The organism is Haloarcula sp. H-hyl6 (genome assembly GCF_056934455.1).
Genome location: NZ_JBRIIK010000004.1, coordinates 115,344 through 346,029, shown reverse-complemented (window position 1 = coordinate 346,029; position 230,686 = coordinate 115,344). Strand labels below are relative to the sequence as shown.

Here is a 230,686-nt window from a genome sequence, read left to right as displayed (position 1 = left end):
CGGCTCTCCCGTAACGGCCCCATTTTATGCCTGTAGCGAACCGCTCACCGACTATGTAGCTTCCCGAGACACACCGTGACCTTCCATAATCAGATCGCAACGTAGTCGGTCTATCAGATCCCGCACTTGCTACGAAAGCGAGAGCATCACTCAATCGAACGACCCGTCCATTCGCTTGACGTGACTGTCCAGTTTCTAGGCCCCGGATCGTCTACGTCGAATTGGGCAAGCGTGTGGTCTACGATGCACAATACGTCCTCTCTGCTACACATTCGAATTTCTCTACAGCCCAGAATAAGGAAGGATTATACATATTCAACAAGTCTGATGCGAAATTTCTTTTTCTGGTATGTTACATATAGACCGAATGGGTCATTTTTATATACATATTCATATGGATAGACATCAGTCATACTTTCGTACTCTGACTCCGTCAAATAAATTTCAGTTTCGTTTTGGTAAAGAGATTCTCTAATAGCCTGTTGAATTTTAGAAATATTCCTTATTGAGGTGTTATTAAATGTTATTACCGTTGCATTATCTGGAATATGGTCAACCTTCATAACTTCAATATATCCACCGATCTCCTCAGTTGGTGTATTACTTTCATTAGTCTCTATTGCTGTAGGCTGGTCATCTACAGTAGTCTCAGGCGTTTCCGAAACGGTATTCTTAGAGCTGTCTATGATTTCAGGACCAGAGCAACCCGAAAGAATCATAATTACCAGAAGTAATGCCGATATTCGCCTCATTATGTGAAATCTTCCATCCCACAGAGTTTATGTCTTTCGGTAATCATAAATTAATAAATATGTAGATACCCATTCAAATCTAGAAAACATTATTAGCCATCAGTTTTAATGACAACTTAATGTCTAGATACGACATTAGAAGCCTGGAAAAGATGGACCGGCGAGAGTTCACGAAAAGACTGTCTGAGCTTGGTGTGTCATTAGGGGCAATAACATCACTATCAGCTGAATCACTGGCTCAGGTAACAGATAGTGTAAGAGATGAAGTCCCTCGAATCGGTGCTTACTCGCATACTAATCACGAAGCAGTGGAAAATGGTACTGAGCCCCCACAGCGGGAGGAGCTAATGTATACGATTCCACGTGATCAGTGGATCTGGACAGTAGCGACACAACGTGCGTCTCACCAACTGGCTTCGAGATATAATTACAACAATGTCACTGTATCATATTTCAACTCAGGCAATTCTCCACAGGACCTCAAGGCCAGGGTGAAATTTTGGACAGACCGTGAACAAGATATAAGTTTCCGAAGCCTAACCGCCAAAATACCAGACAAACTAACTACGACTGTAGAATTTGGAAACGAGTCTGCAGAACGAACGATCCCAGTGGAGGCCCAACGGGTAGAACGAAATTTACTATGTGGGAGTGTTGATTCATATTTTGATGATACTTATCGTCCGATTCCAGCTGGTATTGAAATGAGCAATTCTGTTAGTACATCTTCAGACGGGTACACAGGGGGGCCTATTGCATACTATTCTAATATGGGTAGATATTGTAGTGTTACTGCTGCACATGCGATTGGTCGAACAAATCAGGATTCGGTCTACCAAAACAGTTGCTCGTCTGATAATGATGTAGGTCCAGCCGTAGATTGGCTTCAGAATGGACAAGACTATGGAGACGGTGATGCTGCTGTGGTTGCTTTCTATGGACCAGATCACACCTACGATATCGCTGCTGATAGTGGGGGGACAGAGGGATGGCCTATTTTCGGGATCAAGTCTCATGATGCCATCCAAGATCTGGTAGCCGATGGAAATAGCATCTACAGTCAGGGCAGGAGAACCGGTCGTCATTACGATACTATAAATGAATTACAAGATGGGAACCAGAAGCACGAATTTTGGACTGACTGCACTGCGAATGGTGGTGATTCTGGAGGACTATTCTTCACTAGAGAATATGACAGCTCTTCCCAACTAGTAACTTATATAGTCGGAGGTTTAGCTTATAGTGCCGATACTGACGGTGATGATGTTGGTGAAAAGAGTGGCGGTAACCCAATGTATTATATCGAGGATCATCTTGGGGTTACTGTCTGAACAATCATCGTGAATAACAACTCCGATTATACATCGGCAATCGTCAGGTTCTTTGTCCGATCTATTACGAGCGTATTGTCACTACATCGTACGGTTTTCCACAGCTCCTAAGTCCTACTGGCTGGCGTCCAGATCGTGGTTGGGAGAATTGTTCTAGAACTCTCCGGCCAAGCGGTTGTCTTGAACGGTTTTGGTGCGTTGACCTGCAGCCGAGAAACCTCAAGCTTGTCCTCAGATTGGGTTCGTCTGGGTAGTGAACTGTGGGCGAAGGAACGTACTGTTCCTCGACTGTACTGAACGAATCTATCCTACTGAGTAAGGGTTGTTATAGAGGGGGGCGAATACTTATATGTTTTGGTAGTTGTCTACTCGCGTCGGTGACCATACCGACGGGCGCTGGAGTGGTTCAGATGCATATGGTCATCTACGCGCTCGTCGAGGCATCGACAGAGAACGAAGCATTGACTGCGGGGAAAACAGTGTTCAATCGATTGGTTGGCGCTGAGCCGCATTCCTGCGCAGTATTCGACTATTTTGTGACCTTCGACGAGGAGGACACGTCCGTTGCGGGGAAGGCGCGATGGGGAGAGTTGCCGACTGCAGCCCCGGTCGACTCCGACGACGGCCAGGATCTCCTCGAGCGTGGCTGGGAGGCGACGAAGGAAGAGTTCGAGCGCAACCTTGAGCGGGTGAAGGAAGCCATCGACGAACTCTCCGACGAGGAGATCATGCGCGACGAGGACCTCGCGCGGCACGCCTTCCACCAGGTCGGTGCGTACGACGGCCCGACGATCTTCCTGTACACCGAACACGGAACCGGCATTCGCCACCGTGGACAGCTGGACCGACTCCTCGAGGAGAGTGAAGAGCTCTGGATCGTGCCCGCTGACGTCCACTTCTAAGAATGTCCCGCATCACCAACTGGCGACGCGAGAGCCGCTCGCCGACACTCGCGTATCGGAACACCGAGATCGGTGCGCGAGCCGTGCTGCATCGTGCGCCAGATTCGTATCGGTACAAATGGCGTGGCGCGATCCTCGTCGACGGCTACCCGGTGTGGTCGCGGGGGTACGAGACGAAAGACGCGACGGCGTTCCGTGACGAGCTCCGGGAGCGGTCCGCCCCGGCCCTCCGCTGTCCGGAGTGTCCGAACGAGGACGTTCGTGTCGGCGAGAAAGCGGCAGACGGGGCGAACGTCCAGCGGTGGTACGACTGCCCCGACTGTGGGTACGAAGCCCCCTCACGCATCATCTACGGCGTCGAACGGTGAGTGAATGACCGCTGGGTGCTGTTTTTCGGCCGGGCACGAGGTGATGGCCCGGGACAACCGGGTTAGTCAACCAATGAGTCTCGAAGTACTTGACCGACACAGTGAGGCCCTGTTCGAGTTCCTCTGGTGCCCCGTCTGCGGGCAGGAGGTCTTCACTCACATTCCCTTCGAGGGGGTGTTCTGCAAGAACTGCAACACCCAGGTCGAGCTCCAAGAGTCTCGAGAGACACGCGGCTACGAGGAGGCTGTGCTCGCCTGCTTCGATACAAGCACGACCTGGAACCTCCACGTCGACGAGAAGCTACGTCGCGACCTGCCTGATGGGTCGGCCCGCGTGAAAATCCTCGGCGCACCAGGCGCCTACAAGGTCGACTGGTGGAGTCCAGAGCCCGGTGAGGACTGGGAGCCTGTGGAGCGTGGAGAGTTCGACGATGTCGAGGAGCCAGACGAGGTATCGCATCTCGCATAGTGGCGCTGGAGTATCCCTAACTGCGTGATGTCGTTTCTGCGCCGACGAGGGGTGTCGGCGATGTAGTTCTGGTCCTGAATTTCATATACCAAGATGGATGAATCCGTCCGCAACTGGCGAAGCCACCGGTGAGAACATGAGTCCTAATCGTATTCCTCCTGAGAAACTCGTAGAGGAACTACAATCTATAGCGGATCAACTTGGTCGGACTCCCTCGTCTCGTGAAATAGACGAATTGAGCTCCTATTCAAGGACGACGTATCAAGACCGGTTCGGAAGCTGGAACGACGCAGTAGAGGAAGCAGGGCTGGAACCGGGGCACAGTAGCACAGCGAATATCGAAGACCGAGATTTACTGGAGGAACTTGATCGACTAGCCGTTAACCTCGATCGGACACCGCGACAGCGGGATATGGAACGGCACGGGAAGTACAGCGTAACGACGTATCAGAATCGGTTCGGTAGCTGGAACGACGCTCTCCGAAAAGCGGGTCATCAGCCTGCAAAGCAGTGGAAAGTGGACCGTGAAGACCTCCTTGCCGAGCTACGGCGTCTGGGAAGCCGACTTGATTCGTCGCCTACGGCTGCCGAAATGGATGAAGAAGGGAAGTTCAGTAGCTGGGTGTACCTATCGGAGTTCGGCAGCTGGAACGATGCGCTGGAAGCCGCAGGATATGACCGAAACCAGCCGGATGCGCTGTCTCGGGCCGAGCTTCAGATGGAACTCAAACGGCTTAGGGATGAGCTGGAGCGAACCCCTCGCAAGCGGGATATGATTAAGCATGGGAAGTACAGTCCCGAACCCTATATGCGGAGGTTTGGGTCATGGAATGCAGCGCTTCAATCGATTGGAGCCCCCCTAAACCAACCAGACCCCCTCACCGAGGAGGAGGCCTGTAAGGAGCTACGGACCCTCTACAAACGGTTGGGACGTCCACCCACGACAACAGATGTTCGGAAACATGGCTCCTGTTCTCCTGTTCCAATCCGGCGGATCTTCTCATCGTGGGAAGCAGCACTCCGGGTGACTGAGCAACAAATACTGGAGGAGTACCTCCTGCGAAAGACCCTCCGTCCCACGCAACGGTTCGGAGAGAATTGGCACATCAAGCGGGAAGAGATCATTCGCCGGGACGACGAACAGTGCGTTTGGTGTGGGATGACTCGCGAACGGCATCAAGACGAATACGGGATGGATCTTCATGTCCATCATCGAATCCCGCGATCAGAGTTCGTTGGAGCTTCCGACCAAGATATCGAGGATGCTGATGTGCAGCAGAACTTACTGACGGTCTGTGCGGGCTGTCACAGACAACTCGAACAGCTCCCGATCCAACCACTTCCACCGCCCGAGTGAGCGGTGGGAGTTGTTTTTGCGCCGGTGAGGGGCGCCGGCGCACTCGTGCCGGTAGTGATCGATGTCAACACGAAGTCAGCTCCGATTCGTCCAGCGAATCGAACAGCCCAGTGAAACGGATGGCGACGCCGAGCGCGTCGCACAGGTGTACCGGCATTCAGACGGGTACCCAAGTAGCGTTCTGCGGGACCTCTCCCAGCTAAAGGAACTTCTCGATGCGACTCGCGCCGAGCGCGGACCGGGGTACACAGCCGCGACATTCGTGTTCCTCGACAAGCTCTCGACGATCGACCTGTATCTGGATGGTGACCCAGACCGAACGATCCCCGCTGACCAACCCTCGGATCTCCTTGATCCGTCCAATATGGAGCATCTGGATCAGCCGATGTTCCTGCTGGGGCACGGCGTCGAAAAACCGGCAAACGGCATCCACGGCGACGAAGAGTACCTCTACGTCGTCGAACTCCCGATCCGGAACCCGTTCGAGGACCCCTCCGAGTGGACCGTCAAGGTGAGTGGTCACTCTGCGTTCCCGCGCTGGGATGGACCGGCCGACAAGGCCTTCGAGCGGGCTAGCTGGCAGTTCCACGGCCCGCTTGAGCAGGCGCTCGAAGAGATCGTCGCTGAGCCGGCGTGAACGCTTAGCCCGCTCAGATGATGCCGCCGATGACGAGTAGTCCGACCACGAGCAGCAGCGTCGCGACAACGCTTCCCCCGGCCAGCCACTTGTTCTCCATCGCCTTCTCGTGAAGCGGCATCGCGGCGTACTCCTCGCGGAACGCCTCGAGGTTCTCCTCGTCGTAGAAGTGCTTCGTCTTCAGCGCGAATCGTTCCGTCACCGCACAGCCCGTACAGATCGGCTCACCTTCCAGCCGCTCCGTTTTGATGTGACTGGAGCAAGCGATGGCCCCGCAGTTCGGACAGTAGGTGTACGTCTCGTCGCCGCCGCTCGTGTCACAATGGACGCACCGATGGATGCCGTCCTCGGCGGTCACCCGTGACGGGCCTGCCGCGTAGTACTCGTAGGGGTAGGTGTACTCCTGGATGTCGGTGGTGTGCCGAACCTCGGGGAGGTACACTGGTTCGATCGACTGGACGGAGATATCCGAGCGGTTCGGCTCACAGGTTTTGTTGTACGTGACGTTGTTGTCGCCGGTGTAGGTCACCGTCGTCGTGTGGTGCTGCTGGAGGCGCTCGACGGCCCACTCCTTGTACTCCGTTTGGGTCTGCCCGAACCGGCGCTCCTCGACGTCGTCGAACACCTCTCCGAACTGCTCGGCGTCGAGGTCGACCGTCGCGTGGAGATTCTCGGTGACCAGCGTCGCGACGTCCTCGTCGACGACCTGCGGCTGCCCGCGCTCGGCGTGGGCGACGAATCGCGTCCGGTCGTTGATCCGGTGGATGACGCCCACCGACGTCTCGAAGACAGCGTTCGTGTCCGCGGTGACCGCGACCACCGGGCGGAACGACACCGACGAATGCGGTTCTGGAAGGTCGGCGGCTTCGATGTTCTCGATGTCGCGGAACGCCTCCGCGACGGCCGCGTCGACGTCGGCGGCCGGGTCGTACGGGCGGAGCGTCTCGTCGCAGAGAATCTCGATGCGCCCGTTGTAGAGGTCGAGGCCGATCTCGTCGGCGATCTCCCGGAGGTCCTCGCCGTCGAGTAATTCGATTGGGTGTGGGTCGTCGTTCTGCTGGAGGCGGTCGGCGTACTCCTGAGCCGGGTTCGTAAACCGGCCGGTCGTGACGACCATTCCGCGTTTGGGGCCGTCGAAGTCGAACGTCGCGATCGCCGAGTGGAGCTTCTGGACGACCGGCCGCCCGACCGTCCCGGTGTGCTTGCACTCGACAATGATCGCACGCCGCGTGCCGTCGACGACCTCCTCCATGAGGACGTCGCGGCCCTCGTCAACGGTTCGGTCGGCCTGGCGGACGTTCTCATAGCCGAGGTTCCGGAACACGTCCTCCATCACGTCCTCGAACTCGAACCCCGAGAGATCGTCCAGTACAGCCATCCTCAATTATGTGGATATGTGAGGGGAATAACCATCTCTTTTGCGATGGGATAAACCGACACAGCGAGCGGTAATTCACCGCGGATAATACGCCCAAAGAGCCCACCGCAGTCAAACATTAATCTTTACAATTTAGGCGATTATAACCTGTTATAGAGACGTTCCACGGATGTTGGAGATCCACCGCACCCACCGTGCGCGAATCCGCAACCACTCACACGTGGCAGAGCCACTCGACCGGCACGGGTGGAGTGCCAGCAAACTCTGGAACGTCGCCAACTACTACTCCCGCCAACAATGGAAAGACATCGGGAAAATCCCTAGTCACGAGGAACTCAAAAGCGAGCTGAAGGAACACGACAAGTACCGAGGGCTGCACAGTCAGTCCAGTCAGCGGGTTCTGGAGGAACTCGCTGAAGCCTTCAACTCGTGGTACTCCTCAGACGACGACCGGGACAATCCACCCGGATACCGCAAACGCAACTACTACGACGACCAAGGCCGCCGCGTCCACGAAGAACACCCGCGCAGCACGGTCACGTGGAAGCAGAAGGGCATCCGACACGACCCGAAACACAATCGCGTCCGCCTCAGCAAAGGCGCGAATCACAAAGACCACCCACGGGACCGCGATTACATCCTCGTCGAATACGAGACGCAACCCGGCATCGCGGTCGAGAACCTGCAACAGGTTCGTGCCGTCTACGACAACGCGAAGGAACGCTGGGAACTCCACCTCGTCTGCAAAGACGAGATTGAGACGCCAGACGCACCCGGAGAGGAGACCGCTGGCATCGACCTCGGTATCTCGAATTTCGCCGCTGTCGCCTACAGTACGGAAGAGGCCGAACTATACCCGGGTAATCGGTTGAAACAGGACGGCTACTACTTCCCGAAGGAGATTGCCAAGTGTGACGACAGTGGTGGCGAGAGGGCGACACGGCTGCACCGGAAGTGGTCTGAGCGCCGCCGGCATTTCTTCCACGCCCTCGCCAAGCACATCGTCCAGCGGTGTGTGGAGAAGGGCGTTGGCCGGGTCAACGTCGGAGATTTGAGTAGCGTGCGTCAGGATGAGAACGGTCAGGCGAAGAACTGGGGACAGCACGGCAACCTTGACCTGCACGGGTGGGCGTTCGACCGTTTCACCTCGATTCTCGAATATAAGGCGAAGGCCGAGGGGATCGAGGTCGTGGAAGTGGACGAGGGTGACACATCGAAGACGTGTGCTGTGTGCGGGAAAGAAGACGATGGGCAGCGTGTTGAGCGTGGCTTGTACGTTTGTGAGGAGTGTGACGCAGCGTTCAACGCGGACGTAAATGGAGCGGAGAACATCCGTCTCGACATCAACGACAGCGCAAGTAACTCCGAGTCCTCGTCTAGGGATAGGAGTACCGGCTGGTTGGCCCAGCCCGGAGTCTACCTGTACGACCTCTCCTGCGGATTCGAACCGCAGGCCGAGGTAGTGGACTCTAAACCTTAATATCCCAACGCTCGGGAATTCCATCTCTTCACAGTAGTTGCCGAAGTAGCTGAGAGTCGGATTTCTTCGGTGACACCGTACGAGGAGTATGGTCGCTACCACCGAGGCACGGCAGCTCTGTCGTGCCGCAGGCTCGCTTCTCTATCCCGCCTTAGACTTCGGAGCGAAACACAACGGCACCTATCCGAGTGAGGACTTCGCCAGAGTCCTCACTCGGAGTGCCTTCGAACGGGAGTTCACCAACACCAGTGCCAGACATCTCCAACTTGCCAGAGGTGAAACTCTCGATCTCGAAGACCGCAGTCCGCTGGCGAAATCTCTGCTGTACAATCTCGGCCGGATGAACGCGGACGCCATCGACGCCCAGTTCGATGGCGTCCGCGAGCAGTTCATCACGCAGACACACAGGGCTCGTCGCTTTCCGAACACGGCAGAGGTTGCGTTAGACCTCCACGAGTGGCTCTACTACGGCTCGAAGCAGACACCGATGGTGTCGCGAATCAACCCTGACCGCGGCACCGACCTCGCCTACGTCTTTGTGACACTGTGCATTGTGTCACCGGCAGCGCGGTTCACGCTCGCGTCCAAGCACGTTGCTCGGACCGACACACCGTCCCTGATCAAGGCGATCCGCGAGGTGATCGAGACGGCGCGTCAGGCCGTCTCGATCACCCGCATCTACTGTGATCGTGGATTGTATCGGGTAGAGTTAGTCGACGAACTCGTCGATCTCGGTGTGGAGTTCGTCATGCGTGCTCCCAAAACACCGGGAATCAAGCGCGACCTATCCGACCATGATGAGAGTGTGTTCGTCACTGACTACGCATTAGTGAAGAAGAGTTCACCGACGATGCGTGTCCCGGTGACGCTCGTCGTCGTCCCGCACCACTCGCGGGACGACGACTCGCTGTGTCTGATCACGAACCGGGAGCGGACGGTAGATGAAGCGGTCCCACTCGCGCAAGCGTATCGGCGTCGGTGGGGCATAGAAACGTCCTACCGGAAGATCGGTGAATTCCTGCCTCGGACGACGTCACCGGTGTTTGCGGTGCGGTTGTTCTACTTTCTGTTCGCTGTGGCGCTGTACAATCTTTGGATAGTGGTGTGTCTCCTGCTCTCTGAGCACCGGCGGGTGAAAACGCGCCCAGCAGTCTCGACGGCGACGTTTCGGTTCTTCCTCGGGCCAGTGACCTACGGATAAGCCTCGTCGGGGCGGCAGACCCGGGCTGGTGCCCGGGTCAGCACGCCCCTCCGTACTGGCGAGACTGACGGTCGCCGTAAATATCTCGTCTCGTCCATCACCACCTACTCGAATCACTGCTAAAACAACCGACTCAGGCTGGATTTCAGCAATCTCGCCGTCCCTCAGCGAACACTCTGCAATTTGAATCGGCAACTACTGTGAAGCCGTAGGATTCCTCCGGTAGGATGGTGGCTATGCCGTCCCCACGGAGGCAAGTTTCCCGTCGCCGGTACTCCGGTTTGTACGCTCCTCGTTGGGACTTGCCCTCTCGGGAGAGCGTGATAACTCCGACCAGTTGTGGTCGTCCCACGTGAGGCGTACGGGCCGTGCCATCGATCCGACTTCCAGATTCACGCCAGCATGTCGTTCCAAGAATGTTCGCGAAGCCCTAAGGTCGGCGTGTCCCTCGTAGCCACATGGACACCGGAACACGTCGATGTCTCGGTCTGTATCGTCGCGTTCGCCACACACCGGGCACTCCGCCGTCGTGTACGCTTCTGACTCGACTTCGACCGTGATGCCGTACTCCTCGGCTGTCGTCGCCAGTCGGTCGATAAACGAGCGATACGCCCAGAACTGGTGCGTTTTCTCGTTCACCTCTGCCGACCAGTGTGCCGACAGCACGTCCGTGAGGTCGCCCACGTACACGGTGGCAACGCCCTCGTCGTACAGTCGTTCTATCAAGTCACGTACGAGCGTGTCCTGTGCGTGGTCGCGTCGTCGTGTTCGCTTGCGGTAGAGGCGTCGAATCCGTCGGCTACTGTACCGCCCCTCGCAGAGTTTGGACTGCAAGCGGGCAATCTCCTCGGTGGTTTTACGGAAGCAGGCGAACAGGTCGCGTCCCTCGTAGAGGAACTGCTGGCCGGTCGTAGTCGTACAGGCGACGAGATTGTTCGCGCCCACGTCCAGCGCAGCCGATTCGTCGGCTAGTGGTGAATCCCGTCGAGAATCGGGGACAGTGACGGGTTGAAAGGCCCGGAACGTGTCGTCCACCTCGTCGGAGTACAGTTCCAACCGACCCTGTTCGCCCTCCCACTTCGGGTCGCCAGCGACTTCGAGGCGAAGTCGGTCGTGGTAGCCAAGCCCGTACTCCTCTTTGAGGTCTACAGCGTCCGGAGATCGAGTCTATTGAGTAAATGGAGACTGAGAAAGGAACTCTATCGATAGCGCCGGACGTGTAGTGGTGTGGGGGAGGGGTTGGATCGCAAACAAGTCACCGAATGTATCGAGTGGCATGTCAGTCGCCAGATCCAAAGCTCACGTAGAACTCTCCACCCCGCAGTTTCTCCCAGAGGGGTTCATCATCCTCTTCAAATTTCCCGTAGTCAATGAAGTCCTACCCACGCGTCGAGTATAATCTTAATGGAGAATCAATCGTCAGACGATTCAGCCCGCTGGTACGTATTGAGCCGACCGCTGCGGTCCACGGTGATCTGTCCCTCCTCCTCGAGCTTCCGAAGTTTGTTGTAGATCTGGTGGTCGGGGAAGTCCAACTCTTTTCGGAGGTCTTCGATCGTTTTCGGGGTCTCCAGCGAGACGAGCAGCGCGTTCTCGAGACAGTACGAGACGAGCCGCTCCGTGATTGGGGCGACAATATCGTGCCGCTCGTCGAGGACATCGAGCGTATCGAGCACAGCAAACGAGAAGAATTGGCCAGTGCGATCTTCCTGAGTCTTGATTTCCTGGAAGATGCTCTCCCAGTCGAGATCGGCTTGCCTAGCGATCAGTGCGGCGTCTTCGAGGTCGCCTTCGCGCTCCGTGATCGATTTGAACACGAAGATGTCGGTCAGCGAGAGCAGATGCACGTGGAGATTGTTGTACTCGAATGACTGGTCGCACCGCTCGATCATCGCCGGCGTTAGCTGGAGCTGGCCGGCGACCGCCTCCACGAAGATGTCCCAGCGCGGAAACCCCTCCTTCTCCAGCACAAGACTGGGATCAAGCTGGTTGTATGCCGCTTCCAGGTCGCCACGCTCCTCATATCCCAGATCCTGAAGCGCTTCAGCGATTGCGAAGAACGTCTGTCCGTCGTCGACGACGAGGTCGACATCTTTTGTCGAGTCCTTCAGGCCACGCAGAATGAGGTTGCCACCCCCGAGAAGATACACGTCGACAGGTATCTCCAGATGTGCTCCAAGCTCTTCGAGCCCCCGTCGAAGGCTATCTTCCGGATGTTGGCCGCGTGGGTAGACCCCATAATCGTTTGCGAGATCGATGAACTCCTCCCACGGGAGAAAGAGCTCCTCGTGGTGGACCTCCCGCTGATCAATGTATGCAAAGAGGTCCGCCCACTTCTCGACGCAGTCCCACCTGTTTGCGAGCCGCCACAGGTCGCTAGCGTCGAGGGTCGCGCGATGCGTGAGATAGAACACCCCGGCCATCGCCATCTGTTTTTTCGTCTCTGCGACGGTCACCGCATGGATCAGAACCGCTTCGAGTTCGAGCGAGCGGTCGCCTTGGTAGAGGTAGGTCTTCGCCGGATGGTAGTCGACGCCGTAGCGGGTGAACGCCGAGAACGCAGTCGGCGTTCCGTCGACGGTGTCCTTGCTTGTCGCGACGAGTCGGTCGCCGTTCGCGCGGTATTCGGTTTCGAACGGTGTTGTTCGGGTTCTGGCTTCGAGAAACGACCGAAGCGTGTCATCGGCGATCGCATACCCGTCGTCCGTGTGTGTGATCGCACCGGTCTCCTGGATTTCGTTCAAGTGCTTGTAGAGTGTGGATTTGGCGAAGCCCTGCTGTTGTAGTTCCGAAATCGTCTTCGGGCCGTCGAGAAGCGCATCCAAAATGTCCTCTTTCGTCCCTGTCAGCACTTTTTCGAGTGCGTATCGGTCGAGAAGCTCGGCAAGCAGCGTCGCTTCGTACGTGGTGGCCAGCTGTACGCCGTCGGTTCGGTCCACTAGGTGGTCGGCTTCGAGGTCGCCAACGACCTCCGACGTCCAGCTCTGACTTTTCTCGATTGCATCGGCTAACTCGCTAACCGAGTAGGACCGATCCCGCAAACAGTCGATAACCCGTAGCTCCGCTTCCCTCATAGATTCCACTCCTACCGAAGTATTTATAAATATATCGGTAAGAATGGAATAGAATGGCCTCCATAGAGATTGCGAGGCGGATACCCCGACCCTTGAAGTCGGGGAGGAAGCCGAGCACGTTGCCGAGCAGCACGACCAGGTCGCTCGTACGACAGAGAACCAAGCCCACGAGTACCTCCGATACGCCGTGCTTCGGGTGCTCGAAGGCAAGGCGGACCCCCTCCCAGCAGACTGGACGCCGGTCGACGGCGTGACCGTCGGCTACGGGAGCGACGAGGCGATGTGCGACAGCCGGGGCTCCAGCGAAGACTGGTGGGAGACCGTCCCGCCGCAGGAGGCGTGTACCCGCTTCCGGGTGTTCTTCCCGGACGACCACCAGACGGTGCCCCGCGACATCGTCGACGTGATGGCCGCGCTCGGTGCTTGGCGCGTCTGGACTGGGTGCGCAGCCGCGTGCGGCTCATACGACCATCGCGAACGCCGCGAGGTCCACTAAAGGCCATCCGGTGGAGGAAGCGCTCCACGAGCGGCTCAGTGTCCCTGCGGAAGCCGTTGTTCCGGACGGTGGCCGAACGGGCGACGTTCGCGACCGACTGGTCGTCGACGAGAACGCAGAGTTACAGGACGATCTCGAGCCCCGCACGAAGCGTGCCGTCGCCGAAGCAATGGACGTCTCGCTCCTCTCGAAAGGTGACCGTTACGAGGTACAGTCCGCGTCTGGCAACCGGTACGAAGTCGAACTCATCGACGAATCGTGTAGCTGTCCCGACTGGCAACAGCGCTCACCCGAGGGTGGCTGTAAGCACCTGCGTCGCGTCGATCACGAAATCAAACGGGGCCGTGTTCCCCAACCAGACGGTCGACTCCCCACGACCTTGGAATAGATTTACGTCCTCTTCTGGGAGGTTTCTCTTGTAGCACTAAGTAGTGTGGCGGCACACTAGACTTTTCACGGTGGGTCACCTACCGGGAGATATGAGCAGCGACAGGATCGACGCCGAAAGCAAGGTGTCGGGAAACCAGGCAAACATCCCCGCCCGGATTCGACGTGAACTCGATATCGACGACGGTGATCAGCTCCGCTGGCATCTCGAAGATGACGGGAGTATCCGGGTTCACGTCATCCAACAGCAGACAGGCACGTTCGCCGACTTCGACGGTTATGATGGTGAGGAGCCGACCGATGTAACCAGCGATCACGACGCCTGGGGCGTCGACGTCGAGTAAATGCCACGCGCACTCATCGACACGTCAGTCCTGTTTGCAGCCGCATACAAGCGAGATAATTCACACGACGCTGCACTCCCGGTCCTCCACGGCATCGACAATGGAACGCTCCCGGAGGCAGTCGTCCTCGACTACGTGCTCGCGGAAACACTCAACGGCCTCACGACCCACGCCGGCCACGACGCAGCCGTCGATCTCCTCGATCGCATCGAAGAAAACGCCCGCTTCCACATCGACTCACTCACTACCGACGCCCTCGCGACAGGGAAGGCCCTCTTTCGCCAACACGAACCCCTCTCCTTCGTCGACGCCTGCATTGTCGCGTATATGCAAACCGAGGGGCTCGGCTACCTGTATGCATTCGACGACGATTTTGACGCAGCCGAGGACGTCTATCGGCTCGATACAGCAACGAATCCCTACGATCCGAACTGACACTGGCTGACACCACAGCTGGCGACGACGTTCGGTCTCAGGATAGTCGCACCTCGTAGTCAGCCGCCAGCTCTAAGAACTCGTCCCACTCAGAGAGCTGGTCGTCGTCGACCTCGCCGTGCGTCTCGAGGTAGCGGGGCAAGGCGTCGATTTCGTCTTCAAGGTCATACTTCACCGCCTGCTCTCGGGGATCCTCTTCGTCGACGTCCGCGGTGAAGCGCTGATTGAACGCCGCGATCGCCCACCCACCGACGAGCACGTATGGCAGGTCAACTGCAATGACTGCCTCCAGGGAGTCCAGCAATTCGTATTCGCGTTCGCCGAGGCCCATGCATTGAGATGTGGATCCTCGTGGGACGCACCGATATTGCGGTCGTACTTGTCGGCGATCGTCTTCAACGCCGGGTCGTAGTTCATCCGGTACTCCAACATGTGCTCGATTGCATCGTCCAACGGAACGACCGGATTGCCGTCGACCCACTCGCGAGTGATCCCCCCCACTCGTCGGGAACAACACGTACGAGACTGTCGCGTCGTAGTCGGTCGCATCTGGCCGCTCTTCGATCCGACTCGGAATCCCGAACTCATCAAAGAACGCCGTCCACTGTTCGACATCCCGGTCAGCAACTTGGATGAGGATCGGATAGTCGTCGTGGCCGCGGGCGATCTGATAGCCGCCGTGGGTCCAGACGTAGACGCCGTCGATTTTCGTGTACGCAAACGGCATCCCGGCGAAGTGCGGAATGACTATGAACGCGGACGTGAACGGTGCGGTGAATATCCGCCGAAAGTTGACATCCTCCTCCGCGTGAACGCGGAGGAATCCCACGGCACCGCACCGCTGGGTTGGGATATTAGGGTTTGCAGTCTACCACCTCTGTCCGAGGTTGGAATCCTCGGGAGAGGTCATGAAGGTAGACTCCGGGCTGTGCCAACCAGCCGGTACTCCTATCCTCGCCCAAATTGGGTGCAGACTCGGAGTTACTTTGGTTCAAGTCGAGACGGATGTTTTCCGCCCCGTTCACGTCAGCGTTGAACGCCGCATCACACGTCTCGCAGACATACAAGCCGCGTTCGACACGCTGATTATCGTCTTCCCTACCGCAGACGCAACACGTCTTGCTCGTGTCGCGCTCTGAAACTTCTACGACTTCGATGCCCTTGACCTTGGCTTTGTATTCGAGGATGTTGGTGAAGCGGTCGAAGGCCCACCCGTGCAGGTCAAGGTTGCCGTGCTTCCCCCAGTTCTTTGACTCACCGTTGTCGTCTTCACGGACACCAGCGAGCTTCCCGACGTTAATACGGCCAACTTCCTCCTCAACACACCGTTCAACGATGTGTTTCGCTAAGGAGTGGAAGAAGTGGGTGCGGCGCTCCGACCACTTCTTGTGCAACCGAGTGGCCCGCTCACCACCCGAGTCGTCGCACTTGGCGATTTCCTTCGGGAAGTAGTACCCGTCTTGCTTCAGGCGATTGCCGGGGTACAAGTCGGCTTCCTCCGTACTGTACGCAACAGCGGCGAAGTTACAGATACCGAGGTCAACACCAGCCGTCTCGTTGCCGGGAGCAGTGGGTGTCTCAACTTCGTCCTTGCAGACGAGGTGAAGTTCCCAGCGCCTCTTTGCTTTGTCGTAGACGGCTCTGACTTGTTGCAGGTTCTCGACGGTGACACCGGGGCGCGTTTCGTACTCGACAAGGATGTACTCCCACGCTTTCGGGTGTTCCTTGTGATTTGCGCCCTTTGAGAGTCGGACACGGTTGTTCTTTGTGTCGTGTTTGATGCCGTTCTGTTTCCACGTCACGGTGGAACGTGGGTGTTCCTCGTGAACGCGGTTTCCAGCGTCGTCGTAGTAGTTTTTCTTGCGGTAGCCGGGCGGATTCGCACGGTCATCGGACGTGCGTTTGCTGTACCACGAGTTGAAGGCTTCAGCGAGTTCCTCCAGAACGCGCTGACTGGACTGCGAATGCAATCCCGTGTACTTTGAGTGACCTTTCAACTCGTCTTTGAGGTCGCCGTGGTCAGGAATCTCACCCGTGTCCTCCCACACTTGGCGGGAGTGGTAGTTGGCGACGTTCCAGAGTTTGCTGGCCGACCACCCGTGCCGGTCAAGCGAGTCCTCTACCTGTCCGTGGTTGAGGATTTTCGCTCGGTGGGTGCGGTGGACTTCCAGCATACTGAACGCCTGTATAATCACTTATACTCGCATCTCTTGTAAAGGTTCGGTTTGAGAACGGTGGAATATCCAGCCATGCCATCGACGGTGGGGTGTGGAGGAGTTGTCGGATTCATCCCGCGCCTAAACAGTAGTTGCCGAAGTAGCTGAGAGTCGGATTTCTTCGGTGACACCGTACGAGGAGTATGGTCGCTACCACCGAGGCACGGCAGCTCTGTCGTGCCGCAGGATCGCTTCTCTATCCGTCCATGGACTTCGGAGCGAAGGTCAACGGTACCTATCCGAGTGAGGACTTCGCCAGAGTCCTTACTCGGAGTGCCTTCGAACGAGAGTTCACAAACACCAGTGCCAGGCACCTCCAACTGACGAGAGGTGACGATCTCGACCTTGAAGATCGGAGTCCGCTGGCAAAATCACTCCTGTACAATCTCGGTCAGATAGACGCGGACGCCATCGACGCTCAGTTCGATGGCGTCCGCGAGCAGTTCATCACGCAGACACACAGGGCTCGTCGCTTTCCGACAACCGTCGAAGTCGCGGTAGATCTCCACGAGTGGCTCTACTACGGCTCGAAGCAGACACCGATGGTGTCGCGAATCAACCCTGATCGAGGGACCGATCTCGCCTACATCTTTGTGACACTGTGCATAGTCTCACCGGCAGTGCGGTTCACGCTCGCGTCCGAGCACGTCGCTCGGACCGACACACCGTCTCTGATTGAGGCGATTCGCGAGGTGATCGAGACGGCGCGCCAGGCCGTCTCGATCACCCGTATCTACTGTGATCGTGGATTGTATCGGGTAGAGTTAGTCGACGAACTCGTCGATCTCGGTGTGGAGTTCGTCATGCGTGCACCCAAAACGCCAGGGATCAAGCGCGTCCTATCCGACCATGATGAGAGTGTGTTCGTCACTGACTACGCATTAGTGAAGAAGAGTTCACCGACGATGCGTGTCCCGGTGACGCTCGTCGTCGTCCCGCACCACTCGCGGGACGACGACTCGCTATGTCTGATCACGAATCGGCCGAAGGCGGTGGATGAAGCGGTCCCACTCGCGCAAGCGTATCGGCGTCGGTGGGGCATAGAAACGTCCTACCGGAAGATCGGTGAGTTCCTGCCTCGGACGACGTCACCGGTGTTTGCGGTGCGGTTGTTCTACTTTCTGTTCGCTGTGGCGCTGTACAATCTCTGGATCGTGGTGTGTCTCCTGCTCTCTGAGCAACGGCGGGTGAAAACTCGCCCAGCGGTGTCAACGGCGACGTTTCGGTTCTTCCTCGGGCCGGTGACGTACGGATAAGCGCTGTCGGGGCGGCAGACCCGGGCTGGCGCCCGGGTCAGCACGCCCCTCCGTACTGGCAAGACTCTCTGTCACGGTGAACCGTCCATCTCGCCGGTCCCTGCCTATGCAAATCACTGCTCGAATAACCGACGCAAGCCCGGGTTTCAGTGATCTCGTTATGCTTCAGCGAGCTCTCTACAATTTGAATCGGCAACTACTGTAAAGGCGCGGGTATTCTCCTCGATTCTGTATAACTCAGAGTCCCCCGACGGGGGATATGAGTAACGGGTGGTTGGCACAGCCTGGAGTCTTCCTGTTCGACCGCGAGAGCGGACAGTTCACACCGAGAGAGCAGGGAGACTGCAAACCGTAATATCCCAACGCTCGGGATTCCTCTGCCTTCAGGCGGAGGAGGATCCAACTCTATACAGATATACTGTCCTTGGCTCCGGTAACCAGATCCGCCTCAGCATTCGAGCAGAGCTGAATTAACCAACAAAGGTTAGTATTTTCATGTCTAATACGACTTATCGAGTTCGAAGACAGCAAATATGGCAAATGATTGGGGAATTTCTAGACGAATTTGTACTACTCGTAGTGATTGTTCGAGTCGTGGTTTGAGAGCGGCGAGATCGGTGGGCACGTAGTTCGCCAGATCGTCGTATTTCACTGATTTCTAGATCTGTTCGACTGGATTGAAGTCTGGCGCATATGTCGGGAGGAACTGGATATCGATGGCGACCGTGGGGGCCATCGGTCATCCAGACGTTGCCATCATCCTCGCAGTTGGTTTGTGCGCCGGATAATTGTCCCAGATGCAATCTTGTCCGCGTTTGTCGAAGAGATCACGCAGCAAGTACGCCATCTTCTCGCTATCAACGCTTTTCTCAGAGATCCAATAGTCCAGGGCGGTCGCGCCGATTGAGTGGTCGACGCTATGTTTGAATCTACAGAGTGCGTATAGATTCTGATGAAGACAGCTCGTCGGACTGAAATGGTGAAGCATCTGTCGGAACACCAGCTTGATGAAGCGATCAATGAAGCCCAGAAGGCGGACGAGACCCGTCTCGTCCGACGACTCTGCTTCATCAAGAACGTCTCTCTCGGCGATACCGACGAAATGGCTGCACGACGTGTCGGTGCGTCCCAACCAACCGGTGGACGCTGGCTCAAAGCCTGGAACGAAGGTGGAGTCGATGGACTTCGACCGAGCTTCGCGGGCGGCCGCCCCGCGAAGCTCTCTCCCGAACAGTTTGAGGAGTTCTTTGCGCTCCTTGAAGACGGCCAACCGTGGACACCACAAGAGATCGACGATCTTCTCTGGGACCGCTACGGCGTTACATACGATCGAGCCCACCTCGCTCGAATTCTCCGTGCTGATGGAATGCAGTACGCAAAACCGCGACCGATGGACCCGCGACAATCACCGGATGCTGAAGAGGATTTTCGTGAGCGCCTGGGAGAGGCGCTCACGAAAGATACTGGTGATGAGCCACTTGTTCTCGGCTTCTTCGACGCATCCTGGCCGCAACCGTTCGAGAACTCCCAACGGGTGTGGTCGTACGACCGCACCGTGGAAATAGAGAAACCACTGGTCACGGTTCCCTGGAAAACGATTGGCTTCTACGCACTTCTCGGCCAGAGCACGCTCATTTTCCGAGAGCGAACGACCAAGGAGAGCATCTGTGCGGCATTAGAGGCGATCCGCGAGCAGAATCCGGTCGGGCGGATTCTGCTCATCGACGACAACGATGGCGGGCATCATGCGAATCTTACCCAACAACGGGCCGACGAACTCGGCATCGAGTTCGTCTTCCTCCCGCCGTACTCGCCGATGTTCAATGCCATCGAACCGCTTTGGAAGACCCTCAAACGGAAGATTTCGCCAGAAATCTTCCAAGGCGAAGACCACTTCGAGCAGTTCGTTACTAACACCTTTCTAGACCTGCCGAACCGTCTTGGATTTGCAAATCGCTGGATCGAGAAATTCCTCCCGAACATTCAGAAGTTACGCTGACCACTCTTTCGGCGCGACCGTCAAGGCTGCAATCGCGCGTACACTCTTCCAACTACCCGAATTCCGGTGGACCGGTGTTTGACCACGCGGTGCCCATGTTCGCCGAACCGTTGACTGCAGCTGGACCGCACTCTCGTCAAGAAACACCAGCACAAGATCGTTCAGTCGCGCTTTTTTCAAGTGCTGGAACGTCTCGTGTTCCCAGCGACGAACAGCTTCCGCATCGCGCTCGCGAGCACGACGCTCAGGTTTCTGGCAGCTCCAGCCCATCTTTTTCTGCCGTGTTGAATAGCGGCCTCTGAGTCGGGGTGGAGCGACCCTGATTTTGAGATCACTCTCACCACTCGCTCACAAGCCGCCTCAAACTCCGACCGACCACGCCAGATCCGCTATTCAACACAGCATCTTTTTCAGATATCGCCAGACAGTTGTTTGACCGACAGAGACACCGAACTCGTGTTCGATCACTGCAGCGATGCGTTTGAGCGTCCAGAGATCCGTCTCAAAACCGTTCGCTTGCGGCCCTTCCAGTAGGAGGTCCGCAAGCGCCGGGAACTGCTCTTCGGCGAGCTTTGTCGAAGGACCGCCTTTGACTGACTTTGCGGTGAGCCCAGCGTCACCGTCAGCTTCGAAGGCGTCTTTCCACCGGTAGACCGAACTCGGCGATAGGATGGGAAAGAGACTGGCTGCAGTGGTGGGTCGTCACTGACTGTCGGGATCGGTAGCGAGTGACTACGGCCGGCACAGAGGGCGTATACCCGGTTCTCTTGGCTGAAAATGACACTGATAACGAAAGGTAGCACTCGCAGACACCAACTAAAAACCGGCTATCGCGCAAACGGTAAACACCCTTTATGATACCCTTCAACGTTCCAACAAATGGACCATGCGAGTTAGAGACCTGATCAACGACGACGATGCGGTGTCGCCAGTCATTGGCGTCATCCTCATGGTCGCGATTACCGTCATTCTCGCGGCTGTGATTGCATCGTTCGTCTTGGGGCTGGGAGCACAGACGCAGACGACGCCACAGGCGAGTTTCTCGTTCGAGTACAACTCGAGCGGGACGAACAATGTGGTCGCGGTTACGCACGACGGTGGGGATGCAATCGCCCCGTCAGAACTGTACGTTCGGGGCGATGTGAATAGTTCAAATCCTCAATTGAACAGCGATGGGAGTTGGGCCGGGGACACCACGGGTTCACAGGTAACTGCTGGTAATACGGCCCAAGTCCGAGTCCAAAGCGATAGCTACACGATCCGTGTCGTCTATCAGTCCGCGGAAAGCGACAACTCTGCGACCCTCAGCCAGGACACCGGTCCAGACGCGTAGCACACCAACCGTTTTTTCGAGGGGGTGTTGCTCAAACAGGTAGCAGGACACCGGCTCGATCTCACTGGGGTGGCTGACACCCACTAGTCGTTTATTGTCCGAGCGACCGGCCAGCTGCAGTGCGACAATGGGGATGCGATTCTCATTGTGTCTGGGCCGTGTGGCGTCGGCGTGTTTGCCGAGGACACGTCGACGTCGCTGTCCACGACGGGCCCTAGCTTCTGCTCTAAGAGCGTGATCCGGCGACGGCGTCGCTCACGATCTCACCACCCCGCCCGGCTACTGCAACCCGTGAGTTCCATGGCCCTGAACTCGTAATCTGGCTCGGGACCAGCACGCGATCCAGCAGAGGTACAAGACACAGGTGGACCACGTGTCCGATATCGGCCTCTGCTTGGTCAACTGGATCGTGAAGACTGCCACTCGAGGGCTGGACGTCTTGACCGACCAGCCTGCAGCCCCACAGGTCCAGAGACGGCGACTCGGGGCGTCCGCGATGAAGCAGTGGCATGCCAGTCAACTCCTGCTCACCTAAATCGGGAACTCATCGTCTCCTAACATCGAGAAAGCAGCACCGTTTTCGTGGACCCTGAGGCCATCGTGGTCGATCTCTATCGGGTAGATATCGGTCTCGATGTTCTGCTTGCGCATCTTCGACACCCAGACGTAGCGGTTGACGCCGGTGTCGGTCGGCATCTGGATGAGATAGATGTTCCCGTCGGTGAGGTAGTTCTCCAGTCCGATGTCCGTGTCGGGGAAGAGCGCCCCCTGCTCGTTCGTCAGGAGCGACGTCAGCCCGTTCTCGCCGAGGATGTCAGTGAACTTCAGGAGATAAGTCCGTGTCTCTTGTTCGTCCTCGAAGAACAATTTGAACATCGCCAGCGAATCCAGTACTAATCGATCGTACTCTTCAGCTTCGATATCGTCGAAGAGGCAGTCGAGCGACGAGTAGAAGTCACTCTCCTGCAGGAGTTCCTGCTTGTCGTACACCTTGATGTCGCCGTTTTCGACGAATTCAGGCCACGTATCGAAACCAAGCGACTCGGCGGCCTGCTGTAGATCTGCCTCGTTCTCCTCGAAAGAGAGATAGATACCCTTCTCGTCGAACTGTTCGACGCCGTTGTAGAGATACTGCAGACAGAGGATGGACTTCCCAGTACCGGGGTTGCCGCTGATAAGTGTCGTCGAGTTCGTCACGAGACCGCCGTTGAGGATGGCATCGAGACCGTCGATGCCGGTTTTGGTTAGATCTAACATGATATATCAAGTTATAGTGTAGTACCTGTATCTCTCGGTGTGGAGACTGGTAAATATTTTCACTCCCAACTTATAACTATACATACAGGACTACCGCTCTTCATCAGTGTGGCGGATAAGCCGCCACAACATTCTTCACCGTGCTACAGAGGGTGCTTCACCTGCATGTAGAGTTAGCTTTCGGCTCGCTACGTCAACTCCGTTGCGACGCGACAGCACTCATGAAGAACGAATTGAAGACAGTCTGGAGTCCCAGCACGATCGCGCTAAAGGCAGCGATGTCGGCCATCACTAATGGAAGCTGCGTAAAGCCACTCGCAATCCACTGCCACGCTAACAACCCGGCGTAGACGGCACCGACACCGAACAGCGTGAGTCCAGCCGTCACCCCACGATCCAAGCGAAGTGTTCGCGTCAACCATGTCGTGATCGGGTCTGTCGGCCGGCGGATCGGATCCGCAGTGACCGTCGCAAAGACACCCATGCACAATACCTGGAAACCGACAAGTACCAACAGACTCCCGGCGATCATCGAATGCGGACCGAGTCCCACACCGCCGACTGACACACCGGTATAGGCAATGCTCATTACGAGCAGCCCGAGGAGTCCCAGGCCAATGCCGGGAATTGAGAACAGATTGCCAGGCGCGTTCACGAGCATGAACCGAACGTGACGCCAGCCATCGCGGAAACTATCGAGCGTCTCTTCACCTTCTCGCTCGTGATAGATGATCGGCACCTCCTCGATTTCGAGGTCTCTGGCGCCGGCGTCCATAATCATCTCGCTGGCAAACTCCATGCCGTCGGTCTCTAGCTGGAGTTCCTCCAGCGCGTCCCGAGTGAACACGCGGAAGCCACTGTGGGCGTCGCTGACGCCGGCGTCGTAGAACGCGTTGAGGAACTTCGTCAACAGTGGATTCCCGATGTACTGATGCAGTGTCGGCATCGAGCCATCGCGAATCTCACCCTCGAGCCGACTCCCCATGCAGATATCGGCGGAGCCATCGCGAACCGGTTCGAGCAGCCGTGGAATGGACTCGAAATCATACGTCGTATCAGCATCGCCCATGACGATGTAGTCCCCACGGACGTGATCGAACCCATAGCGGTAGGCGTACCCGTACCCCTTTCCGTCTGGTTCGACGACGATCGCGCCCATCGAGCGCGCGATCTCTGGCGTCCGGTCGGTTGAGCTATCGCTGATGATGACCTCGCCAGGAATCTTCAATTCCGCCAGCGCCGTTTTGACGCGCTCGATACACTCTGCGATTCCCGATTCTTCGTTGAGCGTCGGCATGACGACGCTAACGACAGGCTGAATCTCACTCTCTGCATCGCAGAGCCATTCTGCGTCGTCATGGTCGGGAATCGAGACGTCCTGCGTTCCGTGTGACTGGTTCGTTGCCTCACTCATATTCTCTGTGTTGCTGTCTGAACCTGGAGAGCCACCGCTGTGGTGCGCCCCAAGTAGATGGCTTTGTAGTAGATCTCATTGGTCGACCCGAATTACATTCGCTTTGCTAGCACTGCCTGATCGCATCGCGCCACGCTGTTCCGCTCATGTTGGTTTCTCAGTACATACGACTGGTCTCGTGGATGGGCCTCACTCAGGTGTCTGCACTGTGTGCCTGGATCGCAGGCTGCCCACACTCGACACAGACGTATGCGCCTTCGATCGTTTCGGTCGCCGGTGCGTTGCAGTCCACACATTTGACGGTGGTACTGCGAACGCTTCGTGGGTACCTCCCCATTGGCAGATAGATTATACTACTCTGATAAATAACCCACCCTTTCTGACAAGCTATGTGAATCTATGTTGGACTCTACTTGGCACGGACTGCGCCACTATTGCTAAGCAGGCTTACTGCTCTGTGACGTTGACCCACAGATGTAATTCCCGATACGCCTGTGACCGGTTCAGCGGCGTCGACGGCGCACCCTTGTACAGGAGATACTGCAGTCGCAAACGATCGCCAGTCAGCTGTGGCGTCACCGTATGCTGCTGGTGCCAGGTCGCATTATGCGCAACCGTCGGCTGGAACCTACGTAGTTCGCTTGTCTCTCGGACCCGTGTTTCGTTCCCAACGATGTCGACCCGTTGGAGTTCGACAATCACGGTATAGTTCGTCCGTTCGTACTCCTGATTGCCGATGCCCACCACCAACTCTCGACTCTCACCACGCTCGAACTCGGTTGGATAGTCATCCGCCACGAGGTCGCCGGTCTCGTTCTCTGTCAACAGGTAAAACTCCGTGAACTGCTCGCCTTGCTGGGGGACAGCCACAGCGAAGCCGACACTCCCCAGCGCAAGCAGGATGCTCAGTACTAACACCACGTTCAGCGCAGCGTCAGTCCGCGATGGCGGCGCCAGCAACTCTTGCTTCCCAGCGGTAATCCACGCCCGATACGGGACCTGGAACCGTTCCTCGGGTGGGAGTTGCCACCGCCGGGTTGCGCCCACGGCAACGAACACGAGGGTCAGCAAACTAATACTGACGAGGATCGGGACGAGCCGGATGCCGAACGGCGTGAAGTTCAGCACCAGCCCCACCAGCGGGACGATGGCGATACTGAGCCCGAACGATAGCGCAGTGCGTTCGATGCCATCGATACCGCGATCCTCGAGCGCACCTCCATCAGTGGCTCGCCCACCTGCCGCCCCCGACTCATCACGTGAACTGCCCACCGGCGAGTCGTCAGTAGCGCTGGCGGGGCCAGCCCCAGCCTCCGGAAAGAGCGCCGCGATGAACGCATAGCCGGGAATGAAGAGCACGAATGCAAGGCCAAAGACGACCCGGAGTGGGGTCTCGGAGATGACGGGGAGCAGGACGGAGAGGTTCGTCAGCACCACCAAGAGCACGATCGCCGCGAGATCGGCCGGCAACTCACGGACCTGCTTTGGCAGGAGCAATTGCCACCTCGATTCAACAGCCATTAGCGGTCAGTTAGCGAGCGTGAGCAAAAAACCGACGATTATGCGACAGAACCAGCATCCCCACAGCTCGTGAGCGACAACGTGACCTGCTCGAATCAGGGGTGAAAATCACAGCTGAAAACTGACTCCACACCTTTTTATACAGCACAGAGCTAGGTGCGAATTGTGATACGGGGTCTATGGGTCTGTGCTGCCGTTCTCCTGCTCTGTAGTAGCCCGCTGGGAGCAGTTACGCCGGCGACTGCGACGCCGACGGCCCAGCAGGCAACCCCAGCAACCCCGACAGCCACGAACGAAACCCAGCAGGAAAACCCAGACGCCGTCGAGGAAGGCCAATACAGTGCTGAGGCAGCCCAATGGCTTTCAGGCGCCCTCACTGACCGACTCAGAAACGGGACGATCGAACTCTCCCAAAGTGAGTACGATCGGGCACGCCAGTTTCTCGGCGAGGACTATCGAGAGCGACTCTCCCAGTACGCCGACGTCGCCGGCGACACCGACGACGGCGCCGACAACGAGGCAGCCACCGAGTACGAGCAAGCACGGCAGAACGAGCGCGCGCTGGTGAACCAGACACAACGCTATCAGCGCCTACATACCGAATATGAACAGGCTCGCGCAACCGATAACGACCGTCGTGCCCGACGACTGGCCAAGCAACTTGAGCGAACGGCGGCCAATGTCTCGGAACGCCGCCAGCGGTTGAACGCGAATTTCGCCCAGCTCACGAACCTGACCGGGATCGAATTCACCGCCGCCCGCGAGAACGTCAACGAGACGGCCGACACAATCGTCACGACACAGGCAACTGTCCGGACCCAATCGCTGGTCGTGACAACTCTCAATGTGCGTGCACAGCCAGAGACGGCCTCATTCGCCGACCCGACAACGCTCCATGGGACGGTGAGACAGGCCGACGGCACGCCAGTCCGGAACGAACGAATTCGACTGACTGTGGCCGGCCATTCCCGGACGATTCGGACGAATGCCACTGGTGCGTTCACGACAACGTTCCGACCTCGGAGCATGCCCCTCGGTGAGCAGTCGGTCACGGTACGGTATCGCCCGAACGCGACGTCGCTCTATCTCGGAACCACCACCACTGTCGACGTCACGATTCAGCAGGTTACCCCCACTGTGAACGCTACTGTTACACCGCGGACCGTCGGCTATCGTGACCAGCTCCGGATCACGGGGTCGGTGACGACGGCCACGCGCGGCGTCGACGGAATCCCAGTCGTAATCACGTTTGGTGAGACCGTCATCACCCGCCCGACAACCAATGCCAGCGGGCAGCTAGCACGGACTGTGCGCGTACCAGCGACCGTGGCTGAAGGGAACCGAACGCTGTCCGTTCAGGTGCCCTACGACGAGCAGGCCATCGCCGGTGTTGGCACGTCGACTGCGGTCACTGTCGAACAGCGCCAAACAAATCTCTCGATTACGGCAAAACCGAGCGGCCAACGCATCGCCGTGTCGGGGACGCTGACAACAGCTGCAGGCCGGCCCGTGCGCGCCCAGTCGGTCACCCTCAGGGTTGCGGGCGGACAGACACGCGTTGTCGACACAACCAGGAATGGAAGCTTCCAGACGACGCTTGCAGTCCCATCGAACAGCAGCGCAGGTGACGCTGTGACGGTGACTGGCACATTCGACCAGCCAGCGACGAATCTGGGGGCGGCCACTGCGACGACAGTGGTAACGGTGCCGGCGGCTGGTGGTGGTGTAACCAACGGAGAGACCAGTCCTGATACAGACACCAGCCCTAGTGGGGTCGACGCGATCACGACGTTCGTCGCTGACCAGCCCCTACTCGTGAGCGTGCTCGTCATCGTCGGTCTCGGGCTTGGGATGGGTATCGTGCTGGTTGCCCGCCGAGGAGAGCTTGGCCTTGGGAGCGCGTCGGACACCGAATCCACAAACGACACGGCTGCCCAGCCGGCGACTGGCACACAGACACAAGCGAATGAGCCCACCCCGGACCAACCCGGCTTCGTCGACCTCGCGACCGACTACATCGCTGACGGAAACTACGACATGGCGACAGAGGTGGCATTCACGTCACTGCGCGACGAGATCAATGCGGCTCACGACATCCCGGAGCACGCAACCCACTGGGAGTTGGTGTCGTGGTCGCGCCAGAACGAGTTCGACGACGCACAGATTCACGACCTCGAGACGACGGCCAAACTCTTCGAGAAGGCCGCATACGCGCCGATAGCGGTATCACGTGATGAAGCTGAGACCGCGATCGACGCGGCACAGCGATTTACACACACAGCCGAGTCGAGCCAGTCCGAGGTATCGCCTTGAATGCGATTCCCGTGACGGAGATGACTCGTTTTTGGCACCCCATCTGTTACACTATTAGTACTGTATCAGGACTCGGGACCGGGCTAGCCCGGGTGACGCTGCGCTGGCACGCCTGCCTCACTCAGACCTCCCCTGTTCCAGCCACCGGATACAAACGCTGATAGGCGCCCCCACTCAACGCCCTAGCAATGCATTCCGGTCGCCGTACGCGAGGCTATCTGTTTGTCACGGTCACTGTGTTTGCAGTGGCACTCGCCGCGCGCCTCTGGTCACTGCACTGGAGCCCCCTTCCCTCGACGCTTGACGGGTTCCAATACGTCTCGTTTGCGTCGGAGACGATTCGGACGGGGGCGTTCCCACTCGATCGATTCCGAGCAGACAGCGTTGTGTTCACGTCGCTGCTGACCGCAGTGGGTCTCATCACGGGTGATAAGCCACTCATGCTCGCTCAGCCCGTGGTCGCTATTACTGGTGCTGCCTCCTGTCTCACCGTGATGGCCCTGGCCCGCCGAGTCGCTCACCACTATGGGTGGCCCACAAATCGAACCGTCCTGACTGCCACAATTGCTGGCTTGGGGGTCGCTGTCGACGGCCTGTATGTCCGCCGAAGCGGGATCACCGACGAAGAGGCACTCGCGTTTCTGTTGATTCCGTTGGTTGCGCTCGCTGTCCATCGGCTCTTCCAGCGACGGCATCAACGCATCCGCTGGCTCGGGGTCATGCTCCCCTTGCTCGGGATGTTCCCAGTCTTGCACACCTTCAGCTCGCTTGTGGCCGGCCTCACTCTCACGGGCGTCGTCGGTATCGCCCTAGCTCGACTGCCGTCACGACGCGATATCGGACTGGGGTGTGGCCTTGTTGGTGCGTTCTGGGGCTACGTATGGGCGTATTACGAACTGGCGGCCCAGGCCGGGTTGTTTGTGCCCTATGTCGATCGCGTGACGTCGTATCCCGGCCTGTTTCTGGCGTGGCTCATCGTCCTCGTCATCGGCGCGATCTGGCTGCAACGGACGGCCGCGCGGTTACAGCGGCTCGCCATCGGTGGTGTGCTTGGCCTCTGGTTCGTTCTCGTTGGTGTGAACGTTGGCCGCTCCGTCTTTCCAGGGATGCAGACCACGCCGGCCGGGCTCAGTGTCTTGATCGTCGCGTTTGCCGTCCCCGTCGGGCTGGCACTCGTCGGCCTGCCAGCAGTGAGTCGGGATCGGACTGGCTCTGGGAGTGTTGTGCTCGCGCTATTGCTGGCCCCGATCGTCGTTGTGTACTTCTCGTTGACGGCGTCGCTCACGCCAGAGTATTTCGATACGGCGATCCGCGGCCACACGTTCGTTCACATCGCCGTGTTCGTGTTGGCTGCCGTCGGCGTCGGCGTACTCATCGGCCGATTTGGGGGTGAAGCAGACTCCGATACCCGACAGTCAGTCCCCAGCACTCAGGAACAGCGCGTCGCGAATGATGGCGGCCAGACGATGCGCCGGGGGCTTGCTGCTGCCCTCGCAGGGCTCGTGCTGCTCAGTGCAGTTGTGACGCTGCCGGTTGCGTTTGTCCATCTCGATACGCTGACCGCACCGAGTGTGACCACTGAGACACAGTTTGCGGCGGCGTCATTTACCGCCCAGCACTCGACGAGTCCGTGGGCGACGGACGACCCGCTCGGCCGCGTCGCCGCACATACGTATCCCGCTGGTGCGAACAATTCACAGCGATCCGTTGTTGAGTGGGGCCGTGGTGGTCCGGCGCCGGCCTGTCCGACGCTCGCGCAAGCCTCGTGGGCGACGGCTGGGATCCACCTGTTCCCGGCGCCTGCCGAACGGCTGTCACAGAGCGCGTTAGCGCAGTGGCGCACACAGAACGACGTCGTCTATTCAGCCCGTGGAGGGGTTCATTCGGTGTTTCTGGTCGTGCCGTCGCCAGCGCACAATAGTACCGCGTGTTAGGCACAGTCGGCTACGTGTGTCTCACGTGATGTCGCTTCGACGACTTGTGTTGCTTCCGTCATCTTCTCTGCGGGGCTGGTGCGGCTATCTCTGTGAGCGCTCTCAGGGATTCTCTGGCTCTTCATCGAACTCTTCAGTGTAGTCGCAATCGGTGCAGTCGATGGTCACCGGTGCATCGATGCCACCGGGGAACTGACGCGTTATGTCGACCGGTGCCCCACATTCGGGGCAGACTGATGGGTATGGCATTTGCCTTGTCGCCTGTATTGTTCAACTGCTTTGAATATCTCTGAATAGACCATCTCCGTACCACATTATGAATGTTGTTGTGACGCTAGAATTTCGACAGAGAGTCCCAAACTACCATCTAAACAACGGGAAATTCGATGGTGGCTATATGAGGTTTGAGTGAGAACTCGTCACTATTGTGTTAGATGGGGAAGATTTTAAATCCCTTTCACTCGCGACTTTAGACGATGATCGACCCGTTTGCCCAGCCACGGCTACTAAGAGATATCTCAGCCGTGCCGCTGGATAGGTGGAAGTGCTTGCGTCAATCAACAGCTGGTCGCGATATGCCTGCAGTGACAACAACCACTGGATTGGTGAGCAACTCATGAAGTGCAGAGCAGTGGTCCTCTCTGGGTTGATGGTGTTGTCAGTTATCGCAGCGAGTGGGGCGTTCGCTACGCCAAGTGGGGCAACAGTCCAGACCGCTGGCAATACTGCAACAACACCGATCGATATCACACTTCGCGAGCCAGACTCAGCAACGCACAGTAATGGGGCTGGCAGTTCGCAGGTTCCTTCGATTGAGGTCAATCGCTCGGTGACGTATACCAACGGCACCAGCTATCGATTCGTTATTACTGATGAGGATTCTGGCGGGACGGTTACAACAACGCCCCCAATCAACAACACAACCAGTGAAGGAGTTATCCTCAACAACCCAGTCCCCGGCGGGATCAACAATCAAGCCGCGTTCTGGATCCCGGGTGTCACCGACGGTTTGCGTGATGCACCGGTGACCACGTCTGGCGACGTTACGACGCGAGGGGTGACAAACCTGAGTGTGTCCCTCGTCGACGCCGAGACAGGGACGGTCCTCGATACGACCGCCTCTCAGCCATACGTGATCGGATATGTCGAAGACTACAGTCAGAACAGTACCTCCGGAACAATTCAACTCCGTGTGAACCGCAGTACGCTCCCAGAAGACACCTCGCTGACAGCGACGGTCTTCAACGCGAGTGCGCAGTACCCGGGCGCGACGTCTGACAGCACGACCGTTGAACTGACCTATGACTCTGAGCAGGACACGTTTGTGGGGACGTTTGATGCAGCGGCTGTCTCCAGTGGGACGTTCAGTGTCCTTGTTGAGGGGACGCTCCCAGCACCCTATGGGACCTCGTTTGAGCGGTATGGGTCGGAGATACTGACGGTATCAGAGACAGAGACGACCCAGGAGCAGACATCTCCAGTTACCGTTGCGCCGAGTTCCCTCGCAGGCAGTGGGACGCCGACTGAGCCCTACATTATTACGAACGCATCTGAACTCCAGGCGATTGAGCAGGCTCCCGACGCCCACTACGTGCTGGGTAGTGATATCGACGCCTCCGATACCGCTCAGTGGCACAACGGGACTGGTTTCGACCCGATTGGGTCGTATTCTGAGCGGTTTACCGGGTCGTTTGATGGCGCGAATCACACCATCACTGGTCTCACGATTGCCCGCACAGGGACGAGTAACGTCGGTCTGTTTGGCTATGTCGAGAATGGAACGGTCGAGAACATCATCCTTCGCGACGCATCTGTCACCGGCGATTTCAGCGTTGGTGGACTTGTTGGAACCAATGAGAACGGAATCATTCAGAGAGCGGGTGTCACCGGGACTGTCTCTGGTGCCGGTACTGTCGGTGGCATCGTTGGAAACAATGCAGATGGGACGATCCAGCAGGTAGGTGTCCGTGCTGCTGTCAATAGCTCAGGATCTGCCGGTGGGATTGTCGGCGATAATGATGGTACACTGAGACAGGCGACGGCTGAGGCAACTGTGACCGGTGGGAGTGACACCGGTGGTGTAGTCGGACAAAATCTTGGCACTGTCCAGCAAGCCGCCGGGAATGTCACTGTGAGTGGTACCGACTGGGTCGGTGGCCTGGTTGGTGATAACCAAGGGACAATCCAGATCTCGTATGTCACGGGTGATGTGACTGGTACGACGTACGTTGGCGGTCTCGCTGGTGGAAACCGATATCAGGATGCCCTCGTCACCCACTCGTATGCAACACCAGTTGTCAGCGGTGACTCAGTAGTTGGCGGTCTCGTCGGTGGCAACTACAACAACGGCAACGTGACTGGCGCATACTGGGACGAACGGGCGACTGGGCAGGCAACCTCAGCGCTAGCTGGGTCTGGCAGTGTTGGCCTTCCCACGAGTGCAATGACGGGTGAGGCTGCCAGAACGAACATGACGGCCCTTGATTTCACGGACACATGGGATGTCCGTGAGGGGACGTATCCGGTGCTGACGTGGCAGACGTCGTCGCCAGATGCGGACGCCTCGGTCGACGTAAATCGGACTGCCTCGACAGTTGACCCGCGCACGGTCGAGGTGAGCAGTACACAGACGTATACAGTCACAGCGACCATCGAGAACGTCAGCACAGCGCCGGGCGAAGTCGACATCCAATTAGAAGGCTTCGAACTGGGTGACAATGAGGATGACATCACAGTTGACTACAGGGCTGACGACATTACTGACGGTACTCTCACGGTGTCGAAACAGGTTACTGCTACCGCGCCGGCAACGGGTGGCATCTATAATGCCACCGTCACCGAACTCCGGGCAGATTCGGACGCTGATGACACACTCGAACTGCAGGTAGATACGCACGTCATAATTGAGCAACTCATCGTTGAGGACAACACGACCAGTGAGGGCACCGTTTACACTGTTGACGCCGATGGGCAGAGCGACTACGAGACGATACAAGCAGCTGTCGAGAACGCTAGCAGCGGTGATACGGTCGTCGTCAAGCCGAGTATCTACAACGAAACCGTTCGGATCGAGAAACCACTGACAGTCGTTGCTGCATCGCCGAACCAGTCAGCGACACCATCACGTGCGATTCTTGATGGTGGTGATGCCCGGCGAGAGGCAATCGTGCTTGCAGACGGGGCGACGAATGCCACCATTGCTGGCTTCGAGATCAGGAACTATACGAACATTGGAATAGAGCTTCGCGACCAGCATGAAGAGGTCTACGTGAGGGAGAATTATATCCATGATATCAACGGCTCGTTCTATCCCCTCGGCGTCGGCGCCACTCTCTTCGATGGTGTACAGCGAAATATCGATATCTCGGATAATCGATTCGAGGCGATTGGTGGCTCGGCGGTATACTTAGCGACAGTTCAGGAAGTCGCTGTCCGCAACAACACGGTGCGCGGAAGCACCAATGTCTCTTCAGAGCCCTTCGGCGATGGCGCGGCCGCTGGGATTAGTGTCACTGGCTGGGCAGGGCAAACGGATTCGACCACTGAAATGGTCCTGATCCAGAATAACGACATTAGTGGCCCCTTCACAAAGGAGGGCATCTTCGTGGGTGCACTCAACGAGACCGCGAACGCGACTGGACACGTTCGGCGAGTCTACATTGCAAACAATACGATCACCGGCTCTGCACCCGGTCTCATCATTTCGCCACAGCGGTCGGCAGGCAACACGATAGCTGACGTGTTTGTCGAGCGGACGACGTTCCGTGGACCCGGGCTGGGTATCGTGGCTGCCCCGGGGACCGTTGAACGAGTCGGGGTCTTCGAGAGTAGCTTCCGCAATAGTTCGACAGATGGCATTCGTATCGTCTCCGGGAACGGTAGCGAACTGCTGCTCAGAGAAAACATCATCAGTGGAAACGGCGGTGCTGGACTCAATAACTCTGGTATCGGAACAGTCGATGCGAGATACAATTACTGGGGTGCTGCTGATGGTCCCAGTGGCGAATTCAACGGGTCTGGCGACGCCGTCATCGGCGACGCCGAGGTCCGGCCGTACTTCACAGATCGGTCTCTGACGGATCTGTCCATCTCCACAGTTGGCCAGTTCGACATCCCAACAAATCTCCAGAGCCGGACAGTAACGCAGGGTGAGTCGTTCAATACGACGGTAACAGTCCGCAATACCGGTGAGCAACAAGCCCAGAAGGTAGTCTTGCTCCTCATCGATACCGACGGTGATGGCGAGTTCACCGATGAGACCGCCCAGGATGGTGACCTACGGACGCTCAATGTGAGTGAAACAACGGACGTCACGCTCACAGCACAGACGAGCAACCTCACTGAACCAGTGGGCAACTATTCGGTTGTGACTGTCGAGGAGGGAGGGACTCCTGACGACGTCGATGATAGCGCAGAAGCACCGCTGCTGATCGAGCCCAGTGGCCCGACAGTGAGTGTTGATCTCGATGAAACGGGTCTTTCGCCGGGCGACACCGTTACGGTGAACCTGACTGCTGAAGATATCGAGAATGCGTATGCAGCATCCGGCATCATCCGGTATGATTCATCAGTCGTGCGAGCGACGAACATTAGTCGTGGTGGCTTCCTCGCTCGTGACGGGACTGATACAGCACTGTTCGCTCAGTCGATTAACAACACAACTGGGACAGTCGACTTCGGGATAGCCAGACTTGAGTCGTCGACGGGGATCAATGGATCCGGAACCCTTGTCCAGGTGCAGTTCCGTGTGGTTGAAAATACAGATCCTGGGACTGTGAGTTCGATTGGATTCGAATCAGCGACCGTCTCTGATCCTGAGCAAACCACAATTCCGGTCTCGACTAAGAACGAGACGGTCAGCATCCGTGAGCCGTTAGAACTCAATGCGTCCCTTGTTTCGTCGGTGAATTACGCCGGCAGCCCGATCCGGATACAGGCCAACGCATCCGGATCAGAGATCGGGCAGCTTGAAGCAAATATTGAACGGAGTGACGCAGGTTCACCGGTCGAAGTACCGTGTGCGGATGGGTCCTCCTGCGTCAAGCCAGTCAGCGTTATCCCAAGTCGGTCGTCGTGGAACGGGTCTGACTACGAACCGGTCCCAGTCGAAGTGCGGGCCGTCTCTGAGACCGGGCAGACGGTGACAACCACCATCTCCACCGAAATTCGAATTGCTGGTGATGCCTCCGGTGACGGCGAAGTGGGTATCCAGGACGGCGTCCTCGTTGGACAGGGCTGGCGGTCGACAGCGGAGTCCTCCGAGTATGACAATGCCGCGGACCTGAACAACGACGGCCGCATCAATATCTTCGACGCAGTGATCCTCGGCCAGAACTGGCAAGACACGGCTACGACATCAAGTGATGGAACCAGTAGCGACGACTCAACCAGCTCGACGACCACTGAAACCACCAGCTCGACGTGACACTGCAATACTAGGATAGCGGCCCAAGATCGTCCGAATCGTCGTTAACCAATCCCGAGGTTTTCGTCGGCTAATCCTTGGATGTCGTCGATATTGTGTCGTGCCTCTGTGGGATCTGCTGTTGCTCTGTACGATCAAATCTTTCGGCCTGCTCTGCCTGTAGAGTCGTATAAATGTCCAGCTTTGCGAAAGGTATTTCTTACCAGACAGAGAGTCCGCTAGGTGCACTAACGAGGCGTCCACCTGCATGGTCAACTTTAGCTCTGCGGCTACGACAGTCATTGTTACCGGATTAGTAGCGATTTCATTCATCCTCGGCCCAGTTGGCGCCGCTGCAACCCCCTCACAGCCACAACCGCTAGCAGAGCAGTCGACCGCTATGTCTGCAACCGTCCCAAGCGACCAGCCTGCCGAAACACGACTGAGTACTGGCCAGGTCCTTACACAAACCAGTAGTGACCAGTCAAATTTGTCTGTCTCATATACGGTTGACTCGCCATTAGCTGCGACGGGAACTGCGGTCGATATCACCGCGGTGGTTAGAAACGACGGCAACACGTCCCAGACGAAGACAGTAACTCTCTATGTCGACGGTTCTGAATCACAATCGAAGCAAGTCACTGTCTCAGCTGACAGTACTAACAGGACTACGTTTTCTGTCGTCTTTGACACCACTGGGACACACACTGTTCGTGTTAATTCCCAGGCATCGACCGAAATCACGGTTGGAGAACAATTCTTTGACCAGAGTCAAATCTCGGATACCAGTTTCGAGATCACGCAAGACCTCACGGCATGGGAACGGTTCATTTTCCCGCTGCGGACTGATCCGACAGCAGCTACAACACGTATTCAGAACCGCCAGCGAGCGATCCAGTTTGGTACCGCTACGATTCCAGTACAGAAACCAACACTCGGGGTGTATGAAACTGGCTCAGCAGTACCAGTCACCTACCAGCCCGATCGTGTCCCTGCATCATCTGCGAATTTTAGTGATGTCCCCGTCCAGCTTGTCGTGGCACGATTGAGTGAAAATCGGGAATTGTCGGTCAAGACGATTGAGCAAGTTGCCACTGGCGACATCGACTCCACCTCGGAGATTGCTGCAACAACGACACTAAACGAGTCTGGAGCGGGTCGGTTCGAGTTTACGCCTCAACAGTCTGGCCAGTATATCTTGTTCTTTGCAGCCCCGACAGCTCCGGACTCGCAGTTCACTGCGCAAGATGCAGGCTTCTCTGTCGGCGGCAATATGACGTTACTCGGCTTTGATACACTCATTGTCCAACGCGGAGCATCGAATGTTACTCTCGAATCTGAGACGCAATCCTCGCAAGTGATTGCGGGACAAAATGCGACATTCAATGCAACAGCGACCCCGCTCGATGGCAATACCAACCATGTCTTCTTCCTCTACAACAACGACACCTATAGCCAAGCAAATGAGCGGATTTCAATCGATGGTTCGATAAGTGCCGATGCGATTCAAAATCAGACCACCATCTACACCGTTGATGGAGTCAATGGTAACCGATTTATTCGGGACCGATTCGTTATCGGAGGCGTCGACTTCACTGATGATCAGTTAACTCGAACACCGGGCTTTGGGAGTACCGTCGACTTCTTCGGTGAAAGTGCCGGTCGTACGCCACCGAATACACAGTATCTCTTCGGTGAGCCAACTCTCAATGGATCGTTCACCGCCAAGACAGCGGGACCTGCCACGCAAATTGTCGTTGGGACCAACCCGAATTTCCCCGCCGGTACCTACAGATATGTCCACCTCGCGCAGGATGCAGATGGAACAGCGACGGCTAGCACCACTGGCACGCTCCAGATTGTTGAGGGCTCAGAGTTAGACCTGCAACTCAACCGGAGTCGGCCAATCGCTGGCCAGCCAGTCGAACTCACGGTAACGGATAGCGAGGGGAACGCCGTTGATACGAATATTACGTTTAATTCGGTCCGTCTGCGGACGGGCTCAGACGGAACGGTCACGCACCGATTCGAAGCCGCTGGAAATACGACACTCACCGCTGAATCACCGGGTGGTCGATTCCTCTCGACACAGCAGGTTGTTGAGGTTCGAGCGCCCGCAAATGTGACAGTAGAAGGGTATCAGCTAGAAGCCACCGGTGTCGATCCCGGTGAGACGGTGAATCTGACCGCCACTATCCGGAACACGGGTGATGTTGCAGGGAATGAGTCGGTGACGTTCCGCATCGATGAAACAGCAATCGAACAGTCACGGGCCGTGTCGGTTGGTCCTGATGAGACAACCACGGCAAGTTTCAGTTTCACACTCTCTGAGCCAGGGCTGTACAACGTCACTGTCGGCGATGGTGACCGCCGACCAGTTACCGTCCGCATGCAGTTCCCGCATACCGATACGTTCGCTACTGGGTTGGGTGCTTGGACACAGCAGGCTGGCAGTGGTGAGGTCAGCTACTCTGACGCTGACGATGGGAGTATCCGGCTCGCTGGGACTGGAAGTCAACAGGCGGTCGTCGGCCGTGAAACGGGGCCACTTGAGACTGGGACGAATGTGACAGTCCAGTATACTGCGAGCGACATTGCTGGAACGTCTGCCCAACTGCAATTAGTTGCTGGGCGTCCAGGCACACCGCCAGTCGTGCTTGATTCGGATGGAGGGGATGCTACCGCAGATGGACGCCTCCAAGCACGCTTGCCGCGTGATCTCCCACGAGATGGCTATATCGCTGTGCGCCTTCGTGCGAACGGCACGACCGCTGATACGAACATTCACACGGTTACGGTTGCTTCCCCACCAGGAACTGGCCTGATCAACGATGACTTCGAATCGGACCCTATCAGAAGCTCACCGGAACAATGGCTCCCATCTGAAGATGAGTCCTATGCGAGCCGGGACCCGATTGTTGTTGATTCACCAGCCGCCACGGGCGATCGTGCAATGCGGCTACCGGGATACATCATGCCAGACGATCCGGATGATGAAGGCGATCGTGCTGTGGCGCATCATCCGAATCTTTCGGTTCCCACCGAAGGTGCCGTCACTATTCAGCTTCGCTTCCGAACAAGTACATCCACATTCTACGTTGAGAGACCAAACGTTGGGTTCAGCCAGTCACGGTATGGAATGGTCGGAGAACGGCTGTTCTCCTTCAGTCCGAGTGGGACGAGTATCGACAGCCAGGCCGCAAGAATTGGATATGAGACGGGAGAATGGGTGTCGGTTACCGCCGTCTATCGTCGTCATGATGGGCGGGCTCGTATCACGTACTACAGAAACGACGAATATGTCGGATCTCGTGTTCAGTCAGATATACTGGCTGAGAGCAATCTGAACTACTTCGCTATCAACAGCGGCACCGGGAGCGTAACTGTTGATGACGTGACGGTACGGGCGCAGGCTAACGAAAATCCTGTTGTGGCGTTCACTACGACACCCACGCAGCCAGTCGCCGACCCGGTGGCCAATGTGACATTTGATGCGACTGACAGCGTGGACCCAGACGGGAATATTACGCAGTACGCCTGGTCATTTGGTGATAACACAACCGCGACCGGCGAGACAGTTAGCAAATCATACGACGAGCCCGGCCGGTATACTGCCACCCTTGTGACTGTCGATGATAGTGGTGCGATCAACCGAACACAGCAGACGATTCGTGTCCTGTCGCCGACCGCAGATATCTCCATAGAGGAGTACTCGGTTGGGACTCGCACAGCTGAAGTCAATGACACGGTCAATGTCACGGCCCGCCTCACGAACCAGGGTGTGGAAAACGGTACTGTCGAGGTGCCTTTGCGGACTAATGGAACGGCCACAGCGACTCAGACAGTCTCAGTGCCAGCAGCATCGAACGCAACAGTGCAGTTCGAGACTACGTTTACTGAGACGGGGGCGTACAATCTTACCGTTGGTGACCAGCCAGTAACCAACATCACAGTGCGCAAAGCGCAGGCTCCCTTGGCACTACGAGCCGCAACACGTAACACGGAAATCGTCGACTCAGGGACGGTGGCAGCAGCTACACCGATCACGTTCACTGTTCGGCGCACTGATACCGGCCAGCCAAGTAATGCAACAATCCGGATCTCCGGTACTGCGCCACTCGGGACTGAAGAAAGGGCCTTCAGTGAAACGCTCTCCGTGACCAATGGCACGCTTGTGTGGGAACTTCCCACGTCAGGGACATTCGACGTGCAGGTCAACCGGTCGGACACGCCGACGACGAACTATCAGAACGATACTCTGTCGTTGACTGCGGAACGCAAGCAGGTCCCACTGCAACTCAGTGCTAACCGCTCGACGGTTCCTGATGAACACGCGGTCAAATTCACTGTGCGTCGAGCAGATACCGGTACGCCAGTGAACGCTACCGTGACAGTTGGCTCCGACTCTCGACTCACCGGTGCAGATGGGAATGTTACCTATCAGTTTGCAACACCGGAGACAAAGCGTGCTACCGCAACGAAGCCACGGACTGATACCGAAGTATTCGAATCAGCCAGCCGTTCGGTGCAGGTCATTCCCAGTGTCGATATTACCCAATACAGTGTTGGCGTAGTGAATAATCGCACATTGCGCGTGCAATTCACATCGAATGCGTCACTCGCAGACACGAGTGTCGTGATCCGAAACCGGACAGGCGCTCGCACTGCGACACTGACGGCCTTCACAGCCAATACGACCGACTCTGGGATCCGATATACCGCAACCACGCAGGTTGAGACACCAAGTGTGTATACGGCCACGCTGGTAAGGGCAGATACCGCGAATGGGAGCAGTGGTGCGATTGGACAGACGGACGGCGCCGTCTTGATCGACGAGAACACGACGCACCTAACCGCCCCAGTCACCGCAGGGCAACCAACGGTTGACGGCGTGCTTGGCGACCCAGTCTGGACGAGCGGTGAAACCTACACTCTCCGCTTCAGAAACGCTGAGGGCACTGGGTATCAGACCGCGAACGTCTCGCTGCTTCACGATGGTGAGTATCTCTATCTGGGTGTCGAAAGTGGCCTGCCAAGCGACCTCTACAGCCGTCTGCAACTGCGTATTGACGGTGACCGTGATGGCCGCCTTAACGGGTCGACAACCTCACCGCAAACGGACGTATTCATTTCACATTACGGTCCAACCGGAAACAGTCGCTACCGTCAGTTCGGCAGACTCGGGCCAACTGACGTTCTGACGCCACCAATAGGGCTGCGTCGGGCAAGCCAGGGTGACCCAAGCGTCTATGAATATCGCGTCCCGCTTGACACGATTGGGGCTGAACCTGGGGCAGTTATCGGCGTACAACTGCGACTGCATTCGGGGCAGTCTGGTGCTGATCGGGATTACTACTGGCCATTCCGACCAGCGGCTCCGTTCCTCTCTGCTGAGGATTGGGCCGGCGTACAACTGGGGACAGCAAATCTCACAGCGGCGTTTAGCTCAACGCCAGCACAGCCCGTCGTCAGCGAGCCAGTCACGCTCAACGCATCCGCATCGGAGAGTGCAGTTGGCAATATCACCCAGTATCGCTGGGACTTTAATGGCGACGGCGTCACCGATGCCACCGGTGAGCGAGTGACGCATCGGTTTGTGCAACCCGGAACGTACCCCGTTGAACTGGAAGTTGTCACCGCGAGTGGGCAGACAACCTCGCTCACACAGAACGTTGAGGTCCGTCAGGGGACGGGTCAAGAGCCACCATTCAAAGCTGCATTCCTCAAGAAGACGACGGGCTGGACACTCAGTCCGGCCGCCGACGGAGCAAACGAAACCGTCGGCACCGGGACTTGGTCGACCACCAATGACGGCAGTGCTCGACTCGTCACAAACGGCTCTGCGCCGCCGGTGACACTGTCCCGACCAGTTAGCGACATCGATCGTGGTGACCGGATCCGTGTCAATTACACCGTTCGTGAGGTAGGGACGTCGAATGGCTCACTTGCAGTCGCCTTTGAGACAGCCGGTGGTACCCGTATCCCACTCGCGGCGGCACAGGTCAATACGACGATAGTTGGGACGGGACAGACGCTGACAGCGCTGTCACCAACCACTCTCAACGACACAACTCACCTCGTCGTGACACACACTGCAAACGCGAGCCAGACAGCGGTGGCGATTCAGTCGGTCAGTGTGACGGATGGCGTCGTGCCCCCGGAGCCAGCTTACGAAACCAATGAGACGTCTCCGACGCCGGGAGACCGCGTGCGATTCAATGCGTCAGCGACGGTCGATTTCGATGGGAATAGTCGTGCCGCAACATATGAGTGGGACTTTGGCAATGACGGGACAATCGATAAGACTGGAATCACCGTCACCCACTCGTTCACGAACGTTGGAAACGAGACTGTTCGTCTGAAAGTGACCGATGAAGACGGCATTGCGACGAATCTCACCCGGGTGACGACTGTCGTTCCGAATGGGACAACCCAGCTACTGTTCGCCGACAATTTCGAGGACGAGACCATTGGCAGCTATCCGACAGGCTGGAAACAGAATGGCAACGAGGATCAAGAAGTCGTCGCGAGCAGGGCGGCAAACGGAGAGCAGTCTCTCCGTATGTCTGGTCGGCCAGGCGGCTGTTGGGAGGCAATCAGCAACCATCCCATTGCCAACCCTCGGGATGGGAACCCGGTTCAGAACGGAACGATTGTCGTTGTCGCTGATGTACGGATCCCGAGCTATTCGGACATCGAACAGGACGCCGGCTGTCATGGTTCGAATGCGGACGTCAAGCTCCGGACGTCCCAGGCATACTGGGCGAGCGGTGAGCGTGTCTCGCTATTCAGTATCCAGAACAATGGAGCGGTGACCGCCAGTGGCGGGCAAACGGGCCAGTACTTCTCGCCCGGTGAGTGGCGAACGATTCGAATTCGCTACGATCGTGCCAACGACGTTGTCCGCATAACGCATTTCGCTGGTGACCGGGCTATTGGCTCAGTCACGCGTGAAGTGTCCTCATTCGAGGATGCGCTGTCATATCTCTCGTTGTCGAGCGGTGATACGACGGTCTACTGGGATGACGTTGTCGTTGCTGTGAACACGACATCGCCGGTCGCCGACGATACGGCTCCGCCGGAGCCGCAGTATACTGCGGACACTGAGACGATCGTGGCTGGTGACCCAGTTCGGTTCAATGCGTCGGCAACGCAGGCTGGCAGTGGCAATATCTCACTGTATCAGTGGGATTTCGATGGCGATGGGACTGCTGAAAAGCAGGGTGAGTCCGTCGTCTACAACTTCACGTCCACGGGCGTTCAGAATGTCACACTCACTGTCGTCAACGACCAGCTTCAAACGGCGACCGTGAGCAAGCCTGTGTCGGTCCAGCTTACGGAGTCGATCATTCCGTTCAATCAGACCGACCCAGTTGCCACGGCTGAACCAAGCTCACTCACGAGCGCGGCCCGCATCGGGTCGACTGTTGCACCGAACACGAGCATCAGTCAGCAGCGGCACACCGCGACAAACACCACGTTCGAGGTCACCACAACTGGCACGGCGACGTCGAACACGACGCTCTATCTTAACCAGTCTGTCCTCCCAGTCGAGTTGAGTGATGAGGAGGTCGTGATGTTTGTTGATCGCAGGCCGCAACCATATTACACGGTTGCAAACGCCGGCGGGACTGGCAGCGACTGGGTTGCACTTAGCATAGCTGGGAATACAACGGTGACGTTCAGTAATGATACGTCACCTCGAACGAGTACAGCACTGCTGACACGCGTCAATTACGCTAGCAGTCCGATCCAGATCCAGTTAGATGCTCGCAGCCCAACTGTGGCCCTCACATCTGTCACATTCCAACTGCCTGGGGGCAACCAACTGTCACTGCTCCAGCAGCGAACAACCGTTCTCTCGAGACAAACGAATATCACGATCGGGCAGAGTACGTGGAACGCTTCGGCTGACCGATATGAGCCGCGAAATATTACCGTCGTGGTCCAAAATGAACAGGGCCAAACGACGATCAAGCAGGTGCCAGTGACAGTGTACGCCCGTGGAGATGCCACCGGTGATGGTCGGATCAATATCTTTGACGCTGTGACAGTCGCTCGTCACTGGCAGTCGACCGATGACGGGCAGGACTACAGTGCAGCGTCAGACTTCAACAAAGACGGCGTCGTGAATATTCAAGACGCTGTCGAGATCGGGCAATCTTGGAACGAGACCGCGGAGCAGGCTGATAACTGAGGCCACCGTTAGTTCTCGGTTTTGACGCTGCGTCTGACGGCACTCTTTTCGGACTGGGAGCGATAGTTCACGCTCATTTGATGGGGCCCTATCGGGTGAAACGCCGCAGAGTCACGTGGATCGAGACGCCGACAGGGTCTCGTCATCACAAGAGAGCGTTAGGTTTACCAGGTCTTTCTGACGCTCGTCTCATACTGGTTACAAAACCGAGATGCTGCGAGCCTATCGATCTGTGGTGGCGAGGATTAGCGTCAGAAGCAACCGCTAGCCCTATTGCACTCTCGAACGGCCCCGGGCACTCGGACTGCCCTGTCTGTAGAACCTTCAGCAATGGCCTGCTCGGCATTTCTTGGCGATTCCGATGGGCATCAGATCACGTTGTGTGATCGCCATGAGCCAGGTTTTGCCGGTGTTTTCGTCCCCGTATTGGAGAAGCGTGTAGCCTAACCTCTCGCTTACAGGGATGAATGCATGGTGAGTGCCGTCAGTACTTGGCGGGAGAAAACGGTTGTCTGTACCCCACTCCAATAGTCATGATGGGACAGTCGGTCAGCCTTCGGTGGTAGTCCGTGTGGTATTGGTGGAGGTCTGTGTTGTGGTGCTGTCAGTGGAACCACTAGATTCGGTTGTAGCGCTCTCCTGCCAGTTCCGACCGAGAACGACCGCATCGAAGATATTGATGCGGCCGTCGTTGTTCAGGTCTGCGCTGGCGGCGTAGTTGGAGGTCTTGGGGGTAGCTCGCCACCCTTGGCCGACCAGCACACCGTCTTGGATGTTGACCTCCCCGTCGCCGGTGGCGTCGCCAGCCATCCGAATGGTCGTGGTGAGGGTCTGGGTGGTCGTATGGCCGGTTTCAGTCTCGGCCGTCACCGCCACAGTTACTGGCTCGTAGCCAGAGCCGTTCCAACTCGATTGCTCGGGGACGACGTTCACTGTCTGGCCACAGGGTGGGCCTCCCGTACAGGGGACTGTTTCAGGTGGCCCGGCGGTGGGTCGATTCAACCCAGCCTCTAGCTGTGCGATATCTGTGCCGGTGGCGTTGGCTTGGATACGCATCGGACTGCCAGCGTAATTCACCTGCGAGGCGACCGATGCATCCACGTTCAGCGAACTCATGCTGATGGTTGCGTTTCGAGTGGTGACCGCCACCGACTGTTGGTTGCTGTCTGCCAGTGTAACCCGGTCGAGAGTGAGGTGGCTCCCAGCACCGGGCGACACTGTCTCGGCGACGACGAACTCAACCTGTACGAGCGTTCCCGACCCGTTCAGGCCCCTGTCTGCTTCCAGACGGGTAATGCCGATGTCAACCATGCCTGTCTCGTTGTTGATCGTCTGGATCATCAGGCGCGCTGGCGTCCCATCCTGTGAGAGGAACCCACCGCGAGTGATGTTCGTCGCACGGAGGACGGAACTGTTGTATGACAACAACGCAGAGGCGCCGTACACATCCGCCGTGGTGTCGGCACTGATATTCACCGTGACGGTCTCTCCGGGCGTGAGCGTCGTTTCATTCGGGACGACGGTGACCCGATCACCGTCTGATTGTGTCTCGGCCACTTCTACGGCGCCGATCGGAGCGGGGTCACTGAGCCGTGACTCGAGTGTGCCAGTCGAGTCGTTCCGGTGGCGGACGTCAGTCACGAACGCATGGTACACGCCCGCAGTTTGAGGCGCGGTGGCAGTGACGGTCGTGGAGACGGTGACGCGGCCGTCGACAATGTCGGATTCGGTGTACGGAATCGTGACGGTGTCGGTCCCGGACGTGGCTGTCTCGCCGGCGGAGTCAGAAGCAAGCGTGAAGCCATCGAGACGGACATCGACCTCACCGGGACCAGTGGTGGGAAGGTTCGCAACACGCACCGAGATGTCGTACGTCTGAGTCTCCCCGGATGCCGTTAGCGTCGGCTGGATCGACGAGCTGTCGCTGGCGATCTCGAGGGGTGGGGCAGGTTCAGTCTCACTGGCCGCCTCAACGGTCACGTTCCGCGTCGTGGACACTGTGGTCCCATCATCGTCGGTGAGTGTGATCTCGACGGCGTAGGTGCCTGCCTCGGTAAAGGTATGAGTCACCTGCGTTCCCGTGGCGGTTGTGCCGTCGTCGAACGACCAGTGAACGGACTGAACCGTACCGTCGGGGTCGAACGACGGGGAGGCACTCAGAGACGTAGCAACCCCGGCCTCCGTCCGCCGGGTCCAGTTCCCATATCGAAGCCGGGGCCGTTGGTTCGCGACCGGTTCGTTGCCGCTCACCTCTACCAGCCATGCGTCCCTTGGATCGCCGTGCCGACCGACGACCACGAAGTCGCCATCGGACGTCGGCGTCATTGCGTTGATGTCCGGGAAGTCACCGCCGTCCAGCGTGAGGTTCCAGGCCACCTGTCCGTCGGGGATGACTTTGACCATGTACCCCGATCGATGACCAGTGCCGAACGATTGGCTCTTCCCGGCCATGATGAAGCCACCGCCGACGCCGCGGTCGACCGCTCTGATGTATTCATTCTCGTTACCACCGCCGCGGTATGACCACTCCAGATCGCCCGATACATCCGTTCTGAACAGCCAGGACTGGTAGTCGCCGCTATCGGTCCGATCGTCCCAGCCAGCGACAGCGAAGCCACCGTCTGCTGTTCGCGTTATCGACCGCGCGTGTTGGTGGCCCTCGCCCCCGTAGTGCTTACGCCAGCGAACGGTTCCGTTTGGAGCGACGCGTGCGATGTATGCATCGTCACTGCCGTAGCTGTTGGCACGACCCACGACGACGTAATCGCCGTCGGGGAGTTCGATGGCGTCGCTAGCGTAGTCGACGGTATCGAGGGAATGCCATTCGACTGTGCCGGTTTCGTTTAGCTTCTTCACACCTTCACCCAGGACCAACAAGTCGCCATCCTCGGTCGTCATCACCTCGTGCTGCGACCAGCCGTCAACCGATGCAGTCCACTGCCGATCGCCGGATCGATTGACCTTCACGAGTTTGCCGTCCCAACCCAACATCACGTAGCCATCGCTCGTCTCAGTGACACTCATTGCGACTTCTGAGACGCCTTCAGTCCCATACGTCCGGTTCAACACGACGTGTCCGGTTCGGTTGGTCTTCAGGAGCCAGAAGTCGGCTAGTGAGTTCCCAGCTATCGGCCTGTCGGCACGGCCGGCCATAACGAGGCCGCCGTCTGCAGTCTGCTCGATGTCTTTGAACTCCTCGTTGTAACTGAAGTCAACGCGGCGTTCCCGGACGACTCGTGTGACGTCCACCGTTGTAGTGGCCGCTTCCGCAGGGTCACTTGCGTCCATACCCGTGACCGAGACTGTCTGGGGCCCAGCCGAGTCGAAAGTTGTAGTGACCGCTCTGCCAGTCGCATCTGTTTGTCCATCGTCATCGAAGTCCCACTCGTACGAGGTATCAGATCCGGCACTCTCGGCCATCATCGATACGTTGAGCGTTACCGGTTCACCGACAACGACGGGCGGCGAATACGAGATCCAGGGACTCGTGGCGACCTCGGTGCTGTACTTATCATTGTGGCCGAGAGTACCGAGTCGGACGCGAGAGCCCTCACTCGAACTGGCGCCATCCGTATTCAGCGCATAGAGGGTCCCATTCCACGTCCCGACGTAAATCATCCCGTTCGCCACCGTCGGTGAGGAGGTGATCGCGTCGTCGCCATGACTCCACAGCTTCTTCCCAGTGTCTGCATCAATGGCGTACAGGGAGTTCGCAGGATAATACCTGGACCCCGTCTCCTGCTCGCCAACGTAGACGGTGCCGTTGGCGACGGTCGGTGACGATGCCATCCAATCGTCGCCCTCGAACCGCCACTTTTCGGTTCCGGTGGCCGCATTCACTGCGTAGAGGTGGTTGTCGCGAGAGCCGAAATACACCGTCCTGTCGTAGACGGTTGGCGAGGCATCGATCGACCCGTTGGTTTTGAATCGCCACGTCTGTGTCCCAGTCTCCGCGTCAAGCGCGTACAGGTGCCCGTCGCCGGTTCCGATGTAGATGGTCCCATTCGAAACTGTCGGCGATGAGGAGATGAACGACCACCCGAGCCGGCCGTCGGGCGACTGCCACTCGATAGCACCGCTGTGCGCGTCGATCGCGTACACGTAGCCGTCGTGACTTCCGACATAGACCGTTCCGTTGACAACGGTGGGTGACGATTTGATGCGGTCGCCGGTAGACACCTGCCACCGTTTCGTGCCGGTCTCAGCATCAATCGCGAAGATGGTGCCGTTTCGGGAGCCCACGTACACAGTGCCATATTTCACCGTCGGAGCCGAGGTTCCCGACCCACTGGTCTCAACGGACCACTGTTTAGCCCCTGTTTCGGTATCGAGCGCGTAGAGATACCCGGTGAGCGAGCCATCAGACGCCCTTGTGCGGGAGCCAACGTAGACCGTTCCCGCGACGACATTCGGTGATGAGGTTGCATACTTGCCGAGGGCAGTCTGCCACTGTCTCTCGCCGGTCGTCGCATTGACAGCGTGCAGTGAGTCTTTCGCGCCCACGTACACAGTATTTCCAACGACAGTCGGTGAGCTTGTGATTCCATTGCTGGTGGCGTATGTCCAGCGCTCTCTGGACCCGACGGCGATACGGTTCGTGGTGCGGTTCGTGTTGCCGTCGTCGTCCGTCACGACCAGCGTTACCTGATAGGAGTCTTTGGCAGCGAAGCTATGCGTGACCACTTCGCCAGTCGAATCAACGGTGCCGTCACCCGTGAAGTCCCACTCGTAGGATTGAACGGTGCCGTCTGAGTCGCTGGATGGCCCTGCGTCAAACGTGGTGGTCCCACCTGGGTGTGGCGCGGTCGGCGAATACGTGAACGCTGCGACCGGGTCTTGCTGCCCGATGACGGTGACGTTCCGGAGCAAGTGTGACTGATGACCCTCCGCATCGGTGAGCGTGACGTTGACTGTGTATTCACCCGGGCTATCGAAGGCATGGGTGACGACGTCACCGGTAGCGTCTCTGGCCCCGTCGTTCTGGAAGTCCCACTGATAGTCAGTGATCGTTCCCGACACGAGGTCGCCATCACTGACCGACTGATCCGTCGAGTCACTCGCATCGAACGTTCCGACCTCACCCACCGCCAGCGTGGTCGGCGCGTCGACCACTGGGGTCGGGGCCGTCAGTGTCGCCTCCGCCTGTTCGACCGTGTAGGTGAACGCCACCGAGTCCTGCTGGCCAGCGGCCTGCACTCGGAGCCCGACAACGTGGTCGCCGGTCGTTTCGGGCTGCCACGTCGCCGTCGGCCCGGTCGCATCATCGTAGACACTGTCACCGTCGAGATCCCACGCGTATTCCTGAGCTGTCGTGGTCGCACGCAACTCCGTCGCGTTACCCGGCTCAATGATTGTCCGGTTGGCCTCGAACGATGCCGTCACCTCTCGTGCGGGCGAAACGGTAATCGTCGTCGTTGTACGATCGCTCATGCCGGCGGCATCGGTAACGGTCAGGGTGATGTTCTTCGTGCCGGCCGCCCCGAACGTCGTGGTAACCCTGTCTTGGGTGCGTGTTTCGCGGGTCCCGTCGTCGTCGATATCAGCGCTCCACGTCGCGGACTCAACAGCTGTGTCATCACTGGACAGTCGCGAATCGAGCGTCACCATGTCGCCAGCCTCGATACTCGATGGCGACACCGAGATGCGAGCTACCGGTGATTGATTCCCCGCAGCGGGGTCTTCCGTGACGTTGACTGCCGCCCAGTTTTGTTGGTCGGTGCTGTCGACGGTCGACGAGCGAGGATAGCGGATGAACGACGTCTGGTCGGCCTCCTCGTCGTGTATGAGCGGCTGGAACGCCGTCCGATACGCGATCCAGGCGTCTCCGCTGCTCGACGTCCGTTTCAGCGTGAGCCGATAGGTGTTCGTCTCGCCGGGGTCGTACGGCTCACGGATATCTGTCAGTGGGTGCTTGGCCGGCCGACGTGTCCCGTTACGATAGAATATCTCGTCACCTACGGAACTGTTTACGACGGCAACGTCGGTGTCTCCGTCGACCTGCTCGAATCCGGTCACGTTCAGCGTATCTGCGTGTGAGACCGAAAGATACCCCTGTGACGACGTCAGCCCCGCGTTCTCGCCGTTCGAAACGTGGAACGTGACCGTCATCGTCTCGCCCTGTTCCAAGTTTGCAAGACGGGACTGGAGATCGCGTTGTGACGTGTTGAGCCTGACGTGTGGGCTCGGGTCCCGTGCCATGGGTAAGACCGTGTCATCGATCCGCTCGTACTCCGCCTTGGCGTACTGGTGGACCGCGTCGAAGTAATTATAGAGGTCGCTGCTCCCCTCGTCTGATACTGCGATTCGCTGGCTCCGTGACTGGTGGTACAGACTCGGCGACTCTGGTCCAGTCACAGCGCCATCGAAGCTTTCCTCGAAGCGAAGTTTGTACGATGCCGGGACGTTCTTCGAGTACCCCATCAGGACATACTGTTTCTTGTAGAGAATCTGCCGGACCCGCTCTCTGTCTCCCGTGCGCCACGCTTCGGCCTCCTCGCGTGAAAGGCGTGCGAGCTCCTGCAGGGCGTATGAGGAGTTTCCGGCGTTAGTTGCACTCCCGATATCCATGCGTCGCTGCAGGTCTAGGTACAACCGATTATTCACGCGCGCAATCTTGCCGACCGTCGTCCCGCTCCCGAACGAGTCTTGGGACATCCCGTACACCGTCTGAGCGTTCTGGTACGTCTCCAGATTGTTCGCGTGTCGAACGCTCGAAACACCCGAGATCGCCTCATCGGCGTACGACGTCACAATCGACATCGCCGCATCGTTTGCGACGATGGTGAACGCCCGCCCCATGCGTCGTTCGACCCGGTCGTCCCAGTCCGCACCGTACAGAAGCCGGTCGTAGGTCTTGTTGTACCCGGTGGCAAGTCGTGCTTGTGCTTCGGCCACCTCTGCCAGTTGTTCGGTCGAACTGGCTGACTCGACAACGTCGTAGGTGACTGTCGTACCGTCGCCGTTCTGCTTATCGGGCGTCGGGTCCGCACCGATGGTCACACTGTCCGTCGCGACACTCGGATCAAGGGCGAACCTGACGAGTACGGTGTGCTGTGACGCCGGGCCAAAAGCGTTGGAACTGGCCAACTGGCATCCATCGCGGCAATCGGGGTCCGACGGGGAGATATCGTAATCGCCCGCCGAGGACGAGATACTGGTTATCGAGACGCCCTGGCCCGACACATTGATTTCGAGTTGTGGTTGTGAGACTTCCCCTCGATCGATCAGCCCCTTCTCGCTCACATCCACCGTCACAATGGCGGTATAGACCCCCCCGTCGACGAACGTTTGATCGCTACTGGGTGCAATCGTTCCCGACTGCTCCAGCGAGCGGTCGATAATCACAAATCGGCTGTTAGAGCGTAACGAATGAGAGGGACTGGCTACTTCCGTGTGGGCCGTCTCTGACGGAGTCACATCCGGAGCGACCGACGACTGAGTCGGGGGCGATGGATGAGGGTATGCCATCCCGACACTACTTCCGAACGACGAAACAACCAATAGAAGGATTAGCGCGATTGTGCGGTATCGACTCATGTCATATCCGTTGTCAGGGTTACTATCTTCCAGCTGATACGCGGCTGTTTGTGAATCACATCATGTGCTGAGCAGGTGTCGCCCCCGTCCGTCACTCCAACTATTGCTGCGTTCTGACCCACAGCTGCAAATGCCACTCCCGTGTCCGACTCTCGTGCCATCACATGCCGGACAGGGGCCTCTCCAGGCAAGAGTCCCGAATGACTCTCTCAATAGCGTTTCTCCTCAGCAGCACTGGCTGGTACATCCAATGCCTCGTAAATAACACTTTTCACATACTACTCAATATCCCTACCATTCAGAGAGTCAGCTCAAGACTGGTGTCCAGAGAGACAACTATCAAGGGGGAAGAACTGGGCCGTACAGAAAGTAGAAATCAAAACGGCTTTGGGGCGAAATCGGGCCTATCGCTGTCGTCGCCGGACAAAGAACAGCAGCACAACCAGTGCTGCCATCATCGCCGGAATCCCGAAGCCAGGTCCGGAGTCACCCGTCGTGATTTCGGTCGTCCGCGTCTCCGTCATCGGCGTGTCCGTGGTCGGCTTCTCCGTCGTCGGCGTTTCGGTCGTCGGTGTCGGGGCTGGCGAGACCTGCAGCGTCCCAGCCTCGGTTCCGTTGATAGCGATCGTGTACTCGCCCGGCGCATCTATCACGCCACTCAGCTGCACTGTGGCAGTGTCGTTGGCCGGCACGTCGACACGTTCCGTGGTCACAACGGTTCCGTCAACAGTCACGTCAACGGGGACCGTCCCAGCGTCGGAGCCCGTGTTCTCCAGCGTCGCCGTAGCGTCGAACGACTCACCAGCGACGATCTCTGACGTCTGCAACTTGGCATCGGTCAGTGCGATCTCGGGGCCTTCAGTGCCAATAGCAAACACCGAGAAGCCCGGCGTCGTCGCTTTGAACCGATTACCGCCGAGATGGGACGTTTCAAGCTCCTGGTACCCATCGTTGAACCGGTACAACACGATGTTCTCAGGTTGGACATCAAGCGCCTCAAGCCGCGATTGCGACACGGTGAAGGTGAACGTCGAAGATGCAATGTCTTGGTCACTGTAGCCACGCACCTGCACGTCAATGTAGCCAATCGCTCGGCCCTTGTCCAGTCCCGGCGTCCCCGCTGGGGGTGCGGACGAGGTATTGATCGACACCGAACTGTTGGCAACATCGTTCTGGACGCTGATGTTGAGTTGACTTAGGCTGGCGGCCGTGGCGTTCTGGTCGGTGATAGTCGCGTTTGCCGGGATCGCGACGGTGGTGTTGGCACGGATCTCGCCGGTCGTTACGTTAACCGACTGCCCAGTCGTCGTGTTCCGGATCTTCGACGAAGGCACCGAGACAACTCGCTGTGGGGGTTCCTCACCAGTGCCGTCACTGACACCGCCATCGCCATCAGTGACACCGTCATCTGTGTCATCATCATCATTATCGGAGTCATCACGGTCATCATCGTCGTCACTGTCATCGCGACCGCCGCCACCACGTTTGTCGACCTGAACGGTCAATGTATCCGAGAGGAATACGGTCGTGGCGCTGCTGGCCTTGGATGCGGTTGCATCAATCGATCCAGCCTGGTCTGCGGTCAGACTCACTTCTCCGGTCAGGACCGTCTGACCACTGTTTCCAGCGAAGGTGACTGTTGCATCTTCAACAGGGTTACCGCTCCCGTCAGTCACCGTGAACTCGACCGAGTCACCCTCATTTACCGACGTCGAACCGGCGGTGAGATTCAGCTCGATCTCCTGCTTGACGGTAATCGTGGTTGACGCGTCATTGAGTATGGTCTGGGTGCCACTCTTCGATGCCGTGACCGGGAGGTCGCCGAGCTGCTCTACCGACAACACGACTTCACCGTTGACGTCGGTTGTATCCGACGTCGCCGAGCCAACCGTGACAGTGGCGTCCTGGACCGGGTTGCCGGTGTCATTCCGGGTCACAGTGAACTGAATGCGGTCACCTGGTCGGAGATCGGCAGTCTGATTCGCTGTGATCTGTAGGTCAGCTTCCTGCCTCTCCCCGGTAATGGCGAAGTCACTGAACTTCGTCGTCGCGCCTGTGAACACGACAGTGGTTCGGGTCTCACGGACGACCTCGGTGTCGAGCGTCCGATACGTCTCGGTACTTTCGTTGTACCGCCGCAGAGACACGTCCGATTGCTTGATTCCGTATTCTGCGAGGACGCTTTTGCGCACCTCAAAGGTGACGTTCGCTTCGCTGATGTCCTCGTTAGAGAGGTTACTCCCTTTCGTCACTCTGACGTAGTTGATCGGTTGGATCGTCTGGTTAGTGTCGTCGATGGTGGTCTCGTTGACCTGTGGACCAAAGCCAGACTCATTGCTCTCGAAGGTGACACCGAAGTCATCGGTCTCCTGTGCCGTGTCGATATCGATCGCGCTGAGCGTGGCGTTCGCTTCGGTCCCCTGAGAGACGTTGACCTCCGGCTGGTCGCCAACGCTGGGGTTCGTGTAGTTCAGGATGACACTCCCGAAGGTGACATCGATTCGGAGATCCGTGTTCGAGAGGAACACGGCCTGTCCAGGCACACGGGAGTCGTTCGTCAACACAGTGAGCGTTGCGAACTTCTGGGGCGGGACGTTCGTCTCGGGTTCGAACGTCACATTCACTGTGTCGGATTCACCGGGCTGAAGCGTGACCGGTAACTCTGCTTGCTCCGAGCTGTTGACTCGATATGCGGTCCCCTGTGGCCCGCTGATGAACAGGCTGGTGACGTTGACCGGTGCCGTTGCCTCAAGCGTGTTTTCGACCGTAAGTGTCCGCGTAACGTTCTCTCCGACCGTCGTCGTTCCGTATTGCAGCGCGTCGGGCGACACGTCGACATCTGGCGTCACACTCTGTCCGGCCAGCGACCGGTTCAGTGTCGGGTTGTCCGTATCGTTGGTGCTGATGCTGAGCGTTGCCTCAGCTGGGCCAGCAGCCGAACGAACCGGGCGAGGTCGGAATTGAACTCTGACTGTTTCGCTCGAGCCAGGTTCAATGATGGTCTGGTCAGTGTCCACCCGGAAGGCACTCTCGTTTTGTCCAACAACACTGATGTCGGTCACGTTCAGCGGCGCGTTACCTGTGTTATTGATACTGACTGTGCGGATTTCGCTCTGTCCCAGTCGAAGCTGTTGGAAGTCGAGCGTCGAGCGGTCGAACTCAGCTTCTGGTTCAACAGCTGTGCCGACGATGGTGGCCTGCGTGGTCGTTATTCCACTCTGTGAACTCGTCGTGACGACGAGGGTGCCACCGACATCGCCACTGACAGCAGTGTCGATAGTCACATCGATTGTGGTCGTCTCATTGGTCGCTAACGTCTTTGGGCCAGTGACACTTGCTCTGACGTCGCTAGCGTCACGGACGCCGATAGCTTCCACGGTCAGCGTTTCAGAGCCAACGTTCTCCAGTTGGACGGATTGAGTAACCGACTGCCCAGTTTGAATCCGACCGAAGTCAACGCTAGACGGTGAGAACGTCGCGTTCGCAACAGTTGCAGTTCCGTCGAGCGTCACCTCGAAGCTCGACTGATCGGGTACGTTAGTACCATCGAAAGTCAGCGTTGCCGAGTCAGTGCCTTCGGCGGATGGACCGTACACGACAACGACCTCAGAGGTGTCACCTGGTGCAATGGTGCGAGTCTCGGCTCCGCTAACAACAGCGAAGGCCTCACTGTCGTCGCCACTCACACTGGCGGCTGGGAGTAGCAGCGCCCCAGTACCAGTGTTCGTGATTGACAGCACCTGACGCTCGGATCCGCCTGCCGATGCCGCAAACCCGAGCGAATCGTCGTTCGCGATCGTGTTTCCTCCGGCAGCAGCGCTGAGTTGTGGCACCGTCCCATTTGCAGTCAGATCAACAGTCGGGTCTGTCTGAGCGTTCGTGTCGAGTTCAAGCGTCCCACTGAGGGTTCCACGTGGGGTTGTCGCCTGACTCGAATTGACCCGCACATCGACTGTTGCCGTCGCACCCGGAACGATCTCGACAGGCGTCTCCCCGGGCACGACAGTGAAGACGTCTGAACCTGACACGGAGCCATTCGAGATCGTCAGTGGCACCCCACCAGTATTAGTGACCGGCACGGAGGAGGTCTCCGGCTGGCCGACGTTGACCTTCCCGACAGAGCTACTTGCTGGCGTGGATGCCACTGGCGCGGCACCGACACCGGTAAGCGTCACATTGATCCGCCGATTATCCGGATCATTCGTTCTGAGCGTGAGCGTTGCCGTCTTTCGCCCATTACTGTCCGGTGCGAACGTGATCTCGACGGTCTCGCTAGTTCCGCTATCGAGGTTCCGCAGCGAGCTCTCCGAGACCTCGAAGCTAGTGCTCGGATCCTGGACGTCGCTGATGTCCGTCACTTGTGCCGTTGTTCCATTGACACCGACGCTGGACACACGTAGCGTCGAGGTGGATTGGTTCGTGACATTAACGAAGCCACCACGGACCACTTGCTTGTTGACTGCCACTTGCGGCGGAGCCACGCGCCCAACAAGTGAGACCGTGGTTTGCTCATCTCCATCAGCTGCTGTAACCGTTAGCGTGGCAGTCTGCAAGCCGTACTCACCAGCGGCTGGTGATAGCGTAATTGGGATGGTAGCCGTGCCTTCATCTGAGAGGTCCGTCTGCGAGGGACTCCCCGCAGTGAACACCTCACTCCCGCTGATCGTAACGCTCTCAGCGTCAAGTTGGAGTGAGTCAGCACCCGTATTTCTGACTTGGACGGGAGTCGTCTCAGTCGTATTGACGCCGACGTCGCCAAAGGTTACCGTCGAGCTGTTCGCGGCAAGCGCGGAGGTAATCCCGGTCCCGGTCAGCGTGACCTCTCGGGTGGCATTGTCCGGATCGTTCGTCTGCAGCGTCAGCGTCGCCGTCATGCCTGCTGCAGTGGCAGGCTGGAACCGAACAGGCACAGTCGTGTTCGTGCCGGGTTCGATAGCTATGGTCCCAGCGTCTTCGACGAGGCTGAAGTTGCCTTCAGATTCGGTGAACGCCTGCGATGTATCGATCGTCAGCACTGCGTCACCAGTATTCTCGATTACGACGTCCTGTGTGGTTGCACCACCCACAGAGGTGTCTTCGAACTCAATCGGCTCTTCGGGGACCACCACTTGGGCTTGCTGTCCTGTCGCGCTCAGAGTAACGGTCTCCGATGCGCTCGTGTTCGTCTCTATCGTGAGGCTGCCGTCAATCGTCCCGCTGTCAGACGGTCTCACAGTGAGAGTAACAAATTGTGACTCTCCCGGTGCTAGGACGAAGGAATCACTACTTGTGGTGAACGCCGCATTGCCAGTCGTATTGGTCGCTGCTAGCGACGTGAATTCCAGTGGCTCCGTACCAGTGTTATCGATCACAACGCTAGCGGTCGTCTCTTCATCAACAGTTGCGTTACCGAGTGCCACTGGCTGTGGTGACACTGCGAAGTCGGTCACGCGGCCGGCCCCACCAACCGTGACGGCTGCAGTGGGGGTGAATGAGTCGTTGGTCGTGATCTCCACGACAGCACTCTTCTGGCCACCACTCTCGGGGCTGAACGTAACGGTGATCGTGTCCGAACTGTTCGCAGCGATGGTTGCTGGCCCAGTTACCGAGAACGCATCCGGATTAACCGACGCGTCCTGATCGATTGTTGCGGTAACGCCCAGCGGTCTGTCACCAGTATTTGCAATCGTAACCGTCCCTTCTGTCGATTCACTTCCCTCTGCGTCGACAGACCCGACACGTACCGGGCTTGCCGTCTGCACCGCAAGGTTCGGTCCGACGCCAGTCCCCGACAGGGCAACGGTCTGTGGGGACGCTGGATCGTTACTTCTGAACCGCAGAGTCGCGTTCGCAGACTCTCGAACAGTCGGTGCAAAGGCGACTGTCACCGTGTCGGATTCACCGGGTGCCAGCGTTTCGTTCGGCCGCTCGATGATTGTGTACTGCGACGGTGCCTCACCGGTCGTGCCAATCGATGCCAACCGAGCTGTCGCAGATCCGTTGTTGGTGATTTCGATTCGCTGGACCTCCGTATTCGCCGCGGTTGGCGACGCCTCAACTGCACCGTAGTCAACAGCGGTCTGATTGAGCGTGACGTTCGCACGCGCTTGCTCAACTTCAAGCGTGTCTATAAGACCCGAGACACCGGTAGTGAAGTTGCCAGCGCTCAGGAGCCCGGCTTCGACGGTGAACGACACCTGCTGGCGTTCGCCACCGGCCAGGTCGACCGTCGTCGCATTGAAGACCGCTCCATCTATCTGGAGACGGGCTTCTCGTGTCCCCGGCAAATCACCGTTATTGACTGCCGTCGCATTGACCACGATATCGTCATTCGTCGTGGCCGGATTCGGCCGGATTGTCAGATTACGGAACGTGATGTTCGACGGCCGCGGTTCGATCTGGAGTTGACCTTTCTGGACTTCGAGTCTGTTCGTATCGGGTTCGATAGCGAGATGCAGGTACGTGTATTCGCCAGCCTCGAACTGCTGTGTCGTTTGAACCTGGATCGCTTGCTGTGAGGAACCATTAATCGCCGTCGACGACGCGTTCAAAACGGTCGTCCCATCTTCTGCCGTTGGTGCAACGAACGACCCCAGATTTTGGAGGGCAAACTCTCCCTTCACATCACTGTCGTTCAACCGCTCACCGAAGACCGTCACATTGCCTTGGGTGATAAACGCCCCGCGAATCGACTGAATTGAGGAATCCGTCACCTCGCCGCTGGTATCGATCGTCACCGACTGGTTCGTCAATTTGTCCTCATCGTACACTGCGACGATGTGCTGGATATCGTTCTGTCCGCGGAATGGTGGTGAATCGGCGTCGGCAGTGAACGTGGCCACATCGCCCCGCTCAACGCGTTCAGGCCCATCCACTGCTGACGCGTTTTCTTGGACCAGGAACGTATCGATACCCACGATCGTCATGTTGCCCTGTTGGACCACAGTGTCGTTCGTAGTTTCGGTGAACTGCGCGCCGCTTTCTTGAGGCGCCACCGCGTACACGACATATTGTCCAGATTTCGAGGGCTGGTACTGGTAGTTAGCGTTCAGGTCGGTGTCGAGTGTGTCGACGTCGACAACTTCCTTTGTCGTATTCTCGGCCGTGAGTAAGCGGCCAAGGCTGCTAATCCCGCTAGGCGGATTTTCTTCGACACGAACAGCGACTAATTGGCTTGGTTTCGGGCTGATGAGTCCGACACCGGTTCCATCAGTATCTGCCCGACTCCCAGCCACCGAGATGGGCACCCTTGACTCATTCTGATAGACTGGGATGGTCGTCTTCCCGAATGGTAGCTGTTCGACACCCAACTCATCAGAGCTGATAAACGTTCCCTGGAGCCGGATATTGGTTTCGGCAGCTTCAGGGTTCGCTCTGAGTGGCAGGACAGCTCGCTCCCACTGTGTAAGGTTCGCATCAACTCGAGTGGTTTCGCTCGAGATTGTCCCGGTGCCGATAGTGGAGGCCCCGACCGCGATTTTGATTGGTTCCTCAGTCGTTGGCTCGTCGGGATCTCGCACTGTGACCGTCCGATTTCCAATGTCGGAACGGTTAAGCGTCTTGTCTAGCGTCAGCTCTCGCTCTTCACCCGGCTGTAGCGTTACCGTCTGGGACACATTCGTTGGCTCGCCGTCGAGGTACAGCGTGGGCGTGAATGTGCCTTCGGCCTCGCCCGTGTTTTCAACCGTCGTCGAAACGTGAAGGGTCTCGCCGGTAATGAACAGCTGACGGTCCGTTGTAAACTCAGTACTGAAGGCGGCTGGCTCAACAATTTCGACAGCCGCGCTCTTTTGTCCGAGGCCGAATTCTGATTTCCCTGTTGGCTCGTCTACTGGGAGTTCGATAGTGATTGTCTCGGACCTCGTCTCACCACCGGGGAGTTTAACTGGAATATCATCTATCTTTTCACTCCCCTGACGGAGCGTGAATGTAGTGTTGGCAGTCGTATCGCCAGCGTTCTCATACTGCACATCTAACCGGACAGTTCCGCCCTGTGGGATAGCCGCCTGGTTCGGTGCGAACTGTGTTATCTCAATCGAACCGGGAGTGAGTACAGGGAGAGTGGTTGATTGGCTGTCGTTAGCTGTGCTGATCTCCAGTGGTTGTTCTCCAGACTGGATTTGTTCTGCATCGAGATTGAATGTGAGCGTCTGGCTTTGGCCGCTATCTAACTGGACCGTTTGCGTATCTGTTTTTTCTCCATTGACGAACGAAGCCGTGACATTTTGCTCAGCCCCAACCTCTCCAGTGTTCTCGATTGTCGCATCGACCGTGAAAGCTTCCCCCCTCGTGACATTCTGAGGTGTGCTAATATCGGTGATTGTGAACTCTGGCGCAATTCTACTCACCGATAGCGCAGAGCCACGATTGGCCGAGACGGTATATTCATTACCAGTTTCATCGGCAAGTCCTCCGCTAGTTTGTTCGATATTGATATTCGTAGTGCCTTCGCCAGTTCCCCGAACTGTGACTGTTGCTATTGTCACTTCACCAGTATCGGAAGTACTACCGAACCCGGATTCAACTACCACACTGGAATTATCAGCAGCAAACGTTTGTGATGTCGCTGCATCAAGCCCTCCAATCCGATCTGACGCAGAAGTGATATTCGCTGCCTCTGGGTTCGACAGCGAAATATTGTATCCATATGCGGACACTCCTCCATCAGCATTGGTTACATTAATGAAATATGTTTGAGTTTCCCCAATTGTAAGGTCTGTATCTGCTGGCTCAACCACTACCTCCGTAGTGCCTGCGGCTGTCGCGATGCCGGCACCTGCCCCGCTCACCACAGACGTGATCATTAGCAACGTCAGGACTATACTTCGGATTTGAGTGTGATTGTCAATCATTTTATTAATTTCTGGATATCTCACGGAACAGTCGGATGGCGTCACCGAATGTTAGATCTCCGTCTTGGTTGAAATCAAATGCCTCTTCATTTTCTGTGACTGCTGGGTCCCCATTGGAAGTGGCAAGGAACAGTGCAATTGCATCTGAGAATCTGACCTTGTCATCACCGTTAACGTCCTCATACAGACCGTCATTGTTGAAGTCACCAGGTCGCCCCGAAAATCCGGCTAAGGCTGGTGGACCTTTTCGAATCGACAGGTGAGCATCTGCTTCTCTTACGACCGTATATTCCTCACCATCTTCGTTAGCAAGTCCGCCTTCTGTCTGTTCAATGGTGACAGTAGCATTTCCTTTTCTTATTCCTTGAACCCTCACAGTGGCAATTGTCACTTCCCCAGTGTCGGCAGTGCTACCGAAGCCCGATTCGACAGTGACTGTGGAATTATTAGCTGCAAACGTCTGTGATGTTGCAGCCTCGACTCCATCAATCCGATCCGATGCGGCAGTGATATTCGCTACTTCTGGGTTCGATACTGAGATATTGTACCCGTATGCGGACACACCACCGTCGGCATTTGTTACCACAATGTCCAGTTTTGTCTCAGAGCCGGTATTGACCGACTCAGAACTGGGGCGTAATTCAATAGCTGTCGGTTGGTTAAGGACTGAGAACGTTTGTTCAACGACAGTAGACGCTTCTCCATCAGAAGTTCGCAACTGAACAGTCTTCTCACCCGTAGTTTCGAAACTAACGGTGATGACCTCGCCCTGCCTATCATCGAATTCACCGTCGCTATCGAGATCCCAGCTATACGATGTAATCGATCCATCAGGATCCTCTGAGCGTGAGGCATTTAGCACGATCGTTTCGTTTGTGTCTGCTGGTGTAGGAGACACAGTGAAGTTAGCGCTAGGCGGCAGGTTGTCCACGACATCAATAATAACTGAACTGTCGCTGTAATCGGTCGTAGACGTATTCGATTTCATTGCCAGGGCTTCGACTGTTCCAGTTGTTTGAGGCTCAAACGAAACTTGTCCGTCACCACCAGTTGATCTGGACACATCCCCGACTGTCACTGTAGCATTCACTCGTTTGTTCGTGTCAGACCGAGTGGTGATAAAGCTGACCGTTGAGCCGACACTTACTCGCGTTCTGTTAGCCGTCAGATTCAGTGCGACCTCTTGTTTACTGATATCCAAGGTTGTCCTGCTCTGGTTGATCGCCCCATCGTCGTCATTCACTTGGAGAGAAACGTTCGTACTGCCAGCCTTAGCATACGAGGCAATCACTGACTGTCCAGTCCGCTCGTATGTACCGTCCTGATCAAGATCCCATTGATACGATTCGATCGTCCCATCAGAGTCACTTGAGGCAGAGGCATTCAGTTCGATTGGTTCGCCAACTTCGGGACTTGTCGTATTGGAGGTAAATTCCGCAGTCGGTTGCGTATTGAGCCGTAGTGTCGTATTCTCTGAGCGCGTAGCGATGGACTCACTGTTTGGGTCGCTGATTTCAACACCCGAGAACGAGATCGATTGGAGGCTGTCATTCTCGGTTGGTGCAGATTGCGTTACCCTGAACTGAAGATACACAATCGCACCAGCATCCGACACCCCGGTGTCGGTGTTGCGTCGCGTCTGCCCAAACTGGAATGTCCCGCTGGCCGAATCGGTGCTATTTGCTAGAACTAGTGTATCAGCACTCCCATTAGACAGATATGAGCCAGTTCGATTGGCGGTCAGCGTGAGATATTCGTCGGGATACTCGACGGTGAACTGCGTCCCATAGACTTCTGTCTCACTACTGCCAGTGTTTGCATCATACTGAACAGCTAATTGGACCACATCACCCGCAGACACGTTCTGCGTTGATGTGTTGAAGCTGAGCGTCCCATTTATTTGTGTCTCAGTCTGCGCTGTTGCTATGCCAGAGTCGATTTCTGGGCTAATAACGCCCGCCACCGGTGCTAATAAAAGTAGCGCACCGACTCCTATTGCTAAGGCGAGTGCCCGCGAGGTTGCCATACTGGCACAGTGCAAGACCAATCATAAATAAATTTGTGCAGTTGTCCCGCCGTGGTTGACTAGATTTGAGATGATCTCTGGCCAAACCAGTGGCCGTCCCTCGCTCGTACCTTCCACAACATCTAATTTGTATGCAATGGTCGACCGTAGTATGGCCCGCTTCCGGAGAGCCCTAGTTACATTTACCGCGGTAGCATCGCTCGTTATCTTCAGCGCAGGAACGGGTATGGCTGGCATCGATGCCCAAATGCTGCAGGGCACACAAGAGGCGCCGGCGGAGTTGTCGATCGAAGGACCGAGTGAACTAACGAGTAATACGACCGCTGAGTACCACATCCGCATAGACTCAGCAGTACCGGTATATGGAATTGAGTTTACACTCATTGAGCCAACTGGTGAGATCTTACTGACCGAATTGTCGTCGCGCTCGTTTCTTTCTCAGAATGGGAATACAGTCACGATTGTCAATAGAATTGAAGGACAGACTGCGAAATACGGGGAGACTCGGATCAACGTGGACAATGGTGTCACAGGCACCGGGTTCGTAGCGACTGTGTCGATTACCGTGCCAGACACTATGCCGAATCCACAGTTTACCTTGGCGTTGACAGAGGTGACACTTGCTGACCCTGACGCAGAGGTCATTGCCGCCAAAACGACCAATCAAACCGTCTCTGTGACGGATGTGACAACGCCCACACCAACGCAAGTCGCCACGGCGACGCCAAACACCGAGCCACAGCAACCCTCAGATCGTGACAGCACCACAGAGGTACTTGACCAGTTGACGGTCGTCGAGACAGCAGAGAGTACAACCACTGTAAGTCCAACCAGCACTGCGGGCACGACAGCGGAGTGGAAACAGAAAGTCGATGCCGAAGTCCGTGCCCAGACGTCGGAGTCGGGCTCAGTACCGGTTATCGTGCAGCTGGAACAAACAAGCAATCTATCGCGAGCTACAGTACAACTGCGCGATGCAGGACTGACTGGCGCGACAGCCAATGCCGATCTGCGGGTCGTAACTGGCTCCGTTTCCAATACCGCTCTATCTCAAGTTGCTGCCATGGAGCATGTTGAACGAGTGCGCCTGGACACGCGTGCACGTGCCCAAACAACGAACGAAACGCCCTCTGCGAGAAGTTCATCAGCAACGACCGCACCCCCGAGGTCGGAGACAGATGTAAACCGCGAGACAGCGACTCGCACCCCTACAAGTGACAGAACACCAGCCAAGGATACGATGACGGAGGCCAGTGGACCAGGGTTTGGCGTCATACTTGCAATCATCAGCATAGCTGTGGCCCTTCTGGGAGCGTCGCGAAGAACCGAACTCAAGTAGTACAGCTGTCCCGTAAGTGTCCGTCGTAACTATCAGAGGATATTTAACGATTCCAGAATATCTGAAAGCAGATGAAGCGGCTCGCTCTTGTTGTGATGGGGCTCGTACTTCTCACGGGGATATTCTCTCCCCTAGTAGGTGCCGCAAGCGACTATTCGATATCTATGGAAGACGGTGTTACAGTCCCGGAGCAATCGATCAAATATGATGGATCAGTATACACGTTTTCTTCAATCGGACGTAGCACAGCGGAATCGGTGACTGTAACGACATCTGCCCCTACTGGTGAGGACTATGTTGTGTATCTCGTTGATGAGGGATCCGCGATTGATTCTGGTGGGGCCGTGGGTCCAGATACAACGACGTTCGACATCAGTACACTCACGCCGGGGACGTATGCAGTGGCCACCGTGCCCTCATCGTCGCCGACGGCAGCGAAGCCCCTCGTTGTCGCAGGCTACGAAACACATATCTCGGACGTCGACACGCAGGCCAATCTTGAATTCAATATTTCAACCTCGCAAATCGACAGTAGCGCTCAAGACATCAGTCAAGTAACCGTCCTCGTATGGGATGACGGTGAGACGATTGAGGTAGCTGCAACCAAACAATCAGCAGGAGAATATACAGTTACTATGCCGCAGTCACAGGTAGACGCAGGTGACTATACTGCTGTAGCGGTCGTCGAGGGTCCGGATGACGTGTATGACAACGACGAACTGCTCGGAGTCAGCGATCCGGTCTCGCTAACTATCGAAGATCCCACGCCGACTAAGACCCAGTCGCCGACCAACACAGAACAGACGACGACAACGACAGACACCAGTCTCACACGCACTGAGTCAGGTCAGACCTCCGGAGAGCAAAATCCCGCACAAAGGACTGAGACGGCTACGCCGACGTCGACGGCACCAGGATCGAATGAGACAAACGTAACGAGAAACACGACGACCAACGGCCTGACAGTCACCGTGAATACCAGTGCACCGGCCACTGTGCCCGTCGCACTAAATGGGTCAAATCTCACTGCCAGCGATGATGTGCATCTGGATAGAATAACCATCACTACAACGCAGGCAGGCGAGGTCAGCTACCAGATACAGCCGGTATCGAGCAGGAACACAGAGCTATCTGATCGCGTTGCCACTGCTTCGACTCTCGCATATTTCACGATTAGCCAGCCAGGGAATGCCTCACCGACTGCGTCAATCGGCATTGAGTTCAGTATTCCAACAGCTATCGTCCAAAACAGAACACATACCGAGCAGGGCGCGTGGCTGTATCACCAGTCACAGACTGGTCTCTCACAGGTGCCAGTTACAGAGCAGACCCGGTCTTCGACTCGCGTCACGTATCGAGCACAGGTGGCTAAGCCATCCACATTTGCCGTTAGGACTGAGCCTGTTGAAGCGGTCCGAGTGATTGAGACGAGTCTGGTAGCAGGCGTTCACGATCAGCCGAGGACCATCCGGGTAAATGCAACAGTGCGGACACTGAATACGACTGCGGAATCCCCAACACTCCCGCTGGTCATCGACAATGAAACTGTGACTGAAACGCACGTGAGTCCTGCCGATGGACGTCCGACGACAGTGACTATCGAAGCACAGGTGGACACATATGGAACTCACAGTATCCGCCTCGGACAGACGAATCTCGGCAGGATCGAGATCACAGAAACGCCAGCCCAGACGCGAACAACACGGGCGTCGCAACGCTCGGTAACAACAGCGCAAGAACAGTCTGGTACGACAACGGATCCACAAACACAGGTGAGTGCATCTGGCCCGGGCTTTACCCCAGTTGGTGTCGTAGTTGCCTTACTCCTGTCAGTTGCGCTGTGGCGACGGACCGAGCAGTGATGGCGGTATCCCCCTGACCCGCTCTGTGAACGAGAGCGGCCGGCGCCTACAAAAGCGACTAACTGATACAGTCTTACTGGTGTTCCAGATTTTCGAGCCCCACGATCGACTGAGGCACAGCGAGGCATGGCGAGCGAACAACAACTACATTAGGTATCCAACGGAAGCAGACAGCAGTGACTGAATCTGTCCTGGTGGGCACCGACCTGGTCGTCACACGCGGACAGGACCGGATTTTGGATGCCGTCTCGCTATCTGTCCCGGCAGATGCCTCGCTGCTTGTGCAGGGTCCGAGTGGGGCAGGGAAGACGACGCTCTTCAACGTGCTTGGGTTGTTGGAACCACCGGCAAGCGGAACACTGCAAATCGCTGGTCGTGACGCAGCACAACTCTCTGATCGACAACTGGCCAAGCTCCGTCGCGAGACGATCGGCTTCGTCTTCCAGGATTTCCAGCTTATTGATGACTTGACGGCCAGAGAGAACGCAGTCCTCCCACAGGAACATACTGGGGGGCGTGACCTCGAGTGGATCGAGACACTGTTCGAACAGCTGGGCCTCGCTGGCCTGGAACACCACTATCCAGCGACGCTAAGCGGCGGTGAGAAACAGCGTGTCGCGATCGCTCGTGCGCTCGCAAATCGGCCCGAAATCATCCTCGCTGACGAGCCCACCGGCCAACTCGATCCGGACACCGCCAGCACCGTGCTGGATCTCTTGTTCAGTATGCAACGCTCGACTGAGACTGCATTGATCGTCATCAGCCACGACCCACAGCTGGCAACGGAGTTCGACGGGCGGTTGCAACTTGCCGACGGGGAATTAGTTGGAGAGACTGCAGACATCGAGTCAGCACCACTACAGCCGTCGGAGATCGAGTAACGGGGCAACAAATGGGGTATCGCAAAGCACTGTTGTTCCGCTGGTCTCGCCGTGATCGCTTAACCATCGTTGTAGTCGCCGTCACCACGGCATTTCTGCTTGGGACGACGCTACTCCTGTTCACCGCGGTCACGTATTCGGAGACGTTTGCCGAGCCACTCTCGAACTCCGCCACAGTCTCCTATGAGACAGCTGATGGCGACCCGCCACAGACGGGCGACGATCAGATCGTACTACCGCTGGCGACTGCCGGGGCGAATGGCGACCGGACAACAGTTGTCGGCATCCCACCGGATGCACCACGGACGATCCAGAACGGGTCCGCAGGGTGGCAGCGCGCGCGGTTGCCAGCACTATCTGCGGACGCAGGTGGACGCGGGCCAGTCACTGGCCAGACGACGGTTCGGCTCAACGGCACACAGAGTCAGCAGACTCTATCGGTTCGGCCACGAGACCCGAGTAACCAGTTCATCTCCCAACAGTGGTTCCTCACGAATGCGTCGACAGCTGAGACACTCGGCGTGACCGGCTACTTCGTTATTGACACTGACAGCACAAACCAGGGTGACTGGAGTAGTGTGCCTGACACTGGCGTCCCACTGGTGAGTGCGTTGTTGTACGTCCTTGGTGGCCTAGAGGAGGTTCTGTGGGCGCTCGGTATCGCCGTCGGCGCTGGCGGCATCCTCATTCTGATTGTCGTCTACAGCGTCACCCGGATGAGTGTTCGCGACCGACTTGACGCGATTCAGGTTATCCGGTCAACTGGCTCGCCGGGCTGGCAAGTCGGCCTCCTGTTTACTGTCCGGGCGACACTATTGGTCCTCACCGGCGTGGCACTAGGGTACGCCAGCGGCCTGATCGCGATCAAGGCGATCGTGAATACCGCGGTCTATCTCGGACTCCCGATTGCCCTCGACGTCTCGGTAACTGGCCAGAGTGTGTCAGTCGTCGGCGCCGTCGCCGCAGCGCTCGTCTGTATGGGATGTCTCGCGGGCGCGCTCGCTGCCTACCCCATCGCGACTCGCCCTCCTGCGGCCCTCGACAGTCGACGTAGTCCGTCGGTGGCTGTTACCGCTGAGCAGAGCCGGTTCAGCGGCACGCTTCGAAACAGTATCACGCCGTCGCTCCTGTCGTGGCAGGCATTGATTCCGACGACTGCGACACTGACAGTGTTCGCATTCACGTTCTTGCTCGTCTTCTCTGTTGCCGGCCTGGCGTCGCCACTTGGTGGCGGGGGCGGGGGCGGGGGCAGTGGCACAATCACAGAGGCTGGCGCCCCCCACCCATTGAACAGTCGCCTCGATGCAGAGTATGCACAGGCTCTCCGAGCGAGTGGGACGCCAGCGAGCCCGGAGATCATCTACGCACAAGTCCATGATGGGCAGCCCTATATGGCCCACGGGGCCCGGTATCCGGCGTTTGCCAACGTCACCGGCGCGAGGCTTGTTTCGGGCCGGCAGCCGAGGCACCAAAATGAAGCCGTGATCGGAGCGGATCTTGCCCAAACACTGGATGTGGGTGTTGGGGAGACGATCACCATTGGTGGAAGTGTCTCCCCTGGGGTCCGACGAATGGAGATCGTCGGCCGCTACACCGCCACGGGTACGATTGATGACCTCCTCATTATCCCGCTGGATGCGGCCGACGATCTCGCCACACAAGAGGGTACCGTCCACATGATTCGGGTTGGGAGCCCGATCTCCGAGATTGGTACTGAGGGGACGATCACGAACCGCACCGGGACAGCAATCACGGGCATTACGGGACCGAGCCGCGTCACTCGCGGCCACAACGTTACCGTCTCTGTGACTGTTCGGAATTTCGGGCACACAGACCGCACGGAGACAGTGCCGGTGACCTTCGGGAATGAGAGTCAGCGGGTGACAGTGGAAGTGCCGGCCGGCGGCGAACAGACTGCCGACGTGACGTTCACCACATCGCAGTTAGGTCCAGCTGTTGTGCGGGCGGGTCAGTACAGCCACCGGACGACGATCGTCAGCCCGAACGCGATACAGATCCCGGCTGCGCTCCCATCGAAGGCACCACCCGGGAGTGGACTGTACGTCCCCGTTGTCTCCAGTAGCGGCCAGCGAGTGAGAAATGCGTCTGTCACGCTCAACCAGCTCACACTGCGAACCGGACCAGAAGGGACTGTCGTGTTGCCCATCCCGTCCGAACCCGGGACCTACACCATCACTGCGACGAAGGGCAACCAGACCGCGACACACGATCTGCAGGTCGTGGCTGGCCAGTCACGACAGCTCTCCGGCCGACTCCGTGTCTCGCCGCAGTCTGGGAGTGTCCTCACGACGCCGACCGTCACTGTCGAACTCGCAAATCCATGGCAGCAGCCGGTCACTCGTCGGGTGACTGTCGCCGGGCCCGGGACGATCCGCGAGCGGACAGTGACGATTGGGGCTGGCAACGCCACTCGGACGGAATTAGCTGTTGGGCAGGGCTCTCAGCTCACCCCAGGGACCTATACGTTTGAGTTAGCGGTCAACGGGACACGCCTCACAACCGCCGACTACACTGTGACTGGCGACACTCGGCTGGCTGCAGCTGTCGCGAGTAGTGGCCAATACTCTCGTGGCTCGCCCATCGAACGGTCCATCAAGGGTGTCTTCGGAAACGTCCAGTTGATACTGGTGGCGTTTGTGGTCCTTGCTGGGTTGAGTAGTGTTGGGAGTACGACTGCGACGTTCGCACAGGCTGTGCATGCCCGCCGACAGGCGATCGGTGTGTACCGGTCGACCGGGGCGACACGAGGGCAGCTACTGCGGACTGTTCTGCACGACGTCATCCGGATTGCTGTCCCAGCGACCGTCCTCGCTACTGGCCTCTCCGTGATCGCAATGGTGGTGCTAGAGCGTGCCGGCTGGCTGGTCTTCTTCGGCTTCCGTCTTTCGACGACGGCACCACCAATGGTGTTGTCCGCGATCGCCAGTGTCGGGATTCTGCTCGCCATTCTCGGTGCTGGCCTCGCCATGGTTCCGTACTTGCTCGCCTCGCCCGTATCTCTTCTAACGTCGGATGGTCAACGACAACCGCCAACAAATCAGTCCGCAAGGGGCGTGCAGGACACGTTCGTAGACCGGACATCTCTGAAGGACACTGATGGAGACGATTAGCTGATTGCAGCCAGTGTGTCTGGGAGAGCAATATGAGTGAGTGGAGGAGGTTACAGGTTGAACAGGCGCAATACCACCTTTAAGCCGTGGATACGCGCCATCACTTCCGTTGGTCACAACTCGGTGGCGACCTTCGACGTTCCACGCGAAAGCGTACTTGAGAACCAAGGAAACGCGCAACCCGTATTTCGTGGATTCCTGCGTCTGTAGGCGCGGGAGGATGTCAAAGAATGCAATCAGTTGTCGTCGTCCAGTAGGCCGAACTCGAAGTCGGACTGGTCCATACTGTCGTCTGTCGCAGTAGTTTGCTGCACCTCCTGGGATTCTTCGTGAGCGTCGTCATCTAACAAATCAGCCATGCCGCTGAAGTCGTCGCGTTCCGCTTCAGGCTCGTCTGGCACGGTAACGAGTTTGTGTTTGCCCCGCAGCCATCCTTGCTTTTCAGAGACACTCCCAAAGCGCCGGTCGCAGTTCGGACACCGCGGTTTTGCGAGTGCTTGGACCGTAAAACTCGTATCACATTCGTCGCAAGCAGCTGTTTGGATATCGAGTCGTGCAGCGGTCTGTTTCAGCTCTGCTAAGCGTGACTGCTCTTGTTTGAACTCTAGGAGTCGCTCCATATCGTCTTGATACTGGTTGACGAGTGTAGATAGCTGTTCTTCGTGTTGCTCACCACGAGTAACCAGATATTGGAGGATGTCGTTCAGATCTTCAAACTCAGTTTCCATTTGGGTATCAAGCTCTTCCTGACGTGTCTGGAGTTCAGTGATCACTTCGTTGAGGCGATCAGACAGTGCAGTGACTGTGGTGCTGTCGGCTTTCCCCTCGAGATTCGCTGAGATGTGATCGACTTGCTGGGCCAAGTCTTCCACCTGTTCTGTTATCTCTGCGGTCTCTGTTTCCAATCTGGAATCTAAGTCATCAAATTCCGAAGCAAGCCAGTAGAGTTGCTGCTCCAGCTGATTGACTTTGCCAGTAGGCGAGTGTTCAGAAGCTCTATAATCGCCCTCAGAACGCGGATATCGGCCTTCTTCGCGGGGACGTTGCTCTCTTCGGGGGTCGTTTTGTGGTTGTGGCTTGCGCCCTTGTGGTTCAGAATCGTCTGCATTTAGTTCCTGCTTGAGCTCCTCGATATTCTGGATGAGCTCCTGGATGTTACTCTGTTTTGTTGCCCCGCCCACATCGTGTGTCGGTTCGTTTTCTAATTGAGAGTCGCTCATCTGAGTGTCAGAGCGGTCGTGATTTGTTTCGGGTGGGGGGTCATCCATCATCCCAGTTAGCTCATCTAAAATCCAATATGAGGACATCATCTTCTCAATGACCTCCTGCTTGCCCATTCCCTTCTCTTGAGCAGTTTGCTCCACCCACTCTTCGAAGGCCGTCATATCAAATCCCCCATCGGCCGTTACCCGAGAATCGTTGCTCATTTCTAGCCCAACTTAACGCTGTTACGTTCAGTTATTACCACTACTCTATTGAGTGATTTAGTCTTTGTGCCGTATCAGGCCCTATTTTTCGCCACTCACTGCCAGTCTATGTACAGGGGCTGAAGCGCTGTGGGTGACTGCTGTCTCGACGCCCAGTTGGCAGGTGATGACTCAGTCAAGGCAGTTCATCTAATTCATCAAATCGATAGCGGTGGTTGAGATATGTATGTGAAATCGCCGAACCAGTAAAGATCACCACAATCGCGGTGGGATATGCGAGGATTGGAATTGGATCCGTCGGCAGCCAGTCTAGCCAGAGAGCAGTGACAACCACTGCGGAAAGGAGCGACAGCCCCAGATAGTAGACGCCCCACGAAATAGACCCCTCCGGAACGATATCCAAATAGATATCCAGCTGTTTGATCTCATTAGTTAATTCAACAGTTCCGTTGTCGAACTCTACGACGCCAGCGCGGTCCAGCCGTGGCAGGTGCGTCTGTTGGAGCGAGGTGTAGACTGTTTTCCGTTCACTGGAGGTAATCTGAGCAACGTCTTTGTCCTGTTCCCACGCAGCAACTTGCTCAGCGATGTCTGAGAGTTCGTCTGAGCCGTCTGTCTGCTTGCAATAGTGGATGGTATACCGACGACGGCGATTACTCAGGAGAGCAAAGATCTCATCCCGTTGGAGGGTTGCATCCTGAGACTGGTCAGTAAGCAGCCCGCTATGACTGCGGTCTCCCATCTGATGAGTCAGTCAACCCGGCTACCATATAGTTTCTCTCATATAGTTCTGAGATGATATGGCTGAAAAGAGACGAGGTCTCACTGGCTTATCAAACATGGTGTAGGCCGTCTCAATCGTCCTTCTGCTGCGGAATGATGTAGAGTGTGGAGGTATACTCACCGTCGGGGAACTCAGAGAGCTCTGAACCGTTCTCCGGAATAAGGTCCACTTGGACCCCAAATGGAACTGACTCACCGGGTGTAAGGACAGTGTCAGCAGCCCCTGAATCAGACGTCACACTTAGCAAATTATCACCAGCCGTCCCAGTACTCGCGAGTACCTCTTGTCCCGCGGTCGCTGATAACGCCGCTTCGATTTCTTCAATCTGCTCAGTAGCGAGTGTCTGGCTGGTTACTTCGAAATCGAAATACACACCAGTAATGTCCTCAGTACTCACATTTACAACCTCAACTATCTCTTCGAAGCGTGTGATCGCGTCCTCGTTGACGTCACGCCGGCTTCCACCAGGAGCGATTGCAGTCACACGGCCGTCAGTATCCGTACGGACGTGTAATGGTGGGCTGTTTGCTGGCCTCAGTTCTATCAGCCCCTCTGGAGCGACGATTTGAAAACTCGCATCTGAAGTTGATGTAGCAGTTAATGAGGCGGCTGTCCTTGCGACCCCGCCAGAAATAAACATACTCGCGAGACCAATGACTGCTGTTCTACGTGTAACCATCTTCTCGACTCACGCTGGTTCTATAGCTGGTGTTTTTAGTGGAATGCGGTCTCGCTGCTTCCGAGCAATCCTGGCGTGACTATCTCGTTACAGTTCGTCTGCCACTGCAGTAACCTCCGTAATAAGTGGCTCATTGGTTGCTCCTCCTGTCCCGAAATCACCGGCACCCGCATACTCATCACCCCATACGTTGCCGTACTCATCAGTCAAGACCGTTTTGTCAGTTGTGACACTCAGATCAACCACCTCATTGCTTCCAGCGGTGATATTTGTCTTATTTGCCGGTGACTTCCCATCACTTCCACCGGGCGAGATCTTGGACCCGTTGCCGTCTTTGAAGGTGAAAATGTCGTTTGCGGTGGTTTTAGGGACTATATCTTCTGTGTTGCTGCCAACGATCTCACCATACGAAGTATAGGTGAATCCGACTTCGTACTCCCTGTCGCTGTTGTTTACGACCGCAATTATATTGCTAAAATCTACATCTCCAGACGGAGTCCCCGGTGCAACTGCGACTTGGATGTTGACCATTCCTGTGCCTGGGTTTTTAACAATCGCTAATGGGAGATCGTCAATAGACAGATTCTCGAAGGCGATGGTACCGTCACTGTCGAATTTCTCAAGCGAAGTGTCAGGACTTAATACAACATCCGCACCGACGTCAGTCTCGCTAATGCTGGAAACCTCGTTTCCGGGAACGACATTGAGATTTGCACTCTGCTCTTCCGTCACAAGCGACATTGCGGAATTACTGCTCGACGACGTCGCATTGAACGCGCCGGTCCCAAGTGCCATTCCTGACCCCATCGCAGCTGTGCCGAATGCCGTAATAAAGCTCCGTCGTTTCATGCTAATCAGACTCTATTGACTTTTTTAGCTCTCAGTAGCGATGATGGTTAAACCACCTGTTTGCGCGCTACTACTGTCGATCGTGCTCTGTCGGGTGTCGATTTCGACGTCAAGCTCCACTGAATTTCCTGCGCTCACAGTTTTAGTACTACCGCTACCGATGGAGTTCGTGTCTTCGTCACCGACATAGAACGTTACGACGGCAACTCCGTTGTCGTCCTCATCGGTGATCTTCAGAGTTGCACTCCCATTTGCTGAGGCCTCCCCTGGGTCAGCTGTAGAGACGCCAACTAGTGCCGAGGAATCGTCGGCGGCGTTGTTCGTAATGGTCACGACACCATCCAACGTCGTGATTGCCTCTTGGTTGAAGCCGTTACTGCTCGATCCACCGAGGTCAATTGTCAAGGCGCCACTGCCACTATCGTCCGTGACGTAAGTATCGTCCCCGGTGATCGTCAGGAACGCGCTTGCGTCCCCAGCAGTTTCCACATCGACTGACCGGGCAGCACTCACCGTAGTGAACGCACCCGTCCCAACGAGTGCACCGCCACCACCAACTACTGCACCGAGCGTGATCAAGATGTTTCGTCTGTTGATTGCCATAGGTTTCGTCTCCTGACACAGAGCGGCTGTGTCTCTACGTAGGATATCATTTGGTATCCACTTTGTATTCGGGTGCTTGAACATTCTCAGAGACTACTCTCATGACCGAAAGCCCAGCTTTCTCCTCACAATCCAAGTTCAAGCAGTTCGTTCGTTTCAGCTGAGGATCAGAATCGGTCCCTCGACCCGCCGTGGATGGGTCAACCACCTCGGGGCTTGACCCCGAGGCGGTTCACATGGGCGTGCGAGGAACCTCCTAGGTGAGGGAGGAGCAAAGACCGCTTGAGATCGGCTATCTCTCAGGCAACGTACCAACCGTTTTACCCCCGGATCTCATAGCGGGTAGGTGTATGGAACTGGCCGATGTGCTTGAGTATGGCCTACTCGCACTCTTACTCATCGGAGTGGGAGCACTTCTACTCGGACAGGTGCTCGGCCAGCCAATACTGCTCGCTTATGTTGAGACTGGAAGCATGGCACCTACCATGGAGCCAGGAGACGGCTTTATTGCCGTTCCCGCTGCAGTGACGCCGCCCCCTGAACAAGGAGACATAATCGTATTTGAAGCGCAGGAACTCCATGGTGGGGGGTTAACGACACATCGCGTTGTGAACCGAACAGAGGCAGGATACATCACCCGTGGTGACGCCAACCCATTTACCGATCAAGCGGGCGTTGAGCCACCGGTTTCCGAGTCCCAAATCGTTGCTGAAGCACTCCGAATCAACGGCGAAGTGGTAGTGATACCGAATCTCGGGACAGGCGTCAGAACAATACAGCAGTCACTGGGTGGTGTTGCTGGGGTGATTACAGCAACTCTCAGCCTTGGTGTCCTGTTTGAAAGTGCTGGAACTGCACAGTCGCTTGTCTGGATCGGTCTTGGGGTGATCGGCGTGGGTATTATTGCCGATGCAATGACGAGTAATCGGCGAACAAGCCGCTCAGAACGCCGATCTAACTACATCAAGACATCCACATTTCTGCTTGGTCTCGTACTAATTGTCATCACGCCAGCCACAGCAAGTATGGTGCTGTCCTCAGGGACGACCTCATTCGATATCGTTAGCTCCCAGGCGCCGAACGAAGACCCATTCGTAATTGGGGTTGGAGAAGAGTCGACAATCAAATACAGGGTGCTGAATGATGGCTTTATTCCGGTTTTGACGGTGATTGAGCCTAACCATCCCGATCTTTCTGTAAAGCGATCTGTGTTCATCGTTCCGGGGCAGTCAGCAGAAGTAACACTGCTCACCGTTGAGGCACCTGAATCGACTGGTGCTTACAGTCGGTCAATTTCTGAGTGGCGTTACATTCCCATCCTCCCTCGATCTGTGATCCTGTTTTTGCATGGGATTCATCCATATCTCGCCATGGCAGTGATCGATGTTGTCCTGGTTATTTTAGCACTCTCCGTTGGGCTAGTCACAATCGGATTGCAACCGCTTCGGCTTCGGTCGGAAGATCGAAACATCACTCTCGTTCAGCGCCTCAAGCGCCGCTTCCTGTGAATTGTTCTACTAATTCTGGATGTGGCCACGAGTGGGCGTCCCCTCAATCGTTGCTGTCTCTGGGACATATACAAGTGAATTATCACGGCTGTGGACCGCCAGATCATTAACAACGAGTGTCCCTCCTGGACGTTCGAGGCTGGCCATGAGTTCTCCATTACGAGTCGTCAACGATGCCCCAGAGAGAATTATGCGGGTTCTCGAGCGGAGAGTGACGTCAACGTTCGTTTCGATTGTTGCACCGCTCGCATCAAGAACATCGGGTGAGGCGACCCTGATCTTGCCATTCTTCGACTTTACAATTGCGTCGGTCAGAACAATCTCTCCAGCCCGAGACCGTAGTGTTATCTCAGTGTTTGTACGAAACTCAGTCTTCGCAGCATCAATCCTTTGTCCGAAAATCCCAATATCACCATTCTTCGATTCAATTCTCGCCCCACTCAGATCCAGTTCGCCATCGTCGGCGGTGACTGTGATTTCGGTATTTGAAGTGAACTGACTGTTCTGAACATCGATAGTGGGACCAGATAGTCCAAGGTGTCCGTTTTTTGCATCAAATTCTGATGCAGCAAAAGAAACCGGACCAGTTTCAGATGCAAGCGTGATTGCTCGATTGGACTCAAACGTCGTCTGTGAGCCAATGATGGATTGGCCAGTGATATCAACAGGGCCATTTCTGGCACTCACAGTCGAGTCAACTAGTGCGATATCGCCACCACTGGTCTCGATAGAGACCCCTCTATTGCTTTGTAACGACGCCTCCCGAACGGTTACGGATTTAGCCTCAATATCGATCGGCTGCCTAGTTGAGAGTTGTTCCCCGTCTGCATCAATTACCAACGGGACATCAGAATCATCAAATCCCAGAACTTCAGATTCTGTGTACGTCGCTTCACCGTCGTCGTAATTGCCGTCACCATCCGTGTCGGCATATGCGACACCGGACGACGGCTCCTGATGCCCTCCACCCGGACGTCCGCCACCTGGTGGACCACTGTCCGGACTCCCGGGACAACTGTACTCAAATTGCGCTTCGAGTTCTGCATTCGTGATAGACGTGTCGTTCGCAGAAGCCTCTGATATCAGAATGGTCAGCGTTGCTGTGCCGGACTGTCCATTTGCTCCTGCACAGCGAGCGAATAATCGCTCCTGTCCACCACGCATGACGGTAGTTGTGTCTGACTCGGAAAATAGCTCAACCGCATTCGTACTAACTGCGGCTTCATACGACACCGTAACAGCTGATTCAATGTTGTTTACAAGTGCGGCGATAGCTGTTCCAGCACCATTTCCTCGCCCGTTTCCGTTGCCACCTGGCCGTGTCACCGGTGTCCCCGTACCAACCAGTGCGAGAAGAGCATTCTCGTCACTCTCGGCAACATCTACATCGATTGGCCGATCCCCTGCGATAGTGCTGAAACTAGCAGTCGGAACAGCACTGACTGTGAGACCGGCAATGATCAGGAGAAGTCCAAGGTACCATAGCGAGCGAGTCATTGATCCACGGTCATTGACCCTGACTCATCAAAATGCAAGACAGTATCAAACAACGGCTCAAATGTCCCCATTATGTTGTCTTCGTGTTGCGTCGGATCAATATGATAGTGGGCACGCACATCAGCAGATTTTAGCTGATTGCAAAGTACGTGAAGAAATCGGAATATCCGTTCGGTCTCACTCGTAACATCCAGAAGGGCTGAAAGAGAGTGAAAGCAAATCCCCATCTCCCCCGAGGACTCGGCCCAGTCATTGATAATTTTGCTCGTCAAGATCCCAATTCGCCGCAAGTCAGTAGCCTCTGTTACGCTATGAACTGTGACTGACTCCTCGTGTTCAATGGAATCTGCGGTTCCGTTGTACATCTGGACGTCAATAATCGCAGTCTCATTAACTCTCCCGGGTATATAATTTCGAGTATATGATAGATGTTCAGTGGGAGACTGGTCAAACAGAATAAACAGCAATTCAGCGGAGTCCTGGTTCTGCGGGACTAATAGCCGTGAACAAAGGCTTTGTTCCGCTGCACAATCCTTTGGCCCTTTAATGAGGATATTCGAAGATCCGCTGATAAGGTTTAGGAGCGCTTCAGTCTCTGGATCTGTAGTAATGTCTCCCGCTTCTGTATTTGTCTGATCAACCAGATCCCATTCCGTATGCTGAGTGTCGATACCACTAATCTCATCATTTGAGGGTCTTGAGCCGGCTTCCTTTGTCGTCTCTGGTTGTTCTTGCATCGACTCTGCAAGGTCTGAGAGGGAATCTGGCTTCGATTGTCCAGAGCTTCCGATAGAAGACTTGTTTCTAATTTTTTCTGCTAGTTCAGAAAGTGACGACGTTCCTGAGTCCTCATCGGATGCGTCAGATGAGGGCGACTCGTCTCTCCCATCCCCAACCATACCCGATTATTCAATATCTTCATATAAAGTATTGTCCATATTGATGGGTCCTTAATTCCATAGTGTTAATGTCGGTTCAAAGTCGCGGTAACAAAGTTTGGACAATCATATCCCAGTAAGTGTGACACCCCTCTACAGGCGGGGCAGGCCGAGTGCCGCGGGGCTTGATCCCAAAACGGTTCACAAGTCAAGCCAGATATCCGTATCGTCCACATTCTCGGCATAATAATAGATCTCCTCACCATCAATGACTGCGTAGGCATCTAGGTCTGGATCAAAGATAACGCGCCGACTCGAATCAATGGCGACGTCGACAAGATCATCTAAAGTCAGGATTGAAATATACTGTTTATCTGACTCAGTCGGGAACTCTCCCTTTGAGATCCATTCTTGATGGCTGTCGTGGACGATATTGACCCGAAGTGATTCTGGTTCTACCGTACGCGATAGCCTTACAACAACTGCGCTGAGAGCAAACAAAATAAGTCCCAGTGCGCCGGTTCCCCCATACTCAAGCAGTGTTGGTGATCGTTGAACAGTGTTGGTAATCGTCGTGGAGCGTGTCTGTTCGGTTTGGAGGGGTTGCTCAAGATAATACGAGTTTCCTGAGAGAATTAGTAACGTGTTATCCGTTAGAGTGCCCTGATACGACTCAGTCTTGTATGATACATTCAGTAAAAACCTAATCTGAAATTGGCCAGCGCCACCAACCTCCTCTTGTTTCTCTTGCAAACCTTGTCGGATCGACGAGACATTGAGCGTTTCTTGCGTAGAGAACGTCCCCTCAGTTACTGTGTCTTCTTGCTCGATCAAGGTCCGCCGTTGTTCGAAGAACGGGCGTCCATCTCGGAGGCCAACGATTTCAAGTGTGAGTCGATGTTTGAGTGAGGTGGGTTCTTCAGGGGGTGCCGTTGTTCGAACCGTTAACGTGAGGTCTGGTGATGCAGTGGTGAAATATGCTGACCGATTCTGTAGCTGGGTGCCCTGTTCGTATAGCGTTGAATTTCGTGTTACAATCGCACTTGTTTCGACGCTTGTCTCAAATGTTTCCTGGTCAGCTTGATCAGTGACTGTTTCTGTTACTGGTGTAAGAAAAATATAGCCCGAAGCCAGCAAACAGAGTATGCCTGCAATAGCGAGGATTAGACTCAGAACGCGAGCTTGTTCCGATATGAATAGCTTGGCACGATCTTCAAATGCCATAATTGAACCACTTCAAGAGATTAGATACCGATATACTGGAATCTAATTAGCGTCAGAGGATCCAGCAATATGAACGTTTGGTTGGCCAGCGTGCTGGGCTCATTATCTATTGCGAATTCTATTGTATTATTTTTGCTCATATGACTTCTATTTATACTGCCGTTTTTAAATGGATATCGGAGAAATCACATTGTAGAAACGCTTTTGATACAGATTTACTAGAGCGTGTAGTCAAAGTCAAGAATTTTTATTTCATTCTGTTAGCTGAATATCCTTGAATGGATCTCGAGTACACCTTAATTGTCTCTGATTTTTCAACCAAATGGACATCATTCGGAATACATAAGTGGAAACAATGCCGATTGGAATGATATGTTGGACGTAGAGATATACAAATTAGAGCTCATACAGGGGACGTGCTGATAATTTTCGAACAGGTTTGAACGTGCTCAGCCTTCCAAACTTACCAGTCGGGACCATTGCTGAAGTACAGCTTCAGCTCCAGGAATATATTGATACAGAATTTTCGGACTCATATCTCTATGTCGCAGATCCGGTGGGAACTGAGCTGAAGATCTACTGTTCAGATGAATCAGGGAATATTGACTATTCATTGGAAGTAAATGACTGGTACACGTTTCAGAACCTGATTCACTTACCTGACCACATTGACGACTACCCTACATGCCCTACGTGCGGTGAAAAACTCACGGTCCATGACCCAGTCAATGATCAGGCCCTTCAGTTAACACACGAACAAAAGGAAAAGTACCAGTTCATTGTACCAGACGTATCCAACGTAACGCAAACAGGTTCAACTAAGTGGATCACGCCGATACAGGATATTTCGGCAGAACCGATTTCGTGGACCTGCCTCAACTGCGAGGAGGTCTGGAGATTCGACCATCGACAGGACTCGACAACGACTGCAGATGAATCGGATTCGCTCATAGAACGAATCTCGTCTGCTGTTGAAGCTTCTTCCAAAGAGAATTCAGAAAAGGAAGAGACAGTCCAGACCACGCATCGTAGCAGCCATTCTTCTCGGGATCTGATCGGGACTGACAAAGCACCCCATCCAGACCAACTCGACTTCTATTCTATCACTTCCAATTACAATTTAGACTCAGCGGATCGAGACGAGTCCTGGGCTAGTACAATACATCCAGAGATACAAAAATCGATCACGACTAATCCAATTACAAACGAAGAAGAGTATTATTGCGATATCAATGTTGCCCCAGGCTATTCTACGTTAGAGGATTTCCAATCGGAAACGAATCTTGTACTGGCAATTGACGTTTCTGGGTCGATGTCGATTCCCTTTGAGAGAGGGGCAGAGGAGACCGATTATTCGGACGATCCGTTCAAATCAAAGCTTGACGCAGTCGCTGAGGCGCTCTCAGCATTGGTCCAACAACTTGGTGAGAACGATTCCGTGGGGGTGGTCCTGTTTGATACAGACGGGCAAGTACTGAGACCACTTAACCCAGTAACGCCGAATTCCGGCGACCAGATCCAGTCGGTACTCACGTCCCTCAAGCCACAGGGGAGTACCAACCTCTTGGACGGATATCGGAGGGCTCGTAGTCTGTTCCCAGATGGCAGTGCAGATACAGGCGATGATTCCGAGAATCGGATAGTGTTAATAAGTGATGCCATGCCAAGGGCTTTGGAACAGTCCATTGCCGGTCTCTGTGATAGTTACCAAAGCCACGGTATACAGACAACATTCGTCGGTCTTGGCTGCCCATATTCTGAAAGAGTTAGATCACTCTGTCACGTCCCGGGTGCGAATGTCGCATTCGTTGAGTCGCAAAATAAACTTCAAGCACTATTTGAGCAGCAAAATGGATCACTCCTCTTTCCGATAGGCTATAACTTCACTGTTCAGGAGGACTCCGCTGGGCTAGTTGAACGTACTACAGCGACATCTGATGCCCCAAAATCGGGTAGCATTGTCCATAGACAAACCGTGTTCCCACACGGCCCAACGCTCCAATCACTCGATAGTATTCTACTCCAGCTATCGAGACAGGTCAAGAATGAACCAATCAATTTCAAACTATCCTGGAGCGACCGCCTTGGCAACAAGAAACACTCAACGCACCAAATCAACTTCTCTGACCAGCCAATCGACTCGTTTGACGCTGAGTCGACGCGTATGAGAATCGCAATATACCGCTATTTCCGTATGCTGCAGTCACTGTGTCATGTCCCAACTGATAGCGAGACTTCTCCGGAAAAGGTGCCAATCCGTACCGAGGGTTCTCAATTAGGTCATTCAGAAGGCCAAAAGTTGAATGCTGTTCAGGTGATCCGCGACTATTTATTAAATGAAATAGTTAGCACAAACAATGTCGATCTCCAGCGAGAAATTGATATTCTTGATTCAATACTGGGCTATAAGTGATATTTTTTAGTAAATCAAACGAGTTGGGGGTCACAGATCCCCCCGAAAGATTATTGTAGTGAAATTTAGAATATTGAGTTAAGCGTATCAATGTGGGTATAGAGTATGGCTGATTCGGCAACGGTACTCATTGTTGAAGATGAGCATGAGCTCGCTGATCTGTATGTGAAGTTTCTCGAACCAGAGTATAATGTTCAAGTAGCGTACAACGGTAAAGAAGCAATCAATCAGCTCGATCCTCAGATCGATATTGTCCTCCTCGATCGGCGCATGCCGAGACTCTCCGGTGATGAAGTTCTCGAAGAAATCCAAGCACGTGAACTTGATTGTCGAACAGCAATGGTGACTGCGGTTGATGCTGACTTCGAGATTATCGAGATGGGATTTGATGACTATGTGGTTAAACCAGTGACCCGAGATACTCTTTGTTCACTGATTGATCATCTATTATCGCTCACAACATATGACAATGCTCTGCAAGAATACTACGAGCTAGCGTCAAAAAAAGCTGCTCTTGAAACCTCGAAGCCAAGGACTGAGCTAGAGAATAGCGAGGAATACAAGCAGCTAGTCGAGAAGCTAGAAAAAATCAAGTCTGAAGCCGATAGCCTTGCAGAACATGGCGACTTTTCGACGTTCTCCTAACTGGCGCACTCCACTCAGTCTGTGGACTGACCGTGGAACTCAAATCGATGTAGGTTCTACGTTTGCGAAATGGCATCAGAAAACGATACACCACGAAATAAGGTCGCAACGGTTATTCGAAAACGAGAGTTAGACGATCTCGTCGACGAGTTGGAACAGCGATGGACTGGAGAAGGGTTTGAGGAACATAGCACTCGTGAGTTAACGGAGTTTTTCAATCAGACACTGATCAGAGAGGCAATAGAAGCATCTGGTTCAATACCGCTTGATGGCGAAGTAGAGAACCTGTATCGTCTGCTTTCAGACGATGACGTCCGTGCCAGTAGTACGATTCAGGCACACGACCGGCTGGCAGAAGAGGGGATCGATGCTGAGGACTTGACGAGTGATTTCGTCTCTCACCAGACGATGTATCGCTTTCTTCGTGATGTACGTGAGATCGATACCTCGACTGAGCAGAAATCGACTGACGAGATTATCACCGCAACTCGACAGTCAATCATGCGCCTGAATAATCGAACAAAATCAGTTGTCAATCAAAACATTACGAAATTGAGTGATCACGATGAATTTGACGTAGGTGACTTCGATATATACGTTAACGTTCAACTGACATGCAACGATTGTGGAACAACACGTGAGATTACCCAGATCTTAGACCAGAATGGCTGTGACTGTCAGTCCTGACTGTACAACGTGTCTTAGGGCTTGACCCCGAGGCGGTTCACGCAATGCTTGCAACTCTGTTATACTCATCAGAGAGTGCTTGGGCGTCTTCCGGTAAGAGGGCGACAGCTAAATTATCTGCATATTCAGATAGGTAGTCGAGCAGCGATGCAATTCGGTCGCTATCGATCGATTCGAGCGAATCCAGAATCATGAAGGGAGTAAACTCATACACCTCATGGGCAAGGTAGCCGGCGAGGGCAAAGACCAATCCGGTGACCTCTCGCTCGCTTTCACTGAGATGGTCCACAGTATCCTCATAGGAGATCCCATCCTCCGCTTCACGGACTACATGCAGGTCGAATTGCGTTCTGGTGACACGCCGTCGTCCCTCTTTCACCTCAACCTCTCGGCGCTCAATCCAGACGCGCTCAATATTATCGTACTCCAGAATTTCGAGGACAGAGTCCATATGCTGGTTGAACTCTTCAACCGCTTGGCGCTCCAGACTGTCAACTCGCTGATTGAGTTCCTCGATTTGGGCTGTGAGTTGCTCAATCTCAGATTGTAGCGGTTCAATCTGTTCGCCCTGAGATTTGATTTCGGCTATCTCTTCCGTGATCGATTCTTTCTCGTCTTTCGCTTCCTGGAGGTCGATCTCGAGATTGTTGATTTCTTGGTGGAGGGACAGAACCTCATCCTCACGCTCTTTTCGGAGATTCTCGATCTCTGTATTCATCTCCTCAATCTTCGTCTCTAATTCAGCCTCCTCTTCTTGGAGCCGCTCAAGATTTTCTCGGCGCCGACTCAGTTGGTCATTGATGTCCGCGATCGCACTCTCGAGCTCTGCTTTTTCTTCCTGCGCGCGCTCAAGCTCCTCTTTCCGGCTGGTATACTCTTCAATTTGCTCACGTAGCGTTTCACGTTCACCGTACAGATCTTCGTGGACTCCCTGCAGCTGTTCAACCGTCTCCGCGATTTGTGATGGCGTGGTGGAGCTCCCACACGTCCAGCAGGTGATTTCGTCAGTATCACTCATGAGCTGTTCTGTTACCGACTCATCCCCTGTCTGTGCCCCCTCGTCTTGAGAAAGAATAGAAAAGGCACCGCTATCGGCTGACTCATCCTCGATAATGTCTTTATTAAACTGGATGACGTTCTGCAGCTCACTCATCATCCGCTCCTTCCGAGACACCCGATCATGGAGCGAATCGAGCTCAGATTTGACAGAGTCTAGCTCATCCGTATCGACCGAAGACAGGTCAGCAAGCTCTGTTTCGGCCTGGTCCAAATCATCTTCAAGATGCGAAATTGCCTGGTTAGCCCTGTCTATCTTTGACTGAACTGAATCAAGTTCGGATTCCGCTTGCCGGAGTTGGCTAACCTTTTCCTCAATAGCTTGTTTCTGCTCCTTATTCTCACTCACATCTGACGTATCTGCATCAAGCTCAGAGCGTTTTTCAGAAAGTGTCTCCTCGAGCTCAGAAATTTCACTGGATAGCTCGCTTTTCTGTTGCTTTAGTTTGGGCAGTTTGTTCTGTAACGACTGGACCGACTCCAGTTGGTCTTCCGTCTCACTGCGCTCGTTTTTGAGTGCGTCAATTTCTCGCTGTATTTCGTCGGTGTCGACAGGCTCCATCACAACATTTCGGAGGTCGTCGCCCTGTCGAATCGCACTTCGCGCTCGATTTCTCTCGAACAAAAACGCGAATAAATCAGCGATCTCCGCCTGCTCCTCGCTGAGCGGGCTAGCTCCCTCAAAAACGAGCGCCCCGTCCTGTTCCCGAATCGTCCGTTTGTAGTGGCTTCCATTGAGTGCTAACTCAACCTCTGCCTCTGACTTATCGCCTTTGAGTGGCACATTCTTTGACCCCTGTGCGGCTGCGAGAGCTTTGAGGAATGACGTTCGATTGGTGGCATTTGGACCTGAGAGGATGTTCACACCCGGTTCGAGTTCAACGGCTGAATGACTTATCCCCCCGACATTATTGATTTTTATACTGACATCACTGTCTTCTGCCGACTTCTGAGCCATTGTCCTCTCTTTGTAAGAGCGGATTATATAGTTATTGGCCGTTTAAGCCGTATTAGCCGATGACAAAAGCTGTATCGCCCGTCTACAATCACTCCACTTGACAATATTGCGCTACTCAGTATTCCTCATCCAACCATAGATTTCTATCTATTAATATTGTAATCTAGCTATCTGGTGAGGGTCTCTGGTGTGGATTTCAACAGTGATACTCAGAGCTGTGCTTGGAATTCCCTCGTAAACATTGATATATAATATGGATAATCGCTGAAATAGTGCCACCAGAATCGCATTACGTACCGCAGTCGGTTGGCGGTATCGGGCCCAATCGAGATGGGTCGAATAGTGAACAAAATACGTTAATACCGATCCCAGCGAACACGGTTTCAACGGACCAAAATGACGAGCGAAACAGTGTGGGTGAAGAAACGAGGACCGATAGGTGCAGGTTCGTCAATACACATCCATACAGATCCGAATTGTGAGCCATTGCAGCAAGCCAAAGGGGTGCGGAAAGTAGACAGAAAAGACCTACCTGAGGACTGGCCAAACTGCTCGATTTGTGACGGCACTGCACATAGCGGTGGCGTCTCTCCCGGTGAAAATACCCACGAACGCAGAAATCTGCTTGAGGAGTTGGACCCAGATGAAATCTGAATTCTCGGAACGTTCGTTCGACAACACTCTCTGTTAGTACGTCGACGGCAAAATTTCTCTGCCATCGGAGGTCCAATTCCTTGATATACAGACGCGTGTTGTGTTTGGCGAATCGGATCGGAAGCGTCTCCCGCACGAAGTGCAATGAACGTTCGACTGACGCAGAGAGTGGCTGTTTGAGGTGGATGTGTCAGGTCCGCACAGAAACTGGCACACTGACGGAAGCGTCGGATTCCGGAATGGGCCAGTGAGTCACAAGGGGAAGTCCAGAATCCGTACTTCATCCCTCGCTCACAGCAACACCTGCGGGTGGCAGGCAAGATGTCTGCAGAACGGACCTCGGGGGTGTTTGTGATATCGGTCTGCCCATTGCGATCAGGAAGTCCCGAGGTCCAACGCACTCTCACGGGGCGAGCGCAAAAAGCACTTGCATTATCAGGGGGTAGTAGCTGCCGACGACGCGGTGGTCCGGCCGGATCCTCCCCGACGTCGGCAAGGTCGTTGTGCTGACCGCTCTCGACAGCTTCCCCACTTGCTCGTCTGACGGTCGCCGCGGTCGGAGACGACGTCGACAGCATCTTGCCCGCGGCCCTGGTTGTCGAGACGAGCGAGCAGGGCACCTACGCCCGTCGTGAACCACGATAGTGGGGCTTGTCCGTGGATGGCCGGCAGCGTCGCCGTGAGTTGTCCACTGCCGTCCAGCGAGTCAGAAATTCAGGATTGGATGCCGCCAGGAGGTCAAGAGAGATGAGCTGTCTCTTCGCCCTCCTTGTATCTCTCGAAAACGGAGGTATGTCCTACGGTTTTCTTGCTGTCGGCTGTCCTCCTACCGACTCCAAAGCGACCTAAAAAATAGCTATATGATATAGCTATACAGTATAGCCCATTAGATAGTGGTTCCGAGAGAAATCCCATGACGACAATCGGAGGAGAAAGGTAGTGACAACAGTGCTCTCTCAATTCTAGGATGGTGAGAACGGGAGTCCACCGACAAGCTCCGCCGTGAACGGCGGAGAAGGTGACTCGTTACTACGCCGTGTCTGTTCGAGGACGGCATCCCACCGAATCCGTAGCACTCCGTACTACACAGGTGATGGTCGTATCTGCTGCCCAAATAGATCCTTTCGACAATACTACTACTCAGAGTTGGGGCAGAATATACCCATATTACCATATATAGAGTTAGATATCGACATATATAACCTAAATAGCCTCTTATAGTGTAATAATTTACAAGATGTAGATAAGGTCGGTAAATATATCTATGAGATAGCGATGTCCTACACGCGGTAAGGTCGGCGCGCCCCTCGAATTCACACGACCTCGTCGAAAATCTCCATGCCGAGGGCGTCATCGACGTCGTTCCAGCCGAGCAGGTGCTCGTCCATTCTCCGTCGGAACGAGCCGTTGGATCGGACAAAGCACTTGCGTACTTCCACACGGACTGGCAGGCCACGACGGCCGACGACGGCGAGTAGCACCCACAGACGGATTTTGTGCACCCCCTGAGAGGTGCGGGGCGTGCCTGAGAGCATGTCCCGGACACAACGATGTCGACGATCCAAACTGACCTTCCCGAGACGGCGTCCAGCCAGCAGACTACCTGCACGTTCGACGAGTCTGACACGCGTGCCGACGACATGCGAGACCAGTTTGATGCATGGGTCGCAGACCTCGCCGAGTTGACCGACGACGCACAAGCCAGCGAGCAGTTCCAGCAGTGGCTCGACGTCCAGAGCAAGTTCCACGATTACTCGGCCCGGAACACGCTGCTCATCCAGTTGCAATGTCCCGACGTGACCAAAGTCGCCGGATACAACACTTGGCAGGAGGAGTTCGACCGGCAGGTCCAGCAAGGCGAGGATGCGATCTGGATCTGGGCACCCATCATCACGAACAAGTGCCCGGAGTGTGGGAACTCGCCCTCGTACCACGCAAATACCGAGTGTGAGTATGACGAGACAAAACCAGACGACTGGTCGCGAGGTCTCGTGGGATTCCGACCGACGGCGGTGTTCAATGTCTCGCAAACTGAGGGAGAGCCGTTACCTGACCTCGAGACCGAGGCCCATGGCGAGGCAGATGGCCTCGTTGAGCACCTGTTGGCAGCCACTGACGACCTCGGCGTCGACGCAACCATCGTCGCCCCCGAGGAGTGGACGCACGGATCGGCACGCGGGGTGTGCGAGCGCCGGAGTGTGACGACGACCAATCCGGTCGTGGAGGTGGTCGACCGGGACAATCGTGCGGACCTCGCGAGAACCCTCATCCACGAGTTCGCCCACGCGCTGTTGCACTTCGAGCCCGACCCTGACGAGGAGACATCCTGTCTCGAAGTCGAGGCCGAAGCAGTCGCCTATATCGTGAGCCGACACTTCGGGTTGGAGCCGGACAACTCGGCGTTCTACTTGGCCGCGTGGGACGACGACGCCCCGGAGACGCTGCATGACCGGCTGGACCGAATTTCGGCGACGGCGGCCGCCCTCATCGACGCGGTCGAGCGCTAACCAACAGATGGCGATTACGCCGGGAAGTGTTGGTTAGCACTATCCCAATCCTTCGTCGCAGGAGTCGCGAAGCGGATTTTGTGGCGCGCTGGCCAGCTGGGCGCACCCAGCAGGGTCGCCCGGGTTACAATGGCCACAGACGCACGCTATTCCTGGTCAGCGACAGCTATCGACGACGCACAGCAAGCCAAGTACGTGGGGTTCCTCCATCGCGAACCGTTCGTCATCGACGCGCACAGGCTGGGATTCACGGTCGGCGTTCGCGAGGACTACACCTACCAGTCCTCGCTACGAAACGTCGACGTCCCGATCGAAATTTTAGATAATGACTTTCGGAATCCGGATCTGGACCGCTACATTAAGCGCTTCGCGCACTATGAACCGTCGGTAGGAATCTTGGGCGATGCGTACGACCGTGAGGAAGCTCGGCGATACAACCAGGCAGCGAGAGAGTTACAAGCGACGTTCCCCGAGACGGAGCTCATCGTCGTCCCGAAGTGTCGCGAGGCGATTCCCGAGATTGACGACGACCTTATTCTGGGGTATCCGATGGGGTACTCCGATCAGACTGCTGCAGAGTACACGGAGATCGTCGACTGGCGCGGTCGCAGGGTCCACTTGTTGGGCGCGAGTCCGCCCAAACAGTACGAGGTGATTGAGGCTCTTACCCAGCCTCGTGTAACGGGCGAGCCACCGGCAGACGTCGTCGGAGTGGATTGGAACGGTATCCATCTGGCAGCTCTGAAAGGCGAATATTTCACAGCGCACGGCTACGGCGACGCGGACCACCTCTCGATTCGGTCGACGGTTCGCGAGAGTCTGGAATGGATTCGCCGCTATTGGAAATCCGTTGGTGTCTGGCCCACTGCTGAGACGGAGCAGAATCCACTTTTGGCAGCACCGACGGATCCGGTCTTCGCCGTCGACGGCGACCGGGCCTCACTGGCAGACCTCGAAGACGCGATTGTCGTCGAGTACGAGAACGGCCAGACATTCGCGTACCGATCAGAGAACGAACGGAAATGCCTCGAGTACCGGGACGGACTGACTCCAGTCGACGACGGTTGAGTGGTGGTCTACGTCCGGATTTTGTGCGCCTCTGGTGGGTGAGAGGATCAGCATGAGTACTGACCAACAGCAGGCCGTCGACGAACAGGATCAAGACCAGCAAGCTGACGACGTCGGCTCCATCGAAGCTGAGCATCGACGTGCACAGGAATCCGGCGAGGTGTTCGATGGGGAACCGAGAGGGGAGCACTGATCGGGATGACTGCCAGTGTGGGATCGCCTCAGCATATCGAAACGAGGGTTGACAGTCTGGTTGGTACACCCCTGGAACGGGAGCAGATTCGGACCACGGAGACTGGATTCCTCGCCGTCTGCAGCGATGACTGGTGTTCGTGGCAGGGACTGTTCCCTACCCGAGAGATAGCGGCACAGGCGGTCACAACCCATATCGAACGTGCTCGCCGGTTGCCTGACTACGAGTATCACTACGGGGCCCAGTATCCGTTCGTCGTCGAACTCTCGACGACAAGACAGCCCGCCTCTGTCCCGACCAAGAACTCGATCCACTCACACCGTGGCACGCAGATAGCGATGGACAACAACTCCTCCGTGCCGAGTCTGGCCGCCCATCTCTTGACGAGGTGCTTCACCGTGGGGATCTCATCGAGTGTCATGGACCGGACGACGGTATGGTTTTGTCGGTCTCGTGGACGCGCTGTTTCGGTTTGCCAGCATTCAGTATCATTTTCGTCGATCCCGACACAGAGTCTCATCAAAGTGGAACCTATCCTGAATCGTCGTATCGGTACCTGAACAACTACGTCGCTCGTGATGAGGCGACTCTCTGTGTCTCGATGCATGATCGACTCGCGTTCACAGGACGGACCGCTGCGCAGAGCGATCTTAAGCGCTGGAGCTAACCAACAATTTACCGGAAAATCACCGTCTGTTGGTTAGTCTCGGATTCCTTGGTTTTGTGCTCCTTCGATGGGTGAGAGGATGTTGCAGAACCAGTCACACCATCGTCGATTCGGTGGAGTTTGTCCTAACCAACAGCGCGAGAATGTCGCGTTACTCACGGTCGCTGTTCGCGACCAGCACTCGTCCGATGCCGATATCGAAGCGCTCGTCCTCAGTGCGCGCAGCAGTCAGACAGTCTCGACACGCCGGATGTCTTGGCGCTTCGGGCACAGTTGGATGTCGCTGTCGACGAGCAGGCCCCACTCCGACAGCAGGTTCAGACCGTGTTTGAGGCCATCTCCCGTACCATAGCGCAGTGGGAGCAAACGGGGGCAGGTGCATGAATCGAGGTGGACCCGCGACGCTGGGTGATTTCGGCGCTGGCGGCCGACAGTCGGACACGCTCATCGACTGGCAGGCAGCCGCGACGGCCGCCGCGACCGGCGAGTGGGCGTACCACGTTCATACGAGTGCTACTATCGCGTGGGAGATTCCCGGGACTGCGGCGACACTGCTGCTCAAACAGGAGGACGGTGTGTGGCGACTGCAACGCGCCGGCCGTCCCCTGGGGACGCGGCCGACACTCGAAGCCGGTATCGCGTTCGCCGAGCAGTACATGCGTCAGCATCCGGAGGGTGGGCGATGAGCGAGCACCGTGACGACGCGGTCCTTGCGGACCTCCCACCCGAGCGACTACTGTCAGGCGATCAGCTCCAGCCCATTCTGGCGGGCATCCAGTGTATGGACTCCATCGAGGTGCTGCAGACCTATCTGGCCTACGAGACAAAGCACAAAGACCGGACACAGGTGCAACACCAACTTCGCCTCCGAGCTCGCGAACTTCGTCGGGAAGAAGCCGAAGCCGCTGGTGATAGACCCAGTTGAGGTTGCTACTCTGTTCGTCGTATTTGGACATATACCCCCTGTAATCATCACTCAGCGGTGATCTCGGGTTTTATGAGAGTGTTTTTTATAACACGCTATCTGAACTCCACCGTCGTGAGCTATCTTTACGAGCGATTTCGAGAACACCAGGCTTCGAAAGCACTCTCAAAATTACTGAACAGATTTCGATGAAAATCTCCGATATAGGGGAGTGGATACCGCTGATCACCATCAGAAGCGTGCGCTAAGTAGTCGCCTGCTTCGCTGAGGTTACCTTTCGGGGTGGCTTCGAAATCCCGTTTTTTGAAGTACAGATGGTAGCAATCGTTACCGTTACGTGATCCTTCAAATTCAACGGACAGACACCAATAATCCCCGTGTTGGAAGTCGTTCCGGAGTCCCCAAAGGAACGTCCCACGCCTGACGTATTCTGGCGCAGCCTTGTTATCGCGAGCAGGTAGGAAGTACCCTTTCCCAATGTACTGGTCTAACCGTTTGTTCAAGATATCACGGATCTGCTCGTTATACGAGTATAACGATGAGACATAGTTGTGGACACGTCGATAGACTTCGTTCTCTAGGTCTGTTCTATCTGTACCCTCGTCAACGAGGATAACACCAGTAGTCGAAATATCGTCGCACATCCGCGCAAGTTCGTTAAAATTCCCGTGGACGATATAGGCAGACGAACGAGCCCGGGTAAGGTCTCGGCTAGTAACCGGGTTAGCTGGCCCATTTGAGTGACCCAGTAATTGATCGATAGTATTCGTAGAACCGGAACCCGCCATAGAAAGACGTTACCTACTCGTCTTCGGAGTCGCGTGTCATCTTCGCCGCGGCCTCACGGTCCTTCTCGAGTTGTTCTTTTGACTGGCCAGTCGTCTCAGCCAGTTCATCGACCGTGGGGATGTTCTTCAGCGCCATCTTCTCACGTTCAAATATCCCCTTCCGCCCATTATACTTTTCGCAAGAACGGATCCTGCGAGATGTTTGATTCGCCAATTTGCGATTTCACCTGAAGCGGTAGCGCGGCGTCTTCTTCCTCAAGAACCCAGAGCCACCGAGAGACCACAGCCAGCCCACACGACATCTACGACCTGCTTCGAGAGGGGTACGGCTTGACCGATGTCGAGGGCGTCGCGACCGTCGTCAACCACGACGCGCACAAGCAGCTGGCGGCCGCGTTCGAGCCCTAACCGAGCGCCGGGTCACATGCGCTTTTGTGCACCCCCAGCGGGTGCGGGGCGTTCCACAGCGAGCGCTCCGTCTACCAACCATGTCATCTAATAGCGACACACTTGGGGGACGAGCAACGACTGACGAAGCTGAGGTTGACGACCGGACAGTCGCAGCGCTGACCGACGTGATGACCGTGCTGGATTCGGTCGGTCGGGTCGCTGACGCCTCGGACCTGTACCTCGTCGTGTCGAGTTCTGGGTCGGCATACCTCGTCGACACGGTCGAGGGTCGGTGTGAGTGTCCGGACGACACGCATCGGCCGGTCGAGTGCAAGCATCGCCGACGTGTCGCGTTCGCCATCGGCGAGCGCCCCATCCCCGAGTGGGTTGACCCGGCGGATCTCGACGATCAGTTCGGATTGCACGTCGACGCCGACCCGCGTCGAGCACTCGCTGATGGCGGTATCATCCAGGCACGGTCCGACGAGAGCAAGGGTACTGGGTCGGCCAGTGGCCCGCTTGCCGTCGGGGCCGGGGACGATCCACGAACAAAGCGCGCGAAGCGAGAGGATATCGACGTCTCGTTCCTCGCGAAGCCCGGCCGGTACGAGGTGTATTCGGCGTCCGGTAGTGTCTACGAAGTCGACGTCGTCGAGAAGACGTGTAGCTGTCCAGACGACGTGGCACGGTGTAAGCACCTTCGGCGGGTCGATATCGAGATTCGAGCAGGGTTGGTTCCTCGCCCTGACGGGCGACTTCCGGATGCATAGTCGGTCGGGGTCAAGTGATTTTGTGCCTCTCTGGGGTGTGAGAGGGTTTTCTCATGGCTTCGAGCACTGTCCAGCAAGAGTCGGACGTATCGACACAGAGCTGTCCCGAATGTAGCGGAGACCTCGTTCAGAACGCGCACGAAACTCACTGTGGAGCGTGTGGCCTCGTCGTTGAGGACGACCCTGTCGATCACGGGCCCGAGTGGCGGTCGTTCGACCGCGAGGAGCGCAAGCGCACCGGCGCCCCACGGACGGTGACCCTCCACGATAGCGGACTGTCAACCGACATCGGAACCAGCGGAGCCGATGTTTCGTCCCGAAAGCGGCGTCGGCTCTCCCGACAGCGTCGACTCCACTCCCAAGCGAAATTCGAGTCCAAGCGGGAGCGTAATCTCTCGCATGGGCTGGGTGAGATTCGACGGCTGGTCGGAGCGCTAGACCAGTCCGACGCAGTCCAGCAGCAAGCCTTGACGCTGTTCAAGGAGGCCCAAGACGCAAATCTGCTCATCGGGCGGTCGATCGAAAGTGGCGCTACAGCCGCTGTGTACGCAGCCGGCCGGTGCAACACGGTCATCCGGATGGCCGACGTCGTCGACGTCGTCCGCTGCTCTTCATGCAAAGCCTGGGGGACGTACCGAACGTTCCAGCGTCAACCGCCTCGGGGCTTGACCCCGAGGCTTGTCAGTGGACTCCCGTTCTAACCGAGTAGTTCGGCAGGCGTGTAATCGCCATTCACGTTCAACGTCCCTGACTTGAGGGCCAGTTGACTGGTGGCCCATCCACCGCGAGATTTCTGCCCGCGATGGATATATCCGCAGTATCGGTTGGCGATATTCTTCGCGGCGTTGTAATCCGCGTTCACCTCATACCCACAGTCCTGACACGCGAATTGTTTGTCGTCGCGGTTGTCCTCGTGGGTAAACCCACAGTGAGAACACCGCTGACTCGTGTACGCCGGGTTCACCGTGTCCACGAACAACGGCGTGGATTCGATCTTGTACTCAACGAGTTCCACGAACTTCGCGTAGGCCCACTGCTGGAACTTCGACTCAGTAGCGATGTTCTCGCGGATGTGGTCGAGGTTCTCGAAAATGATGCCGTCAGCGTCAGCAGACTGGGCTTCCTTGATGAGGTCGTTGGCGCGATTGTGGAGCCAGTCCAGCGACCAATCACTGAACGTACTGCCGATGGACTGAATCGTGAGGTGAGCTGACCGTGTACCCGTCTGTTGCAGTTTGGCGCGGCGTTGTTCGTACTGGTCGCGCTTGTGGGTGAGGTAGTCCGCACTACCGATGAACGCTCCCGTGGAGGTGACGGCGAACGCGCCAGTCACGTTCAGGTCAACACCGAGAACCACTCCGTTCTCGGCACCATCATCATGATCAGCGTGACTGGCTTCTTGGCTTTCCACTCCGTCAACCTCGTAGTCGAGGTTCTTCAGTGTGACGTGCAGGTAGAACTCTTCATCCTGTTCGTCGTATTGGAGTGTGGCGCTGGAGGCATCCCAGTCGTCACTCTCGTAGTAGCGTCCGAACGGCGTCTCCTCTCGCTCCTCTTTGGGCGGAAGGACGTATTCGGTGGTGACTCTGCCGTTCGGAGTGGAGAGCGTGGCGTGGTCGTCGTTGAACGTCGCGCTCCGTTTGTCGTAGACGACGCTCCATGAGTCGAACTCGGGCTGACTGGTCTTTTCGCCCTGTTTCAGCTTCTCGACACCGCTCGTGACGGCTTCGATGGCGCGACGGATGCCTTTCTGGACGAGGTTGGCGGTGAGGTCAGTTTCCTCGCGTAACTCGTCGTACAGGGCGTTTTCGGCTTTGCTCTTGCTGGTGACACAGTAGTCGTCGTAGCGCCACGCCCACTCGCTCGTTCGGTTGGCGCAGTGGAGGAATTGGGTTTTGGTTTGATGGAGGTCGCCACGACGCTCTCTGGGTACATCGAGTTTGATGAGCACGGTTCGTCGTGGCGCGTCGTCCATCCGTGATTCACATTTACATCTACTGCCTAATAAAAGTTTAAATGTAAGGTGGGGGAGTCGGCCTTGCCATCGAGCGTGCTAAATTCCATCGAAGTGTCGGCTTCCTCCACGGGGTCAAGCCCCGTGGCATCCGCCTCGTACCGCCTGTGAACTCGAGATACCGATTCCGGTGCAACTCCCGGTCGACTGGGTCCCGACGGTAATCTCGGAGCTTCCACTCTCGGTGTCGCCGGCTCTTCGACAGGACGCAACTCAGATGGCGGCGACCGCCACTGACTCGGCGGCGCTGAATGGGAACCCGATCGGCATCGCTGCCGCCGCTGTCTATCTGGCTGGGATGGATACTGGCTTGCGGTTGACACAGGAGACGATCAGCGAGGCCATGGATATTTCCCCGGCCACCGTCCGGTCGTGGTATCAGCGGCTTGTAGAGTTCGTTGATGAGTGACCCGGAACGAGGGTAATCTTTCTGAATGACTACACAAAGGCAATCATCGGCTGATTGGCACAGAGCGTCTGTTCTCGTCTGTGTGGGGATAAAATTCTCTCACGTATGTGACCCATTCTGTAACCAGAGTTAAATGAGGGCACCCGTTAGAGGGGAGCCACTGTGACCGACGCAGACGACGTGACCTCATTTGTCGACCTCTTCAAGAACAAAGAGTTCGTCGCCCTCGCAAGCACCGCCTTCGCCCGCAGCCAAGCCTACTCTACCATCCTCATTGCTCTCGCTATGTACGCCGACCTCTTCCAAACTACCGGCACCGTCGAGGGCCTTTTCGGAACTGCGTTTGCCCTCACACAGTTCCTCATTGTCCTTCCGCTCGGGCGAGTCATCGACACCGGCAACTCCAAACAGTACCTGCTCGCTGGTCTCATCCTCAATATCGCTATTTTCACCGGTTTCACCTTCGTCACCGCTGTCGAACACATCATTTTCCTTCGCGCTCTCCAAGGCATCGGGGCCAGCCTGCTCTGGATAACCGGCAGCACTGTCGTCGGTGAGATCAGTCCCAACGGTAAACGCGGCCTGTGGCTCGGCAGTTACAATCAGGTGGCTGCCGTGAGCAGTCTCGCTGGCACGATCTTTGGCGGTCTCCTCCTCTATACCTACGGTTTTGAGACCACCTACGCTGTTCTCGTCGCCGTCACCACGCTCGCTACACTGTTTGTTTATCGGTATCTCCGGGACAATCCTGGGCAACAAGCGGACACCACAGACGCATCCGGCCTTGACACGCTCAAAGCACTCCTGCAACGCCCTGCCATTCGTGCGCTGGTCTCCTTTCGCTTCGGATTCAGCGTCGCGAAGATGGCAGTCATCATCTTCTTACCAATTTATGCGAAGACACAGTTTGGCATCAACCCGCTCGCTATCGGTGGCATTCTCGCTGGCGGGAAACTCACAAAATCCGTGCTCCAAGGCCGCATGGGGACCCTCATTGATGACGCGGAGCACCGCTACAAGTTCGTGTTCGCCGGTGCAGCTATCTACGCGATTGGGATTGTCTTCATCCCGTTAGCCGGGTCTGCAACGCAGTTCCTTTCTCCTGTCTCCCTGTCGGCAGTCGGGCGAACAATGGTACTCCCTCCTGCGTTTTTCGGGCTCTTCACTGCATACAGCATTCTGGGCATCGGTGACAGTGTCCGGCTGCCCGCCAGCATGACGTTGTTCGTCGAAGAGGGTGAACGACTTGACGCCGTTGCTGGCAGTTTCTCGCTTCGCTCACTCTCGTGGAAGATTGGGCAACTGACTGGGCCGGTGGCAGTCGGGGCAATTTGGGAGGCCACGTCGGCGCTGGTCGCATTTTGGGTAGCAGCGGGCTGTGCTGGCGCTGCTGCGGTGGCGTTTGTGGGCATGGCAATTCGAGCGACCAGCCGAGAACAGTCGGCTTCGACGGCTGTCCACTCCGCGGACTAAGTCCCTATCAGTAGTCGGCAACACGGTTTTTAGAACACTCGTGAGACTGTCGCATAATCTGCACACGGATGATACAGTGAGAGGCTATTCGTCTATTTCGAGTTCCTTGACCACCGTCGCGGGATTACCCTGTACGACAACATTATCGGGGACATCTTCTGTCACAACCGCTCCAGACCCAACAACAGCGTTGTCACCAACTGTTACACCGGGGTTGAGAATCGCCTGGCCGCCGATCCAGACGTTATCGCCAACCACAACAGGTTTGCCGTACTCTGGTCCTTTGATCCGTTCGTTCGCGTCGAGCGGGTGGGTCGCGGTGTAGATGTGGACGCCTGGCCCAATCTGACAGTTCTGGCCGATCTCCACTCGGCAGACATCTAAGATCACGCAGTCGAAGTTCGCATAGAAGTTCTTACCGACGTGGATGTTGTATCCGTAGTCACAGCGAAACGGTGGCTCGACGTGACACTCCTCGCCCAGTGATCCGAGTAGTTCTTCGAGTAGATCCCGCCGTTTCTCATGGTCGTCCGGTTCCGTCAGATTGTAGCACCTCGTGAGATCACGCGCATGTTCCCGTTCGGCCACGAGTTCAGGAGCGTCGGCGTCGTATAGCTCCCCGTTCAGCATCTTCTCTTTTTCACTGGCCATAGCTATAGCAGACCGATCACATCCAATACGTATGCTGGATTCCATCACAGGCAGTATGCACACCTACTGAGCGGCGTATTCCTTCAGACGATCCTGAAACGAAGCGCTACCACAGAACGGTTTGTTTCATACACCACCGCTCGGTTAGTACCATTCCACTTAGCGCCCCACTCAGTCGAACAAAATTTACTCTCCTGAGCCGTTCATCAACTTGGATGGACGACGAGGTTTTCTTCGAACAACTGCGCTCAACCTGCGCAGACGCGGTGGAGGCATACCGGACGGATTACCCAAATGCACCACCTCTGACTGACTCACTCTTGCAGGAGCTTGATGGGCCTCTCGCTAGCCAGGCCGATCTCCACGAATGCTTCGAAGACCTCACGCGATTCTACGATGATCTTCTTGGCGTCGACTCGACACCGTACCGCGAGACCTGGCGCGAGCACCTCTTCTATGACTGCTCGCGACGCGAGCGCCTCGCACTCCTCACGAGCGATTTGCCGGAATCATTGACGCTCGTGTTTATTAGTGGTCGATACTCCGCTCGGACAGGCTGGATCGGCGTGAGCCCGAGTCGGCTCCCTGAGGGGGCGGCGTACACCTATCTAGCGTCAGAATTGTGCCACGCCTATCAAGATCGGTTCGACTCTGTAACGTGGACGCACCCGTATCTTCGGGAGGGCTTTGAACAGACTGTGTCAGTCCGTGCGCAAGCCCATCTCGCTTCCGAACTAAATCACGACTCGCTGGCCCACCTTGCAGATCGATACCGTACGAAGACGCTTGTGGAGGGTGTTCTCGCCCACGGAACCCGTCGGGGCGGGATATCACCGAGAGCCGTTCGCGAACTCGGTGTTACCGGCGAGGAACTGGCCGCACTTCGACCTCACCTGTTGTGGCGACCTCTGGGATACGTTCACCCACGATATCGGTGGAGTGACGTTGCATTCCTCCCTGAATACGCCCTCTTCGGGTCAATGCTTCTCGTGAGCGAGACAGCGGATGTGTCGGCCACCTATGCCCGAGCGTTCCACGGCGACCACCCGTGGCAGTCGATCGTCGACGCAATCAGCGCATCGACACCCAGCTGGCTCTGGCGGTTCTATCGCCAATAGAACCCGTTGACATATTTCCGACAGCGAAGCGGACGAGCAGCTAAGCGAGATCACTTCTCCAAGCGGAGAAATTTCCAGCTTTCTCAACCGATTCTTTCCTCAATCTCCAAATCAGTGGCAGCAAGAGAGCTACTGTTCAAATGGGTTGTCTGGTGTCGTGAGACGGGTAATCTCCGGAACGCTATCGAATCCATCGTCGAAACTATAGAGATATTCGACATCTTCTCGCTGCATCGCTGCTACGATGACCGCGTCTGTCAGTGAGAGTGAGTCGTACCGTCGGAACAATGAGCGGCCAGCATCAAAGTCCGACTTCGGGGTCTGTGTGAGTGAGTATCCACTGCTCTCAATGAGTGCATCGAGCGTCTCGGTAGCGACGTCGTGACCAGCTCTCGCTTGGAGGTAATTGATGACCTCTTCGAGCACATCGCTGAGGACGTACGCTGTCGGGAGTGTTCCCTGGTCTATTGCCTGTGAGATTGCGTTCCCACGCTCGTGATTCTGATCACGCGAAAGACGAGCCGCGATGAGCACATTTGCGTCCACAACGACCACAGCCATCAGTAATCTCCAGCGATCAGATCATGATCCTCGGCAGCGTCGGTTGGCTCTCCCAGATCAACCGGCTCAAGCTGCGAAAACGCACCATACTGTTGCTTGACGAGTTTGACTGAGAGCGTCCCGTCTTCGTCAACGTGCCACCGAAGTTTGTCACCTGCTTCGACGCCAGCCTCTCGCCGTACCGCTGCCGGAACCGTAACGGAGTAGCTCTCGTTTACTGTCGTTTCGTCTTCGACCTCGTGAGACATAACTCGATTTTTGGGGTGTATACAAAAATAATTTGTCCCCAAATTTGCAGAATTCCACGGACTCTGACCCTCCAAATTCTGGATAACGTAGGCTATCAACTCATGCTGGATACAGTCCCAGTAGCGACCTCTCCTGAGGGTTTTGTGTGCTCTCTGGCGGCCGAGAGAGATTCTGAATGAGTAGTACTCGCCAGTCAGAGACGACACTTGAATGGCGCTGGAACGACCGAACCGAGAATCGCCCACTGCCCCAGTCTTGGGCAACGAACGGCAGCCACGAGTCTGTGGGCGACGACGACCAGCCACTCTATGCGATCCAGTTCCGGGCCGGTCTCCTCCTGGAGTGGGAGGTCAACCAACGAACTGACGCGCTCGTTGCTGGCCCGAGGCGAGAGCGCCCAGCCCTCCGCGTCCTGTATGTCTCCCGGGATGGACAACAGGCAATCGTCCGGGAGTGGGACGCTGAGCGAACGTCCTCGGGCTGGCATCCCGAACCCGAGTTCGCTAGCAGCATCGCCAGAGCCCCCACGGACTGTGACGACGTCGATGCCGACACTCAGGAGTCGTACCGGACCATGGTCGAAGCACGGTACGACGTCGGGTAGCGAGGCGTGTTTTCTGAACTCTCTGATGGCTGAGAGAGCTATGGCATCACCACAGATTGACTGTGACGACATCGTCACGACGCTTGCCCGAATTCGACAGCGTGGCCACAGTGCCTATACCGTGTTTCGAGATTGGGTTACCCTCATGCTGTACGCGTTACAGCGACGCGACGACCTGTACCTGGACATCGTCGACGACTACCGTGATTCGGCGGACATGGACTACCCCGAGGGACAGCGTTCGGTGGATCTGTTCGCGAGGGCCTTTGGGCAGCTCCAGGAGCAGATGGGTGCCACCGACGCCGACGTCCTCGGTGCCGTCTACGAGGAGTACGGTCTGTCCAGCGATGCGTTTGGGCAGCATTTCACTCCACACCCCGTGTGTGAGCTGCTGGTCGACCTCGCTGGCGTCGTCGACGAGGCGGCCGACGACCAGCGGCCGACCGTTACCGACCCAGCGTGTGGCAGCGGTCGGTTGCTCCTCACGGCTGGCCGCATACATCCTGAGGCACTGTTCGTCGGACAGGACAAAGACTCGTTGTGTGCGAAGATGGCCGCGTTGAACTGCTGTTTCCTGAATCTCGACGCGTACATTATTCAGGGCGATTCTCTGACTGTCGAGTATCAGCGAGTGTGGCAGACGTCCCGGTCGCCGATGGGCGGCGCAGTTCGCGAACTCGATGAAGATGGGGTAACGGCGCTTCGCGACTCGTTGACCGAGGCCTTCGAGGGCGAGTCTGGTGATCGTGCTCCTGCCGACATGGGCGAGGCGTCTACGGATAGCGAGGAAGCCGCTCAGTCTGGCCTGTCGACCCTGACTGGTAGTGAGCAGGCATCGCTTGGAGCCTTCGACAGCGACCCCTGAGTACGGGTAGGTTTGTGCGCCCCAGGAGGGACGGGCCGATGGAGTACGAGGAGTGGCAAGATCACGCTGCTGATCCCCGAGACGATAGAGAGTGACGAACAGTCCTCCAGCGAATCCACACCCATGCTCGGACCAATGACTGATTCTGAGGGAGGACCATTCTCGCAGTTTCTCGCGAAGACTTATTTGTGAAACGTCCGCTTCCCTAAGCATGAGTACCGACACCGAAAAGAACGGTGACGGCCATACGCCGGTTGAAATCACACTTCGGCGTGGGGAAGACTCGGATATCTGGATCGCTGAAGACGCTTCGACGGGCGTCACCTCACAGGGTTCGTCTCGTGAGGAGGCACTTGCTAATCTTGATGAGGCGGTTGCAGGTGTTGACGGCACTGGCGACGCCCCGACCGACGACGAACTTGAGGCGCTCGGCATCGATCCCGAGTCAAATACCTCAGGCGAGCCAACTGACTCTGATCCATTCGACCTCTGAGTTGGCCGGCTGTCACGAGGCTCGTTTTCTGGCAGGGATATCGTGAAGGTCATGGTCAACAGTGGCATCTACGAGTGGGACCGGACGAACGGCGACCACGCTCTCCTTCGGTGGGTGCCTCCCGACGATCACGACACTGACGCTCGAACGGTTCCAGTCCCGCTGCACGATGAAGTCGATACTGGGGCGCTCCGAAGTATCGCCGACCAGACCGGAGCCAACGACTTCAGTAAGTTTCAGGACTGGATCGATCGGAACCGGTAGCCTGTCGCGCGCCCGATCCAAGCAAAGCCTCCATTCTCCATCACAAGCTAGTCAACCTACAGGTGGAGCTGGATGAGTGTCTCGAGATCGTTCGAGAGAATGAGGGTCTCTCGTGATGATGAGACGCTCCGCGTCTCGAACCACTTGATCTTGAGGCGGTTCCTTGTCCGTGACTACTAGGAACTCGTCCAGTATGGTTGTCTCAATCCGTCGCTGTCGATTTTGTGCTGCCTCGAGCGGTGGAGGCATTCCATCGATGCACGCCGAGACAGACGAGACAGTCGAACCGACCTTCGTCGACGAAATTCCGTTCGAACCAGACATCGAACGAACCATCGCGGCCGAACACGGGCTGCCGTTCTACGTCGATATCGACCGACCGGACGACGTGCCAGCAGACGAGGGCGAACGTACTATCGATCTCGCCGAACGGGTCCTCTCTGTTGGGGGCCGCCGTACCGGCTTCGGACACCACGAGGAACTCCGGCGGTCGATGGCCGAGTGGGCTCCTGGTCGTGACGAAGACCGACCAGACGATCCTGGCTACTGGCGGCGGATGGTGTACACCATGTCGCCTCAAGAGCGCAATTTCGGCCGGCTGCAGGGTGACCCCGACGAGCAGTTGGATAAGGCCAGAACCGTACTGGCGTGGGCCAGCGACTGCATCGACGAGGACGTGTTGCGAGAGATCGAACACGCCCAGCTGACCGGTATCGAGCAGGCCTGGCGCGACGCCGCCGAAGCGGAGAAAGAACGGCGTGCCATCGAGGCGTTCGAACAGAACCCACCGGCGGAGTTCGAGGGCTGGACACGGTTTGCCGCCGACCACGATGATGTCGACGTCGCCTACCACGCGAAGAACCACGGGACACCAGTCGTTGCAGCGGTGTTCCAGACCAGCGACGGGAGCATGGACGCGAAAGAGTTCACGCTCGAAGCGTGGGTCGACACCGGCGGCGATCCACAGGTGGCCCGGCCGAATCGGTACTGCGTCACCAATAGTGGCGATGGGCCCTATGCCCGTCTGCGCTCGCATCTGCAGACGTTCGACGCCGACTCGCTTGCTGAAAATTCGCTGGAGGTGTGCTGATGTCACGACACCGCTCTCGCACGTCACAACAGCGCCAGTCCGAGTTCGCTGAATCGTTCGCCTGCGAGTTCGACGCCGCTGCGGTCCACAATACGGTGTGGGAAACCGTCGACGAAGACACGGACTTGGCACGACTCTGCGATGCGGCTGCGGCAGCTGACGAAGCACTCGATGTTCGTGGCGGCGAAGCGTTCGCAGCGAAACTCGATGAAGCGTGGGGCCAGCTCGACTGGGTCGCCCGACAACGTGCGCTCGAGGTCGTCGCCGAAGCCTGTGGGACGGTCATCACCGACGGTGAGGAGTGGATTGCAGACGGTCACTGGGACGCTGAAGACATTACCGACGCGCAGACGGAAGCGCGAGACTGGCTCGCCAGGCATACCGAGATAGCCGAGCGAGCCGGCGTTCTCAGCGATATCGCGACGCACACAGCTGACGACTGACTGTCGTTCCATACCCCGCTATCGAATTGTTTTCTGATCCCACAGGAGGCCGGTGGTTTATACATGAAGACGACCAGACGCAGGTGTGTGACAGATCGGAATCCTGAATTCGATCCCGCAGACCTCCGAGGCGCAGCAAGTTCTGATCCCAAGACCAGTCGGGACAACGGCGACGGTCGACGTGGTGATTATCCAACGCGGTCGACAGGGAGTTCAAACCGGTGTGAGTCCTGCTCTCGGACGATCCCTGCCGAGGAGCAGCAGTGTCCCTTCTGTGCGACTGCAGGTGTCACCGCCTCCCCAGCCGAAGAACAGTCAGACGATGAGTGGACGTTCGGTCGCGTCGTTGTTGCCGTCGTCGACGCCAACTCGACGTACCACGCGAGGGCACTCGGGGCAGCGGCACTCTCCATTGCTGACGATCTCGTTGCCGGGCCAGACACGTCCCACGGTGTGGTCAAGCCCATCGCGGACTTCGAAACCGACCCCGATCGTCACCTTACCGAAGGATGGCCATCGTTGCCGGCGGCAGCACCTCTCACCGATGAGAGCGGGCGCGAGGTGCTTGCGGCCGCTGGCATGCGGACCGACTGGGGGGTTGACGACGCCAGCCCCGTCATCTATCGTGAGGACGGGACGCCGATCCTGGACGAGAGTGAGTTCGACTCGCTCTTCGGTAATTCCGCTGAGACGGCGTACTGGGTTGTGCCAGGACTCGTCCAGCGCTACGACGCACCGCCGGACGTCGACGCACTCATCGAGCGCTTCGAGGGTGCGACTATCGAACACCAGTTCGCCTGCCGAGCGTGTCAGGCAAGTACCGCGCATACCTACGTTGGTGCGGATGGGGTCGCGACGCACCCGTACACTGGCCGGACGATATGGGTGTGTCAGGACTGTGGCCACCCTCGCCACGAACCGGCGTCGGCCGACGCTCGGCCAGACTTGCGTGACCGACCGGCACTTGCCGAGTGCTCTTCGGTTTCGGCCGGAGAAGTGACCCATCCTGAGATAGCTGCACTTCTGGCACAAGAGTTGGACGCTCAGCTCACGGCTTATCGCGAGCGCTATGGCCGATATCCGTGGCAGTGACATCCTCCCCGGCGTGAACGCCGGGGCTTCCCGTACTGCAGGTGGGATATTTGCCGGTCTACGACACGACATGTTCTCTCGTGCGAAACATCCCGCTCTCGCGGTCGAACAAGTATGTCGATGGCTGTGCCACACAGCCGTTACTCCTATCCTCACCATGAGGACTCGGAGTTATCTTCTGGCGCATATTCTCCGCCCCGTTGCAATCCGCATTCCCCACTAACCCGCACGACGAGCAAACGTACAACCCACGGTGCTTCCGGTTAGCCTTCGTGTCGTCCCCGCACCGTGAACACGTCTTCGAGGTATTCCACTCGTTTTCTTTCAGCACCTCGACGCCACGTATCTCGCCCTTGTATTCGAGGTACTGGTAGATGCGGTCGAACGCCCACGAGTGCAACTTCTTGTTGCCTGTCTTCCCCCAGTCAGACTCTCGCACATTCTCAGGCCAACTCACCGCGAGCGTGCCAACACCACGTTCGACACACTCTGAGATGATGGTGTCCGTAAGAACGTGGTGGAAGTGGGTTTCACGGTTTGCAAGTTTCCTGCGTGCCCACGTTGACTTCTCCGAGGGGCCGTTCTCGCCTTCCGTGACGTACTCGGTTCGCGTGAAGTAGTGCTTGTCCTGTTTCAATGAGTTGCCGGGATACAAGACGTATTCGTCGGGGAACGCGACCGTGACGAGGTTCTTGATGCCGAGGTCGATTCCTGCCACTTCGTCGCCTGCTGAGTCGTTGGTTTCGAGTTCGACTTTGCAGACGAAGTGCAGTTCCCACTCATCATCGTTCCAGACCGCACGAACGTTCTGCACCGAGCTGACTTCTGAGAGGTCAACGTCGGGGCGGGTCTGGTATTCACAGAGGATGAAGTCCGACCAGTTTTCTTTGAGGTTTGAGCCCTTCGAGAGTCGGACGCGGTCGTGGTCGGGATCGTGTTTGAACCCGTCTGCTTTGAACGTGACTGTACTTTTCGGGCGGGTGTCGCCGTGTTTGCGGTAGCCGGGAGGATTTGCCTTGTTCTCTTTCTGTCGTAGGTCGAACCACGACTGGAAAGCGTCAGAAAGTTCTTCGATGACTTTCTGACTGGATTGTGCATTCAAGTCTTTCCAGCACTCTTGGTTCTTCATATACGCTTTCAGTACACCCTCATCTGGGATTTCACCGGTAGTATCCCAGATGCGGTCGGCCGTCCAGCGTGCGACGTTCCAGATTTTGGAAGCGGAATCTCCGAGCGAGTTGAGGCCATCACAGACCTGTTGGTGGTTCTGGATGGAGCCAATGTAGGTGCGTGTGACCTCAATCGCCATACATAGCCTATGTAGATAAATTTACTTAATATTGTGGATTCGTGTTGAATATCCAGCCTGCCATCGACGGTAGATTGTGGAGAGGGTGTCGGATTCACTCCCGCCGTAAACGGCGGGATTCTTTCCTCGCAGGAAGATAGAGCGTGGGTATGTCGTCATCGTCCCCGGCACTGAAATCGGTGAACGCGTCGTCGTCGAGATCGAGTCGGTCACCCAGAATGTGGCTTTGGCTCTGTCATTGAACGACTCAGCTACTACGAGTGACTGTCACGACGTCGTCTCTATGGCGCTGGTCGCTGCAGTAACGTGCGAGAGTACACGCAGGACTCTTGTACTGTGTGGCAACAGCCGCTAAGGTACTGCACCTGGCGGAACTGGTCATGGGGTGGGAGATGAGAGAGAACGGACACGCTGGGAGTGATGGCTTCAGCGATGTCCGCAGCGGACGCTATCCGTGTACCGTTTATGAAGGTTCTGGCCCAGGTATCGAACCTGGAGCCGCGAGTTCAGCGCAGGTTCAATCTCGGAACCTGATCTGGTAACTCTGTAGTGCCTCTGACAGCCTGCAGGAGATGGTTAGAGGGATGTCTTATAGTTCTATTGCCATTACCGAGAGTCCGTGGAAATGCACTGAGGATACCCCAGTGATACGTCGACGACCGGCCATGGTTCGGTGGTCGCCGACGCGAGTGTCAGAGGCACGGGCGTTTCAGCCCGTGAGGGACCAATGTGCTAACTCGACTCAAATATTGTGAGCAACTCAGCAACTGAAACACAATCGTGTCAGTACTCGCTGTCGATGCAAGACATGTCTCCAGCAGCCAACCAGCGAGTATTGTGGGAGAACGCAAAGCGGACGGACGTAGGTCTCCGTTGGTAGGGCACACACCTATCCCTGTCACATTCGTAGGCCGGCACTATGCACACTCGGTCCTCGTCTGTGCGAGTGGTCTGTCTGATCGGTGTCGTGCTCCTGGCTGGGTGTTCGGGGGCGACGCCGGCAGTCGACACGGCGACGACCACACCAGACTCGACACCGACGACGACGGCGACCACAGCCAACGGCACGGTCGCAGTCCACTTCATCAACGTCGGCCAGTCAGTGAGCACGCTCGTCGTTGGGCCGACCGGCGAAACGATGCTGATCGATACCGGCCACTATCACGACGACGGCAAGTACGTGCTGCAGTATCTCCAACAACACAACGTCGACCGCATCGACTACATGGTGGTCTCGCACAACGACGCTGACCACATCGGCGGCAACGCGGCGATCATCGACTATTACGAGACCGAAGCCGACGGCATCGGTGCCGTCTACGACCCCGGGATTGCCGCGAGTACGCAGACCTACAGCGAGTACCTCGATGCCGTCGAAGAGCATGGTGTCACGCTGTACGAAACCCGTGCCGGGGACTCGGTCCCCTCGAGGGCGTCAACGTCCAAGTTATGGGCCCGCCCGAGCCATATCTCGAAAACGACGCCCGTAACGAGAACAGCATCGTCCTCAAACTCACCCACGGCGAGACGAGTTTCCTGTTGACCGGCGACGCCGAGGACGATCAGGAAGCCTATCTCGTCGAGCGGTACGGTGACCAGTTGCAGGCGACGGTACTGAAAGCCGGTCATCACGGCTCCTCGAGTTCGACGAGTGAGGCGTTGCTCGATGCTGTCGATCCGAAAACGGTGATCATCTCGAGTGCCTACGACTCCCAGTACGGCCATCCGACGGAGGAGTTGTTACAGCGTTAGACCGAGCGTTCGCTCCCGACGTACTGGACTGCCACCCACGGCGACATTGTGTTGGTCAGCGACGGGCAGGCCGTGTCAGTACGGACACAGCAGGCGGCGCTGACTGACCCGCCTGCCCTTCGCGATGGCGAGCCTATCGCGCCGGGGACGAGCGGCGACGTCGTCGAACGGACCACGTACTGCACCGACTCTGGATCGACCGCCACGCCTCAGCCCACGGTTACGGACGGTGGCACGACTGGGACGGGGACCCTGGCTATCGAGACGATCCACGCCGACGCCAGTGGTGACGAGCGTGCAAACCTCGACGACGAGTACATCGTCTTCCGGAACACGGGCGACGGGCCGCTCGAGCTGGGTGGCTGGACGGTGTCCGACGAGGCGGGTAAGACCTATACCGTCCCCGAGGGGTACACGCTTGATGCCGGCGCGTCGGTGACGCTACATACGGGCAGTGGCGCGGATACGGACACAGACTTGTACTGGGATGCTGGGTCGCCGGTGTGGAACAACGGCGGCGATACGGTCACCGTGCGAAACAGTGACGGGGATGTCGTGCGACGGGAGACGTACGAATGACTGGGCTTGACACACTCGCTGATGGCCAATATACCGCCGTCGTCGACGCTGTTGAGGACGGTCTCGCGACCGTCTTCTTCGAGCACGATGGCGAGGAGGTTGGAGACGCCGTGTTGGACGCATCGGCCCTCTCCGAGGATAGACGGCACGCCGACGCCATCCTTGCGGTGACGATCGAGGACGGAGAGGTGGTCGACCGGGAGTATGATCCCGACACGACTGAGGCGCGACAGAAGGCTGCCCAGGATCGGTTTGACCGGCTGTCGAGTCGGCCGCCGAGTGACGAGGAATCGTAGAGGTACGGACACCATCAAGAAACGGCTGCGCCTCGTTACTTACTGTCGATAGCACAACACTGTCCCGTTGCTGCGGAATTCTTTTGTGACGATTCGCCGCCGTCTCACCATGACCACGAGTCCGGATTTCACATGTCACCGACCTGTTGTGGCGTCGTCTGCCCCGATCCCAATCGGGTTCGTAGTCGCGTTCGGGTCCCCAGTCGCGGGTGAGCCAACAGAGTCATCTAAATTGGTTGCGAGGGCGAGTTCGCCGACCACTGGGGTCGGGGGTAAAGTTCGGCACCCGGCTAACCTATTACCCGTCGTCCACGGTCTCGGCGAATATCGAGAGCCTTGTATGGTAAAATAGAGGATACCTCTATGAATTCCTATATAATAATAGTGGAATGGTGCTGAAGACAAAAATCATGTAACTAGTAGTGCTTGAATTTGAAACAACAATAATTAGAGCGATTTAGAAAAATTTGGACCCAGATAGAGATGATAGAAAGTATTCATTCAATAATACCAATATTATATATTTAAACCTAGGTGGATGGCAATACATATATAATATCGTCCAATATTGTCTTGTAAATTAGAACTTTCTAACTGAAAACACCGAATCTCGTTAGATCTATCGCAAAGCACACTTTTCATGATTGCTCAAAATTTCCTCGATGTCTGGCTGGCTGTATGATAATATAATGTGGAGCTCAACGGTCAAAGATTTCTCACAATATAATTCGAAACCTACGTGGGAGGTTGGTTGAACAGGTATTCCTCCAAATTAAAGTGACAAAGGCTGCCGGCTGAGGGCATCCCACTTCACCTAATTCTACCGGTCACCCGACACGGGGTCGACCAGTTTTGCCGCGCCGGCAAAGGCACCTGCAGTAACTGGACCAAAGAGGCTGACTCCTACGAGGCCGACCACGAACGTACCTGTTCGGTCGTATCCCAACCCAACAAGATACGGAATTAAACCGCCTGATAAAGCGAGTCCGATGGATGCCACCCCGAATAGTGTATTCAGGTTGTCATTGCCAAATATATCCACGAGGACCGGGGTCATCAACGCGCCGATGCCACCGCGGCAGACGCCAAACACTGTCGCTAGTCCGAGCACGATGATAGAGTTAGGTGCAATGGTGAAACCCGCTGAGACGAATCCGACACCGACCCCACAGCCAGCAATGACCTTTACCCTAGTCATATTCACCCGGTCAGAAAGGTGTCCGACAGAGAACTTGCCCAAGATGTCGCCGACGCCGATGGCACTGAGCGCCAATACGCCCACGCCGCGTTCGAACCCCCTTGAGGTCGCAAACTCAACGATGTGGGCGACCAATGCGAACGACGGCGCGTACGCCGCCGAAATCGCGAGCAGAAAGAGGAGAAATGCCCAGGACTTGATAGTCATCGCCGCGTCCGAGAACTGTTCCCGGAGCGCAATTTGCCTCGTCTCTACAGCATTACCACTCCGTTTCTGGTCCAGGGTCTCGGGGGTCTTCGCGACGAAGAGTGCGGCAAGTAATAGACATCCTAGGACGAGCGTGGCTAGTGTCAGATAGGCCTCGCGCCAGCCGAGGCGGCCGATGAGCACTTCAGCAAGCGGTGGCACGGCGAGCGTGCCGACGCCAGTTCCGGCTGCGGCGATACCGGTCGCCAGTCCGCGTTGCTCGACGAACCATTGTGGTGGGGTTACGTATGTGATGACGATGATAAGCGCGCCACCCATACCTCCGACCACACCGTACCAAAAGACCAGTGGAGCGAGCGATGTCGACTGGCTGGATCCGTAGAGGCCGATTCCGAGGAGAACCGCGCCAAGCGCATACATTCGCCTGATGCTATAGCGGTCGACGAAAAAACCGAGGATCGATCCACCGGCGTACACCACAACTGACTGGACCGAGAAGACAACGGACGCGCGGGCTAAAGAGATGTTGAACGCCTTGACGATATGATCCAGAAAGACGCCAAAAGAGGTAATCAGCCCGTAGACAGCGAACGTCCCGAGGAAGCAAGTTCCGACGATGACCCAGCCATAGTATAGTTCCCTGTCTGCGAGACGACTCCGAACGTCGACCACGTCAAGTATCTCCATCTGTTACTGCATTCAGACCTATAGCCAAATAATTCTGTGATACTGACCTGAGAAGAACTGGAAACCGACCAGCGCTTGATGAATCCCTGTCCATTGCCGACCGACTCCATCCCTATGTGTCGCTGGCGTAAACGCTGATCCGAGTGATCCCCTCATCGGGATCGAACTCGAACACGTTACAGAATTCTGTCTCTACCGGGCCGTCATCGCTTTCACCAGTCACGATCCCCTCTGCGACAGACGCCCTCTCACCATGGAGACGAAGCGTGATTTCGTGTGTCGTATTTGAGAGCCCACGCAGTTCCTCTAGGTAAGTTTCTAATCCCTCGAATCCCGACAGATCGCCCGCGAGTGACTCGTAGACGAAATCCTCTGCAAGCGCTGGACGGAGTATTTCAAGGTCTTCGGAGTCCATTGCGTCGAAGTACGCATCGATTAGCGAGTTTCGATCCACATCAGACATGATGCGTACTGTTCGACGCCGCCTAGTAAATCTTTGCATCCAATATCGCTGCCCATCCGCACCTCTGTAGGAGGGAGCGTCAGGCTAAGATGTAGATAGAGGTATATTCAGCATCCACCCTGCTAGCGAGGTCAGAGGTCACTGCCGACCTGATGATTCTATGTTCACCGTCACGCAACCGGTCGTGATGAACATTATCCGAGCGCGATTCTTCACCGACTCGTTCCTCTCCATATCTTGGCTTTTAAGGACAGTACTTCTCGTCCTCTTGGTCAGCAAGTCACTCCCGTCGGCGGAACTGTGAGTGTACCGGCACTATAGCCTGTCGGCGTGTGGAGAAAGGAAATCTTGTTAGCCAGCGTTGCCATGTATGTGGCAATGAGTCCCGAATCGACGTCAGTCCGTCGCCTCGCGGACTGGGACCACGGACACCTTGAACGACTAACCGCTGAGTATGGGACGCCGCTGTACGTAATCGATCTGAACCGTGTCATCGAGAACTACACAAGGTTCACCTCGGCGTTTCCAGACGCTCACGCTATGTACGCTGCGAAGGCCCACACTGGCCGCGCGGTCCTCTCGAAACTCCTCGAAGCTGGTGCGGACATCGAGTGCGCCGCCCGGGGAGAACTCCAGCGGGCGATCGATGCCGGTGCAGATCCGGGAACACTCCAGTATACCGCCGTCAACCCGCCGGATCGGGACCTCGATTACGCAGTCGATCTAGCAGGCGACCACCCCGGACTGACGATCACCGCCGGCGCACGCGACACCTTCGACCGCCTCGAAGCGCGAGGATACGACGGGCGTGTGGCGATACGCATCAATCCCGGCATCGGGACCGGTCACCACGAGAAGGTCGCGACCGGAAAAGATGCCAAGTTTGGAATTCCCTACGACGAAGTCCCCGATGTCGCCGCCGATGTGGCTAAGCGGTTCGATCTCGTTGGCCTTCATGCCAACGTCGGCAGTGGCGTCCTCCACGACGATCTGGACGAGCACTGCCGTGCGATCGCGAAGGTCGCCAAGATGGGCCAGACCGTGATCGACCAGACCGACGGACTGGAGTTCGTCGACTTCGGCGGTGGCTTCGGTGTCCCGTACCGTGAGGAGGTCGAACCACTCGATATGGAGATTGTTGGCAAGAAGGTCCGGGCGGCAGTGGGCGACCTGAGCGCCCAGATTAAACTCGAACCGGGACGGTACGTCGTCGCCGATGCCGAGTGCATCCTCACCGAGGTCAACACCATCAAAGAGACGCCCGCGGCGACCATCGTTGGAGTCGACGCCTCGCTAACCACGCTCATCCGGCCTGCGATGTTCGACACGTACCACCCCATTCGGAACATTAGTACCCCCGACCGCGACCCCGAACCGATATCCATCGGCGGGCCCTGCTGTACAAGCGCCGACGTGTTCTGCACTGACCGACCGATCGCCAGAACGAAACGTAACGAAATACTTGCCATCGGTAACGCTGGTGCGTACGGCTATGAACTCGCTAACCAGTTCCACTCCCAGCCCCGACCGGCCGAAGTTGCTATCGAAGGCGAGCAGACACGAGTCGTCCGGGAGCGCGAGACACTCGACAACGTGACACGGAAGGAGCGGTAAGGTGAGCTTCGACTTCGAGTCGTCCACCTGCACGCTGTCGAGGTGTCCGCTCATACCTCCGCTGAGGGACTGTGCGACCTGTAGGGTGAAGTGCTTGCTAGCGGGCAAAGTCCGCTACTAACAACTCACCTGGGGCAATTTTCGCTGTTTCCAAACGCGTGCAAAGGTACCGAAAAATACACTCGGAACATGAGCACGTCCAACTCTCGAAATTCAAGCTAGCTACCCTCCAATTCACGAAATGGCCAAGTTGAATGGGGCAGAGACTTCGCCGGAGTTGAAGCAATATTGGTCGCTATGTAAATTCTAAACACCCCGGGCAGAAAATCGAGGCACATGGAAGCGGTTAATCCAGCGACAGATGAGCGGATAGAGACGTATGAGGCGGATACTGTTGATGACGTCGAGACTGCTATCTCGCAGGCCACTACCGTGTTCGAGGAGTGGCGAGAAACCCCGCTGCGAGACCGCCAGGAACTCCTCGCCAACGCGGCCGACGTGCTCCGGGACCGAAAGCAGGAACTCGGGGAACTGATGACGTGCGAGATGGGGAAACCGATCGCGCAGGCGGTCGGAGAAATCGAGAAGTGCGCGTGGGTCTGTGATCACTATGCCGAGTTCTCGAGCGTCTATCTCGGTAAGGAGAGTCACCCGAGTCCGCCCGGGTCGACGGTGAAGACCCGCTACGATCCGCTCGGTCCGGTTCTGGCGGTCATGCCGTGGAACTATCCTTTCTGGCAGGTGTTCCGGTTCGTCGCGCCGACCCTCACCGCCGGCAACGTGGGATTGCTCAAACACGCCTCGAACGTTCCGGGATGTGCGTTGGCGATTGAGGATGTCTTTCGCGAAGCCGGCTATCCAGCGGACGTTTTCCAGTCCCTCCTCATCTCGTCGGACCTCGTGGACGACGTGCTGGGGGACGATCGGATCAGGGCCGCGACGATCACTGGCAGCGGTCCGGCGGGCCGGTCGGTCGCGTCCACCGCCGGTGAGCACCTGAAGAAGACGGTCCTCGAACTCGGCGGAAGCGACCCCTTCATCGTGCTCGACGATGCTGATCTGGCGGCCGCGGCCGAAACTGGTGCATGGGCTCGGAATATGAACGGTGGCCAGTCCTGCATTGCGGCGAAGCGATTCATCGTCCTCGACGCAATCTACGAAGAGTTCGTAGATCAGTTCGTTTCCGAGGTGGAGTCACTCACTGTTGGTGACCCGATGGACGAAGACACCGACGTGGGCCCACAGGCCAGCCGGAGCCTGATGGACGAACTCCACGGACAGGTCGAGGCGAGCGTGGACGCGGGCGCGACTGTACTCACGGGCGGCGCACCGCTGGACCGCGACGGAGCGTTCTACCCGCCGACGGTCCTGACCGACGTTCCCACCGGGTGCCCGGCCGATGGCGAAGAGCTGTTCGGCCCCGTCGCATCGGTGTTTAGAGTCGAAAGTGAGCGGGCCGCTATCGAGAAAGCCAACGATAGCCGGTTCGGCCTCGGGGCCTCGATCTGGACCGAAGACCGGGACCGCGGCGAACGGGTCGCCGCGAGTATCGACGCCGGGTGCGTCTATGTCAACCAACTCGTGAAGTCTGATCCACGCGTGCCTTTCGGTGGTGTGAAAGACTCCGGCTACGGCCGCGAATTGTCGGCGGCCGGGATCAAAGAGTTCGTCAACAGGAAGACCGTCTGGGTGGAGTGAGCGCTGCCTCCAACGGGGAGTATCCGGGGTACTAGGCGAAGCATACACGTCATATTTCCGCTCACTCCGGTCGGATCACGGTGCGCTCACGGAACGTGGGAGCTCAGACACTCCCAGGGGAGACAGAACGACCGGGGCCATCACTTCGGCTGACACAACTTACTACGCTCGCGTCAGGACTCCGGTTCCGCAAAGGTCAGCATCCGCTTGGGATTCTCGACCAGTATCTGCTGGATGTCGGCCTCGGTGATCCCGAACTCGCGACCGGGTTCGTCGATCAGCAGCAGCGGAACGACGTCGTTGAGGATGTGGAAGTACCCCCGTCCGCCGTACTTGGCCAACTGGGCTTTTCGATGCCGATCGTGGGAAAAGAGGATGTTTGACGCATAGCCGTCGTTCACGAGTTCCGTTACCCACTCAGCTCGGTGGAGGTTCGATGGACGGGCGTAGTCCCGGTCAATCCAGTCGACAGTGAAGTGCTCCTCCATTCCCCATTCATCGTACTCAATGAACGCGCCACGCTCGGCGAGTTCCTTCTGGTACTCCAACCCGGTGCCCTCGAAGAAGGCCCGATCCATGTGATCGATCACGACGCGTTCGGCCGGTAACCCTTCCTCCTCGAAAACGTCTAGGATCTCCAGCCCCCACCTCGACGAGGGATACGTCCCGTCGCGTCGGTGACTCTTCCCGTTCGGATGCACTGTGACTGATGCGCCCGTCTCGAGGGCTGCTCTCGCGCCGGCACGCAACACCTTCTCCTCGTCCTCGTGGATCTCCCCGGACACGCCGAGTTCGCCGATGATCCCCGCTCTAGCGTCTGACGAGCCGATCCCGTTCCGAACGTCGTCGACGAATTCCGCCCGTATTTCGTCGATGCTCCTCTCCGCCATATCCGGTGGATGGCTGGCCTCCGTGTAATACGCGGTGCCGTGGACGACGTTCACACCGGTTTCGCGCATCACGGCCCGTACCGCGTCCGGATCGCGTCCGAAATGCTTCGGCGTGACGTCAACGATCGTATCGCCGCCGCGTCGATAGTACTTCGATATTTCCTCGATGGCATCGCCCAGCGAGTCGAGGAACAGTTGATCGGGAGCCATGTGGAACCCACCACCCTGTTGGACAAACCACCGGTTATCGAGCGAGAGCGGTGCCTTCGACCGTCTTCTGTCTACCGGCGATTCCAGACTGATCCCCTCCGCCGTGACCGACAGGTCGGAGAACAGGTGTTCGTGGGTCATCGTCACGCCGAGCGTGTCGGGGTCGATTCGACCGTCTACAGTAACGATACTGCCGGCATCCGAGTCCATGACTGATAGACGCTCCACCACGTATGTTAAACTACTGGTGCAGGCAGTGTCGCAATGGACGTACCTGGGGTCCCGAGTCTCCGGGAACGACGCCGTCTCCCGCGGAAGTCTGCCGTGAGGGGACGTACGAGAGCGGCAGTGGTGCGCTGGTACGTGGACGTTCCAGACGCCGTAACGAGCCACGGGTCGCTGCGAGTATGACCGGACGACGTCCGCTCTGAAAGGGTGACAGCAGACGTTCCGTTCCGCCTGCCGACGATGCGCCTAGTCCAGTGACGGAATGTCTTCCCGCGCGAGCCACTGCCGTATCGCCGTCCGTCCCTCCTCCGAGACGGGGCGGTAAGGCGGCCGAGGCGGCCCCAGCGGGACCCCGGAGAGGTCCGCAGCGGCCTTGACTGCGGGCATCAGACCGGTGTTCACTTCGGATGGTGGGAAGTCGACGAACCCACGCTGGGCTTTGACCGCGGCCTCTCGGTCTCCGTTCTGGAACGCGTCGTACACGCGCATAGCTGGGGTGCTCGCGGGTGCCGGAACGACCGCGCCGTGACCGCCGGCTTCCATCACCGGCAGGAGAACGTCCATCGTACCGAACACGGACGCCAGTCCGGCGTCGTCGACGTGTTCGATGAGCCACGCGAGTTTCTCCCAGTCCCGAGACGTTTCTTTCACGTACGCCACGTTCTCGATGCGTGCGATGCGCCGCATCGTCTCGGGGGCAAGGTCCACGGTCACCGTCGGGTTGTTGTAGAGCAACACCGGGAGATCCGCTGACTCGGCGATAGACGCGTAGTACGACACTACGGCGTCGTCGTCCGGAGCGAGCCCCCACGGGGGCATCGCGAGGATGCCATCCGCGTCGGCAGTCTCCGCATGGGATGAGAGCTCGGCGGCGACGTGCTGAGACGGGTGGGAAACGCCGGCAAGGATTGGCCGGTCGTCGGCCGCTTCGATCGTCGCCGAAATGAGTTCCATCCGCTCATCGACCGTCAGCGATACTGTCTCCTGGACGCCGGTGCCTGCGGCGATGAGTCCGTGACATCCACACGCCTGCGTGAACTCCACCGAGTCGGAGACGTGTTCGGTCGCCACGGAACCGTCTTCGATCGGCGTCAGGACTGGCGAAAGAATACCGTTGAGTGATCGGTTCATTTCCTTTTTCGGGTTGTGAACGAGTCATAAAAGTTCTATCGGCTGAGTGCCCGCGGCGGAATAGATGGCGGCGCGACGGGGGGTCTCTCGCTCCGGACGTGGAGAACGGCTGGAGGTTCGTACACGAATGATTCGCCCGCTGTCCGACTCGTCGCCTTGACTGTCCGGGACGTCCCCGACGCGTGCGGACACGACCAGGTGGGTATACCCTGGTTGGGTTCACCGGTATCATTAAACGTGTCGAGGAGGACATTAGCCGTATGGCTGAAAGCCAAGCAGTGCCGAATAGCGAAACGCATTACGGCGTACTGGTCGACGGCGACTACCGAGAAGCCGACACCGACGATCGGATTGCGGTGACATTCCCCTACACGGGCGAACAGTGGGCTACCGTTCCTCGATCCGGGGAAGCGGAGATAGACGACGCCGTCGGGGTGGCGCGTCAAGCGTACGAGAACGGATGGAAGGACACACTCCCGAGCGAGCGGCGGGATATTCTCTACCAGATAGCCGACGTCCTTGACGACCACTACGAGGAGTTGGGGCGACTGGAGACGCTCCAGAACGGGAAGCTGATCCGCGAGATGGAGGGGCAGATCGAGAGCCTGGGCGAGTGGTACCGGTACTACGGGAGCCGCTGTGATACGCTTGAAGGGAAGGTAATCCCGGTCGAGAACAAAGGCGGTGAGATGTTCAACTACACTCGGAAGGAACCCTATGGAGTAGTAGGGGCGATCACGCCTTGGAACTCGCCGCTGCTGTTACTGACGCTGAAGCTCGCGCCGGCGCTTGCGGCGGGGAACACGTTCGTTCACAAACCCAGCGAGCACACACCCGTCAGCGCTCTCCGGTTCGCCGAACTCATCTATGATGAGACGGATCTTCCCGCGGGCGTGTACAACGTTGTCCCGGGTGCTAAGGACGCGGGTCGGGCGTTGACCGACCACGAGGGCGTCAACAAACTCACCTTCACGGGAAGCACGGCGGTCGGCCGACAGATCGGGAAGGCTGCCGGAGAGAATCTCATTCCCGTCTCGCTCGAACTCGGTGGGAAGAGCCCGAACATCGTCTTCCCGGACGCCAATCTAGACAACGCAGTCAACGGCGTTATCAAGGGGATATTCGCTGCGACCGGGCAGACGTGCGTGGCAGGATCGCGCGTCCTTGTGGCCGAGGAGATCCGCGAAGAGTTCGTCGACCGGTTCGTCGCCCGCGCGAACGATATCGAACTCGGGAATCCACTCGACCGAGAGACGGAGATGGGGCCCGTCGCGTTCCCGGAGCAGTTGGAGAAAATCGAGAAGTACATCGACATCGGCACTGCTGAGGGGGCCGAGATAGCATTCGGTGGTGAACAGCCGGACGACCTCTCCAGCGACCTCTTCATCCAGCCGACGATCCTCACGGAGGCTGACAGCGGGATGCAGGTCGCCCAAGAGGAGATCTTCGGGCCTGTCGCGTCCGTCATTGAGTTCTCCGACGAGGAGGAGGCTATCCGGCTGGCTAACGACACCGAGTACGGCCTTGCCGCCGGCGTCTGGACGGAAGACATGCGACGTGCACACAAGTTAGCCGACGGTATTGAAGCCGGCACAGTACTGATTAACGAGTATCGCGTGATGTCGTATCGCGCTCCGCTTGGCGGGTACAAGGCCAGTGGTCTCGGACGAGAACAGGGTGAGGAAGGATTGGAGGAGTACCTCCAGACGAAGAACGTCTGGATGGATCTCGACGGTGAGGTGTCCGACCCTTTCAATATGGATACGTAAGGCAGGATAACTGATTCGAACTGCGTCCGAGAACGGTCGAACGAGCGTACGCCTGGAACGTTCCACAGCACAGACACCGTTCGAGCGAGACTTTTTGACGGTCGTTCCGCTGGTCCCGACCCGAGCCAGTCACTCGTGGTCCCCTCAGACGGCCCTTCGGTTAGTCCCTGATACCACCAGTGCGCGTAACCTCTCCTCACTTCGTAGCTGGTCGTTGTGGAGAGGACGTCGTTCCCGTTATCACAGGACTCAGAGTGGTTTCCGAATTCGCTGAGAGCTAACGTCGAGTCCGACCGAATCTGAATTACAGCGGTACGCGGATAGCGGTCAGCGTCCGTATCGATTTGCCGATGATTGTGTATCCCGCCCTCACGAATAATAGTCTCCTATTGCCACTTGTTCGCTGTCAGCGAATCTAGTTCCAGTGGTGGTTCACAACTGTATTAACGTTATACCAATAGGCACTCGTATAACAGATGTACCTGTGTTACAATGGTTGGTGACTTCACGTGATGGTTGGATCCAATCAGAACAGCATCTTGTATTCCAGCAGGACGATAACACTACACACGCGAGACTGCTTGGTCCTAGTGAACGGAATTCGGGGTCAGCAAACATCGTAACTGTCGTTCCCCGATATTCCACTCTGGTTCGGTATCAGCGAACAACCTATGTGTAAGTAAGCAGCCGCGTGAGGTGAGAGCAAACAGGGGCGGCTTCTGTCTTGGCCCGCTTGTCGGACATCGTCGCGGTCAGCGCCCCCGACGCTCCACGATGTGTGATCGCCGGCAACCCAGAAGGGATAGTTTGAACAAAAGTTATTTGGCACTCGGTAGCAAACCCATCCCTGATGGTTCGAGACAAATCGCCGTACCAGATGGACTCGTTGCGGAATCCATCGGAGTTGATGCAACCCGAACGTTTGGGCGCTCTCCAGCAGACGCCCCTGAGTTTTGCACGTATTCTGACGAGACGGATGGTCGACGAGCAGTGGGAGATCGATCTCCGCAAAATCACCCTAGACAAGGAGGGCAACGGAAGGGCCCGATACAGCATCACGACACCGTCTCACGAGTTCACTTTCCCTATTTTCTCCCAGAAAATAAGTGAGGAGGAGAAGACAGACCGGATCACTGCAGACACCTGGGACATGTGGGGGTTTCTCTGCGAGGGATCCCCCGATCAGGAGTTCATCGACTGGCAGTTCGATGAGTTGCCGAGCGTCCGAAAAGGACGTGCCACCCCTGATGACGTACTCATCTGGACGCGGGGAAACCGTAGCTCTCGGTTCTTCGATCACATCGTCGAATCGCTGGTCGAGGGTCGCCAACCCGATGTCGACTTCCTAGCGAAAGGCGGATACCTGATCAGATCGTCCGGTTACTACGGGAACGGGCTAAACGGCACAAAGGTGTTCGAGGCCCTTGGAGAGGATCATCCGCTCAACGAGCCGTATCTGGCGCAGATGTTCGCCGCCTACATGTGGCGCATCTTCGGATACGATTTGGCAGACACCATAGCGAAGGAGCGCACCGACGACGCGGCCACGTTGGATTACAGTATCCGGAAGTACCTCGGTACGGGGAACTCCTCTGGAATGGGCATCACACTCTTCGCGTTGAACCACCCCAAGCTGATTCATACCTGGCTCCGCACGAGGGAGGTCGCCGTAGCGCGAGTCAAGACAGCCGAACCGACGAGAGACGACGTCGAGCAGCTGATTGACCTCCTCCGGCGAGCGGAGGTGTGGTTCTCGGAGGACGAGAGCGACTCGAAGGAGTTCTTCCTCTCAAAATCCCGGATTTCGGACGGCCTGCAACGGATCAGGAAACGAGTGGAGCGATCGCACGACATCTCCACGTGGGAGGACGTCACCAGTTGGGCCGAGAACGCCTTCGAGCCAGAGATCCGGGAAATCCTGTACTCTCTGCTGTTGGACACCCATCCGGAGGTGTACGAGGGGCTGGAGTCCGCGCTCATCACCTCTGAGAAGAGCGACGTTCAGCCCGGAATGACCGTCTCACGGTTGTGCTCGATCATCACCTCTGATTACCGGTGGGCACTCGACATCGACATGTCCGCACCGGGAGCGAACGAGAACTTTTGGTACCGGTCTGTCAACGGGGAGGAGCCGAGACTGGGTAAGAAAGGGGAGAGCGACGCGGAAGGGTACGCCCTCCCGGTCGATATCGCGCTCCAAGTACAGCGGCTACACGACGACCTTCAGTTGTTTGATGGCTCGGACACGGTCGCCGACGTGTTGTTCGAACACCCCGAGCATCGGAAGATCGTCGAACGAATCCAATCCGTCCACGGGCTTCCATACGCGGAGGTCCGAGGAAACCCGCTAGACGCAGATTTTATCCCTCTCCATCTGGTCGCGATGGTCAAGTCGTTCTGGGGGATCCAGAAGGCTCACCCGGCGAACAAGGGATGGGTGAAAGGGACTTTCTTCCAGGGCGCGCCATTGCCCGAGGATATCCGAGAGGGGGATAGTTCGTACTGGCTGTATCCGCCGAGGCCGCAACTGGCGAGGAAATCGGAGGTGACACGATGAAGTTGAGCTCCCGGGAGGTGTTCCAGTTGGCGGATCGATGTCTTGCATCCGCGGGCCTATCTAGGGGCGGCTCGAAGGCGAATGCCGAGTCCATCTGGTGGGCGGAGCTGTACAGGGACTGTGGGCTCACCACGCTCCACAGAATCGTCGAGGAGTCCCCGACGCTGGATCCGGCGAGGATGTCGCTCGAGGATCGAACGTCGGTCTTCTCGATCGTCGACTGCGGTGGGGAGCCCAGTATCGTCTCGAGCACGGCGGCGGTAGACTTCAGCTGTTCGCAGGCTGAACAAGAGGGCATCGGGATCACGTACTCGTCCATTCCCACACCCGACAGGAGCCTCCCGGCGATCGGACACACGGCGTACCATGCGGCAAACCGCGGGATGGTGTCCGTCGTCCTGATCCAGTCTCCCGATGAATCGGGGAGTTTCATAGGAGTACCCGGTCGATCACGTCCGATCGTCGCGGAGGTAGACGTGGAGGGGCAGTCAACTAGCTATGCGAAGCTCTGGGGTATCATCAAAAGCGGCCTCCATCGACAACGACACAGTCCGCTAGTGCAGGCGTTCTTCAATCAGAGTGAGGGGGGCGACAAATCCGCCACGGACGCGGCCACGCTGAGACGACTGCTGGACGGTGCGACGGAACTGAATACAGGAGACGCCGACAATGAGGAGTACGGATTCTTCACGGTTTGCTTCGATCCGAACCATCCGGGGAACTCCGAAGCTATCCGGCACGTTGCGAATCAGTTCGTAGACGAACAGGGGGATGTGATTACGACCGTGTATCGACCGTCCGAAGTGGGCGAACGGGGGCGAACGTTAGTCGAGCAGGGCGTCGACATCGAGAAATGGGTCTGGGAGGACTTGTTCGAGTTCAGCAACGGTATCCTCGCGCCGGACTCGATGGGCTCTAAGTCTGGAGCGGGTCCTGGTCTGGAACGGTAGGAACTGACCGCGTTCTGATACGATATTCGACCGAACTCGTTCCGGAGGGCCCGAGCTGTCTCGTCCAACGCCACCAACGAGAGCTGGAAGTCGACGATGGGACAAACGGATCGGCTTGAAATAGACGTGCTGGACGGCGTTACCGCACCGTTGACTCGGCCGGCCGATTGAACAGCCCCAACGGGGATCCACGCTGAGTACTGTCGTCGCACACTCAAAATCGACACGCCAAATGAGTGGGTAGCCGGCAGTGCGATGGCACTGTCTGACCGCGCCATTTTCGGGACGGTGTGGAGCGGGTAGTCTAGGTCGAAGAACAAGCTACTGCGAAGCCGGCCGGTTACCACTGATCCAGGAAGACAATAGCACTCACTCGCCGTTCACACTCATGGATGATCACCACAATATGTGACTGAATCAAGGATCGTAGCGGAACCCCAATGAAAAATAATCCTATATACCAATCTTTATGTGGTGGGGCAAATAAGACATCCCCGTATATGATGGGGCGTAAGCTACCCAGAACCAAGGAGTATGTTGTCAGGCACCAACCAACGAGCTGTCCGGGGGAACGACACCCGGACGCGTATTCGCACAAACGCGGTTTCCGTGGACGCTTTCCTGCAGGCGGTATTGTAGACAACCACGATAGAACATGAATGGGCTGACCAGTTGGCTGCCTGGCGCAGGCATCGTAGAAGTACAAAGACTACCAGACCACCTACTCTAACGTCAGAACCGATGAACGAACGATACGAACCCGGACTCTTAGAACGGGAAGGCTCTCATGACTGAAACCGACACCAGCGAAACGACAGGCGAAGAATCGGAGACGCTCCAAGAGAAACTGTTCCATGCTGATTCCAAGTACGGACCGGGGGACAGGAACCTCGAGCTATTGGGCGGACATTTCGACATCCATCCGGTAGTGTTTCCTGTCTCGATCGCTGTCATCACCCTGTTTATCGTGGTAACGTTGTTGTTCCAACCACTCGCCGCGGCAATCGGGTTACGAACCGCGAGCGGCGAACCGATGACGGCAGCCGCCGCGTTCGGTGCTGTCCAGTCTTTCGGATCGAGTACGTTTAGCTGGCTTCTGATGCTGTCTGTGAACGCAGCCATTATCGCTGTGATATACTTCGCACTCAGCAAGTACGGCAAGATCCGAATCGGGGGCGTCAACGCCGAGAAAGAGTTCAGCGATTTCTCGTGGATGGCGATGCTGTTCAGTGCCGGCATGGGAATCGGTATCATCGTGTTCAGCGTCTCCGAACCGATGTATGGCCTCCAAACTGTTCCACCGTTTTTCAGCGGTGTTGAGGCCGGTACGCCCGCTGCAGGCAAGGCTGCCCTAGTGCAGACCTTCTTCCACTGGGGGCTCGCACCTTGGGGAATTTACGCGCTCGTCGGCCTCGGGTTGGCCTTTTTCTCGTACAACCGAGGTCTGCCGCTCACGTTCCGGTCGATCTTCTGGCCGGTCCTGGGTGATCGAATCTACGGCTGGCCGGGCCACGTGATCGACATCCTTTCGGTGTTCGCCACGGTGTTCGGGTTGGCCACGTCGCTCGGTCTCGGCGTCCAGCAGGCGAACACCGGCATCGCGATCGTCGCAGATCAAACTATCGGGGCCTCAGTTCCGACGACAACGTGGACGCAAGTGGCCCTGATCACCATTGTCACTCTCATTGCAACCGGATCGGTGATCGCAGGGCTTGAAAAGGGCGTCAAGCGCCTGAGCACGGCCAACGCCTACCTGATGATCGCGCTGCTCGTCTTCCTGCTGATCACGGGACCGACGCTTTATTTACTGGACGGCTTCAGCTCGGCTCTGGGCATGTACCTCGCCTCGCTGGTAGAGATGAGTTTCTTTACCGGCACGTTCGCTGGAGAGAGTGCTTCCGAATGGCTGGGATGGTGGACGTTCTTCTACTGGGCGTGGTGGATCGCGTGGTCGCCGTTCGTTGGCATGTTCATCGCGCGCATCTCGAAAGGCCGAACGATCCGAGAGTTCGTCGCGGGCGTACTGATCATACCCACGCTCTTCGGCATTCTGTGGTTCTCGACGTTCGGCGGTGCAGCGCTGTTTGCTCAGTTCAACGGTGGAGAGATTCTGACTGTTCTCAACGAGCAAGGGCAAGCGGCCGTGATATACGCGATGCTCTCGGAGTATCCGCTCGGGCTCGTGACCTCAATTGCCGCGACGGTGCTCGTCATCAGCATCTTCGTCACGTCCTCTGACTCGGGGTCGCTCGTCGTTGATCATCTCGCCTCGGGCGGGAAACACGACGTCCCGAGAACTCAGCGGACATTCTGGGCGCTCACTGAAGGGGCGGTCGCAGCAGTGCTGTTGATCGGTGGCGGCTTGACGGCGTTGCAGGCGGCGTCAATCGCGACGGGCATCCCCTTCGCCATCGTACTCCTGTTCATGTGTTACAGCATCTATCGCGGACTCGATCGTGAACTCAAGATCCTCGAGTCTGACACGTACTCGAGAGAACTGGAGGAGATGAACGAACAGGGCGAAATAGATATAATCCCATCTGAGGGCAATATAATAAGTGATATTACAGGAGACGACTCGACTGTGAGTGACGACTGAATCTATTCGTAAATATACGCCAAATCCTGAGATTTTAGGCGCTTTTGGAATTCCCTGCCGATGCTCTCTTGCGATTCCACTCAAATATTAAACTTTCCAATTAATAATAGCGTGAAAGCATTATAGAATCCGATATAATAGGAACACAGAAGGTAAAACGGATATTGTATAGTGTTATATTTTTTAATATTCCGTTCCGAAATTATCATTAGAATATAGTAAATTCATAACTTAGAGTATATCTAAGACGTGGCTGTTAGTATACGAGGCTAAGACCGATGTCGTCCGCGGCAGCCCGTAGTCGCTCGAACAGTTCCTCCTCGCACCGTTCTCGACTTACTCGATACGTCGGGCCAGCTACCGATAATGCGCCTTTGACAGTCCCCTGGGAGATAAGCGGGACCGCCACTGCGTGCATCTCGCGGAGGCCTTCACCTAGATTCAAGGCGTACCCCTGCTCTCTGACACGTTCGAGTTCCTCGTCGAGGGTTTCCCGCTCAGTAATCGTCTTATCAGTCATTTTCGGAAGACCGTGACGCCCGATGATTTCGTCTACTTCCGCCTCTGGAAGATGAGCGAGTATCACTTTCCCACCGGAGTTGGCGTGCATGTGTTCCCACGATCCGATGAGCGCGTTGACGTTGATTTCGTTGTTTGGATCCCGTCCATCCAGGTACATCAGTCGACCCTTCTCGTGAGTCATCAGCCACGTCGTTTCGCCCGTCTCTGCCGCCATCTCGTCAAGCACTGGCAAGGCCGCCGAGTAGACGTCTCGCTCGGTCCGAGTGTACTGACCGTAACTGAAAAACTCGAGTCCGAGATGATACTGACCGTCTCGCTTTACGACGAATCCGTGCGATCGCATCGTCGACAGGTGGTTGTGGACCGAACTCTTCGCTAGATTAACGTTGTTGGCCAGTTCGGTAACTTTGATCCCATCTGCTTTCCGTATCTCTTCGATCAGGGCGAATAGGGTCTCGTCCGATTTGACCCCGCGCCCTCCCGACGAATCGGCGTTCATACATCAGGTAAAATAGTGTGGATACTAACGATTGTCGGTAGTTCGCACTGAGGCAGGAGTTAGGCAGAACTGAAGAGGTTAGATTCTCAGGAAATGTCTGGATTGGTGTCGTGCAGTTCTTCTCCCAACCAGACACGGTTCTCACGTCCTCAGGCCTTGAAACCTTAGCGCTTGATCTCTTCTCGGAGATTCCTATCCCCGGCGCGCCGACGGCGACGGCGCCGTCGGCATTGCAGCATCAAGAGTCCGAGCAGCCCGCCACACCTGTTTCCGATCTTTCAGTACAGCTCATGCCTCGACATCTCGAACGAGATCACCGACAGTGACCCACCACGTGTGGCCCGCGGGACTGGGCCAGTTGCGAATCAAACCGTCCGTCTTCGGGGGTGTCAAAGCGATCCACAAGGCCTCACAGAAAGCTGCGAATCCGATCCAGGAGTCCGGACGACTGGTCGGGCACACGCCGAAGTCGTTCGTGGACGTCTTGTCTGATACCTGGATGCTCCTCCAGATACTCGCTGAGCACCCACGTCGAGCCGGTGTGCTTGTACTTGAACACGCCTTCGAGCCCACATTCGTTGCAGATGTATTTCCCACGGGCTAGGGCATCGACTTGCGAGGGTTCCTGCCCGCCATCGAGTGACGCACTTCCGTCAGTCACGATGATGTGGTACTCGCCGCCCTCGGTCGCTTGTTCGACGACGACACCCGACTGTTCGATCGTCGAAAAGGTGTCGAGACAGTCGTCACAGTAGTGGTACTCACCCTCTGGCTCATTGTCGGTAAAGGCACCACAGCGAGCGCACTCGGCCATAGCCACGGGTTTACCGGGGTCCGTAATTAACGTGGGGGCTGGCATCGTCAGTGACGGATGTCGTTCGGGTCGTCGGGAGGGGCACCAAGATCCGCAGTCCCATTGGGAGGCCTATCTCGCTGGGCGGCCGCAGGGGTTGACGCTGCCTGCCGTCGCCGAGGTTAGTGAGGGGGTGACGAGCTACGTGGCAACGGTCGAGTGGGTCGAGGAACTGACGGCGTAGATTGAGTGGACAGATGCGGTGATCGACGAGCCCCACTCACCGCGACATCCAGGCGATTGTCGACGCCGTCGAGAACCCGAACGTCGCGACCACCAGCACGCCCAGCAAAATGGCACGTGGCAGCTCGTACAGCTGGGTCAGGACGATGACGGCGCCCAGCAATTTGGCGACGATGAGGTTGTTCTTCGCGAGGAGTTCGTGCTGCGTGCTGTTCATCGTCCCTCCATGGGCTCGCCGACGGTGGCTGTGCGACGCGATGCAGGCGGTGTGTGGTTCGTGCTGGACATAGCTGGGGCTCCTGGTGGTACCGATTTCCCGCACCGGCAGGCACACAGGCGGGCGCTGTGATGGCCCGTGTGTCCGTCGGCGGCCGGGGACCTCGGTGGCCGATGGGTGCGTCTGGTGTGCGCCGGTGATCTTGGCGGGTTGGGGCGCACACTGGGTCGACGCTCGCGAGCGATAGCGATGGCTCTCCAGGGGTTGTTCGGCCGGGGGAGTGTCGCTAACGAGCGTCAGCCCGCATCTCGTAGGACGCGTCTACTTAGGACGAGGGCTGCTTGTGACTAAAGCGTTCACCCATGCAGTACTTCGAATATAGCTCGAATTGGTACTCCATATACCCGCCGTAACCAGAGTCAATATAGAGGCTAGTGGATGCTACTGAGCGCCCGCCTGGCCATCATCCATCCACGTTCAGATACTGCCGAGCAGTTTCGAGGTCCTTCCAGCCAAACATCGCTCGACGGGCGAACTTGGCGATATGGAGCTTCGCTTTCAGCAGTTTCAATCCCATGCTGGGTTTCTACCGGGTCTCGACGCCACACTGGTAGCGACCGCCGCCGAGGTTTTTGAGTTTCAATCCCGTTCTGGGTTTCTACCGCGTCTCGACCTTGGGAATCCGCACAGTCACGCGTTCTTTGGGCTGTTTCAATCCCGTTCTGGGTTTCTACCGCGTCTCGACCCGAGTTCTGCCCGCACTTCATTCAGGCTAACCAGTTTCAATCCCGTTCTGGGTTTCTACCGCGTCTCGACCGCCCCTCCAAGGTTGTCGCGGAGAAGGACGACACGTTTCAATCCCGTTCTGGGTTTCTACCGCGTCTCGACTGTCCGTCTCTCGGAGGTTGGCTTTGTTCTGATTGTGTTTCAATCCCGTTCTGGGTTTCTACCGCGTCTCGACGGCCCTCGGATGTATAGCTCTCCAGCCTCAATGGTGTGTTTCAATCCCGTTCTGGGTTTCTACCGCGTCTCGACCATCACTTTTCACCTCCGTCCGTTGCGACAGCGCCGTCGTTTCAATCCCGTTCTGGGTTTCTACCGCGTCTCGACACGGCGACGGGCAGAACGACCCAGCAGACATCCCGGTTTCAATCCCGTTCTGGGTTTCTACCGCGTCTCGACACTTCCTCGTCGGACGACGGGTCAAGGAGACGAAGACGTTTCAATCCCGTTCTGGGTTTCTACCGCGTCTCGACCTGTCGGCGCGCGGCGGCGCTCTGGTTGTTCCTGAAGTTTCAATCCCGTTCTGGGTTTCTACCGCGTCTCGACGTGCGGGCTCGCCGTCGACGCGACGAAAGCCGACCAGTGTTTCAATCCCGTGCTGGGTTTCTACCGCGTCTCGACACGCCGGATGCCGACGCCTGTGCTCCCGCGATGATGAGTTTCAATCCCGTTCTGGGTTTCTACCGCGTCTCGACCCTACGTCCTCCCGCTGCCGCGGGTGGGACAGCGACGTTTCAATCCCGTTCTGGGTTTCTACCGCGTCTCGACCGGGGGTGATATTTGCACCAGAGAGCCTATAGCTTACGCACGAGCCACGAGAGCGAGCACCTAAATCATGGACTCTCCCTGTACACGTCATTCAAAAGGGTCCACGAATTACGCCAGCCGGAACAGCCGGAGTCGCCCTCCGAGCGTCAGTTCGACATGTCTGGTCTTCCCCCGTTTCTCTGTTTCGACCGCACCCGCTGTTTCGAGCTCGTCGAGATGGCGGCCGACCGTGCTCCGGGACTGGCCGCTCCGATCGGCGATCGTCGGGAGAGTCGACTCCCCATCCAGTTCCGCGACGGTCTGCAGTGTCTTGTGTGTCTTCGTGGGAAGCGACTCCATCAGTTCGGGCAGTCGGAGTTCCCGCACTTCCTCGTCGATATCCGTAAACTGCAGCACGGTGTCGATTCGCTCGTTGGCCACAAGCGCGGCGATCGCGAACGCGAGGAAGATCTCACGTGGACCACCGCCAAAGTTCGCGATCGTCTTGCCGTCGGCCGCCGCCAGCACATCAACGCACTCCATCACTGCGGCGGCGAAATCGTCGTACGTGATTTGCTCGACGACGACGTCGATATCCGGACCCAGCTCCGAGAAAATCTGCTTGACATCCGCGACTGCACTGTCCCCATCCGCATCGTCATTGTAGGGCCGAAGTAACACGACCACATCCCCTGCGTTCAGTCCGTGGTCTAATACCGGCCGCACCACCCGTGTGTCGTAGTATCCGATCGTCGAAACGTATGTGCGCACACACCCAAGACGGATGCCTGCATCTAAACGGTTCTGTCGCAGGATCGTGCAGATGTGCGCGGCTGATTGCACACGTCTGCATACATATCATCTCATGAATAAGTTTAAAGTGACATGGCTCTGCAGAAGTGGATGTGCGAGTAGATCAACCACGAAAAAACAGGAGATGGCGATGCGACAGGTCGAGCTGACGTTAGCGCCGACTGAGTCGTTCGTGATCCCGAGCGCCACTGGCTATCAGGTGTACGGTGCGCTACTCGGGGCGCTCGATGATGTTGCCGCCGACGTGAGCGAGCGCGTGCACGACTCCCAGCTTGGCAGTCTGCACAACAGCGGCTTGCTGGGCTCGTTCCGGGGCAGTGACCGCAAGTTCCACAAGCGGGTCGATCCGTCCGAGGAGTACCGCCTCTCGTTGGGCGTGACCGATCCTGCGGACCGGAGCGTGTTCGAGGCACTCGCGGACGCGTTCGTCTTCGGCGGCGACTCGCTCTCTCTTTCGGAGGGGGAGATGCGCGTGCGTGACTTCGCGAGTAGTAACGCGACCCATGAGGAGGTGCTCGAAGCAGCAGCCGCGACCGTCGACGACCAACCGGACACGTTCGAGCTCGAGATGCAGTTCCGAACGCCGACCTGTATCGAAGAGGCTGATGGGATCACGACGATGTTCCCCCACAGAGGGTCCGTGTTCCGGTCGCTGCTTCGTCGATGGAACAAGACGCTCCCCGAGGATGCCGTCGACCGCTGTGAGCTGGGGATGACTCGCGAGGACTTCGAGGCGAATCTCATCGAGAAACCCGACGCACGGACGTACGAAACGTGCAGTGTGTTGGTGAACCGCGGTGAGGACGGCTCGCCCATTCTCGCACAGGGATTCACCGGGACCTGTACGTACAAGTTCAAGGATGCGAGTGAGGCCGTTCGGACTGCTACGACTGCGCTTGCTCAGTTCGGTGAGTACGCCGGCGTGGGGAGTTCGGTCGCTCGCGGGTGCGGGACTGTGGAGGTGGGGGTAAAGGAATGAGTGAAACGTCGATCTTCAGTGGTACTGATGAGCTGAATCCCGTGCTGGGGGAGTTTCTCACAGCGGTTGATCCACAACTGCTTGACGAAGGCTGGGGATTCGAGGTGGCAAAGAGCATTGACTATGGCCAGACTGACCAGTCGATGGTCAATCATATCCGGAATGGTGTATTTGCGCTCACGCAGCTCAATGAGATTGTGCCATCGTTCGGGGCATATGCACTCGACGATGACGAACTCCGACAGGCTATTGCCCTGTTCGTGATTCACGATCTCCACAAATACAGGGACACAGAGACGACAGCCCAGACCGAGTACAACATCGACAGTGGGGAAGTTGAGACGCTGGTGGATACAGTCGGTGTTGACGAGTTTGCCCCGTCTCTCCGGATTGAGGACTTCCACGCCTGTACTGTCGATCATGAGAACAGTTGGAAGTCGAACCCAGAGCAGTCAACACGGACATACGACCGGATTCGGCCGTTTGTTCGGATTGCAGACGCCTTCGCTTCGTGTGAGACGCCGGAATCCGCAGCGAGCGAGCGGAATGTGCGAGCCTTGGACGAGGCGTATCCCGGCGTCGATCTTGACCTCCGGTACCACATTCTCGACGACGTCAAGGGAATCTTCACGAACCTGTTGAATGGAGTCGTTGCCCGGGAGCTGAACGACCGCGCTGGGTACGAACTCCTCCTCATCTATCAGGATGGCTGCGTGTACGTCACTAATACAGAACATCCAGACCCACCAGTCAACGAGGGGCTGGTCGACGCCCTCTACAGCCGGCTCACGGAGGAAGTTGGAGACGCACATCCTGCATACGATGACCGACAGCGACTCGCAGAGAACCTTGATGTCCGGTCACAGGGGTTCTACGCGATCAACGCGCAGGATTTCTTCTACGCAGGTGCTCCAAACGTCCTCCTCGCGGTCACCGTCAAAGCCGTACAGGATGCTGACCCGGACGCTGACCCGACGGACAGCATGCAGGAGACGATGGAGCTGCTGAACGAACGCCTTCCGATCGATATCGACGCGACCACGCGTGTCGCTCCAGGATACGCTCGGTTGGCGTACACCGTTAAACGGGCGTTCGTCGACCCACTCGTGGACGAGGGTGCGTTTGACGGGGACGCACTAACGGCGACCTGTCAGTTGTTCGGGCTTGACGACGAGGTCATTGACAGGCTTCGAGCACTCCGTGATGACGACGACGTAAGCCTAACCGCTGGCGGGAAGTGGGACTATGGCTACGCAATTGGACAGCACGTCGCCGACATGGTCCGGCGTGAAGGTTGGTCTCCAGCGGCTGAACACCTTGCAGAGTTCCTGCTGAAACGACTTGGGGAACGGGCCCCTGACTGGCAGGAACCGGTGATGGCGGAACATGCCGGCGAGTTCGAGACGGAACTCAAGGCGTACATCGCCGACGTGCTCCATGTCGATGGGCACATAGTTGAGTCGGCCGGGGAAACGGAACTCCTCACCGACCCGTTCGAAGAGCACCACACCACCCGGCGTGGGAAGACGTGTACGTTCTGCAACCGCGGGACGACAAGCGGGCGGAAGGAAGACATGAAAGCCCCAAAGTCGCTCACAACCTTTCAGGCTGGCTACTCCAATCGTATCCAGGCTGACGCCGGTAAGCCCGAAGAGCTTCTCGCGTGTATCCCTTGCCAGGTGGAGTTCTCGCTCCGAGAGACTGGATCTACTCGTCGGGAGGCAGGACGCCTGTTCATCCACCTTATCCCGGATTACTTCTACACACCGACAATGTGGTCACTGTACAATGGGGAGATCTTCGCGCGCTTCACCGGCGAGGCGATGACTCGAATGGGACGACTCGCGTCGGCCGTGTTCGACGCGGTCGCGGATGGAAATCCGGACGGAATGCCAGCCGAGTCGTACGCCACTGTTCTTGAGGAGGCGACATGGCACGAGGAGGGTGGTCGCTCGATGCTCGAACAGTTAGGACAAGACTTTGACTCCGAATCTGGCTTCGGAACGCGGACGCTCTCGTTCTACAAGCCCCAAGATAACGAGACCGAGTTCCAGTTCTTCGGTGTCTTCCTTGGCCTATCGATTGCGGCCGCGATGGGGACGAGAGTGTATATCTCCCAGTCGCCGCTGCCGGACCTCCGTGGCCGGGACTTCAAGGAGATGGCTACGCTCGATGCTGGATTCACGAGAGTCGCGGACTTCTACGGACAGGAGATCCCGCTGTCGGAGCTCCGCGAACGGCTCGGTGCCGCGGCGGCACTTGTCCAGCTCGGGTACGAATTGGAGTGGGACGATGCCCGTTTCCCACAGTATCTCCGCATGACGCGAAACAAGCCGCTTCCGGGGTCCTATCTCCTCAAAAGAGCCGCGAAAGACGCCGATAACGGTGGGGCACCCGGATACCTGCTCGAGGAAGCGGATTACCTTGACCGGTACGCATCGCAGCGATCACGGACGACGACAGCACGATTCACAACGATAGACGACCAATGACGACATCAACGACACCCAAAGACGACATCACTTACCTCGCGGAACTCGCGTACGACGCGATTCGGCCTGCATCCGACAACGACAAGCCGTACGCGATCGAGCGCGTATTCCGCGAGTCAGTGAAGGCAGTAAAGGACTCAAACGAATTTCGGCTGGACGCCGACGAGGCAGCGCTGCTCGTCGCTGGTCGACTCCAGAAATTACCAAACCGGAGTGATCAGGTGTACCGACTTTCCGAAGACAAGAGCGAGCATGGCGGACATCCGAACGAACGTATCGAGCGCTACGCCAAGGCGTTCGCACAGCGCTTGCTAGTCGACCGATGCGAGGGAAAGCCATCGCTGCTGAAGCGGCGGGCAAACAACCTCGCAGACGGCTTCTACGCGGCCACGCTCCGACTGAAGTACCAGTCAGCAGCGACAGAAGGTGACGATCCGACCGACGACGAACACTCCACACAGTAACCATGTTCAATTACGACACCTACCCAGAACTCGAACGCGGCACCGTCGCTCCCGATGAGATGAGTATCGCCCCACAGAACAACTTCACGAACATTCTCGTCCTTCGAGAGTTGGAGAGTCACGCAATCTTCACGACCGACGGGCAGAGCGCTGATCTTGCGAGCGTTGCCGTCGGATCCGGCGACGACCGCGAGACGTACTCACCCGGTCTGATGTTCATGCGCAAACAGACCGGGAGCGACCGGCGCTTCGGGAAGTCGCTCCAGCGCGACCTGCTCGACGTCGAGTGTACGATGCAGGTCAATGGCATGTGTCAGGACTGTGTCGAGTGTATGCTCTACGGCAGCGCCGCGAGCGATGACGCCGATCAAGCGCTGTCGATTACCTCGCGGGTAATGTACGACACTGCGTACACGCTCCGGGATGCCACCGCCGCAATCGATGAGAAGTTCCAGAACGCGCCCGGCGATGACTACGCTAAGGAGGCGGAGGCAACAATCCGCGAACCGGACTTCTTCGAGCCAGGAACGTTGTTCCCCGCGGTCGTCACGCTCCGCGATGCGACGCCAGCGGAGCTTGCGTTCGTCCTCGGAATTACTGCGAAGAACAAGCGGTACGGCGCGGCCACGACCCGACTCGGTCGCGTAAAGAACCACATCCTCGGCGTGTATACCGGGAGTGAGGAGGGGCCCGCAAACCTCGGTCTGACCCGGGACGTGATCCGACACCTTCGCGAGGACGACACCACTGGGTCCGAAACGATTCAGGACGTAATCACGGAATCCGCCCATGACCCCAAACTCGTCGCCGAGCATCTCCAGAGCGCCTTTGAGGAACGTGTCGCGGCCGAGCGCGGCGGGCTCGATCTCGAACGCATCCCCACGGAAACCGTCGATGATCTGCTTGCAGCGGCGACCGGTGACAACCTAGCTGACGTCCTAGAGCAGCAACGTGAGGCCTCCCGGTCGTTCCGCGACCAGTCTGAGGAGGAGTAGCCCGATGCAGTCGGCACTGGAGGTAACGCTCCGAACCCAAGGGGAAATCTGGTTCGCTAGCCGTGAGGTGGGTCGGCTCGCGGACACAGAACCGTACTTCCTCAACACAGCGTTGTACTACGCGTTCGGGTTCGCGTCGGGCCGCTACGTCGACCGGTTGTTCGAGCCAACATATCTCGACGATACTGCGGACATCGCCGACAGGGTCTACGTTACCCCCGCGACACCCGTGGAGGGGATCACCAACCAGATCACGTCAACGTACAACACCAGCACCGACGACTACGCAACAATCAACTACTCCGCACAGGACGACCCGAACGAAGGTCGGAACCTGCCCTCATACGGACGTCGGCGGGTACTCGGTCACGGAAACGAGCTCCGCTGTTACGTCCTCGGACGCAGCGTCGACGCCGACGAGCTGGACGCCGCACTGCCGGGCTATATTCGTCTCGGGAAGAAGCGTGGGAAGGCCCGCGTCGAAACCCAACAACTCGCAGTCGATGACAGAACAGGCGAGTACGAACTCGGCCATGCTATCGGCGGATACGATAGCGACCAGACTCCGGTCGGGGATCTCATCACCAAACAGATGCGGCCAACGCCGCTGATCGCACAAGGGACGTACGACGGACCGCATGTCGTCCTTTCCGAGCCGACATCCAAGTCCGAGTCCGCGGAGAACGGCGCTAGTGACGACTCGGTCGAACTCCCGGCCGACGTTCAGTTCCTGCGGAGGAAACGATGACGGAGCCCCTCCCGCTCGCGGGCGTCGAACTCCGCCGACACGCCGATCCCTCTTACCCTGTTGCTGATGGTGCGTTCAAACCGTACGCGCATCAACAGGACCTTCGCGAGTTGTTCAACACGAGCGAGTCGTTCCTCGCGGTGAACGACAGTCCAACTGGCAGTGGAAAGACAATATCGTGGTTCGTTCCCATCGTAAAACGCGGCGAACACGCCCTCGTCCTCTACCCGACGAATGCGCTCATCCACGACCAGGAACAGAATCTCAGAGCGGAGATTTCGACGAAGTATCCGGAGACAGAATTGGGAGAGGACGCGAAGCTGATCACTGTCACCGCCGACACGCTGCGTGGGGAACACGCCGACCGGTTCCCAACGGCGACGAGCAATGGAGCACGACTCCGCCGACTGCTCAGGGAGGAAATCTACCACGGCGAGAGTCAGGTGATCCTCTTGACCAACCCGGACATCTTCGTGATGATGCGGCGGAGTCTCTACGGACGTCCAGGAAACCCCGGTGCGCGGGTCCGCGCGCTTAACGAGTTCGGGACGGTCGTAGTCGACGAGTTCCATCGTGCCGGGCGGAAGGAACAGAACACGTTGCTGTTCCTTCTCGACGAAATGTATGACCTCCCAGCGTATCGGTGTGCGCTCTCGCGGATTGTACTGCTGAGTGCGACACCAACAGACTGGCTCGAAAACCGGTTCGAGAACGCGATGGGGGCGCCATATTACCGTGTGACCGAACAGCGTGGAGAGGTCGAACAGCAGCCATTCACTGACGAGCCGTCGGCAGGCTGGGGGGCAGTGATGCCACCGGTCACCCTCGACGTTCGCTCGGCATCGACGTTCGGAACAGCCGATGAACTACTTGACGAGGACTGGGAGGCTACTCGTGACTTCGCATCGCGACCTGGGAAGACCGTCTTCATACTCGATGGAATCCGTGAGGTTGAGGACGTGTACACGCGGCTCGACGAAACGCTCGACGAACAGGAGGTTGTCCGGATCGATGGGTTCCACCGCGGCGATCTCGAATCCAAACTCAACCGGTTTGACGTCTTGGTGAGCAATTCGGCGGTCGAGGTTGGGATCGACTTCGAAGTTGATCGATTGGTGTTCTCAGCACATGACCGAGCCAGTTTTCTTCAGCGACTGGGTCGGCTTCGTACCGAGACTGTCCGCCAGTCTGCTCGCTGTTACGTTCCATCAACGGTCGCGGCGACGCTCAACGACCGTCCCCATTCCGAGTCAGTGACGCGAGCGAGATTGACCCGGATTCTCGGCGACGCCTACCACGATCCGCGTGACAAGGAATCGTTCGACTGGCGCTACTCCGCCGCGGAAGCGTACCATCATTTACGAAGACGAACGCGGGACGCGAATCCGGAGCTAGCCGAGCGGATCCAGACAAACGGATGGGACCGTATCACCGCCCACTTCGCGTCGGATTCAGGCTTCACACGCGAGGACCTCGAACGCTATATCGACCCGATAGAACACGCAGTCGAAGACACGCTGAAGTGGTACCGGGGGGACTCACTGCAGGTGCTTGTGTACGACCCGAACGGAGAGGGCCGCGAGGCTGTTCGGGCGTACGATCTGTTCTACCTGCTCCGCCACGGTGATATCGAGTTCCACCCACGCGAGGAGTTCGACAGGGTGGTTCCTGAGAAACACCACGCGACAATCGAGAGCACAGCGCCATACGTAACCGGGTTCTGCACATATCACGGCACGATTCCCCCGAACGAAGATGGCTACGGGCGCGAGGTCGCCTTGGAAGCGACACCAGAGATCAACGGATGGCTGAAGACTGAAACAGATCGCACCGGACGGACGCCCCGTACCGTCGACAATCTCTCGGTACAAGTGAACGTCGACGATGGTTCTCGACGGATCGGCAGGAGCATCGAACATCTCCGCGAAGGAATGGTTGATCTCAATATTTTAGCATACGTCGTCGACGACAACCCAACTGCTGTCAGGAACCAGTACGATCTCGGGCCGTTCTTTTTCATCTACGGGTTGGTGACCCCCGACGGCCTCTGTTCGATCGCGCTCGGAACCGACGCGCTGTACCTTCATTGTGCCATTCAAGACGAAGCAGAGGCAGTCGATCTCGAACGGTTCGGGGTCGATATCTGATGACGGCCGAGTCGAGCTTTAGAGATGAACTAGTATACGTCAGTGCACTCAACGAATTCGTCTACTGCCCACGGCGGTACTACTACCAGCGGTTCCACGACGAGATTGGAGAGCCATACGAACTGGTCGACGGTCGGTCAAAGCATGACGACGCGTCGAGACGCGGTGGCTGGGTCCGAGAGCGGTACTTCCGTTCGGAAAACCTCGGGCTGCACGGGAAGATCGACCTCGTTGAGACTGCTGATGGAACGCCGACCCCAGTGGAACGCAAGCGTGCCGAGAGTGGCGAGTACTATCCAAGCGACGAATTACAGATTGCCGGTTATTGCATGCTCCTCGAAGATGCAATCGATAAGCCAGTTAACGTTGGATACATCTATCTCTACTCGACTGACACCCGCCACCCGATTCGAATCACAGACGACCATCGGACGGCGGTTCGCCGTGTCGTTAAACGAATTGAGCAGTTGTCATTTGGCGACGTCCCACCGCTGATCGATAGTCAGTCGAAATGTGAGGCCTGTTCAGCCCGAAATTATTGTATGCCAGCAGAGACAGCGATGCTCGCGCCCGAGATGGCAGAAGGAACTGAGTGGGAAGGCGTTCGTCCGGAGGAACCATCATGAAGGCCAGTGACGGGATGTTTCTGGACTCAGTCGTGTACGTCACCACACAGGGCACACAGGTCCGAACAGACGGCGGCCAGATCGTCGTCCACGACGTTGACGGCGACGAAGGCGAACTCGGGACGTTCCCGACCGCGAAGGTCGAGACGATCAACGTCTTTGGAGGTGTGAACTTTTCGACGCCATTCGTCGCTGAAGCGAACGAACACGGAATCGTGCTCAACTACTTTACCCAGAACGGGGACTACCGTGGGAGCTTCGTCCCCGAGCGGAACACAATTGCGGAGGTTCGTCGCGCGCAGTATGCACTGGGCGAAACTGTTGAACTCGACATCGCGAAGGCGATGATCCGCGCCAAAATACGGAACGCACGCACGCTGCTCTCACGCAAGGGCGTCACCGGCACCGACGTACTTCGGGATTTGGGTGAGCGCGTCACTCGCGCCGAGTCCAAAGATGACCTCCGTGGCACCGAGGGCGAAGCTGCGGAGCGGTACTTCGGCCGGCTTGACGAGACGTTGGTTGACGGCTGGACGTTTGAGACGCGGAGTAAGCGCCCCCCGGAGGACCACATCAACTCGCTGCTGTCGCTGACCTACGTGATGATGAAAAACGAGGTTCTAACTGGTCTTCGGAGCTACAATCTCGATCCGTTCCTCGGAGTCTTGCACGCCGACCGACATGGGCGGCCGTCGCTGGCGCTCGACCTCCAAGAGGAGTTCCGGCCGCTGTTCTGTGATGCGTTCGTTACGCGCGTGGTGAACCGCGGCACGTTCACCCACGACGACTTCCGGGACGATAATCACCTCCGTGATGACGCCTTCCAGACGTACCTCTCGAAGTTCGACGCGTACATGGAGGAGACGCTGACCCATCCGTACTTCGAGTACGAAGTGAGTCGGCGAAAGGCGATCCACCAACAGTCGATCCTTCTTCGGAAGGCGATTACCGGGGAACTCGACGAGTATCATGCGCTGGAGGTGTCCCGGTGAGACTCGTAATCACCTACGACGTCAGTGACGACGCGAATCGCCGACGAGTGTATCGAACGCTCGAACGGTACGGTGCATGGCGGCAGTACAGTGTCTTCGAGGTAGATGTCTCGAAGGCCGAACGGGTCGAGTTAGAAGACGAACTCGCCGACCGAATCGACAAGAGCGACGGTGATCGGGTCCGAGTATATCGTCAGTGTGAGTCTTGTCTCGACGATATCACTGACATCGGCTCCGACCCGCCTGAAGATCAATCGAACGTGATCTGAGTCCGGGCTTCGTGGACCTTTTTGAACCCTGTGTACAGTAGGGGTCCACGAAAGACAGATGTTGAATGAGGGATAGAGCGCAAACTATAGGGCCTATGCGGCGTATATTACCCCCTGTCGCGACGAGGGAGAAACCCAGCACGGGATTGAAACGATGAAGACACGAACAGCGAGGTTGTCTCGCTGCGTGTCGCGACGAGGGAGAAACCCAGCACGGGATTGAAACTGTACGGACAGTTCCTCGACGTCGTCTGGTCGCTCCCGTCGCGACGAGGGAGAAACCCAGCACGGGATTGAAACAGCAGGCGGCCGTCAGCGCCCTGTCGGATGGCGAGTCGCGACGAGGGAGAAACCCAGCACGGGATTGAAACAAGTCATCACCAGCGACACCAACGACGACCAGGCGTCGCGACGAGGGAGAAACCCAGCACGGGATTGAAACATGAGCAGGATGCTGGACGTCCCACTCCCCGCGTGTCGCGACGAGGGAGAAACCCAGCACGGGATTGAAACTCGACGCCGTCCGTGACGGGCATCCGAAACGCGCCGTCGCGACGAGGGAGAAACCCAGCACGGGATTGAAACCTTGGTCCGGTTGGTTCTAAGTTTCCAGCCGGTGAGGTCGCGACGAGGGAGAAACCCAGCACGGGATTGAAACCTCACGACGACGCCGTTGACGGCGAGGAGCGGTTCTGTCGCGACGAGGGAGAAACCCAGCACGGGATTGAAACACGACGAGGTCGTGGTCGCGGTCGGTGACGCGCGCGTCGCGACGAGGGAGAAACCCAGCACGGGATTGAAACACGAGCATCGTCACCGAGACCCAGGAGCGTCACGAGGTCGCGACGAGGGAGAAACCCAGCACGGGATTGAAACAGCGCCAGTGGCGCTGAGTCTGTCTACACGTATGCGGTCGCGACGAGGGAGAAACCCAGCACGGGATTGAAACAACAGGGAACTCCCGGTGCAGGTCGTCGTCGACGAAGTCGCGACGAGGGAGAAACCCAGCACGGGATTGAAACACGTCCTGTTCCTCGACTACGAGATTGAGGGCGGACGTCGCGACGAGGGAGAAACCCAGCACGGGATTGAAACGATGGCGTTAGCCCGGACGTCCGCCTCCACGGCGTCGGCTGTCGCGACGAGGGAGAAACCCAGCACGGGATTGAAACCGGTCCTCGTGGGTGTCCTCGAAGACGATTCGCGTCAGTCGCGACGAGGGAGAAACCCAGCACGGGATTGAAACAAGTCGAAGTGGGTCTCGTTGAACGTGCCGGTCATGTCGCGACGAGGGAGAAACCCAGCACGGGATTGAAACACGTACTGACACTCGGGGTCCTCGTGATAGACGGGTCGCGACGAGGGAGAAACCCAGCACGGGATTGAAACTATATCGACGTGGCCGACATCGAGGGCACGAGTACACAGTCGCGACGAGGGAGAAACCCAGCACGGGATTGAAACATATGTCGGCTAGGCATCGCCGACCACCTGTCTGAGTGTCGCGACGAGGGAGAAACCCAGCACGGGATTGAAACACGTCGACGTCTACGAGGGCGCCGCCATCTGGGATGAGTCGCGACGAGGGAGAAACCCAGCACGGGATTGAAACATGGAGCGCTCGGACGATGTTGTGGCTGCGACTGATGTCGCGACGAGGGAGAAACCCAGCACGGGATTGAAACGATGAGGCCCACGTTCGGTACGTCAGCTACAACTCGTCGCGACGAGGGAGAAACCCAGCACGGGATTGAAACACGTCTACCCGACGCTGCGGGACGTCCCCGACGACGTCGCGACGAGGGAGAAACCCAGCACGGGATTGAAACTCGATGGCATCGAGGGAGACAGTCGTCGGGTCGACGGGTCGCGACGAGGGAGAAACCCAGCACGGGATTGAAACAGGCACAAATCGGCTCAGCGAACTCAGTGACGGGTCGCGACGAGGGAGAAACCCAGCACGGGATTGAAACTCGGTGACGCGTCGACGATTCGCGGCGTCTCCGGTCGCGACGAGGGAGAAACCCAGCACGGGATTGAAACAGTACGTCGCGCGAACGAACGAACCGCCGGCAGTCGCGACGAGGGAGAAACCCAGCACGGGATTGAAACTCGCTGGGAACGGTCTCGAACGTCTCGTCACAGACGTCGCGACGAGGGAGAAACCCAGCACGGGATTGAAACGGAACGACGCCGCCGAGAGTCACGCCGCCGCCGAGGGGTCGCGACGAGGGAGAAACCCAGCACGGGATTGAAACACGCCGCCATTCTGGACGAGCTGCGTAAACGCGGTGTCGCGACGAGGGAGAAACCCAGCACGGGATTGAAACCTGTCGAGCGGGTTGGCGCTGCCCGTGATACCGTCGCGACGAGGGAGAAACCCAGCACGGGATTGAAACTGGGCGCGTCTGCGGAGAGAGTTCCGTCCCCGACGGTCGCGACGAGGGAGAAACCCAGCACGGGATTGAAACATTGTGAACGCCAAAGGTACGATAGCCGCGTGTAGGGTCGCGACGAGGGAGAAACCCAGCACGGGATTGAAACGCACATCCCTACGGCCTCCATCCGGACTGGTGTCCGGGTCGCGACGAGGGAGAAACCCAGCACGGGATTGAAACACGCTGGTGGTTCGAAGTTGTGGGACTCGCGACCGACGGTCGCGACGAGGGAGAAACCCAGCACGGGATTGAAACCGGACGGATGCGGCAGCTGAGGACCAGCCGGCCGAGTCGCGACGAGGGAGAAACCCAGCACGGGATTGAAACACGCTGGTGGTTCGAAGTTGTGGGACTCGCGACCGACGGTCGCGACGAGGGAGAAACCCAGCACGGGATTGAAACGAACCCACGGCCGAACCTGTGGCGGACGTCGTCGACGCGGTGTCGCGACGAGGGAGAAACCCAGCACGGGATTGAAACCGGACGGATGCGGCAGCTGAGGACCAGCCGGCCGAGTCGCGACGAGGGAGAAACCCAGCACGGGATTGAAACAGAAGTTGTCCTCGCCGGACTGGAGCACGAGTTGCCGGGTCGCGACGAGGGAGAAACCCAGCACGGGATTGAAACGGAGGCCGTCGACGTCGACGAGCGTGGCCTCAAGGTCGCGACGAGGGAGAAACCCAGCACGGGATTGAAACACGTCGAGAGTCGACACGTCGGGCGCGGTCGCGCGGTCGCGACGAGGGAGAAACCCAGCACGGGATTGAAACCTGATATCGAGATAGACGAGTACCGGGAAGAGTTCGTCGCGACGAGGGAGAAACCCAGCACGGGATTGAAACGTGAAGGACCGCCGCGTGTTCATCGCTGACGGCCGCGTCGCGACGAGGGAGAAACCCAGCACGGGATTGAAACACCACTTCGACGCGATGCAGCGAGAACACGAACCGTCGCGACGAGGGAGAAACCCAGCACGGGATTGAAACAAGTCTCGGTGGACATTCGGGTCCTATCTCAAGAAGTCGCGACGAGGGAGAAACCCAGCACGGGATTGAAACACAGTCGTTCCCGTCTCGTTGTTGATTAGATAGGCGTCGCGACGAGGGAGAAACCCAGCACGGGATTGAAACAAAACGCCCAGCATTTGAAAGAGTGCACGCTGGTACGGTCGCGACGAGGGAGAAACCCAGCACGGGATTGAAACCGGTCATATCGGCCGGCGAGACGCTCGACTCGCTCGTCGCGACGAGGGAGAAACCCAGCACGGGATTGAAACACGGACTCACCGGTTCGGTCGACCACCTCGGTCAGCGTCGCGACGAGGGAGAAACCCAGCACGGGATTGAAACACCGACGACGCCGCGCTACTGCTGGTCTATCCGGTCGTCGCGACGAGGGAGAAACCCAGCACGGGATTGAAACACGTGCGTGGCTTCCTCGACCGACACCTCGCCCGTGTCGCGACGAGGGAGAAACCCAGCACGGGATTGAAACTCGGGAAGACGACGACGGCGGCGAACCTCGCACACGTCGCGACGAGGGAGAAACCCAGCACGGGATTGAAACTGCGCGTACTGCATGAACCAGCGCTCGCTGAAGAACGGTCGCGACGAGGGAGAAACCCAGCACGGGATTGAAACTAGCCGAGTTCGGGAAGGATGGTTGCCGAGGTCGTCGGTCGCGACGAGGGAGAAACCCAGCACGGGATTGAAACCTTGTGACTCCGCCGACTCACTGTCGATGAGTCGCAATGTCGCGACGAGGGAGAAACCCAGCACGGGATTGAAACAACTCGTCGGAGGTTGAGCGATGACGCTCCGCGCGGTCGCGACGAGGGAGAAACCCAGCACGGGATTGAAACAGCCAGCAGGCTTCGTGTTCGACGCTCCCGTGACGAGTCGCGACGAGGGAGAAACCCAGCACGGGATTGAAACGGAGATAAATTGCGCTGACTACGGCGTGCCCCAGACGTCGCGACGAGGGAGAAAACCAGCACGGGATTGAAACGTGGAAGCCGCCGTCCGCGGCCGCGAAAAGACCTCTGTCGCGACGAGGGAGAAACCCAGCACGGGATTGAAACATAGCGCCGTCGGCCGACCGCCAGACGACACGGCCGTCGCGACGAGGGAGAAACCCAGCACGGGATTGAAACACGTCGTCCTCGCCATCACCGACAGCGAGGGCAAGCGTCGCGACGAGGGAGAAACCCAGCACGGGATTGAAACCTGCCGGCCGCCGCAGCCCCGAGGCCGACGGCCTTGTCGCGACGAGGGAGAAACCCAGCACGGGATTGAAACTCGTCGCCGTCGCCGCGTCGAACACCTCCAGCGCCGTCGCGACGAGGGAGAAACCCAGCACGGGATTGAAACGTCGCTGCTCTACCTCGCGGGCTCACTCGCCCGCGCAGTCGCGACGAGGGAGAAACCCAGCACGGGATTGAAACAATCTCGTCGCCGCTGTCGCACGGAGACAGTGCGGAGTCGCGACGAGGGAGAAACCCAGCACGGGATTGAAACGGGTTCAAGCCACTGCCCCCGCTACAGATGCAACAGTCGCGACGAGGGAGAAACCCAGCACGGGATTGAAACCTATTGAGTGGGCCGGGCAAGACCTGCTTGTCGACGGTCGCGACGAGGGAGAAACCCAGCACGGGATTGAAACCGTACAACTGGAGCGCCAAAGTCACCGACGGCGTGGTCGCGACGAGGGAGAAACCCAGCACGGGATTGAAACGTTTCAATAATCTTATTGAGTACCGATTAGCCGCAAACTGTCTACACCGTCGCCAGCACGTGCTGGTACCCGGCCTGCGACGGCGTCGGCCGCAGCGTCAACCCGGCCAGCGCGAGCTCGCGCAACACTTCGGGCCGCACACCCTCTCGATCACGCAACACGGCATCCAACGTCCACGCGTCGTACTGACTCGCGTTTGGCGCGACGACGTCGACGGCCTCGGTCGCTACCGAATCACGAATCGACCGGGCAGCTCGCCGCACCTGCTTCCGCTCTTCGACGGTACAACTCATGACTCGACACCTCGCACGAGATCGCCGACCAGTGAGCCGCCGACACGGGGACCGTCGTTCCAGCCACGCTCTACTCGCGTGTACTCACACCAGTCACCGAGCGTCCGGAAGGGAGTGTGTGATAGTTCGACTTTCTCGGCGGCGGCGCCTTCGACGACGACCACCGCTTGCTCGTAACCGTCCCAGTAATGCGCGCCGCCGGCGCCGTCGACGCCGACGAACAGCGGGCGCTGGGTGAGTAGTTCGCGTGCGGTACGTTCTTGAGGATTGGCTTCTGATTTCGGCATGGGTTTGGTCTAGAACCCACGCGCCTCGGTGTTCCAGCACCGGGGCGATTTCCTGAAGGAAACCGGCCAGCGACGCGTGTGTTCTTACTCGATACTCAATAGCGCCAGGATCATAAAACTTTACCAGTACTGGTTAAAGATGGCTGTCATCGATATCAGATCGTCCAGAGTGTGAATCTTTTTGGACTTCTTTGACGCCTTCTGCAGTAATTACCCAGTATCCAGGGTCTTGATCAGAGATGACGAGATTGCCATTTTCGTAATCCTCGGCGTCAATCCGCTCTACAAAGCCCTCCTCACGAAGTTCCCCTATATAGTTCTTCAACGAACCTTCGCCAAAGTCAACACCCCGATATGCAAGGTTTCGGTAGAGTGCTCGCTTGGGTAGAGCTAGACGCGTCTCTTCCATAAACTCCAGAACGCGCCGTTTGCGCTCTTCTTTAGACGCCACATGTGTGTCGTTGGGGGCCTGTGCAAAGACCTTACTGAATCTGTCATCGCTCTTATTTTCTGGGCAATCATCTCCATTTCTGGCCATATTTTACCAGTATGGGCAAAGCACTAAGTGGTTGCGCACTGCACAGTCCTAGCAAGGCCGACGCGTCGCTCCTCGGGCGTCATTCGAAAACCGAGTGCGACGCCGTGCACCACCACGGGCGCCGCGTCGGTCAAGCACCGCATGCATACACTTGCCCCGGGGAGGCTTGAAACCTCCCCACGGTTAGCGACGCATCGACCATCAACTCTCGATCCAACCGCACCCACGGCCGCCCAGCCACTACATGGCCGACCCATAGCCGCCACTCGGCGGCCCCTCGCCGTCTGGACACCGCCACAAGCCCGCACTAAACCACCCAGCCACCCGAACGGACCCGCCAGCCACGGCTCCCCAACAAGCGCCGAACCGCAGGACTGGACCCCGGCCGGAGTCTCTTGGGCTGGTGCACTTACTGAAACGACGACCTCACCGGGGTCCAAGCGATACGTTACCATTCGACAGGGAAAAGGCTTGGACCGAATATTTGGGTGTCCCGCATCCCACCCAGGTCGACTGGCCACGCTCCACCGACGACCGGGCGGTGGGATGCAGCTGAGCGAAAACGGCACCGAAGCTATGGATTGGGGTGTCAGTCGCCGGCGGCGCGTGGTCGACGCGGTGTGCAACCGGCGACCGAGTCAACCCTCAGCGGCTGCTTCTGATAAACGGCCGAAACTGGTTGGCAGTCCCACCGCGTGTTTATGGCCGGCCGCGGCCAGCCAACGGCGCCCCACCGACGGTGGGATTGAGCACGCCGCCACTGGTCGAGGCTCGCTGGCATTGGCCGCGGTCGGGCTCGCCGACGGGACGTCGACAGGGGCCACGCTCTGCGGGGGCTGGTGGCCTCGTACCGCTCATCACGTGGACTCCGGTTGGCCGTCGGGGGTCGGGGATGTGGGTCTGTGTTGGAAGTGGCCCCGACAGCCAGGTCGAGACTGGCACCTGCAAGCTACTAACCGATGGGGATGGTTCACACCCACACTAACCGGGCCCGATGTCGGTACTCCGAGCGTATCCCACACGTGTGCGCCCGCTGGTGCGACGCGGCCGGCCCCCCACACTCCCGTGACGCGTGGTGGGACGAACTGGCCCGGACGATGCGTCGCCTCGACACGGGCTGGGCAGGATGACGTGGCGCTGGGGCCTGCCTCGCGAGCCAGCCCCAGCGAGCAGTCGGGTGCCGGGGCTGGGGGGGTCCGCTGGTCGGACAGTCCCCGACACCCGGCCGATGGCTGCCGAGGCTGGCGGTATAATTCCTGTCGACCGTTTGCAACATTCCTAGCAGTTAAACGACGGCTTATCCCCCCGACGGCGGGCCCGCCCGCAGCGACGCGTCGCTGGCCAACGGACGGTGAGCAGGGCGGCGTGGGCGCCGACGAGCAACCACTGACAGCGGTCGTGGAGGCAGCATGACGACCGACAGCAGTGGCGACGATCCCACAGTCACCGACACCATCCGCGTCTGCCCAGCCTGTGATCGCCCGTGCATCCAGAGCGTCGTCGGGACGAACCTCGACGCCGACGGCGTCGAGCACGACTACCGCTGCCGGAGCTGTTCGGCCACGTTTGACGAGCCGGCCACACGCGAGCGTCAAGAGCCGTCCCATCCCGGCTATCTGGCTGGCACACTTCTCGAGCTGGATCCCGACGCTGTCGGCGACGGCCAGCTGGCCACTGATGGCGACGACGCCGATGCTGGTGACGACGACCAAGTGATCACTGATGGCGGCACGGACCAGCCTGCCGATGGCCCTGACGACGCAGTCAACGACAACCCTGCCCAGGCACTCGACGACGCCTCTGACGACCCGGAGCATCCGATCGTGACCGACGGCGGGTGGTGGGCACCTGAAGATCCGGAGCCAGATGCCCACGAGGAGTGCCCAACCGTGCCCAAGAGTCACGTCGCCATGTCGGCCGACGTCGGGTTCGTCATCTTCAACAAGGCCACCCCCACCCAGTGGCTCGCCTCCGATTTCACCGTCGAGCTCCCCACGCCGCCTACCGATCAGGAGAAGTCGCGATGACTGCGAGTCGAGGGCGTCGGCTGTCGTGGGTCGCCTCTGTGTCCGCCCCGCTGTTCGCACACAGCCGGACCGCCCGACCAGCCCGGTCGATCACACCGTCCGGTCGCGAGCGAACTCGTCCCGTCGGCGTCGGGGCCGTCTCAGTCGGCACCCGACGCCACACCCACGGGCATCGTCTAGCCTCCACCCAGTCTGCGCGGCCGTCGCAGCCAGCTCCTGGCGTGTCGGTGGACCATGATGCCCGTTACTGGCCCGCTCGGAGCCGATCCGAGCCCCTGCTTCGTTCAATGTCCAACACTCAGACCCAGCTTTCCAGCCACGATCACGACCGTGTCTCGGCTACTGACCACCCCTGCGAGCAGGCCCGCGAGACACGCCTCGGCCACGGGTTCGTCGTGCGAGGCCCAACTGACCACACGACGGCGCCCCTCCCAGCCGGCCGCCACCTCGCCGAGCCAGTGGCTCACCAACGTCCCGATCACCGTGGGGCCGAGCGGACGGCCCCACGGACACACCAATGGTCGCTGACGGTGGGACACAGCGCTCCATCCATGACAATGGCTGTGTGCCAGCGCCCAGTTAGATGCTGGACGGCCACGCGCATTACGTCTGTCGCCAGCGCACACGCTGTTGCCGGTAATCTCGACGGCGATGCGCGCACAATGGCCCCAGCCACCAAGTGGCTGCTCCCGACTGGCAGGTGGCGGCCACGGGCTCGCCGGCCCGAGGCAGTGGGTCAGAAACGGACGCTGGAGGGGTCGCGACACAGAGGGTGGTCATGGATCGTGGCTGTGTCCCAGCGCCCACGTCCAGTGTCCACTGCCAGACGTATCATAGTTGGGCCGACCCTGATCCTGACGGCGACCCGGAGTGCTGGACGATACAGCCGTGCCGTCAGCCGAGGTGAGCGACGATGAACAGCCACCAGCCCAGCTGGCGGCGCCGTTGCTCAGCGTTTGGAAACGGGGACTCCAGCAGTCGATGCTGTCAGAGGCACGAATCCACAGGCGTTGTGGTGACTGTCTGGAGTCCTAGAGGGCGCTACGCTGGAGGTATAGATAGCTGTTGCTGTGGATTCGTGTCGGCCCGGTGTCGAAACGACGGACCGCCCTATCGCCGAAAGCGACAGGGCGCACCATCGTCTGCCTCTGACAACCAGCCAGCACAACGCAATCCGCCCTGTGCCAGCACAGTGCTAGAGGTGGGCCAGCGTAAATGTACTTGCCGTTGCCCGAGAGAACGCCGACTCACCCGCCACCGTCAGATTCCGCTGCGTCGTGGCGATTCGCCACGGCGCTCCCTACTGGCCACGCAGCGACCACGAAGGTGGGGCCCGACACCAGCGGTCGAGAGGCCAGGTGTGCTCCCAGCATGCGCCGCAGGACGTTGCGGGGCGCTATCGACGCCCCGCTCACGGAGGTGGGAGGCTAGATCTGACGCCATTCCCGCTCTCACTCGGGAGGTGGGCCACCTATGACGGTCACGCGGTGTCCCGCTGTCGGCGAGGTTGTCGCCTGCACCGACCGCGAGCGTGCCCCACGACTGCTCGTCACTCGCGTCGATGACACCGAGGAGACCGTCACCGGCGTGTTGCTCGCCGAGTTAGCCGAGGAGACCATCTGGCGGCTGCATGCCTCGGTTGATGATCGGCTCCACCGCGAGGACGTGACGATCGCCGTTCGGCGCGCCACAGGACTCCCGACGGAGTGTGTGGCCTGGGATGAGTGTCGGCCGCTGGCGGGCCCCGGTATCGAGGGTTATGCGCTCCGGGAGCGTGAAGAATGACTCGCGCTGGACTGTTCGATCTGACGCGCAGGCAGGAGTGGACCCTGACTGCCATCGGCTGTCAGAGGCAACGGACCAGTCAGGGCTGTAATCGGATAGATTGCTGTGGCTGGAATAAGCGTACGCGTTGGCGTAATACTCCAGCAAGCCCAGCGGGAGTACCAGACCGTCGGACACAGGGACCGGAGAGCAGTCTCCACCGTGCCTCTGACAACGCGGATGCTCGCACCGACGGTATCTGTTGGCTAGTTGTGAAAAGATGCCAGCTAGCTGTAGTGAGGGTCCTCGATCAGTCCCGCCGTCGTCCAATTCGAACCTACCAGCAGAGGGCTGGCACTGGCCCGCTAGGGAGTGGCGGTGGTGACGGAACGAAGACTCGCACCACCCGCCCACAGACGCAATGCACCGACACGTCTGTCGGAGGGCCGTGCGGGTCGCGGGAACGGCGGGATGGCCGTCCGGGGAGGGTTCAACCCCCGGACGGCCGCCAGACAGGGGCACACAGTCGATTGCACGCGGTCGTGCCAAGACGCAGACGCCGTTACAGGGCCCCGTCTGTAGACCGGGGCCCCGTGTGTCCTTTCGTCGAGACACCTGCTAAGTATACAGTCGGTAACCGGAGGAGGACTGCTGTCGTGCGATCGGCGCGTGGACACGCAGGTCGGCGTGACGGCCTGCCCGTCCTGTGGCGCCGAGCGCCCCGAGCAACCGGCCTTGCCCAGCTACCGGCAGTAGCGGTGAATAACGAACGGTGGAGCCCCACTGTAAACGGCCGCATACTGATGATGCAGCCACGGCTGCACCGGGGCCGACGCCGCGCCAGCGGCCCGTGGGTGGGGACACGATCCTACGGTCCTCGCTTGCCCGTCAGCTTGGTTGGTGCGGGCGAGGGCTTCGCGCGCCCGGGCAGTGCAGGAGTGTGCCGGCTGTGGCACGCGGCCCGACTCGAGCGGGGTTGTCTGGCGTCGGCGACAGCGTGTGCATGCACGGCGCCGACCACGCAACACCGGTCGGGCTGGCTACACCAGCGGCCCATGGACTGGACGCATGGATCACATGGGGCGGTCCAGGCGACGTGGCTGCCGCTCGGCGCGACCAGTCCATCTAGCGCGGTGACGGTCGGCGACGATCGGCGACCGCCAGCATCGCCAGGTGCTGCCGATTGCCAGCCAGTGAGCTGCGACCCGTCTGCCGAGCTGTGTACTCCATGGCGACTGCCGACATCACGATGGCCCAGACAGGCCGGGCTGGTCGCCATCAGCGGGTGTGGACTGACGCTGCGAACACAGCCGCTAGCCAGTGCCCAGCAACAGAATCTGGCCCCGACGACCGACGGCTGTCAGAGGCACGACAGTGGTCGAGGCCGTAGCTGTATGTCTAGCATTCACATACGTAAACCTGTGGATAGCCGTACAATATTGCACCAGCTGACGGCGCCGAGACGCCGCCAGCTGACTAAACTGCCCGTCGCCGCGAGTGCCTCTGACAGCACGACTGCCTGCGAGTGGGTACTCAAGGACTCATCTGATAAGCATTGTGGAAATGGGATCACACTGACAGCATCGGCGCCGCTCACGTCTTGGCCACCGCGAGGCGTGTCACAGTGGCGATCGCTGCCTGGTCAGAGGCGTCGGCGCGACGGGGGTGGTCGGTGATGGCCCAGCCAGCCCCCGCCAGTCGTTCTGCAGACGACACACCGCCCGGCCAGGCCGTCCAGTGGCGCCTTCGCTATCGGGTCGGCGACCTCGTCCACTACACCGAATGGAGCAGTGAGTTCGCCGCTGTCGAAAATCTCTACGAGCAGTACCGTCGTGGGGAATATGGCCACGATGTCGTCATCGAACGCCGGACAGAGGTCGAGTGATGACGAACCACAGCACCGACAGCGGCGACGATAGCGACGGTGTTCTGGGTGGCGGCCCGCGGCACCGGCAGCGGCGAGCAACATCGCTGTCGCGCTTGCGTCGTCTGGGCGGACTGGAGCAGCATCAGTGAGCCAATAGTGCGACATCCACCTCTCTCAATGCGACATACCACCACGACAGGGAACCCCAGCGCAAGCAGCGAGGTGGGCTATCGCCCCTTCGCGATTGCCAGCATACTCCGTGGATCTGACACGGTGCGCCTGCGAGTGATACGCTCGGCAGCACCTGCTGTATACACCGCTGGAGGTGAGCACCGATGACGTACACCGTCGTCGGCTGTTCGACGTGCCAGTCACTGTGGCTCCTCAAGGACACCAGCGAGGAGTCAGCCACCTGTCCAACGTGTGGGACCAGCCACCGTCGAGCGGAACTTAGAGCGCTCGCACAGGCCGACGATCGAGAAGTGGCGAATCAGCAACGCACTGCCCTGTTGGCCGATCGGGCGGGGGCCGGTGACGCCGATCTCGATCCGTACTGGGAGCAAGCGACGCGGGCGCGCGAGTCAGTCGTCGACGATCGTGCCTATCTCAATGGCCTTGGCCTCGACCCTGGCCTTGTCGAGACGCTTACCGACGACGGTACAGCCACCGACGCCACCGAGCGGGCGGTTACTACACGCACTCCGGAGACTGGCCCCGACGTTGAGGTGCCCGTCGCCGACCGGCCACAGCTGCGTGGGTCAGGCGACGGTACACAGACGACTGGGATCTCGCTCGTCCAGGCCGACGGGCAGCTCGGGATCGCCGGTCGAACCTATCGTGCCGTGAGTCCCCGTACCTCCGAGTGGCTGGCCGACGTCGTCGCCGAGCTTGTACCGTCGACGGCGCGCCTCGTCCAAGATATCGCGCGCGAGCGCTACGCCTTCAACTATCGCGATCCCAATGGGGGTGCCGGCGCCGTCGCGACGCTGATCCACGAGGAGTTGGTGGGCAACATCGCCCAGCTCGACACCGCCGTTGCCGACACGGGCGCTATCGAGGAGGCACGGTCCTATCTCGATGCTATCGGTCGCTACGCACTGCTGTGGGCCGACGACGTCTACCGCGTACGCCGCGGTTTTGAGGGTCGTGAACAGTTCGACCGAATTATACAAACACTTGACACGGTGGGCACTAGTCGTGGTCAGTTCAATGCTGGCGTCGATGCGATCCGGCATTCGCTTGCGGCGCTGCATGCGGAGCGGGCCACGCCACTGTCGCTGACCTTCGTGCTCGATGGCGCAGAGTGGACGGCCGCCAGCAGCGAGACGATCAAACGGGCATTGGCGGCCTTCGACGCCCTTGCAGACGGGTTCGATGTTCGGTTGTGGCTCTCCCCTGACGTCCGCCACCGGCTGCGCCGGCTCACCACTAGCGCGCTCGGAGGCGATTCGCCCGCATGGGCTGACCGCTTTGCCTTCCTTACTGCGCCCGCCCAGACGTCCCGCCGGCCAGGCACCACGTCGACTTCGCCAGACGACTCAGATGTGGTCGAGGAGGCCTGGGCGTTCGTCGAGGCCAACCGGACCGAGACGGGGTTGCTCACACTTCTGGCGCAGCTGGATGCCGATGGCGAGCGCTCTGTCCGCGCGCTGAAGCGTGATACCCAGATCGACTACGCTGCCGCCAGTATTGACCGCTATGTGGCCGACTTGGAGGCCGCTGGACTGGTCACCATCGACCGCACGTACACGTCGAACCGGCTGTCGTTGACGGCACTGGGGGCCGCAGCTCAAGCGTATGTGACGTCTGCTGGCGAAGTCGTCCATCCGGATCAAGCTCGACTACCGAATGCGTCTTACCGAGACCCCTCAGCATCTCACAAGTACAGTGTAGCACCCCACGAGACAGGAGGGTCCCACCACCCTCCGGCCGAACGGTGGTTGGCCGACACCGGCGACCCAACTGAGGCGGGCTACGTCCAGTTCCTCGGCGACGCCGCTGGCCCTCGTGAGGTCGAACCCCCGGTCCTCCACCGCCGTATCCTGGCTGGGGAGCGTGTTTCGGGAGTGACCTTCGCCGATGCGGACCTCATCGACTGGACGGACGACCGTCAGGCACCGACTGGCGATGGGCGGGTCACCTATACGTCGATTTTTGACGATCACGCGCTCCTGGTTACACAGTGGGGTGGCCCAGCACACACGATGGCACGTTGCTGTGCTGGCTTACTCAGCCAGCGCATGCTGAGCAAAGCGTTGAGTATCGACACCGTCGGCCCGCAGTTCGAACAGTTGCACGGTGGTGTCGACGCGTTCGACACTGACCTGCAGGCCGTTCTCGTGCGGGCCCAGCAGATCGGCTGGCTTTCCGAGGCCGAGCTCGAGCACTACGACAACTGGCGGGATCGGATTGGTGCCGTCCGATCGAACGTTCTCTCGAAGCTCGGGCAGCTGGGTGAGTTGGACGCTGCGTGCCGTCGTGAGCTGTTCAGGGACTTGCATGGCCTTCTAACGTCGGCGACGCATCTGTACTATGCCGCCGGGATCGACGTCACGATCAACGTCCGTCTGCCGCGGGTTCAGGAACTGCGGGCGAACGACGCGGCGTTGCAGGATTTCCTGGATTTCATGCGCTTTACCGTGACGAAACAGGCTGGTTACGAGGACGAACGAGGCTTCCACAGCTGGTACCGGATGTGTGTCGAAGACCGGCCTGAGAAACTGCAGGCTCGCGCTGCGTATGCCGTCGACGACGCCGACCCGACGGCGGAGCTGACAGCGTCGTGGCTCCTCTCCGGGCCCGACGTCTCGTCGCTTCAAGAGCCCGTTCAGGACGCGATCGACGCGGAAGCCAACCGTCTTCGCGACCGAATCGACCAGGGCATCGAGGACGCGGCGACGCTGGCGCTCCCGATGGCCGACGCCACTGCGCATGCGCATCTCCGGGGGCTGGTTCGGGAGATCGCCGACCGCAAGGGATTCTACGAGCCCCAGCGCCAAGATCTGGATCGGTTGACCCGCTGTCTAGAGGCTGCCCTCGCCACTGAGGACCGTGGGCCGGATCCGTTCCTCGTCGCCGATGCGCTACATGCACTCGAAGCTCGGGACACGCCACGAGATCGCCTTGATACCTGGGCGGTTCAGAACGCCCTCGCCACACTCCCACACGAAGCGATCTTCCCAACGCTCCCGCCGGCCGCCCGGCGCATGCTGGCGGCGCTGTTTGCGAGCGACGCCCCACTGGACCGGCAGGACCTTATCGACGTCACCTCGGCGAGCTCTTACGGTCGGCATCATCAGACTCTGCGGGCGTTTTTCCTCGTGGAAGCCACCGACGAGGGCTTCGTCGCTCATTTAGAGCCCTGGTGGGCCTCGACGACTGACGAGCGCACGCCCTATCACGAGTCCCACCCCATGCCACAGCCCCAACCACCGGGTGGGTATATCAAACAGCCGGCGCCGCCGACGTCGCCCGGCGCACTCGTCGTCGAACTCATAGCCGAAACCGCATTTCTCGACATCCCGCCGGATCGGTACTACGAATTCGGGGCGCGCCTCGATGAGTGTGAGTGGCTCCTCGATGAGCTCGGCCTGACACGGTGGCGCCCCATTCTGAGGGCATACTGTAGTGAGTGTGTCGAGGCATCTGTCGAGTCGGGCGCAGATGCCACTGGAGTCCACCTTGGGCCACAGCGACCACAGTATCGAACTGAGCAGACGGTGTTGCATGGCTAGTGGAGCACGGGTCGACGACCTTCTGCAACGATCAAACCACAGAAAACACTTGCATACTGCCATTGAAGTCTCGATAACGCCCATCGGATATTGTATTTGGGCATATATTCATATTCTAAAGATAAATCCGGAGGAGTTTGGGTAGATGGGCGTGGTTAGTAATGAAAAGGCCCCCAAAACTCAATATGTGTGGTATAGTTAGTAGGGTAGGGATAAATGATATCATACGCACGTATGAGGAAACACTAGATGAAAATCGTATTGTTGATGGCATGTGTGTCTGGTTAGAATGGGTCTGAAAAAGATCGCTCGAATGATAGCTCGCCAGAGAAATTCAGATAACAACTACGGCCGTAATGTGTCTGAGCACTGCATAGCAGCATACTCTCTTATATATAGTAATAAATGTACACCTGATATTACTAAGGTCTTCTACACCGAATGGCTGGATTCCGTCGGGGATCAAATCTAACGGGTGTACTAGTGTTACCGTCTTGTCGGTGTCACATTCAAAACCACGACTTCTCACCCGCTCCTGATCTACGATTCGTCCCGTTTCCAGGGCCGTCTTCTTGGACTGATATGATTCTCGCTATCGCATATTGTTCCTCTATAGAAAACAATTCTCAGAACGCCTGATAACTGCAAGTAGAAGGTCTTGAATTGGTCCAAAAGAAACTAACTGGTTTTCCAGGGTTGGAATATTATATTGGATAGAATCTCGACCAGCAGGGCAAATCGCATCTCGTTCTCAGGTGCTTCATCTACTTATCTGACCGTTGTCCTTCTATTGCTTCTCGCTCAGTAGGCTTCTCTCAGCTCTGAACTCTCGTTCTCTGATGCCGTCATCATCAGCTTGTTGCCGACACATTCTGAAAGTAGCGCTAGTCATTTCTTGCAGTAATCGGTGATCGTCATAGGCTGTTGTAGTCTGTTCGCTATGAGTAAAACTGTGTCCCCCTCGTTCCTCGTAAGACTATTTAAGCCGGTCACAATAGCGAACGATTTAATTGATGGTGGGTGCTAGGGCATGGTATGACAAATACTGACGACCGCTTCCCGATTCAATCTGGGAAAACAATGCTCGACGTCATCGAAACGCTGCGAACGCTTGACGAGGCTACGGTCACCGAAATCGCGGAGGACCTCGATATTTCGAAGAGTACCGCGTACAACCATGTAACAACGTTACGTAGTGGTGGATACCTTCGGAAGGAGGGTTCGATGTATAAACTGTCGTTCAAATTTCTTGAAATAGGTGACTACTCTCGCCGCCGTAACGACGTCTACGAAATCGCCCGCCCCGAAATCGAAAAGATGGCAGAAGAGACGAACGAGGTAGCGAATCTGATGTTTGAAGAGAGGGGACAGGGTGTCCACATTTACCGGTCCCGAAACCAGGTCGACATCCAACTTCCGAATAAGCCAGGAATGCACGTTCCGCTACACTGTACGTCTCTCGGGAAAGCTATCTTGGCGTTCCGCTCAGAGGACCGTGTCCGAGAAATCGTGGGTGAACATGGACTCCCGCCACGGACTGAGCATACAATTACAGACGAGGAGGAGTTGTTCGATGAACTGGCCGAGGTACGTGAACGTGGGTTCGCCCTTGATAGGGAAGAAAACATGCTCGGTCTTCGCTGTGTAGCTGTTCCAATTCAACACGACCATCGGGTTATTGCTTCAATTAGTGTTTCCGGGCCGAAGCGGCGGATGAAAGATGATCGGTTCCACGAAAAGGTCCCAGAATTGCTTCTCAGCAAGGCTAATGTCATTGAATTGAATTTGAGAAACCTATCTGAAAACTGAATCCATTGGAGTAATCTTTTTATACACGGCGAGGTGCATATAGGGTGAGGTATGACCACTGAACTCGAGGGGATAGTCCCCCCAATAGTGACTCCGTTTGATGAGGATAGTGAAATAATCGAATCTGCTCTTCGAGAGGAGATACAATATCATTTGGACGCGGGTGTGCATGGCATCTCTGTCGGAGGGAGTACCGGTGAAGGGAATGCTCTCACTCTCGAGGAACACACTCAAATTTACAATATTGCCGTTGACGAGGCTGACGGTGAAGTTCCGGTTATTGCTGGTGCGATTGCGACTAGTGCCCAGGAGGCTGCGGAAAAGGCTGTCCGGGCGCGTGACGCTGGTGCTGACTTCGTTATGGCTACGCCCCCTCACTACATGACACCCACCGATGAGGGGCTTATTGAGTACTTTCAGGCGATTGGTGACGCCGGGGAACTCCCGATTCTCATCTACGACGTTATTGAAGATGTCGACGTCACTGCGGAGTTAGCAGATGAGATGGTGGACCGAGTCCCTGAGCTGTATGGAATTAAACAAAGTGGGGGTGACTTCCACGGCCTGTCTAACATGCTCGATACGGTCGGGGATGACCTGCAGATCATCAGCGCACTTGACGATTTACTCTACCCGTCGTATCAACTCGGCGCGAAAGGGGCTATCGCGGGCGTGAATGCGATTTATCCACGCATCAGCGTTGAACTGTGGGATGCTGTTCAAGAAAATGATCTTGAACGAGCTGAAGAACTGCATTTCGCCACGCAGCAACTTGCTCGTACGGCGGTTTTGAATGCCCAACTGAACTTCCCGGGCAGCGTAAAGGCTGCAATCAACCTCCTCGGGCGCGAGGCGGGCCACGCACGTACGCCGATCAAAGTCCCAACTGGAGAGAAGGAACGCGAGATCGAAGCGGCCATTGAGCACATGCGCGCTCAGGGCGTCTACGAAAACCGGTAAAGACACCGTAGCTGTTCTCGTATTCCGTCATATTTGAGGACGGCTGGTTCGCGACTGGTCACTCAATAGGAGATAGAAACCGACCGCTACAGGATGCGTTCTCCGTTCGCGGTAAAGAGCCAAATGTTTTCATGCTCAATTCGAATTGAAAGTGTGTCACCTTCGGTAATACTTTGTTGATTAGCGAGAGCTACCAATTCCCGCCCGCTTGCATCTAGATAGAGAGCATCTCGATCTCCGAGGTGCTCGATGACCTTTACTGTCGCAGTGAAATCACCTGACCCGTCTGTGACTGTGAGGTGCTCAGGACGGACACCAAGCGAAACTTCTTCTCCATCGGTTAGATCTGTGTCAGCGGCCTCCAGCGAGAATGAGGTGACGTCTGTCTTGACTTCGAGACCCTGTCCGTCGCGCTGAATCTGACCGTCGATGATATTTGTCGATGGAGATCCGATGAAATTCGTGACGAACAAGTTCTCTGGATCATTGTAGATTTCGCGGGGGGTACCAATCTGCTGGACCTGCCCATCATTCATGATGATTATTTTATCACCCAGAGTCATCGCTTCTTCTTGGTCATGTGTGACAAAGATCATCGTTGTCTCCAACTCATTTTGCAGCTCTTGAAGCTCGATCCGCATCTTATCACGCAGGTTCGCGTCAAGCGCCGAGAGCGGCTCGTCAAGCAGGAACGCGGCAGGTTCCATCACCATCGCGCGCCCCAGACTTACCCGCTGTTGTTGGCCGCCAGAGAGTTGACCCGGTTGCCTATCGAGAAGATCTTGGATGTCGAGAATTTCAGCAGCCCGCTCGACTTGTCGTTCTTTTTCTTCTTCTCCAAGATTCGTTTTCATATCCAGTCCGAAACGGATGTTCTCACGGACGGTCATATGCGGGAAGAGAGCGATACTCTGAAACACGAACGCAAGGTCCCGGTCCTTGGGTTTGTGATCAGTTATCTCTTCACCGTCGACGTATATGTTGCCTCCATCTGGAATTTCGAGGCCAGCGATACACCGTAGTGTGGTGGTCTTTCCACACCCGGAAGGGCCGAGAAGCACAACAATTTCGTCTTGGCTTATATCAACGCTCACGTCGTCAGTAGCGACGATAGTCCCGTCCTCAAAGGTTTTCGTTACGTTTTGGAGACTAATGTGTGCCTCATCTTCGTCTGCTTGGCCATCAATACTCCTCTCTTTGGGATTCACCGTCATATGGACGAGGGGTTTGTGTGTTTAATATATATGCTTTATTCTGTGTGTCCGTCACTTGGGCCATGTCTCCCCCGTCACCTGCAAGACTGTACTTGGGGCCGAAGCTCACCAGATATTGTCGTCTCCGAAGAGCTGGGTGTGTTGTCTGTTCGCCGACGTGGTGGAACGACCGCTGAGGCCCTATTGATGCCACAATAAAACTCCAATCTGAGTGTCATTTGAATACAATAACATATTTATATTGTTAGCGAAAACCCTATTTTGCACCATGACAGGTAATAACGGGCAACGCAGCACCGTTAGGAGCAGCGCGATGAACCGGCGGCGCTTCATCAAATCAGCAGGCGTTTCCAGCGTCGTTGCACTAACTGCAGGATGTTCGGGCGACGGCGGAGACGGTGGCGGTAGCGGAGACGGCAGCGACGGCGGTTCGAGTGGCAATTCCGGTGAAAACCTACCATATGAGGGAGTTACTTTCGAATGGTGGGACATCTGGAACACCCAGTCGAACTCTATTCGACAGTTCCTCGAAGAAGAGAAAAAGGCATTCGAACAGGAGACTGGCGCCACCATCGAGGTGAACTGGAGTGGTTACGGCTCGATCGCTGATGGCACGTGGCTAAGTAATTTTGATGAGGGCAACTATCCGGTTTTGGCGTCCTACGGCCACGACCTGAGCGGCGCATTCCACGAGGGTGGCTGGGCGACCTCGTTTGCCCCGTACTTCGATCAGATCGAGGATGAGGTTATGGATCAGATCGAGTGGCAGCGTACCGGATTGGAGTCTGGTTTCCGCGGGTACGGCGGAGATATCCTCCAGCTCCCAGTCAGTATCCAGACTCTCTCACCGCTGGTCGCACGTGTTGACCACTTCGAAGAAGCAGGACTCGACCCGGACTCGGACTTCCCCCCGGAGAGCTATGATGACCTGGTCCAAACCGCACAGACGCTTAAGTCTGAAGGGCCAGGCAACGTTGGCTTCCAGCCGCTCAGCGCGCAGTACGACGCAGTGAACACATACAACGTCCACTGGTCTGTAGCGCTGAACGGCGCTGATGGACTCATCCTCAACGACGATTACTCGGACACCAACCTCGATTCGCAGGCTTGGAAAGACGAACTCAGTCGATATGTGGGGGCGTACACTGAACATGGGCTAGGTGACCCCGGGACGCCGTCCGCGTCTGACGAGGAACAGGTTGCGGGTCTCGTTAGCGGTGAGGTCAGTATGTCCTACTACGAGTCACCCAATCACCCGACGATGCTGGACCGGGCCCCGGACCTTCTAGAAAACGGAACGATTCGATATGCGCCAAGCTTCGGAGGTAATTCGGGGCAGCAAGTCATCTGTAGTTACAAGACCTTTGGGCTCATGAATGCACCTGACGGTGTTGACGAGTCGACTTGGAGCAAGCGTCAAGAAGCGGCCGTTGATTTCGCGACTCGGTTCCTTAAACCAGAAAAACAACGTATGTGGCCCGAAAGCGCAGGGTTACTCCCCATTCGGGAAGACATGTATAGTCAACTTGAGGAATCGTCGGGCCCACACAACTTCGTGTCTGCGTCAAAGAAAGCCCTCGATACAGTTGAACACACATTTGGTGGTCATCCGCAACTCGCCAACATCATGTTCAACACCATGCAACCATACATCCAGCAGGCTTTCCAAGAGCAAATAACGCCCGAGAAGGCAGCTGAACAGGCCGCTTCGGATGTCCGTGAACTGCTCTAGTTCATTACACCCTTGATGACACGGTAGCTCACCGCGAACTGCGATCCGCGTCTGGTTTGCGCCCTCACACAGAGTGCTGCTTCCAACGGCACCACTCTGTTCGACGCCAACTGAGGTGACGATTCTCGGCAGAGATATCTAGGACGTATCTGGCCGTCAGCGATTCCAAGGAAAAAACTAATATGCTCTCACATCACGTACTCGATTATGGCCTCTGTTTCAGAGACCGAATCAGTACTCAGGCAACGAGCCCAACGGGGTTATCGAGCACTCGAAAATCACTGGTTTGAGTATCTCTTGTTCGGTCCGACACTCCTGTTTATAGCACTGGTTCTGTGGGTACCGTTTCTGAATGGTGTCTGGATGAGTTTCCACGACTGGCCGTTGGTCGGTGAAATCAAGTGGGTCGGACTCGGCAACTACGTCGATTTGCTCACTTGGGAACCGTTCCACACCTCACTCCGAGCCACGGCGATATTCTCACTCACGACCGTCGTCCAACTTGTCACCGCTATCGCTGCGGCCCTCCTAGTTAAACACAGAAATCACTTCACGAACCTCCTCAACGTCATATTCATACTTCCGTATACGATGCCTGGTGTCGTTATCGGCAGTATCTGGATATTTTTATTGAATCCTTCATTCGGCTCCTTCCAGAAGCTTCTCTTGAATTCTGGAATCTTGCAGGAGCCTATTTATTGGGCGTCGAACGGTGAACTAGCGATGCTTGTAATTATGTTTGTCACCACCTGGAAATTCTGGCCGTTCGCATTCCTTGTCATATATGCCACCCTTGAAAACATCCCTGACGCCCACTACGAGGCCGCTCGAATGTACGGTGCCAACCGGTGGCAGTCGTTCTTCCGAGTGACACTGCCTCAGCTACGGAGCGCTATTGTCATTGCATTCTCGATTCGGTTCGTCTGGAACTTAGTCAAGGTCTCCATCCCCATCCAGATGACTGGCGGTGGGCCTGGATTCGATACGTCAATTCTGGCGGTGTTCCTCTACCAGTATGCCCGTGAAGCACAGGCACTCGGTCGAGCTTACACCGTCGGGCTGATTCTGTTCGTGATCACGATTGTGTTTATCGGGTTGGTCATCCGGACCTTCCTGTCCTCGCAGGACACGGAGGTGGCAGCATGAGTACTCGTAGTCGCGATCGTTGGGATTATGCGTTCCTTGGGTCCGAATATTTGCTCCTCGCAGTTCTCATCACTGTCATCTTACTCCCATTTGTATTCGCGCTGTCGGTGTCGTTCAGTCCGTCGAGCGAGATTTATGGGCCACCGACTCTTCTCCCCCAAGAACCAACCCTGGAGCCGTGGACGCTCGCATTTGAGCAGCTCAGTGGCGATTTAGTGAACAGTTTCCTCACCGCCACTGGGACCGCGATTCTTTCACTCCTCATCACCATTCCTGGGGCGTACGCATTTGCACGAACTGATTTCCCCGGCAAGCGATTGAGCTTCTATTTCATCGTCGTTGCCCTGCTGTTCCCGTACGTTATCCTCATCTTGCCGATTCAGTCTCTATGGTATGATATTGGACTCTACAACACAATTCCTGGACTATGGATCGCCTATCAGACGTTCGTCACGCCGTTTGCTATCTGGATTTTGCGTGACTTCTTCAAGAAGCTCCCCGCGAACATTGAGGAAGCCGCGCAGGTTTACGGCTGTACCCAGTTCACGGCGTTCGTTCGAGTTATCTTGCCGCTGTCCTGGCCAGCTGTCGCCTCGGTTGGATTCCTCGCGTTCCTTATTGGCTGGAACGACTTCCTCTTCGCGAACATGCTGATCTCCGGAAACGGGCCACAGACAGCTGTCGTCACTCTGTATAAATTGACAACTGGCGGAGAACAGACATTCTGGGCTCGTCTGATGGCCCAGTCGTTCATCATCGGCGGGCCGCCCGCTGTGTTGTATATGATTGCCCGCCGGAGTCTAACGAGCGCCTTCGCGGTGGAGTAAGCCGATTCGCGGCGCGTAAGCATTCTCTCATTCTCACCACCAAAAATTTTATATTGCATGAAGATAGATTTGTTGAGTGTTCGTATGAAGAAGCTCATTAACCAACCGTCTGCAGTCGTCGACGAGATGCTCGACGGGTTCGTCAGCGCACATTCGGATCAAGTACGACGCCTCAAAGACGAAGATGTCGTGGTTCGGGATGATGCCCCGGTTGACGGGAAGGTCGGCATTGTCACAGGTGGTGGGAGCGGTCACGAACCAATGCACGCTGGCTTCGTCGGTGAAGGCATGCTTGACGGTGCAGCGGCAGGGGCCATCTTCACCTCACCGTCTGCCGACGAGATGGGAGAGATGATAGACGCATGCGACGCCGGTGAGGGTGTCCTTTTGGTCATCAAGAACTACGAAGGGGACATCATGAACTTCGACGTGGCAACTGACCTCGCCTCCGACGTGGAAACTAAACGTGTCATCGTCGACGACGATGTCGCTGTGTCTGAGGCGGAGGACCGAACAGGACGACGTGGCGTCGCTGGTACCGTATTTGTCCACAAGATCGCCGGAGCGAAGGCCGCTCAGGGTGGCTCACTTGATGAAGTCGCGTCGGTCGCGGAGAAGACTGTCGAGAATGTCGCCTCGATGGGTGTTGCACTTTCGTCGTGTATTACACCTGAGAAAGGCGAACCGACGGTCGATCTTGATGAGGATGAAATTGAACTTGGAATCGGTATTCACGGTGAACCGGGCGTAGAACGGACTGAAATGCTGTCGGCTGATAAGATCACCGACGAACTACTTGATCCGGTTGTCGACGACCTTGGCCTTAGTGCTGGGGATGACTGCGTCGCGATGGTCAATGGACTCGGCGGAACACCACTGAGTGAACTTTATATTGTCCATCGCCATCTCCAGCAACGCCTTGACGAGCAGGATATCGACCTCCACGACGCCTGGGTGGGCGAATACTGCACATCACTCGATATGGCTGGATGTTCGATAACCCTGCTCAAGCTTGATGACGAACTACGGGACCTGCTCGCCCATCCCGTTGAGACACCGGGGCTGACGATCGCTGACTGATGACCGACGATACTACCTTCGTGGTCGATGTGATTGAGTCAGTCGCTGATCGCCTCATCGCTGAAGCGGATATGCTGACTGAGTTGGATTCACAGGTGGGTGATGCTGATTTCGGTGCCAGCATCCGCCGCGGCGCTACAGGGGTTATAGAAGAACTCGAATCAAACGAGTTCGAGAATCCTGACGAGGTCCTCGACAGTGTCGGTCGAACCCTCATCTCGGAAATGTCTGGATCCTCTGGGATTCTGTTTGGAAAGTCGCCTATGGAAGCTAGCGATGCGTTCGCTGACGGCGTTGATTTCGATAGCGTCGTCACGTTCGCAGAACGCTACCGAGACAATGTCGCGGAGCAGGGTGATGTCTCACTCGGGTCGAAAACGATGTTTGACGCCATTCAACCCGCAGTATTCGCGCTCAAACGTGCGCAGGAACTCGATGATGTCACGCCTGTGGAAGCCTCTGCACAGGCAGTCAAAGCCTGTGAGTACGGGACCAGTTTCACAATCCCGTTGCGTGCGAAGAAGGGGCGGGCCTCCTACACCGAATGGCGATCTGTTGGCTATCTTGACCCAGGAGCAGTCGCCGTATTACTCATATTGCGCGAGATTCATGCTGCTGTCGAAAATGAACACGACAAAACGGTCGAACCGTATCTCCCAGGATCTCTAGGCGACGTGCTCTCCTGACCCACTCTCATATCCACGTACCTTGGCCCTACTGATTCCGTCATGGGTAGCGAATGAGCGGAATCTGTGGTCTGTACGTTACTGTCTGTCCCAGAGAGTCGGAGGGTGATACCGACTCAATCCTCGGTTTTACTGACTGATATTCTGTTGGTCCGCCAGCGTGTTCGACCCCCATACAGAACGTAGGGACTGAGGGAACCGTAACGTCAATATAGCTGACCTGACAACGTCTTGCCGATGTCGGAGACCAAGCAGAATTACATTGACGGAGAGTGGCGTACGTCGAACACTGGCGACACCATCGCCGTTCAAAATCCTGCGAACCCAAGCGAAATTGTCGCGGAGTACCAGCAATCTGACGCAGACGACGCAGCCGAAGCCGTTTCGGCCGCTGTTACCGCACAGGATGCGTGGGCCGACATGCCGGCCCCTGAGCGTGGGCGTATTCTCCGCGAAGCGGGCGCAAAACTGTCTGACCGGGCGGACGAATTAACGACGATGCTGGTCGCTGAAGAGGGTAAAGCTCGTGTTGAGGCGGCTGGGGAAGTACAGCGGGCCGTCGACATTTTCTATTACTTTGCCACGAAAGCAGCTGAACTCGGCGGCAGTATGAAAGCCCCTAGTGGGCAAGACGCAACGCTTTATACGCGAACCGAACCGGTCGGAGTCGCGGCACTCATTACACCTTGGAACTACCCTATCGCCATTCCAGCGTGGAAACTCGCACCTGCGCTCGCTGCTGGCAACACTGCCGTTCTCAAGCCTGCATCGATCGCGCCCGGCGTCGCCATCGCTATCGCGGAAGCGCTCGATGAGGCCGGACTCCCTGACGGCGTCCTCAACGTTGTGACCGGTCCTGGAAGTTCGGTCGGCCAGAGCATCATCGAACATGAGGGAACGGACGCCGTCTCTTTCACTGGAAGTGGTCAGGTGGGCGAAATGGTGTACCAACAGGCAACCGACGCCGGCAAGCGCGTTCAGACCGAACTCGGCGGTAAGAATCCGACAGTTGTCGCTGACTCTGCGGATCCTGCAGAAGCAGCAGAGATTGTCGCCACAGGTGGGTTCGGAACGACCGGCCAGTCCTGTACCGCCTGCTCTCGCGCAATAGTCCATGAAGACGTCTATGACGACTTCGTTGCCGAACTTGTTGACCGGGCTGAGTCGGTAGACGTTGGACCCGGATCCGACCACGAGATGGGCCCACAAGTAAATGCTGCTGAGCTGAATTCAACGATCGAATACATTGAAATCGCAGAACAAGAGGGAGCGACGCTCGTTACAGGTGGCGAGGTACCCGAGGGCGATGCGGTCGCGGACGGGCATTTCGTGGAACCGACCGTCTTCACTGATGTTAGTAATGACATGCGGATAGCGAACGAGGAAGTCTTCGGCCCAGTCATTGCCGTTATTGAAGTCAGTGATTTTGAGGAAGCTCTTCATGTGGCCAATGACGTCGACTACGGTCTTTCGGCCAGTATCGTTACCGACGACCACACAGAGGCTAACCGCTTCGTTGAACAGGCTGAAGCCGGCGTAGTGAAGGTTAACGAGAAGACCACTGGTCTCGAACTCCATGTTCCGTTCGGAGGATTCAAAGACTCCTCATCGGAGACGTGGCGCGAACAGGGTGATGCTGGCCTCGACTTTTACACCATCGAAAAGACGGTCTACGATAACTACTGAGACTGAGTAACGGATAGGTGTAGTTCTCCGCTAAGACAGCCATTCCTACTTCGATTTCACCGAATCTCTACAGATGAGCACGGTGAGTGCCTCAGAGCTTGACCCTGAGACGGTTCACTCTCACTTGGATTGCTCCCCCTTCAACCAAAATCTCATTCTGAAGCCATACTCAAAAGGCTATTATATATTTAAAATAATTAGAATTAGATTAAGTAATCTAAAACGATCTTCTAAAATCTAGACTCATATTTCGCATAGGAGAGATTGTATACGACATTCCACTTTATCTGCCGATTCTATAGCAGGGTTTTTGGACTTCTGATGATTACTATCTTCATTCTAAGATAAGAAGGTGAATGGCTAACCAAAAGTCGGCTGATGGCCCAGAAATTGTTGGTTAGCATGCCGTCGACCTACGATGTCATCGTCATGTACTGGTAACCCGGCTTGGGATGGTGTCGACCGCAAGATCCGCTCGATAAGTGTGAGTTCACGTAACGCTTCGAGCGGGACACCCTGACGGCTTTGCAACACGTTGTCATACTGGCCCGCTTTTGGCGCAAGAACGCAGACGGCCTGCCGGCGGCTTCAACTGCCCACGGGCCTGTCTGTAAACACTTCTGGCGTCAATTCCTTCGCAGTCACACAGCACTGCGTGGTGTGTTTAGGTCCGCACTGACACGGGTTCGGGGTGACAACTTCGACAGTTACCGTCGCTACGGAATCACGAGTCATCCTCGCGACCCGTCGAATCTGCTTCCGTCGTTTGCTGGGACAACTCAGGCTTTCACTGCCTACCCCGTATCACCGACAAGCGATCCTTCGACACGCTCGCAAGCTTCAGAGGAGAAACCCGTGACTGCGTCTGAAGCGACGTGAGTGTGCTGTAACCGTCCGGATGTGCCACAATCAACTTGGCGAGGCGCATGCAATCTGGGTGACGTTCTTTGGGCGGTCCGTCGATACGGTGCTGTGGACCAGTGGGTCTCGTTCTTCCAAGTGGTCTGCTAAGACGGGTGTGTCTATATATCGACGACGTCGAAGCTCAACAAGAACAGACGCACGAAGTCGCCAAGAGCGCCATCGCGAAGGCTCAACAATTGGAGGCCGATCCTGACCAGCAGGAGGATGCTGAGACACTCCCCGACGGCATCGAGCCGAGTTCCTCACCGCTAGACTTTTTCGCGAACTGTCGGCAGGCAAAAGTCAAGACCATGTTCGTCGAGCGTTCGAACCGTCAGAACACCTATCGGGCGATCAGTGTGGCGAAGCGCTGGCCCGAGTTCGCGACCGAACGGACCGATGGGAGTGGTGTCTTCTTCACGAAGGAGGATGTGGAGACCGCCCTGACCGCCGAACTCGGGAAAGAGCCACACCGCCAGACGATCAAACGTGTCTGGGAGAAACTGATCGAGTTAGGCGGCGACGACCTCATCGAGAAGACACGGCAGGTCGGCCGGGACCAGACGAAGGCGGAACTGCTGGTGATGGACACCGAAACCGCCGACGGATTGGTCGAGCAACGCTACGTCGGTCTGGATCTGCTGGAGAATAGCGACCGGAAAGCAACGATGGGCGGTGTCACACCCGTTGTGGTGGACGCTTCGCCATAACCCCGTGACGAGCACGGTCTGAGGAGGGAATCGGCACGGAACCGGCGTTGATGGACGCGGTGGCACGTGCCCTGCCGCCGTCGACGCTGCTGTCTGTTAGCTGCAGTAACCGGGAGCGACCCCATTTGTACAGGCGTGGAGTGAGTGATCGTAACACGAACGGAGCGACCAGCCCGGATTCTCTGTTCACAACGGGTGTGACGGATCAATTCCGATTGCTGGGCCACCTCTCGGGACGTGTACAGCGTCGATTTGGGTTAGAGCGGTATGTCCGGAAGCCCCCATATATAACCATGCCGGACATAGATGGGTCTAATACAAATTCGACACCCCAACTTTTGTGTTAGCGCCGAGTATACGGCTACAAGCCAAATGGAGCGAGAGCCGCTTCCCGATGATTCCCCTGGTGAATACATTCCCTACGGTCGGCGACCGTACTACCTGCCGGACCCGTTGCCACCGAGTCGCAACCTTGAGTTCGATGCCGACTTCCAGCAGTTACTCCAAGATGCCATCTATCAACTTGGGCGACTGGAAGGGATCGGTGACGAGACAGAGGCGAACCCACTCCTGTACACGACGATGGTTCGCCGTGAAGCCGTCGAGTCAGTGGTGCTGGAAGGCGCCGACATCGAGATCGAAGACGTGTTTCGTTCAGAGGGACTCAATGACGGGGGGACCGCCCGAAAGGATGTTCAAGAAGCACTGAACTACGAGCAGACAATTACTGAGGGGGCGAGCGGACTCTCAAAGGGGGACCGAATCACACTCCCTCTCCTGCAGAATCTCCACGAGTTGTTGATGGAGGACGTCCGGGGCCACTGCGAATACCCAGGCCAATTCCGTGCGAAACCGATGAATCTCCCTGCAGCTTCGTCGTTCCAGGAGCCGTTCGTCCCCCCTGCCCCTGACAAGATTCCAGACCTGATGGCGAATCTCGCCGAGTACTGCAACGCAACTAGTGCGTATCACGACCTCGTACAGATCGGCCTCGTACACTATCAATTCGAGACCATTCACCCGTTCGAAGACGGGAACGGGCGGTTAGGCCGGATTCTCATCACACTACAGTTGATCCAGAAGGGCTACCTCACAAAACCGTATCTGTACCCGAGTGCGTACTTCAACCGAAACAAAATCGAATATGCCGACCGGATGCGGACGGTCAGCGAAACAGGCGCCTGGGAGCCTTGGCTTCGCTTCTTCGTTGAAGGCCTCCGCTCACAAGCAGCCGAGGCCGTCGAACGGACGAACGAGCTTCGCACCCTCCGTCGAGAGTATGAACGGACGTACGGCCACGAAAAAACAGCTGCCGATCGACTGGCGATGCGGCTGTTCAAACAACCCTATGTGACATCGACTGATGTCGCGGATCTGCTAGATGTGACCCAGCAGACGGCGCGGAACGCGATTCAGAAACTCCAGGCCCAGGGCGTCCTGACTGAAACGACCGGAAAAGAACGCTATCAGGAGTTCAAAGCAGTCGATATCTTCGACATCCTCGACCAGCCGTTGGAGTGAGGCAATGACAAAAAACCCAACAGTCGACGAGGTGTTCGACGCCGTCCACGCAGCACACAACGCTGTCGAAGCCAGTCGCGCCTAGCGAAACTACAGAGCCGGCTGTTAAACACCTCGTTTCGAGTGTTCTGGAGGGTCTGGTTGCGACGATCAAGTCGCTGCAGGACCGCGTCGCCGAGCTCGAAGCGCCGCAAGAGCAGACCCACGACGTCGCGACGACGGCCGTCGGGCAAGGCCACCGAAGCCGATCATCGCCTCAATGACGTCGAAGCACAACAAGAGCAGATCCACGAGATCGGAGTAACCCTCTTCCAACGCGAGGGCCGATGGCGTGAGCAGGGCGGGATATATCGTCTGAACCGCGTAGTTCCAGGGTCGTCGGCACACTTACTACCCACGCAGCCGAACCGGTCGGGCGATGCTGTCACGTCGTCGACGGTGTTCAAGCGCAACAAGAAGCGTGCATCGGCGGGTGTGGATGAAGATCCAATCGGGTGGAGTTGGACACGCCGAACCGCCCGTCAAGGGAAATCGCCCGCGAAGCCTGGAACCGCTGTGCCCAGATCAGGTACACGTGCCGACGCAGATACAGGAAGCCCTGCCCGCAGCTAGCGAGAGGCGAGTAGCCCCAAGCGAAGTAAGGAGAGGTCGTTCACTCCCACCAGGATAGTTTCGTGGCAGAATTTCAATTAGTCGCATGACCATCATTGCAGAGTTCGTCATCCCGACGGAGGCAGTGCCGGCCGGAGAAACTCTCAAAGCCCTCCCATCTACGACCATCAGGCTCGAGCGGATTATTCCGTCTGAGGAATCCCTTCATCCAATCTTCTGGGTGACAGGCGTCGAGAGTGATCGGTTTGCCGACCAGTTGTTGCAGGAGGACGGGATCACTGATGTGCAAGAACTCGTCGAACTGGATAGCACCGTTCTCTATAGAGCAACATGGGTCCCGGAGATACCGGTCATTGAGGGTATTAAGACGCTTCGTGCGACAATCCTCAGCGCGGAGGGGACTGTCAACGAGTGGGTCTTTCGGGTGACTGCCGAGGAACGAGAACGCTTGCAGGAGTTTCAGCAGCTCTTCGCCGATCAGGGCATTCCAGTTGAACTCCGGCGTATTTCCAACTTTGCTGATGACGGAGGTGGGAATCACGGATTGACCCCCGAGCAACGTCAGGCACTCATTGTGGCGTACGAGATGGGCTATTACGATCAACCGAAGCAAGTGACGCAGGAAGATCTCGGTGAACAACTCGGAATTACCGGCCGGGCGGTATCGAAGCGGCTCAGCAGGGGGATCCACAATCTCATTTCGTCGTCACTCGTTGACCCAGCCGAACAGGCATGGGACGACAGTGACATATAAATGATGTTCTCATCGGAACGGGTACAGTTTGGCTCTTGGAGTAGAATAGATATTCTATCATGGCGGCGGCACAAACCAATGACAGGATATGTTCCGAAATTATCACTGCTGTTGCTAAACGTGAGAACGTTGACCCAGAGGAATTAAGGGAACCGGTCTATACTGTGATTAACCCAGATGCACTCGCGAACTTGTTTCGCGGTGATTCCGGACGAATTACCTTTGAGTACCTCGGCTACCGCGTGACTGTCGATCACGAACACAACGTCGAAGTAGCCTCAGAGACCTCCTACCCACCGTAATAGTGGTTGAAGAACTCTCTGAAATATATATTTCGACGGAACCTTCACTGATAAAACAATCTCCACTGCCGTGTCGCAGGCTTGGTGCTGTATCCCGCTCTGGGTTTTGGACGAAGCCCATCGGCACCTATTCGTGTGATTTTATGTCATTATTCTAATTCGAGCAGATTAAGTTGTCGTAGCATCTGACACTGATATGGTTTCGAACCTCCCGAATGGAGGTCCTGAGCGACAATTTTTGGTTTCTGCTATTGAGCTGGTCCCGAATAGCGCCGCTATCCTTGACGCCGACGGAACGATCCTTGCGACGAACTCCGCGTGGCAGAACGGTGCCGAAACGACCGAGAGTTGGTTGCATCCTGTTGACGTCGGTACAGACTATCTGACAGTGTTGGAGGCTGCTGAAGCGACGTCCGCAAACCGCGTGGCCGCTGGGGTCCGGAAACTGTTGCAAGGATCCCGTGAACAGGTCGAAATTGAGTTCGTCTACGAGTCCGCTGACGGACCACGATGGTTCGTCACGCACGCGACCACTACCAGGCACGATGGAGCAACGTACATTACCATCACTCATCGCGAGATCACCACCCGAAAGGACGGTCAACGGGTTTTGCATGAGGCGTGCGAAATCAGCACTGCGCCCGACCGCTCGTTCGATGACAAAATTACGACGCTCTTAGAACTCGGGCGTAACGCCATCGGAATCGAGTATGCAACCCTCTCACGCGTACAAGACGACCAATACGTATTCGAGTCGGTCGCTGCACCAGCACCTGCCGATCTGCAGGGCACAATAGTCCCGTTAGCGGAGTTGCCAAATTGCGAGCGTGTCGTCAAGCGAAACCGAACACTCGTCCACAGGGACGTCGAATCCCAAGCCCCTGAGTTAGTGGATCCTGAGTGGGGAATCGAGAGTTACCTCGGAGCACCCGTCACTGTACACGGAGAGGTGTATGGGACCTTTTGTTTCTATAGCATGGACCCACGTGCCGAGGCGTTCCCCGACTGGGCCGTGACGTTTGTAGAGTGTCTCAGCAATTGGGTGGGCCACGAACTCGAACGCAGGGAACGCGAGGAACAGCTCCAACAGATTAAGACAACCATCTCTGACGTCATCTGGATCAGCAACCCAGAGAAAGACGAGGTAGAGTTTGTCAGTGACTCGTACGAAGACGTCTGGGGCCGACCGCCCAAAACACTGGAAACCGATGCTACGTCGTTCGTCGATGCCATCCATCCTGACGATCGTGACCGAGTGCAAGACGCACTCGAAGCCCAGCAGACCGAGCCCGATGCCTACGAAGAGACATACCGTATCATCCAGCCAGACGGTGAGACTCGCTGGATCCACGACCGAGCGTCTGGCATCTACGACGAGAACGGGACACTGCGGGCTATCGTCGGTATCGCTAGTGACATCACTGAACAGAAAAAGCGTGAACAAAAGTACCGGCAGCTGACCGAGCGGATTACTGACGCCTACTACGCCTTTGATGCAGACTGGAACGTCACCTACTGGAACGACACGGTTGCGGACCGTGGCGATATGCCGGCGGCAGATATCCTCGGCGAGAATTTCTGGGACGTGTATGGCGAGCTCGAGGGGACCGTCTACGAGGAGACGCTCCGGAAAGCCATGGAATCACAGGAACCGACATCGTGTGAGTTCCATTATGAGCCAGACGACTACTGGGTAGAACTACAGGCATATCCTGATGAGGGAGGGCTCAGCGTCATCTCACAGGAAATCACCGAGCGCAAGGAAGCCCAAGAGGCGATACGTGAGAAGCAAGAGCGACTGGATGCGTTCGTCACGGCGACCTCGGATGTCGTCTATCGAATGAATTCAGATTGGTCCGAAATGTTGTACCTGGATGGCCAGGAGTTCATCGTTGATACGGACGACCCCCGGCAGACGTGGCTGGAGGAGTACATTCCACCGGACGAACGGCGACGAGTAACGGCGGCCATCGAAGAGGCTATCGAGACCACGAGCCGGTTCGAACTGGAACACCAGGTGGTCCAAGTGGATGGCACCCGGGGCTGGACACACTCGCGGGCAGTGCCGATTCTGGACGACGACGGCGAGATTGTCGAGTGGTTTGGCACAGCCACAGACATCACCGACCGAAAAACGCGCGAACAAACGCTCGCACAGCAACGGGACGACCTCACCCAGCTCAAGCGGCTCAATACGCTCGTTCGGAACCTCACACAGGCACTCCAGAACACGACCACGCGAGAGGACATCGAAACGGCCGTCTGTGACCGTCTCACCGATACCGACCTGTATCAGACGGTCTGGATCGGAACACGGAGCCAATCGGAAACAAACAGCGCAGTCGTGGTCCCACAGGCGAGCGCCGGCGTCGACGACGCCTATCTCCGCGGGATTTCAGGCGGTGAGCCAGGACCCGCATCCGTCGCCCTCAACACGGGTGAGCTGCAGACCGTCGACGATATTGCCACTGCAGAGCACTTCCCGGACTCCCGACGACACATAGCGCTCGAGAACGGTCATCATACGCTTGCGGCGGTCCCCATCGCCACCGATGAAACAATGTACGGCGTGCTGGTCGTCTACACGCCACAGGACCACACGATCAGCGAGGCCGAGCAGGCAGTCCTCGCCGATCTTGGACGGAATATCGCACTCGCCATTCAGCGAGTGCACAGCCAACGCTCGCTTACAGCCGAGACCGCTATCGCTCTCGATTTCCAGATTTCCGACGCCGATATCGACTTCGCTGACGTATCGGCCGAGCTGGAATGCGAACTCGACCTCGAACGGCGCGTTCCGACCGGCGACGGTGGCTACATCTATTATCTCACAGTGCTGGGAGCTGCTCCAGCACAGGTTTGTGACTACCTTGAGGACGGCCAACTGGTCTTCGATAGTAGCGTGGTCCGTCCCGCAACCAACGGCGACCCAGCACTTATCGAGGCCCATCTCGAGAAGACACCTCGACTGCCGCTCGATGTCCTCACCGACTATGGCGCGTCCCTGACGAGAGCGCGTGCAGATGACGGTGACATCTCGCTCAGTGTTGAACTGCCACCGGGGGTGGCGGTCGGCCCCCTCCTGACAGATCTCCGTGAGATTGTGCCCACGATCGAGGTCGTCAGGAAACAGCACGTCGACCGGCCGACGAAGACTGTAACCGCCATGCGAGAGGAGGTCAACGAGCTGCTGACACCGAAACAGGAGGCCACGCTCAAGGCTGCTTACGCACGGGGATATTACCGGTGGCCACGCGACACGACAGTAGAAGAACTCGCCGACACGTTCGACATCTCTTCGCCAGCGGTGCACTATCGGCTCCGGAAGGCACACGATACAGTGGTTACTGCCCTTTTAGACGGGTGAAATCCCTGTTGCCGCTCAGAGACTCATAAATAGCTGCTCGTGTCTCTCTGCGAGTTCTTGGTCCATCTGGTTGGTGAGTTCGGTCTGTAGTTGTGCCATTTTTCGACCGGGATCGAGTGTGTCTGCCTCCTGAGTGTACCTGACGACGCCGGCATCAACCAGATTCGGAAGATGGTCGTGGTACAATGCCATATAGATCTCGAGACGCTCGTCCGGGAGGTCGTCGGCAGCCACACCGAACTCCCATTCCGTGACGAAGTCTGCAACCCGAGCCAGTGTCACCGGGGGTGTAAACACTGAGAGACTGTACAGCGTATACCGCCGGTAACGTGCCGACAGTAGGTCGTGTATTTCCTTTGCCGTAAGCGATTGTACCCCAGCACCATTCGGTATCTGTGGAGACGTCATCTCGACTCGTGTCGTCGCCACTGATCTGACGTGTCTTCCTGTGTCGCTTCTACCATCTTGCCAACGGTATCGACTTCACGACAGATCTCGGCCACCAAATCAGCTAGTTCGTCGTCCTCGTCGCTTAGTGCCGATTGGGCCGCGTGCAGATGGTGTGCCGCTTCGACGATCCGAACCCGTGGTGAGAGAGAATCACGATTACTCATCTTGATCACCCATCATGGGGCAGGTGGCAGTCCAGGCGGGCAGTGACCGGCTGTCACGTTCGCTCTGTGGCCCGCCAGCGGTGGCTCTAATCATGCTGTCACGCCCCCAGAAGTGGGGTCTTCGGCCGCTGCTTCAAGCCGGCTGAGGCCGTCGCCGACTGTGTAGACACACTCGCCGTCAGTGTACGGAAAGACGGTCGCAAGCTCGTCGTGTTCGTAAACTGCGAGACACAGCATCGGAAGGACCAGTACTCCTCGTTCCTCGTCAGCAAACATCGAACTAATGGTACGTGTCTTGAACCCCGGGCGAAGCGAATAGCCGTGTTCGTTTGCCCACGCCTCGAATTCGGATACTCGTTCACGAGCGACTGCCGTGTGTTCTTGATGCATCTTCTCGGGCGTCATCTCGATGGGGGACCACAGATGACTGGCCACCGACGCGATGCGACCGGCTTCCTGTAGGGACTGTAATCGCTCGTACGTTCTCTCCTGAGCGTCGTGGACACAGTATGGCGTCTCCGCTCGTATCCAGAGTTCGGCGTGAGTCCCCGTCTCGATATGGTTTGACTGTTCTTGTGGCTCCGTCTCGATTCCGTTCGGCTGGTTCTCACTAGAACTCGTCATGGTCACCTCCGTAGTGATAGTCTGGTCCTGTCTGTCCTGCTGGAATCCGCAGTTGACAGTCGCTTGTGTCGATTGTTCCCGCCCGCTGACGTCGGTCCGCCGACTGACTCCCGTGGGACCCTCTCTCCGGATTGTCTGGTGGTTCAGCAACTCGCATCGCGTTTGACATGTACATTTGTTCCTGATGGTTAGCGGGTAGAAAGGTAACCTAGAGCCATCTAGAATCCTCTGCAAATCGGGAGTGGAAAGGTGGTGAATCGCCTCGGGGCATTCGCCTTGTACAACCTGTGAAATCTCAGATGAATTCGGTTCAAGGGCGGGCGAGGACCTCCTCCAATGGCGTGGAGAGGTCATGGACTTCGAGTGGGGTTGCCTTGGCGCGGGAGCGCTCGAATACGTCTGTCACCCACCCCAGGAACGTTTCTTCGTCGGTTTCAATCATCCCGATCGAGATGTTTTCCTCGTTTCGGACGACGAGACAGCCGACCCCGTCGTGGCTCATCACGGGGTACTCGATCTCCCCGTCGTAGACGTAGATCTCGGAGCGGTCCGAGGCGACCAAGGCTTCGAACTTTTCAGCGGCGTCCGACGCCATTGCGGCCTCGAACACGACGGGTGCGAACACCGCCTCGAACGTCTGAGAGCCCCGGACGACCGACTCGTACCGCCCGTCGATACACGGTTCGGGGAAGAAGTCGGTGAGACTCTGTGCGTCCCTGGAGCCGAACTCCAGTTCCCGGACGCGGGAGACGACCGCAAACGGATTGGCCTGGCTCACGCGAGTGACGTTTGCGTTCCGCAATTGGTCGACCTCGATTCCGATCGTCTCCAGTGGGACGTATCGGAGCAATCCCTCTAGCTCCTGAGCGAGTTCCATCTCACCATGTAGCTCCGCGAACGACCTCGCGACGAATGCCCCAAGCGCCGTTAGCTCGTACCGGGAGCCCTCGCGCACGAGCCACCCTCGTTCCTCGAACGCTTGGACGATCCGGCCGACGGTGGCCGAGGAGGCTCCTGTCAGATCCCGGAGCTCCCCCCTTGACCGTGGACCATCAGCGAGGGCGTCAAGCACCACTGCTCGGTGGTCCGAGTCCGCGAGAAACCGGATGTCGTCGAGTACTGCAGTCATGAGGAACGTTAGCATTGATCGAGTATAGCTGTTCGGTTGGGAAAGGGAATCTCAAGCATGAGTGTGGGCATCTCGTTGTTACGGCGGTCTCCACGGGGACTGCTCTCTAGGTGAAATCTCCACACAGCTCGTAAGATCTGCATGAAATATCATCATCATCTCTCGCCGCCAAGAGGATATTGCGGTGACATCCTCCCCGCCGTAAACGGCGGGGCTTCCCACACGGTGGGAATGCCAGTCAGTCGTCGCTGGCAGTGGGTTCCGACTCTTGAAACGGTGTGAGTGTCATCTGCGAGGGTGTCTCGCTCTGCTCACACTGAGTCGTGGCGGTGTCACAACCGCTCCCGTCCTGTGGCGAGTCATCGCCTACCTGTTTCACTGGTAGACTCTCTCCCCACGGGTCTACGCGACGTGCGATGTTCGCACTCGCGTTAATATCCGCTTGAAACGTCGAGACGTGGCACTCAGGGTTCGTACACTTGAACTCGGATTGCCGAAGCCGATACCCGATGTGCTTGCACGCATGACACGTCTTCGAGGTGTACTGCGGGTGAACGTACCGAACCAGAATACCGGCGTCCTTCGCCTTGTCCTCGATGCGTCCCTGCAACCGAGCGAACGCCCACGAGTGCAGGCGTCGGTTCATGTACTTCCCGTAGTCCAGCGACTCTCGGATGTACGCCAAGTCCTCCATCACGATGACGGGGTTCTCGAACTGCTTAGCGTACTCCACGGACTCACGAGACGCCTTCTCGATGATGTCCGTGAGTCGGTTCTGGTAGTACGAGAATCGCTCTTCGACGCGCCACTCGGAAGCGTCTCGCTCTTGCAGGCGTTTCAGGGTCGTGAACATCTCTTTGCGGATTCGCTTGGCTTCCCTCCCGTTGATGAGAAGTGGCTTGGTGGGAGTGTCGTGTTGGAGGGCACAGCCCGTGACCAACATTGACTCGCCAATATCGAATCCCACCCGAGTTGGGTTCTCGGGCAGTTCAGATGTGTCCTCGATTTCGTATTCGACGGTGACGTGAAGTGTCCACGTCGTTCGATGCTTCTGCAAGCGAAGTTCGCCCACTTCCGTACTCGACTCGTCATCGAGCATCTCACCCCACAGTCCCTCTTGTTCGGGGTTCAGCCGGAGTGGTATCCAGAAGTTGGTTCCGCGACCGGGTTGTGGAACGTTCCAACAGATTTCGTACTCACGCGAGGATTCACGGTCGAATTTCCCGGCTCGATTCACGAATCGGAGCGGGTGTTCGTCATCCAACTCTTTCGCGTTGTACGTCTTGTGGAGTTTCGGGACGTAGGATTTGAGGGCGTCTTTCGCTTGGTACGGCAGGTTGTACGGCGTCACCACGTCGTTCGTGGCGCTCATCGTCGTACAGTCTTGCTCGAAGGCGTCTTCGAGTGCGTCTCGGTATTCGGACAGCGTTTGCTGGAGGCGGTGCTCTTTGCACCGTGTCGGTGGTGCGAGCGTGGCTTCCAGCGTCTTATTTGCCGTCTGAGTCGTTGACATCGTAGCCTTCGGATTCGAGTGCTTTGCGGAGGAGTTCGGGATATGCTCGTGAGTGGCGTATCCCGTGGTCGCGGGCATACTCCTTCACGGCTTCGTGAAGTGGCCCACCTCGTTCCATATCGAAGTCTGCTCTCATCCGCAAAAGCGTAAGTTCCAACGTAAGTTAAAGATAGCGGTCGGCATTCAGGCAGAGTATCAGAACGCGGTTAGTTCAGCAGTTGTCGGATTCCCTCCCGGCCTGAAGGCCGGGATTCCCTCCTTGAGGGAAGATGGGTCGAAGTTCCAACAGTGGGCCTACGCGAAGTTCGTGGAACTCGTTGAGTACAAGGTCGAATCCACGCCGTTGTTCGTGGACACGGTGAACCCGGCGTACACGAGTCAGCGGTGTTCTCACTGTGGGTTTACACGACGTGCCGTCGCGGAGACAGGGAACGTCACGCCAACGACCGTCCGGACGCATTACGAGACGTTAGCGGAACAGGTCGCCTGACAACGCTCGCCTACAAGTACTGCCGTTAGATAATTTTCTCAGGGAACTATTTGTTCTTCGACCGCGTAGCACCCAGTATGACCGAGACGTGGGACGACGTCAACGAACAGGTCAAGGCGGACTGGAAAGACGACACCACTCCGTTCGAGCGGGTGTACGAAATCGTCGAACAAACCCACGACGGGCAGTCGGCGGCCGAAATCGCCGAGCGGGCGCTCGTGAGTGAGCCGACGGCGCGCCGCCACTGCAACACGCTCGTGAATACCGGGTTCGCCGAGACGGAACAGGACGGGCAAACGACGCTGTACAAGCGCAACAGCGACCGGATTCTGATGTCCCGGATCCGCGAGCTGCGTGAGGAAGTCGATCGGCCGGAGTTACTCGACAGCATCCAGGAGATGAAGGCCAAGATCCGGCGCTACGAAGACCGGTACGACGTGGTGTCGCCGGAGGAACTCGCCCAGCAACTCGACGCCGACGAGACGGAGGGCTGGGACGACCTGACGACGTGGCGGACGACGCGGCAGAATCTCGCCGTCGCCCAAGCCGCACTCGCCTACGACGAGGCCAGCCACCAGCTCGCGGTATGAACGACGACGACCGTGCCGGCGAGTTCGGGCCGATCTATCTGCCGGCGCTCCAGCGGATTCGTGACCTGTGGCTCGAACTCGAGCCGCTCGTCGACGAAACGGCGTACGACGACGTCGTCGCCCCTACGGAACTGCAGATCAGTCTCAGCGATGGGTTGGCCGACGCCGAGAGCGCTCGGCTCGATATCCAGTGGAGCGAATTGGGGATGTACTCGTTCCATTACGTCGATAGCGACGACGTCAATTGGCGCTTCGATCGCCACCCGAATACACACTCCCCCGAGATCCATTTCCACCCGCCGCCCGAGGCCGCGACGACGGCCGCCGAACCGTCCTGTATCGACGTGACCGAGGTCTCACTCGTCACGCGTGCCGTCCATACGATGTGGCGGGCAGCGTACGAGAACGACACCGTCGACCAGCTGAATAGCGCATCAAACCCTCCCTAAGGCGGCATTAGCGCATGGTGCGGTCAGCCAGGTCGATCATCTGTTCGCGAGCGGCTTCGACGTCCGCGTAGAGCGCCAACGCATGCTTGATGAGGCGGCGGTCTTCCAGGTTCTCCTCCCAGCACGTAATCACGTCACGGCGCTCCTGAAGTTCGTCACTTCTGAGGTCGCCGTCGGCGAGCGACTGTTCGAGCTCCTCCCACGTCTCGACGTCGTAGGTCGCCTGCCACTCTTCGATCTCCTCGGTGATCGCCGCCAATTCGTTCCGCAACTCCTCGCGTGTGTTCTCCTCGATGAGCGTGCGAATTTCCTTGAAGAGCAGTCGCGTATAGTCCGGCTGATAGCGCGTGGTCTCGCCGGCCTCGACGCGACGCAGCTGCCCCTGGTCGACGAGATCCTGGAGTTCCTCGTTGGTCGTACTCCAGGCAGCGTCGGCCTGCTCGCTGATCCAGTTGACCGACCGCGGTTCGTGAAGCGTCTCGGCGACCGCCCGAATACGGTCGCGGGCACTCATCGACTCAGACCACGATTGGACCCCATCTCGCGGAGACTCGGACATGCTTGGCACCTCTTGCGACTGTGTTAGCGCTAACTTCTCATATATATTTGTACTATCTAGCATAATCAAGAAGATATTGCGAGCGAGGGCGTCCAGACGTTGAAATACGAAACCGACGGAAACTATGAGCCAACCGATGCACAACCGAGATACTGACTTTGCAGAACTGCGGCCGACCGGCGAGGCGTCCCACATTCCGGACACGAGGCTGGACGACGGGTGTGAAGGTAACCCCCGACGGCAACGCGTCGCGACGAGCACGGGTGGTTACCCCTGCTGCGCCGACGGTAACCGACGGCGAGTGCCGGTCCTGTGGGGCGTCAGTCCCAGACGGGCAGACGAAATGCCGGTTCTGTCTCACCAACCATCTCGGGAGTGACGCTACTAGCACGAACGAGACAGCGTCGACGACGTTCCTCGGCATCGTCCACCTGATCGTCGATTCGACCACGTTCTACGGCGCCGTCGAGAAGGGCGGCGCCGCGGCGAACCGCCTCGCTGCCAACGAGGCGGAGCCGGCCGTCGACGACTACACGCTCATCTACGGCCTCAACGAGGCGCCGGCGCGCCAGCTGGCCGATCAATGGCCCTCACTTCCCGATGCGGTACAGGTGTCGTCAGAGGAGGGAGAGCGGCTTCTCCGTGCCGCCCGTGACCAGACTGAGTGGCACGGGCAGGGAGCGTCGGAGCGTCAGGAGCAGGCCCCGGCGCGGCTCTACGACCAGCGTGGGGACGGCATCCGCGACGCGTCGCGTCTCGACGCGGTCCTCGACGTCGCCTACCACGCGAAGAACCACGGGACACCAGTCGTTGCAGCGGTGTTCCAGACCAGCGACGGGAGGATGGAGGCCCAGGAATTCACGCTCGAAGCGTGGGTCGACGCCGGCGGCGATCCACAGGCGGCCCGTCCGAACCGGTACTGCGTCACCAGTACTGGCGATGGACCCTATGCCCGTCTGCGCTCGCATCTCCAGACGTTCGACGTTGACTCGCTTGCTGAAAATTCGCTGGAGGAGTGCTGATATCACGACACCGCTCTCGCACGTCACCACAGCGCCAGTCCGAGTTCGCTGAATCGTTCGCCTGCGAGTTCGACGCCGCTGCGGTCCACAACACGATGTGGGAGACTGTCGACGAAGACACGGACTTGGCACGATTCTGCGATGCCGCCACGGCCGCTGACGAAGCACTTGCTGGTCGTGGTGACGATGCGTTCGCAGCGAAACTCGACGAAACATGGGGTCGGTTCGACTGGGTCGCCCGACAACGTGCGCTCGAGGTGGTCGCCGAAGCCTGGGGGACGGTCATCACCGACGGTGAGGAGTGGGTTGCAGACAGTCATTGGGACGCTGGGGCTATCACCGACGCGCAGACGGAAGCGCGAGACTGGCTCGCCACTCATACCGAGATAGCCGAACGAGCCGGAGTCCACAACAACATCGCGACGCACACAGTCGACGCCTGACCGTCGTTTCACACTCCGCTATCGATTTGTTTTCTGATCCCTTCGACATGGTCGATCCAGATGCGGTTGAGGTTCTCCTAGGCCAGGGTGTCGAGCATCGCGTCCATATGCTCGTTGTACTCATCGACGGAATTGGCTACAGAACTCTCGAACTCAGACCGAGTTGTTGAATGATTGGGCTATTTCGACCAGACTACTGCTTTGTTTACGGAGACAGTCGACTGGCACGGCCACAAGGATGACTCACTGGACATAGTTTACCGAAAAACACTATTTGATGGATTATATATTTATTTGCTACTAATCTTTGGCCTGTCAAATGTATTTCTTGCTATATACTTAGAAGATAGATTCATTAATCAGAATAGGGATCTATATCGGACAACGATAGATAGAGAACTTATTCAGTCATCTTCACCAAGATGTATTTTTGTAAGTGTCCGCCCCTGTACCTTTCTACCAGATGAATATCAACCTGCAGATGGGCATTGAGCACGAGAACGAAACAAACCGACAGTGAGATCGTATTTCCGTCGGGGCGCTGGGCGGCTACGGTCCGGTCGGATGCCCAGTTCACTTACCACGAATTCAGCGAGTACCTCGGCAATTCGCCACCGTCGCTGTCGGGACGCTGATCGAATATGCACAGAAGATTCATCAGCAACGACCAATCTTAAAGCAGACGCTCGCTACCGCTACGCAACCGGGGTGTGAGTCTTAGCTAATGACGAATGATACGTCGTCCATGGTGACTGTGAATGCGCTGATGGCGAGATACACGGTAACGACTGCGAGAACCACACCGCACCATCTTCAAAAACAAGGTCACGCCGTAACTTGCACCTGCCAACTCCGCTGTGAATCTTCAGAACATCTGGTGACGAAACGCTGAAATAAGTTCTCCATGCCGCTCTCTGAAAATCAACAACTTGCTTTACATGATATTTTGCATGCTGACTAATCTCACTTCTCCTGTTATATCTTCGCTGATTGGTTTGTTCTCCGGCGATCAACCACTAACCCGTCACAAACGTTCAGATCCGTATAGAACGGAAAAGCTATGTTCGAAACCCATTCCATAACATACGTACTTATGTTATCTACTTTCCCTCCTATAGATACAGGATATCAAGACCTATATCAGTCTGATGGTGACCGGAGATCAAACCATCCGACTAGATATAACAGATGACGAAACACCAGTCATTGGTTTACCGCTGTTAGGACCGTTTATGGCAATATCTGAATCATGATGAGAGAACAGCTGACGGGATGGTTCAACTCCGGCACTATGCGTGCTGACCGGAGTAGGCGCCCTCAGAGAGACCCCTATCATTGTTCAGAGAACCCCACACCGCGAGGGGGAGTCTATCAGGATGTGCGATGGCCACTATCAAAACAAACTTGAGACTGATTGACTGCTAGTTTGCAACTTATCGGCTAGCACTGATTCGAGAATCTCGCGGTCTCGGACGAGATCGTACTCGCGGTAGGCCCCGCTACCACGTCCCTCGTTGTAAGCGGTGTATTCTACGAGTTCGGTATCGATTAGCTCGTTCAGCCGCTGTTGAATGCGGCGTTTGCTTCGCGGTTCCGCTTCAAGATCTGCCGTACTACTGAGTGTCGACGAATATTCGTCGTATACGCGCGCAGTTCTAGCAGGAAGTTCCCCTGCAGCGCTCAGTTCGAGTAGCGAGTACAGCACCAAATGGCTCTGTTCGTCGAGCTCGCTGATACGTTCGTCAATCTCCATGCGCTCAGTCGATTCCTTAGCCGCCTGAACGTGACGGCCACGGATCCGGTCTGCACGTTCATTATTCGCTATGGCGGCACCTTCACGGAGCAATCGGAGGGCATACTGTGCGTCACCATTTCGTTCGCTACCGTATGCGGCACAGAGGGGAATTACTTCCGACGCAATCGTCCGATTCGAGAGCGAAGTCTCAGTCCACTCCTCAAGTAGGCTTCGGAGTTCAGCCATAGTGTACTGATGAAATTCTACCACCGATCGGGACGGCAATTCGTTCCCGGCGAGTTGGTCCGGCATCTTCGCGTCGTCTGCGATCACGACGACACCTGAATTATTCTGGCAGGCCAATTCCCCGAGTGCGTCGACGCTGTCGAGTGCATCAATACCGTCGAATACCAGGACCGTCGGCTCAGCTCGCGACTCAATTTCCTCCCCGAGCGTCGTTCGGACGTGATCGAACGTGTACCCAGTTTCCGAGAGGGCATTCTCGTCGGACCGAAACTCATTGACCGCCCGAACGAGTGTCCGATAGAGCGTCCCCGCCGACGCACAGTCGATAATGATGGTTGTAAAGTTCGTTCGGTTGCCAATCTCGTCAAGTGCGCGGCGGACGAGCGTGGTCTTCCCGGATCCCTCCGGTCCGACCGCGAAAGTGATTTCTTCACCTTCGGTAACAGTTCGTCGTAGTGCCGCTTTCAGATCCTCATACTCTCGTTTCCGTTCGATCGCAGCGTCGACTTCCTCAGTAGGAAGACCATCCCGTCTTCTGTAAATTTCTGTGTTGGCGTCGAACAGGGACATATGCCCTCATGCATCTGACTGTACAAATAACCATCGCGTCTTGGGAAGACTTCCGACACGCCCAGAATTAATGGGCCTTGGGGGAGACCGATGGGTATGGCACAATATCCCACCGCCGAAACAATCGAGACGCTCGCAGAAGATCTCGAGATGAGCGTCACCTCCGCCGAAGCGGAAGATTACGCACACCTGATAGAGACGACGCTTGCGGACTACGATGTAATCCGCGAAATGGCCGAGCCAGCGGTTCCACCTGAAGAGAGACGGTACACCCGCTCCGATTCGGGCCGCCGCCCCACCGAGGATGAGGATCCCTACAATGCGTGGATTTCACGGACGGAGGTGACGGGGGCTGACGACGGACTGCTTTCGGACACACGCTTCGGTCTCAAGGACAATATCGCACTTGCAGGTGTCGAGATGACGTGCGGGTCGACTCTCCTCGAAGGGTATGTCCCAAGCATCACGGCGACCGTCGTGCATCGCCTCCTCGACGAAGGTGCAACGATTCTCGGGAAGAACAATATGGATAGCTTCGGGTTCTCGTCGTCCGGTGATCTGTCCGATTTCGGCGCAGTTCGCAATCCCGCCGATGAAGCGTATCTCGCCGGAGGCTCCTCGAGTGGCTGTGCGGCCGCGCTCGCTGCGGACGAAATCGACATCGCTCTAGGGTGCGATCAGGGCGGATCCATCTGCGTTCCGGCAGCGAACTGTGGCGTCGTCGGTCTCCGCCCCACGACCGGCCTGGTCCCCTATACAGGCATCTTCCCCGTTGAGCGGACGATCGACCATGTCGGGCCAATGGCCCAGCGTGTAGGGGATGTTGCGGTCACACTCGAAGCAATTGCTGGTCGGGACGGATTAGACTCTCGACAGCCCTCAGATCTCGAAACGGAACCGTACACTGAGGCTCTTGGGAGAGACGTCTCCGGGATGACGGTCGCTCTGCTTGAGGAGGGATTTGATCATCCTGAGAGCAAAGCCGCGGTGACCGATGCGGTCGACTCAGCCGTCGAATTGCTGGAAAGCCTCGGAGTCGAAGTGAAGCGACTTTCCGTTCCGATTCACAACCGGGCCCCGGCCGTCGCGTGGTTGATCTGGGGATACGGGAGCCTACACGTGTTCAAACAAGCAGGACAGGTCCCTCAACACGACGGCTGGTACGATACCGACTTCAAACGTATCTTCTCGAAGTGCCGAGCTGCTGTAGACACGCTCCCGCCGATGGTCAAGGCGACGCTATTGGCGATGGAATATATCGATCAGCGGCATAACGCCCTCTACGGGAAAGCCAAAAACGTCGGCCGGTCCATCGTTCGACGCTATGATGATGCCCTCGCCGAAGTTGACGCATTCATAATGCCGACCACGCCCGGGAAGCCGCTCGGAGTGAATCCAGAACTGGACCGGATTGAGCGCATCATCCGAACGTTCCCTCCAAACAAGAATACGTGCCCATTCGCTGTTACCGGCCACCCCACGCTCACGGTACCCTGTGGAACGATTGATGGGCTCCCCATCGGGATGATGTTGGTGGGATCGAAATTCGACGAATCAACGATCCTATCGATCGCGGACGCATACGAACGCCACCGTTCGTAGCGTCGACAGGAATAGTGCTGGATGGCGGGAAAACTTTTAACAACCATAACGGTAGCACATTATTAACAGATGGCACAGATAGAACTCGACGGTATCACCAAGCACTACGACAGCTTAGAGGCCGTAAGCGGCATCTCTACGACGGTTAAGGATGGAGAGCTTCTCTGTCTGCTCGGCCCGAGCGGCTGTGGCAAGTCCACGACGCTACGGATGATCGGCGGTCTAGAGATGCCGACCGAGGGGACAGTCAGACTCGGTGGCGAAGACATCACCGACGTACCGCCATATGACCGGGACACTTCGATCGTCTTCCAGAACTGGGAGCTGTTTCCGCACAAATCCGTCCGAGAAAACGTAGCCTTCGGGCTCAAGATGGGCGACGTCGGAACCGAAGAAAGACACGAACGAGCCGAGAAACTCCTCGAACGGGTCGAGATGGGTGGCTATGGCTCGCACGATCCGACCGATCTCTCGGGCGGACAGAAACAACGGGTCGCACTTGCTCGATCTCTTGCTGTTGATCCCTCAGTGCTCCTTCTGGACGAACCGCTCTCGAACCTCGACAAGCGACTCAGAGAACAGATGGAGATCCATCTTAAGGAAATCCACGAGGAGTTCGACAAGACGTTCATCTACGTCACTCATAATCAGGACGAGGCCTTCACGCTCGCCGATCGGATCGGCATCATGAACAACGGCCAGCTCGTCCAAGTGGGCGATCCGATGGATGTCTATCAGAACCCGACGAACCGCTTCACCGAGGAATTTCTCGGAGATACGAACTTCGTCGAGGGCCAGGTGTCGAACTCTGGCGGAGAGCTGAGGGTTGAGACCGAATTCGGTGTCTCGATCCCGCTCCCTGGAAATGTGGATCTCGCCCCAGGCGACACACTCCACCTCTCGCTCCGCCCAGAATTCCTGGCGCTTTCGCCGCCAGATAATCAGCAGGCGACACCTGCGGCGGCAACTGATGGCGGCCACACGGTCAGGGGAATGGTCGAAGATGTCCTGTATCAGGGGTCGACCGTCCGTTACTCAGTGTCGGTCTCGGAAACGTCTCTCTTCGTTGAGCGCCACGTTGGTGACCGCCTCGAACTCTCCACGGGAGATCGCGTTCGACTCCAGTGGGATACCGACGACGTATTGCTTTTCCGCGATGACGGAACGAAGCTCGAAGTGTAACATATCGTCCCTGCTATGACATTCGAACACCCACCTGCAGATGACCTTCGCGATATAGCGAATCAACTGGCTCTCGACATTTCGACCGCCGATATCGAATACTATCAAACTGTGGTCAAGGAGTCACTCGACGAGCTAGAGCAAGTTCACGAACTAGAATCTCCGTCACTTCCGCCGACGCAACGGCGGTTTGGGACGGACCGGTCAAGCTACCAACCAGAGAAGTCCGAAAATCCGCACAACGCGTGGATTAGACGGTGCGACGTCGCGGCCGATGTCAGCGGCCCTCTCGACGGGACTTCAGTCGGACTAAAAGACAGCATCGCGCTCGCTGGCGTCGAGATGACATGTGGATCGAGCCTGCTTGACGGATACGTGCCTGAAATAGATGCGACCGTCGTGAGTCGGTTGCTCGCGGCCGGCGCACGGATAACGGGCAAATGCAATATGGAGAACTTCGCGTTCTCCGCATCGAGTGACACTTCTGATTTCGGAGTCGTCACCAATCCTGTAGCTCCGACGCGTATCGCCGGTGGTTCTTCGAGCGGAAGCGCCGCCGCCGTCGCGGGCAAGGACGTCGATGTCGCACTCGGGTGTGATCAGGGCGCCTCGATCCGTGTACCGGCAGCCTGCTGTGGGATCGTCGGTCTCGATCCAACAACGGGACTCGTTCCGTACACTGGGATCTTTCCAATGGATCCGACGATTGACAGCGTTGGGCCGATGGCTCGGACCGTCCGAGAGGTCGCTGAAGTGTTAGACGTAATTGCCGGAGTCGACGGCCTCGATCCAAGACAAGGACCTGCTGTGCAGACGAGCGATTACACCGCCGCACTCGATGATGACGTTGAAGATCTGGAGATCGGTGTCCTGAAGGAGGGGTTCGATGGAGCCGGCACGGACGATCGAGTCGTTGAGGCAGTTCGAGACGCGGTCGATACCTACGAGCGCCTCGGCGCCGAGACGACGGCCGTCTCGGTCCCCCTCCATCACGACGCCGTCTCGATCGGGTTCACCATTTGGGCGTATGGCGCCCTCCAGGTCTTCACGAACGGAGGCCAGGCCGTGCATCACGATGGGTGGTACGACACGGACCTGATGGCCGCGTTCGCTGAGCACCGCAGCACCTGCTCAAACGGGCTCTCTGAAGAGGGGAAAGCGACACTGATAGCGATGCAGCATCTGGCCGATCGGCACGGCGGCGTAACGTACGGTCGGGCTCAGAACCTCCGCTTCCGACTCAAACGCGAATTCGACGAACTGCTCTCGACAGTCGATGTCATAGCATTACCGACGATGCCGGTCCTTCCCTTCGAACTCGAGGACGATATTCCGGAAACAGAGCGTACCCGCCGGACGATCACGCTCTGTCGGAATACCGCGACGTCGTCGCTGACGAAACACCCCTCGATCTCCATTCCATACGGATCCATCGACGGCATTCCCGTCGGTGTCTTACTCATCGCAGATCACTATGACGAACAAACGCTATTGAGGACCGCAGCCACGTTGCTGGAAACGGCTACCGAGGCCCCCCAATTGTAACCTATTGTATGTGATGAATACCCCAAATTATTTCAACCATAGCCACGATGGACGGACTATGCGGAATAGTAGCACGGATACTGAGTCGGAGCGTACGGACGGTTCGAGTAACCGCGTCAATCGCAGAAAGGTTCTCGCCGCTACGGCTGGACTTTCTGCGACAGCGTTGGCCGGCTGTGTCGGAGGGGGACCATCACAGGGAGGCCAAGAGGAGAACGGAAACGACAAAACGACCGAGGGGTCCCAAGAATCCAGCGATGGAACAACCACGAGCGGTGAATACCCCGATTACTCCGGAAATACCCTCACTGTCGCGACGTGGGCGGGCATCTATGCGGAGGCATTCGAGAAGTCTGTCGCGCGGATGTTCGAGGAACGGACTGGAGCGAACGTTGAGGTGTCCCCCGCCGGCGGGAGCATCTTAACCGAAATTCAGAGCGCGCCAGCGGATAACCCTCCGTATGACATCGCCGCCGCGGAAGGGTTCTTCTACTGGCAAGGCCGTAACGAGAATCTCTTCCAAGAGATCGATACCTCGAAAATTCCGAATCTGGATAACGTATATTCGTACCTGAAGGACCTTCGAGGAACTAAATACGGAGTCCCGACGGACGGATCGCTGGAGGGAATCGTCTACAACACCAATGTTGGGTGGGAGCCCACCACGTGGACCGACCTGCTCTCTGATAAGCAGGGGACCAATCGGATCGGGTTCGAAGGTGCCTGGTACATCTACCCGATGGAGGTGGCGGCAGTCTCGCTTGATAATAAAACCGGAATTCAGGAACTCTATGACGAGCAGTCCCACCAAGCGGTTCTCGATAGACTCCGGGAGTTCGGACAGAACGTAGAGCTCTGGACCGGATCGTTCGCCGAGATCGAAACTAGCCTCAAGCAGGGGATTATCAATTTCTCGATGTGGTACTCCGGGATGGGCAATGCCGCCGCGTCACAGCAGGAACAGCTCGGATTCGTGACCCCCAACCAGACCGCAGGCTATCTTGACCACTACTGTCCAGTCCGAGGTTCCGAGAAAACACAGATGGCCCATGACTTCCTCAACCATATGATCGATCCAGCGGTTCAGTCAGAATGGGCCAAGACCGGCTACGTCTTCACGACCAACAAAGAAGCGACGTACCCAGAACAGACGAGAGGTCAGTACCCTGGCAGTAACTCAGAGTGGGCACAAGTGAGTATCGCCGACTTCACCAAACTAAGCGATTACTCATCAATGTTCTCGAGCAAGTTCCAAGAGATCAAGGGATAACGTATGGGAGCTACCGAACAAACGAGTGCCCTCTCCGTGCTGGATGTGCTTCGCGAGCGGGTATACCGTCCAGAGCTGCTCGTCGCGCCACTGGTGTTGTTCGAGCTCGTGTTCTTCGTCGTTCCGCTGGTTATGCTCGTTCGCGTCTCGCTCCTTGAGCAGACCACATCGGGGGCCTATGCCGCTGGGACGTTCACGCTGGCCAACTACCAGGAAGTACTCTTCTCGAGTCACTTCCAAGAAATCTTGTTCTTCTCGTTCAAGTTCGCGATTCTAGTCACCGCCATCGCGACAGTCCTGAGTGTCTTCTTCGCGTACGCCATCTGGCGGGCAGACGGTATGCTAAAGAATGCGCTCCTGTTTATCGTCGTAGTGACACTGCTCACGACGCTTGTAGTTCGGCTCTTCTCTATCCTGATTATACTCTCACCGAACGGCCCACTCAATCAGTTGCTGGTCGCGATAGAGGTGTTGCGCCAGCCCGTCTTGCTCGTGACGAATCTCTTCGGCGCGACAGTCGGACAGGTGTACACAATCTTCCCCTACACCGTCTTGTCGATCTACAGCGTCCTCTCAATCTTGGACTGGACCAAGGTTGAAGCTGCTCGTGACCTCGGCGCAACCGAACTCGTCTCGTTCCGAGAGATCGTTCTCCCGCAAATTACCTCAGGGATTCTCGTCGGCGCCGTGATCAGTTTCGCTTGGTCTTTCGGAGCCTATGCCGCACCGTTCCTCCTCGGGTCGACCGGACAGGACACTGCAGCGATGGAAGTGTACCGCCTGATGGTCACTCGGTTCAATTGGCCGCTGGCGACGGCACTCTCGTTTGTGGTCCTCCTAGTCGTGCTCGCGTCCGTGAGCCTCCTCTTCTTCGTCTCAGACGACAATCTGGGTGATGCCTATGGTGCGTAGACGAACGGTTCAGACGGCGGCATTCCGACTCGGGTACGGGACTATGTTCCTGCTCCTCGTCGCTCCACTAGTCGTATTGATCACCACCTCCTTCGCTGGGTCTGCCTCATTCCAGTTCCCGCCGCAGGGGTTCAGTCTGCAGTGGTACGCCGAGTTCGTTCAGAGCCAAGCGTGGCTCACCGCGGTCAAAAACAGCGTCATCGTCGGGACAGGAACGATTCTTCTCTCGACAACGCTGTCGCTTCTGGCCGCCTTCGGGGTTCGAGAGAGCGACTCGGTGTGGATCTCGCGGCTGGTTCCGCTGACGCTGATGCCGCTTTTCCTGCCGCCAGTCGTACTCGGAGTGGCGTTGCTTTCGTTCTTTGGGAGTTACAACCTCCATCAGACCTATGGAAGCATCATCGTAGCCCATGCACTCTGGGCGACGCCGATCTCGTTCCTCATCATTCAGTCGGTGATGACGCAGGTGAACTGGGGACTGCAGGATGCGGCACTCGACCTCGGCGCCTCACCGCTCCGAACCAAGTTCGAGGTTATCTTCCCGCAGATCAAACAAGGCCTCTTCGCCTCTGCGCTCATCGCGTTCATCATCAGCCTTCAGGAATTCATTATGGCCCTATTCCTCTCAGGCCAAGAGACTCGGACTATCCCAGTCCTTGCGTGGACTGCCATCAGCCAGATGCTGGATCCGATCGTCAACGTAATCTCGACACTCCTCATCACGCTCGTCGTCGTTGCACTCCTCTTGTCCGCGTTTTCGATCGGACTGAACCGACTCGCTCGACAGCTCTAATAATCTAACCATTTTACCGACTCTGTTGCGAAAGATTTCGCGACCGTCTGCTTCGGGCACGATGGCAAGAAGTTGGGGCGACCGTGCTGGAGACATCGACCCTACCCGAGTAGGGACGGCACGCCGACGCCATCTCTGTTGTGACGATCGTGGATGGAGGGGTGGTTGACTGGGAGTGTGATCCCTACTCGACTGAAGCATGGCAGGAAGCCGCTCAGAATCGGGTGATCAACTCTCAAGCCGGCTACCGTCAAACAAGATATCATGAAATTTGAGTGTAAACGTACCGACTGTATGGTTTCTTCATACCCAAGCTGACGGCGATAACGCGTTACTTACAGAACTCGGGTCATTATCCACTCGTCAAAACCTGATGCTGGTGTGGAACAACCTTTGTGACCTTCTGATAGAACGTCGTCGAGAAGTCCCGACAGATCGATTCCATCAGGACGAGAGATACTGATGATGGACAACGACACTGCTGAGGCATTGCTTGATTACCGCTACGTATTTGAACCTGGTTGGTACCCGAACAGACACGACGGCAAAGAGTAGCATCACAACGGGTGTGATGTAAGTCTCTACTTTCGGCCTATCAACCGTGGCGACGTCAGCGTATTTCTGCATATCCTCGGTTTGTGATTCGATCTAGCAGTAGGGAAGGTTATATTCGTGCAGGTTGATTGAATATCGCCAATTTTGTCCCAATAATCATACTATGAAGGTTTGCATCACTCAATATACCATATTCGATATTTTATTTTGCCATATATTTCTATATGAGGCATTCATGGCCCCTTTGAAGTGGCAACAATTTGTTTTATTTATATGCATCCCTCATTTGCATATATTTTCTACTAATTCCGTTTCCGATTTCGGTTTTCGTGATACACAGACAAATTGAAAAACACGCCTGTTATAACAAGTGTACCTTTGTCATATATTTCTACACGGACTCATATCTCACTTGTTCACACAGCATGAACGCACACAGATTGGCTATTCTAGTCACCAAGGAAGGATTATAGAAGTCAACTATGCTCAGAGGCGGACTAGTGGCTGCTCATAGCCAATATCTAGGTCGGTACCCACTCTGCATACATCCAATAGCTACGTTACTCCCATCTATCGGTGGTAGAATTCTGTATGATCGCCCAACCACACGATTGTATCTGGTGTACTGCTGATAGACAGGGAAGTGCGTTCACGTGTCTTGAACAGAAGAATACCGAGACTCGATTTTCCGCACAGTACTAGACACCAATCCAGGAATATTCTCTTCAAAGCGCTTGCCACGCATCCGGTCACTCGGAGCGAGAACGTACACTGCGGCAGAAATATCTTCTATGTCTATGGGCATGGCAATACTATGAACGTCGGTGTACTGTTCGCTTCGGTCAAATGCAACGCCACGTTCCTCAATTCTGTTCAGCTCTGCTTCAAGCTCATCGGGTTCAACAATGGTCTCATCAGTGTACGCAGGGAGTCCGTCATCGATAACGGACATAATCATCTCATCAGAAGTCCGGGAGAGGATGGCCTTTCCAGCAGCATGACAATGGAGATCGGGAAACATCTCGTAGTCAGTGTTGTCCAGCAATGCGCGTTGCCCACGAGCAGAGTAGAGTTCCACACCTACAGTCCCATCGGCAACAAAGACACCAGCGTGTTCTTCAGTGGATTCGACCAGTCGGTTGACCGGTTTCTTCGAGACATCGAACAGGGGTCGCTGATACTTTGCTCGTTCTCCGATACTGACGAGTCGATGGGTAGGAATATATGACGTTCCAGCTTGCTCGACGTATCCAAGTTTAGTCAACGTGCTAAGGTGCTTGTGGACTGTACTCTTGGGCATATCAAGGTCCTGTGATAGCTGTGTCACACCTGCACTCTCTGAGTCAAGGAGTGCCTCCAACACAGCAAAAGAGTTGGCCGTTGCCTGTATGGGTTTTTTTGGAGACATAGATTCGCTACGTTACCAGCGGTTTTAAAATTCACGACTTGTGAACAGATTCGATGTCGCTCTGCACTTTGACTTCGGATAATACCGATCTCAACGAGAGAACCATCGAAACGGACCTACCCCACCGAAGATTACGATAGTGATTGCACCAATGTTCACGAGCTATGAACGCCGAGGTTAAGGAGCCGTGATTTCCATATAAAATATGGAAGTTACCGACTATGAGCTGTTTGAGGTACCACCGCGATGGCTCTTCCTCCGGGTCGTTACCAAGGATGGTACGGTCGGATGGGGTGAGCCGATTGTTGAGGGCCGTGTCAAGACGGTTCGAACCGCAGTCGATGAGCTAATGGAAAGTTACATTCTCGAATCGGATCCTCTCCGGATCGAATCTCTGTGGCAAGCAATGTACCGTGGTGGCTTCTACCGCGGCGGCCCGATCCTCATGTCGGCTATCGCAGGTATTGACCAAGCGCTCTGGGATATCAAGGGTAAACACTATGATGCACCGATTTACGACCTTCTCAGTGGACGTGCCCGCGATCGCATTCGTGTCTATCAGTGGGTTGGCGGTGACGATCCAGAGGATATCGCTGCCGAGGCTGAACACCTCGTCGATGCGGGGTACACGGCTCTCAAAATGGACGCAACCCAGCGAATGAATTATATCGACACACCGAAAGCTGTCGAGAAGGTTCTCGATAGAGTTCGTCATGTCCGAGAAACCGTCGGCGAGGATATCGACATCGGTGTAGACTTTCGGGGCCGCATCGACACGCCAATGGCACGACGTCTCTGTGCTGAACTGGACCAATTCGATCTGATGTTCGTCGAAGAACCGACATCACCTGAACACAACCACTTACTCCCTGAAATCGCCCAACATACCACGACTCCCATCGCCACCGGCGAACGACTCTATTCACGGTGGGATTGTCGACCAGTATTCGAGGACGGCGTGGTCGACGTGATCCAGTCCTCCGTCTCTCATGCTGGTGGGATCACCGAAGTCGCTCGCATCGCCTCAATGGCTGAGACCTACGATGTCGCCATCGCACCCAATTGTCCGCTTGGTCCAGTCGCGCTCGCCGCATCGTTGCAGATCGACGTGACAACTCCCAATTTCTTGGTTCAGGACCACGCATTCAACATCCAGGTCGGAGATGGAGCGGGCGCTTACGGCTACCTTGAAAATTCCGATGTCTTCGACTTTGAGGATGGATATGTCTCCCCACTGGACAATCAAGGCCTCGGCATCGAGATCGATGAAGATGTGGTGCGACAGAAAGCCCAGCAAGACATACGATGGGACACCCCGTTGTGGCACCATCCCGACGGCAGTGTCGCGGAGTGGTGAGGACAACACTCCAGACAATCACCATTATCTTTTTATACCATAATGAAAAATGGGTGGGGTGTGGCTTAGCCATACATAGGAACGCTATGAAAGCTGATAGTGAAGAGACAGCGACAGACAGGAGTAGCGAACAGTTCCAGATGTACATCGACGGAGCATGGTGCGATAGCGAGGGGGGTGAGAGATACGAGACCATTGACCCTTCGACTGGTGAACAGCTCGGGACGCTTCCATCCGGAACGCGAGCTGACTCTCAGCGCGCTATCGAAGCAGCGAACGAGGTACAGGAGGAACTCGAGTTCATGACGGCCTTCGAGCGGGCCGAACTCTGCCACGAGATCGCCGACGCTATTGAGGATCGGCGCGAGTGGCTCGCCGAATGGATGGCCCGCGACCAGGGCAAGCCTTTGGCGACTGAGGCCATCCTCGAAGTCGACCAGTGTGTCCGGAAGTTCCGCGACGCAGCCGAGGACATCAAGCGTGCGGATACGGATGTCATCGCCTCAGAGGACCCGAACAAGCGCATCCACACCATCCGCAAACCGCACGGCGTCTACGGCGCGATAACGCCGTGGAACTTCCCGCTCGGAATTCCCTGCGAGTACCTCGCGTACGGCCTAGCCGCCGGGAACGCACTCGTATGGGTTCCGGCACCCACAACGTCGGCAGTCGCGACGAAGCTGCTGGAAGTACTCGACGGTACGGACCTCCCAGATGGCGCCATCAACCTCGTGACTGGCGAGGGTCCTGTGGTCGGTGACGAACTCGTCGTCAACGACGGCACAGATGCCATCGCATTCACCGGGAGTCCGGAGACGGGCGAGACTATCGCCGAACGCGCCGGTACCAAACCGACTCTACTGGAACTTGGCGGGAACGGTCCAGTCATCGTCCTCGACGACGCAGACATCGACGCCGCCGTCGAAGGAGCGGCACTCGGCTGCTTCCTCAACGCCGGTCAGACGTGTACCGCGACCGAGCGTATCATCGTTCATGAGGATGTCCACGATGAGTTCGTCGAGAAGCTGGTCGACCATGCTGAGACCATCCAGCAGGGCAACCCAACCGACGAGGACGTCGACATGGGCCCGCTGAACAATGCCCAAGTCGCCGAGAAATTGGACCGCCACGTCGAAGAGGCACTCGACCAGGGCGCTCACGCCGTGACCGGTGGCGGTCGCGCGAGCGATGCTGAGTCAGACCTCTTCTACGCCCCAACAGTCCTCACCGATGTCGATCCCAACATGGCAGTTAACAGTGAGGAGTCATTCGGTCCGCTTGCACCGGTCATCACGTTCAGCGACTACGACGAAGCTCTCAAGCTGGCCAACGATAGTGACTACGGGCTCAACTCCGCGGTATTTACGAGCAACATCGAGTTGATGCACTACTTCACCGAACGGCTTGAAACCGGCACCACTGTCGTCAACGACGGCAGCGTCTACTGGGAGATTCACACGCCGCTCGGCGGTTATACCGGGACCAAGAGCGGAACCGGACGCGAGGGTGGTCGCTATACGATCGACGCGATGTCTCAGCTGAAGACGGTCACAGTTGACATTGGGAACGCAGACTCACCACTGTAAGAGAGACGATGGGATATACATACGTCTGTATCGACTGCGGTAGCGAATTCGGTGAGGGCCTCCGGTACGAGTGCCCCGACTGTTCGGGTATCCTCAATGTTCACACCGACCATGACCATGTCGACACATCGCTGTTCGACGGTTGCGTCTCGTCGATGGCGAAGTATGAGTCGCTCCTCCCGGTGGAGCTATCGGTTACTCTGGGCGAGGGCGGGACGCCGCTGTCCCCGGCCGACGCCGTTGTTGAGGCCGATGACCTCGGAGTCGACTTCTACCTCAAGCAGGAAGGCGTCAACCCAACCTGTTCGTTCAAAGACCGTACGACAGCAGTCGGCATCTCTCAGGTGAGTGAGCTGGACCTGGAGACAGCCGTTATCTCTTCCCACGGGAATGCCGGCGCGTCATTCTCTGCCTATGCGAACCGGGCAGACATCGAGCCCGTTGTCCTTGTCCCGCGGGGTTCTCAAGCCGGCCTACCGAAGGTAAAGTCGTACCACCCGACGACGATCCCAGTCGATGGCGACATCAGTGATACGTATACGCTGGCCCGCGAGGCCGCCGAAGCCTTCGGCTGGTACAACGGGACAACCACTCACCAAGTCCCGCTGTCCAACACTGGGAACCGGTCGATGGCCTACGAACTGTACGAACAATTGGGTGAGGCCCCAGATTGGGTACTCGTCCCCATCAGTGCCGGTCCACTGCTCACCCAGACTTACCGGGGCTTCCAAGAGCTGGAGGCTCTCGGACTCGTCGACGATCTGCCCGCGATGGCAGGGTTGCAAGCCAGCGGCTGTGCACCTATCGCCCGAGCGGCCGGAAACGGAGACGACGTCGTTGGCGAATGGGATGGTGAACTCAACACCGTCGCAACGAGTATCGAGGATCCCCTTCGCGGCTATGCAAAGGACGGAACCTACACGCTGGACATCATCCGCAAGTCCGGTGGTCGCGCAGTCGCCTGTGGCGATGACGACCTGACGCGCGCCGCACGGGATCTCGCCAAAACAGAGGGTATTCTCGCCGAGACCGCCTCGGCGACGACATTAGCTGCGCTCCGCAAACTTCGCGAAAAGTCCGTCATCGGACAAGGCGAAACGGTCGTCGGCGCCGTTACCGGCCACGGTATGAACGAATTGAAGAAGATATCCAAGTTCGCCCGAGAGGAAGAGCGCGTGAGCGTCGACGTCGACCAGCTCCGTCATCGAGTAACTACTCCTTCCGGTGCAACGCAAGCTAAGTAACGATCAGACACTACAATCAGCCAGTAAACCACAATGATAGACAACAACAACCTATCCGACAGTGAACAGCGTATCGACCGCCGAACTCTCCTGACTGCAGCCGGCGCGACCGGTGCATCGCTACTCGCCGGCTGTGCCGGGAGTGGCAGCGGCGCCTCACAGAGCATCAAAACCGAGAAAGAAGCCTACGATGGCACGAAAATTAACGGCCTTCTCAAGGAAGGCTACGAGGCGGCCGTCATCAAGGACTACCAGTCTAATTTCGAGAAAGCAACCGGGGTCGATGTAACTCTCGAACAGTACAGCGAGGCAAACACGCGACAGAAGTTCATCCTTGCGGCGAACAACACGTCTCAAGCATACAACCTGGCCCCAGTCCAGAACTGGTACTTCCCCGAGTACAGCAAAAACAGCTGGATGCAGCCCCTCGACAGCTACATCGAAGATCACCAGGCTGAGTGGCTCAACTTCGATTACAAAGCCATCCCAGAGAACGTCCGCAACGCCTTCTCAAAGGACGGAACCACCTACGGCATTCCGCACACGCTCATCACGGGGATGCATTACTACCGCACTGACGTCTTCGAGGACCTCGGTCTCGACGAACCAAAGACAGTCAAGGACGTCGTTCAGGCCGCCAAGGCCATTCACGAGTCCGACAAAGACATCATCCCGATGTTGGGCCGGACTGCACCCGAGTTCTCCAGCTTCGGGACCTGGGCCGGTTGGGCCTATGCCTACGGCGCCGAGACCTTGGACGAGAACAAGCGGCCGCAGCTGACCTCCCCCGAGTGGAAGGAAGCCGCTCGCGACCTCGTGAAGCTCACCCGCGAGTATGGACCGAAGAGTGCCAGCTTCCATTGGACGGACATTCCGTCGCTGATGAACGAAGGAAAGGCCGCAATGGTGTTCGACACCTCTGGCTTCGGCGGTATCTTCCATGGCAGCGACAAGATCGGGGACAAAATCTCCGAGACGCTCATTACCGGGCCTGCCGACAATACTGCTCAGTGGTTCTACGGCGAAGCACTCACCATCCCGAAATGGCTCTCGGCGAAACAGAAGGGGCCGGCCTGGCAGTTCCTCCAGTGGCGCCAGTCAGAGGAGGTTGTCTTCCATGAAATGAAAACCCAGAACCGGTTCGACATCCCGAACAACAAAGTTCTGGGTAGCGAGAAGTACAAATCGCTCGCCGCCGAGAGAGGATTGACGAACTACACGAATGTCCTCAAAAAGAGCTTCAAGCAGTTGGACCCGAGCTACTACCCGATGGTCCCACAGTTCGTCGACATCGGCAACGCGTTCATGCAGGAAATGAGCAAGGTCGTCGCTGGCAACCAGAGTACCGAAGAGGGGCTCTCCAAGGCCAACAACGCCATCGAGCAGACCCTGAAAGACGCTGGGCACTATGAGTGAGACGACCATCGGAGGCGAAATACCATGAGCGTCGAATCAGGTAACCGACGGAGTATCAGGGACTCAGAGGCGCTCAACGACCGCCTCGCATACCTGCTGCTAGCGCCGGGTATCCTGTTCCTGGTCGCCGTCGTCGTCCTGCCGACGCTGTTCGCATTGTTCATAAGCACAACCAAGTGGAACCTGACCGGCGTCCAAGGTGTCTTCGTCGGGATGGAGAACTATCAGCAGATGGTCCACGATCCTCGGTTCATCGGGGCACTCGGTAGGAGCATCTACTTTACCGTCGCCAGTGTCTCCATTGAATTGCTGTTGGGGCTAGGGCTGGCTATCGGTCTTTCGAAGATTACCCGTGGACAGGACACGCTGCTCTCGATCTTCATCATTCCGATGGCTATCACCTCGGCCGCGGTGGCATATATGTGGAAGTTCCTGCTGGACCCCGAAATCGGCCTGGTCAACTACATTCTGACCAGCCTCGGGTTCGACAGCATCGCGTTCCTCGGAAACACGACGTGGGCGCTGAACTCCATCGTCCTCACGGACGTCTGGCAGTGGACACCGCTGATGACGCTCATCATCTTCGCCGGTCTTGAGGCACTTCCAGAGGAGCCATTCGAGGCAGCCATGATGGATGGGGCGACGAGGTGGCAGCGTTTCAAATGGGTGACGCTCCCACTGTTAAAGCCGGTCATCAGCATCGCCCTGCTTATCCGCGGGATGGACGCCTTTCGCGCGTTCACCAAGGTGTTCATCATGACCAACGGCGGCCCAGGACGGGCTTCAGAGGTTCTCAGCCTCTACGCTTACCGCCTCGGGTTCAGCCAGTTCAATATTGGCTACGCGACTGCAGTCTCCCTACTGATGCTGTTCGTCATCGTCGTCGCAGCGTGGCTGTTCGTCCAGGGAACCGGACTCCTAGAGGAGGATACGGCATGAGTACGAAATCATCAAATCCAGTACAGCGAATCGTAGACGTGCTCGATATCGAAGAGACGACGGTGCCGTTCATCTATGCCGGCCTCATTGGCTATGCCATCCTCACTCTCGTGCCTCCGCTGTGGATGGTTATGATGAGCTTCAAGCAACCCAACGACGTCTTCAACATGCCGCCGTCGCTCGTCTCGGGGTGGACCCTAAACAATTACCAGGTGGTCTTCCTCGAGAGTTCGTACCCGGCATTCCTGCTGAACAGCGTCGTCATCGTCGGGCTAACCGTCGTCACGACGCTGGCACTCGGCGTCGCGGCGGGCTATGCCCTCTCGCGGTTCGACTTCAGTGCTGGCGAGGACCTACAGTTCTTCGCACTGACGACGCGGATGGGGCCGCCGATCGCCTTCGGCCTGCCGCTGTACGTCATCTTCTCGCGGCTGAACCTACTGGACACCGTGACAGCGATGGTGATCATCTACATTCTGATGAACCTCGCCTTCGCCATCTGGATGATGAAGGGGTTTTTCGATGAAATCCCCTCGAAGCTGGAGGAAGCCGCCCAGATGGACGGCTACTCCCGAATCTCAGCGTTCCTGAAGGTGGCCCTACCAATGGCGAAGCCGGGCATCTTCGCGACGGCCATCTTCGTGTTCATCTTCTCGTGGAACGAGTTCTTCTATGCGTTCCTGCTGACGAATATGAGCGCAAAACCCTACACTGTCCAGCTACTCGCATTCCAGGGATCGTACCGACCGCTGTGGAGTCAGATGTTCGCAGCCGCCACCGTCGCGGTCATCCCGCCGGTGGTCTTCGCGATAGCGGTCCGGAAAAAACTCGCACGCGGTTTGACGTTCGGTCAGGTGAAATAACATGGCAGCAATCTCACTCAGCGACATTCGAAAAGAGTACGGCGACCTCGTCGCCGTCAATGATATCGACCTCGAGATACCGCATGGGCAGTTCTTCTGCCTCCTCGGCCCCAGCGGCTGCGGAAAGACAACCACACTCCGCATGATTGCCGGACTGGAGGAGCAAACCAGCGGTACCGTCCAAATCGACGGCGAGGACGTCAGTGATCAACGACCTCGCGAGCGAGATCTCGCAATGGTGTTCCAGGACAACGCGGTCTATCCACACTTAGACGTCTTCGACAACCTCGCGTTCCCGCTCCGGGCACGGGAAATGTCCGAAGACGAGATCGACCAGCAAGTTCACCGGGTTGCCAAGACGCTCGGTATCGAGGATAAGCTCGATGATGACCCGAGTCAGTTGTCCGGCGGTCAGCAACAGCGCATCGCGTTGGGTCGTGCGATGATTCGCGACCCGAAGGCGTTCCTGATGGACGAGCCGCTGTCGGACCTCGACGCGAAGCTCCGCCGCCACATGCGAGTCGAACTCTCCGAGCTCCAATCGGATCTGGGTGCGACGACGGTCTACGTCACTCACGACCAGATCGAGGCGATGACGATGGGCGACCAGATTGCGCTACTGCGCGACGGCCAAGTCGAGCAGGTCGGCCCGCCGCTGGACGTATACAACGAACCAGTTAGTATGTGGGTTGGCGAGTTCCTGGGGGAACCCGGAATGACGTTCTTCGACGCTACAGCCAAGGGCGACCGCGTCGTCGCCGATGAAGACATGTTCGAACTTGCGATCCCTGGTGACGTCGCATCGTCGCTCCCGTCGCGGGTCACGGTCGGCGTCCGACCAGAGAACATCGCGGTCGGCGTCAAGGACGGTATCGACGCGGTCGTCGAAGCTACTGAGAAGGTCGGTGACGCCATTATCCTTCACCTTGACACTGATGGGACGAAATTCACCGCTCAGGCACCTGCCTCCGAGCGCATCGAACGTGGTGACGAAGTGTCCGTCGGGTTTACCGAGCGGGTCCACTTCTTCGACGAGGAAGGCAACATCGTCGAGCGCATCGAGGACGACGCGCTCACTACGCCGGAGGTGACAGCCGAGCAATGAGCGGAACGAGACGTGTCGGCGTGGTCGGTGCCGGTCGGATGGGCGAGCTACACGCCCGTGCTGTCCGCGAGCATCCGCTACTCGCGCTCGGCGGCGTCGCAGACCTCAATGAATCGCGGGCAGCCGATGTCGCGGCCCGTTTCGACACGGACGCCTATGGGGACCACGCTGACCTCTACCAGCAGACGCTGGATGGCGTCGTGGTGGCAACGCCCGAATCCGCCCACGGGGCGCCTGTCCGCGACGCTACCGAGTGGGGCTATGACATCCTCCTCGAGAAGCCGATCTCGGACGATGAAGCCGAAGCGGAAGAGCTCGCCGCCGTCTGTCGCAGGGCGGACGTAGACGTCCTACTCGGATTCACGCTCCGGTTCGACCCCCGGTACGGTGAACTGAAGCGGCGCGCCGACGACGCCGAATTTGGCCGTATTGTCTCGATGCGGGCGGAACGAAGCGTCGTCATTGAGGAGGCCAGGCGGATGCAACGGTCACATCCCCTTCTCTACCAGACCATCCACGACATGGACTTCATGCGCTGGCTGAAAGGGACGCCCGTCGAACGGGTCTACGCCGAGGGCGCACAGGATGTCTTCGCTGACACCGATGTCACGGACGTCGTCTTCTCTACGCTCCGGTTCACGGACGGCACCGTCGGGTGCATCGAAACGGGAAGCATTCTGCCGTCGGCCGCACCTGCTGGCAACCAAGCCAATTTCCACCTCAAGGGTACCGAGGGGATGGCCCGCCTCGACGCACCAGGCGACGACGTCACGGTCACGACCGACACTCACGAGACGCCGGATACAGCGCTCTTCCCCACGGTCAACGACCGCATCAGTGGTGCCATCGCTGCCGAGATGGACCATTTCGGTGGCGTCATCCGTGGGGACGTCAGCCCGGCGGCGACCGTAGACGACGCGTTAGAAGCTGAAGCCATCGCCCGAGCGATGCGTCGCTCGCTGGAGACCGGATCGCCCGAACCAGTTTGGGATCCCACGAAGGACGACGGACCGGAGGAGAGTCGAGATGAGTGACTGGCGGATCAAGGCGCTGGTGCGGGGCCAGATCCGCGGTGACCGTTCCATCAATCTCCAGTATACGGACATGGGTACGCGGTTCTGGCATCCCAGTACCGTCTACTACCTTACCGACGGCGAGCGGAACGTGGTGATCGATACCGGTTACGGGGACCCCGAACAGATCGAGGCTCAGCAACCGCTATTCGACCTCGATGCCGACTGCTCGCTGCGCGACCTGTTGGAAGCGGAAGCCGTCCCACCTGAGGAAGTCGACACGCTCGTACTCTCTCACCTCCACTGGGACCATGCGGGAAACATCGACCTATTCGCGGACGCGGGCGCGGAGATACTGGTACAACGGGAGGCGGCACGGTATGCCGCAAACCCGCTCCCAATCCATGCCGCGGCGTTCCGCTCACCGAGTGCCGGGTACGACCCGTCCTGGACCGATGTTGACTTCGAGTATATCGACGGCGACGAAACCATCGCGCCTGGTCTCCGGGCAATCCATACGCCAGGGCACTCGCCCGGACACACGTCGTTCATTGTCGACGCAGGCAACCAGGCCTACGGTCTCGCCATCGACGTCTTCCCTCTCTACGAGAACTTGGAGGGGATGGATGGCGATGGGTTCCACCCGCCCGGGACGACCGACGACGAGGCGTGGTGGCACTCCGCCAAGCGCGTCACGAATGAGGCAGACGTGGTCATCCCGTCCCACGACCCCGACGGACCGGCAAACGAGTGGGTGACTGACCAATGATCCTCGCGAACGCGAATGTATTCACAGCGACGACCGACCCCATCCGCGAGGAGACGACGATCCGAATCGAGGATGGCCGCATCGATGCGTTCGCCGTCGAGCCGGCTCCCGACGAGGAGGTTATCGACCTTGAGGGGCGGTGGGTGACACCCGGCTTCCTCGACTGTCACGTCCACCTCTCGTTGGACGGGCGCGTGGACCCCTATGAACACGCCGAGTTGAGCGTTCCCGAGCAGACAGCAATCGCGGTTGAGAATGCTCAGAAACAGCTCTGTGCCGGGTTCACGACTGTCCGGGACTGCGGCAGCCGAGCAAATATCGACGTCGGCGTCCGAGACGCCATCGAGTCGACTGAGCTCGTGGGCCCGCGCATCCTCGCAGCCGGCCGCCCGCTCGGCATCACCGGCGGACATGGGTCTTTTCTGGACCCATGGGAGTGCGATGGCCCGAGGGAGTTCCGGCATGCCGCTCGCGCCAACGTTCGCGACGGCGTCGATCTCCTCAAGGTCATCGCAACCGGTGGCGTCATTACGGAGGGCAGCGAGCCCGGCGCCCAGGCGATGACCGACGAGGAACTCGAAACCGTCGTTGAGGAAGCCCACCGTGCCGGGCGACCCGTCGCAGCCCACGCACACGGCGCGGGCGGCATCGAGGCCGCTGTTGAGGCGGGCGTTGACACCGTCGAGCACTGCACCTACGCGACCGGCGGCTCGCTCGACGTCATGGAGACTACCAACGTGGGTTACGTCTCAACCATCATCTCGACCGTGGTCCAGACCACCGACGCCGCCGTCACGGATGGTGTCCGCGAGTACGTTACCGAGAAAGCGACCGACGCTCTCGAGTCCCAGCTCGAGACCTTCCGCGCTGCACAAGATCGCGACGTCCCACTCGTCATCGGGACAGACGCGGGGACGCCGCGCAACCCGCATGGGACCGGTGCGCGCGAGTTCGAACAGTTCGTCGACCACGGATTCGACCCGGCAGATGCGATCCGTGCCGGGACCAGCGTCGCCGCCGACGTACTCGGCCTCGGCGACAATGTTGGCCGGATTGAACCAGGTGCCATCGCGGACCTGGTCGTTCTCCCCGGGGATCCGGTAGCGGATATTACGCACACGCAACAACCAGATATGGTATTCAAAAACGGAACGCTCGTCGCACAGAGAGGTGAACTGGTCTGATGGCGCTGTATGACCTCGTCGCAGTCGCCGTCTGGCTGCTGTTGTTGCCCGTCATCAGGCGCTTGGCAAGTGAACGGTTCGACCTGCGGACTGGGGACGTTATCTTCGTTAGCGTCAATGTCCTCGTCGTCCTAGAACTCCTCTGGCTCCGTGTAGGGTACCCAGCACCGTAACCATGGAGATCACCAAAATCACCATTCACAGGTACGATCTGCCGCTGGAAGAGCCGTTTGTCACCTCGATGCGCCCTATCTATGACCTTGGTCGCGTGCTCGTGGAAATCGAGACCAGCGCCAGTATTACTGGCTACGGTGAGGCTGCACCAGCCCATGAGGTGACCGGCGAGACTCAGGGGTCGACGGTCGCAGTCCTCGAGGATGTCCTCGCCCCATACGTCCTCGGCGAGGACCCCCTTGCGCTGGACCGAGTCACAGACGAAATGCGGACGTTCGTCGACGGCGCGCCCGCTGCCCACACGGCCATCGAGCTCGCGATGCAAGACATCCGTGGGAAGGTCGCCGACCTGCCCCTATTCAAGCTACTCGGCGGGAGCGGTGAGACTGCCAGCGTCGAAGCCCCCGCTGTTCTGAGTATGAAGCCACCGGAGGCGATGGCCGACGCCGCCGAGCAGGCAGTCGACGACGGATACACGCAGCTGAAACTCAAGGTTGGCGACGACCCATCGACCGACATCAAGCGCATTCAGCACGTCACCGAGGCAGTACCCCACGATGTCTCGCTCAAGGTCGACGTCAACCAGGCCTGGCGAGATGCGAAGACGGCCCTCTCGGTGCTCAACGAAGTGGATGACCACCTCGACGTAGTTGAACAGCCCGTTGCCCCGGAAAACGTTGATGACCTCCGACTCCTCCGGGAGCGGACGTCCGTTCCTGTCATGCCGGACGAGTCCGTCGAATCCGCCGCCGACGCGATGACCCTCATCAAGCACGGGGCTGGCGATGTCTTTAACGTCAAGCTGATGAAGGCGGGCGGCATCTCTGAGGCCGTTCGACTCAACGCCGTCGCCGAGGCCGACCATCGCCGAACCCAGCTCGGTTCAATGGTCGAGGGACACGTTGGTACCGCCGCGGGCGTCCACTTTGTTGCAGCACTTGACAACGTCGTTTGGAACGAGATGGTCGGCCCGTTCATGACCACCGATGGCATTGGTGATCTCCAGACCGACTGTCCCGAGATCTCTATCGATGGGCCAGGCCTCGGTGTCGAGATAGACCGCGGCGCACTAGCCGACCGACGGACTGACCGCATCGTGGTCGAGTGACCACCTCCTTATTGCAGGCCCTTCTCACTCGGGGAGCCGCCGACGTTCTGCCCGTGTGACCGTATCAGTCCGAAACAACCGGTCTATTCCTGCTCTAAGAACGACCGCACTCGTTAGGACTGGAGACAGTACCGTGAACTGCCTTAGTCAAGTTGTTCGAGCGTTTCGACGTCGGTAATCAACTCTTCACGCTGAGATCTGAGCGAGTCGAGTTGTGTGTCGCGACTCTCTAGTTCGTCGTCGATGTCCGCGAGCTTGCGCTCGATCCCTTCTCGCCGGTTCTGTTGTTGTTTGGCTTCGCGCTGGGTGGCTTTCAAGCCCTTGAGTTCGGACTTGACTTCGTCCAGCACCTACACTAGGTTTAGGCGACGTTCTTAGAAACGTTCAATGGTGTTCTCGGTTTGGTTATACTCGACTGTCAATCCACACGTCCAACAGGTGACTTCGTTATCGCCGTTAGCAATCAGTTCATCGGTCGGTGATCCGGCTGACTCTGGCTGATCAGCTGTCTCGAGCGTCTCAAGCATTTTGTAGTCTGCATCCTCCAATCGCTCTTCGTTATACTCAATGAGGCTTTGAAGGTCAGATATCCGTGAATTCAGCGTTTAGCTGTTCTCGCGGAGCCGTTCGATCTCGGTGTCGGGGTGCTGGTGATCGCCCATCGGCGTCTCGATCAACGATTTGAGTTCGTTTTCCAGTCCACTCCGTTCTTGCTTGAGTTAGGTGACACTCTCCAATTGAGGCTTGATTTGGTGGCTCGTCGAGGTGTGTACAAGGCGGTTCGGACAGGGTTCCTCGGATTCAGATTCAAGTTCGTTTCTTTGGGTATTCTCTATACCATCCATTATCAAATTCCATATTATAACTTTTATTTTTATATCTTATTCAATTTTTTGTCCTTGGTATTGAATTAATACAAAAGGTAGTATCTATGCTTAATTTGGAAATAGTACTCTCCAATATAGAATTTTTTGACTTGTATCTGTATCCAGAGTTTTGAATTACGATAGGATATGGCGCCGTGTCTGCGTTACCCAAATCAGCATCTCCATGCCATTTCGGTCGCTAAGGCTGACTATCTCTAATTCTGCCGACCTGAAGGGGCAATGGTCCACCAAACATAAGAATCTCAATAATACTTGCATCGGATAATAACTAGTGTACTCTTGTTACTATACACTCTAATTGCTTTATTCGACTTGCATCAGTGAACTCATCTACTGGAACGATTACGATTAAGCTTGGTTCTGGTGGTAGCATTGAGAGAATTTTAATCAGACCATCGCGTTGCCGCTTTCTCTTGCTACCCCTCTCGTCGCTATATCGTGTACAAGAACCACTAGCGGTCTTCCTTGGTGGTTGGCCTAACTACTCTGCTGATCCAGTTGTCGTCGGGGTTCGGCGACCGCCGGTTCGTGATTCTCTTGGCTGGGTGATGCTATCGTTGTGACGGGTGGTTGGTTGAGCGCAACGCAGAAAACTAACATAGTAACAGCCAAGTGATTTGTTTCGGGAGTAGTGACAAAACTATTTATTCCGATAGTGAGCGATGAATTCGGCGATTTTAGCACCGCTACGGACAGTACGATCGGCCGGCACCCAATCGGCGATCCCGTCACATCAAGTATCCCCGCTGGGTTTAGGCTGCCAGGTCAACGATGTGACGACCCAGAGTCCATCATGTTTGTTCATTTCGAACATTGAGAAGAGCTCACACGGGTTGCCGAAGCAATCCCCTCAAGCAGCTTCAGATCGTCAGTCTTCCTCAGACGCGGACACACCCTCGAAGTCCTCTCGAAACGCCCGATACCCGGCTGGTCCCCGAACAGCGACTTCTCTGAGGGCGTCTTGGTGTGAGTCCTGCCGGTCCTCAACAAGAGTCGCCAAGCGGGACTCGAGCTTGGAGACGACCTCGGGATTCTCGTCTGCTAGGTTCGTTTGTTCCCATGGATCTGCTTCCATATCGTGAAGTTGCAACTCTGAGATGGCACCGTCCCACATCCCGGTATGATATGTCTTGATGAGTTTCCATCGGTCCGTCCGAATCGCCCGCTGGGCGGTATACAGACCATGATCCACGAATATCGCATCTCGCCAGTCCGCATCGGCGGACTCGATTACAGGCCACAGTGAGCGTCCTTGCCACCGTGCCGGTGCCTCGAACCCCGCGAATTCAGCTAACGTGGGTGCCATATCGACGTTCGTCACGAGCTGTGATCGGTGGCCGGTATCGACAGTGGCGTCGGCCGGCGGCTTGACAAGCAGGGGAACGCGCTGTGTCCCATCGTAAGTACTCCAATGTTCTCGATACAAGCCGTGTTCACCAAATTCTTCACCGTGGTCGGCGGTGACGACGATGAGCGTCTCATCGTACAGCCCTCTCTGCTTGAGATACTCAAAGAGTCGGCCAAGATGTCGATCGGCGTAGTGTATTTCAGCGTCGTAGTTCGCGATCATCTGCTGGAGGTCCGCACGGTCTTCGATGTCCATATGCGTCGCGGAGCGCCACGCGTCCCACTCCCGGTGTTCGTCGATCTGTTCGGCCGTCGGGTAAGGCGGTGCTGATCCGTCCTCGAACTCCGTCACCTCGTCGTCGGACCGGCGATACGGACCGTGTGGATCCCACAGTTGAACATACATGAACAGGTCGTCGTCCTGGGCCGACAGCGCATCGATCGCTGTGTCAACGACGGTCTCAGCTCGTGGGGTCTGGAAAGACTCTCGGTCCCCGACGGGCTCCTGTATCTGATGGACCTCGTGCCAGGTGTCGTGGAACCACGGGGCCGGGTGCCGGGGGAACGACGAGATCGCGATCGTCGGGACCCGCTCCTCGTAGAACATACGTGGGAGACTCCACCACTCCCGGCCCGGGACGTGGTCGCTCCAAGTCCCAGCCCACTCGACCTCGTTGGCAGGATGGGTGAGCTGTTGGGACTGAGGGCCATGCGTCTCGATTCCGTTTCGGAGGCCATAGCGTCCCGTAAGGAGTGCCGCCCGCGAAGGCAGACATGGCGAGTTAGCGACGTATGCCCTGTCGAACGCTACCGCGTCTTGTGCGAGCGAATCGATGTTCGGTGTCGTCTCAGCATCATACCCGTATACACCCACGTGGTCGGCACGAAGCGAATCGATATCGATGTAGAGTGTGAGCATCAGCGAATAATGGAGAACCAGTCGTGTTAAAGGTACAGGTGGGTAGCATTACATCGCGCATACGTGCGTGGGTAAACGTGGTGCGAGTGAAGTGACAACAGTAGACGTGGTATTCAAGAGGAGTGCGTGGACATGGAACATCGCTTGATCGTGTGGGTTTGAGACAGATTCACAACCGCGTTATCCCCTCCAGTTGTCCGTCTGGCGGCCAGAGTGGGCTGCGGAGCTTCGTCGAGACCCCGCGACTCTCCACGTTATTAGCGTCACATCTGTCCGCGCCCGACGTTCGAAATGAGCGAACAGTTTTTTGTGGATCGACCCTTAGTATGGATGTATGGGAAATGGCGAACAGCAAACTGTTCGGGCCGTCGATACGACAATCGCCATCTTGGAGGCGGTCCAGGAGCGGGAGCCCGCAGGCGTGTCGGAACTGGCCAGGGCGCTGGGCATGTCCAAGGCAAATGTTCACAAACATCTCGTAACGCTATGTGAGCACGGTTTCCTAATTCGTGATGCGAGCAAATACCGACCCGGGCTCCGGCTTTTCGAAATGGGGTCGTCCGTCCGTAGACATCATCCGCTGTATCGTGAGGCCGCATCGAACGTGCAGGAACTCTCCAAGGTCACGAACAGGCCGGCTACACTGTTGGTGCCTAATCGCTGCATGGGCATCTACATCCAATCCATCGACCCGGACGACCGAAGTAGACCAGGAGATATGGAAGGGGTCCAACGCCCACTCCACGAGACTGCGTCGGGACAAGCCGTTCTGGCCTGTTATGACGTGGATGAGCGCTCCGACCGACTCCCCGAAAACCTCTCAGACGACAGGAACCGGACCGTGACCGAGAATGTTGACCGGATCAACAATGATGGCATCACGGTCTCGACCTTACCATGGGATTCGGACCTGTGTGAGATTGCCGCGCCGATCACGGTCGACGGGAATCCCGTCGGTTCAATCGGCCTAGTGATCGATAGCACCGCCGACTCGAGCGAACAGATAAGACCTAACTACGGCCAACTCGTCAAAAAGGCGGGAGAGACCCTTTCGAAGCGGATGCATCTCCGATACAGTTCCGAGTCGTGAGCGGCGGTCTCCTTGTCAGATGGTCACGGTTGGACCTTCTGATGTCCGTTCGCTCCCCGTCTTTGCGTTGCATTTCTAAATTATTCACGGGAGTCCTTGCTGATGTTGGCGTAACAGTCTACTGTATCATCGCCTGGGAAATGTTTTTGTATCGGTACCTGATGTTAGGAGGTACGACGATGTCGAGACCAAATATCGTAGTCTTATTTACTGATCAGCAACAGGGAGCAACGGTCCATCCGGACTCACCTTGTCAGACGCCAACTCTCGACGAATTCGGTGAGTCGGGTACGCGGTTCGAACGGTGTTACTCACCGAATCCAATCTGTTCACCGTCCCGGGCGAGCTTTATGACCGGTGTCCTACCCCATGTCCACGGGATGATTAACGTCACACATGGTGTAGAACCATACGGTGCGCAATTTCAATCAGAGTTGGCCACCTGGGGCGAACGACTCAGCGATGCGGGCTACACGAACGGGTATTTCGGAAAGTGGCACGTCGAGCGCAGTGGCGACCTCGATAAGTTCGGGTTCGACAACTATGGCATCCTCCGTTCGGACGAGTTCCAGTCCTCGTTTCACGACTATCGTGCCGAGCTTGGCCTCCCGCCTGAACCCGACCGCTCGCCAGACGGCGTTGCCGACTCCATCACCGTTGAGGATGAGGGCTATGAGGACTTCCTTCTTAGCGGACGGATCGAGGAACCAGTTGAGGGGATGGCCGATCACTTTGTCTACTCACAGGGTATAGATTTTATCCGCGAGGCTGCCGAATTCGATAATCCTTGGAGCACCGTCATCAGCACGTACGCTCCCCACGATCCCTACCTTCCACCGACAGAGTTTCGGGAACGATATGACCTCGACGACATCGAGCTGCCCGAGAGCTTCGACGATCCACTGACCGACGGCCCCTCGCTCTATCGACGCCAACAAGAGGTCTGGTCGGACCTCTCACGCGAGGAGCGTCTCGAAGTTGTCGCCTCCTACTGGGCGTACTGTACGTTCCTCGACCAACAGGTCGAGCGGGTCGTCGAGACGCTGCGTGAGACCGACCAACTCGAAGATACAATCATCATCTACACCTCGGACCATGGTGATTACGCTGGTTCCCATGGACTGTTCCTTAAGGGGGCACCAGCATTCGAGGAGGCCTATCGTGTCCCGTGCCTCGTTCGGACTCCAGACGAGTACCCTGACGGGATTGTCCGGGACGACATCGTCCAGTTGCAGGACCTAGCGGCGACGATTGTTGACTTGGCCGTCGGGGATGAATTCCCGCCCACGTCGCGGCTATCGCCTGCGAATCCTCACGCCCGTGGTGGCGAGAACGTCGCTAAACTCGAGGGCGACCCCTCATTCACGGCGACATCCTTAGTCCCGTTCCTGTGCGACGAGACTCCCGATGATCACCGGAACGAAGCCTTTGCCGAGTTCCACGGCCAGGACTTCCCTTGGACACAGCGGGTCTACTGGTACGACGACATGAAGTACGTGTTCAACACGTTCGACGAGGACGAACTGTACAACTTAGCCGCTGACCCACACGAATTGAACAACGTGGCTGACGACCCCGAGTACGAGGAAGACAAGCGAGCTCTCGCCGAGCGGATGTGGGAAATTGCCCGCGAGACTGGAGACTACCAGATCTCAGAACTGCACTACGGAATGCACAGGTTCGCCCCAGTCGGTCCTAACGGTCGGAACCAAACGTAGCGACGCACGCGGACGATCCACGGGTTACGTCGAATGACGCCAACGTTTATTGTCGTTTCCCGACTGTAGCCGATATGCAAAATAACGAGATGTTCACCGAGGTTCTCACGGACGCTGGCTTCTCCCAGTATGAGGCGGATGTCTATCTCTCGGTTCTCAGGCTCACGGACACGAGTGTAGCGGATATTGCAGAGGACTCTCCCGTTCCACGCTCTCGGGTGTACGGCGTACTCCGTGAACTCGAACAGCAGGGCTACCTGGAGACCTACGAGGAGGATTCACTCCGGGCTCGCATTACCGATCCCTCGACTGTGGCGAATGAACTGAACGAGAAATCGCAGCGGTTCGAGGAAACGGCGGCGGAGATAGAGGAGATGTGGGAACAGCCACCGATTAGACAACACAGCGTCCAGGTCTTTCAGAACCACACCGCGACGGTCGACGAAGCTCGGGACCGATTGCTTGATGCAGAGACTATCGTCCATTTGGCCGCTTCGCCAGACGAGCTCGAACAATTACAAGACACATTGGCGACACTACACGAGCGTGATGTCATCGTCCGTATCGCCCTCCACGAAGGGTTCCGTGAGGTCGACGACCCGGCTGAGCTGGGTGTCCAGTACTCGGCCGTGGCCAGTGAGGTCCGATTCTGTAACTCACTGTTGCCGTTCTTGGCCATGATCGACGGCGATCTGACCATCTTCGGGGTGCAAAGGAGACACGGCAACGAATACGGGATGGTTATCGACGACCACATTCACTCCTCTATCCTTCACTGGTATTTCCAGATACAGCTCTGGGAGCCCTGGAACACCGTCCACTCTTCTGCGGAGACAGACGAGATGACGTACATCAGCATCCGGGAGTTCATCAGGGACATCGAGTCTGTGCGAAAGTCAGACGAGCGGGTCCGTGTACGCGTTGAGGGTATCGAGACCTTCTCTGGCGAACAGGTGACGATCACCGGAACGCTGAACGATATCGTCTATACAGACTCCGAAGTCGCCGACACGCAGCCATTCAGCCAGTTGTTCATCCAGGCAGCTATTGTCGTCTCCGACGACGGGGAGAACTACACCATCGGCGGCTACGGGGCAATTCTGGAGGACGTCCGGGCGATACAGATCACTGTCCTTTCGATTGAGTGATCTCCCTTACTCCCCAGTATCCAACACTCTCTGTAGAATCATTCACCAATATGTGGTTATATTCACCCCCAATTTTATGTGGGGGGAGTCTTATCTACGAGGTATGCCATCAGAGAACAGTGGCAGTACCAGCAAGCTGAAGCGGCGCAAATTCATTGCAACGACCGGTGCGACGGGCGTATCCTTGATCGCCGGCTGTGGCGGCGACGGTGGCGACGGTGGTGGCGGCGGCGACGGTGCTGACGGCGGCTCCACGGGCAGCAGCGGTGGTGATGGTGTCGAGCTAAGCATGCTCATGTTCACCGGACAGGCAACGGATGAAAACCTCGACGCGTTCGACTCGACGATCTCGAGTTTCGAGGAGCAGACCGGCCACACGGTCGATACGTCCGGCATCGCCCAGGCTGGCCAGATCATCAACCAGACCCGGACGGCAGTTCAGGGCGGAAGTCCACCCAACGTCGCAGCAGTTCCGGCCGGTGGCATCTTGGGGATGATCGACAACGACCTACTCGAACCGGTCGGTGAACGCCTCGACAGCTCCGACCAACTCAGCCGGTCGGACTTCACCCGCGAGCGAAAGTTCGACATCGGCTCGCTAAATGGTGACACTCTGTACGGCATTCCGTTCATGTCCGGCCATTGGGGCTCGCTGTACTACAATGCGGACATGCTTGAGCAGGCCGGCTACGACCCGATGGAGCCGAACTTCACCACATGGCCGGAGTTCATGGAGGTTGCGAACGATGTCAAGGACAGCGTCGGCGTGCAACCGGTTGGGTTCTCGGGTGCCGACCACATCCACTCGACGGTACAATGGCACGGCTTCTTCGCCACCACTGGCAGAGGGTCGTGGCTCAACGAGGACCAGTCGAGCACGGTACTCAACGAGGAGCCGGGCATCTCCACGGCCCAATTCACCCAGCAGGGTATCGAGGATAACCTCGTTCCAGACGGTGTCGTTAACCAGAACGCGCTGGACTTCCGAGAACTGTTCCAGTCCGAGCAACTCTTCGCCTATCAGACCGGGAGCTGGGAAAAAGCTGCCCTTGACCAATCGGATGTCACCTACGGAATTACCTACAATCCCCAGGCCCCCAACGGGCGTGCGTCCGGTTTCTCCGGCGGATGGTTCTTCGTCATCCCGCGCGGGGCGGAGAACGTCGACGAGTCTTGGCAGCTGATCGAACACCTCATGCAGGTGGACAACCTCACCTCGTACTCGGGGCTACCACCAATTCTCACCGACGGGCTGAAGACCACGTTCGAGGGGTTCCAGGACGGCCTTGGGCGTGACGTCGGAGACATCTTCGTTGAAGAGATCCTGAACTCCTCCTTCCCAACCATCCATCCCAACCAGGGACGGATGTGGTCGGCACACCGTGAAGAGATTCAGCAGATTCTCCTCGGCAACAAGAGCGCGGAAAAGGCCATGAACGATCTGGACAGCGCCATCACCGACCTTCTGTAGACGACAGTCGGCCCGGTCTGGTCCCAAACTGTTTTTTACTTCTGCGTTATTGTCTGTGATGAACACACCACATCATACCATGTCAGAAACCAACGTGACCAAGCCGATATCGAGTCTCAATCGCATCAAAGAGCGGTTACAGGAGCTAGGGATAAGCCCCGGCAGCGCGTTTATCCTGCCGACGTTCCTGCTGATTGCCGGCCTCTTGCTGTACCCAATGATAAATACCCTACTGCTCAGCATTGGTGTGACAAAGGGTGGGTTTACTCTGTCGCACTACGAGACGCTGTTCACTGCTGACTGGTTCGTTCCGGTGATCAGGAACAGCGCCGTGTGGGTGCTCCTCGGGGCTTTCCTACAGATTGTCGTCGGGTTCGGGCTGGCACTGCTCCTGAACACGGAACTGCCTGGGAAGCGGTACCTCCGCGGCCTCTATCTGCTTCCCTGGATCACCCCGGCCGTCGTCGTCGCTCTTGTGTTCACCTGGATGTACAACCCGCAGTTCGGGATTATCAACCACCTGCTGATGCAGGCTGGTCTCATTGGATCGCCCATCCAGTGGCTCTCGAACCCGAACATCGCACTATTTTCGCTCATTATCGCGGGCGTCTGGAAACGGTTCCCCTTCGTGATGATCATGCTCTTGGCGGGCCTTCAAGACATCGACGATCAGCTCACAAACGCTGCAATCATCGACGGTGCACCGTACTTCGCACGGATGCGCCATGTGACCCTGCCCCAGTTGATGCCGGTGTTGAAGATCGTCGTACTCCTCTCGGTCATCTGGTGTTTCAATCAGTTCGCCATCATCTACACCGCGACCGGCGGTGGGCCGATTGGCTCGACGATGATCTTCCCAGTGAAGGTGTACGAACTCGGATTCCAGCAGTTCAACTTCGGGCTGGCAACGGCACTGTCGGTCATCATGTTCGGCATCATGTTGCTGTTCATGATGGCCTACATGCGCACGCTGCGTAGCCAGGGGGTGGAACTGTGAGTTCCGCAACTGCGGAATACGAGTCGAAGGGGCGACGGTACCTCCGGTACCTAGCAGCGTACACCTTCCTCGCTATCGTGCTGTTCCCCATCTACTGGATCATCAGCTCGTCGGTCAAATCACCAGACGCGATCGTCTCCGTCCCACCGTCGCTGGTCCCCGCTCCGGGGACTCTGACGTTCCAGCACTATCAGGCCGTCCTCGACGGCCCGATGCCCGATTACTTCCTGAACAGTGTCATCGTGACGCTCACGACGATGGTCCTGTCAGTCATTCTCTCGGTGTTTGCTGGCTACGGCTGGGCAAAGTTCGAGTTCCGTGGGTCGCGGTTCACGTCCACGTTCGTCATCCTCAGCCGTATCTTCCCCATCGTGGTCATCCTCGTTCCACTCTTCCAGATCCTACGCACGCTCGGGCTCCTCAACTCGCATCCGGGCCTTGTGCTCTCGTACTTCGTGTACACCCTGCCGCTAACTGCCTGGATGCTCAAGGGATTCTTCGAGAATATCCCGGACAACGTCATTCGAGCGGCGCGCGTGGATGGGTTCTCCGAGATTCGCATCTTCGTCGAGATCGTGCTCCCGATGGTTCGTCCCGGTATCATCGCCACAGCGCTGTTCTCGGTGGTCATCGCCTGGCAGGAACTCGTCTTCGCACTGACCTTCCTCCAAGATGACGGGCTCTACACTATGCCCGTCGCCTTGGTCGGACTGACGAACCAATACAACATCCAATGGGGACTGATGATGGCTGCATCGTTTGCCTTCATGCTCCCCGTGGCGGTACTGTTCCTGCTCACCCAGAAGTACTTTATCAAGGGCATCACGGGCGGGGCATCGGCGTAGCCCCTTCGACCGACGAATAGTCGGGCCCTCGACTCGTTCCCGAATCGGTCGGCCTGACCAGAAGGTTTAATAATTATCATTGGGAATACGCGGACAGTACTGCTACAATGATCGTCAACGATTCCGTATGGAGGCACTACCATGGCTGACGTTACGCTTCGTGATGCGACGAAACAGTACGCTGATGGCGTAATCGGCGCCGAGAACGTGAATCTGGATATCAAGGACGGTGAGTTCTTAATTCTCGTCGGACCATCCGGGTGTGGGAAAACGACGACTCTCGAGATGATTGCGGGGCTGCAGAAGCCTACAAGCGGGGAGGTCAAGATAGACGACGAGGTTATGAACGAAGTGCCGCCCCAGGACCGGGATCTGGCGATGGTGTTCCAGGACTACGCCCTGTATCCCCACAAGACCGTCCGGGGGAATATGGAGTTCGGGCTAAAATACTCAACCGACCTCTCCGACGAGGAACAACAGCGGAAGGTCGAGGAGGCGGCGGAACTGCTCGGTATCTCTGACCTCCTCGATCAAAAACCCGCCCAGCTCTCGGGCGGCCAGCAACAGCGAGTCGCACTCGGACGGGCCATCGTCAGGGATCCAGAGGTATCCTTGCTTGACGAGCCCCTCTCGAACTTAGACGCGAAGCTGCGGACCCAGATGCGGGCCGAACTCCAGCGCCTCCAGGACCAACTCGACGTGACAATGATCTACGTCACGCACGACCAGACCGAGGCGATGACGATGGGCGACCGCATTGCCATCCTAAACAAGGGCCACGTCCAGCAGGTGGGCACGCCCTCGGAGGTGTACAACCAGCCAGAAAACGAGTTCGTCGCGCAGTTCATCGGCTCCCCGAGTATGAACGTATTCGATGCGACCATCGAGGGCGGGACGGTCCAGACCGACGAGTTCGTCATGTCCCTCGACGATGTCGCTGACCGTCGCGATGGTGAACAGCTTAGATTCGGGATTCGACCGGAGGACATCGCTGTCTCCACCGACTCGGACGAGGGTATCACCCAGGCGACGGTGACCGTCGTCGAACGCTTGGGGGACGAGAACCTCCTTCACCTCGATTTCATGGGACAGGACGTTGTCGCCCGCGTCGGCGAGAGTATCCTCCCGGCGGAAGACGAGGAGGTCGGCATCGACTTCCCGCACGAGCAGGTATACCTGTTCGACGAGAGCGGAGCGACGTTCAAGTTCCGGACCGTCAAATCCGAGGGCACCCAGCGACTGAACCGGAACCCCTGAATGACACGCCCACCAGGCTCTGCTGCTCCTTTCCGAACAGACGCTGACCAACCGCAGATACCACTCACACTTCCATGAGCGACCTCAACGTATTGCTGGTGTCCATGGACAGTCTCCGCGTAGACTGTCTGGGCGCGTACGACGAATCGTTCAGCATCGATGTCGAAACGGACAACTTGGACCGCTTCGCCGAGCGGGCGACGGTCTTCGACTCCCACTACGCCGGGAGTCTCCCGTGCATGCCCGCCCGCCGCGAGTGGCTGACCGGGACACAGGAGTTTCTCTGGCGACCGTGGGGCCCCATCGAGCCATTCGACGAGACGCTCCCTTCAGCCATCAACGGCTATGACACGATCTCGAAGCTCGTCACCGACCACTACCACCTCTTCGAACACGGCGCTCGCGGCTACCACGAGGACTTCAAGGCGTATGAGCAGATCAGGGGCCACGAGACCGATGCCTACCGAACGACACCGTACAACCCGGATCCTGACTTTCTCAAGCGCCTGAAAGGCGACGACGACCCCCACGACGGCAAGAAGAAGAACAACACAAACTACGCCCGCAACGTTGCGGACTTCGAGGACGAAGAGGACTTCTTCGCTCCCAAAGTGTTCTCGCGGACGGCCGAGTGGCTCGCAGCCAACCAAGAGTGGAACCAGTGGTTCTGTTACGTGGATAGTTTCGACGTTCACGAGCCATTCCACCTGCCAGAGCCCTACGCCTCAATGTACACCGACGAGGATCCCACCGACCCCGAACTGACATTCTGGCCCGACTACGGGCCGGTCGACGGGAACAGCGGCAATGGTGGCGCAGGCCCGACCGAGTCTGGGGAGTCAGAACTCTCCGAACGAGAACAGGAGTTCGTTCGCTCGCAATTCGCCGGCAAGACCACCATGGTTGACCGGTGGTTTGGGCGCGTGCTCGACACGCTTGACGAGGAGGGTCTGTGGGACGAGACGATGGTCATCGTCACTTCCGACCATGGCCACTATCTCGGCGACCACGGCTGGGTTGGCAAGCCGCCCGCGCCGCTGTACGATGTGCTGGCTCACACCCCGCTCATGGTGTGGCATCCGGACAGTCCACGTGCGGGCGAGCGGGTGGAGGAGGTTACCGCCGCCGTCGACATCTACGGAACTGTCTTGGACGCGATGGGCATCGAGGATGTACCTCACCGACACAGTCAGAGCCTAGTGCCGTATCTCACCGGCGAGACTGACGAACATCGCGACTGGGCTCTGTACGGGTACTGGGGCTCCTCGGTCAACGTCACTGACGGCCAGTACACGTATCACCATCCCTGTAACGCATCGATGAATTCACAGTGTTACTCAGCGGGAATGATGAACACCGTCGAATGGATGGAAACGCCCGAACCCCACCCCGACGCTGAACCGTCCTCGCTGCCCTACACCGACAGCCCGGTCTGGCAGTACGCAGGTCCCTCGCACAGCAGACACGACGACCCGCTTCTGTTCGACACTGACGCGGACCCGGACCAGAACCACAACCTCGCCGACGAGTACCCCGAGGTGGCCGACCGAATGCGCTCGCTTCTCACAGATGCAATGGCATCGCTGAAGGCTCCTGACTGGCAGTACGAGCGCCTTGGCCTCGAACGGCTGTGTTGAATCGCCATATAGCGGTGGAATTCACTGTTTCACAGCTCGCTTGATGTTATAGACGACACACATCAGCGCGATTTCTCGGAATTCGCGGAACCACGAACGCGCTCGCACGGCGAAGCCGAGCGAGCGCTTCACAGCCGAGTTCACGGTTTCGGTCATCGAGCGCTGATTGTAGCGCTGTTCGTCGATTCTGGCGTTGTGCGCGTGATCATACGGTGCGAAGATGCGATGTTTGATGAGCGGGCGAATCCCGAGGTCACGAAGGGATTCGCGGAGCGACTGCTTGTCATAGCCTTTATCGGCGGCAAGAGACCGCAGATCGCCCGCATTCCGGCGGGCGATCTGCTCGGCGAGGTCTGCGTCGCTCCCTTCACGGTTCGTCGAGCAGTGAACGTCAAGAACGGCTTGAGAGTCTGTATCGACGAGTTTCGTGACCTTCAGCTTCTGCACGCGGTAGCTTATTCGCTGGCAGTAGTGGCGGCTCGCAGCTGAGCGTTCGTAGAATGTCGCGTCGATCGCGCCGTGTTTCGAGGGGTCGTGCAGCTGCGCCGACTGGCGCAGCAGCACTCGGCAGACGCTCATACTGATCCGGTCGAACGCTTTACACAACGTGGATGGAGAGGGGAGATCGGCCGCGCTGAGGCCGATCTCCCCGGTTATTTGTGGCATCTCTTTGAGCAGGTCAATCGTCATTCGGTAGGACGTGTCGAGGTAAATCCGCAGACAGTGGAGGGAAACGAGGGCATAGTCGGCGAATCCGCCGCCACCTTCCGGGGCGGCGGATTCGTCTCCATCGCCAGTAACTCTTTGAGAAATCGGGACGATTTCGCTAGTGAAGCGGGAGATTTGGGTCATAGACAACTGAAGTCTCCCGCTTCAACTCCTTCGATTTAGCGACCTATCCAGACGCCGTCTAGTGATTCAACACAGCCCCTCGAACCGTAACGCCGCCCGGGGCTCTCCGGTCTGTGGCCGGTCACTGCCGGGACACCACGTCTGACGCCCAATGTGACCGAGTACCAAGATTTAACTGCCATAGACCCGATTCCGTTCGTGCAGATGGAGTACACCACACTCGGCGATACAGGCGTAACGGTTAGTAAAATCTGTCTGGGTTGTATGGGCTTCGGGACGAGCTCGTGGCGTGATTGGGTCCGCGACGAGGACGAGAGTGTCGAAATCATCGAGGAAGCCATCGACCTGGGTGTCAACTTCTTCGACACCGCCAACGTCTACTCGAACGGAGAGAGCGAGCGCGTACTCGGGACAGCCTTAGAGGGATACGACCGCGAAGAGTTCGTTGTCGCAACGAAAGGACACTTTGGCTCAGGGACCGACAACCCCAATGGCGTCGGCCTCTCTCGGAAGGCCATCGACATCCAACTGCAAGGGAGCCTGGACCGCCTCGGCCTCGACACCATCGACCTCTACCAGATTCACCGCCTCGACGGCACTGTGGCGGACGAGGATATCCTCCGGACACTCGATGATGCCGTTCGACGCGGTGACATCCGGTACCCGGGTGCGAGTTCGATGTGGGCCCACCAGTTCGATGACCTGCTCTCGAAAAGCGAGCAGTGGGGCTTGGAGAGATTCCGGACGATGCAGAATCACTACAATTTGGTGTACCGCGAAGAGGAGCGCGAGATGTTACCACTCTGTGCACGCGAGGACGTGGCGGTCATCCCGTGGAGTCCTCTCGCGCGCGGGTATCTGACGCGCCCGGACGAGCGAATCGACGACACGATCCGTGGCGAGTCCGAGAAGACCCAGTCCGGTGGGACGAGCATGTATGAACACCCCTACCGCAATGGTAACGGATCGGAAATCAACGCTCGGGTGCAGGAACTCGCCACCGAGTACGGCGTGTCGATGGCCCAAATCGCCATCGCCTGGTTGAACCAAAATGAGTACGTCGACGCACCTATCATCGGCACGACGAGTGTAAAACACCTGCGCGAGGCTGTCACGGCACTCGACATCGATCTATCGACGAGTGACATCGAGTACCTGGAAGAACCGTACGAGGCGGTCGAGGTCTCACCCACGTACAACACGGACCCGAGTTTGTGAGAACGCGGAAAGCCCACAATTACTTGTCGGACCCCCTCGTGGCTGTGACCGTATGCCACAGAGTGACTCGACCAGCGACGAGACTCCCCGTAACGTCCTCTGTATCGTCACCGATCAACAACGTCAGGACAGCATCGGCGCATATGGCAACGACGTTGTCGAGACGCCGAACCTCGACGCACTGGCCGCCGAGGGGACTCGTTTCGACCGCGCGTACACCCCAACGGCCATCTGCTCGCCCGCCCGTGCCTCCATCGTGACCGGCGTCGCCCCGACAACACACGGGGTCACCCGCAATATCCGTTCAGGGACGACTATCAACGAGGACTATCCCTGCTACCCGCAACTGCTCCGGGAGGAGGGGTACAACGTCGGCCTCGATGGGAAGTGGCACGTGGGAAAACATCCTCGTGAGTTCGGCTTCGACGGCGAGCACTACCCCGGGTTTATGCACCCGATGGAGCACGACGACTACGTGGCCTACCTGGACGAGCACAACTTCGACTACTGGTCCGAGGACGTCGTCGACCAGTACCCTTCCGCCGACGCCGAATACGTCATCGGGGGCATCGACGAGCGTCCGGTCGAGGCCTCGTTCACATACTTCATCGCCGAGCGGACGATCGAGCGCATCGAGTCCTACGCCGACGAATACCCCGAAACACCCTTCTACATCGGGAGCCATTTCTTCGGCCCCCATCGACCGTACTTCATCCCCGAACGGTACTTCGAGATGTACGATCCCGAGGATATCCACCTCCCGGAGTCGGCCGTGAAGGAGTGTTTCGAGGACAAGCCGACTGTTCAGCGCCAGCGCTATCTGAAGACCGATCTCGAGTCTCTGTCGATCCGACAGTGGCGAAAGCTCATCGCCATCTACTGGGGCTATGTTACCTTCATCGACGACCAAGTCGGGCGAATTCTGGACACCCTCGAACGGGAGGGAGTAGACGGGAACACGGCGGTCCTATTCACGGCCGACCACGGGTCGTTCGTCACGGCGCATAAGAACCTCGACAAGGGGCCGATGATGTACGAGGATATCTACAACGTTCCGTTCATCACACGGGGCCTCGGTATCGAGGACGATTCGACGGCGGCCTTCGCCTCGCTGTTAGACCTCGCTCCGACCTTCGCTGACCTCGCGGGAATCGACATTCCCGAGGTCTACGAGGGCCGGAGCCTCCTCGACCTCGGACGGGATGGAAACGACTGGCGCGATCACATCGTCGCAGAGTTTCACGGCCTGAACTTCCCCTATGAGCAACGCATGCTGCGTACGGACCGCTACAAGTATATCATGAACGCGGGTGACACGAACGAACTCTATGATCTCGACCGTGACCCCGACGAACTCGTCAACCGGGTCTCTGATTCCGAGTACGCCGACGTCGAGGAACACCTCGATTCCCAACTCTCAAAGATTCTCCACGAGCGCGATGATCCGGAACTGCCCGAAGACGAGTGGCTCTACCCTGCACTGACGCCGATGTACTACCCGACCGCGGACGACGAGGAGTGAGCGGCATACTCGCCGAGGGGCCCGCTTAACCGCCCGCACTACACGCCTGCGCTCACCGCGGGTCGATGTTCGACGGGCCGTCGATGCCGAGGTCCTCACGCCGTCGGCGCTGGTCTCGACGCGCTCGCTCGTCGATCGCCTCAGGGTCGACAATCGCCCTGAGTTCGGCCTCGAAAGACGCCTCGACGTCACGATATTCGGGGTCCCCGGCGAGATTCGTCAGCTCGTCAGGATCGCTTTCTAAGTCAAACAGCTGGTCGGGGCCATCGACGTAATGAATGTACTTGTAGGGGCCACGTCGAACCATGTAGAATCCGTGACTAGCCCCGTGAGCGTGATACTCGCTGAAGACGGTCCGATTCGGGTCCGGCTCTTGGGACCCGGTAGCAACCGGGAGGAGAGACTGCCCTCGCCAGGCTGGATCGGGCGGGACGTCCAACGCGTCGGTCATCGTCGGTACCACGTCGAGCAAGGAGACGGGTTCCTCGACGGTCTGCTCGCGTTCTATTCCGGGTCCGCGCATAACCAGCGGGACGCCGACCGATTGCTCACACATGCAGCACTTCCACCAGAGTCCGTGGTCACCCAACACTTCGCCGTGGTCACTGGTGTAGATCACGAGCGTCTCGTCGGCCTGACCGGTCCGCTCCAGCGCATCGAGCAGATCGCCGATATAGTCGTCCAGTACGGTGACCAGCCCGAAATATGCGCTCCGAGCCCGACGCAGGGCCCTCTCGTCGAGGTCCAGACCATCGAAGTGTTCGCGGAGATTGCTGAGGACCGGATGATCGTCCGCAGGCGGGTAGTCGACGGGCAGCTCCATCTCCGCGGGGGGATATCGGTCGTAGTAGGATTGCTCAACCTCCAGCGGGAAGTGCGGTATAAGCGGGTTGACCGAGAGCAACCAGGGCTCGTCGCTCGCACTACGGTCCTCGATCCACTCTACAGCCCGCTCGAAGCGGTTCTCGTCACACACCGCCTCGGGGTCGTCCGCGTTGTACCAAGCCTGTCCGTCCGGAACTGGGCCGGCTCGTTCGATGCGGTTCCGTCCGTTGGGCCTGACCCGTGGGGGGTCACGATAGAGGCCGAACGTGTCCAGTGTCTCCATATGTTCAGTCAGGTACTGGTCGTCAAATCCGTCGTCGACGCCCGGTTCGAAGTGTAGTTTGCCGACAGTGGCGTGATCGACGCCGTGGTCGGTGAGGTGATGCCCCCACGAGGGGGAGGAGCCGCCGTATGGCGCAGCGTTGTCCCAAGCCCCGATCTCATGGACGTACCGGCCTGTGGCAAAACTTGCTCTCGAGGGCACACAAAGCGGACTCGAACAGTATGCGTCTGTGAACCGTGTTCCCTCGGCAGCCAGGGCGTCGAGGTTCGGCGTCTCGACGTGTGGATGGCCGGCACAGCCGAGCGCGTCCGGACGGTGCTCGTCGGAGAGTATCAACAGGACGTTCTCGATAGATGGCACAGCCGCGACGTTCACCCCGTCGCCCCAAATAACTGTGCCTAGTCACCGGCGGTAGCTTACATCGGCCCCTTCACTCAACGGCTCTAGTCGTGTCTTGTACAAACCGTCAATAACGACAGATATTGTCCGTCGGGGTTTCCATAAGATTTGTAACCGTAGTCATCCTCGTCCAGAGAAGAGTGCTCGTAGGCAATCCTGTACTACCGGTTCGAGATAGTCGCAGCGTTAACCAGTGGCCAACACACCCCCTCAACCATGATGTCGGAGGTCCACGTCCGGGACAAACTTGAGGGTATGCTCGGCGGGGCGATTCTCGTCTCCGTGGGCACACTCTTGAGCGTCGGCATCAACGTGGCTGCTCGGTCGGTGTTCGCTCGAGCTTACAGTCCTGAGGAGTACGGCATCTTCTCGTTGAGTTTCACCATCCTCCTCATCTTCTCGCTGGCGGCCTGTCTGGGGCTCCAGAACGGCCTGCCCAGACAGATTGCGGTCGTGCAGGCCGACGAAGAAGAGAGCGAGAGCAGTGAAGGCGTCGAACAGCGGGACAGTACTCCTCAGGTTGGTGATGCGGGGACCCAAATCCTCTGGGCATTGGTATTGGGCGGTACCGTCGCCGTCGCGGCCGGCACTGCACTCTTCCAGTTCAACCGCAGCATCTCTGTTTACGTGTTCGGTGATATAGGATATGCACGGCCACTCGCGCTCGTCGCAATCGCAATCCCGCTCTTTACACTGACACGGGTTATGTCGGCAGTGTTTCGCGGCTACAGCAAGCCCAACGAACGTGTCATCTTTCAAGAACTGCTCAGGAACGTCTCGTTTCTCATCCTCTTAGGAGTGGTCGTCGGCCTAGAGCTCGACCACCTGACGGCGATTCGGATGCTCCCGCTATCACTCGGCCTCACAGCACTCCTCTACTTTGGCTATCTATATCGTGACAATCCAGGTCAATTCAGGGACGATGTAGTGGACCGTCTTGGTCAGGTGTCCGTTCCAGTATCGTTGGTCGGGTTCTCGGCACCGCTGATGGTGGCGACGCTGCTGTTGCAACTGATGACCTGGATGGACATCCTGATGCTCGGGTACTTCTCGACGTCACGTGCGGTCGGGCTCTATGACGGTGTTCGCCCCCTAGTGCGCGTCATTCCCATTGTGTGGCAGGGCATGATATTCATGTACATCCCGCTCGTCTCGGGGATGTACGCTAGAGACAACCTCGAAGCCATCAAGCGCGTCTACTTCGTGCTGACCAAGTGGTTCGCGTCGGCAACGGTTCCGCTCGTCTTGCTCTTCCTGTTCTTCCCGGCAAGCACACTCAGTGCAGTGTTCGGGCCGTCGTTCACCGTCGCGGCCCCTGCCCTGCAGTTGCTCGCGGTCGCGTTCTGTGTCGGGAACCTTATCGGGCCGACGGGCGCGACCCTCATTGCCATGGGGCACACGCGGGTGTTGATGGGGATCAATCTCGTTTCCGCAGTCGTCAACTTCGGTCTGAACGTCGCACTGATTCCCGAATATGGTCTGTTTGGTGCCGCCGTCGCAACGACCGTCGCCATCGTTCTCCGCAACCTCCTCCGGCTCGCTCTACTCTACCGGAAGGGCCGCATCCACGCCTTCCGGAGCGCCATCTACCAGCCGATACTCCTAACCACGGCAGTGGCAGGCGGGCTCTCGGTCGCTCTCGGGACCGTCTCTTGGATAATGTTGCTGGGCGTGTTCGCAGTCATCGCCGCTATCTTCCTCGCCAGTTTCCCGCTCACTGACAGCCTCTCTCGCGAGGACGACATCTTGCTGTCCCATGCCACCGCAACGATACGGCGGCTAACTCAGTAGGGCGTCGAACGGCCGGCATCGACCTAGTCTTTATCCATGTCTACCACGACAGACGAACCATGCCATCGACAGTCGAGTACTGCCTTAGCAGTCACGTGTCTACAGTGTTAACTGACATCGATGCTGACGGCGTCAATGTCCGAGAGCGTCGGTGCCTGGAACAATGTGGTATCTGTCGAGACCGACCGTTCGCCATGGTGGATGGACGACCGGTTTCGGGTACAGCGCTCTCGGCAGCCCTCGACGACCTCGCCGACTCGGAGGGGAGCCAATGAACGTCTTGCTAATTTCCATCGACAGCCTCAGACGGGACTTCCTAGGAGCCTACAGCGACCGCCCAGATGTCCTCGAATACGACGTCGAGACGGACAACCTAGACCGGTTCGCCGAGCGGGCGACGGTCTTCGACTCCCACTATGCCGGGAGTCTCCCATGTATGCCCGCCCGCCGCGAGTGGCTCGCTGGTGTCAAAGAGTTCCTCTGGCGGTCCTGGGGACCTCTAGAACCATTCGACGACCCGATTCCAAAACTCGCCCGGGACGAAGGCATCCTGACTCAACTGATCACCGACCACTTCCACTACTTCCAGCATGGAAGCCACGGGTACTACGAGGATTTCAATGGGTTCGATTTCGTGCGCGGCAACGAGTACGACGCTTGGCAGACTAGCCCGAAGATGCCCGACGAGGACTTCCTCGACCAATTGCTTGACCAGGATACCGACCCGCCCGAATCGACCCAGTATCTCAACCGAAGCGCCTACGCGCGTAATGCGGTCGACTTCGAGGACGAGGCGGACTACTTCGCGCCGAAAGTCTTCTCGCGGACGGCCGAGTGGATCGGGGACAATCAAAAGTGGGACCAATGGTTTTGCTACGCCGATAGTTTCGACGTCCACGAGCCCTTCGATGTGCCAGAGCCCTACGCCTCGATGTACACCGACGAGGACCCCACTGACCCGGACCTCCCCGTCTGGCCCTACTACGGTCCAGTCGACGAAGGCCAGAGCGAACTGACCGACCGGGAACTGGACTTCGTCCGCTCGCAGTTCGCCGGGAGCGTGACGATGGTCGACCGGTGGTTCGGGCGCGTCCTCGACACGCTTGACGAGGAGGGTCTGTGGGACGAGACGATGGTCATCGTCACCTCCGATCACGGGTTCGCGCTTGGCGACCATGGCTGGATCGGCAAGAACGACTTCACTCTCTACGACGTCATCGCTCACACGCCGCTCATGGTCTGGCACCCTGAAGCTACCGGAGAACGGGTCTCAGCGCTAACCACCGCTGTGGACCTCTATGCGACAATGCTGGAAGCGATGGGCATTGACGGCCCTGACAGGACCCACAGCCAGTCACTCGTTCCCCTGATCCGGGGGACAAAGACGGACCATCGAGACCATGTCCTCTATGGCTACTGGGGCACGTCGATCAACGTCACAGACGGCCAGTACACGTATCACAGACCACCCGAACCCGGTTCTCAGGCGATGTATCACTCGACGATGATGCAGAACCCACACTCCTGGTTCACGCCGCCGACAGCTCGATCCGGCGTCGACGCAGGAGAATATCTCCCGTACACGCCCTCGTCCGTGTGGCGGTACCCAGCCGACGCGTGGTTTCAGCACCGTGACGAGCGTCTCTACGACACCGAGGGCGACCCCGACCAGACGACCAACCTGACCGACGAGGACGCTGAATCCGTCGACCGGATGCGCTCGCTCCTCGAGACCGGACTGTCGGCGTACGACGCACCCGATTCACAATGGTCTCGACTCGGCCTTTGAAAAAGCGCCCGACTTGCGGCCAGTGATCCACGATCCTGGCTGCCATCCAGATCACCGTAACGTTTACTGCTCATTCGATGGAACAGCTGGTATGGCCGACCACGACCCTGCTTGCTGCGCTGCTGCCCGGAGCGATGACACCACGTCGGCCGACCGGCCCGAGCGCACCGGTACTGTCTCGACGGCTCCCGCAGCGCCCGACGACGACCGGACGAAAGCAATGGTCCGCATCGATGGTGGCCCCTTCATCATGGGCACCGACTCGGAGGTAGGATTCCCCCAGGATGGCGAGGGACCGGCCCGTGAGGTGATCGTCGACTCGTTCTACATCGACAAGTACGCGGTGACAAACGCCCAGTTTCTTGAATTCGTCCGCGAGACGGGCCACACGACCGATGCCGAGCGCTATGGCTGGTCGTTCGTCTTCCAGAACTTTCTCACTGACGAGGCCCACAAGCACGTCATCAGTAAGGTCGAGGCGGCCCCATGGTGGGTGGCAGTCGAGGGGGCAAGCTGGTTCCGGCCGTCCGGTCCCGGGACAAGTGTCATCGAGGCGGATCTGCTGGATCATCCGGTCACACACATCTCTTGGCGGGACGCCCAGGCCTACGCCGAGTGGGCAGGTAAACGCCTCCCAACCGAGGCCGAGTGGGAGTGTGCCGCCCGCGGTGGCCTCGAAGAGCGTCGGTACCCGTGGGGCGATGAACTGAAACCCGGCGGCGACCACCGATGTAACATCTGGCAGGGCGACTTTCCCGAACACAATACGGGCGAGGACGGCTACTTGGCGACCGCGCCCGTCAACACGTACGAGCCCAACGGCCATGGGTTGTACAACGTCGCGGGCAACGTCTGGGAGTGGTGTCAGGATTGGTTCAGCCCGACGTATCACACGACCGATAACTATGACCATGACAATCCGACTGGTCCGCCGACAGGTGAGGCGCGCGTGATGCGAGGCGGCTCCCACCTCTGCCATCGGTCGTGGTGTAACCGCTACCGGGTCGCTGCCCGGTCGAAGAACACGCCAGACAGTTCGACTGGTAACATCGGATTTCGCTGTGTCGTCGATGCCGCCTCCGAGTGAGTGGGTCTCGATGCCAGTTCTGTCGGAGCGAAATGCCTTTGTGGCCGTCTAACTACGTGCCGGTCACATGATCGGGTTGACGGCAGTTGTAACACTGCTACTTGCGGTTGTGGGCAGTTTGTTCATGGCTTGGACCATCGGCGCGGGGTCGTCCGGGTCGACGCCGTTCGCCCCGGCGGTCGGGGCGAACGCCATCTCGGTGATGCGCGCGGGGTTTGTCGTCGGTCTGCTCGGGTTCGCCGGCGCAGTCCTGCAGGGGGCTAACGTCTCGGAGACGGTGGGTTCGGGCCTGATCCAGGGTGTAACCCTCTCGCCACTGGCTGTTATCGTCGGTCTGTTCACCGCAGCCTTGCTCGTGGCCGTGGGCATCTTCACGGGCTATCCGATTGCGACGGCGTTCACGGTCACGGGGGCGGTCACCGGCGCCGGTCTCGCCATGGGGGGGACTCTGGCAGTGGAAACCTACCAGCGCATCGTCACTCTCTGGGTCCTCATCCCGTTCGTTGGTGGCGGTGTAGCCTACGCCAACGCGCGAGCCCTAGCCACCCGTCGTGTTCGGACGGACCTCGTGGTCAGCGTGCTAGGCGCCCTCACGCTGCTGGTCGTAATCAATATGCGGTTTTCGGCCATCGGCCCACCGGGAGAGAGTCGGTCACTCGTCACCCTGCTGTGGGTGATGGCCGACGCCTCCGCCGGCGCATCGACGCCTATCCGGGCAGGCCTTTCGCTCACTCTCGCCGGCATAGGTGGTATCACGCTCAGACATCTGCACGCGCGGTCGGCGATCGACACCGAGCGTCGGCTTCTGTTGGCGCTTGGCTGTCTGGTCGCGTTCACCGCGGGTGCGACCCAGGTCGGCCTCGCCGTCGGCCCGCTATTGCCGCTGTTAGACACATGGGCGATACCACTGGTCGGATTGTTGATGCTCGGCGGAGTTGGGTTGCTCAGCGGGTCTTGGACGGGAGCGCCGCGGATGATCAAAGCTCTCTCACAGGATTACTCGGCGCTGGGCCCAAAACGATCGATCGCAGCGCTGGTCCCTTCGTTCGTCATCGCTCAGACAGCGGTGTTTTTGGGCGTACCAGTGTCGTTCAACGAGATCATCGTCAGTGCCATCATCGGGAGCGGGTACGCAGCCGAAAACACGCCGGTGAGCGTACTGAAGATGCGCAACACCGCCGTCGCGTGGGTCGGCTCTCTCGGGCTCTCGGCGCTGCTGAGCTATCTGGGTGTCACCGCTCTGACCACGCTCGTGTGAAGCCCCCCGACCATTGGGAGGCGATACACTGTCCGTCATCAAACATCGGCAGTTGGACTGTCCATCGTGGGCGGGCCCAGTTACCGGCCAAACAGGCAAAAGATTTAATTATGCTGGCTGACTCCCTTCGATAGACAGCGGTGGACGGACCCACCAAACCCCTCATCCCCACCACCAACAGTCAGTCATGGTCCACCACAGTGGCTACTGACAATCAAGTTAACCACATTGTCCACCGCTGTCTGTCGCAGCCCGATTTGTCGCTCCGTAAGCAGGTGAGCCGAGATGATCCCCATCCTACTGTGTACCCGCCGATCGCACTCGGCAGGGTGTTCGCAGTCGAGATGATCTGAAACAAGTATCTGCCGCAGGGTCGATCAGAGTCACTGTTGACCGATTGCCCGCGAACGCTCTATCGATTGTCCGTCGATTGCGGACGTGTGCCGTTCCCGGTATCGCCAACGGACGATGAATGACCGGAAGGTATTTGTGCGCTATCAAAATGTAATAATACATGACAGGAAAGCAGTTCTCACTGCCAGACGAATACACGCTGTACTGGGGTGACCTACATAAGCACATGACTGGACCGGGAGCGGACGTCACCCGACTCGACGAGGTGGTTACTCACGCCCGCCAACATCTCGATTTCGCCACGGTATTTTGTTATCCGTTCAAGTGGTACCGAAAAGGCAGAGAGGGAGGTGTTCGTGAAGAGACTGTCCAGAACGTCTCTGAGGTCTGCGAGTGGTGGAAGCGAATCCAGGCCACCTCGGCGGACCGTCTCGACCCTGGCGAGTTCGTCACGTTCCCTGCTTACGAGTGGAACGGCAACCGCCGCCGGTGGGGCGACCACCACGTGATCTACCGCGAGGAGGGGCAGCCACTCGACGATGAGTGGGATCTCCCTGACCTGTACGAGCACATGCGTGACCGGGAGGCGTTCGTTGTCCCTCACCACACTGGCTATCTGGTCGGCGAACGAGGTAAGGACTGGGACGTACACGACGCCTTGCTGTCCCCCGTAGCTGAAATTTACTCCGGCCATGGTTCTAGCGAGGGTGTGGGAACACCCATGCCGATGGACGACAACGTCGATATGGGTCCGCGGACGAGCGGCGGGACCTACCAGGATGCTCTCGCTCGCGGCTGCCGTGTCGGGGTGATCGCCTCAAACGACGGCCCAGGACTTCCGGGCACATGGAACAGGGGCCTCACCGGCGTCTGGGCGACGAACCTAACTCGAGACGGTATTTGGGAAGCGATACGCGAACGACGGACCTACGGCGTGACCGGTGATCGGATCGCACTATGGTGGGACATC

The 230,686-nt window shown here is 57.5% G+C and carries 163 protein-coding genes, 12 pseudogenes and 2 CRISPR repeat arrays (1 of these 177 running past the window's edge); of the genes and pseudogenes, 121 read left to right on the top strand and 54 right to left on the bottom strand.

The window, feature by feature from the left end:
* Positions 1-305 precede the first annotated feature (305 nt).
* Positions 306-752, bottom strand: a complete 447-nt coding sequence (locus Hhyl6_RS22120) for a hypothetical protein (protein ID WP_483741401.1) — start codon at positions 750-752, stop codon at positions 306-308.
* 119 nt (positions 753-871) lie between these two features.
* Here Hhyl6_RS22120 and Hhyl6_RS22115 point away from each other — a divergent pair, with 119 nt between their 5' ends.
* The 6 genes from Hhyl6_RS22115 (at position 872) to Hhyl6_RS22090 (ending at position 5,816) form a co-directional block, all read left to right on the top strand.
* Entirely contained in the window at positions 872-2,083 is a 1,212-nt protein-coding gene (locus Hhyl6_RS22115) for a chymotrypsin family serine protease (protein ID WP_483741400.1), read from the top strand.
* 410 nt (positions 2,084-2,493) lie between these two features.
* Positions 2,494-2,985 carry a DUF7995 family protein gene (locus Hhyl6_RS22110; protein WP_483741469.1) on the top strand — a complete coding sequence of 164 codons (492 nt, stop codon included), beginning with the start codon at positions 2,494-2,496 and terminating at the stop codon, positions 2,983-2,985.
* Between the two features lie 2 nt (positions 2,986-2,987).
* Complete coding sequence (locus Hhyl6_RS22105) at positions 2,988-3,353, top strand: DUF7568 family protein (protein ID WP_483741399.1); 366 nt, start codon at positions 2,988-2,990, stop codon at positions 3,351-3,353.
* A 73-nt stretch (positions 3,354-3,426) separates the two neighbouring features.
* Positions 3,427-3,822, top strand: a complete 396-nt coding sequence (locus Hhyl6_RS22100; RefSeq protein WP_483741398.1) for a DUF7567 family protein — start codon at positions 3,427-3,429, stop codon at positions 3,820-3,822.
* Positions 3,823-3,919: 97 nt separating this feature from the next.
* Positions 3,920-5,179, top strand: a complete 1,260-nt coding sequence (locus Hhyl6_RS22095; protein WP_483741397.1) for a homing endonuclease associated repeat-containing protein — start codon at positions 3,920-3,922, stop codon at positions 5,177-5,179.
* Between the two features lie 61 nt (positions 5,180-5,240).
* On the top strand, positions 5,241-5,816 hold the full coding sequence (locus tag Hhyl6_RS22090) for a hypothetical protein (RefSeq protein WP_483741396.1): 576 nt from the start codon (positions 5,241-5,243) through the stop codon (positions 5,814-5,816).
* A gap of 13 nt (positions 5,817-5,829) precedes the next feature.
* Here Hhyl6_RS22090 and Hhyl6_RS22085 read toward each other — a convergent pair whose 3' ends face one another.
* Complete coding sequence (locus tag Hhyl6_RS22085) at positions 5,830-7,194, bottom strand: restriction endonuclease (RefSeq protein WP_483741395.1); 1,365 nt, start codon at positions 7,192-7,194, stop codon at positions 5,830-5,832.
* Between the two features lie 169 nt (positions 7,195-7,363).
* Between Hhyl6_RS22085 and Hhyl6_RS22080 the strand changes: the two genes are divergently transcribed.
* Positions 7,364-8,674 (top strand): RNA-guided endonuclease InsQ/TnpB family protein, encoded by a 1,311-nt coding sequence (locus Hhyl6_RS22080; protein ID WP_483741394.1) that lies wholly within the window; start codon positions 7,364-7,366, stop codon positions 8,672-8,674.
* An 88-nt stretch (positions 8,675-8,762) separates the two neighbouring features.
* A complete protein-coding gene (locus Hhyl6_RS22075) occupies positions 8,763-9,875 on the top strand; it encodes a transposase (protein WP_483739158.1) in 1,113 nt (370 codons plus the stop codon).
* Between the two features lie 234 nt (positions 9,876-10,109).
* On the opposite strand, the pseudogene Hhyl6_RS22070 reads toward Hhyl6_RS22075, so the two are convergent.
* Positions 10,110-11,033 (bottom strand): annotated as a pseudogene (locus Hhyl6_RS22070) (RNA-guided endonuclease TnpB family protein); the annotation flags it as partial.
* Positions 11,034-11,287: 254 nt separating this feature from the next.
* On the bottom strand, positions 11,288-12,949 hold the full coding sequence (locus Hhyl6_RS22065) for a transcriptional regulator (RefSeq protein WP_483741393.1): 1,662 nt from the start codon (positions 12,947-12,949) through the stop codon (positions 11,288-11,290).
* Positions 12,950-13,052: 103 nt separating this feature from the next.
* On the opposite strand from Hhyl6_RS22065, the pseudogene Hhyl6_RS22060 reads away from it, so the two are divergent.
* From Hhyl6_RS22060 to Hhyl6_RS22050, 3 genes and pseudogenes are all read left to right on the top strand, one after another.
* A pseudogene (locus Hhyl6_RS22060) lies at positions 13,053-13,833 on the top strand (hypothetical protein); the annotation flags it as partial.
* 91 nt (positions 13,834-13,924) lie between these two features.
* Entirely contained in the window at positions 13,925-14,176 is a 252-nt protein-coding gene (locus Hhyl6_RS22055; protein ID WP_483741392.1) for an AbrB/MazE/SpoVT family DNA-binding domain-containing protein, read from the top strand.
* Positions 14,177-14,611 carry a PIN domain-containing protein gene (locus Hhyl6_RS22050; RefSeq protein WP_483741391.1) on the top strand — a complete coding sequence of 145 codons (435 nt, stop codon included), beginning with the start codon at positions 14,177-14,179 and terminating at the stop codon, positions 14,609-14,611.
* 37 nt (positions 14,612-14,648) lie between these two features.
* Here Hhyl6_RS22050 and Hhyl6_RS22045 read toward each other — a convergent pair.
* The 3 genes and pseudogenes from Hhyl6_RS22045 to Hhyl6_RS22035 form a co-directional block, all read right to left on the bottom strand.
* Positions 14,649-14,819 (bottom strand): annotated as a pseudogene (locus Hhyl6_RS22045) (transcriptional regulator TrmB); the annotation flags it as partial.
* 122 nt (positions 14,820-14,941) lie between these two features.
* Positions 14,942-15,359: pseudogene (locus Hhyl6_RS22040) on the bottom strand (helix-turn-helix domain-containing protein); the annotation flags it as partial.
* A gap of 106 nt (positions 15,360-15,465) precedes the next feature.
* Positions 15,466-16,785, bottom strand: a complete 1,320-nt coding sequence (locus Hhyl6_RS22035; protein ID WP_483741390.1) for an RNA-guided endonuclease InsQ/TnpB family protein — start codon at positions 16,783-16,785, stop codon at positions 15,466-15,468.
* Between the two features lie 185 nt (positions 16,786-16,970).
* Between Hhyl6_RS22035 and Hhyl6_RS22030 the strand changes: the two genes are divergently transcribed.
* Positions 16,971-18,083, top strand: a complete 1,113-nt coding sequence (locus tag Hhyl6_RS22030; protein WP_483741389.1) for a transposase — start codon at positions 16,971-16,973, stop codon at positions 18,081-18,083.
* A 952-nt stretch (positions 18,084-19,035) separates the two neighbouring features.
* A complete protein-coding gene (locus Hhyl6_RS22025; RefSeq protein ID WP_483741388.1) occupies positions 19,036-20,082 on the top strand; it encodes an IS630 family transposase in 1,047 nt (348 codons plus the stop codon).
* Here the strand turns inward: Hhyl6_RS22025 and Hhyl6_RS22020 are convergent.
* Positions 20,074-20,352 carry a transposase gene (locus Hhyl6_RS22020; RefSeq protein ID WP_483741387.1) on the bottom strand — a complete coding sequence of 93 codons (279 nt, stop codon included), beginning with the start codon at positions 20,350-20,352 and terminating at the stop codon, positions 20,074-20,076. The two genes, Hhyl6_RS22025 and Hhyl6_RS22020, sit on opposite strands and share 9 nt — an antisense overlap.
* A gap of 123 nt (positions 20,353-20,475) precedes the next feature.
* Positions 20,476-20,760: pseudogene (locus tag Hhyl6_RS22015) on the bottom strand (helix-turn-helix domain-containing protein); the annotation flags it as partial.
* Positions 20,761-20,968: 208 nt separating this feature from the next.
* Here Hhyl6_RS22015 and Hhyl6_RS22010 point away from each other — a divergent pair.
* Positions 20,969-21,415 (top strand): type IV pilin domain-containing protein, encoded by a 447-nt coding sequence (locus Hhyl6_RS22010; RefSeq protein ID WP_483741386.1) that lies wholly within the window; start codon positions 20,969-20,971, stop codon positions 21,413-21,415.
* Between the two features lie 531 nt (positions 21,416-21,946).
* Here Hhyl6_RS22010 and Hhyl6_RS22005 read toward each other — a convergent pair.
* From Hhyl6_RS22005 to Hhyl6_RS21995, 3 genes are all read right to left on the bottom strand, one after another.
* The gene (locus tag Hhyl6_RS22005) at positions 21,947-22,672 is read right to left on the bottom strand and encodes an RAD55 family ATPase (protein WP_483741385.1); all 726 of its coding nucleotides are present in this window, start codon (positions 22,670-22,672) and stop codon (positions 21,947-21,949) included.
* 193 nt (positions 22,673-22,865) lie between these two features.
* Positions 22,866-24,086: a glycosyltransferase family 2 protein gene (locus Hhyl6_RS22000; protein WP_483741384.1), complete on the bottom strand. Its 1,221-nt coding sequence runs from the start codon at positions 24,084-24,086 to the stop codon at positions 22,866-22,868.
* Between the two features lie 447 nt (positions 24,087-24,533).
* Positions 24,534-25,607, bottom strand: coding sequence for a DUF1616 domain-containing protein (locus Hhyl6_RS21995; protein ID WP_483741383.1), 1,074 nt, complete (start codon positions 25,605-25,607; stop codon positions 24,534-24,536).
* A gap of 165 nt (positions 25,608-25,772) precedes the next feature.
* Between Hhyl6_RS21995 and Hhyl6_RS21990 the strand changes: the two genes are divergently transcribed.
* The 5 genes and pseudogenes from Hhyl6_RS21990 to Hhyl6_RS21970 all read left to right on the top strand — a co-directional run bounded on the left by Hhyl6_RS21990 (position 25,773) and on the right by Hhyl6_RS21970 (position 43,455).
* A complete protein-coding gene (locus Hhyl6_RS21990; RefSeq protein WP_483741382.1) occupies positions 25,773-27,920 on the top strand; it encodes a carboxypeptidase-like regulatory domain-containing protein in 2,148 nt (715 codons plus the stop codon).
* A gap of 188 nt (positions 27,921-28,108) precedes the next feature.
* Positions 28,109-29,854, top strand: coding sequence for a sodium:phosphate symporter (locus tag Hhyl6_RS21985; RefSeq protein WP_483741381.1), 1,746 nt, complete (start codon positions 28,109-28,111; stop codon positions 29,852-29,854).
* A gap of 616 nt (positions 29,855-30,470) precedes the next feature.
* Positions 30,471-30,536 (top strand): annotated as a pseudogene (locus tag Hhyl6_RS21980) (surface glycoprotein); the annotation flags it as partial.
* Between the two features lie 147 nt (positions 30,537-30,683).
* Complete coding sequence (locus Hhyl6_RS21975; RefSeq protein ID WP_483741468.1) at positions 30,684-35,279, top strand: cohesin domain-containing protein; 4,596 nt, start codon at positions 30,684-30,686, stop codon at positions 35,277-35,279.
* A gap of 379 nt (positions 35,280-35,658) precedes the next feature.
* Positions 35,659-43,455, top strand: a complete 7,797-nt coding sequence (locus tag Hhyl6_RS21970) for a PKD domain-containing protein (protein WP_483741380.1) — start codon at positions 35,659-35,661, stop codon at positions 43,453-43,455.
* A gap of 549 nt (positions 43,456-44,004) precedes the next feature.
* On the opposite strand, the gene Hhyl6_RS21965 is transcribed toward Hhyl6_RS21970, so the two are convergent.
* The 3 genes from Hhyl6_RS21965 to Hhyl6_RS21955 form a co-directional block, all read right to left on the bottom strand.
* Entirely contained in the window at positions 44,005-50,799 is a 6,795-nt protein-coding gene (locus Hhyl6_RS21965; protein ID WP_483741379.1) for an outer membrane protein assembly factor BamB family protein, read from the bottom strand.
* Between the two features lie 596 nt (positions 50,800-51,395).
* A complete protein-coding gene (locus Hhyl6_RS21960; RefSeq protein WP_483741378.1) occupies positions 51,396-59,822 on the bottom strand; it encodes a choice-of-anchor D domain-containing protein in 8,427 nt (2,808 codons plus the stop codon).
* Between the two features lie 4 nt (positions 59,823-59,826).
* Complete coding sequence (locus Hhyl6_RS21955; RefSeq protein ID WP_483741377.1) at positions 59,827-61,848, bottom strand: PKD domain-containing protein; 2,022 nt, start codon at positions 61,846-61,848, stop codon at positions 59,827-59,829.
* A 226-nt stretch (positions 61,849-62,074) separates the two neighbouring features.
* Between Hhyl6_RS21955 and Hhyl6_RS21950 the strand changes: the two genes are divergently transcribed.
* From Hhyl6_RS21950 to Hhyl6_RS21935, 4 genes are all read left to right on the top strand, one after another.
* Entirely contained in the window at positions 62,075-63,187 is a 1,113-nt protein-coding gene (locus Hhyl6_RS21950; protein ID WP_483741376.1) for a PGF-CTERM sorting domain-containing protein, read from the top strand.
* Between the two features lie 71 nt (positions 63,188-63,258).
* Complete coding sequence (locus tag Hhyl6_RS21945; RefSeq protein ID WP_483741375.1) at positions 63,259-65,049, top strand: hypothetical protein; 1,791 nt, start codon at positions 63,259-63,261, stop codon at positions 65,047-65,049.
* Between the two features lie 176 nt (positions 65,050-65,225).
* On the top strand, positions 65,226-65,930 hold the full coding sequence (locus Hhyl6_RS21940) for an ABC transporter ATP-binding protein (protein WP_483741374.1): 705 nt from the start codon (positions 65,226-65,228) through the stop codon (positions 65,928-65,930).
* Positions 65,931-65,941: 11 nt separating this feature from the next.
* Positions 65,942-69,061 (top strand): ABC transporter permease, encoded by a 3,120-nt coding sequence (locus tag Hhyl6_RS21935; RefSeq protein ID WP_483741373.1) that lies wholly within the window; start codon positions 65,942-65,944, stop codon positions 69,059-69,061.
* 236 nt (positions 69,062-69,297) lie between these two features.
* Here the strand turns inward: Hhyl6_RS21935 and Hhyl6_RS21930 are convergent, their stop codons facing one another.
* The 5 genes from Hhyl6_RS21930 to Hhyl6_RS21910 form a co-directional block, all read right to left on the bottom strand.
* The gene (locus Hhyl6_RS21930; RefSeq protein ID WP_483741372.1) at positions 69,298-70,446 is read right to left on the bottom strand and encodes a hypothetical protein; all 1,149 of its coding nucleotides are present in this window, start codon (positions 70,444-70,446) and stop codon (positions 69,298-69,300) included.
* Positions 70,447-70,663: 217 nt separating this feature from the next.
* Positions 70,664-71,230: a DUF7344 domain-containing protein gene (locus tag Hhyl6_RS21925; RefSeq protein WP_483741371.1), complete on the bottom strand. Its 567-nt coding sequence runs from the start codon at positions 71,228-71,230 to the stop codon at positions 70,664-70,666.
* 112 nt (positions 71,231-71,342) lie between these two features.
* Positions 71,343-71,756: a hypothetical protein gene (locus Hhyl6_RS21920; protein ID WP_483741370.1), complete on the bottom strand. Its 414-nt coding sequence runs from the start codon at positions 71,754-71,756 to the stop codon at positions 71,343-71,345.
* 282 nt (positions 71,757-72,038) lie between these two features.
* The gene (locus tag Hhyl6_RS21915) at positions 72,039-72,800 is read right to left on the bottom strand and encodes a hypothetical protein (protein ID WP_483741369.1); all 762 of its coding nucleotides are present in this window, start codon (positions 72,798-72,800) and stop codon (positions 72,039-72,041) included.
* Positions 72,801-72,824: 24 nt separating this feature from the next.
* Positions 72,825-73,403 carry a hypothetical protein gene (locus Hhyl6_RS21910; RefSeq protein ID WP_483741368.1) on the bottom strand — a complete coding sequence of 193 codons (579 nt, stop codon included), beginning with the start codon at positions 73,401-73,403 and terminating at the stop codon, positions 72,825-72,827.
* 350 nt (positions 73,404-73,753) lie between these two features.
* Between Hhyl6_RS21910 and Hhyl6_RS21905 the strand changes: the two genes are divergently transcribed.
* Positions 73,754-74,911 (top strand): signal peptidase I, encoded by a 1,158-nt coding sequence (locus Hhyl6_RS21905; RefSeq protein WP_483741367.1) that lies wholly within the window; start codon positions 73,754-73,756, stop codon positions 74,909-74,911.
* A 9-nt stretch (positions 74,912-74,920) separates the two neighbouring features.
* Here Hhyl6_RS21905 and Hhyl6_RS21900 read toward each other — a convergent pair whose 3' ends face one another.
* The 3 genes from Hhyl6_RS21900 to Hhyl6_RS21890 form a co-directional block, all read right to left on the bottom strand.
* Positions 74,921-76,408, bottom strand: a complete 1,488-nt coding sequence (locus Hhyl6_RS21900; protein WP_483741366.1) for a hypothetical protein — start codon at positions 76,406-76,408, stop codon at positions 74,921-74,923.
* Positions 76,405-77,307 (bottom strand): DUF7504 family protein, encoded by a 903-nt coding sequence (locus Hhyl6_RS21895; RefSeq protein WP_483741365.1) that lies wholly within the window; start codon positions 77,305-77,307, stop codon positions 76,405-76,407. The genes Hhyl6_RS21900 and Hhyl6_RS21895 overlap by 4 nt, the downstream gene beginning before the upstream one ends.
* 180 nt (positions 77,308-77,487) lie before the next feature.
* Positions 77,488-78,510 (bottom strand): DUF5305 domain-containing protein, encoded by a 1,023-nt coding sequence (locus Hhyl6_RS21890; RefSeq protein WP_483741364.1) that lies wholly within the window; start codon positions 78,508-78,510, stop codon positions 77,488-77,490.
* A gap of 445 nt (positions 78,511-78,955) precedes the next feature.
* Here Hhyl6_RS21890 and Hhyl6_RS21885 point away from each other — a divergent pair, with 445 nt between their 5' ends.
* The 3 genes from Hhyl6_RS21885 (at position 78,956) to rdfA (ending at position 82,255) form a co-directional block, all read left to right on the top strand.
* Positions 78,956-80,923 carry a vWA domain-containing protein gene (locus Hhyl6_RS21885; protein WP_483741363.1) on the top strand — a complete coding sequence of 656 codons (1,968 nt, stop codon included), beginning with the start codon at positions 78,956-78,958 and terminating at the stop codon, positions 80,921-80,923.
* Positions 80,924-81,028: 105 nt separating this feature from the next.
* Positions 81,029-81,568: a response regulator gene (locus Hhyl6_RS21880; RefSeq protein ID WP_483741362.1), complete on the top strand. Its 540-nt coding sequence runs from the start codon at positions 81,029-81,031 to the stop codon at positions 81,566-81,568.
* A gap of 69 nt (positions 81,569-81,637) precedes the next feature.
* Complete coding sequence (rdfA, locus tag Hhyl6_RS21875; RefSeq protein ID WP_483741361.1) at positions 81,638-82,255, top strand: rod-determining factor RdfA; 618 nt, start codon at positions 81,638-81,640, stop codon at positions 82,253-82,255.
* 37 nt (positions 82,256-82,292) lie between these two features.
* Here rdfA and Hhyl6_RS21870 read toward each other — a convergent pair whose 3' ends face one another.
* Positions 82,293-84,269 (bottom strand): archaea-specific SMC-related protein, encoded by a 1,977-nt coding sequence (locus tag Hhyl6_RS21870; RefSeq protein WP_483741360.1) that lies wholly within the window; start codon positions 84,267-84,269, stop codon positions 82,293-82,295.
* A 2,006-nt stretch (positions 84,270-86,275) separates the two neighbouring features.
* Here Hhyl6_RS21870 and Hhyl6_RS21865 point away from each other — a divergent pair.
* From Hhyl6_RS21865 to Hhyl6_RS21850, 4 genes are all read left to right on the top strand, one after another.
* Positions 86,276-86,401 carry a DUF8069 family protein gene (locus Hhyl6_RS21865; RefSeq protein WP_483741467.1) on the top strand — a complete coding sequence of 42 codons (126 nt, stop codon included), beginning with the start codon at positions 86,276-86,278 and terminating at the stop codon, positions 86,399-86,401.
* 72 nt (positions 86,402-86,473) lie between these two features.
* A complete protein-coding gene (locus Hhyl6_RS21860) occupies positions 86,474-87,430 on the top strand; it encodes a M78 family metallopeptidase domain-containing protein (protein ID WP_483741359.1) in 957 nt (318 codons plus the stop codon).
* 129 nt (positions 87,431-87,559) lie between these two features.
* The gene (locus Hhyl6_RS21855) at positions 87,560-88,498 is read left to right on the top strand and encodes a DUF6610 family protein (protein ID WP_483741358.1); all 939 of its coding nucleotides are present in this window, start codon (positions 87,560-87,562) and stop codon (positions 88,496-88,498) included.
* A 52-nt stretch (positions 88,499-88,550) separates the two neighbouring features.
* A complete protein-coding gene (locus Hhyl6_RS21850; protein WP_483741357.1) occupies positions 88,551-88,691 on the top strand; it encodes a hypothetical protein in 141 nt (46 codons plus the stop codon).
* Positions 88,692-88,923: 232 nt separating this feature from the next.
* Here Hhyl6_RS21850 and Hhyl6_RS21845 read toward each other — a convergent pair whose 3' ends face one another.
* On the bottom strand, positions 88,924-89,112 hold the full coding sequence (locus Hhyl6_RS21845) for a hypothetical protein (RefSeq protein WP_483741356.1): 189 nt from the start codon (positions 89,110-89,112) through the stop codon (positions 88,924-88,926).
* Positions 89,113-89,738: 626 nt separating this feature from the next.
* Between Hhyl6_RS21845 and Hhyl6_RS21840 the strand changes: the two genes are divergently transcribed.
* The gene (locus tag Hhyl6_RS21840; RefSeq protein ID WP_483741355.1) at positions 89,739-90,044 is read left to right on the top strand and encodes a hypothetical protein; all 306 of its coding nucleotides are present in this window, start codon (positions 89,739-89,741) and stop codon (positions 90,042-90,044) included.
* Entirely contained in the window at positions 90,041-90,283 is a 243-nt protein-coding gene (locus Hhyl6_RS21835) for a DUF8129 domain-containing protein (protein ID WP_483741354.1), read from the top strand. Before Hhyl6_RS21840 ends, Hhyl6_RS21835 begins: the two co-directional genes overlap by 4 nt.
* An 801-nt stretch (positions 90,284-91,084) precedes the next feature.
* Here the strand turns inward: Hhyl6_RS21835 and Hhyl6_RS21830 are convergent.
* Complete coding sequence (locus Hhyl6_RS21830) at positions 91,085-91,207, bottom strand: hypothetical protein (RefSeq protein ID WP_483741353.1); 123 nt, start codon at positions 91,205-91,207, stop codon at positions 91,085-91,087.
* Between the two features lie 352 nt (positions 91,208-91,559).
* Here Hhyl6_RS21830 and Hhyl6_RS21825 point away from each other — a divergent pair, with 352 nt between their 5' ends.
* Both Hhyl6_RS21825 and Hhyl6_RS21820 read left to right on the top strand, forming a co-directional pair.
* Positions 91,560-92,231 carry an SWIM zinc finger family protein gene (locus tag Hhyl6_RS21825; RefSeq protein WP_483741352.1) on the top strand — a complete coding sequence of 224 codons (672 nt, stop codon included), beginning with the start codon at positions 91,560-91,562 and terminating at the stop codon, positions 92,229-92,231.
* Positions 92,232-92,284: 53 nt separating this feature from the next.
* The gene (locus Hhyl6_RS21820; protein WP_483741351.1) at positions 92,285-92,932 is read left to right on the top strand and encodes a transcription initiation factor IIB; all 648 of its coding nucleotides are present in this window, start codon (positions 92,285-92,287) and stop codon (positions 92,930-92,932) included.
* On the opposite strand, the gene Hhyl6_RS21815 is transcribed toward Hhyl6_RS21820, so the two are convergent.
* On the bottom strand, positions 92,929-94,206 hold the full coding sequence (locus Hhyl6_RS21815; RefSeq protein ID WP_483741350.1) for an RNA-guided endonuclease InsQ/TnpB family protein: 1,278 nt from the start codon (positions 94,204-94,206) through the stop codon (positions 92,929-92,931). The two genes, Hhyl6_RS21820 and Hhyl6_RS21815, sit on opposite strands and share 4 nt — an antisense overlap.
* 169 nt (positions 94,207-94,375) lie before the next feature.
* On the opposite strand from Hhyl6_RS21815, the gene Hhyl6_RS21810 reads away from it, so the two are divergent.
* Positions 94,376-94,654: a hypothetical protein gene (locus tag Hhyl6_RS21810; RefSeq protein ID WP_483741349.1), complete on the top strand. Its 279-nt coding sequence runs from the start codon at positions 94,376-94,378 to the stop codon at positions 94,652-94,654.
* Between the two features lie 162 nt (positions 94,655-94,816).
* Positions 94,817-96,127 carry an MFS transporter gene (locus Hhyl6_RS21805; protein WP_483741348.1) on the top strand — a complete coding sequence of 437 codons (1,311 nt, stop codon included), beginning with the start codon at positions 94,817-94,819 and terminating at the stop codon, positions 96,125-96,127.
* 84 nt (positions 96,128-96,211) lie between these two features.
* Here the strand turns inward: Hhyl6_RS21805 and Hhyl6_RS21800 are convergent, their stop codons facing one another.
* Positions 96,212-96,778 (bottom strand): sugar O-acetyltransferase, encoded by a 567-nt coding sequence (locus Hhyl6_RS21800; protein WP_483741466.1) that lies wholly within the window; start codon positions 96,776-96,778, stop codon positions 96,212-96,214.
* Between the two features lie 215 nt (positions 96,779-96,993).
* Between Hhyl6_RS21800 and Hhyl6_RS21795 the strand changes: the two genes are divergently transcribed.
* The gene (locus Hhyl6_RS21795) at positions 96,994-97,896 is read left to right on the top strand and encodes a hypothetical protein (RefSeq protein ID WP_483741347.1); all 903 of its coding nucleotides are present in this window, start codon (positions 96,994-96,996) and stop codon (positions 97,894-97,896) included.
* A 129-nt stretch (positions 97,897-98,025) separates the two neighbouring features.
* Here the strand turns inward: Hhyl6_RS21795 and Hhyl6_RS21790 are convergent, their stop codons facing one another.
* Positions 98,026-98,457, bottom strand: coding sequence for a type II toxin-antitoxin system VapC family toxin (locus Hhyl6_RS21790; RefSeq protein WP_483741346.1), 432 nt, complete (start codon positions 98,455-98,457; stop codon positions 98,026-98,028).
* The gene (locus Hhyl6_RS21785) at positions 98,457-98,705 is read right to left on the bottom strand and encodes an AbrB/MazE/SpoVT family DNA-binding domain-containing protein (protein ID WP_483741345.1); all 249 of its coding nucleotides are present in this window, start codon (positions 98,703-98,705) and stop codon (positions 98,457-98,459) included. The genes Hhyl6_RS21790 and Hhyl6_RS21785 overlap by 1 nt, the downstream gene beginning before the upstream one ends.
* Before the next feature lie 284 nt (positions 98,706-98,989).
* On the opposite strand from Hhyl6_RS21785, the gene Hhyl6_RS21780 reads away from it, so the two are divergent.
* From Hhyl6_RS21780 to Hhyl6_RS21750, 7 genes are all read left to right on the top strand, one after another.
* Positions 98,990-99,310, top strand: a complete 321-nt coding sequence (locus tag Hhyl6_RS21780; RefSeq protein ID WP_483741344.1) for a hypothetical protein — start codon at positions 98,990-98,992, stop codon at positions 99,308-99,310.
* Between the two features lie 40 nt (positions 99,311-99,350).
* Positions 99,351-100,175: an N-6 DNA methylase gene (locus Hhyl6_RS21775; RefSeq protein ID WP_483741465.1), complete on the top strand. Its 825-nt coding sequence runs from the start codon at positions 99,351-99,353 to the stop codon at positions 100,173-100,175.
* Between the two features lie 211 nt (positions 100,176-100,386).
* Positions 100,387-100,668 carry a type II toxin-antitoxin system HicB family antitoxin gene (locus Hhyl6_RS21770; protein WP_483741343.1) on the top strand — a complete coding sequence of 94 codons (282 nt, stop codon included), beginning with the start codon at positions 100,387-100,389 and terminating at the stop codon, positions 100,666-100,668.
* Between the two features lie 42 nt (positions 100,669-100,710).
* Positions 100,711-100,932, top strand: a complete 222-nt coding sequence (locus tag Hhyl6_RS21765) for a type II toxin-antitoxin system HicA family toxin (protein WP_483741342.1) — start codon at positions 100,711-100,713, stop codon at positions 100,930-100,932.
* Between the two features lie 256 nt (positions 100,933-101,188).
* Entirely contained in the window at positions 101,189-102,022 is an 834-nt protein-coding gene (locus tag Hhyl6_RS21760) for a hypothetical protein (RefSeq protein WP_483741341.1), read from the top strand.
* A complete protein-coding gene (locus tag Hhyl6_RS21755) occupies positions 102,022-102,465 on the top strand; it encodes a hypothetical protein (RefSeq protein WP_483741340.1) in 444 nt (147 codons plus the stop codon). Before Hhyl6_RS21760 ends, Hhyl6_RS21755 begins: the two co-directional genes overlap by 1 nt.
* A gap of 63 nt (positions 102,466-102,528) precedes the next feature.
* Positions 102,529-103,557 (top strand): hypothetical protein, encoded by a 1,029-nt coding sequence (locus Hhyl6_RS21750; protein ID WP_483741339.1) that lies wholly within the window; start codon positions 102,529-102,531, stop codon positions 103,555-103,557.
* A 58-nt stretch (positions 103,558-103,615) separates the two neighbouring features.
* Here the strand turns inward: Hhyl6_RS21750 and Hhyl6_RS21745 are convergent, their stop codons facing one another.
* Positions 103,616-104,866 (bottom strand): RNA-guided endonuclease InsQ/TnpB family protein, encoded by a 1,251-nt coding sequence (locus Hhyl6_RS21745; RefSeq protein ID WP_483741338.1) that lies wholly within the window; start codon positions 104,864-104,866, stop codon positions 103,616-103,618.
* 136 nt (positions 104,867-105,002) lie between these two features.
* Between Hhyl6_RS21745 and Hhyl6_RS21740 the strand changes: the two genes are divergently transcribed.
* From Hhyl6_RS21740 to Hhyl6_RS21730, 3 genes and pseudogenes are all read left to right on the top strand, one after another.
* Positions 105,003-105,221: a TRAM domain-containing protein gene (locus Hhyl6_RS21740; protein WP_483741464.1), complete on the top strand. Its 219-nt coding sequence runs from the start codon at positions 105,003-105,005 to the stop codon at positions 105,219-105,221.
* 564 nt (positions 105,222-105,785) lie between these two features.
* Positions 105,786-107,197, top strand: a pseudogene (locus Hhyl6_RS21735) (lamin tail domain-containing protein).
* Positions 107,194-107,493, top strand: a complete 300-nt coding sequence (locus Hhyl6_RS21730) for a DUF3006 domain-containing protein (RefSeq protein WP_483741337.1) — start codon at positions 107,194-107,196, stop codon at positions 107,491-107,493. Before Hhyl6_RS21735 ends, Hhyl6_RS21730 begins: the two are co-directional and overlap by 4 nt.
* An 820-nt stretch (positions 107,494-108,313) precedes the next feature.
* Here Hhyl6_RS21730 and Hhyl6_RS21725 read toward each other — a convergent pair.
* Both Hhyl6_RS21725 and Hhyl6_RS21720 read right to left on the bottom strand, forming a co-directional pair.
* Positions 108,314-109,585 (bottom strand): MFS transporter, encoded by a 1,272-nt coding sequence (locus tag Hhyl6_RS21725; protein ID WP_483741336.1) that lies wholly within the window; start codon positions 109,583-109,585, stop codon positions 108,314-108,316.
* Positions 109,586-109,697: 112 nt separating this feature from the next.
* Positions 109,698-110,048, bottom strand: coding sequence for a nuclear transport factor 2 family protein (locus Hhyl6_RS21720; protein ID WP_483741335.1), 351 nt, complete (start codon positions 110,046-110,048; stop codon positions 109,698-109,700).
* Positions 110,049-110,426: 378 nt separating this feature from the next.
* On the opposite strand from Hhyl6_RS21720, the gene lysA reads away from it, so the two are divergent.
* Both lysA and Hhyl6_RS21710 read left to right on the top strand, forming a co-directional pair.
* Complete coding sequence (lysA, locus tag Hhyl6_RS21715; protein WP_483741334.1) at positions 110,427-111,662, top strand: diaminopimelate decarboxylase; 1,236 nt, start codon at positions 110,427-110,429, stop codon at positions 111,660-111,662.
* Between the two features lie 336 nt (positions 111,663-111,998).
* Complete coding sequence (locus Hhyl6_RS21710) at positions 111,999-113,360, top strand: NAD-dependent succinate-semialdehyde dehydrogenase (RefSeq protein ID WP_483741333.1); 1,362 nt, start codon at positions 111,999-112,001, stop codon at positions 113,358-113,360.
* Positions 113,361-113,533: 173 nt separating this feature from the next.
* Here Hhyl6_RS21710 and Hhyl6_RS21705 read toward each other — a convergent pair whose 3' ends face one another.
* Entirely contained in the window at positions 113,534-114,670 is a 1,137-nt protein-coding gene (locus tag Hhyl6_RS21705) for a phosphotriesterase family protein (RefSeq protein WP_483741332.1), read from the bottom strand.
* A 264-nt stretch (positions 114,671-114,934) separates the two neighbouring features.
* The gene (locus Hhyl6_RS21700) at positions 114,935-115,819 is read right to left on the bottom strand and encodes a dihydrodipicolinate synthase family protein (RefSeq protein ID WP_483741331.1); all 885 of its coding nucleotides are present in this window, start codon (positions 115,817-115,819) and stop codon (positions 114,935-114,937) included.
* A gap of 260 nt (positions 115,820-116,079) precedes the next feature.
* On the opposite strand from Hhyl6_RS21700, the gene Hhyl6_RS21695 reads away from it, so the two are divergent.
* The 4 genes from Hhyl6_RS21695 (at position 116,080) to Hhyl6_RS21680 (ending at position 123,694) form a co-directional block, all read left to right on the top strand.
* On the top strand, positions 116,080-117,588 hold the full coding sequence (locus Hhyl6_RS21695; protein WP_483741330.1) for an aldehyde dehydrogenase: 1,509 nt from the start codon (positions 116,080-116,082) through the stop codon (positions 117,586-117,588).
* Positions 117,589-118,564: 976 nt separating this feature from the next.
* The gene (locus Hhyl6_RS21690; RefSeq protein WP_483741329.1) at positions 118,565-120,145 is read left to right on the top strand and encodes a hypothetical protein; all 1,581 of its coding nucleotides are present in this window, start codon (positions 118,565-118,567) and stop codon (positions 120,143-120,145) included.
* Complete coding sequence (locus Hhyl6_RS21685) at positions 120,142-121,095, top strand: hypothetical protein (protein WP_483741328.1); 954 nt, start codon at positions 120,142-120,144, stop codon at positions 121,093-121,095. Before Hhyl6_RS21690 ends, Hhyl6_RS21685 begins: the two co-directional genes overlap by 4 nt.
* A gap of 787 nt (positions 121,096-121,882) precedes the next feature.
* Positions 121,883-123,694 carry a BCCT family transporter gene (locus Hhyl6_RS21680; protein WP_483741327.1) on the top strand — a complete coding sequence of 604 codons (1,812 nt, stop codon included), beginning with the start codon at positions 121,883-121,885 and terminating at the stop codon, positions 123,692-123,694.
* A 256-nt stretch (positions 123,695-123,950) separates the two neighbouring features.
* Here the strand turns inward: Hhyl6_RS21680 and Hhyl6_RS21675 are convergent, their stop codons facing one another.
* The 4 genes from Hhyl6_RS21675 to csa3 all read right to left on the bottom strand — a co-directional run bounded on the left by Hhyl6_RS21675 (position 123,951) and on the right by csa3 (position 128,269).
* Positions 123,951-124,715 (bottom strand): IclR family transcriptional regulator, encoded by a 765-nt coding sequence (locus Hhyl6_RS21675; protein ID WP_483741326.1) that lies wholly within the window; start codon positions 124,713-124,715, stop codon positions 123,951-123,953.
* Positions 124,716-125,124: 409 nt separating this feature from the next.
* Complete coding sequence (locus tag Hhyl6_RS21670; protein WP_483741325.1) at positions 125,125-125,529, bottom strand: hypothetical protein; 405 nt, start codon at positions 125,527-125,529, stop codon at positions 125,125-125,127.
* Positions 125,530-125,788: 259 nt separating this feature from the next.
* Positions 125,789-125,968 (bottom strand): hypothetical protein, encoded by a 180-nt coding sequence (locus Hhyl6_RS21665; RefSeq protein WP_483741324.1) that lies wholly within the window; start codon positions 125,966-125,968, stop codon positions 125,789-125,791.
* A 564-nt stretch (positions 125,969-126,532) separates the two neighbouring features.
* A CRISPR array of direct repeats spans positions 126,533-127,519; the repeat unit is 37 nt; unit sequence GTTTCAATCCCGTTCTGGGTTTCTACCGCGTCTCGAC.
* A gap of 108 nt (positions 127,520-127,627) precedes the next feature.
* Positions 127,628-128,269, bottom strand: coding sequence for a CRISPR-associated CARF protein Csa3 (gene csa3 / locus Hhyl6_RS21660; protein WP_483741323.1), 642 nt, complete (start codon positions 128,267-128,269; stop codon positions 127,628-127,630).
* 172 nt (positions 128,270-128,441) lie between these two features.
* Here csa3 and cas6 point away from each other — a divergent pair, with 172 nt between their 5' ends.
* From cas6 to cas2, 9 genes are read left to right on the top strand one after another with little or no spacing between them, the layout of a single operon-like run.
* A complete protein-coding gene (gene cas6, locus Hhyl6_RS21655; RefSeq protein WP_483741322.1) occupies positions 128,442-129,290 on the top strand; it encodes a CRISPR system precrRNA processing endoribonuclease RAMP protein Cas6 in 849 nt (282 codons plus the stop codon).
* Positions 129,287-131,782, top strand: a complete 2,496-nt coding sequence (gene cas10d / locus Hhyl6_RS21650; protein ID WP_483741321.1) for a type I-D CRISPR-associated protein Cas10d/Csc3 — start codon at positions 129,287-129,289, stop codon at positions 131,780-131,782. The genes cas6 and cas10d (Hhyl6_RS21650) overlap by 4 nt, the downstream gene beginning before the upstream one ends.
* Complete coding sequence (gene cas10d / locus Hhyl6_RS21645) at positions 131,779-132,246, top strand: type I-D CRISPR-associated protein Cas10d/Csc3 (protein WP_483741320.1); 468 nt, start codon at positions 131,779-131,781, stop codon at positions 132,244-132,246. The genes cas10d (Hhyl6_RS21650) and cas10d (Hhyl6_RS21645) overlap by 4 nt, the downstream gene beginning before the upstream one ends.
* Before the next feature lie 2 nt (positions 132,247-132,248).
* A complete protein-coding gene (gene cas7d, locus Hhyl6_RS21640) occupies positions 132,249-133,241 on the top strand; it encodes a type I-D CRISPR-associated protein Cas7/Csc2 (RefSeq protein WP_483741319.1) in 993 nt (330 codons plus the stop codon).
* A gap of 4 nt (positions 133,242-133,245) precedes the next feature.
* A complete protein-coding gene (cas5d, locus tag Hhyl6_RS21635) occupies positions 133,246-133,989 on the top strand; it encodes a type I-D CRISPR-associated protein Cas5/Csc1 (RefSeq protein ID WP_483741318.1) in 744 nt (247 codons plus the stop codon).
* Positions 133,986-136,136, top strand: a complete 2,151-nt coding sequence (gene cas3 / locus Hhyl6_RS21630) for a type I-D CRISPR-associated helicase Cas3' (protein WP_483741317.1) — start codon at positions 133,986-133,988, stop codon at positions 136,134-136,136. The genes cas5d and cas3 overlap by 4 nt, the downstream gene beginning before the upstream one ends.
* Positions 136,136-136,762 (top strand): CRISPR-associated protein Cas4, encoded by a 627-nt coding sequence (cas4, locus tag Hhyl6_RS21625; RefSeq protein WP_483741316.1) that lies wholly within the window; start codon positions 136,136-136,138, stop codon positions 136,760-136,762. The genes cas3 and cas4 overlap by 1 nt, the downstream gene beginning before the upstream one ends.
* On the top strand, positions 136,759-137,754 hold the full coding sequence (gene cas1 / locus Hhyl6_RS21620) for a CRISPR-associated endonuclease Cas1 (RefSeq protein WP_483741315.1): 996 nt from the start codon (positions 136,759-136,761) through the stop codon (positions 137,752-137,754). Before cas4 ends, cas1 begins: the two co-directional genes overlap by 4 nt.
* Positions 137,751-138,023 carry a CRISPR-associated endonuclease Cas2 gene (gene cas2 / locus Hhyl6_RS21615; RefSeq protein ID WP_483741314.1) on the top strand — a complete coding sequence of 91 codons (273 nt, stop codon included), beginning with the start codon at positions 137,751-137,753 and terminating at the stop codon, positions 138,021-138,023. The genes cas1 and cas2 overlap by 4 nt, the downstream gene beginning before the upstream one ends.
* A 116-nt stretch (positions 138,024-138,139) precedes the next feature.
* Positions 138,140-143,194: a CRISPR direct-repeat array (repeat unit 37 nt; unit sequence GTCGCGACGAGGGAGAAACCCAGCACGGGATTGAAAC).
* A 41-nt stretch (positions 143,195-143,235) separates the two neighbouring features.
* Here the strand turns inward: cas2 and Hhyl6_RS21610 are convergent.
* From Hhyl6_RS21610 to Hhyl6_RS21600, 3 genes are all read right to left on the bottom strand, one after another.
* Complete coding sequence (locus tag Hhyl6_RS21610; protein WP_483741313.1) at positions 143,236-143,487, bottom strand: hypothetical protein; 252 nt, start codon at positions 143,485-143,487, stop codon at positions 143,236-143,238.
* Positions 143,484-143,774 carry a hypothetical protein gene (locus Hhyl6_RS21605; protein ID WP_483741312.1) on the bottom strand — a complete coding sequence of 97 codons (291 nt, stop codon included), beginning with the start codon at positions 143,772-143,774 and terminating at the stop codon, positions 143,484-143,486. The genes Hhyl6_RS21610 and Hhyl6_RS21605 overlap by 4 nt, the downstream gene beginning before the upstream one ends.
* A gap of 133 nt (positions 143,775-143,907) precedes the next feature.
* Entirely contained in the window at positions 143,908-144,312 is a 405-nt protein-coding gene (locus Hhyl6_RS21600) for a hypothetical protein (RefSeq protein ID WP_483741311.1), read from the bottom strand.
* Positions 144,313-145,721: 1,409 nt separating this feature from the next.
* On the opposite strand from Hhyl6_RS21600, the gene Hhyl6_RS21595 reads away from it, so the two are divergent.
* The 6 genes from Hhyl6_RS21595 to Hhyl6_RS21570 all read left to right on the top strand — a co-directional run bounded on the left by Hhyl6_RS21595 (position 145,722) and on the right by Hhyl6_RS21570 (position 156,473).
* The gene (locus Hhyl6_RS21595; protein WP_483741310.1) at positions 145,722-146,339 is read left to right on the top strand and encodes a hypothetical protein; all 618 of its coding nucleotides are present in this window, start codon (positions 145,722-145,724) and stop codon (positions 146,337-146,339) included.
* Between the two features lie 1,473 nt (positions 146,340-147,812).
* Positions 147,813-148,124 (top strand): hypothetical protein, encoded by a 312-nt coding sequence (locus Hhyl6_RS21590; protein ID WP_483741309.1) that lies wholly within the window; start codon positions 147,813-147,815, stop codon positions 148,122-148,124.
* A gap of 1,654 nt (positions 148,125-149,778) precedes the next feature.
* A complete protein-coding gene (locus tag Hhyl6_RS21585) occupies positions 149,779-149,988 on the top strand; it encodes a hypothetical protein (RefSeq protein ID WP_483741463.1) in 210 nt (69 codons plus the stop codon).
* A gap of 317 nt (positions 149,989-150,305) precedes the next feature.
* A complete protein-coding gene (locus tag Hhyl6_RS21580) occupies positions 150,306-153,704 on the top strand; it encodes a DUF5817 domain-containing protein (protein ID WP_483741308.1) in 3,399 nt (1,132 codons plus the stop codon).
* 1,035 nt (positions 153,705-154,739) lie between these two features.
* On the top strand, positions 154,740-155,513 hold the full coding sequence (locus tag Hhyl6_RS21575; RefSeq protein WP_483741307.1) for an IclR family transcriptional regulator: 774 nt from the start codon (positions 154,740-154,742) through the stop codon (positions 155,511-155,513).
* Positions 155,514-155,564: 51 nt separating this feature from the next.
* Complete coding sequence (locus Hhyl6_RS21570; protein ID WP_483741306.1) at positions 155,565-156,473, top strand: dihydrodipicolinate synthase family protein; 909 nt, start codon at positions 155,565-155,567, stop codon at positions 156,471-156,473.
* Between the two features lie 86 nt (positions 156,474-156,559).
* On the opposite strand, the gene Hhyl6_RS21565 is transcribed toward Hhyl6_RS21570, so the two are convergent.
* Positions 156,560-157,687, bottom strand: coding sequence for an ABC transporter ATP-binding protein (locus Hhyl6_RS21565; RefSeq protein WP_483741305.1), 1,128 nt, complete (start codon positions 157,685-157,687; stop codon positions 156,560-156,562).
* Positions 157,688-157,955: 268 nt separating this feature from the next.
* Between Hhyl6_RS21565 and Hhyl6_RS21560 the strand changes: the two genes are divergently transcribed.
* The 12 genes and pseudogenes from Hhyl6_RS21560 to Hhyl6_RS21505 all read left to right on the top strand — a co-directional run bounded on the left by Hhyl6_RS21560 (position 157,956) and on the right by Hhyl6_RS21505 (position 173,013).
* Positions 157,956-159,419 (top strand): extracellular solute-binding protein, encoded by a 1,464-nt coding sequence (locus Hhyl6_RS21560; protein ID WP_483741304.1) that lies wholly within the window; start codon positions 157,956-157,958, stop codon positions 159,417-159,419.
* Between the two features lie 207 nt (positions 159,420-159,626).
* Positions 159,627-160,565, top strand: coding sequence for a carbohydrate ABC transporter permease (locus tag Hhyl6_RS21555; RefSeq protein ID WP_483741303.1), 939 nt, complete (start codon positions 159,627-159,629; stop codon positions 160,563-160,565).
* Positions 160,562-161,392 carry a carbohydrate ABC transporter permease gene (locus Hhyl6_RS21550; protein WP_483741302.1) on the top strand — a complete coding sequence of 277 codons (831 nt, stop codon included), beginning with the start codon at positions 160,562-160,564 and terminating at the stop codon, positions 161,390-161,392. Before Hhyl6_RS21555 ends, Hhyl6_RS21550 begins: the two co-directional genes overlap by 4 nt.
* A gap of 84 nt (positions 161,393-161,476) precedes the next feature.
* Positions 161,477-162,472 carry a dihydroxyacetone kinase subunit DhaK gene (gene dhaK / locus Hhyl6_RS21545; RefSeq protein WP_483741301.1) on the top strand — a complete coding sequence of 332 codons (996 nt, stop codon included), beginning with the start codon at positions 161,477-161,479 and terminating at the stop codon, positions 162,470-162,472.
* The gene (gene dhaL, locus Hhyl6_RS21540) at positions 162,472-163,158 is read left to right on the top strand and encodes a dihydroxyacetone kinase subunit DhaL (protein ID WP_483741300.1); all 687 of its coding nucleotides are present in this window, start codon (positions 162,472-162,474) and stop codon (positions 163,156-163,158) included. Before dhaK ends, dhaL begins: the two co-directional genes overlap by 1 nt.
* Positions 163,159-163,395: 237 nt before the next feature.
* Positions 163,396-164,844 carry a 2,5-dioxovalerate dehydrogenase gene (xacF, locus tag Hhyl6_RS21535; protein ID WP_483741299.1) on the top strand — a complete coding sequence of 483 codons (1,449 nt, stop codon included), beginning with the start codon at positions 163,396-163,398 and terminating at the stop codon, positions 164,842-164,844.
* Between the two features lie 1,028 nt (positions 164,845-165,872).
* A pseudogene (locus Hhyl6_RS21530) lies at positions 165,873-166,457 on the top strand (hypothetical protein); the annotation flags it as partial.
* Between the two features lie 372 nt (positions 166,458-166,829).
* The gene (locus Hhyl6_RS21525; protein ID WP_483741298.1) at positions 166,830-167,978 is read left to right on the top strand and encodes a Fic family protein; all 1,149 of its coding nucleotides are present in this window, start codon (positions 166,830-166,832) and stop codon (positions 167,976-167,978) included.
* A gap of 104 nt (positions 167,979-168,082) precedes the next feature.
* A pseudogene (locus tag Hhyl6_RS21520) lies at positions 168,083-168,275 on the top strand (hypothetical protein); the annotation flags it as partial.
* A 400-nt stretch (positions 168,276-168,675) separates the two neighbouring features.
* On the top strand, positions 168,676-169,344 hold the full coding sequence (locus Hhyl6_RS21515; protein ID WP_483741297.1) for a helix-turn-helix domain-containing protein: 669 nt from the start codon (positions 168,676-168,678) through the stop codon (positions 169,342-169,344).
* Positions 169,345-169,403: 59 nt separating this feature from the next.
* Entirely contained in the window at positions 169,404-169,646 is a 243-nt protein-coding gene (locus tag Hhyl6_RS21510; protein ID WP_483741296.1) for a HalOD1 output domain-containing protein, read from the top strand.
* A 196-nt stretch (positions 169,647-169,842) separates the two neighbouring features.
* Complete coding sequence (locus tag Hhyl6_RS21505; RefSeq protein WP_483741295.1) at positions 169,843-173,013, top strand: PAS domain S-box protein; 3,171 nt, start codon at positions 169,843-169,845, stop codon at positions 173,011-173,013.
* Between the two features lie 15 nt (positions 173,014-173,028).
* Here Hhyl6_RS21505 and Hhyl6_RS21500 read toward each other — a convergent pair whose 3' ends face one another.
* The 4 genes from Hhyl6_RS21500 to Hhyl6_RS21485 all read right to left on the bottom strand — a co-directional run bounded on the left by Hhyl6_RS21500 (position 173,029) and on the right by Hhyl6_RS21485 (position 176,893).
* Entirely contained in the window at positions 173,029-173,421 is a 393-nt protein-coding gene (locus Hhyl6_RS21500) for a DUF7344 domain-containing protein (RefSeq protein WP_483741294.1), read from the bottom strand.
* A gap of 296 nt (positions 173,422-173,717) precedes the next feature.
* A complete protein-coding gene (locus Hhyl6_RS21495) occupies positions 173,718-174,251 on the bottom strand; it encodes an HTH domain-containing protein (protein ID WP_483741293.1) in 534 nt (177 codons plus the stop codon).
* A 310-nt stretch (positions 174,252-174,561) separates the two neighbouring features.
* Entirely contained in the window at positions 174,562-175,380 is an 819-nt protein-coding gene (locus Hhyl6_RS21490) for a helix-turn-helix transcriptional regulator (RefSeq protein ID WP_483741292.1), read from the bottom strand.
* A gap of 238 nt (positions 175,381-175,618) precedes the next feature.
* Positions 175,619-176,893, bottom strand: coding sequence for an RNA-guided endonuclease TnpB family protein (locus Hhyl6_RS21485; protein WP_483741291.1), 1,275 nt, complete (start codon positions 176,891-176,893; stop codon positions 175,619-175,621).
* 268 nt (positions 176,894-177,161) lie between these two features.
* Here Hhyl6_RS21485 and Hhyl6_RS21480 point away from each other — a divergent pair.
* The 3 genes and pseudogenes from Hhyl6_RS21480 to Hhyl6_RS21470 all read left to right on the top strand — a co-directional run.
* A pseudogene (locus Hhyl6_RS21480) lies at positions 177,162-177,299 on the top strand (zinc ribbon domain-containing protein); the annotation flags it as partial.
* A 161-nt stretch (positions 177,300-177,460) separates the two neighbouring features.
* Positions 177,461-177,973: a winged helix-turn-helix domain-containing protein gene (locus Hhyl6_RS21475; protein ID WP_483741290.1), complete on the top strand. Its 513-nt coding sequence runs from the start codon at positions 177,461-177,463 to the stop codon at positions 177,971-177,973.
* Positions 177,970-178,422, top strand: a complete 453-nt coding sequence (locus Hhyl6_RS21470; RefSeq protein WP_483741289.1) for a toxin-antitoxin system TumE family protein — start codon at positions 177,970-177,972, stop codon at positions 178,420-178,422. Before Hhyl6_RS21475 ends, Hhyl6_RS21470 begins: the two co-directional genes overlap by 4 nt.
* Before the next feature lie 7 nt (positions 178,423-178,429).
* Here the strand turns inward: Hhyl6_RS21470 and Hhyl6_RS21465 are convergent, their stop codons facing one another.
* The gene (locus Hhyl6_RS21465; RefSeq protein WP_483741288.1) at positions 178,430-178,981 is read right to left on the bottom strand and encodes a DUF7342 family protein; all 552 of its coding nucleotides are present in this window, start codon (positions 178,979-178,981) and stop codon (positions 178,430-178,432) included.
* A gap of 136 nt (positions 178,982-179,117) precedes the next feature.
* On the opposite strand from Hhyl6_RS21465, the pseudogene Hhyl6_RS21460 reads away from it, so the two are divergent.
* The 3 genes and pseudogenes from Hhyl6_RS21460 to Hhyl6_RS21450 form a co-directional block, all read left to right on the top strand.
* Positions 179,118-179,764, top strand: a pseudogene (locus tag Hhyl6_RS21460) (biosurfactant protein 1); the annotation flags it as partial.
* A gap of 232 nt (positions 179,765-179,996) precedes the next feature.
* Positions 179,997-180,446 (top strand): hypothetical protein, encoded by a 450-nt coding sequence (locus Hhyl6_RS21455; RefSeq protein ID WP_483741287.1) that lies wholly within the window; start codon positions 179,997-179,999, stop codon positions 180,444-180,446.
* Positions 180,447-180,946: 500 nt separating this feature from the next.
* Positions 180,947-181,167 (top strand): annotated as a pseudogene (locus Hhyl6_RS21450) (IS4 family transposase); the annotation flags it as partial.
* A gap of 672 nt (positions 181,168-181,839) precedes the next feature.
* Here the strand turns inward: Hhyl6_RS21450 and Hhyl6_RS21445 are convergent.
* Positions 181,840-182,997 carry a Cdc6/Cdc18 family protein gene (locus Hhyl6_RS21445; RefSeq protein WP_483741286.1) on the bottom strand — a complete coding sequence of 386 codons (1,158 nt, stop codon included), beginning with the start codon at positions 182,995-182,997 and terminating at the stop codon, positions 181,840-181,842.
* 96 nt (positions 182,998-183,093) lie between these two features.
* Here Hhyl6_RS21445 and Hhyl6_RS21440 point away from each other — a divergent pair, with 96 nt between their 5' ends.
* The 6 genes from Hhyl6_RS21440 (at position 183,094) to Hhyl6_RS21415 (ending at position 190,301) form a co-directional block, all read left to right on the top strand.
* Positions 183,094-184,599 carry an amidase gene (locus Hhyl6_RS21440; protein WP_483741285.1) on the top strand — a complete coding sequence of 502 codons (1,506 nt, stop codon included), beginning with the start codon at positions 183,094-183,096 and terminating at the stop codon, positions 184,597-184,599.
* A gap of 69 nt (positions 184,600-184,668) precedes the next feature.
* Entirely contained in the window at positions 184,669-185,781 is a 1,113-nt protein-coding gene (locus Hhyl6_RS21435) for an ABC transporter ATP-binding protein (RefSeq protein WP_483741284.1), read from the top strand.
* Positions 185,782-185,796: 15 nt separating this feature from the next.
* Positions 185,797-187,326, top strand: coding sequence for an amidase (locus Hhyl6_RS21430; RefSeq protein WP_483741283.1), 1,530 nt, complete (start codon positions 185,797-185,799; stop codon positions 187,324-187,326).
* A 58-nt stretch (positions 187,327-187,384) separates the two neighbouring features.
* Positions 187,385-188,596, top strand: coding sequence for an ABC transporter substrate-binding protein (locus Hhyl6_RS21425; RefSeq protein ID WP_483741282.1), 1,212 nt, complete (start codon positions 187,385-187,387; stop codon positions 188,594-188,596).
* Between the two features lie 3 nt (positions 188,597-188,599).
* The gene (locus Hhyl6_RS21420; RefSeq protein WP_483741281.1) at positions 188,600-189,508 is read left to right on the top strand and encodes an ABC transporter permease; all 909 of its coding nucleotides are present in this window, start codon (positions 188,600-188,602) and stop codon (positions 189,506-189,508) included.
* A 43-nt stretch (positions 189,509-189,551) separates the two neighbouring features.
* On the top strand, positions 189,552-190,301 hold the full coding sequence (locus Hhyl6_RS21415; protein ID WP_483741280.1) for an ABC transporter permease: 750 nt from the start codon (positions 189,552-189,554) through the stop codon (positions 190,299-190,301).
* 1,204 nt (positions 190,302-191,505) lie between these two features.
* Here Hhyl6_RS21415 and Hhyl6_RS21410 read toward each other — a convergent pair.
* The gene (locus Hhyl6_RS21410; protein WP_483741279.1) at positions 191,506-192,264 is read right to left on the bottom strand and encodes an IclR family transcriptional regulator; all 759 of its coding nucleotides are present in this window, start codon (positions 192,262-192,264) and stop codon (positions 191,506-191,508) included.
* Positions 192,265-192,469: 205 nt separating this feature from the next.
* Between Hhyl6_RS21410 and dgoD the strand changes: the two genes are divergently transcribed.
* From dgoD to Hhyl6_RS21350, 12 genes are read left to right on the top strand one after another with little or no spacing between them, the layout of a single operon-like run.
* Complete coding sequence (gene dgoD / locus Hhyl6_RS21405) at positions 192,470-193,621, top strand: galactonate dehydratase (RefSeq protein WP_483741278.1); 1,152 nt, start codon at positions 192,470-192,472, stop codon at positions 193,619-193,621.
* On the top strand, positions 193,618-195,207 hold the full coding sequence (locus Hhyl6_RS21400; RefSeq protein WP_483741277.1) for an aldehyde dehydrogenase family protein: 1,590 nt from the start codon (positions 193,618-193,620) through the stop codon (positions 195,205-195,207). The genes dgoD and Hhyl6_RS21400 overlap by 4 nt, the downstream gene beginning before the upstream one ends.
* 8 nt (positions 195,208-195,215) lie before the next feature.
* The gene (locus Hhyl6_RS21395) at positions 195,216-196,451 is read left to right on the top strand and encodes a threonine synthase (protein WP_483741276.1); all 1,236 of its coding nucleotides are present in this window, start codon (positions 195,216-195,218) and stop codon (positions 196,449-196,451) included.
* A gap of 33 nt (positions 196,452-196,484) precedes the next feature.
* Positions 196,485-197,867, top strand: a complete 1,383-nt coding sequence (locus tag Hhyl6_RS21390; protein WP_483741275.1) for an ABC transporter substrate-binding protein — start codon at positions 196,485-196,487, stop codon at positions 197,865-197,867.
* 24 nt (positions 197,868-197,891) lie between these two features.
* The gene (locus tag Hhyl6_RS21385) at positions 197,892-198,806 is read left to right on the top strand and encodes a carbohydrate ABC transporter permease (protein WP_483741274.1); all 915 of its coding nucleotides are present in this window, start codon (positions 197,892-197,894) and stop codon (positions 198,804-198,806) included.
* On the top strand, positions 198,803-199,669 hold the full coding sequence (locus Hhyl6_RS21380) for a carbohydrate ABC transporter permease (protein WP_483741273.1): 867 nt from the start codon (positions 198,803-198,805) through the stop codon (positions 199,667-199,669). The genes Hhyl6_RS21385 and Hhyl6_RS21380 overlap by 4 nt, the downstream gene beginning before the upstream one ends.
* A 1-nt stretch (position 199,670) precedes the next feature.
* Positions 199,671-200,774 (top strand): ABC transporter ATP-binding protein, encoded by a 1,104-nt coding sequence (locus Hhyl6_RS21375; RefSeq protein WP_483741272.1) that lies wholly within the window; start codon positions 199,671-199,673, stop codon positions 200,772-200,774.
* Positions 200,771-201,808, top strand: a complete 1,038-nt coding sequence (locus tag Hhyl6_RS21370) for a Gfo/Idh/MocA family protein (protein WP_483741271.1) — start codon at positions 200,771-200,773, stop codon at positions 201,806-201,808. Before Hhyl6_RS21375 ends, Hhyl6_RS21370 begins: the two co-directional genes overlap by 4 nt.
* Positions 201,801-202,556: an N-acyl homoserine lactonase family protein gene (locus Hhyl6_RS21365; RefSeq protein ID WP_483741270.1), complete on the top strand. Its 756-nt coding sequence runs from the start codon at positions 201,801-201,803 to the stop codon at positions 202,554-202,556. Before Hhyl6_RS21370 ends, Hhyl6_RS21365 begins: the two co-directional genes overlap by 8 nt.
* Positions 202,553-203,740 (top strand): metal-dependent hydrolase family protein, encoded by a 1,188-nt coding sequence (locus Hhyl6_RS21360; protein WP_483741269.1) that lies wholly within the window; start codon positions 202,553-202,555, stop codon positions 203,738-203,740. The genes Hhyl6_RS21365 and Hhyl6_RS21360 overlap by 4 nt, the downstream gene beginning before the upstream one ends.
* On the top strand, positions 203,740-203,913 hold the full coding sequence (locus Hhyl6_RS21355) for a hypothetical protein (protein ID WP_483741268.1): 174 nt from the start codon (positions 203,740-203,742) through the stop codon (positions 203,911-203,913). The genes Hhyl6_RS21360 and Hhyl6_RS21355 overlap by 1 nt, the downstream gene beginning before the upstream one ends.
* Before the next feature lie 2 nt (positions 203,914-203,915).
* Positions 203,916-205,022 carry a mandelate racemase/muconate lactonizing enzyme family protein gene (locus Hhyl6_RS21350; protein ID WP_483741267.1) on the top strand — a complete coding sequence of 369 codons (1,107 nt, stop codon included), beginning with the start codon at positions 203,916-203,918 and terminating at the stop codon, positions 205,020-205,022.
* A 143-nt stretch (positions 205,023-205,165) separates the two neighbouring features.
* Here the strand turns inward: Hhyl6_RS21350 and Hhyl6_RS21345 are convergent, their stop codons facing one another.
* Positions 205,166-205,372 carry a hypothetical protein gene (locus Hhyl6_RS21345; protein WP_483741266.1) on the bottom strand — a complete coding sequence of 69 codons (207 nt, stop codon included), beginning with the start codon at positions 205,370-205,372 and terminating at the stop codon, positions 205,166-205,168.
* 1,405 nt (positions 205,373-206,777) lie between these two features.
* Positions 206,778-208,175: a sulfatase family protein gene (locus tag Hhyl6_RS21340; RefSeq protein ID WP_483741265.1), complete on the bottom strand. Its 1,398-nt coding sequence runs from the start codon at positions 208,173-208,175 to the stop codon at positions 206,778-206,780.
* A gap of 334 nt (positions 208,176-208,509) precedes the next feature.
* Between Hhyl6_RS21340 and Hhyl6_RS21335 the strand changes: the two genes are divergently transcribed.
* The 8 genes from Hhyl6_RS21335 (at position 208,510) to Hhyl6_RS21300 (ending at position 218,338) form a co-directional block, all read left to right on the top strand.
* A complete protein-coding gene (locus Hhyl6_RS21335) occupies positions 208,510-209,265 on the top strand; it encodes an IclR family transcriptional regulator (RefSeq protein ID WP_483741264.1) in 756 nt (251 codons plus the stop codon).
* A 41-nt stretch (positions 209,266-209,306) separates the two neighbouring features.
* On the top strand, positions 209,307-210,983 hold the full coding sequence (locus tag Hhyl6_RS21330; RefSeq protein ID WP_483741263.1) for a sulfatase-like hydrolase/transferase: 1,677 nt from the start codon (positions 209,307-209,309) through the stop codon (positions 210,981-210,983).
* A gap of 74 nt (positions 210,984-211,057) precedes the next feature.
* Positions 211,058-212,131: a TrmB family transcriptional regulator gene (locus tag Hhyl6_RS21325; protein ID WP_483741262.1), complete on the top strand. Its 1,074-nt coding sequence runs from the start codon at positions 211,058-211,060 to the stop codon at positions 212,129-212,131.
* Positions 212,132-212,234: 103 nt separating this feature from the next.
* Entirely contained in the window at positions 212,235-213,602 is a 1,368-nt protein-coding gene (locus tag Hhyl6_RS21320) for an ABC transporter substrate-binding protein (RefSeq protein ID WP_483741261.1), read from the top strand.
* A gap of 79 nt (positions 213,603-213,681) precedes the next feature.
* Complete coding sequence (locus tag Hhyl6_RS21315; RefSeq protein WP_483741260.1) at positions 213,682-214,599, top strand: carbohydrate ABC transporter permease; 918 nt, start codon at positions 213,682-213,684, stop codon at positions 214,597-214,599.
* A complete protein-coding gene (locus tag Hhyl6_RS21310) occupies positions 214,596-215,444 on the top strand; it encodes a carbohydrate ABC transporter permease (protein WP_483741259.1) in 849 nt (282 codons plus the stop codon). The genes Hhyl6_RS21315 and Hhyl6_RS21310 overlap by 4 nt, the downstream gene beginning before the upstream one ends.
* Positions 215,445-215,585: 141 nt before the next feature.
* The gene (locus tag Hhyl6_RS21305) at positions 215,586-216,701 is read left to right on the top strand and encodes an ABC transporter ATP-binding protein (protein WP_483741258.1); all 1,116 of its coding nucleotides are present in this window, start codon (positions 215,586-215,588) and stop codon (positions 216,699-216,701) included.
* Positions 216,702-216,775: 74 nt separating this feature from the next.
* Positions 216,776-218,338: a sulfatase-like hydrolase/transferase gene (locus Hhyl6_RS21300; protein WP_483741257.1), complete on the top strand. Its 1,563-nt coding sequence runs from the start codon at positions 216,776-216,778 to the stop codon at positions 218,336-218,338.
* Positions 218,339-218,359: 21 nt separating this feature from the next.
* On the opposite strand, the gene Hhyl6_RS21295 is transcribed toward Hhyl6_RS21300, so the two are convergent.
* Positions 218,360-219,190, bottom strand: coding sequence for an IS5-like element ISHwa3 family transposase (locus Hhyl6_RS21295; RefSeq protein WP_483739084.1), 831 nt, complete (start codon positions 219,188-219,190; stop codon positions 218,360-218,362).
* Positions 219,191-219,394: 204 nt separating this feature from the next.
* Between Hhyl6_RS21295 and Hhyl6_RS21290 the strand changes: the two genes are divergently transcribed.
* Positions 219,395-220,408 carry an aldo/keto reductase gene (locus tag Hhyl6_RS21290; protein ID WP_483741256.1) on the top strand — a complete coding sequence of 338 codons (1,014 nt, stop codon included), beginning with the start codon at positions 219,395-219,397 and terminating at the stop codon, positions 220,406-220,408.
* 52 nt (positions 220,409-220,460) lie between these two features.
* Complete coding sequence (locus Hhyl6_RS21285; RefSeq protein WP_483741255.1) at positions 220,461-221,930, top strand: sulfatase-like hydrolase/transferase; 1,470 nt, start codon at positions 220,461-220,463, stop codon at positions 221,928-221,930.
* 52 nt (positions 221,931-221,982) lie between these two features.
* Here Hhyl6_RS21285 and Hhyl6_RS21280 read toward each other — a convergent pair whose 3' ends face one another.
* On the bottom strand, positions 221,983-223,398 hold the full coding sequence (locus Hhyl6_RS21280; protein ID WP_483741254.1) for a sulfatase family protein: 1,416 nt from the start codon (positions 223,396-223,398) through the stop codon (positions 221,983-221,985).
* A gap of 255 nt (positions 223,399-223,653) precedes the next feature.
* On the opposite strand from Hhyl6_RS21280, the gene Hhyl6_RS21275 reads away from it, so the two are divergent.
* From Hhyl6_RS21275 to Hhyl6_RS21250, 6 genes are all read left to right on the top strand, one after another.
* On the top strand, positions 223,654-225,228 hold the full coding sequence (locus Hhyl6_RS21275; protein ID WP_483741253.1) for a flippase: 1,575 nt from the start codon (positions 223,654-223,656) through the stop codon (positions 225,226-225,228).
* Between the two features lie 59 nt (positions 225,229-225,287).
* Positions 225,288-225,503, top strand: coding sequence for a DUF1450 domain-containing protein (locus Hhyl6_RS21270; protein WP_483741252.1), 216 nt, complete (start codon positions 225,288-225,290; stop codon positions 225,501-225,503).
* Positions 225,500-227,017 (top strand): sulfatase, encoded by a 1,518-nt coding sequence (locus Hhyl6_RS21265; RefSeq protein ID WP_483741251.1) that lies wholly within the window; start codon positions 225,500-225,502, stop codon positions 227,015-227,017. The genes Hhyl6_RS21270 and Hhyl6_RS21265 overlap by 4 nt, the downstream gene beginning before the upstream one ends.
* A gap of 91 nt (positions 227,018-227,108) precedes the next feature.
* Positions 227,109-228,104, top strand: coding sequence for a formylglycine-generating enzyme family protein (locus Hhyl6_RS21260; RefSeq protein WP_483741250.1), 996 nt, complete (start codon positions 227,109-227,111; stop codon positions 228,102-228,104).
* Between the two features lie 67 nt (positions 228,105-228,171).
* On the top strand, positions 228,172-229,362 hold the full coding sequence (locus Hhyl6_RS21255; RefSeq protein WP_483741249.1) for an anion permease: 1,191 nt from the start codon (positions 228,172-228,174) through the stop codon (positions 229,360-229,362).
* Positions 229,363-229,876: 514 nt separating this feature from the next.
* Positions 229,877-230,686, top strand: the 5' portion of a protein-coding gene (locus Hhyl6_RS21250) for a DUF3604 domain-containing protein (protein ID WP_483741248.1). The gene runs 783 nt beyond the window's last position; only the first 810 of its 1,593 coding nucleotides appear in the window; it begins with the start codon at positions 229,877-229,879; the stop codon falls past the right edge of the window.

What these genes read in the sequence shown, in the direction of transcription:
- Hhyl6_RS21340 (WP_483741265.1), bottom strand. Translation starts at nt 208,175, where the DNA reads ATGCTCACACTCTACATCGATATCGATTCGCTTCGTGCCGACCACGTG.
- Hhyl6_RS21800 (WP_483741466.1), bottom strand. Translation starts at nt 96,778, where the DNA reads ATGGCCAGTGAAAAAGAGAAGATGCTGAACGGGGAGCTATACGACGCC.
- Hhyl6_RS21595 (WP_483741310.1), top strand. Translation starts at nt 145,722, where the DNA reads ATGACGACCGACAGCAGTGGCGACGATCCCACAGTCACCGACACCATC.
- Hhyl6_RS21290 (WP_483741256.1), top strand. Translation starts at nt 219,395, where the DNA reads ATGGAGTACACCACACTCGGCGATACAGGCGTAACGGTTAGTAAAATC.
- lysA (WP_483741334.1), top strand. Translation starts at nt 110,427, where the DNA reads ATGAGTCCCGAATCGACGTCAGTCCGTCGCCTCGCGGACTGGGACCAC.
- Hhyl6_RS21760 (WP_483741341.1), top strand. Translation starts at nt 101,189, where the DNA reads ATGCACGCCGAGACAGACGAGACAGTCGAACCGACCTTCGTCGACGAA.
- Hhyl6_RS21860 (WP_483741359.1), top strand. Translation starts at nt 86,474, where the DNA reads ATGTCGACGATCCAAACTGACCTTCCCGAGACGGCGTCCAGCCAGCAG.
- cas4 (WP_483741316.1), top strand. Translation starts at nt 136,136, where the DNA reads ATGACGGCCGAGTCGAGCTTTAGAGATGAACTAGTATACGTCAGTGCA.
- Hhyl6_RS21825 (WP_483741352.1), top strand. Translation starts at nt 91,560, where the DNA reads ATGTCATCTAATAGCGACACACTTGGGGGACGAGCAACGACTGACGAA.
- Hhyl6_RS21465 (WP_483741288.1), bottom strand. Translation starts at nt 178,981, where the DNA reads ATGTCCGAGTCTCCGCGAGATGGGGTCCAATCGTGGTCTGAGTCGATG.
- Hhyl6_RS22075 (WP_483739158.1), top strand. Translation starts at nt 8,763, where the DNA reads ATGGTCGCTACCACCGAGGCACGGCAGCTCTGTCGTGCCGCAGGCTCG.
- Hhyl6_RS21410 (WP_483741279.1), bottom strand. Translation starts at nt 192,264, where the DNA reads ATGTCTCCAAAAAAACCCATACAGGCAACGGCCAACTCTTTTGCTGTG.
- Hhyl6_RS21375 (WP_483741272.1), top strand. Translation starts at nt 199,671, where the DNA reads ATGGCAGCAATCTCACTCAGCGACATTCGAAAAGAGTACGGCGACCTC.
- Hhyl6_RS22030 (WP_483741389.1), top strand. Translation starts at nt 16,971, where the DNA reads ATGGTCGCTACCACCGAGGCACGGCAGCTCTGTCGTGCCGCAGGATCG.
- dgoD (WP_483741278.1), top strand. Translation starts at nt 192,470, where the DNA reads ATGGAAGTTACCGACTATGAGCTGTTTGAGGTACCACCGCGATGGCTC.
- Hhyl6_RS21905 (WP_483741367.1), top strand. Translation starts at nt 73,754, where the DNA reads ATGGAACTGGCCGATGTGCTTGAGTATGGCCTACTCGCACTCTTACTC.
- Hhyl6_RS21385 (WP_483741274.1), top strand. Translation starts at nt 197,892, where the DNA reads ATGAGCGTCGAATCAGGTAACCGACGGAGTATCAGGGACTCAGAGGCG.
- Hhyl6_RS21950 (WP_483741376.1), top strand. Translation starts at nt 62,075, where the DNA reads ATGGCTGGCATCGATGCCCAAATGCTGCAGGGCACACAAGAGGCGCCG.
- Hhyl6_RS21485 (WP_483741291.1), bottom strand. Translation starts at nt 176,893, where the DNA reads ATGTCAACGACTCAGACGGCAAATAAGACGCTGGAAGCCACGCTCGCA.
- Hhyl6_RS21510 (WP_483741296.1), top strand. Translation starts at nt 169,404, where the DNA reads ATGGCGGCGGCACAAACCAATGACAGGATATGTTCCGAAATTATCACT.
- Hhyl6_RS22105 (WP_483741399.1), top strand. Translation starts at nt 2,988, where the DNA reads ATGTCCCGCATCACCAACTGGCGACGCGAGAGCCGCTCGCCGACACTC.
- Hhyl6_RS21270 (WP_483741252.1), top strand. Translation starts at nt 225,288, where the DNA reads ATGCCATCGACAGTCGAGTACTGCCTTAGCAGTCACGTGTCTACAGTG.
- Hhyl6_RS22100 (WP_483741398.1), top strand. Translation starts at nt 3,427, where the DNA reads ATGAGTCTCGAAGTACTTGACCGACACAGTGAGGCCCTGTTCGAGTTC.
- Hhyl6_RS21665 (WP_483741324.1), bottom strand. Translation starts at nt 125,968, where the DNA reads ATGAACAGCACGCAGCACGAACTCCTCGCGAAGAACAACCTCATCGTC.
- Hhyl6_RS21365 (WP_483741270.1), top strand. Translation starts at nt 201,801, where the DNA reads ATGAGTGACTGGCGGATCAAGGCGCTGGTGCGGGGCCAGATCCGCGGT.
- xacF (WP_483741299.1), top strand. Translation starts at nt 163,396, where the DNA reads ATGTCGGAGACCAAGCAGAATTACATTGACGGAGAGTGGCGTACGTCG.
- Hhyl6_RS21955 (WP_483741377.1), bottom strand. Translation starts at nt 61,848, where the DNA reads ATGGCAACCTCGCGGGCACTCGCCTTAGCAATAGGAGTCGGTGCGCTA.
- Hhyl6_RS22020 (WP_483741387.1), bottom strand. Translation starts at nt 20,352, where the DNA reads ATGGGCTGGAGCTGCCAGAAACCTGAGCGTCGTGCTCGCGAGCGCGAT.
- Hhyl6_RS21685 (WP_483741328.1), top strand. Translation starts at nt 120,142, where the DNA reads ATGAAGTTGAGCTCCCGGGAGGTGTTCCAGTTGGCGGATCGATGTCTT.
- Hhyl6_RS21380 (WP_483741273.1), top strand. Translation starts at nt 198,803, where the DNA reads ATGAGTACGAAATCATCAAATCCAGTACAGCGAATCGTAGACGTGCTC.
- Hhyl6_RS21720 (WP_483741335.1), bottom strand. Translation starts at nt 110,048, where the DNA reads ATGTCTGATGTGGATCGAAACTCGCTAATCGATGCGTACTTCGACGCA.
- Hhyl6_RS21585 (WP_483741463.1), top strand. Translation starts at nt 149,779, where the DNA reads ATGGCCCAGCCAGCCCCCGCCAGTCGTTCTGCAGACGACACACCGCCC.
- dhaL (WP_483741300.1), top strand. Translation starts at nt 162,472, where the DNA reads ATGACCGACGATACTACCTTCGTGGTCGATGTGATTGAGTCAGTCGCT.
- Hhyl6_RS21525 (WP_483741298.1), top strand. Translation starts at nt 166,830, where the DNA reads ATGGAGCGAGAGCCGCTTCCCGATGATTCCCCTGGTGAATACATTCCC.
- Hhyl6_RS21390 (WP_483741275.1), top strand. Translation starts at nt 196,485, where the DNA reads ATGATAGACAACAACAACCTATCCGACAGTGAACAGCGTATCGACCGC.
- Hhyl6_RS21750 (WP_483741339.1), top strand. Translation starts at nt 102,529, where the DNA reads ATGAAGACGACCAGACGCAGGTGTGTGACAGATCGGAATCCTGAATTC.
- Hhyl6_RS21440 (WP_483741285.1), top strand. Translation starts at nt 183,094, where the DNA reads ATGGCACAATATCCCACCGCCGAAACAATCGAGACGCTCGCAGAAGAT.
- Hhyl6_RS21935 (WP_483741373.1), top strand. Translation starts at nt 65,942, where the DNA reads ATGGGGTATCGCAAAGCACTGTTGTTCCGCTGGTCTCGCCGTGATCGC.
- Hhyl6_RS21900 (WP_483741366.1), bottom strand. Translation starts at nt 76,408, where the DNA reads ATGACTCGCTCGCTATGGTACCTTGGACTTCTCCTGATCATTGCCGGT.
- Hhyl6_RS21255 (WP_483741249.1), top strand. Translation starts at nt 228,172, where the DNA reads ATGATCGGGTTGACGGCAGTTGTAACACTGCTACTTGCGGTTGTGGGC.
- Hhyl6_RS21500 (WP_483741294.1), bottom strand. Translation starts at nt 173,421, where the DNA reads ATGACGTCTCCACAGATACCGAATGGTGCTGGGGTACAATCGCTTACG.
- Hhyl6_RS21930 (WP_483741372.1), bottom strand. Translation starts at nt 70,446, where the DNA reads ATGACGGCCTTCGAAGAGTGGGTGGAGCAAACTGCTCAAGAGAAGGGA.
- Hhyl6_RS21335 (WP_483741264.1), top strand. Translation starts at nt 208,510, where the DNA reads ATGGGAAATGGCGAACAGCAAACTGTTCGGGCCGTCGATACGACAATC.
- Hhyl6_RS21330 (WP_483741263.1), top strand. Translation starts at nt 209,307, where the DNA reads ATGTCCGTTCGCTCCCCGTCTTTGCGTTGCATTTCTAAATTATTCACG.
- Hhyl6_RS21670 (WP_483741325.1), bottom strand. Translation starts at nt 125,529, where the DNA reads ATGGCCGAGTGCGCTCGCTGTGGTGCCTTTACCGACAATGAGCCAGAG.
- Hhyl6_RS21265 (WP_483741251.1), top strand. Translation starts at nt 225,500, where the DNA reads ATGAACGTCTTGCTAATTTCCATCGACAGCCTCAGACGGGACTTCCTA.
- Hhyl6_RS21705 (WP_483741332.1), bottom strand. Translation starts at nt 114,670, where the DNA reads ATGGACTCGGATGCCGGCAGTATCGTTACTGTAGACGGTCGAATCGAC.
- Hhyl6_RS21925 (WP_483741371.1), bottom strand. Translation starts at nt 71,230, where the DNA reads ATGGGAGACCGCAGTCATAGCGGGCTGCTTACTGACCAGTCTCAGGAT.
- Hhyl6_RS21575 (WP_483741307.1), top strand. Translation starts at nt 154,740, where the DNA reads ATGACAAATACTGACGACCGCTTCCCGATTCAATCTGGGAAAACAATG.
- Hhyl6_RS21360 (WP_483741269.1), top strand. Translation starts at nt 202,553, where the DNA reads ATGATCCTCGCGAACGCGAATGTATTCACAGCGACGACCGACCCCATC.
- Hhyl6_RS21395 (WP_483741276.1), top strand. Translation starts at nt 195,216, where the DNA reads ATGGGATATACATACGTCTGTATCGACTGCGGTAGCGAATTCGGTGAG.
- Hhyl6_RS21890 (WP_483741364.1), bottom strand. Translation starts at nt 78,510, where the DNA reads ATGGCATTTGAAGATCGTGCCAAGCTATTCATATCGGAACAAGCTCGC.
- Hhyl6_RS21295 (WP_483739084.1), bottom strand. Translation starts at nt 219,190, where the DNA reads ATGACCCAAATCTCCCGCTTCACTAGCGAAATCGTCCCGATTTCTCAA.
- Hhyl6_RS21570 (WP_483741306.1), top strand. Translation starts at nt 155,565, where the DNA reads ATGACCACTGAACTCGAGGGGATAGTCCCCCCAATAGTGACTCCGTTT.
- Hhyl6_RS22010 (WP_483741386.1), top strand. Translation starts at nt 20,969, where the DNA reads ATGCGAGTTAGAGACCTGATCAACGACGACGATGCGGTGTCGCCAGTC.
- Hhyl6_RS21830 (WP_483741353.1), bottom strand. Translation starts at nt 91,207, where the DNA reads ATGGCGCTGAAGAACATCCCCACGGTCGATGAACTGGCTGAGACGACT.
- Hhyl6_RS21700 (WP_483741331.1), bottom strand. Translation starts at nt 115,819, where the DNA reads ATGAACCGATCACTCAACGGTATTCTTTCGCCAGTCCTGACGCCGATC.
- Hhyl6_RS21970 (WP_483741380.1), top strand. Translation starts at nt 35,659, where the DNA reads ATGTCTGCAACCGTCCCAAGCGACCAGCCTGCCGAAACACGACTGAGT.
- Hhyl6_RS21285 (WP_483741255.1), top strand. Translation starts at nt 220,461, where the DNA reads ATGCCACAGAGTGACTCGACCAGCGACGAGACTCCCCGTAACGTCCTC.
- Hhyl6_RS22035 (WP_483741390.1), bottom strand. Translation starts at nt 16,785, where the DNA reads ATGCTGGAAGTCCACCGCACCCACCGAGCGAAAATCCTCAACCACGGA.
- Hhyl6_RS22005 (WP_483741385.1), bottom strand. Translation starts at nt 22,672, where the DNA reads ATGTTAGATCTAACCAAAACCGGCATCGACGGTCTCGATGCCATCCTC.
- Hhyl6_RS21260 (WP_483741250.1), top strand. Translation starts at nt 227,109, where the DNA reads ATGGCCGACCACGACCCTGCTTGCTGCGCTGCTGCCCGGAGCGATGAC.
- Hhyl6_RS21565 (WP_483741305.1), bottom strand. Translation starts at nt 157,687, where the DNA reads ATGACGGTGAATCCCAAAGAGAGGAGTATTGATGGCCAAGCAGACGAA.
- Hhyl6_RS21495 (WP_483741293.1), bottom strand. Translation starts at nt 174,251, where the DNA reads ATGACGAGTTCTAGTGAGAACCAGCCGAACGGAATCGAGACGGAGCCA.
- Hhyl6_RS21855 (WP_483741358.1), top strand. Translation starts at nt 87,560, where the DNA reads ATGGCCACAGACGCACGCTATTCCTGGTCAGCGACAGCTATCGACGAC.
- Hhyl6_RS21505 (WP_483741295.1), top strand. Translation starts at nt 169,843, where the DNA reads ATGGTTTCGAACCTCCCGAATGGAGGTCCTGAGCGACAATTTTTGGTT.
- Hhyl6_RS21835 (WP_483741354.1), top strand. Translation starts at nt 90,041, where the DNA reads ATGAGCGAGCACCGTGACGACGCGGTCCTTGCGGACCTCCCACCCGAG.
- Hhyl6_RS21725 (WP_483741336.1), bottom strand. Translation starts at nt 109,585, where the DNA reads ATGGAGATACTTGACGTGGTCGACGTTCGGAGTCGTCTCGCAGACAGG.
- Hhyl6_RS22000 (WP_483741384.1), bottom strand. Translation starts at nt 24,086, where the DNA reads ATGAGTGAGGCAACGAACCAGTCACACGGAACGCAGGACGTCTCGATT.
- Hhyl6_RS21605 (WP_483741312.1), bottom strand. Translation starts at nt 143,774, where the DNA reads ATGCCGAAATCAGAAGCCAATCCTCAAGAACGTACCGCACGCGAACTA.
- Hhyl6_RS21320 (WP_483741261.1), top strand. Translation starts at nt 212,235, where the DNA reads ATGCCATCAGAGAACAGTGGCAGTACCAGCAAGCTGAAGCGGCGCAAA.
- Hhyl6_RS21820 (WP_483741351.1), top strand. Translation starts at nt 92,285, where the DNA reads ATGGCTTCGAGCACTGTCCAGCAAGAGTCGGACGTATCGACACAGAGC.
- Hhyl6_RS21775 (WP_483741465.1), top strand. Translation starts at nt 99,351, where the DNA reads ATGGCATCACCACAGATTGACTGTGACGACATCGTCACGACGCTTGCC.
- Hhyl6_RS21710 (WP_483741333.1), top strand. Translation starts at nt 111,999, where the DNA reads ATGGAAGCGGTTAATCCAGCGACAGATGAGCGGATAGAGACGTATGAG.
- cas10d (WP_483741320.1), top strand. Translation starts at nt 131,779, where the DNA reads ATGACGACATCAACGACACCCAAAGACGACATCACTTACCTCGCGGAA.
- dhaK (WP_483741301.1), top strand. Translation starts at nt 161,477, where the DNA reads ATGAAGAAGCTCATTAACCAACCGTCTGCAGTCGTCGACGAGATGCTC.
- Hhyl6_RS22080 (WP_483741394.1), top strand. Translation starts at nt 7,364, where the DNA reads ATGTTGGAGATCCACCGCACCCACCGTGCGCGAATCCGCAACCACTCA.
- Hhyl6_RS21435 (WP_483741284.1), top strand. Translation starts at nt 184,669, where the DNA reads ATGGCACAGATAGAACTCGACGGTATCACCAAGCACTACGACAGCTTA.
- Hhyl6_RS22055 (WP_483741392.1), top strand. Translation starts at nt 13,925, where the DNA reads ATGAGCAGCGACAGGATCGACGCCGAAAGCAAGGTGTCGGGAAACCAG.
- Hhyl6_RS21315 (WP_483741260.1), top strand. Translation starts at nt 213,682, where the DNA reads ATGTCAGAAACCAACGTGACCAAGCCGATATCGAGTCTCAATCGCATC.
- Hhyl6_RS21555 (WP_483741303.1), top strand. Translation starts at nt 159,627, where the DNA reads ATGGCCTCTGTTTCAGAGACCGAATCAGTACTCAGGCAACGAGCCCAA.
- Hhyl6_RS21430 (WP_483741283.1), top strand. Translation starts at nt 185,797, where the DNA reads ATGACATTCGAACACCCACCTGCAGATGACCTTCGCGATATAGCGAAT.
- Hhyl6_RS21355 (WP_483741268.1), top strand. Translation starts at nt 203,740, where the DNA reads ATGGCGCTGTATGACCTCGTCGCAGTCGCCGTCTGGCTGCTGTTGTTG.
- Hhyl6_RS21695 (WP_483741330.1), top strand. Translation starts at nt 116,080, where the DNA reads ATGGCTGAAAGCCAAGCAGTGCCGAATAGCGAAACGCATTACGGCGTA.
- Hhyl6_RS22120 (WP_483741401.1), bottom strand. Translation starts at nt 752, where the DNA reads ATGAGGCGAATATCGGCATTACTTCTGGTAATTATGATTCTTTCGGGT.
- Hhyl6_RS21305 (WP_483741258.1), top strand. Translation starts at nt 215,586, where the DNA reads ATGGCTGACGTTACGCTTCGTGATGCGACGAAACAGTACGCTGATGGC.
- Hhyl6_RS21350 (WP_483741267.1), top strand. Translation starts at nt 203,916, where the DNA reads ATGGAGATCACCAAAATCACCATTCACAGGTACGATCTGCCGCTGGAA.
- Hhyl6_RS21880 (WP_483741362.1), top strand. Translation starts at nt 81,029, where the DNA reads ATGGCTGATTCGGCAACGGTACTCATTGTTGAAGATGAGCATGAGCTC.
- Hhyl6_RS21675 (WP_483741326.1), bottom strand. Translation starts at nt 124,715, where the DNA reads ATGAACGCCGATTCGTCGGGAGGGCGCGGGGTCAAATCGGACGAGACC.
- Hhyl6_RS22110 (WP_483741469.1), top strand. Translation starts at nt 2,494, where the DNA reads ATGCATATGGTCATCTACGCGCTCGTCGAGGCATCGACAGAGAACGAA.
- Hhyl6_RS21490 (WP_483741292.1), bottom strand. Translation starts at nt 175,380, where the DNA reads ATGACTGCAGTACTCGACGACATCCGGTTTCTCGCGGACTCGGACCAC.
- Hhyl6_RS21850 (WP_483741357.1), top strand. Translation starts at nt 88,551, where the DNA reads ATGAGTACTGACCAACAGCAGGCCGTCGACGAACAGGATCAAGACCAG.
- Hhyl6_RS21300 (WP_483741257.1), top strand. Translation starts at nt 216,776, where the DNA reads ATGAGCGACCTCAACGTATTGCTGGTGTCCATGGACAGTCTCCGCGTA.
- Hhyl6_RS21550 (WP_483741302.1), top strand. Translation starts at nt 160,562, where the DNA reads ATGAGTACTCGTAGTCGCGATCGTTGGGATTATGCGTTCCTTGGGTCC.
- Hhyl6_RS21840 (WP_483741355.1), top strand. Translation starts at nt 89,739, where the DNA reads ATGAATCGAGGTGGACCCGCGACGCTGGGTGATTTCGGCGCTGGCGGC.
- Hhyl6_RS21420 (WP_483741281.1), top strand. Translation starts at nt 188,600, where the DNA reads ATGGGAGCTACCGAACAAACGAGTGCCCTCTCCGTGCTGGATGTGCTT.
- cas1 (WP_483741315.1), top strand. Translation starts at nt 136,759, where the DNA reads ATGAAGGCCAGTGACGGGATGTTTCTGGACTCAGTCGTGTACGTCACC.
- cas7d (WP_483741319.1), top strand. Translation starts at nt 132,249, where the DNA reads ATGTTCAATTACGACACCTACCCAGAACTCGAACGCGGCACCGTCGCT.
- Hhyl6_RS21910 (WP_483741368.1), bottom strand. Translation starts at nt 73,403, where the DNA reads ATGGCAATCAACAGACGAAACATCTTGATCACGCTCGGTGCAGTAGTT.
- Hhyl6_RS21895 (WP_483741365.1), bottom strand. Translation starts at nt 77,307, where the DNA reads ATGGTTGGGGATGGGAGAGACGAGTCGCCCTCATCTGACGCATCCGAT.
- Hhyl6_RS21370 (WP_483741271.1), top strand. Translation starts at nt 200,771, where the DNA reads ATGAGCGGAACGAGACGTGTCGGCGTGGTCGGTGCCGGTCGGATGGGC.
- Hhyl6_RS21815 (WP_483741350.1), bottom strand. Translation starts at nt 94,206, where the DNA reads ATGGACGACGCGCCACGACGAACCGTGCTCATCAAACTCGATGTACCC.
- Hhyl6_RS21275 (WP_483741253.1), top strand. Translation starts at nt 223,654, where the DNA reads ATGATGTCGGAGGTCCACGTCCGGGACAAACTTGAGGGTATGCTCGGC.
- Hhyl6_RS22050 (WP_483741391.1), top strand. Translation starts at nt 14,177, where the DNA reads ATGCCACGCGCACTCATCGACACGTCAGTCCTGTTTGCAGCCGCATAC.
- Hhyl6_RS21425 (WP_483741282.1), top strand. Translation starts at nt 187,385, where the DNA reads ATGCGGAATAGTAGCACGGATACTGAGTCGGAGCGTACGGACGGTTCG.
- cas5d (WP_483741318.1), top strand. Translation starts at nt 133,246, where the DNA reads ATGCAGTCGGCACTGGAGGTAACGCTCCGAACCCAAGGGGAAATCTGG.
- Hhyl6_RS21470 (WP_483741289.1), top strand. Translation starts at nt 177,970, where the DNA reads ATGAACGACGACGACCGTGCCGGCGAGTTCGGGCCGATCTATCTGCCG.
- Hhyl6_RS22065 (WP_483741393.1), bottom strand. Translation starts at nt 12,949, where the DNA reads ATGAGGGAAGCGGAGCTACGGGTTATCGACTGTTTGCGGGATCGGTCC.
- Hhyl6_RS21415 (WP_483741280.1), top strand. Translation starts at nt 189,552, where the DNA reads ATGTTCCTGCTCCTCGTCGCTCCACTAGTCGTATTGATCACCACCTCC.
- Hhyl6_RS21745 (WP_483741338.1), bottom strand. Translation starts at nt 104,866, where the DNA reads ATGGCGATTGAGGTCACACGCACCTACATTGGCTCCATCCAGAACCAC.
- Hhyl6_RS22085 (WP_483741395.1), bottom strand. Translation starts at nt 7,194, where the DNA reads ATGGCTGTACTGGACGATCTCTCGGGGTTCGAGTTCGAGGACGTGATG.
- Hhyl6_RS21680 (WP_483741327.1), top strand. Translation starts at nt 121,883, where the DNA reads ATGACTGAAACCGACACCAGCGAAACGACAGGCGAAGAATCGGAGACG.
- Hhyl6_RS21475 (WP_483741290.1), top strand. Translation starts at nt 177,461, where the DNA reads ATGACCGAGACGTGGGACGACGTCAACGAACAGGTCAAGGCGGACTGG.
- Hhyl6_RS21325 (WP_483741262.1), top strand. Translation starts at nt 211,058, where the DNA reads ATGCAAAATAACGAGATGTTCACCGAGGTTCTCACGGACGCTGGCTTC.
- Hhyl6_RS22095 (WP_483741397.1), top strand. Translation starts at nt 3,920, where the DNA reads ATGAATCCGTCCGCAACTGGCGAAGCCACCGGTGAGAACATGAGTCCT.
- Hhyl6_RS21560 (WP_483741304.1), top strand. Translation starts at nt 157,956, where the DNA reads ATGACAGGTAATAACGGGCAACGCAGCACCGTTAGGAGCAGCGCGATG.
- Hhyl6_RS21785 (WP_483741345.1), bottom strand. Translation starts at nt 98,705, where the DNA reads ATGTCTCACGAGGTCGAAGACGAAACGACAGTAAACGAGAGCTACTCC.
- Hhyl6_RS21915 (WP_483741369.1), bottom strand. Translation starts at nt 72,800, where the DNA reads ATGAAACGACGGAGCTTTATTACGGCATTCGGCACAGCTGCGATGGGG.
- Hhyl6_RS21690 (WP_483741329.1), top strand. Translation starts at nt 118,565, where the DNA reads ATGGTCGACGAGCAGTGGGAGATCGATCTCCGCAAAATCACCCTAGAC.
- Hhyl6_RS21790 (WP_483741346.1), bottom strand. Translation starts at nt 98,457, where the DNA reads ATGGCTGTGGTCGTTGTGGACGCAAATGTGCTCATCGCGGCTCGTCTT.
- Hhyl6_RS21995 (WP_483741383.1), bottom strand. Translation starts at nt 25,607, where the DNA reads ATGGCTGTTGAATCGAGGTGGCAATTGCTCCTGCCAAAGCAGGTCCGT.
- Hhyl6_RS22090 (WP_483741396.1), top strand. Translation starts at nt 5,241, where the DNA reads ATGTCAACACGAAGTCAGCTCCGATTCGTCCAGCGAATCGAACAGCCC.
- Hhyl6_RS21985 (WP_483741381.1), top strand. Translation starts at nt 28,109, where the DNA reads ATGCATTCCGGTCGCCGTACGCGAGGCTATCTGTTTGTCACGGTCACT.
- Hhyl6_RS22025 (WP_483741388.1), top strand. Translation starts at nt 19,036, where the DNA reads ATGAAGACAGCTCGTCGGACTGAAATGGTGAAGCATCTGTCGGAACAC.
- Hhyl6_RS22115 (WP_483741400.1), top strand. Translation starts at nt 872, where the DNA reads ATGTCTAGATACGACATTAGAAGCCTGGAAAAGATGGACCGGCGAGAG.
- Hhyl6_RS21795 (WP_483741347.1), top strand. Translation starts at nt 96,994, where the DNA reads ATGGACGACGAGGTTTTCTTCGAACAACTGCGCTCAACCTGCGCAGAC.
- cas6 (WP_483741322.1), top strand. Translation starts at nt 128,442, where the DNA reads ATGCGACAGGTCGAGCTGACGTTAGCGCCGACTGAGTCGTTCGTGATC.
- Hhyl6_RS21610 (WP_483741313.1), bottom strand. Translation starts at nt 143,487, where the DNA reads ATGAGTTGTACCGTCGAAGAGCGGAAGCAGGTGCGGCGAGCTGCCCGG.
- rdfA (WP_483741361.1), top strand. Translation starts at nt 81,638, where the DNA reads ATGGCATCAGAAAACGATACACCACGAAATAAGGTCGCAACGGTTATT.
- Hhyl6_RS21445 (WP_483741286.1), bottom strand. Translation starts at nt 182,997, where the DNA reads ATGTCCCTGTTCGACGCCAACACAGAAATTTACAGAAGACGGGATGGT.
- Hhyl6_RS21590 (WP_483741309.1), top strand. Translation starts at nt 147,813, where the DNA reads ATGACGGTCACGCGGTGTCCCGCTGTCGGCGAGGTTGTCGCCTGCACC.
- Hhyl6_RS21755 (WP_483741340.1), top strand. Translation starts at nt 102,022, where the DNA reads ATGTCACGACACCGCTCTCGCACGTCACAACAGCGCCAGTCCGAGTTC.
- Hhyl6_RS21515 (WP_483741297.1), top strand. Translation starts at nt 168,676, where the DNA reads ATGACCATCATTGCAGAGTTCGTCATCCCGACGGAGGCAGTGCCGGCC.
- cas10d (WP_483741321.1), top strand. Translation starts at nt 129,287, where the DNA reads ATGAGTGAAACGTCGATCTTCAGTGGTACTGATGAGCTGAATCCCGTG.
- Hhyl6_RS21600 (WP_483741311.1), bottom strand. Translation starts at nt 144,312, where the DNA reads ATGGCCAGAAATGGAGATGATTGCCCAGAAAATAAGAGCGATGACAGA.
- Hhyl6_RS21730 (WP_483741337.1), top strand. Translation starts at nt 107,194, where the DNA reads ATGACTGGGCTTGACACACTCGCTGATGGCCAATATACCGCCGTCGTC.
- cas3 (WP_483741317.1), top strand. Translation starts at nt 133,986, where the DNA reads ATGACGGAGCCCCTCCCGCTCGCGGGCGTCGAACTCCGCCGACACGCC.
- Hhyl6_RS21960 (WP_483741378.1), bottom strand. Translation starts at nt 59,822, where the DNA reads ATGATTGACAATCACACTCAAATCCGAAGTATAGTCCTGACGTTGCTA.
- Hhyl6_RS21870 (WP_483741360.1), bottom strand. Translation starts at nt 84,269, where the DNA reads ATGGCTCAGAAGTCGGCAGAAGACAGTGATGTCAGTATAAAAATCAAT.
- Hhyl6_RS21580 (WP_483741308.1), top strand. Translation starts at nt 150,306, where the DNA reads ATGACGTACACCGTCGTCGGCTGTTCGACGTGCCAGTCACTGTGGCTC.
- Hhyl6_RS21770 (WP_483741343.1), top strand. Translation starts at nt 100,387, where the DNA reads ATGAGTACCGACACCGAAAAGAACGGTGACGGCCATACGCCGGTTGAA.
- Hhyl6_RS21945 (WP_483741375.1), top strand. Translation starts at nt 63,259, where the DNA reads ATGAAGCGGCTCGCTCTTGTTGTGATGGGGCTCGTACTTCTCACGGGG.
- Hhyl6_RS21845 (WP_483741356.1), bottom strand. Translation starts at nt 89,112, where the DNA reads ATGACACTCGATGAGATCCCCACGGTGAAGCACCTCGTCAAGAGATGG.